At 36.0% G+C, this 230,686-nt stretch carries 256 protein-coding genes, 8 pseudogenes and 2 other annotated features (3 of these 266 running past the window's edge); of the genes and pseudogenes, 41 read left to right on the top strand and 223 right to left on the bottom strand.

All coding sequences use genetic code 11. From position 1 onward, the window contains the following. The 48 genes from ureC to iolA form a co-directional block, all read right to left on the bottom strand. A protein-coding gene (ureC, locus tag AC1PU0_RS02140) for an urease subunit alpha (protein ID WP_206848428.1) crosses the window boundary here: on the bottom strand, positions 1-797 show its 5' end (the start). It extends 925 nt beyond the left edge of the window; only the first 797 of its 1,722 coding nucleotides appear in the window; its start codon is at positions 795-797; its stop codon lies beyond the left edge, outside the window. Positions 798-815: 18 nt separating this feature from the next. Beyond that, entirely contained in the window at positions 816-1,142 is a 327-nt protein-coding gene (locus tag AC1PU0_RS02135) for an urease subunit beta (protein ID WP_069641208.1), read from the bottom strand. A 35-nt stretch (positions 1,143-1,177) separates the two neighbouring features. Next, positions 1,178-1,480: an urease subunit gamma gene (locus tag AC1PU0_RS02130; protein ID WP_111248422.1), complete on the bottom strand. Its 303-nt coding sequence runs from the start codon at positions 1,478-1,480 to the stop codon at positions 1,178-1,180. A 21-nt stretch (positions 1,481-1,501) separates the two neighbouring features. Further along, entirely contained in the window at positions 1,502-2,020 is a 519-nt protein-coding gene (locus AC1PU0_RS02125) for an AmiS/UreI family transporter (protein WP_069641206.1), read from the bottom strand. Between the two features lie 462 nt (positions 2,021-2,482). Continuing rightward, on the bottom strand, positions 2,483-3,229 hold the full coding sequence (gene truA, locus AC1PU0_RS02120) for a tRNA pseudouridine(38-40) synthase TruA (protein ID WP_206848427.1): 747 nt from the start codon (positions 3,227-3,229) through the stop codon (positions 2,483-2,485). 19 nt (positions 3,230-3,248) lie between these two features. Beyond that, a complete protein-coding gene (locus tag AC1PU0_RS02115; protein ID WP_206848426.1) occupies positions 3,249-4,046 on the bottom strand; it encodes a CbiQ family ECF transporter T component in 798 nt (265 codons plus the stop codon). Further along, positions 4,043-4,912 carry an energy-coupling factor ABC transporter ATP-binding protein gene (locus AC1PU0_RS02110; protein ID WP_206834255.1) on the bottom strand — a complete coding sequence of 290 codons (870 nt, stop codon included), beginning with the start codon at positions 4,910-4,912 and terminating at the stop codon, positions 4,043-4,045. Before AC1PU0_RS02110 ends, AC1PU0_RS02115 begins: the two co-directional genes overlap by 4 nt. Continuing rightward, on the bottom strand, positions 4,888-5,727 hold the full coding sequence (locus AC1PU0_RS02105; protein WP_069654051.1) for an energy-coupling factor ABC transporter ATP-binding protein: 840 nt from the start codon (positions 5,725-5,727) through the stop codon (positions 4,888-4,890). The genes AC1PU0_RS02110 and AC1PU0_RS02105 overlap by 25 nt, the downstream gene beginning before the upstream one ends. Before the next feature lie 255 nt (positions 5,728-5,982). Beyond that, entirely contained in the window at positions 5,983-7,152 is a 1,170-nt protein-coding gene (locus tag AC1PU0_RS02100) for a M20 family metallopeptidase (RefSeq protein WP_206848425.1), read from the bottom strand. A gap of 15 nt (positions 7,153-7,167) precedes the next feature. Continuing rightward, positions 7,168-8,367 carry a hypothetical protein gene (locus tag AC1PU0_RS02095; protein ID WP_069654053.1) on the bottom strand — a complete coding sequence of 400 codons (1,200 nt, stop codon included), beginning with the start codon at positions 8,365-8,367 and terminating at the stop codon, positions 7,168-7,170. 288 nt (positions 8,368-8,655) lie between these two features. Next, a complete protein-coding gene (gene rplQ / locus AC1PU0_RS02090; RefSeq protein WP_010761666.1) occupies positions 8,656-9,039 on the bottom strand; it encodes a 50S ribosomal protein L17 in 384 nt (127 codons plus the stop codon). A 27-nt stretch (positions 9,040-9,066) separates the two neighbouring features. Further along, a complete protein-coding gene (locus tag AC1PU0_RS02085) occupies positions 9,067-10,005 on the bottom strand; it encodes a DNA-directed RNA polymerase subunit alpha (protein ID WP_010761667.1) in 939 nt (312 codons plus the stop codon). A gap of 80 nt (positions 10,006-10,085) precedes the next feature. Further along, on the bottom strand, positions 10,086-10,475 hold the full coding sequence (gene rpsK, locus AC1PU0_RS02080) for a 30S ribosomal protein S11 (protein WP_010761668.1): 390 nt from the start codon (positions 10,473-10,475) through the stop codon (positions 10,086-10,088). Between the two features lie 27 nt (positions 10,476-10,502). Next, a complete protein-coding gene (gene rpsM / locus AC1PU0_RS02075; RefSeq protein ID WP_010766211.1) occupies positions 10,503-10,868 on the bottom strand; it encodes a 30S ribosomal protein S13 in 366 nt (121 codons plus the stop codon). Positions 10,869-10,886: 18 nt separating this feature from the next. After that, positions 10,887-11,003, bottom strand: coding sequence for a 50S ribosomal protein L36 (gene rpmJ / locus AC1PU0_RS02070; protein WP_002288710.1), 117 nt, complete (start codon positions 11,001-11,003; stop codon positions 10,887-10,889). A gap of 32 nt (positions 11,004-11,035) precedes the next feature. Then, positions 11,036-11,254 (bottom strand): translation initiation factor IF-1, encoded by a 219-nt coding sequence (infA, locus tag AC1PU0_RS02065; protein WP_002356224.1) that lies wholly within the window; start codon positions 11,252-11,254, stop codon positions 11,036-11,038. 193 nt (positions 11,255-11,447) lie between these two features. Beyond that, positions 11,448-12,098 (bottom strand): adenylate kinase, encoded by a 651-nt coding sequence (locus AC1PU0_RS02060; protein WP_069654054.1) that lies wholly within the window; start codon positions 12,096-12,098, stop codon positions 11,448-11,450. Positions 12,099-12,184: 86 nt separating this feature from the next. After that, on the bottom strand, positions 12,185-13,483 hold the full coding sequence (gene secY, locus AC1PU0_RS02055) for a preprotein translocase subunit SecY (protein WP_069654055.1): 1,299 nt from the start codon (positions 13,481-13,483) through the stop codon (positions 12,185-12,187). Then, complete coding sequence (gene rplO / locus AC1PU0_RS02050) at positions 13,483-13,926, bottom strand: 50S ribosomal protein L15 (RefSeq protein WP_069635452.1); 444 nt, start codon at positions 13,924-13,926, stop codon at positions 13,483-13,485. Before rplO ends, secY begins: the two co-directional genes overlap by 1 nt. 36 nt (positions 13,927-13,962) lie before the next feature. Next, positions 13,963-14,142: a 50S ribosomal protein L30 gene (gene rpmD / locus AC1PU0_RS02045; protein WP_010761673.1), complete on the bottom strand. Its 180-nt coding sequence runs from the start codon at positions 14,140-14,142 to the stop codon at positions 13,963-13,965. 13 nt (positions 14,143-14,155) lie between these two features. Next, on the bottom strand, positions 14,156-14,656 hold the full coding sequence (gene rpsE / locus AC1PU0_RS02040) for a 30S ribosomal protein S5 (protein WP_010761674.1): 501 nt from the start codon (positions 14,654-14,656) through the stop codon (positions 14,156-14,158). A gap of 20 nt (positions 14,657-14,676) precedes the next feature. Continuing rightward, on the bottom strand, positions 14,677-15,033 hold the full coding sequence (gene rplR / locus AC1PU0_RS02035; RefSeq protein ID WP_010761675.1) for a 50S ribosomal protein L18: 357 nt from the start codon (positions 15,031-15,033) through the stop codon (positions 14,677-14,679). Positions 15,034-15,129: 96 nt separating this feature from the next. After that, positions 15,130-15,666, bottom strand: coding sequence for a 50S ribosomal protein L6 (rplF, locus tag AC1PU0_RS02030; RefSeq protein WP_069645935.1), 537 nt, complete (start codon positions 15,664-15,666; stop codon positions 15,130-15,132). Between the two features lie 31 nt (positions 15,667-15,697). Beyond that, on the bottom strand, positions 15,698-16,096 hold the full coding sequence (rpsH, locus tag AC1PU0_RS02025) for a 30S ribosomal protein S8 (RefSeq protein ID WP_010761677.1): 399 nt from the start codon (positions 16,094-16,096) through the stop codon (positions 15,698-15,700). A 35-nt stretch (positions 16,097-16,131) separates the two neighbouring features. After that, positions 16,132-16,317 carry a type Z 30S ribosomal protein S14 gene (locus AC1PU0_RS02020; protein ID WP_002356214.1) on the bottom strand — a complete coding sequence of 62 codons (186 nt, stop codon included), beginning with the start codon at positions 16,315-16,317 and terminating at the stop codon, positions 16,132-16,134. A gap of 18 nt (positions 16,318-16,335) precedes the next feature. Continuing rightward, complete coding sequence (gene rplE, locus AC1PU0_RS02015) at positions 16,336-16,875, bottom strand: 50S ribosomal protein L5 (protein ID WP_010770625.1); 540 nt, start codon at positions 16,873-16,875, stop codon at positions 16,336-16,338. 26 nt (positions 16,876-16,901) lie between these two features. Continuing rightward, positions 16,902-17,210, bottom strand: coding sequence for a 50S ribosomal protein L24 (gene rplX / locus AC1PU0_RS02010; protein WP_010761679.1), 309 nt, complete (start codon positions 17,208-17,210; stop codon positions 16,902-16,904). A gap of 34 nt (positions 17,211-17,244) precedes the next feature. Next, positions 17,245-17,613, bottom strand: a complete 369-nt coding sequence (gene rplN, locus AC1PU0_RS02005; RefSeq protein WP_010761680.1) for a 50S ribosomal protein L14 — start codon at positions 17,611-17,613, stop codon at positions 17,245-17,247. A 59-nt stretch (positions 17,614-17,672) separates the two neighbouring features. Next, on the bottom strand, positions 17,673-17,939 hold the full coding sequence (gene rpsQ / locus AC1PU0_RS02000; protein ID WP_010761681.1) for a 30S ribosomal protein S17: 267 nt from the start codon (positions 17,937-17,939) through the stop codon (positions 17,673-17,675). 23 nt (positions 17,940-17,962) lie between these two features. Further along, on the bottom strand, positions 17,963-18,151 hold the full coding sequence (gene rpmC / locus AC1PU0_RS01995) for a 50S ribosomal protein L29 (protein ID WP_010761682.1): 189 nt from the start codon (positions 18,149-18,151) through the stop codon (positions 17,963-17,965). Continuing rightward, positions 18,141-18,575, bottom strand: a complete 435-nt coding sequence (gene rplP / locus AC1PU0_RS01990; protein WP_010761683.1) for a 50S ribosomal protein L16 — start codon at positions 18,573-18,575, stop codon at positions 18,141-18,143. Before rplP ends, rpmC begins: the two co-directional genes overlap by 11 nt. A 2-nt stretch (positions 18,576-18,577) precedes the next feature. Next, complete coding sequence (gene rpsC, locus AC1PU0_RS01985; RefSeq protein ID WP_010766221.1) at positions 18,578-19,234, bottom strand: 30S ribosomal protein S3; 657 nt, start codon at positions 19,232-19,234, stop codon at positions 18,578-18,580. 110 nt (positions 19,235-19,344) lie between these two features. Further along, on the bottom strand, positions 19,345-19,692 hold the full coding sequence (gene rplV / locus AC1PU0_RS01980) for a 50S ribosomal protein L22 (RefSeq protein WP_010761685.1): 348 nt from the start codon (positions 19,690-19,692) through the stop codon (positions 19,345-19,347). Between the two features lie 21 nt (positions 19,693-19,713). Beyond that, the gene (gene rpsS / locus AC1PU0_RS01975; protein WP_010761686.1) at positions 19,714-19,992 is read right to left on the bottom strand and encodes a 30S ribosomal protein S19; all 279 of its coding nucleotides are present in this window, start codon (positions 19,990-19,992) and stop codon (positions 19,714-19,716) included. Positions 19,993-20,034: 42 nt separating this feature from the next. Further along, complete coding sequence (gene rplB / locus AC1PU0_RS01970) at positions 20,035-20,865, bottom strand: 50S ribosomal protein L2 (RefSeq protein ID WP_069654056.1); 831 nt, start codon at positions 20,863-20,865, stop codon at positions 20,035-20,037. Between the two features lie 38 nt (positions 20,866-20,903). Beyond that, positions 20,904-21,194: a 50S ribosomal protein L23 gene (gene rplW, locus AC1PU0_RS01965; RefSeq protein WP_010761688.1), complete on the bottom strand. Its 291-nt coding sequence runs from the start codon at positions 21,192-21,194 to the stop codon at positions 20,904-20,906. Beyond that, positions 21,194-21,817, bottom strand: a complete 624-nt coding sequence (gene rplD / locus AC1PU0_RS01960) for a 50S ribosomal protein L4 (RefSeq protein ID WP_010761689.1) — start codon at positions 21,815-21,817, stop codon at positions 21,194-21,196. The genes rplW and rplD overlap by 1 nt, the downstream gene beginning before the upstream one ends. Before the next feature lie 25 nt (positions 21,818-21,842). After that, positions 21,843-22,472: a 50S ribosomal protein L3 gene (gene rplC / locus AC1PU0_RS01955; protein ID WP_010766222.1), complete on the bottom strand. Its 630-nt coding sequence runs from the start codon at positions 22,470-22,472 to the stop codon at positions 21,843-21,845. A gap of 24 nt (positions 22,473-22,496) precedes the next feature. Then, a complete protein-coding gene (rpsJ, locus tag AC1PU0_RS01950; protein ID WP_002389727.1) occupies positions 22,497-22,805 on the bottom strand; it encodes a 30S ribosomal protein S10 in 309 nt (102 codons plus the stop codon). Between the two features lie 476 nt (positions 22,806-23,281). Beyond that, on the bottom strand, positions 23,282-23,587 hold the full coding sequence (locus AC1PU0_RS01945; protein ID WP_206848424.1) for a PTS sugar transporter subunit IIB: 306 nt from the start codon (positions 23,585-23,587) through the stop codon (positions 23,282-23,284). A 51-nt stretch (positions 23,588-23,638) separates the two neighbouring features. Continuing rightward, positions 23,639-25,240 carry a solute:sodium symporter family transporter gene (locus AC1PU0_RS01940; RefSeq protein ID WP_206848423.1) on the bottom strand — a complete coding sequence of 534 codons (1,602 nt, stop codon included), beginning with the start codon at positions 25,238-25,240 and terminating at the stop codon, positions 23,639-23,641. Between the two features lie 24 nt (positions 25,241-25,264). After that, a complete protein-coding gene (gene iolE, locus AC1PU0_RS01935) occupies positions 25,265-26,158 on the bottom strand; it encodes a myo-inosose-2 dehydratase (RefSeq protein ID WP_206848422.1) in 894 nt (297 codons plus the stop codon). A gap of 32 nt (positions 26,159-26,190) precedes the next feature. Beyond that, the gene (iolG, locus tag AC1PU0_RS01930; RefSeq protein ID WP_069641191.1) at positions 26,191-27,219 is read right to left on the bottom strand and encodes an inositol 2-dehydrogenase; all 1,029 of its coding nucleotides are present in this window, start codon (positions 27,217-27,219) and stop codon (positions 26,191-26,193) included. Positions 27,220-27,275: 56 nt separating this feature from the next. Further along, complete coding sequence (locus tag AC1PU0_RS01925) at positions 27,276-28,280, bottom strand: Gfo/Idh/MocA family protein (RefSeq protein ID WP_206848420.1); 1,005 nt, start codon at positions 28,278-28,280, stop codon at positions 27,276-27,278. A 213-nt stretch (positions 28,281-28,493) separates the two neighbouring features. Then, entirely contained in the window at positions 28,494-30,407 is a 1,914-nt protein-coding gene (iolD, locus tag AC1PU0_RS01920; RefSeq protein ID WP_206848418.1) for a 3D-(3,5/4)-trihydroxycyclohexane-1,2-dione acylhydrolase (decyclizing), read from the bottom strand. Between the two features lie 21 nt (positions 30,408-30,428). Next, positions 30,429-31,388 carry a 5-dehydro-2-deoxygluconokinase gene (gene iolC / locus AC1PU0_RS01915; protein WP_206848416.1) on the bottom strand — a complete coding sequence of 320 codons (960 nt, stop codon included), beginning with the start codon at positions 31,386-31,388 and terminating at the stop codon, positions 30,429-30,431. A gap of 14 nt (positions 31,389-31,402) precedes the next feature. Then, positions 31,403-32,221 carry a 5-deoxy-glucuronate isomerase gene (gene iolB, locus AC1PU0_RS01910; protein WP_206848415.1) on the bottom strand — a complete coding sequence of 273 codons (819 nt, stop codon included), beginning with the start codon at positions 32,219-32,221 and terminating at the stop codon, positions 31,403-31,405. A gap of 19 nt (positions 32,222-32,240) precedes the next feature. Continuing rightward, positions 32,241-33,701: a methylmalonate-semialdehyde dehydrogenase gene (iolA, locus tag AC1PU0_RS01905; protein WP_206848413.1), complete on the bottom strand. Its 1,461-nt coding sequence runs from the start codon at positions 33,699-33,701 to the stop codon at positions 32,241-32,243. Positions 33,702-33,981: 280 nt separating this feature from the next. On the opposite strand from iolA, the gene AC1PU0_RS01900 reads away from it, so the two are divergent. After that, entirely contained in the window at positions 33,982-34,737 is a 756-nt protein-coding gene (locus tag AC1PU0_RS01900) for a DeoR/GlpR family DNA-binding transcription regulator (RefSeq protein ID WP_206848411.1), read from the top strand. A 23-nt stretch (positions 34,738-34,760) separates the two neighbouring features. Further along, positions 34,761-35,153: a tautomerase family protein gene (locus tag AC1PU0_RS01895; protein WP_206848410.1), complete on the top strand. Its 393-nt coding sequence runs from the start codon at positions 34,761-34,763 to the stop codon at positions 35,151-35,153. A 150-nt stretch (positions 35,154-35,303) separates the two neighbouring features. Here the strand turns inward: AC1PU0_RS01895 and tuf are convergent, their stop codons facing one another. The 4 genes and pseudogenes from tuf to rpsL all read right to left on the bottom strand — a co-directional run bounded on the left by tuf (position 35,304) and on the right by rpsL (position 39,747). Further along, a complete protein-coding gene (tuf, locus tag AC1PU0_RS01890; RefSeq protein WP_010761693.1) occupies positions 35,304-36,491 on the bottom strand; it encodes an elongation factor Tu in 1,188 nt (395 codons plus the stop codon). Between the two features lie 139 nt (positions 36,492-36,630). Next, a pseudogene (gene fusA, locus AC1PU0_RS01885) lies at positions 36,631-38,720 on the bottom strand (elongation factor G). A gap of 80 nt (positions 38,721-38,800) precedes the next feature. Continuing rightward, on the bottom strand, positions 38,801-39,271 hold the full coding sequence (gene rpsG / locus AC1PU0_RS01880) for a 30S ribosomal protein S7 (protein ID WP_010761695.1): 471 nt from the start codon (positions 39,269-39,271) through the stop codon (positions 38,801-38,803). Positions 39,272-39,327: 56 nt separating this feature from the next. Next, positions 39,328-39,747 (bottom strand): 30S ribosomal protein S12, encoded by a 420-nt coding sequence (rpsL, locus tag AC1PU0_RS01875; RefSeq protein ID WP_010761696.1) that lies wholly within the window; start codon positions 39,745-39,747, stop codon positions 39,328-39,330. 352 nt (positions 39,748-40,099) lie between these two features. On the opposite strand from rpsL, the gene rpiA reads away from it, so the two are divergent. From rpiA to gpmA, 3 genes are all read left to right on the top strand, one after another. Further along, positions 40,100-40,777: a ribose-5-phosphate isomerase RpiA gene (rpiA, locus tag AC1PU0_RS01870; RefSeq protein ID WP_206835424.1), complete on the top strand. Its 678-nt coding sequence runs from the start codon at positions 40,100-40,102 to the stop codon at positions 40,775-40,777. Between the two features lie 130 nt (positions 40,778-40,907). After that, on the top strand, positions 40,908-41,492 hold the full coding sequence (locus AC1PU0_RS01865) for a recombinase family protein (protein WP_069654069.1): 585 nt from the start codon (positions 40,908-40,910) through the stop codon (positions 41,490-41,492). A gap of 223 nt (positions 41,493-41,715) precedes the next feature. After that, positions 41,716-42,402 carry a 2,3-diphosphoglycerate-dependent phosphoglycerate mutase gene (gpmA, locus tag AC1PU0_RS01860; RefSeq protein WP_025869861.1) on the top strand — a complete coding sequence of 229 codons (687 nt, stop codon included), beginning with the start codon at positions 41,716-41,718 and terminating at the stop codon, positions 42,400-42,402. 413 nt (positions 42,403-42,815) lie between these two features. Here the strand turns inward: gpmA and AC1PU0_RS01855 are convergent, their stop codons facing one another. The 12 genes from AC1PU0_RS01855 to AC1PU0_RS01800 form a co-directional block, all read right to left on the bottom strand. Next, complete coding sequence (locus tag AC1PU0_RS01855) at positions 42,816-44,006, bottom strand: iron-containing alcohol dehydrogenase (RefSeq protein ID WP_206848409.1); 1,191 nt, start codon at positions 44,004-44,006, stop codon at positions 42,816-42,818. Between the two features lie 328 nt (positions 44,007-44,334). Then, complete coding sequence (gene deoD, locus AC1PU0_RS01850; protein WP_069654071.1) at positions 44,335-45,042, bottom strand: purine-nucleoside phosphorylase; 708 nt, start codon at positions 45,040-45,042, stop codon at positions 44,335-44,337. Positions 45,043-45,068: 26 nt separating this feature from the next. Beyond that, entirely contained in the window at positions 45,069-45,887 is an 819-nt protein-coding gene (locus AC1PU0_RS01845) for a purine-nucleoside phosphorylase (RefSeq protein WP_111248406.1), read from the bottom strand. 10 nt (positions 45,888-45,897) lie between these two features. Continuing rightward, positions 45,898-47,064, bottom strand: a complete 1,167-nt coding sequence (gene deoB / locus AC1PU0_RS01840; RefSeq protein ID WP_069654073.1) for a phosphopentomutase — start codon at positions 47,062-47,064, stop codon at positions 45,898-45,900. A gap of 131 nt (positions 47,065-47,195) precedes the next feature. Then, positions 47,196-48,158 carry an ABC transporter permease gene (locus AC1PU0_RS01835; protein WP_206848408.1) on the bottom strand — a complete coding sequence of 321 codons (963 nt, stop codon included), beginning with the start codon at positions 48,156-48,158 and terminating at the stop codon, positions 47,196-47,198. Next, positions 48,158-49,291 carry an ABC transporter permease gene (locus tag AC1PU0_RS01830; protein ID WP_206848407.1) on the bottom strand — a complete coding sequence of 378 codons (1,134 nt, stop codon included), beginning with the start codon at positions 49,289-49,291 and terminating at the stop codon, positions 48,158-48,160. Before AC1PU0_RS01830 ends, AC1PU0_RS01835 begins: the two co-directional genes overlap by 1 nt. Further along, complete coding sequence (locus tag AC1PU0_RS01825) at positions 49,284-50,849, bottom strand: ABC transporter ATP-binding protein (protein WP_069654076.1); 1,566 nt, start codon at positions 50,847-50,849, stop codon at positions 49,284-49,286. The genes AC1PU0_RS01830 and AC1PU0_RS01825 overlap by 8 nt, the downstream gene beginning before the upstream one ends. 180 nt (positions 50,850-51,029) lie before the next feature. After that, positions 51,030-52,127 carry a BMP family lipoprotein gene (locus AC1PU0_RS01820; RefSeq protein WP_206848406.1) on the bottom strand — a complete coding sequence of 366 codons (1,098 nt, stop codon included), beginning with the start codon at positions 52,125-52,127 and terminating at the stop codon, positions 51,030-51,032. A 552-nt stretch (positions 52,128-52,679) separates the two neighbouring features. Further along, positions 52,680-53,075: a cytidine deaminase gene (locus AC1PU0_RS01815; protein ID WP_069654078.1), complete on the bottom strand. Its 396-nt coding sequence runs from the start codon at positions 53,073-53,075 to the stop codon at positions 52,680-52,682. Positions 53,076-53,099: 24 nt separating this feature from the next. Beyond that, positions 53,100-53,762, bottom strand: coding sequence for a deoxyribose-phosphate aldolase (deoC, locus tag AC1PU0_RS01810; protein ID WP_069654079.1), 663 nt, complete (start codon positions 53,760-53,762; stop codon positions 53,100-53,102). Positions 53,763-53,779: 17 nt separating this feature from the next. Further along, a complete protein-coding gene (locus AC1PU0_RS01805; RefSeq protein WP_206848405.1) occupies positions 53,780-55,081 on the bottom strand; it encodes a pyrimidine-nucleoside phosphorylase in 1,302 nt (433 codons plus the stop codon). 122 nt (positions 55,082-55,203) lie between these two features. Then, positions 55,204-56,232, bottom strand: coding sequence for a LacI family DNA-binding transcriptional regulator (locus AC1PU0_RS01800; protein WP_206835411.1), 1,029 nt, complete (start codon positions 56,230-56,232; stop codon positions 55,204-55,206). A gap of 258 nt (positions 56,233-56,490) precedes the next feature. On the opposite strand from AC1PU0_RS01800, the gene add reads away from it, so the two are divergent. After that, a complete protein-coding gene (gene add, locus AC1PU0_RS01795) occupies positions 56,491-57,501 on the top strand; it encodes an adenosine deaminase (RefSeq protein ID WP_206848404.1) in 1,011 nt (336 codons plus the stop codon). Between the two features lie 198 nt (positions 57,502-57,699). Beyond that, positions 57,700-57,924, top strand: a pseudogene (locus AC1PU0_RS01790) (RidA family protein); the annotation flags it as partial. A gap of 53 nt (positions 57,925-57,977) precedes the next feature. Here the strand turns inward: AC1PU0_RS01790 and AC1PU0_RS01785 are convergent. Beyond that, complete coding sequence (locus AC1PU0_RS01785) at positions 57,978-58,583, bottom strand: class I SAM-dependent methyltransferase (RefSeq protein ID WP_206848403.1); 606 nt, start codon at positions 58,581-58,583, stop codon at positions 57,978-57,980. A 10-nt stretch (positions 58,584-58,593) separates the two neighbouring features. Then, a complete protein-coding gene (locus AC1PU0_RS01780) occupies positions 58,594-59,184 on the bottom strand; it encodes an SGNH/GDSL hydrolase family protein (protein WP_206848401.1) in 591 nt (196 codons plus the stop codon). Between the two features lie 158 nt (positions 59,185-59,342). Here AC1PU0_RS01780 and coaA point away from each other — a divergent pair, with 158 nt between their 5' ends. The 8 genes from coaA to AC1PU0_RS01740 all read left to right on the top strand — a co-directional run bounded on the left by coaA (position 59,343) and on the right by AC1PU0_RS01740 (position 65,103). Next, positions 59,343-60,266, top strand: a complete 924-nt coding sequence (gene coaA / locus AC1PU0_RS01775; RefSeq protein WP_069641246.1) for a type I pantothenate kinase — start codon at positions 59,343-59,345, stop codon at positions 60,264-60,266. 235 nt (positions 60,267-60,501) lie between these two features. Next, a complete protein-coding gene (gene guaA, locus AC1PU0_RS01770; RefSeq protein WP_206848399.1) occupies positions 60,502-62,058 on the top strand; it encodes a glutamine-hydrolyzing GMP synthase in 1,557 nt (518 codons plus the stop codon). Positions 62,059-62,365: 307 nt separating this feature from the next. After that, positions 62,366-62,761 (top strand): hypothetical protein, encoded by a 396-nt coding sequence (locus AC1PU0_RS01765; protein WP_206848397.1) that lies wholly within the window; start codon positions 62,366-62,368, stop codon positions 62,759-62,761. Then, positions 62,761-62,889, top strand: coding sequence for a hypothetical protein (locus AC1PU0_RS01760; RefSeq protein WP_277989332.1), 129 nt, complete (start codon positions 62,761-62,763; stop codon positions 62,887-62,889). Before AC1PU0_RS01765 ends, AC1PU0_RS01760 begins: the two co-directional genes overlap by 1 nt. Continuing rightward, complete coding sequence (locus AC1PU0_RS01755; RefSeq protein ID WP_206848395.1) at positions 62,886-63,299, top strand: hypothetical protein; 414 nt, start codon at positions 62,886-62,888, stop codon at positions 63,297-63,299. Before AC1PU0_RS01760 ends, AC1PU0_RS01755 begins: the two co-directional genes overlap by 4 nt. A gap of 2 nt (positions 63,300-63,301) precedes the next feature. Further along, the gene (locus tag AC1PU0_RS01750) at positions 63,302-64,498 is read left to right on the top strand and encodes a hypothetical protein (RefSeq protein ID WP_479998653.1); all 1,197 of its coding nucleotides are present in this window, start codon (positions 63,302-63,304) and stop codon (positions 64,496-64,498) included. 14 nt (positions 64,499-64,512) lie between these two features. Beyond that, the gene (locus AC1PU0_RS01745) at positions 64,513-64,821 is read left to right on the top strand and encodes a hypothetical protein (protein WP_479998546.1); all 309 of its coding nucleotides are present in this window, start codon (positions 64,513-64,515) and stop codon (positions 64,819-64,821) included. Positions 64,822-64,833: 12 nt separating this feature from the next. Further along, on the top strand, positions 64,834-65,103 hold the full coding sequence (locus tag AC1PU0_RS01740) for a hypothetical protein (protein ID WP_479998547.1): 270 nt from the start codon (positions 64,834-64,836) through the stop codon (positions 65,101-65,103). A gap of 566 nt (positions 65,104-65,669) precedes the next feature. On the opposite strand, the gene AC1PU0_RS01735 is transcribed toward AC1PU0_RS01740, so the two are convergent. Further along, on the bottom strand, positions 65,670-66,032 hold the full coding sequence (locus AC1PU0_RS01735) for a restriction endonuclease subunit S (protein ID WP_479998652.1): 363 nt from the start codon (positions 66,030-66,032) through the stop codon (positions 65,670-65,672). A 467-nt stretch (positions 66,033-66,499) separates the two neighbouring features. Between AC1PU0_RS01735 and AC1PU0_RS01730 the strand changes: the two genes are divergently transcribed. Further along, entirely contained in the window at positions 66,500-67,195 is a 696-nt protein-coding gene (locus AC1PU0_RS01730; RefSeq protein WP_479998651.1) for an arylamine N-acetyltransferase family protein, read from the top strand. A 413-nt stretch (positions 67,196-67,608) separates the two neighbouring features. Here AC1PU0_RS01730 and arsB read toward each other — a convergent pair whose 3' ends face one another. The 3 genes from arsB to AC1PU0_RS01715 form a co-directional block, all read right to left on the bottom strand. Continuing rightward, complete coding sequence (gene arsB, locus AC1PU0_RS01725; RefSeq protein WP_206848279.1) at positions 67,609-68,667, bottom strand: ACR3 family arsenite efflux transporter; 1,059 nt, start codon at positions 68,665-68,667, stop codon at positions 67,609-67,611. 144 nt (positions 68,668-68,811) lie between these two features. Further along, positions 68,812-69,117, bottom strand: a complete 306-nt coding sequence (locus tag AC1PU0_RS01720; protein ID WP_111248060.1) for an ArsR/SmtB family transcription factor — start codon at positions 69,115-69,117, stop codon at positions 68,812-68,814. A gap of 330 nt (positions 69,118-69,447) precedes the next feature. Then, positions 69,448-70,956 (bottom strand): DUF1846 domain-containing protein, encoded by a 1,509-nt coding sequence (locus AC1PU0_RS01715; RefSeq protein ID WP_111248061.1) that lies wholly within the window; start codon positions 70,954-70,956, stop codon positions 69,448-69,450. Between the two features lie 295 nt (positions 70,957-71,251). Here AC1PU0_RS01715 and AC1PU0_RS01710 point away from each other — a divergent pair, with 295 nt between their 5' ends. Then, positions 71,252-71,578: a winged helix-turn-helix transcriptional regulator gene (locus tag AC1PU0_RS01710; protein ID WP_111248062.1), complete on the top strand. Its 327-nt coding sequence runs from the start codon at positions 71,252-71,254 to the stop codon at positions 71,576-71,578. 91 nt (positions 71,579-71,669) lie between these two features. Further along, positions 71,670-72,278 carry a hypothetical protein gene (locus tag AC1PU0_RS01705; protein ID WP_111248063.1) on the top strand — a complete coding sequence of 203 codons (609 nt, stop codon included), beginning with the start codon at positions 71,670-71,672 and terminating at the stop codon, positions 72,276-72,278. A 289-nt stretch (positions 72,279-72,567) separates the two neighbouring features. On the opposite strand, the gene AC1PU0_RS01700 is transcribed toward AC1PU0_RS01705, so the two are convergent. Together AC1PU0_RS01700 and AC1PU0_RS01695 are read right to left on the bottom strand one after the other, a co-directional pair. Further along, positions 72,568-75,675: a hypothetical protein gene (locus tag AC1PU0_RS01700; protein WP_206848278.1), complete on the bottom strand. Its 3,108-nt coding sequence runs from the start codon at positions 75,673-75,675 to the stop codon at positions 72,568-72,570. A 618-nt stretch (positions 75,676-76,293) separates the two neighbouring features. Next, entirely contained in the window at positions 76,294-78,078 is a 1,785-nt protein-coding gene (locus AC1PU0_RS01695; protein ID WP_206848277.1) for a collagen binding domain-containing protein, read from the bottom strand. A gap of 450 nt (positions 78,079-78,528) precedes the next feature. On the opposite strand from AC1PU0_RS01695, the gene AC1PU0_RS01690 reads away from it, so the two are divergent. Further along, positions 78,529-79,527 carry a linear amide C-N hydrolase gene (locus tag AC1PU0_RS01690; protein WP_206848276.1) on the top strand — a complete coding sequence of 333 codons (999 nt, stop codon included), beginning with the start codon at positions 78,529-78,531 and terminating at the stop codon, positions 79,525-79,527. Positions 79,528-79,853: 326 nt separating this feature from the next. Here AC1PU0_RS01690 and AC1PU0_RS01685 read toward each other — a convergent pair. The 16 genes and pseudogenes from AC1PU0_RS01685 to AC1PU0_RS01610 all read right to left on the bottom strand — a co-directional run. Beyond that, positions 79,854-79,983, bottom strand: a pseudogene (locus AC1PU0_RS01685) (MerR family DNA-binding transcriptional regulator); the annotation flags it as partial. A gap of 22 nt (positions 79,984-80,005) precedes the next feature. Next, positions 80,006-80,584: a histidine phosphatase family protein gene (locus AC1PU0_RS01680; protein ID WP_206848275.1), complete on the bottom strand. Its 579-nt coding sequence runs from the start codon at positions 80,582-80,584 to the stop codon at positions 80,006-80,008. A 103-nt stretch (positions 80,585-80,687) separates the two neighbouring features. After that, a complete protein-coding gene (locus AC1PU0_RS01675; protein ID WP_206848274.1) occupies positions 80,688-81,254 on the bottom strand; it encodes a YdeI/OmpD-associated family protein in 567 nt (188 codons plus the stop codon). Positions 81,255-81,342: 88 nt separating this feature from the next. Continuing rightward, entirely contained in the window at positions 81,343-83,055 is a 1,713-nt protein-coding gene (locus AC1PU0_RS01670) for a YfhO family protein (protein ID WP_206848271.1), read from the bottom strand. Between the two features lie 65 nt (positions 83,056-83,120). After that, on the bottom strand, positions 83,121-83,855 hold the full coding sequence (locus AC1PU0_RS01665) for a hypothetical protein (RefSeq protein WP_206848270.1): 735 nt from the start codon (positions 83,853-83,855) through the stop codon (positions 83,121-83,123). Positions 83,856-83,898: 43 nt separating this feature from the next. After that, entirely contained in the window at positions 83,899-84,867 is a 969-nt protein-coding gene (locus AC1PU0_RS01660) for a DUF5067 domain-containing protein (protein ID WP_206848268.1), read from the bottom strand. Beyond that, positions 84,864-87,476, bottom strand: coding sequence for a YfhO family protein (locus tag AC1PU0_RS01655; RefSeq protein ID WP_206848267.1), 2,613 nt, complete (start codon positions 87,474-87,476; stop codon positions 84,864-84,866). Before AC1PU0_RS01655 ends, AC1PU0_RS01660 begins: the two co-directional genes overlap by 4 nt. Before the next feature lie 35 nt (positions 87,477-87,511). Next, entirely contained in the window at positions 87,512-88,012 is a 501-nt protein-coding gene (gene lepB, locus AC1PU0_RS01650) for a signal peptidase I (RefSeq protein ID WP_479998650.1), read from the bottom strand. A gap of 55 nt (positions 88,013-88,067) precedes the next feature. Continuing rightward, complete coding sequence (gene lepB, locus AC1PU0_RS01645) at positions 88,068-88,577, bottom strand: signal peptidase I (protein WP_277989330.1); 510 nt, start codon at positions 88,575-88,577, stop codon at positions 88,068-88,070. Positions 88,578-88,810: 233 nt separating this feature from the next. Continuing rightward, positions 88,811-89,476 carry a hypothetical protein gene (locus AC1PU0_RS01640; protein ID WP_206848265.1) on the bottom strand — a complete coding sequence of 222 codons (666 nt, stop codon included), beginning with the start codon at positions 89,474-89,476 and terminating at the stop codon, positions 88,811-88,813. A gap of 24 nt (positions 89,477-89,500) precedes the next feature. Next, positions 89,501-90,559 carry a WxLIP family cell surface protein gene (locus tag AC1PU0_RS01635; RefSeq protein WP_206848264.1) on the bottom strand — a complete coding sequence of 353 codons (1,059 nt, stop codon included), beginning with the start codon at positions 90,557-90,559 and terminating at the stop codon, positions 89,501-89,503. Positions 90,560-90,664: 105 nt separating this feature from the next. Then, the gene (locus AC1PU0_RS01630) at positions 90,665-91,468 is read right to left on the bottom strand and encodes a WxL domain-containing protein (protein WP_206848263.1); all 804 of its coding nucleotides are present in this window, start codon (positions 91,466-91,468) and stop codon (positions 90,665-90,667) included. 28 nt (positions 91,469-91,496) lie between these two features. Further along, entirely contained in the window at positions 91,497-92,306 is an 810-nt protein-coding gene (locus tag AC1PU0_RS01625) for a WxL domain-containing protein (RefSeq protein ID WP_340689564.1), read from the bottom strand. Between the two features lie 4 nt (positions 92,307-92,310). Continuing rightward, a complete protein-coding gene (locus AC1PU0_RS01620; protein ID WP_206848262.1) occupies positions 92,311-92,652 on the bottom strand; it encodes an LPXTG cell wall anchor domain-containing protein in 342 nt (113 codons plus the stop codon). Positions 92,653-92,675: 23 nt separating this feature from the next. Next, the gene (locus AC1PU0_RS01615) at positions 92,676-95,840 is read right to left on the bottom strand and encodes a MucBP domain-containing protein (RefSeq protein ID WP_206848261.1); all 3,165 of its coding nucleotides are present in this window, start codon (positions 95,838-95,840) and stop codon (positions 92,676-92,678) included. A 331-nt stretch (positions 95,841-96,171) separates the two neighbouring features. Next, positions 96,172-96,861, bottom strand: a complete 690-nt coding sequence (locus tag AC1PU0_RS01610; protein WP_111248082.1) for a winged helix-turn-helix domain-containing protein — start codon at positions 96,859-96,861, stop codon at positions 96,172-96,174. A 262-nt stretch (positions 96,862-97,123) separates the two neighbouring features. On the opposite strand from AC1PU0_RS01610, the gene AC1PU0_RS01605 reads away from it, so the two are divergent. Both AC1PU0_RS01605 and AC1PU0_RS01600 read left to right on the top strand, forming a co-directional pair. Then, positions 97,124-97,429, top strand: coding sequence for a helix-turn-helix domain-containing protein (locus tag AC1PU0_RS01605; RefSeq protein ID WP_479998649.1), 306 nt, complete (start codon positions 97,124-97,126; stop codon positions 97,427-97,429). 89 nt (positions 97,430-97,518) lie between these two features. Continuing rightward, complete coding sequence (locus AC1PU0_RS01600) at positions 97,519-98,610, top strand: helix-turn-helix domain-containing protein (protein WP_479998648.1); 1,092 nt, start codon at positions 97,519-97,521, stop codon at positions 98,608-98,610. Between the two features lie 4 nt (positions 98,611-98,614). Here AC1PU0_RS01600 and AC1PU0_RS01595 read toward each other — a convergent pair whose 3' ends face one another. Then, on the bottom strand, positions 98,615-100,135 hold the full coding sequence (locus AC1PU0_RS01595) for a helix-turn-helix domain-containing protein (RefSeq protein ID WP_206848259.1): 1,521 nt from the start codon (positions 100,133-100,135) through the stop codon (positions 98,615-98,617). A gap of 628 nt (positions 100,136-100,763) precedes the next feature. Here AC1PU0_RS01595 and AC1PU0_RS01590 point away from each other — a divergent pair. Beyond that, positions 100,764-104,225: a M60 family metallopeptidase gene (locus tag AC1PU0_RS01590; protein ID WP_479998647.1), complete on the top strand. Its 3,462-nt coding sequence runs from the start codon at positions 100,764-100,766 to the stop codon at positions 104,223-104,225. A gap of 139 nt (positions 104,226-104,364) precedes the next feature. Here the strand turns inward: AC1PU0_RS01590 and AC1PU0_RS01585 are convergent, their stop codons facing one another. From AC1PU0_RS01585 to AC1PU0_RS01570, 4 genes are all read right to left on the bottom strand, one after another. After that, entirely contained in the window at positions 104,365-105,282 is a 918-nt protein-coding gene (locus AC1PU0_RS01585) for a helix-turn-helix transcriptional regulator (protein ID WP_479998646.1), read from the bottom strand. An 86-nt stretch (positions 105,283-105,368) separates the two neighbouring features. Next, positions 105,369-105,863, bottom strand: a complete 495-nt coding sequence (locus tag AC1PU0_RS01580) for a YehS family protein (protein WP_206848256.1) — start codon at positions 105,861-105,863, stop codon at positions 105,369-105,371. A 118-nt stretch (positions 105,864-105,981) separates the two neighbouring features. Next, complete coding sequence (gene lacD / locus AC1PU0_RS01575; protein ID WP_206848255.1) at positions 105,982-106,971, bottom strand: tagatose-bisphosphate aldolase; 990 nt, start codon at positions 106,969-106,971, stop codon at positions 105,982-105,984. 89 nt (positions 106,972-107,060) lie between these two features. Then, positions 107,061-107,429 carry a hypothetical protein gene (locus tag AC1PU0_RS01570; protein ID WP_069654130.1) on the bottom strand — a complete coding sequence of 123 codons (369 nt, stop codon included), beginning with the start codon at positions 107,427-107,429 and terminating at the stop codon, positions 107,061-107,063. A gap of 225 nt (positions 107,430-107,654) precedes the next feature. Here AC1PU0_RS01570 and AC1PU0_RS01565 point away from each other — a divergent pair, with 225 nt between their 5' ends. The 3 genes from AC1PU0_RS01565 to AC1PU0_RS01555 are packed head-to-tail and all read left to right on the top strand — an operon-like array spanning position 107,655 to position 108,559. After that, positions 107,655-107,810, top strand: coding sequence for a hypothetical protein (locus AC1PU0_RS01565; protein WP_181429494.1), 156 nt, complete (start codon positions 107,655-107,657; stop codon positions 107,808-107,810). A gap of 18 nt (positions 107,811-107,828) precedes the next feature. Further along, positions 107,829-108,077 carry a LacI family DNA-binding transcriptional regulator gene (locus AC1PU0_RS01560; protein ID WP_422851639.1) on the top strand — a complete coding sequence of 83 codons (249 nt, stop codon included), beginning with the start codon at positions 107,829-107,831 and terminating at the stop codon, positions 108,075-108,077. Then, positions 108,074-108,559, top strand: a complete 486-nt coding sequence (locus AC1PU0_RS01555) for a type 1 periplasmic-binding domain-containing protein (RefSeq protein ID WP_242596472.1) — start codon at positions 108,074-108,076, stop codon at positions 108,557-108,559. Before AC1PU0_RS01560 ends, AC1PU0_RS01555 begins: the two co-directional genes overlap by 4 nt. A gap of 143 nt (positions 108,560-108,702) precedes the next feature. On the opposite strand, the gene AC1PU0_RS01550 is transcribed toward AC1PU0_RS01555, so the two are convergent. The 5 genes from AC1PU0_RS01550 to AC1PU0_RS01530 all read right to left on the bottom strand — a co-directional run bounded on the left by AC1PU0_RS01550 (position 108,703) and on the right by AC1PU0_RS01530 (position 111,758). Next, complete coding sequence (locus AC1PU0_RS01550) at positions 108,703-109,101, bottom strand: DUF1801 domain-containing protein (protein WP_069654131.1); 399 nt, start codon at positions 109,099-109,101, stop codon at positions 108,703-108,705. Between the two features lie 173 nt (positions 109,102-109,274). Next, complete coding sequence (locus AC1PU0_RS01545; RefSeq protein WP_111248088.1) at positions 109,275-110,000, bottom strand: YebC/PmpR family DNA-binding transcriptional regulator; 726 nt, start codon at positions 109,998-110,000, stop codon at positions 109,275-109,277. A gap of 408 nt (positions 110,001-110,408) precedes the next feature. Then, positions 110,409-110,618 (bottom strand): hypothetical protein, encoded by a 210-nt coding sequence (locus tag AC1PU0_RS01540; protein ID WP_206848254.1) that lies wholly within the window; start codon positions 110,616-110,618, stop codon positions 110,409-110,411. A 77-nt stretch (positions 110,619-110,695) separates the two neighbouring features. After that, positions 110,696-111,091 carry a YxeA family protein gene (locus tag AC1PU0_RS01535; RefSeq protein ID WP_206848253.1) on the bottom strand — a complete coding sequence of 132 codons (396 nt, stop codon included), beginning with the start codon at positions 111,089-111,091 and terminating at the stop codon, positions 110,696-110,698. 202 nt (positions 111,092-111,293) lie between these two features. Continuing rightward, positions 111,294-111,758 (bottom strand): VanZ family protein, encoded by a 465-nt coding sequence (locus AC1PU0_RS01530; RefSeq protein WP_242596474.1) that lies wholly within the window; start codon positions 111,756-111,758, stop codon positions 111,294-111,296. Positions 111,759-111,919: 161 nt separating this feature from the next. Between AC1PU0_RS01530 and AC1PU0_RS01525 the strand changes: the two genes are divergently transcribed. Next, positions 111,920-113,725, top strand: coding sequence for a M3 family oligoendopeptidase (locus AC1PU0_RS01525; protein ID WP_206848251.1), 1,806 nt, complete (start codon positions 111,920-111,922; stop codon positions 113,723-113,725). 91 nt (positions 113,726-113,816) lie between these two features. Here AC1PU0_RS01525 and AC1PU0_RS01520 read toward each other — a convergent pair whose 3' ends face one another. The 6 genes from AC1PU0_RS01520 to rpsO form a co-directional block, all read right to left on the bottom strand. Then, the gene (locus AC1PU0_RS01520; RefSeq protein ID WP_206848250.1) at positions 113,817-115,118 is read right to left on the bottom strand and encodes a PcsB-like coiled-coil domain-containing protein; all 1,302 of its coding nucleotides are present in this window, start codon (positions 115,116-115,118) and stop codon (positions 113,817-113,819) included. Between the two features lie 371 nt (positions 115,119-115,489). Beyond that, a complete protein-coding gene (locus AC1PU0_RS01515; RefSeq protein ID WP_069654136.1) occupies positions 115,490-116,809 on the bottom strand; it encodes a coiled-coil domain-containing protein in 1,320 nt (439 codons plus the stop codon). 244 nt (positions 116,810-117,053) lie between these two features. Then, positions 117,054-117,569, bottom strand: coding sequence for a rod shape-determining protein MreD (mreD, locus tag AC1PU0_RS01510; protein WP_206848249.1), 516 nt, complete (start codon positions 117,567-117,569; stop codon positions 117,054-117,056). Position 117,570: 1 nt separating this feature from the next. Next, positions 117,571-118,431 (bottom strand): rod shape-determining protein MreC, encoded by an 861-nt coding sequence (gene mreC, locus AC1PU0_RS01505; protein WP_069654138.1) that lies wholly within the window; start codon positions 118,429-118,431, stop codon positions 117,571-117,573. 186 nt (positions 118,432-118,617) lie between these two features. Further along, complete coding sequence (gene pnp, locus AC1PU0_RS01500) at positions 118,618-120,732, bottom strand: polyribonucleotide nucleotidyltransferase (RefSeq protein WP_206834127.1); 2,115 nt, start codon at positions 120,730-120,732, stop codon at positions 118,618-118,620. Between the two features lie 210 nt (positions 120,733-120,942). Continuing rightward, positions 120,943-121,212 carry a 30S ribosomal protein S15 gene (rpsO, locus tag AC1PU0_RS01495; RefSeq protein ID WP_010770485.1) on the bottom strand — a complete coding sequence of 90 codons (270 nt, stop codon included), beginning with the start codon at positions 121,210-121,212 and terminating at the stop codon, positions 120,943-120,945. A 286-nt stretch (positions 121,213-121,498) separates the two neighbouring features. Between rpsO and def the strand changes: the two genes are divergently transcribed. Beyond that, complete coding sequence (gene def / locus AC1PU0_RS01490; protein ID WP_206848248.1) at positions 121,499-122,062, top strand: peptide deformylase; 564 nt, start codon at positions 121,499-121,501, stop codon at positions 122,060-122,062. Between the two features lie 51 nt (positions 122,063-122,113). On the opposite strand, the gene AC1PU0_RS01485 is transcribed toward def, so the two are convergent. Next, the gene (locus AC1PU0_RS01485) at positions 122,114-122,890 is read right to left on the bottom strand and encodes an HAD family hydrolase (RefSeq protein ID WP_206848247.1); all 777 of its coding nucleotides are present in this window, start codon (positions 122,888-122,890) and stop codon (positions 122,114-122,116) included. Between the two features lie 119 nt (positions 122,891-123,009). Then, a complete protein-coding gene (locus tag AC1PU0_RS01480) occupies positions 123,010-123,123 on the bottom strand; it encodes a hypothetical protein (RefSeq protein ID WP_240485862.1) in 114 nt (37 codons plus the stop codon). 10 nt (positions 123,124-123,133) lie between these two features. Between AC1PU0_RS01480 and AC1PU0_RS01475 the strand changes: the two genes are divergently transcribed. Continuing rightward, complete coding sequence (locus AC1PU0_RS01475; protein WP_242596471.1) at positions 123,134-123,391, top strand: hypothetical protein; 258 nt, start codon at positions 123,134-123,136, stop codon at positions 123,389-123,391. On the opposite strand, the gene AC1PU0_RS01470 is transcribed toward AC1PU0_RS01475, so the two are convergent. Next, complete coding sequence (locus AC1PU0_RS01470; RefSeq protein WP_111248178.1) at positions 123,388-124,185, bottom strand: formate/nitrite transporter family protein; 798 nt, start codon at positions 124,183-124,185, stop codon at positions 123,388-123,390. The two genes, AC1PU0_RS01475 and AC1PU0_RS01470, sit on opposite strands and share 4 nt — an antisense overlap. A gap of 338 nt (positions 124,186-124,523) precedes the next feature. Between AC1PU0_RS01470 and AC1PU0_RS01465 the strand changes: the two genes are divergently transcribed. Together AC1PU0_RS01465 and rpsD are read left to right on the top strand one after the other, a co-directional pair. After that, a complete protein-coding gene (locus tag AC1PU0_RS01465) occupies positions 124,524-125,864 on the top strand; it encodes a TPM domain-containing protein (RefSeq protein ID WP_206848246.1) in 1,341 nt (446 codons plus the stop codon). 365 nt (positions 125,865-126,229) lie between these two features. Further along, positions 126,230-126,841 carry a 30S ribosomal protein S4 gene (rpsD, locus tag AC1PU0_RS01460; RefSeq protein ID WP_010766410.1) on the top strand — a complete coding sequence of 204 codons (612 nt, stop codon included), beginning with the start codon at positions 126,230-126,232 and terminating at the stop codon, positions 126,839-126,841. 137 nt (positions 126,842-126,978) lie between these two features. Here the strand turns inward: rpsD and AC1PU0_RS01455 are convergent, their stop codons facing one another. Together AC1PU0_RS01455 and AC1PU0_RS01450 are read right to left on the bottom strand one after the other, a co-directional pair. Then, positions 126,979-127,650, bottom strand: a complete 672-nt coding sequence (locus AC1PU0_RS01455) for an ABC transporter ATP-binding protein (RefSeq protein ID WP_069654144.1) — start codon at positions 127,648-127,650, stop codon at positions 126,979-126,981. Between the two features lie 17 nt (positions 127,651-127,667). Next, entirely contained in the window at positions 127,668-128,753 is a 1,086-nt protein-coding gene (locus AC1PU0_RS01450; protein ID WP_069654145.1) for an ABC transporter permease, read from the bottom strand. A gap of 191 nt (positions 128,754-128,944) precedes the next feature. Between AC1PU0_RS01450 and lepB (AC1PU0_RS01445) the strand changes: the two genes are divergently transcribed. Further along, the gene (gene lepB, locus AC1PU0_RS01445; protein ID WP_206848244.1) at positions 128,945-129,490 is read left to right on the top strand and encodes a signal peptidase I; all 546 of its coding nucleotides are present in this window, start codon (positions 128,945-128,947) and stop codon (positions 129,488-129,490) included. 54 nt (positions 129,491-129,544) lie between these two features. Here lepB (AC1PU0_RS01445) and AC1PU0_RS01440 read toward each other — a convergent pair. The 9 genes and pseudogenes from AC1PU0_RS01440 to AC1PU0_RS01400 form a co-directional block, all read right to left on the bottom strand. After that, positions 129,545-129,952 (bottom strand): annotated as a pseudogene (locus AC1PU0_RS01440) (plasmid recombination protein); the annotation flags it as partial. A gap of 549 nt (positions 129,953-130,501) precedes the next feature. Continuing rightward, positions 130,502-130,834 carry a hypothetical protein gene (locus AC1PU0_RS01435; protein ID WP_111248182.1) on the bottom strand — a complete coding sequence of 111 codons (333 nt, stop codon included), beginning with the start codon at positions 130,832-130,834 and terminating at the stop codon, positions 130,502-130,504. 4 nt (positions 130,835-130,838) lie between these two features. Next, positions 130,839-131,126, bottom strand: coding sequence for a hypothetical protein (locus AC1PU0_RS01430; protein WP_111248183.1), 288 nt, complete (start codon positions 131,124-131,126; stop codon positions 130,839-130,841). Between the two features lie 15 nt (positions 131,127-131,141). Next, positions 131,142-132,698 (bottom strand): cutinase family protein, encoded by a 1,557-nt coding sequence (locus tag AC1PU0_RS01425; protein ID WP_206848242.1) that lies wholly within the window; start codon positions 132,696-132,698, stop codon positions 131,142-131,144. After that, positions 132,691-133,104 carry a hypothetical protein gene (locus AC1PU0_RS01420; RefSeq protein ID WP_206848241.1) on the bottom strand — a complete coding sequence of 138 codons (414 nt, stop codon included), beginning with the start codon at positions 133,102-133,104 and terminating at the stop codon, positions 132,691-132,693. The genes AC1PU0_RS01425 and AC1PU0_RS01420 overlap by 8 nt, the downstream gene beginning before the upstream one ends. Positions 133,105-133,176: 72 nt before the next feature. Then, positions 133,177-133,494: pseudogene (locus AC1PU0_RS01415) on the bottom strand (WXG100 family type VII secretion target). 128 nt (positions 133,495-133,622) lie between these two features. Beyond that, positions 133,623-134,174, bottom strand: a pseudogene (locus AC1PU0_RS01410) (hypothetical protein); the annotation flags it as partial. A 1-nt stretch (position 134,175) separates the two neighbouring features. Next, positions 134,176-134,577 (bottom strand): hypothetical protein, encoded by a 402-nt coding sequence (locus AC1PU0_RS01405; RefSeq protein WP_242596470.1) that lies wholly within the window; start codon positions 134,575-134,577, stop codon positions 134,176-134,178. Between the two features lie 69 nt (positions 134,578-134,646). After that, positions 134,647-134,964, bottom strand: coding sequence for a WXG100 family type VII secretion target (locus tag AC1PU0_RS01400; protein WP_206848239.1), 318 nt, complete (start codon positions 134,962-134,964; stop codon positions 134,647-134,649). 559 nt (positions 134,965-135,523) lie between these two features. Here AC1PU0_RS01400 and AC1PU0_RS01395 point away from each other — a divergent pair. After that, positions 135,524-135,967 (top strand): hypothetical protein, encoded by a 444-nt coding sequence (locus AC1PU0_RS01395; RefSeq protein ID WP_069654147.1) that lies wholly within the window; start codon positions 135,524-135,526, stop codon positions 135,965-135,967. A 90-nt stretch (positions 135,968-136,057) separates the two neighbouring features. Here AC1PU0_RS01395 and AC1PU0_RS01390 read toward each other — a convergent pair whose 3' ends face one another. The 11 genes and pseudogenes from AC1PU0_RS01390 to AC1PU0_RS01340 all read right to left on the bottom strand — a co-directional run bounded on the left by AC1PU0_RS01390 (position 136,058) and on the right by AC1PU0_RS01340 (position 147,221). Next, a complete protein-coding gene (locus AC1PU0_RS01390; RefSeq protein ID WP_206848238.1) occupies positions 136,058-136,681 on the bottom strand; it encodes a DUF1054 domain-containing protein in 624 nt (207 codons plus the stop codon). Positions 136,682-136,726: 45 nt separating this feature from the next. Further along, positions 136,727-137,281: pseudogene (locus AC1PU0_RS01385) on the bottom strand (GNAT family N-acetyltransferase); the annotation flags it as partial. Between the two features lie 74 nt (positions 137,282-137,355). Next, positions 137,356-138,123: a tryptophan synthase subunit alpha gene (gene trpA, locus AC1PU0_RS01380; RefSeq protein WP_206848235.1), complete on the bottom strand. Its 768-nt coding sequence runs from the start codon at positions 138,121-138,123 to the stop codon at positions 137,356-137,358. Beyond that, entirely contained in the window at positions 138,120-139,313 is a 1,194-nt protein-coding gene (gene trpB, locus AC1PU0_RS01375; RefSeq protein WP_242596469.1) for a tryptophan synthase subunit beta, read from the bottom strand. Before trpB ends, trpA begins: the two co-directional genes overlap by 4 nt. Positions 139,314-139,350: 37 nt before the next feature. Continuing rightward, the gene (locus tag AC1PU0_RS01370; protein ID WP_111247163.1) at positions 139,351-139,941 is read right to left on the bottom strand and encodes a phosphoribosylanthranilate isomerase; all 591 of its coding nucleotides are present in this window, start codon (positions 139,939-139,941) and stop codon (positions 139,351-139,353) included. Then, positions 139,938-140,696 (bottom strand): indole-3-glycerol phosphate synthase TrpC, encoded by a 759-nt coding sequence (trpC, locus tag AC1PU0_RS01365; protein ID WP_206848234.1) that lies wholly within the window; start codon positions 140,694-140,696, stop codon positions 139,938-139,940. Before trpC ends, AC1PU0_RS01370 begins: the two co-directional genes overlap by 4 nt. Beyond that, positions 140,697-141,710 carry an anthranilate phosphoribosyltransferase gene (gene trpD, locus AC1PU0_RS01360; protein WP_069654154.1) on the bottom strand — a complete coding sequence of 338 codons (1,014 nt, stop codon included), beginning with the start codon at positions 141,708-141,710 and terminating at the stop codon, positions 140,697-140,699. Between the two features lies 1 nt (position 141,711). After that, the gene (locus tag AC1PU0_RS01355; protein WP_206848233.1) at positions 141,712-142,287 is read right to left on the bottom strand and encodes an anthranilate synthase component II; all 576 of its coding nucleotides are present in this window, start codon (positions 142,285-142,287) and stop codon (positions 141,712-141,714) included. Continuing rightward, positions 142,284-143,648, bottom strand: a complete 1,365-nt coding sequence (gene trpE / locus AC1PU0_RS01350) for an anthranilate synthase component I (RefSeq protein ID WP_206848232.1) — start codon at positions 143,646-143,648, stop codon at positions 142,284-142,286. The genes AC1PU0_RS01355 and trpE overlap by 4 nt, the downstream gene beginning before the upstream one ends. A gap of 326 nt (positions 143,649-143,974) precedes the next feature. Beyond that, positions 143,975-144,201, bottom strand: a binding site (T-box leader). 69 nt (positions 144,202-144,270) lie between these two features. Further along, on the bottom strand, positions 144,271-145,506 hold the full coding sequence (gene pepT / locus AC1PU0_RS01345) for a peptidase T (protein WP_206848231.1): 1,236 nt from the start codon (positions 145,504-145,506) through the stop codon (positions 144,271-144,273). Between the two features lie 38 nt (positions 145,507-145,544). After that, positions 145,545-147,221: a peptide ABC transporter substrate-binding protein gene (locus AC1PU0_RS01340; protein WP_206848230.1), complete on the bottom strand. Its 1,677-nt coding sequence runs from the start codon at positions 147,219-147,221 to the stop codon at positions 145,545-145,547. Positions 147,222-147,365: 144 nt separating this feature from the next. Further along, positions 147,366-147,601 (bottom strand) — a binding site (T-box leader). A gap of 326 nt (positions 147,602-147,927) precedes the next feature. Here AC1PU0_RS01340 and AC1PU0_RS01335 point away from each other — a divergent pair. From AC1PU0_RS01335 to AC1PU0_RS01325, 3 genes are read left to right on the top strand one after another with little or no spacing between them, the layout of a single operon-like run. Beyond that, positions 147,928-148,215: a zinc-ribbon domain-containing protein gene (locus tag AC1PU0_RS01335; protein ID WP_206848229.1), complete on the top strand. Its 288-nt coding sequence runs from the start codon at positions 147,928-147,930 to the stop codon at positions 148,213-148,215. Positions 148,216-148,266: 51 nt separating this feature from the next. Then, positions 148,267-148,566: a zinc ribbon domain-containing protein gene (locus tag AC1PU0_RS01330; protein ID WP_111247155.1), complete on the top strand. Its 300-nt coding sequence runs from the start codon at positions 148,267-148,269 to the stop codon at positions 148,564-148,566. Then, positions 148,553-148,900 (top strand): DUF2085 domain-containing protein, encoded by a 348-nt coding sequence (locus AC1PU0_RS01325; protein ID WP_111247154.1) that lies wholly within the window; start codon positions 148,553-148,555, stop codon positions 148,898-148,900. Before AC1PU0_RS01330 ends, AC1PU0_RS01325 begins: the two co-directional genes overlap by 14 nt. Before the next feature lie 266 nt (positions 148,901-149,166). Here AC1PU0_RS01325 and fitD read toward each other — a convergent pair whose 3' ends face one another. From fitD to fitA, 4 genes are all read right to left on the bottom strand, one after another. Next, a complete protein-coding gene (gene fitD / locus AC1PU0_RS01320; RefSeq protein ID WP_111247153.1) occupies positions 149,167-150,129 on the bottom strand; it encodes an iron chelate ABC transporter substrate-binding protein FitD in 963 nt (320 codons plus the stop codon). A 244-nt stretch (positions 150,130-150,373) separates the two neighbouring features. Then, entirely contained in the window at positions 150,374-151,132 is a 759-nt protein-coding gene (gene fitC / locus AC1PU0_RS01315) for an iron chelate ABC transporter ATP-binding protein FitD (RefSeq protein WP_069654163.1), read from the bottom strand. Then, positions 151,129-152,097, bottom strand: coding sequence for an iron chelate uptake ABC transporter family permease subunit FitB (gene fitB / locus AC1PU0_RS01310; RefSeq protein WP_206848228.1), 969 nt, complete (start codon positions 152,095-152,097; stop codon positions 151,129-151,131). The genes fitC and fitB overlap by 4 nt, the downstream gene beginning before the upstream one ends. Next, positions 152,094-153,041, bottom strand: coding sequence for an iron chelate ABC transporter permease FitA (gene fitA, locus AC1PU0_RS01305; RefSeq protein ID WP_111247152.1), 948 nt, complete (start codon positions 153,039-153,041; stop codon positions 152,094-152,096). Before fitA ends, fitB begins: the two co-directional genes overlap by 4 nt. 198 nt (positions 153,042-153,239) lie before the next feature. On the opposite strand from fitA, the gene AC1PU0_RS01300 reads away from it, so the two are divergent. Then, complete coding sequence (locus AC1PU0_RS01300; protein WP_206848227.1) at positions 153,240-153,689, top strand: YueI family protein; 450 nt, start codon at positions 153,240-153,242, stop codon at positions 153,687-153,689. A 146-nt stretch (positions 153,690-153,835) separates the two neighbouring features. Here AC1PU0_RS01300 and gshAB read toward each other — a convergent pair whose 3' ends face one another. Then, positions 153,836-156,103, bottom strand: coding sequence for a bifunctional glutamate--cysteine ligase GshA/glutathione synthetase GshB (gshAB, locus tag AC1PU0_RS01295; RefSeq protein ID WP_069654167.1), 2,268 nt, complete (start codon positions 156,101-156,103; stop codon positions 153,836-153,838). 229 nt (positions 156,104-156,332) lie between these two features. Between gshAB and AC1PU0_RS01290 the strand changes: the two are divergent. Then, positions 156,333-156,826, top strand: a pseudogene (locus tag AC1PU0_RS01290) (cysteine hydrolase family protein). Between the two features lie 197 nt (positions 156,827-157,023). Then, complete coding sequence (locus tag AC1PU0_RS01285; RefSeq protein ID WP_206834111.1) at positions 157,024-157,902, top strand: YitT family protein; 879 nt, start codon at positions 157,024-157,026, stop codon at positions 157,900-157,902. A 218-nt stretch (positions 157,903-158,120) separates the two neighbouring features. On the opposite strand, the gene ftsY is transcribed toward AC1PU0_RS01285, so the two are convergent. The 31 genes from ftsY to AC1PU0_RS01130 form a co-directional block, all read right to left on the bottom strand. Further along, on the bottom strand, positions 158,121-159,317 hold the full coding sequence (ftsY, locus tag AC1PU0_RS01280) for a signal recognition particle-docking protein FtsY (RefSeq protein ID WP_422851640.1): 1,197 nt from the start codon (positions 159,315-159,317) through the stop codon (positions 158,121-158,123). A 33-nt stretch (positions 159,318-159,350) separates the two neighbouring features. Continuing rightward, positions 159,351-160,178: a Cof-type HAD-IIB family hydrolase gene (locus AC1PU0_RS01275; RefSeq protein WP_206848285.1), complete on the bottom strand. Its 828-nt coding sequence runs from the start codon at positions 160,176-160,178 to the stop codon at positions 159,351-159,353. 146 nt (positions 160,179-160,324) lie between these two features. Then, entirely contained in the window at positions 160,325-163,903 is a 3,579-nt protein-coding gene (gene smc / locus AC1PU0_RS01270) for a chromosome segregation protein SMC (protein ID WP_206848225.1), read from the bottom strand. 23 nt (positions 163,904-163,926) lie between these two features. Then, positions 163,927-164,619 (bottom strand): ribonuclease III, encoded by a 693-nt coding sequence (rnc, locus tag AC1PU0_RS01265; protein ID WP_206848224.1) that lies wholly within the window; start codon positions 164,617-164,619, stop codon positions 163,927-163,929. A 247-nt stretch (positions 164,620-164,866) separates the two neighbouring features. Next, positions 164,867-165,274: a nucleoside-diphosphate kinase gene (ndk, locus tag AC1PU0_RS01260; RefSeq protein ID WP_111248041.1), complete on the bottom strand. Its 408-nt coding sequence runs from the start codon at positions 165,272-165,274 to the stop codon at positions 164,867-164,869. Positions 165,275-165,559: 285 nt separating this feature from the next. After that, on the bottom strand, positions 165,560-165,970 hold the full coding sequence (locus tag AC1PU0_RS01255) for a hypothetical protein (RefSeq protein ID WP_206848223.1): 411 nt from the start codon (positions 165,968-165,970) through the stop codon (positions 165,560-165,562). Position 165,971: 1 nt separating this feature from the next. Further along, positions 165,972-166,601, bottom strand: a complete 630-nt coding sequence (locus AC1PU0_RS01250; RefSeq protein WP_206848222.1) for a hypothetical protein — start codon at positions 166,599-166,601, stop codon at positions 165,972-165,974. A 319-nt stretch (positions 166,602-166,920) separates the two neighbouring features. Next, on the bottom strand, positions 166,921-167,463 hold the full coding sequence (locus tag AC1PU0_RS01245; protein ID WP_206848220.1) for a hypothetical protein: 543 nt from the start codon (positions 167,461-167,463) through the stop codon (positions 166,921-166,923). Between the two features lie 77 nt (positions 167,464-167,540). Further along, positions 167,541-167,729 carry a hypothetical protein gene (locus AC1PU0_RS01240; protein WP_083241773.1) on the bottom strand — a complete coding sequence of 63 codons (189 nt, stop codon included), beginning with the start codon at positions 167,727-167,729 and terminating at the stop codon, positions 167,541-167,543. A gap of 102 nt (positions 167,730-167,831) precedes the next feature. Further along, on the bottom strand, positions 167,832-168,299 hold the full coding sequence (locus AC1PU0_RS01235; RefSeq protein WP_206848219.1) for a hypothetical protein: 468 nt from the start codon (positions 168,297-168,299) through the stop codon (positions 167,832-167,834). Between the two features lie 360 nt (positions 168,300-168,659). After that, entirely contained in the window at positions 168,660-169,304 is a 645-nt protein-coding gene (locus AC1PU0_RS01230; protein WP_206848218.1) for a hypothetical protein, read from the bottom strand. 309 nt (positions 169,305-169,613) lie between these two features. Beyond that, positions 169,614-170,192: a hypothetical protein gene (locus AC1PU0_RS01225; RefSeq protein ID WP_206848217.1), complete on the bottom strand. Its 579-nt coding sequence runs from the start codon at positions 170,190-170,192 to the stop codon at positions 169,614-169,616. 411 nt (positions 170,193-170,603) lie between these two features. After that, positions 170,604-170,759, bottom strand: coding sequence for a hypothetical protein (locus AC1PU0_RS01220; RefSeq protein WP_479998645.1), 156 nt, complete (start codon positions 170,757-170,759; stop codon positions 170,604-170,606). 334 nt (positions 170,760-171,093) lie between these two features. Continuing rightward, positions 171,094-171,402: a DUF4176 domain-containing protein gene (locus AC1PU0_RS01215; RefSeq protein WP_206848215.1), complete on the bottom strand. Its 309-nt coding sequence runs from the start codon at positions 171,400-171,402 to the stop codon at positions 171,094-171,096. Further along, positions 171,395-171,988 carry a hypothetical protein gene (locus tag AC1PU0_RS01210; protein ID WP_111246998.1) on the bottom strand — a complete coding sequence of 198 codons (594 nt, stop codon included), beginning with the start codon at positions 171,986-171,988 and terminating at the stop codon, positions 171,395-171,397. Before AC1PU0_RS01210 ends, AC1PU0_RS01215 begins: the two co-directional genes overlap by 8 nt. Then, positions 171,985-173,076, bottom strand: a complete 1,092-nt coding sequence (locus AC1PU0_RS01205; protein ID WP_479998644.1) for a hypothetical protein — start codon at positions 173,074-173,076, stop codon at positions 171,985-171,987. Before AC1PU0_RS01205 ends, AC1PU0_RS01210 begins: the two co-directional genes overlap by 4 nt. A gap of 529 nt (positions 173,077-173,605) precedes the next feature. Continuing rightward, complete coding sequence (locus AC1PU0_RS01200) at positions 173,606-173,860, bottom strand: DUF4176 domain-containing protein (RefSeq protein ID WP_242596467.1); 255 nt, start codon at positions 173,858-173,860, stop codon at positions 173,606-173,608. 67 nt (positions 173,861-173,927) lie between these two features. After that, complete coding sequence (locus AC1PU0_RS01195) at positions 173,928-174,650, bottom strand: hypothetical protein (protein ID WP_206848211.1); 723 nt, start codon at positions 174,648-174,650, stop codon at positions 173,928-173,930. Then, a complete protein-coding gene (locus AC1PU0_RS01190) occupies positions 174,647-175,285 on the bottom strand; it encodes a hypothetical protein (protein WP_206848209.1) in 639 nt (212 codons plus the stop codon). Before AC1PU0_RS01190 ends, AC1PU0_RS01195 begins: the two co-directional genes overlap by 4 nt. 164 nt (positions 175,286-175,449) lie before the next feature. Next, a complete protein-coding gene (locus AC1PU0_RS01185; RefSeq protein WP_242596466.1) occupies positions 175,450-175,749 on the bottom strand; it encodes a DUF4176 domain-containing protein in 300 nt (99 codons plus the stop codon). Beyond that, positions 175,749-176,321: a hypothetical protein gene (locus tag AC1PU0_RS01180; RefSeq protein ID WP_206848207.1), complete on the bottom strand. Its 573-nt coding sequence runs from the start codon at positions 176,319-176,321 to the stop codon at positions 175,749-175,751. The genes AC1PU0_RS01185 and AC1PU0_RS01180 overlap by 1 nt, the downstream gene beginning before the upstream one ends. A 161-nt stretch (positions 176,322-176,482) precedes the next feature. Then, complete coding sequence (locus AC1PU0_RS01175) at positions 176,483-177,070, bottom strand: hypothetical protein (protein ID WP_206848206.1); 588 nt, start codon at positions 177,068-177,070, stop codon at positions 176,483-176,485. Positions 177,071-177,104: 34 nt separating this feature from the next. Then, positions 177,105-178,136: a T7SS effector LXG polymorphic toxin gene (locus tag AC1PU0_RS01170; RefSeq protein ID WP_479998643.1), complete on the bottom strand. Its 1,032-nt coding sequence runs from the start codon at positions 178,134-178,136 to the stop codon at positions 177,105-177,107. Positions 178,137-178,324: 188 nt separating this feature from the next. Then, complete coding sequence (locus AC1PU0_RS01165) at positions 178,325-178,621, bottom strand: DUF4176 domain-containing protein (RefSeq protein ID WP_069654191.1); 297 nt, start codon at positions 178,619-178,621, stop codon at positions 178,325-178,327. Between the two features lie 14 nt (positions 178,622-178,635). Further along, the gene (locus AC1PU0_RS01160; protein ID WP_069654192.1) at positions 178,636-179,190 is read right to left on the bottom strand and encodes a hypothetical protein; all 555 of its coding nucleotides are present in this window, start codon (positions 179,188-179,190) and stop codon (positions 178,636-178,638) included. Between the two features lie 19 nt (positions 179,191-179,209). Continuing rightward, positions 179,210-180,511 carry a T7SS effector LXG polymorphic toxin gene (locus AC1PU0_RS01155; RefSeq protein WP_479998642.1) on the bottom strand — a complete coding sequence of 434 codons (1,302 nt, stop codon included), beginning with the start codon at positions 180,509-180,511 and terminating at the stop codon, positions 179,210-179,212. Positions 180,512-180,540: 29 nt separating this feature from the next. Continuing rightward, positions 180,541-181,251, bottom strand: coding sequence for a DUF4176 domain-containing protein (locus AC1PU0_RS01150; RefSeq protein ID WP_206850729.1), 711 nt, complete (start codon positions 181,249-181,251; stop codon positions 180,541-180,543). Then, complete coding sequence (locus tag AC1PU0_RS01145) at positions 181,251-181,562, bottom strand: TIGR04197 family type VII secretion effector (protein ID WP_111248113.1); 312 nt, start codon at positions 181,560-181,562, stop codon at positions 181,251-181,253. Before AC1PU0_RS01145 ends, AC1PU0_RS01150 begins: the two co-directional genes overlap by 1 nt. A gap of 22 nt (positions 181,563-181,584) precedes the next feature. Beyond that, positions 181,585-182,022 (bottom strand): DUF5082 domain-containing protein, encoded by a 438-nt coding sequence (locus AC1PU0_RS01140; RefSeq protein WP_069654196.1) that lies wholly within the window; start codon positions 182,020-182,022, stop codon positions 181,585-181,587. Positions 182,023-182,054: 32 nt separating this feature from the next. Then, complete coding sequence (locus AC1PU0_RS01135) at positions 182,055-182,378, bottom strand: hypothetical protein (protein ID WP_242590170.1); 324 nt, start codon at positions 182,376-182,378, stop codon at positions 182,055-182,057. 197 nt (positions 182,379-182,575) lie between these two features. Further along, positions 182,576-182,866 (bottom strand): hypothetical protein, encoded by a 291-nt coding sequence (locus AC1PU0_RS01130; protein WP_206850727.1) that lies wholly within the window; start codon positions 182,864-182,866, stop codon positions 182,576-182,578. A 104-nt stretch (positions 182,867-182,970) separates the two neighbouring features. On the opposite strand from AC1PU0_RS01130, the gene AC1PU0_RS01125 reads away from it, so the two are divergent. Further along, a complete protein-coding gene (locus tag AC1PU0_RS01125) occupies positions 182,971-183,180 on the top strand; it encodes a helix-turn-helix domain-containing protein (RefSeq protein WP_111247266.1) in 210 nt (69 codons plus the stop codon). Positions 183,181-183,516: 336 nt separating this feature from the next. On the opposite strand, the gene AC1PU0_RS01120 is transcribed toward AC1PU0_RS01125, so the two are convergent. The 26 genes from AC1PU0_RS01120 to AC1PU0_RS00995 all read right to left on the bottom strand — a co-directional run bounded on the left by AC1PU0_RS01120 (position 183,517) and on the right by AC1PU0_RS00995 (position 202,389). Continuing rightward, positions 183,517-183,948: an SMI1/KNR4 family protein gene (locus AC1PU0_RS01120; protein ID WP_206850726.1), complete on the bottom strand. Its 432-nt coding sequence runs from the start codon at positions 183,946-183,948 to the stop codon at positions 183,517-183,519. Between the two features lie 56 nt (positions 183,949-184,004). After that, the gene (locus AC1PU0_RS01115) at positions 184,005-184,604 is read right to left on the bottom strand and encodes an immunity protein Imm33 domain-containing protein (protein WP_206850725.1); all 600 of its coding nucleotides are present in this window, start codon (positions 184,602-184,604) and stop codon (positions 184,005-184,007) included. 381 nt (positions 184,605-184,985) lie between these two features. Further along, entirely contained in the window at positions 184,986-185,414 is a 429-nt protein-coding gene (locus AC1PU0_RS01110; protein WP_206850724.1) for an SMI1/KNR4 family protein, read from the bottom strand. A gap of 16 nt (positions 185,415-185,430) precedes the next feature. Continuing rightward, positions 185,431-185,877 (bottom strand): SMI1/KNR4 family protein, encoded by a 447-nt coding sequence (locus AC1PU0_RS01105; protein WP_206850723.1) that lies wholly within the window; start codon positions 185,875-185,877, stop codon positions 185,431-185,433. A 12-nt stretch (positions 185,878-185,889) separates the two neighbouring features. Then, the gene (locus AC1PU0_RS01100) at positions 185,890-187,857 is read right to left on the bottom strand and encodes a T7SS effector LXG polymorphic toxin (protein ID WP_479998641.1); all 1,968 of its coding nucleotides are present in this window, start codon (positions 187,855-187,857) and stop codon (positions 185,890-185,892) included. A 459-nt stretch (positions 187,858-188,316) separates the two neighbouring features. Beyond that, positions 188,317-188,796 carry a type II toxin-antitoxin system death-on-curing family toxin gene (locus AC1PU0_RS01095; protein ID WP_206850752.1) on the bottom strand — a complete coding sequence of 160 codons (480 nt, stop codon included), beginning with the start codon at positions 188,794-188,796 and terminating at the stop codon, positions 188,317-188,319. Further along, positions 188,789-189,187 (bottom strand): hypothetical protein, encoded by a 399-nt coding sequence (locus AC1PU0_RS01090; protein WP_206850751.1) that lies wholly within the window; start codon positions 189,185-189,187, stop codon positions 188,789-188,791. The genes AC1PU0_RS01095 and AC1PU0_RS01090 overlap by 8 nt, the downstream gene beginning before the upstream one ends. Beyond that, entirely contained in the window at positions 189,150-190,796 is a 1,647-nt protein-coding gene (locus AC1PU0_RS01085) for a T7SS effector LXG polymorphic toxin (RefSeq protein WP_479998640.1), read from the bottom strand. Before AC1PU0_RS01085 ends, AC1PU0_RS01090 begins: the two co-directional genes overlap by 38 nt. Before the next feature lie 134 nt (positions 190,797-190,930). Next, positions 190,931-191,365 carry an SMI1/KNR4 family protein gene (locus AC1PU0_RS01080; RefSeq protein WP_083241809.1) on the bottom strand — a complete coding sequence of 145 codons (435 nt, stop codon included), beginning with the start codon at positions 191,363-191,365 and terminating at the stop codon, positions 190,931-190,933. A 14-nt stretch (positions 191,366-191,379) separates the two neighbouring features. Continuing rightward, complete coding sequence (locus AC1PU0_RS01075) at positions 191,380-191,571, bottom strand: HNH endonuclease (RefSeq protein WP_340689598.1); 192 nt, start codon at positions 191,569-191,571, stop codon at positions 191,380-191,382. Positions 191,572-191,596: 25 nt separating this feature from the next. Further along, complete coding sequence (locus AC1PU0_RS01070) at positions 191,597-191,767, bottom strand: hypothetical protein (RefSeq protein WP_167351525.1); 171 nt, start codon at positions 191,765-191,767, stop codon at positions 191,597-191,599. A gap of 262 nt (positions 191,768-192,029) precedes the next feature. Further along, positions 192,030-192,416: an immunity 22 family protein gene (locus tag AC1PU0_RS01065; protein WP_010771993.1), complete on the bottom strand. Its 387-nt coding sequence runs from the start codon at positions 192,414-192,416 to the stop codon at positions 192,030-192,032. Positions 192,417-192,421: 5 nt separating this feature from the next. Beyond that, positions 192,422-194,416 carry a T7SS effector LXG polymorphic toxin gene (locus tag AC1PU0_RS01060; RefSeq protein WP_479998639.1) on the bottom strand — a complete coding sequence of 665 codons (1,995 nt, stop codon included), beginning with the start codon at positions 194,414-194,416 and terminating at the stop codon, positions 192,422-192,424. Positions 194,417-194,721: 305 nt separating this feature from the next. Further along, positions 194,722-194,856, bottom strand: a complete 135-nt coding sequence (locus AC1PU0_RS01055; protein ID WP_420841170.1) for a DUF2247 family protein — start codon at positions 194,854-194,856, stop codon at positions 194,722-194,724. 142 nt (positions 194,857-194,998) lie between these two features. Further along, on the bottom strand, positions 194,999-195,691 hold the full coding sequence (locus tag AC1PU0_RS01050; protein ID WP_069654727.1) for an enhanced serine sensitivity protein SseB C-terminal domain-containing protein: 693 nt from the start codon (positions 195,689-195,691) through the stop codon (positions 194,999-195,001). Positions 195,692-195,708: 17 nt separating this feature from the next. Beyond that, positions 195,709-195,966 carry a disulfide bond formation protein gene (locus AC1PU0_RS01045; RefSeq protein WP_206850813.1) on the bottom strand — a complete coding sequence of 86 codons (258 nt, stop codon included), beginning with the start codon at positions 195,964-195,966 and terminating at the stop codon, positions 195,709-195,711. Positions 195,967-195,993: 27 nt separating this feature from the next. Continuing rightward, positions 195,994-196,119 carry a hypothetical protein gene (locus tag AC1PU0_RS01040; protein WP_277989363.1) on the bottom strand — a complete coding sequence of 42 codons (126 nt, stop codon included), beginning with the start codon at positions 196,117-196,119 and terminating at the stop codon, positions 195,994-195,996. 104 nt (positions 196,120-196,223) lie between these two features. Next, positions 196,224-196,724: a hypothetical protein gene (locus tag AC1PU0_RS01035; RefSeq protein WP_206850815.1), complete on the bottom strand. Its 501-nt coding sequence runs from the start codon at positions 196,722-196,724 to the stop codon at positions 196,224-196,226. Then, positions 196,725-197,768, bottom strand: coding sequence for a hypothetical protein (locus AC1PU0_RS01030; protein ID WP_479998638.1), 1,044 nt, complete (start codon positions 197,766-197,768; stop codon positions 196,725-196,727). It abuts the gene before it with no gap. 176 nt (positions 197,769-197,944) lie between these two features. Then, entirely contained in the window at positions 197,945-198,325 is a 381-nt protein-coding gene (locus AC1PU0_RS01025; protein WP_206850647.1) for a DUF7957 family protein, read from the bottom strand. After that, on the bottom strand, positions 198,307-200,043 hold the full coding sequence (locus AC1PU0_RS01020) for a T7SS effector LXG polymorphic toxin (RefSeq protein WP_479998637.1): 1,737 nt from the start codon (positions 200,041-200,043) through the stop codon (positions 198,307-198,309). The genes AC1PU0_RS01025 and AC1PU0_RS01020 overlap by 19 nt, the downstream gene beginning before the upstream one ends. A gap of 40 nt (positions 200,044-200,083) precedes the next feature. Continuing rightward, positions 200,084-200,794 (bottom strand): DUF4176 domain-containing protein, encoded by a 711-nt coding sequence (locus AC1PU0_RS01015; RefSeq protein ID WP_069654461.1) that lies wholly within the window; start codon positions 200,792-200,794, stop codon positions 200,084-200,086. Further along, positions 200,794-201,087 (bottom strand): TIGR04197 family type VII secretion effector, encoded by a 294-nt coding sequence (locus tag AC1PU0_RS01010; RefSeq protein WP_069654462.1) that lies wholly within the window; start codon positions 201,085-201,087, stop codon positions 200,794-200,796. Before AC1PU0_RS01010 ends, AC1PU0_RS01015 begins: the two co-directional genes overlap by 1 nt. Before the next feature lie 23 nt (positions 201,088-201,110). Further along, positions 201,111-201,548 carry a DUF5082 domain-containing protein gene (locus AC1PU0_RS01005; RefSeq protein WP_206850181.1) on the bottom strand — a complete coding sequence of 146 codons (438 nt, stop codon included), beginning with the start codon at positions 201,546-201,548 and terminating at the stop codon, positions 201,111-201,113. Between the two features lie 32 nt (positions 201,549-201,580). Continuing rightward, positions 201,581-201,943 carry a hypothetical protein gene (locus AC1PU0_RS01000; protein WP_206850182.1) on the bottom strand — a complete coding sequence of 121 codons (363 nt, stop codon included), beginning with the start codon at positions 201,941-201,943 and terminating at the stop codon, positions 201,581-201,583. 155 nt (positions 201,944-202,098) lie between these two features. After that, a complete protein-coding gene (locus AC1PU0_RS00995) occupies positions 202,099-202,389 on the bottom strand; it encodes a hypothetical protein (RefSeq protein ID WP_206850183.1) in 291 nt (96 codons plus the stop codon). 103 nt (positions 202,390-202,492) lie between these two features. Here AC1PU0_RS00995 and AC1PU0_RS00990 point away from each other — a divergent pair, with 103 nt between their 5' ends. Beyond that, the gene (locus AC1PU0_RS00990) at positions 202,493-202,702 is read left to right on the top strand and encodes a helix-turn-helix domain-containing protein (protein ID WP_111247266.1); all 210 of its coding nucleotides are present in this window, start codon (positions 202,493-202,495) and stop codon (positions 202,700-202,702) included. A 77-nt stretch (positions 202,703-202,779) separates the two neighbouring features. Here the strand turns inward: AC1PU0_RS00990 and AC1PU0_RS00985 are convergent, their stop codons facing one another. From AC1PU0_RS00985 to AC1PU0_RS00925, 13 genes are all read right to left on the bottom strand, one after another. Continuing rightward, on the bottom strand, positions 202,780-203,241 hold the full coding sequence (locus tag AC1PU0_RS00985; RefSeq protein ID WP_206850184.1) for a DUF5085 family protein: 462 nt from the start codon (positions 203,239-203,241) through the stop codon (positions 202,780-202,782). Further along, the gene (locus AC1PU0_RS00980) at positions 203,238-203,687 is read right to left on the bottom strand and encodes a hypothetical protein (protein ID WP_206850186.1); all 450 of its coding nucleotides are present in this window, start codon (positions 203,685-203,687) and stop codon (positions 203,238-203,240) included. Before AC1PU0_RS00980 ends, AC1PU0_RS00985 begins: the two co-directional genes overlap by 4 nt. Positions 203,688-203,819: 132 nt before the next feature. Then, a complete protein-coding gene (locus tag AC1PU0_RS00975) occupies positions 203,820-204,080 on the bottom strand; it encodes a hypothetical protein (protein WP_479998636.1) in 261 nt (86 codons plus the stop codon). A 574-nt stretch (positions 204,081-204,654) separates the two neighbouring features. After that, a complete protein-coding gene (locus tag AC1PU0_RS00970) occupies positions 204,655-205,632 on the bottom strand; it encodes a hypothetical protein (RefSeq protein WP_206850191.1) in 978 nt (325 codons plus the stop codon). Between the two features lie 4 nt (positions 205,633-205,636). Next, positions 205,637-207,133 (bottom strand): T7SS effector LXG polymorphic toxin, encoded by a 1,497-nt coding sequence (locus AC1PU0_RS00965; protein WP_206850193.1) that lies wholly within the window; start codon positions 207,131-207,133, stop codon positions 205,637-205,639. Positions 207,134-207,251: 118 nt separating this feature from the next. Further along, positions 207,252-207,584 (bottom strand): DUF4176 domain-containing protein, encoded by a 333-nt coding sequence (locus AC1PU0_RS00960; protein ID WP_111248390.1) that lies wholly within the window; start codon positions 207,582-207,584, stop codon positions 207,252-207,254. Positions 207,585-207,586: 2 nt separating this feature from the next. Further along, a complete protein-coding gene (locus tag AC1PU0_RS00955; protein WP_242596625.1) occupies positions 207,587-208,294 on the bottom strand; it encodes a hypothetical protein in 708 nt (235 codons plus the stop codon). Continuing rightward, positions 208,291-209,661, bottom strand: coding sequence for a T7SS effector LXG polymorphic toxin (locus AC1PU0_RS00950; protein WP_479998635.1), 1,371 nt, complete (start codon positions 209,659-209,661; stop codon positions 208,291-208,293). Before AC1PU0_RS00950 ends, AC1PU0_RS00955 begins: the two co-directional genes overlap by 4 nt. Further along, complete coding sequence (locus tag AC1PU0_RS00945) at positions 209,652-210,014, bottom strand: hypothetical protein (protein WP_479998634.1); 363 nt, start codon at positions 210,012-210,014, stop codon at positions 209,652-209,654. The genes AC1PU0_RS00950 and AC1PU0_RS00945 overlap by 10 nt, the downstream gene beginning before the upstream one ends. A 12-nt stretch (positions 210,015-210,026) precedes the next feature. Further along, complete coding sequence (locus tag AC1PU0_RS00940; RefSeq protein WP_479998633.1) at positions 210,027-210,281, bottom strand: hypothetical protein; 255 nt, start codon at positions 210,279-210,281, stop codon at positions 210,027-210,029. An 11-nt stretch (positions 210,282-210,292) separates the two neighbouring features. Next, the gene (locus tag AC1PU0_RS00935; protein WP_479998632.1) at positions 210,293-210,694 is read right to left on the bottom strand and encodes a DUF4176 domain-containing protein; all 402 of its coding nucleotides are present in this window, start codon (positions 210,692-210,694) and stop codon (positions 210,293-210,295) included. Continuing rightward, positions 210,691-211,077, bottom strand: coding sequence for a hypothetical protein (locus tag AC1PU0_RS00930; protein WP_479998631.1), 387 nt, complete (start codon positions 211,075-211,077; stop codon positions 210,691-210,693). Before AC1PU0_RS00930 ends, AC1PU0_RS00935 begins: the two co-directional genes overlap by 4 nt. 332 nt (positions 211,078-211,409) lie before the next feature. Beyond that, entirely contained in the window at positions 211,410-211,703 is a 294-nt protein-coding gene (locus AC1PU0_RS00925; protein ID WP_479998630.1) for a hypothetical protein, read from the bottom strand. Positions 211,704-212,056: 353 nt separating this feature from the next. Between AC1PU0_RS00925 and AC1PU0_RS00920 the strand changes: the two genes are divergently transcribed. After that, positions 212,057-212,272, top strand: coding sequence for a helix-turn-helix domain-containing protein (locus tag AC1PU0_RS00920; protein ID WP_479998629.1), 216 nt, complete (start codon positions 212,057-212,059; stop codon positions 212,270-212,272). A gap of 227 nt (positions 212,273-212,499) precedes the next feature. Here AC1PU0_RS00920 and AC1PU0_RS00915 read toward each other — a convergent pair whose 3' ends face one another. Beyond that, positions 212,500-212,808 carry a DUF4176 domain-containing protein gene (locus tag AC1PU0_RS00915; RefSeq protein WP_010772008.1) on the bottom strand — a complete coding sequence of 103 codons (309 nt, stop codon included), beginning with the start codon at positions 212,806-212,808 and terminating at the stop codon, positions 212,500-212,502. Further along, positions 212,801-213,394, bottom strand: a complete 594-nt coding sequence (locus AC1PU0_RS00910) for a hypothetical protein (protein ID WP_479998628.1) — start codon at positions 213,392-213,394, stop codon at positions 212,801-212,803. The genes AC1PU0_RS00915 and AC1PU0_RS00910 overlap by 8 nt, the downstream gene beginning before the upstream one ends. Further along, the gene (locus AC1PU0_RS00905) at positions 213,391-214,089 is read right to left on the bottom strand and encodes a hypothetical protein (RefSeq protein WP_479998627.1); all 699 of its coding nucleotides are present in this window, start codon (positions 214,087-214,089) and stop codon (positions 213,391-213,393) included. Before AC1PU0_RS00905 ends, AC1PU0_RS00910 begins: the two co-directional genes overlap by 4 nt. A 132-nt stretch (positions 214,090-214,221) precedes the next feature. Beyond that, positions 214,222-214,521, bottom strand: coding sequence for a DUF4176 domain-containing protein (locus AC1PU0_RS00900; RefSeq protein ID WP_242596466.1), 300 nt, complete (start codon positions 214,519-214,521; stop codon positions 214,222-214,224). Next, positions 214,521-215,093 carry a hypothetical protein gene (locus tag AC1PU0_RS00895; protein WP_479998626.1) on the bottom strand — a complete coding sequence of 191 codons (573 nt, stop codon included), beginning with the start codon at positions 215,091-215,093 and terminating at the stop codon, positions 214,521-214,523. Before AC1PU0_RS00895 ends, AC1PU0_RS00900 begins: the two co-directional genes overlap by 1 nt. A 103-nt stretch (positions 215,094-215,196) precedes the next feature. Further along, a complete protein-coding gene (locus AC1PU0_RS00890) occupies positions 215,197-215,727 on the bottom strand; it encodes a hypothetical protein (RefSeq protein WP_479998625.1) in 531 nt (176 codons plus the stop codon). A 9-nt stretch (positions 215,728-215,736) separates the two neighbouring features. Beyond that, the gene (locus AC1PU0_RS00885; RefSeq protein WP_479998624.1) at positions 215,737-217,014 is read right to left on the bottom strand and encodes a T7SS effector LXG polymorphic toxin; all 1,278 of its coding nucleotides are present in this window, start codon (positions 217,012-217,014) and stop codon (positions 215,737-215,739) included. Between the two features lie 30 nt (positions 217,015-217,044). After that, complete coding sequence (locus AC1PU0_RS00880; protein WP_479998623.1) at positions 217,045-217,755, bottom strand: DUF4176 domain-containing protein; 711 nt, start codon at positions 217,753-217,755, stop codon at positions 217,045-217,047. After that, positions 217,755-218,066 carry a TIGR04197 family type VII secretion effector gene (locus AC1PU0_RS00875; protein ID WP_111248113.1) on the bottom strand — a complete coding sequence of 104 codons (312 nt, stop codon included), beginning with the start codon at positions 218,064-218,066 and terminating at the stop codon, positions 217,755-217,757. The genes AC1PU0_RS00880 and AC1PU0_RS00875 overlap by 1 nt, the downstream gene beginning before the upstream one ends. A gap of 22 nt (positions 218,067-218,088) precedes the next feature. Continuing rightward, entirely contained in the window at positions 218,089-218,526 is a 438-nt protein-coding gene (locus AC1PU0_RS00870; RefSeq protein ID WP_479998622.1) for a DUF5082 domain-containing protein, read from the bottom strand. Positions 218,527-218,558: 32 nt separating this feature from the next. After that, a complete protein-coding gene (gene essC, locus AC1PU0_RS00865) occupies positions 218,559-223,022 on the bottom strand; it encodes a type VII secretion protein EssC (RefSeq protein ID WP_479998621.1) in 4,464 nt (1,487 codons plus the stop codon). Then, complete coding sequence (gene essB / locus AC1PU0_RS00860; RefSeq protein ID WP_206850202.1) at positions 223,003-224,175, bottom strand: type VII secretion protein EssB; 1,173 nt, start codon at positions 224,173-224,175, stop codon at positions 223,003-223,005. Before essB ends, essC begins: the two co-directional genes overlap by 20 nt. 13 nt (positions 224,176-224,188) lie before the next feature. After that, complete coding sequence (locus AC1PU0_RS00855) at positions 224,189-224,449, bottom strand: type VII secretion protein, YukD family (protein ID WP_069654466.1); 261 nt, start codon at positions 224,447-224,449, stop codon at positions 224,189-224,191. Between the two features lie 14 nt (positions 224,450-224,463). Further along, positions 224,464-224,958: a hypothetical protein gene (locus AC1PU0_RS00850; RefSeq protein WP_206850203.1), complete on the bottom strand. Its 495-nt coding sequence runs from the start codon at positions 224,956-224,958 to the stop codon at positions 224,464-224,466. A 31-nt stretch (positions 224,959-224,989) separates the two neighbouring features. Further along, positions 224,990-228,364 carry a type VII secretion protein EsaA gene (gene esaA / locus AC1PU0_RS00845; RefSeq protein WP_206850204.1) on the bottom strand — a complete coding sequence of 1,125 codons (3,375 nt, stop codon included), beginning with the start codon at positions 228,362-228,364 and terminating at the stop codon, positions 224,990-224,992. Between the two features lie 283 nt (positions 228,365-228,647). Beyond that, on the bottom strand, positions 228,648-228,944 hold the full coding sequence (locus AC1PU0_RS00840; RefSeq protein WP_010761887.1) for a WXG100 family type VII secretion target: 297 nt from the start codon (positions 228,942-228,944) through the stop codon (positions 228,648-228,650). A gap of 182 nt (positions 228,945-229,126) precedes the next feature. Further along, on the bottom strand, positions 229,127-229,546 hold the full coding sequence (locus AC1PU0_RS00835; RefSeq protein WP_206850205.1) for a DUF6075 family protein: 420 nt from the start codon (positions 229,544-229,546) through the stop codon (positions 229,127-229,129). 208 nt (positions 229,547-229,754) lie between these two features. Further along, positions 229,755-230,686: the 3' portion of an IS3 family transposase gene (locus AC1PU0_RS00830; RefSeq protein WP_479998485.1), read on the bottom strand. 43 nt of this gene lie beyond the right edge of the window; only the last 932 of its 975 coding nucleotides appear in the window; its start codon lies off the right edge, out of view; the stop codon is at positions 229,755-229,757. Beyond that, positions 230,636-230,686, bottom strand: the end of a protein-coding gene (locus AC1PU0_RS00825) for a transposase (protein WP_479998620.1). The gene runs 480 nt beyond the window's last position; the window shows 51 of its 531 coding nt (coding positions 481-531); the start codon falls outside the window, past its right edge; the stop codon is at positions 230,636-230,638. The genes AC1PU0_RS00830 and AC1PU0_RS00825 overlap by 94 nt, the downstream gene beginning before the upstream one ends.

The following is a 230,686-nucleotide window of genomic DNA, read 5'->3' as shown; positions in this document are numbered from 1 at the left end:
TCTAACGTATTTTGAACGAATCCCCCTTCATTAAGCGAATCAGTATGAACCGCAAATTGAACATCGTATTGATCAGCAGCTTTCAGTGAATTATCAATTCCAGCAGCAGTTGCGCCCCAATCTTCATGGTTTTTTATCGCCATGGCACCTGCTTCAATTTGTTCTGCTATCGTTTCAGGTACAGCACCCGCACCTTTTGCCATAACACCTATGTTGATTGGTAAGTTTTCGGCTGACTGAAGCATTCGTTCGATATGCCATTTACCAGGTGATGTAGTCGCTGAATTTGTTCCATCAGCTGGACCTGTTCCCCCACCGAATAATGTTGTAATGCCATTATCAAGTCCCGCTTGTGCTAAACCTGGTGAAATAAAATGAACATGAATGTCCAATCCACCCGCTGTTACGATTAGACCCTCAGCAGAAATTGCTTCCGTACTAGCACCAACGACAAAGTCTATGTCATCCATATTATCTGGATTTCCGCCTTTACCAATGGCGATGATCTTACCATCGCGAATTCCTATATCCGCTTTAATAATTCCTGTATAGTCAATGATTGTTGCATTGGTGATAATTGTATCTACAACCAGTGGATTTGCTGCACGGGTTTCTGTAGCGCTTTGCCCCATGCCATCTCTCAAAACTTTTCCTCCACCAAACTTGCTTTCTTCACCGTGAATCGTATAATCCTTTTCAATTGCTGCAAATAAATCCGTATCTCCTAATCGAACACTATCCCCGACTATTGGGCCAAACATTTGCGCGTATTTACTTCTATCCATTTTAAAGCTCATATTTTTCCCTCTTTTCAGCTATTTTGTGCGGTCATCATCTAAAAAACCATTTATTTTATCATTGAACCCATAAATACGGCGTTTTCCCCCTACGTCAATCAAATTCACTTTACGGGTTTCACCTGGTTCAAAACGGATTGCAGTACCTGCAGGTATATCTAGACGTTTGCCTCTTGCTTTTTCACGATCAAATTTCAAGCCTTCTTCGTTTGCTTCATAGAAGTGAAAATGTGACCCCACCTGAACAGCTCGATCACCAACATTTTTCACCTCTAAAGTGATGGCATCATACCCTTCATTACATACAACTGGTTCTTTTGCTAACTTATATTCTCCTGGAATCATAACTTTTCCTCCTTCATCGAATCATTAAAATGAATTTATTGGATTGGATCATGAACGGTAACTAACTTTGTTCCATCTGGAAATGTTGCTTCTACTTGAATCATTGGAATCATTTCTGAAATACCTTCCATGACATCTTCTTTTGTTAAAAGATTTCTACCCTCGTTCATTAATTCAGAAACTGTTTTTCCTTCACGTGCGCCTTCTAAAATCAAATCCGTAATCAAAGCGATACTTTCTGGATGATTCAATTTTATTTTTTTGTCTTTTCTGCGTTGGGCAATCATCGCTGCCAAGCTGATCATCATTTTTTCTTGTTCTCTTGTTGTTAATTGCATAATAAATGCTCCCTTCTCATTTTATTTTGGCCATAAATCAAGTAGCATTAAGAATCCTGGAATCCAAGCAGTAATGATTCCTTCCCCTACCGATAGATAACCCACAAATTTCCCCAGATTTTTTCCGAGTGTATTTTCAAGAAATCCCGTAAACCAAAGAATTCCCCAGAGAAACCAAATTATTCCGTATAGCGTATTTCCGCCATACCCATAAAAACATAATATTCCTGCTGGAATCGCGTTGATTGCTACAAATAAACTGAACCAGCCATAAAGCTTCTGATCTAAATCAAACATCGAATTAATTGCTGTATAAAGATACGTAAACGCAAATAATAAACCAGTCGCACTGGCATAAAACCACGATGAATCTTTATTCGCCACTATCCCGTAAGAAAGAGCTACTAGGTTTAAAAGTAAACTTAATCCACCTGTAAATAGATTCATCACCACGACTGATTTATCTTGTGTTCCTTGTAATCGGTAAAGACCATTGCTTATTAACACCATTCCTACGTACAATAAAATAACACCAAGCATTTTTATCCTCCTATCTTCATTCAAATACGTTATTTATTAATTTATATACTATTTCTATACAATATACGTATAAAAGATTGTTTTATGGAAGCTTTGAAATGAGTAATCTATCAAAATAAGTAATTTTCCGATAAACCCCAACTAAATTTACTGACTTAAAAATAACTTTATAACAATTTATTATATGGAATACATTATCTACAAAAATTAAACTAGCTTGGTACACCAGCATTTATCCCTAAAGAAAAGGGAATTATTCTGCTCCATCGATTATTCTTTCCCAATCGATTTTATGAATTATATCTTACTCCTGTATACTGAAATATACAAATATTTTTCACGTTTTTAAATTTTTTTAAGAATTAATATAAAATAAAAAAGGAGAGTAGCTACAACTCTTTGAGCTATAGCTACTCTCCTTTTTTATAAAACGTTTGGTTATTTTACTCATAAAAAACTTATTCATTCATATCTTACTTCAACCAAATACAATCCTTCCGGATGTGCAGTTGGTCCAGCTAAATTCCGATCTTTAGCGGCAATGATTTCAGGAATTCTTGTTTCATCCATTCGACCATTTCCCATTTTAAGAAGTGTTCCTACCAATATTCGGATCATCTTATACAAAAAACCATCTCCACGAAATGTAAAAACCAGTTCGTCTCCCGCTTCATTGATCTCAAGTCTTGCTTCATGAATCGTTCGAACTTTATCCTCAATCTCGGTCCCAGAAGCACAAAATGACGTAAAATCATGCGTTCCAACTAAATCAGTCAACGCTCTCTGAATTTTCTTAATATCAACCTCATAAGGAAAATAACTAGCATAGAATCGTTTAAATGGATTTCTTGGTTTCCCGATATCTACCCGAAATTGATAGATCTTCTCAACAACATGATAACGAGCATGAAAATCATCTGGTACGATTTCTACACTTTTAACAGCGATATCTTCAGGTGTTTGAGTATCGAGAGCATAACGCATTTTTTCCAAATCTCTCGTCTGTGGATAATCAAAATGAATCACCTGCCCTACAGCATGAACACCTGCATCCGTCCGACCAGATCCAAAAATCGTGATTGTTTTGCCATTGTTCATTTTTCTTACTGTTTTTTCAACTTCTGCTTGAACTGTTCGTCCATTTGGTTGAGACTGAAATCCATTAAAATTGGTTCCATCATACGCAATAACTGCTTTATAGCGCGGCATTTCTTTTCCACCTTTACTTCTAACTTCTTATAAAAATCAATACTACTGTTAATACAGCGAATGCGAGCATCACGACCGTATCTTTTAAATGCCAATGAAGAATCCGATATTTTGTCCGACCGTCCCCACCTTGATAGCCACGTGCTTCCATTGCCGTTGCTAAATCTTCTGCTCGATTAAAGCTGCTGACAAATAACGGAATCAATAGCGGTATAACAGCTTTCATTTTTTGAATCAGATTTCCCTCACCAAAATCGACGCCACGAGCACGCTGAGCATTCATGATTTTCTCTGTTTCATCCATCAAGGTTGGTACAAAGCGCAATGCGATCGACAACATCAATGATACTTCATGCACAGGAAAACGAACTACTTTTAACGGACGTAATAAATACTCGATCGCATCTGATAAATCCAGAGGTGGTGTTGTCAACGTTAATAATGTAGACATGAAAATAATCAACACAAAACGACAGAAAATAAACAACCCATTAATTACACCAAATTCAGTGATTGTAAAAATTCCCCACTTAAAGTAAACTTCTCCGCCTTGGGTAAACAACATCTGTAACGCAACCGTGAACAGAATCAACCAAATCAGCGGTTTGATTCCCCGAATAAAGAAACGGATATTCACTTTGGATAGAAAAATTGCAAATAATGTAAAAATAGCTAAGACACCATATGTTTGCCAGTTATTCGCTAAAAATATAATGCCAATAAAATAAAAACTAGCAATCAATTTGGCTCTTGGGTCCATCGTATGAATAAATGAATCACCAGGAATATAACGCCCAAAAATCAACTTATTCATCACAGGTCTTCACCTGCCTTTTTTAGTCCTTTTAATAAATCCTCTGCTAGAGCTTCTGCGGTCAACGGTAATTCTTCAAAAGAAAAACCTTTTGCTAACAATTGCTCTGCAAAAGTCGCAGCCGTTGGTACACCTAATTGTTTTCCTTTCAACCAGTTAATATCTTGAAAAACTTCTTGAGGTTTACCTGCCTTAACAACCTGACCTTGTTCTAATACGATGACATGATCTGCATAATTAGCTACATCATCCATTAAATGAGTCACCAAAACGATTGTCATGCCGCGCTCTTCGTGGAGGCGTTGAAACATGGCCATCATTTCTTTACGTCCTTGTGGATCGAGACCAGCTGTAGGTTCATCTAAAACCAATACTTCTGGTTCCATCGCCAAGACTCCCGCAATCGCCACCCGACGCATTTGACCTCCTGATAATTCGAATGGTGAACGTTCTAGATAACTTGCCTCCAGACCAACCAACTCAAGCATTTCAGCAGCTAATCGTGCAGCATCTTCTCCTGATACACCAAAATTCTTCGGTCCAAAAGCAATGTCTTTCGCTACAGTTTCTTCAAACAGTTGTGCTTCTGGAAATTGAAAAACAATTCCCACTTTTTTACGAATCGGCTTTAAATTTTTATTATTTGTTTCAGGAACAATCACTCGATCTCCAATCGTCACTGTCCCTTTTGTTGGCTTTACTAGAGCATTTAAATGTTGCAACAATGTCGATTTACCACTACCTGTATGCCCAACGATTGCTGTATAAGAACCATTTTCGATTGTCAAATTCAAATCAAATAATGCCCGCTGTTCAAATGGTGTATTGGGTTGGTACGTAAAATCTACTTGTTCAAAACGGATGTCCATAGCCAATCCACCATCCTTTCTTCAGTCAAATATTCATCTGGCACATCAACGCCTCGTTGTTTTAAGGCAATTTTTAACTTTTCTGGAAAAGGAAGATCTAAACCCATCTGAATCAACTCAGTTCCTGCTGAGAAAATTTTCTCGGGTGTGCCTTCACTGACAAGTTCCCCTTGCTTCATGACTAAAATCCGATTTGCATTTGCTGCCTCATCAATATCATGCGTAATTGAAATAACTGTCAAATTACTTTCTTCTTTAATTTTTTTGATTGTCGAAATCACTTCATCTCGTCCCTCAGGATCAAGCATACTTGTTGCCTCATCCAAAATGATGATATCTGGACGTAACGCCACAACACCCGCAATCGCTACGCGTTGTTTTTGACCGCCAGATAAACGAGCTGGTTCACGTGTGGCAAAGGTACTCATTCGCACCTTTTCTAGCGCATCCTTAACTCTGACAAGCATTTCCTCACGCGGAATCCCTTGATTCTCTAAGCCAAATGCAACATCATCTTCTACGGTTGATCCTACAAATTGATTATCTGGATTTTGAAAGACCATCCCAACCATTTTGCGGATATCCCAAACATTGGTTTCATTCAGCTCTTTGCCACCAACTGAAATACTTCCTGAAGCGGGTAACAATAATCCGTTGATTGTTTTTGCTAATGTTGATTTCCCTGATCCATTATGTCCAATAATTGCAATCCACTCACCTTGTTGGATGGAAAAAGATACATCTTTCAAAGCGGGAGAAGCATCTTCTGGTTGATAGTTAAAATCGATATTTTTTAATTCAATTATCGGTTGCATCGCGTACTCCCTCAATTATTTAGTCTTACTAACACTAACAAAAAATCAGTGTTTTTTCAATCATCTATTCTTATCTTTGTACTATTCTATATTATAACAAAATAAGTCGATTTATGTGTATTCTTATCTGTCAAGACAGAAAGTTTTTTAGGAACATCCAGTTATTTACTTATTGACAATAAAAAAAGATGAAAGAAAACTAAATTAGTTTTCTCACATCCCTTTTACTATTCCTACTTTTCATTGTGGCAATAATCATTTATTCAAATACTCAAATGCATATTGTGCATATAATTCCGCACCGATCTCCATAGCATCTTCATCCACATTGAAACGTCCATGATGATGAGCCCATTGCGTATCTTTCTCTGGATTTCCGCAACCTACTAACGCAAAACAACCAGATGTATTCTCTGTAAAGTAACTGAAATCTTCTCCTCCTGTGGTCGGTGGTTCTTGAATCAATGCTGATTCACCAAAGCTTTCTTTGATGATTGCTTGAGCAAATAATGCATCTTCTTCATCATTGATTACTGGTACAGTCCCGTAATTATACTCTACTATAGCTGTACCGCCATAAACAGCCGCCGTTTGTTCAGCATAGCGTTTTAAAGCTTTTTCCACACGATCACGCGTCTCAATACTAAAACAACGTACAGTGCCATCTAAACGAGCATTTTCAGCGATGACATTGAATCGGGTACCAACATCCATTTTACCTACAGTCACTACGACTGGATCAAGCGGATTGGTTTCTCTAGAAACAATTGTTTGGACATTCATCACAAAAGAAGAAGCAATCACAGCAGCATCTACGCAAGCATCTGGCATGGCACCGTGTCCGCCACGTCCTTTAAAGTCGATTGAAAAAATATCTGCTGAAGCAAAAGACGAGCCCACAACACAAGAAACTGTTCCAGAAAGCATCTGCGACCAAATGTGAATCCCAAAAACATCATCCACACCCTCTACAGCTCCTTGGGCAACCATTGCTTTAGCTCCTTGAGCATTTTCTTCTGATGGCTGAAAGATAAAGCGAACGGTTCCCTTGATCTCTGCTTGTACTTCTTTTAAAGCTTTCGCTGCAGTCAAGAGCATTGCTGTGTGAGCATCGTGACCACAGGCATGCATTTTTCCATCTTCTAATGACTTATAAGAAATACCATCTGTTAATTCTTGAACGGGTAAAGCATCCATGTCCGCTCGCAACGCAACCGTCTTTCCAGGTTGTCCCCCAACAAGCTCCGCAATGATTCCTGTAGGTTCCGTCTTGCGATAAGGAATACCGATTCTATCTAACGTTTCAGCAACTTTTTCTGTTGTTCTAAATTCTTCAAACTGTAATTCCGGATGTTGATGTAAATCTCTTCTAAAATCTATCATTTCCTTTTTGTACTTTTGAACCAACTCTTTTAATTCTTTCAATTTATTCCCTCATTTCTATAGACTCAATAAAATACTCGAAAAGATACCTGCTAACACAACCGAAACAATCGTAACGGTTATAAATCCAGCGACTAACATCGGTGGCATCATATGACTTGTCAATGCTTCTTTTTCCTTTTCATCTTCGGTTAATGACTGAATAACTTCATTGGTGATAATGTAATCTGCTGGAAAGCCATATAAAGCAGTTAATGAGACTGCAAAAGCCATTTCTTTACTCACCCCTAAAAACTTCCCGACAATTGCAGAAAAGACATACATCCCTATCACACCAATCACAATAATGCCCACCATCGGTAATAATAATTCCTCTAGCATTTCTGGTGTTGCTTTTTTTAAGCCATCAAAAATAAAAAGCATTAATCCCAAAATAGCAAAACCAAAGCTATTCGCTTTTTTCAATGGTTGTTTTTCCAAAAAGCCTAATGTAGATGCCACAACACCTAAGAATAAGCATAAAACAAACGGGCTAATTGTTACAAAAGGTGCACACCAAACTGAAACGTAATACGCAATTAAAGTCACGATCGCCAAACGAAAGATTCGTGAAAAATCTGTATGGTATTTTTTAGGAACCTTGGTAAACATCTTAGGTGTACCTTCATCTGTTTCAGACGCTTCATTCTCTTGTTCATGAACCGGTGTCCATTCCCCACTGCGGTATTTTTCAAGCATTCGTTTTCCTTCTTTTTTCAACATGATCGACGTTAACGGATAACCTGCAAATCCTTGCATCACATAAATCAAAATAGCTAATACTGATAATGAAGTTAGACCGGCTGATTGCGCCGCTTCTGACATGATCAGTGAGGATACGATCCCTCCAACGAGTGGTGGAACAGCAACTAGAACCGTTTTAAAATCGAAAAACAATGAACCTACTGTTAATAATAATACAACAATTCCTACAATTCCTGAAAATGTGATTACGATTGTTTTCCATTGATTTGCTAGTTCCTTGATTGATAATAATGTTCCCATATTCGTAATTAACAAATACATCAATAATGTTGCAACGACTGGTGGAATTCCCGCAATCTCAACGATATTTTCTGGAAAAAATGTCCAGTAACCAATAATAAATAATACTGCACAGATAAAAACAGATGAAACCCATGCTTTGGTTTTGATTGAGACAACATCCCCAATATACAAAATGGCCATCAATAGCGTGAAAGCTGTCATTTGTGCCATATTACTCCCCCTTTTTATAGCTCATTTATTTTGTCTGAAAATTCCGACTAACGAAAGTATACTAAAGATTACACATGGATGCAATAACATAACAAATATTATTGAATTTATCCTTATACAAAAAAGTCCTAAGAAAAAATCTTAGGACAAAAAAATACACCTTATACTATGATGAGTGCTACCCTGCCAAATCAAGTCTGGCAGGGAAAGCGTTGAGCTAGACTAGGAGTCGCCTCCAACATCATAACACTCTAAAAGAATCATCTATAAAGTGACGGTATAGTTTGATTATTTAACAAATTCGATAATTACCATTGGTGCTGCATCTCCGCGTCTTGGTTCTGTCTTCAAGATACGAGTGTAACCACCTTGGCGTTCTGCGTAACGAGGTGCAAGATCATTGAATAACTTTTGTAAAGCTGATTCAACAACGATTTTTTCATCTTCTTCACGTACACTAGCAACTTCGTTTCGTACAAAAGTAGCTGCTTGACGACGAGCATGAAGATCTCCGCGTTTGCCTAAAGTAATCATTTTTTCTGTAGTTGAACGAATTTCTTTCGCACGAGCTTCAGTCGTAACGATACGTTCGTTGATAATTAAATCAGTAGTTAAGTCACGCAACATTGCCTTACGTTGGCTTGATGTGCGTCCTAATTTACGATAACCCACGTTGGTTTTCCTCCTTCGTAAAAAGTATTAATCGTCTTTACGTAAGCCTAAACCTAAATCATGTAGTTTTAGTTTAACCTCTTCAAGAGATTTACGACCTAAATTACGTACTTTGATCATTTCTGGTTCAGATTTATTTGTAAGTTCTTGTACAGTGTTAATACCTGCACGTTTTAAACAATTGTATGAACGAACAGACAAGTCTAGTTCTTCGATGGTCATTTCTAGCATTTTTTCTTTTTGTGTTTCTTCTTTTTCAACCATGATTTCAGCGTTTTTCGCTTCATCAGTAAGGTTAACAAAGATGTCTAAATGCTCCGTCATAATCTTAGCAGCTAAGCTAAGGGCTTCTTGAGGAATGATTGAACCATCAGTCCATATTTCCATTGTTAATTTGTCGAAGTCATCACGACGACCAACACGAGTGTTTTCTACTTGGTAGTTTACACGACGAACTGGTGTATAGATGGAATCAACAGGTAGAACACCAATTGGCATATCTTCCTTTTTGTTCTCGTCTGCTTGAACATAGCCACGACCAGGTTTCACTGTTAAGCGAGCATGGAAAGTAGCTCCTTCAGAGACACTACAGATAATTAAATCTTTATTCAAGATCTCAACATCGCTGTCAACGATAATATCGCCAGCAGTTACTGTAGCAGGTCCTGTAATATCGATCTCAAGGGTTTTTTCTTCTTCTGCATAAAGCTTTAATGCTAACCCTTTGATATTCAAGATAATTTGAGTTACATCTTCTCTTACACCTTTAATGGTAGAGAATTCGTGCAACACACCATCGATTTGAATATTGGTAATAGCAGCTCCCGGTAAAGAAGATAATAAAATACGACGTAGAGAATTGCCTAAAGTAGTCCCGTAACCTCTTTCCAGTGGTTCAACGACGAACTTGCCATAATCTCTATTCTCATCAATTTTTTCGATTCTTGGTTTTTCAAATTCAATCATTCTTATCTATACCCCTTTCAAAACGAAAAGTGTCTTGTTCAATGACGTTCTTAATTCAAACTCAGAATGAGTGGCACTCATTAAACACGACGGCGTTTTGGAGGGCGGCATCCATTATGAGGAACTGGAGTCACGTCACGAATTGCAGTCACTTCTAAACCTGTTGCTTGCAATGAACGAATAGCTGCTTCACGTCCAGAACCAGGTCCTTTAACTGTTACATCAACAGTTTTAAGTCCGTGTTCTTGTGCTGCTTTAGTTGCAGCTTCTGCTGCCATTTGAGCTGCAAACGGTGTTGATTTTTTGCTTCCTTTAAAACCTAATGAACCTGCAGATGACCATGCTAATGCATTACCATGACTGTCAGTGATCATTACAATTGTATTATTGAATGTAGAATGGATATGTGCAATCCCAGTTTCTATATTCTTTTTCACACGGCGTTTACGACTAACTTTTTTTGCTGCCATGAGGATCTAACCTCCTTCACTTAGGAATTATTTTTTCTTGCCTGCTACAGTACGAGCTGGGCCTTTACGAGTACGTGCATTATTTTTCGTGTTTTGTCCACGAGTTGGTAATCCACGACGGTGACGGATTCCACGGTATGAACCGATTTCCATCAAGCGTTTGATGTTCAAGTTCACTTCACGACGAAGATCACCTTCAATTTTTAACTTATCAATTTCCGCACGGATAGCATCTGTTTGTTCGTTCGTTAAATCGCGAACACGAATATCTTCAGATACGCCAACGTTTGCTAAAACTTTTTTAGCTGTAGTGTTACCAATACCAAAAATATAAGTAAGGGAAATTACTACACGTTTATCACGAGGGATGTCTACTCCTGCAATACGAGCCATTCTACGTTACACCTCCTATTATCCTTGACGTTGTTTATGTTTTGGATTTGCTGGGCAAATGACCATAACACGTCCTTTACGGCGAATTACTTTACAATGTTCACACATTGGTTTTACTGATGGTCTTACTTTCATGATAATACCTCCCTGAATTTTACGGAGTACAATTATTTAAAGCGATAAGTGATTCGACCACGAGTTAAATCATATGGAGATAACTCTACAGTTACTTTATCTCCAGGTAAAATTCGAATGTAGTGCATACGGATCTTACCGGAAACAGTAGCAAGAACTTGGTGTCCATTTTCTAGTTCAACTTTAAACATTGCATTCGGCAAAGTTTCGACGACTGTACCTTCGACTTCAATCATATCTTCTTTAGCCACGCACAGTACCTCCTTGTACTTGTTTCGCATTTTCACACGATAAAATGGCGGAAACTTCAGCTCCCACCTAGAATTTTCAATTAAGCTTCCACAAAAAGGTAGAAGTCGGACTGATACATTCTATCATAAACTATTCTATTTGGCAAGAGAATCTGTATCAAACAAAATGGTAAGTTTGCGGCAATTCAGAAAACTATTTTTTTTCAATGATTTCTTTCACTTCTGAAAAAACAGTATCGATCTCGCGATTCCCATCTATTGTATGCAATACATTTTTAGCCTTATAAAAGTCTAAAATTGGTGCACTGCTTTTGATGTTGACTGCCAGACGGTTTTTGACCGTTTCAGGCTTATCATCTTCTCTTTGATAAAATTCATGTCCGCCGCAACGATCACATGTCCCTTCCACAGTAGGAGGATTGAAGATTTTATGGTAAGTTGCTCCACATGAACGGCAGATAAACCGTCCTGCTAAGCGTTCAACTAAAATTTCCTCTTCAACATGGATGTCGATGACAGCATCAATTTTTTTATTTAATTCTACTAACATTTTATCTAATGCTTCTGCTTGATCCAAAGTACGTGGAAAACCATCTAATAAAAAACCTTTATCAGTATCAGGTTCTGCCAAACGTTCTTTGACAATTCCATTCGTTACATCGTCTGGAACCAAAGCACCTTTATCGATATAAGATTTCGCTTCTAAGCCAAGAGCAGTTTCGTTTTTCATAGCAGCACGGAACATATCTCCTGTAGAAATATGAGGAATACCATAAGTATCCACGATCTGTTCTGCTTGAGTACCTTTGCCTGCCCCAGGCAGTCCCATTAAAATGAGGTTCATTTCATTTCCTCCTAATTTTAAAGGCTGGCTTTTGAAGCTAGCCCAGAAAGAGAATGGTGCTGAGGCAATCCCTCAACACACGACTCTTACTTATTGATAAAGCCAACATATTGACGTTTCAACATTAAACCTTCTAATTGTTTCGCTGTTTCTAATGCAACACCTATCACAATCAGTAAGCTCGTTCCCCCAAGACCGATAGACTGCGGTAATTTCCAGATCATTTGAGCAATGATTGGCAATAGCGCAACTAAGCCTAGGAATATCGAACCGACAACACTTAGTCTCATTAACATTCCAGAAATATATTCTTCTGTCCCTTTACCTGGTCGTACACTTGGAATATAACTTCCTTGTTTTTGCAAGTTTTCCGCTAATTTCTCAGGGTTAACTTGAACAAAAGCATAGAAGAATGTGAAAGCAACGATCAGTACAGTATAAATAATTGCACCTGGAACGGTATTGTAACTAAAAATTTGTGTCATTACATCATACCAACCTTCACCAGAATAACTCTTAGAAAAGGCTTGTAAAACAGCATTCGGCGTTGCAATCAATGAACTGGCAAAAATAACTGGGATAACCCCCGCAGCATTTACTTTTAACGGTAAATAACTACTAGTCGGCGCACCTGAAACACGTTTTGTATATTGGATTGGAATTTTTCGTTCTGCTTGCTGGAAAAACGTTACTAACGTAACGATAACCAAAATTGCAATAATTAAAATTGCAATAAAAATAGCAGATTGCCAAATTCTAGAAGATTCAATATTGATAAAGTAATCGTCAACGATTTCTTTGATACCTTCTGGTACCCGAGAAATAATCCCAGCGAAAATAATCATTGAAACCCCATTACCGATTCCTTTTTCAGTAATTTGCTCTCCTAACCACGTAACAAACATTGTTCCACCAGTTAAAATGACAGAAATCATCACAAACGTGCTGATGTTAGGATTTTTTACGATCCCAACTGAACTTAATTGTTGAAATCCAGCAGTAATCCCAATAGATTGAGCAATACCCAAGACAATCGTTAGATACCTTGTTGCTTGATTCAATTTCTTACGTCCAACTTCACCTTGCTTAGACCATTCTACGAATTTTGGTACGATATCCATTTGTAATAATTGAATGATGATCGATGCTGTAATATAAGGCGAAACCCCCATCGAGAAGATGGAGAAATTTTGCATCGCACTACCACTGACCATATTCAACATATTTAGAAATGGCAAATTGCTTAAGTCTTGCAATCCTTTTGCATTTACGCCTGGTACAGTTATATGCGCACCTAAACGAAATACAAAAAGAATGAATACAGTAAACAAAATTTTTGATCTAATGTCTTTGACTTTAAAAGCGTCTTTTAATAGTTTAAACATTAGATCACCTCGATTGTTCCACCAGCTGCAACAATTGCTTCTTCTGCTGCTTTAGAGAATTTAGCTGCTTTCACAGTTAATTTTTTAGTTGTTAGTTCACCATTAGCAAGAACTTTGATCCCAGCTTTTTCGTTTTTCACGATTCCAGCTTCGATCAATCCAGCAGGTGTTACTTCAGTTCCATCTTCGAAACGATTTAAGACATCTAGGTTGATGACTGCATAATCTTTACGGTTAATGTTCGTGAAGCCACGTTTTGGTAAACGACGGAATAATGGAGTTTGACCCCCTTCAAATCCTAGTCTTACACCACCGCCTGAACGAGCTTTTTGCCCTTTTTGTCCACGGCCAGCAGTTTTACCATTACCAGATGAAGTACCACGTCCAACACGGTTACGTACTTGGCGTGAACCTTCAGCAGGTTTCAATTCATGAAGTTTCATTGGTTTGGCACCTCCTTAACAATGTACTATTGTAAATTAAACTTCTTCAACGTCCACTAAATGTGACACAGTGTTGATCATACCTTTGATTGCTTCGTTCGCAGGTTTCACAACAGAGCTGTTTAGTTTACCTAAACCTAATGCTTTAACTGTATCTTTTTGGTTTTGAGGACGTCCGATAACGCTGCGTTTTAAAGTTACTTTTAATTCAGCCATTATTTTGTCCTCCTTATCCTAAGATTTCTTCTACAGATTTACCACGAAGTGCTGCCACTTCTTCGGCACGTTTTAATTGTTTTAACCCTTCAACTGTTGCGCGAACAACGTTGATTGGTGTATTTGAACCTAATGATTTTGATGTAATATCTGCTACACCAGCTAATTCCAATACGGCACGAACTGGTCCACCAGCGGCTACCCCAGAACCTTCTACTGCAGGTTTCATAAGGATACGGCCACCACCAAATACCCCGATCACTTCGTGAGGGATACTAGAACCAACCATAGGCACTTCAACTAAGTTTTTCTTCGCGTCTTCGATTGCTTTACGGATTGCTTCTGGCACTTCTTGTGCTTTACCAGTCCCAAAGCCAACGTGACCGTTTTTATCTCCCACAACAACTAGTGCTGCAAAGCGTAGACGACGTCCACCTTTAACAACTTTCGTTACACGGTTGATAGAAACCACGCGGTCTTCTAATTCCAAGTGTTTTGGATCAATATAAACCATGAATGGTGTTCCTCCTTCTCCTAAAATTCTAGTCCATTTTCACGCGCTGCTTCAGCTAAAGCTTGCACGCGGCCATGGTAAAGGTATCCACCACGGTCAAAGACTACTACTTTAACGCCTTTTTCAGCGGCACGTTCAGCGATTAATTTACCAACAGCTGCGGCTGTTTCTGTTTTGTTTCCACCTGAAATTTCTTTATCTAAGGCAGAGGCACTTGCTAGCGTTACACCCGCTACGTCATCAATGATTTGCGCGTAGATGTTTTTGTTAGAACGGAATACGTTCAAGCGTGGGCACTCAGCAGTACCAGAGATTTTGTTACGTACACGACGATGTCTCTTTTGACGTGTTTTGTTTTTGTCTGGTTTTGTAATCACAATTGTCACCTCTTTATATTTGCTAGCTATTAAGCTGCGATAGACAACGGATCGTTATTTTTCAAACTGAGTTGAAAAATAACTCTCAAGCTGCTATTATTTACCAGTTTTACCTTCTTTACGACGTACGAATTCGCCAACATAACGGATTCCTTTGCCTTTATAAGGTTCTGGAGGACGAGTACCACGAATATTTGCTGCTAATTCACCAACGTGTTCTTTGTTAGCGCCTTTTACAACTACTTGTGTATTCGAAGGTACTTCTACAGTTACACCAGCTGGTGGTGTGATTTCTACTGGATGAGAATACCCAACGTTAAGAACTAATTTAGTCCCTTGCATTTGAGCACGGTACCCAACCCCGATAAGTTCAAGACCTTTTTCAAAGCCTGTACTTACACCAACAACCATGTTGTTGAAGTTTGCACGAGTTGTTCCGTGGATTGTTTTCATGTCTTTGCTATCGTTTGGACGAGTGAATGTTACTTCGTTCCCTTCGATATTCATCGTGATATCAGAAGAGAATTCACGTGTTAATTCACCTTTAGGTCCTTTTACAGTAATGTTGTTTCCTTCTTGTTTGACTTCAACGCCAGCAGGAAGTACAACGATTTTATTACCAATACGGCTCACTTAGAGACACCTCCTTGTGTGTTTTTTTAAATTACCATACGTAGGCGATTACTTCGCCGCCGATGTTTTTTGCTCTTGCTTCTTTATCAGTTACAACACCTTCAGAAGTAGAGATAATCGCGATTCCTAGACCATTCAATACTTTAGGTACTTCGTCAGATTTGACATAAGCACGTAAACCTGGTTTAGAGATACGTTTTAAGTTTGTGATAACACGTTCTTCGTTTTTACCGTATTTAAGGAAAACACGAATCACGCCTTGTTTGTCATCTTCGATATATTCTACATCGCGTACAAAACCTTCACGTTTCAAGATTTCAGCGATATCACGTTTGATTTTTGACGCAGGCACTTCTAAGCTTTCATGTTTAACCATGTTTGCATTACGAATGCGCGTTAGAAAATCTGCAATTGGATCTGTCATGACCATTGAACTATTTACCTCCTTTATGCGAGTTTACTTGTTTACCAGCTAGCTTTCTTCACGCCGGGAATTTGACCTTTATAGGCAAGTTCGCGGAAGCAAATACGGCAAAGATGAAATTTACGATAAACTGAATGTGGACGTCCGCAACGTTCACAACGAGTATATGCTTGTGTTGAATGTTTTGCAGGGCGTTTGTTTTTAGCAATCATTGATTTTTTAGCCACGTAGTTCGCCTCCTTTTATTATTTTTGGAATGGCATACCTAATTGTGTCAACAATTCACGAGATTCTTCATCTGTGTTTGCTGTCGTTACAATAACGATGTCCATACCGCGTACTTTATCTACTAAATCATAATCAACTTCTGGGAAGATTAATTGTTCTTTAACACCTAAAGTATAGTTACCACGTCCGTCAAAAGCTTTTTTGCTTACTCCGTGGAAGTCACGTACACGAGGTAGAGAAACAGATACTAATTTATCTAAAAATTCGTACATTCTTTCTCCGCGTAAAGTAACTTTTGCACCGATTGGCATGCCTTCACGTAGACGGAAACCAGCGATTGATTTCTTAGCTTTAGTGATCAATGGTTTTTGACCTGTGATCAATGCTAATTCTTCAACTGCTTTATCTAAATTTTTTGCGTTTGAAACAGCGTCACCCACACCCATGTTAATAACGATCTTATCAACTTTTGGTGTTTGCATAACTGAACTATAATTAAATTTTTCCACTAATGCTGGAGTAATTTCTTTAATATATTTTTCTTTCAGGCGGTTCATTTAGTAAGCCCCTCCTTCCTTTTAATCTATTTATCTAAGACTTCACCGGTTTTTTTAGAAACACGGACTTTTTTTCCATCGACTTCTTTGTAACCTACACGACCAGCTACACCTGTTCCGTCAATCACCATTACATTAGAAACATGAATCGGCGCTTCGACTTCTAGGATTCCGCCTTGCGGCGCTGCTTGATTTGGTTTTTGGTGTTTTTTCATGATGTTAACACCTTCAACGATGACTTTGTCTTTTTTAGGAAACGCTGCTAATACAACGCCTTCTTTATTTTTGTCTTTACCAGTGATAATTTTCACTTTATCGCCTTTTTTAACAAACATTACTGTTTCGCACCTCCTTTGATACGTGTCCTGATTATAATACTTCTGGTGCTAGAGAAACGATCTTCATGAAGTTGTTTTCACGTAATTCACGTGCAACAGGACCGAAGATACGAGTTCCACGCGGGCTCTTATCATCACGAATGATTACAGCAGCATTTTCATCAAATTTAATGTATGAACCGTCTGTACGACGAGCTCCTGATTTAGTACGAACGATAACGGCTTTTACGACTTCACCTTTTTTGACAACCCCACCTGGCGTTGCATGTTTAACGGTAGCAACGATCACGTCACCAATATTAGCAGTTTTACGTCCAGAACCACCTAGTACTTTAATCGTTAAGATTTCACGAGCACCTGAGTTATCTGCGACTTTTAATCGGCTTTCTTGTTGGATCACGATGTGTATCCCCCTTTCAGATTTTATGTCTCAATCTATATAGGAAAATCTCGTTTTTATTAGATAATAACTGCTTCTTCGACTACCTCTAGTAAACGGAAACGTTTTGTAGCTGATAATGGACGAGTTTCCATGATTCTTACGATGTCTCCAACTTTTGCAGTGTTGTTTTCATCATGAGCTTTATATTTCTTAGAATATTTCATACGTTTACCATAAATAGGATGGTTTTTCTTTGTTTCTACGACAACAGTGATAGTTTTATCCATCTTATCTGAAACAACACGACCTTGGTAAACTTTGCGTTGATTTCTTTCTTCAGTCATACGCGTTTGGCCTCCTTCCACTATTAGTTAGCTTGTTCACGCAATACTGTTTTGATGCGTGCAATCGATTGACGTACTTCTTGAATACGTGCAGTGTTTTCTAATTGACCTGTTGCTAGTTGGAATCTAAGATTAAATAATTCTTCTTTGAATTGCTTTTCTTTTTCAAGCATTTCGGCAGTGGTTAATTCTCTGATTTCTTTAACCTTCATTCGATTCACCACCCATTTCCTCACGTTTTACAATTTTGGTTTTCACCGGTAATTTGTGGGATGCAAGACGAAGAGCTTCACGAGCTACTTCTTCAGGTACGCCTGCGATTTCAAACATGATTTTACCACGTTTAACTGGTGAAACCCAGCCTTCAGGAGCCCCTTTACCTTTACCCATACGAACACCGATAGCTTTACTTGTGTATGATTTGTGAGGGAAAATTTTAATCCATACTTTCCCGCCACGTTTCATATAACGAGTCATAGCAATACGGGCAGCTTCGATTTGACGGTTAGTAATCCAGTGAGATTCAGTTGCTTGTAAGCCCCATTCACCAAATGTTACTTCTTTTCCACCTTTGGCTTCACCACGCATTTTACCTCTAAATTCACGACGGTGTTTTACACGTTTAGGTACTAACATGATTATTTCCCTCCTTTCTCAGTGTTTTTTTTCGTTGGAAGAATTTCTCCACGGTAAATCCACACTTTAACTCCTAATTTTCCGTAAGTTGTGTCTGCTTCTTCCCATGCGTAATCAATATCAGCACGCAAAGTGTGAAGTGGAACTGTACCTTCAGAGTAACCTTCTGAACGAGCAATATCAGCACCGTTTAAACGACCTGATACTTGTGTTTTGATTCCTTTAGCGCCTGAACGCATAGTGCGTTGAATCGCTTGTTTTTGAGCACGACGGAAAGCAACACGGTTTTCTAATTGACGTGCAATTCCTTCGCCTACTAATTTTGCATCTAAATCTGGTTTTTTGATTTCAATGATGTTGATATGAACTCTTTTACCAGTCAATGAATTTAATGATTTTCTTAGGTTTTCGACTTCAGATCCGCCTTTACCGATAACCATACCTGGTTTAGCTGTGTGGATTGAAATGTTCACACGATTTGCAGCGCGCTCGATCTCAATTGTAGACACAGCGGCATCAGCAAGTTTTGTCGCGATAAATTTACGGATTCTTAAATCTTCGTGTAAGAACTCAGCATACTCTTTTTCAGCATACCATTTTGCATCCCAGTCGCGGATGATGCCTACACGCATTCCAATTGGATGTACTTTTTGACCCACTGATTGTCCCTCCTCTTAATCTTTTAAGGTTCGGTTGCCACTATTTCAAAATGCTAATGCATTAAGAATAATGGACCTCCTCTTATCAAGTGACATCTGTTTAAAACAGATTATTTTTCTGATACGACTACTGTAAGATGACTTGTACGTTTATTGATTGGTGATGCTGAACCTTTTGCACGTGGACGGAAGCGTTTCATTGTTGGTCCTTCGTTGACAAATGCTTCAGATACTACTAAGTTTTCAACGTCTAAGTCAAAGTTATTTTCTGCGTTAGCAACTGCTGACATTAAAACTTTTTCAATGATTCCAGCAGATTTGTTTGGCATGAATTTCAAGATAGAAATTGCATCCGCAACGCTTTTACCTCTGATAAGATCGATTACTAAACGGGCTTTACGAGGTGAAGTGCGAACTGTTTTTGCAGTTGCCTTAGCTGATGTAATTTGTTCTGACATTTGCATTTCCTCCCCTCAAAATTAACGTCTAGTTTTCTTATCGTCGGCTCCGTGGCCACGATAAGTTCTAGTTGGTGCAAATTCACCTAATTTATGTCCTACCATGTCTTCTTGGATGTATACTGGAACGTGTTTACGTCCATCATATACGGCAATTGTAAATCCAACGAATGTTGGAAAAATTGTAGAACGGCGAGACCAAGTTTTAATTACTTTCTTCTTTTCGGCACCTTGTTGAGCTTCAACTTTTTTCATTAAATGCTCATCAGCGAAAGGTCCTTTTTTCAAACTACGACCCATGGTGAACCTCCTCTCAAAATGTACGACACATGGTCAAAAAAATTATTTAGTACGACGACGAACGATAAGTTTGTCTGATTTAGCTTTTTTATTACGAGTTTTCAAGCCGATAGCAGGTTGACCCCAAGGTGATACTGGAGCTTTACGTCCGATCGGTTGTTTCCCTTCACCACCACCGTGTGGGTGATCGTTCGGGTTCATTACGCTACCACGTACAGTTGGGCGTTTACGCATCCAACGTGAGCGGCCTGCTTTACCAATGTTGATTAATTCGTGTTGTTCGTTACCAACAGAACCAACTGTTGCACGGCAAGTTGCTAAGATCATACGAACTTCGCCTGAATTCAAACGGATTAATACATATTTGCCTTCTTTACCAAGTACTTGTGCACTTGTTCCAGCAGAACGGATTAATTGACCGCCTTTACCAGGTTTCATTTCAATATTGTGGACAACAGTACCGACTGGAATGTTTTCCAATGGTAATGCGTTCCCTACTTTAATATCTGCTTCAGTACCGGAAACAAGGCGCATGCCTACTTCCAATCCTTTTGGTGCTAGAATGTATGCTTTGATTCCATCTTCGTAATGTACTAACGCGATGTTAGCAGAACGGTTTGGATCATACTCAATCGTTTTGACAACCGCTACAACGTTATCTTTATTACGTTTGAAGTCGATCATACGGTATTGACGTTTGTGACCGCCACCTTGATGACGAACTGTAATACGACCATTGTTGTTACGACCGGCATGGTTTTTTAATGGCGCCAACAACGATTTTTCAGGTGTTGATGTCGTGATTTCAGCGAAATCAGATGCTGTCATATTACGACGGCCATTTGTGGTAGGTTTATACTTTTTAATCGCCACGTCTTTTTCCCTCCCATTTAATAGTTAACATGGACTGCTTATTCAGCAGCATCGAAAATTTGAATTTCTTTTGAATCATCTGTTAATGTCACAACAGCTTTGCGACGTTTTTTTGTGTAACCAGCGTGTTTACCCATACGTTTAAATTTAGGGCGCACGTTAATGATGTTTACGTTTTTAACTTTAACATCAAATGCTGCTACAACAGCTTGTTTTACTAAAGTTTTATTTGCGCGAGTGTCCACTTCGAAAGTGTATTTCTTTTCGTCCATAGCAAGCATGGATTTTTCAGTGATCACTGGGCGTTTGATTACGTCTAGTAAGTTCATTATGCAAGCACCTCCTCAATTTGAGTAAGAGCAGTTTGTGTTGCCAATACTTTAGTATTAGAAACGATATCTAAAACACTTACGTTATCAGAAGTTACTACAGAAACGTTTGGTAGATTACGTGCAGACAAAGCTGCAAAATCATTTCCAGTTTCTAAAACAACTAATACTTTCGCATCAATAGATAAGTTTGTTAGAACTTGTTTGAATTCTTTTGTTTTTGGTGCATCAAAGCCTAAAGCTTCAACAGCTACCAAATTGTTTTCAGCAACTTTATCTGATAATACAGATTTCATTGCTAAACGACGAACTTTTTTAGGAAGTTTGTAGCTGTAAGAACGCGGTGTTGGTCCGAAGACTACGCCACCTCCACGCCATTGTGGTGAACGAATTGAACCTTGACGAGCACGACCAGTTCCTTTTTGACGCCATGGTTTACGGCCGCCGCCACGAACTTCTCCGCGGTGTTTTACTGAGTGTGTACCTTGTCTTAATGAAGCACGTTGCATGATGATTGCATCGTAGACAACTGTTTCATTTGGTTCGATTCCGAAAATCTCTTCGTTTAAAGTGATTTCGCCATTTTGAGTTCCATCTTGTTTAAATAATGCTACATTCGGCATTCCTTAGTTCCTCCTTTCCCTACGCTTATTTAGCTTTCACAGCTGATTTGATTGTGATTAATGATTTTTTCGCTCCAGGAATGTTACCTTTAATCATGATTACATTTCTTTCAGCGTCCACTTTAACAATTTCAAGGTTTTGAATTGTTACGCGGTTACCACCCATACGGCCGGCAAGTTTTTTATTTTTAAATACACGATTAGGTGCAACTGGACCCATTGACCCAGGACGACGGTGGTAACGTGAACCGTGACTCATTGGTCCGCGGCTTTGTCCGTGACGTTTGATAACGCCTTGGAATCCTTTACCTTTCGAAGTTCCTGTAACATCAATAATGTCACCTGCTTGGAAAACATCTACCTTAATTTCTTTACCTACTTCATATTCTCCTAGCTCAACATTTTTGAATTCCTTAATGAAGCGCTTAGGAGCCGTGTTTGCTTTTGCAACATGACCTTTCGCAGGTTTGTTCGCTAATACTTCACGTTTGTCTTGGTAACCGATTTGGATAGCTTCGTATCCGTCAGTCTCAACAGTTTTTACTTGTAAAACTACGTTTGGCGTAGCTTCAACTACTGTTACTGGAATTAATTCACCAGACTCAGTAAAGATTTGTGTCATTCCCACTTTTTTTCCTAAGATTCCTTTGGTCATGAGTACACCTCCATCATCTTGATTTTATAGTTTGATTTCAATATTCACACCAGATGGTAAGTCAAGCTTCATTAAAGCATCAACTGTTTTTGGTGTTGGGTTCACAATGTCGATTAGACGTTTGTGCGTACGCATTTCGAATTGTTCGCGTGAATCTTTGTATTTATGAGTCGCACGAATAACTGTGTAAAGCGAGCGTTCTGTTGGTAATGGAATTGGTCCTGACACGTCAGCTCCAGTTCTTTTTGCTGTTTCCACAATTTTATCCGCTGATTGATCTAAAATACGGTGTTCATACGCTTTTAAACGGATACGAATTTTTTGTTTTGCCATCTTGTTCCCTCCTTCGCCTATTTTGAAAGTAGACATAGCTCCACGAAAATTTTTCCGTCACGCTCGTTCGTGGCAAAGCGTCCGGGCGTGTCGCAACCTCTCGTTTCTTAGCCGGTAGATCAAAAGCTTGATTTACCAATGCTTTTACACTTCTGTAAATAGCACCTTTGTAATTATATTACAGAAACATAGTAATAGCAAGGTTTTTTTCAGAAAAAAGACATTTTTTTTGTAAGCATTCTTTTGATTATTATTCTTTTGTATACAACTGATTCAGTCAGCAATAAAAAACTGTATATATAATAGAAGGAAAGTGAATCGTTTTGACAACGGAAGCTCCTTGCGCGCAACTACTATTTTGAAGCAAAAAAAGACGAGCCTGGGACATAACTAAAAACGTTATGTTTCAGGCTCTTAGTAACCGAATAAACGGTGGGCGCAGAAGCAACTCCTTCCTTTTTAACAAAAATACTTGTTTATAGTTGACTAATCATTCGTTCAACATTCATATACTGAAAATCTTCTGGTTTCATAAAAACAATCTTAGACGTACATTTTTCCTGATCAACAATCCCTCGTATTTGCTCCTCATATCTTGCAATTTGAGGTGTTAAAAGTAATACATCATAATTTTTAAACATAAGTTTCTCTTGAATACGACTTACAGGTGCATAATCGATTGCGTATTCTAACTCTTTTTCCCTAAGAGACTCGAGAATTTTTGAAACCAATAATGAAGCACTGATTCCAGATTCACAGATAATCAAAATCGTTTTTTCCATATCAACCCTCCTGCTAATCGACATTCTTTTTTCCCGAACACTAAGCTCACCTTATTGTAAGCTCGCTAAACCTATTGGAGAAAAAGCAACATAAGTCAAAATGACAATTACCACCAAAACAATCGAAACGACTCTCGCATAACGCCAAGGTTTGATGTCTACTTTCGTATCGAAGGACTCCAACACAAATGTTCCATCTGGTTTCCACTTAGAAATTGCCAACATGATCAAAATATCTAAGAAAAATAGCAGACTCAACACATACAAGAAATGAATATCTTTCAAAAAGACTTTTGATAATACATACAACACAATATGAATCGCAATTGTTGATTTCGCTGCGATAGCTGTCGCTTTTTTCGAATAAAAGGCAAACAGGATAATAACCAACAACGGCATATTATATAATCCGTTGAACTCTTGTACAAACTGATATAATCCTGCTGGAGCGAAGGAAATGAACGGTGCAACAATCACAGATATTACGCCAACTATTATAGTAACAATTTTCCCAGCCCGAGCAATTTGTTTATCATCCGCTTGTTTATTAATCACAGGTTTGTAGAAATCTAACGAAAATAGAGTCGCTGTTGCATTCAACGCACCCGCAAAGGAAGACAGAATTGCCCCGAAAATCACAGCTGCAAATACACCAAACAATGCTTGAGGTAAAACCTCCGTCACAAGATATGGGTATGCATTGTCGGGATTACTCATCAGTGCATCACCGAAAATATTACGTGCGACGATACCTGGAAATACTAAGAACAACGCACCAAATACTTTGAAAAGTCCTACGATAAAAGTTCCTTTTTGCGCTTCTGCTAGATTTTTCCCTGATAACGCTTTTTGCACAATCATTTGATTCGTACACCAGAAATATAAATTATTGAACAACATTCCCGTGATCAACGTTGGCCAAGGGACAATCGCTGAATCGATTGCGCCAACAGAGTTTAACAACCACGGAGTATGGTCGACAATATAATCCACACCACCAATAAAGTTCCCATCACCTAGTTTCATTACACCTAAGATTGGAATCAATAAACCACAAATCAACAACCCAACACCATATACGGTATCGCTATTGGCACTCAATGATAATCCACCAATCAATAAATAGAGAATTCCGATCACGCCGATGATTAAGGCAACCAAAATAATGGCGACAATCGGACGAACACCTAACAATTCATCTATATGAAAAATTTTATTAAAAACGAGTGAACCTGAATATAAAACAACTGGTAAAAATGAAATCATATATGTCACGATAAATAGAATCGAAATAATCCGTTTCGTTACTGTATCATAGCGAATTTCAATAAAATCTGAAACGGTGTTGATACCATATTTGAAATATTTCGGTAAAAAAATGACCGCTAAGGCAACAATTGCAATCGCAGCTGTTACTTCCCACGCCATAACTTCCATACCAGCGTGATAACTTTGCCCGTTCTGACCAACGATTTGTTCAGTGGATAAATTCGTCATGATAATAGAACCTGCAATCGGCAAAGCGGTCAGGCTTCTCCCTCCCATAAAGAACCCTTCTGATCCAGAAGTATCTACACCTTTCGCACGACTGTACGCAAAAATCCAAACACAAGCCACGATTACGACAAAACTAATAAGAGAAAATAGATTCATAGAATTCCGCTCCTTTTTTTGTTTTTAAATACTCGTGATTTCGTGAATGTAGTCTCTCGCTTTCACTGCGTATTCAAAAGGATTAGCCTGCGCCGGATCTTGTTCGGCTTCAACAACAATCCACCCTTCGTAATCACTACTCTTGATAACTTCCCAAATCGGTGCAAAATCGATCATCCCGTCTCCTGGAACAGTAAATACTCCTGACTTAACTGCATTTAAAAAACTTTGCTCCGTTGTGCTGACTTGTCTTGCTATCTGCTCTCGTATATCTTTAAAATGAATGTGTTTGATACGCTCTTGATATTTTTGATAAATTTCAATTGGGTCTTCGCCAGAAAAGACCAAATGTCCGGTATCAAATAGCAAAGAAACTTTTTCAGGATCTGTCAAGTCCATCAAACGAGTGATTTCTTCTGTCGTTTGCACACCTGTCCCCATATGATGATGATAAACAATCGTCATTCCTTTCGCATTTACCAACGCACCCAAGCGTTCCAAACCAGTTGCTAATGCTTGCCAATCTGACGCAGAAAATACCGGCTTTTCTTTGAAAATTGCTAGATCCATCTGACCCTGAATGCTATGTCCTTGTTCCGACACAACAATCACTTTGGCCCCCATAGCATGGAGAAAATTCATATGTTCAATAAACGCTTGCTCTGTCTCTTCATACGGTTTCGTTGTTAAAAAGGCACTAAACCAAGCACTTGCGACTGACAACCCTCGAATATCAAGATACGGTCGTAAGACATCTGGATCTTTCGGGTACTTATTCCCAATTTCAGTCCCTACATAGCCGGACAAAGCCATCTCACTAATACACTGCTCAAACGTATTTTCTTTCCCTAACTCTGGCATATCATCATTTGTCCAAGCAATCGGCGCAATGCCAAAACGGATTTTTGACTCATTCATTTTATTTTTCTCCCCTTTCAAAGGACTGCTATCTATAGATTTTCAATTGTGATCAATTCATTTGTTTCAAATGATTGTTTACACGCTAGTGCGATTTTAGTTGACTGCAGCCCATCATAAGCTGAAACTTGCGGTTGACGTTTTTCTTTGATACATGCAATAAACTCTTTCGCTTCATTAACGAAAGCTTCACGAAAGCGTTCTGGAAAATCTTGTGAGCAAGCTCGTACAACGCCTTTTTCATCCATGATCGTAACAAGATTTTTCTCTGGCGCCGCTGCTACTCTAAGCATCCCTTTCGTTCCAATCAGCTCAGTTTCTACATGGTAACCATGATGACAATTACGACCTGCAACTAAGATCGCCATCGCTTGGTTTTCCAATTGCATCATGGCCGCTCCTGTTTCCAATTCTCCTACTTTATCCAATTCAGGATATGCAGCATTTTTCCCTAGCGCCCATACTTTACTTACTTCTTTTTCTGTAAACCAACGGACTAAATCGATATCGTGAATTGACATATCCATAAAAATCCCTCCACTATCACTGGCGCCCGCAAATTTTACAAAGCTTTCCATACCTGAACTAGGATCGATACTATAACAGCGCATCAGAGTCAGTTCCCCTAATTCCCCATCTTCTACTAATTGTTTGGCATAGCGGTACGAATCGTCATAACGACGCATGAATCCCAACATAAATACTTGTTCCGGACGACTTTGAATTACCCGCTCTGTCGCTTTGATTTCAGCTAAATCCAAGCCAATCGGTTTTTCACTGAAGACGTGTTTACCATGTTCCATCGCCAATTGAATCTGCTCGCAGTGAAACCCAGAAGGGGAAACAATAAACACCGCATCAATCGTTGGACTTTTGACCATTTCTTCATAGTCTTGATAGGTTTCTTCTACCCCTAATTCCCTGACTGCATAATCCAATTCTTCTTTTACAAAACTACAAGCGGCAATTAATTGACACCCTTGAACATTTTCAGCTAAATTTTTTGCGTGAACTTTCCCTAAACGGCCTAAGCCAACAATTCCAACCTTGATTTTTTCCACTCTTTACTTCCTCCTATAATTAAAAGTTAAATGTTGATTTATTTAATAAAGTTGCTTCATTTATATAATGCTGGACATTCAGGTAACTGAATCAATGTTCGCTCACCTGTATCTCTAGCCTTACCACAAGCGTCCATCGTAACGGCCGCCGCATAACCATCCCAAGCAGTCGGTCCAGTTAGATTGCCCGTTTGAATCGAACGAATCCATAATTCAAATTCATAGTCATACGCTTCAACAAAACGAGTTTGCCAATCTGGTGCGATCTTGGTATAATTTTTTCCTTTTGCCTTCACATGTGTGTATGCTGGATCTTCTAATCCAATTTCTCCCGTTTCACAGACAACATCACATTTGATATCATAACCAAACTGACAATTAACGAAAATCTCTAAATCGATATGGACACCAGAAACTGTTTCTAAAATCAACATCTGTGGATCATGCAGTTTTTCATGTGTGAAACTCGTTTGTTTAGGCAAAATCATTTGAGCTGAAATATAATCTTCTTGAAGCAACCAACGCAAAGCATCGAGTTCATGGATTCCTGTGTTAATGATCGCCATTGGCGTTAAATAGTTTTCATCTGCCGTTGGGTTTCTATGGGCGCAATGAAGCATCAAAGGCTCCCCGAATTTTTTGGTTTCGATGGCTTCTTTCAATTCAATATAACCTCGATCGTATCGTCTCATAAAGCCGACTTGAACTAGTTTCTTTCCTGCTTTTACTTCAGCATCAACGATTCGTTTACAACCTGCGCTATCTGTCGCTAAAGGTTTTTCACAGAAAACATATTTTCCATGTTTAATTGCTTCTAAAACATATTTTTCATGGGTTGGATCCCAAGAAGTTACCACAACAATAGCCACATCAGGTGAAGCAATCAATTCTTCTCCTGTTTCAAAAAAGACAGCATCAATCTGATTTGCTAAACGCTGAGCTTGTTCTACGTTTATATCTGATACCGCAGTCACGTACGCGCCTTGCACTTTTTCATTGATTCGTTTAATATGTTCGATGCCGATTGCACCTGTCCCAATGACGCCAACTTTTAAATCCATTGTTTTGCCTCCATTTTCTTTTTTACAAACCTGCTGGACAACTTCCTTAGCCACACTGTAACGTATGCGCTTTCAAAAAATACTTCTTTGCATATGGACTATAACTCGTTAAGCTATAGCCTATAGACCTAGAATTTGAACACACGGTAAGATCAGAAACAACTCCTTCTTATTTCGTGAAGTGAAACGCTCCCGATCCAACCTATTGTCATGCTAATACTCTTTGGCTTTTTCCAACATTTTTTGACTACGCTCATACGACTCTTGAACTGCCAGACTTTTTGAAACTTCTGCAACCCCAACGTGCCACCAACTGTCATACCCATCTGACATTGTTTTTGGTAAAACCTTCATTTCAATCAGAGTAGATTTTTCTTGTTTTTTAGCATCTTCTAGCGCTGCAATCAGTTCTTCTTTTGTATTAGCACGATAACTTTTGGCGCCATACCCTTCCGCAACTTTCGCATAATCTATATTCATGATTTGCTCACGATGATCTCTAAATTCACACTTATAGCTACTGCTACCATTAGCCATTTGTAAATTATTGATACAGCCAAATCCAGAATTATCGAATAACAAAATATTGATCTTTTGCCCATATTGCAATGCCGTGATTAGTTCTGAATGAAGCATCAAGAAACTCCCGTCACCTACCATGGCATAGACTTCTTGTGTTGGACTGGCTAATTTCACGCCTAAAGCACCACTGATTTCATACCCCATACAAGAATAACCATATTCAAGATGATACGTATTCGGCACGAGTGGATTCCATAAACGCTGCATATCACCAGGTAAAGAGCCAGCTGATGCAATGACAATACTGTCTTTAGCTACGTTATTATTAACTGTAAGAAATGCACTAGTTTGAGCCAATTCAGTCTGTAGCGTATCCGAATATTCATTGAGAATTTCTTGCGTGAATTGGTCTTTAATCTCTGGAGAAAAGTTCTCCCTCGAAAAAGAAATATCACCTAGACGCTTCCTTTCAACAGCCCATTCTTCTTTCAGATCCTTGATAATTTCACCAAATGACGTTTGATAGTCTGCCAACATCGGGATCAGATTCTCTACTGTCTCTTTTGCATCGCCGATAAGCTGGAACGCATCAAACTTATAGGCCTGCATGCGATTGACATTGATATTCAAAAATTTCGTTTGGTCATAATTAAAAGCGGTTTTAGAAGACGTGGTGAAATCCGTATACCTTGTACCGATTCCAATAACCAAATCAGCTTGTCGAATTGCCTTATTAGCAGCCAAAGTTCCTAAAACACCCGTACCTCCTAAGTTATTTTTAAAGTCTGCTTCTACAGTTGATTTACCTGCAGGTGTTTCAACTAACGGAATCCCACATTGTGTAGACAAATGAATCAATGCTTCCCGTGCCTGGGAATACTTTGCTCCACCTCCAACGATAATGACTGGTTTCTTACTTGTCGTGATTCTTTCTACGGCACCATTTAGTTCACGTTCTGTAGGAACTTGCCGATCAACGTAATGCACCCTCTTTTTAAAAAATTCTTCATCGTAATCATACGCTTCTGCTTCAGTATCTTGAGCAATACAAATCGTTGCCGGACCACAGCTCGCTGGATTCGTCATGACTTCAAACGCTCGTAGCAGACTACTCATCAATTGTTCTGGTCGTTGAACACGATCCCAATATTTAGAGACCGCTTTAAAGGCATCATTCGTTGTGATTGCCGCACTGGTTTCGTGTTCTAATTGTTGTAAAACTGGATCAGGCTGACGTGTAGCAAACGTATCTGCCGGTAAGATCAGCACTGGAATGTTGTTGGCAAACGCAGTTGCCGCCGCTGTGAGCATGTTGGCAGATCCTGGACCAGCTGAAGCTGTAACAGCAAAAATTTTCTGTCTTAATTTCTGCCGACTATAGGCTACTGCTGCATGTGTCATCCCTTGTTCATTTTTCCCTTGAATTACCTTCAAATGCCCTGGATTTTCTTCAAGTGCTTGACCGATTCCTAAGACATTCCCATGACCAAAGACATTAAAAATACCTTCAACAAAAGGGAATTCTTCACCATCAACTTGAATATATTGTTGATTCAAAAATTTAATCAGTGCTTGTGCTGTGGTTAATCGAATTTTTTTAGCCATTACTTTCCCGCCTTACTTTAATCAAGATTGATCTGCAATTAATTGTTCGATTTCTTTGGCTGTTGGCATTGCTTCTGATGAACTATGTTTACTAACAACAATAGCCGCCGATGCACTTCCATATTTCAATGCGGTTTCAATGTCTTTCCCTGTATTTAATGCATATAAAAAGGCTGCTGCATAAGAATCACCTGCACCGAACGTTTTCAAGACTTGGGTCTTATACGAACCCGCTTGATAGGTTTCTCCCTTTTTGGTATAGGCATAAGAACCTTTTACGCCATGCTTGATCACAATCAATTCAGGACGATGCTGAAATAGATAGTCTGTAGTCGCTTGATTTGTTCCACCTTTTTTGCCTTCCATTTCATCATATTCATCTCTTGTACCGATCACAATATCAGCATTTTCAGCAGCAATTGAATAATAAACGGAAACGTCTTCTGGTGATTGCCATGTGTACGGACGATAATCTAGTTCAAACGCAACTTTCACCTGATTTTTTCTAGCATAAGCAATCGCTTTTAATACCGCCTCTCTGGAAGGACTTTGCGCAAGTGCCGTTCCAGATACCAACAAGAGATCTGTTTGTTTGATGTATTCTTCATCGATTTCTTCTGGCGCTAGGTACAAGTCCGCCACTTGATCTCGATACATCAAAATGCTGCATTCTTCTGGGCTTTTGATCTCCGTAAATGCCAATCCTGCTTTGTGTCCTTTTTGATCAGTGAACAGTTGGCTCGTATCTATTCCAGCTTCGCTCATGTATTCTTTGATGAAACGTCCATGCTGGTCATCTGAAATTTTCCCAATAAAACCAACTTTCACACCTAACTTGGCACTGCCAATTGCGATATTTGCTGGTGAACCACCTACATATTTTTTAAAGGTCATCGTTTCTTCCATCGGTCGATCATACTCCACTGCATTCAAGTCAATACACGCTCGACCAAGGGCAATCATATCAAATATTTTTGTCATCCTTGTCACCCCTTCTATTCTCTATTTAAAATCCATTCGTGGTCAGGATCATTATGAAACTGCCACTTTCTAGTTGGGCCTGCCATTACATTCAAGTAATAAGAATCGTAACCATCTGGTACACTTACTGGGTGATACCCCTCTGGAACAACGACGACATCACCATTTTCTATAGCCATCGTTTCATCCAGTAAGCGATCATCTGTATACACTCGTTGAAAAACAAACCCTTGTCTGGGATTCATTTCATGATAATACGTTTCTTCTAATTTCGATTCTAGAGGCAAATTGTCTTGATCGTGCTTATGAGGTGGATAACTAGACCAGTTACCCCCATCAGTAAACACTTCCACAACTAACAAACGATCAGCAATTGGACTTGTATCTGGTAAAATATTATGCACCAAACGTTTATTCTGATATTTCCCTCTACGTTCAATGGTATTATCTGATGCTTTAATCAGAGTAGTTGTTTTTTTCTTATCAGATGGCGAGTAACATAGAATCACCGTGGCTTCGGTTATCGCTGTAATATCGAACGTTTGCTCTATCGAGATATAGACACTATCCGTTGGGATTTTTTCAAAAACGTTTTTTCGTGTGCCGATTGTCTTAAAGGTTTGTTCTCCATCTGTTACTGTGATTTTTCCTGTCAGGGCAACGATACACACTTCTTGCTTTCCTAATGATTCTTGAAATTTACTTCCACTCGTCATTTTTATGACTTTCAATTCAATGTACTGTAAAGCTGCATTATTTTTATTGATACGCTGAAGTAACGTGGTGCCTTTTGCTAACTCTTGTGGGATAGGTTTATACTTTAAATGAACCATCCTTACACCTTCTTTCCCATTAAATATTTGTCTTAGGATACCGTGCTGTGACTACTTTTTTACGCGTATAAAACTCTACACTGTCTTTGCCATTTGCATGAAGCGTTCCGTAAAACGAGGACTTCCAACCTGAAAACGGGAAGAATGCCATCGGCGCTGGTACACCTAAATTGATTCCTAGCATACCTGCATCAATATTTTCTCTAAAGTAACGAATCGCTGAGGCATTATTAGTGAACAGACAAGCTCCGTTTGCGAATTCAGACTGATTCGCTGTCGCAACGGCTTCTTGTAAGTTTTCTACTCTGATGATCGACAATACTGGAGCGAAAATTTCATCCCGCCAAATCGTCATATCCGTTGTCACACCCTCAAAAATAGTTGGACCAACAAAATAACCATTGTCTGGAATATTCTCCCTACCATCTGCAATCAAACGGGCTCCTTCTTCAATTCCTTTTTCAATATACGCTAGTGTTCTTTTTTGATTTTCTTCGCGAATAACTGGTCCTAAAAAGACACCGTCATCCAAGCCATTTCCGACTTTTACACCTGTTGCTTTTTCTTTTAACTTAGCGATAAAGGCATCTGCTATTTCTTCTTCAACGGTTACCACTGCACATGCCATACAACGCTCACCTGCAGAACCAAAAGCAGCAGATACAATATTGGTCACAGCATCATCTAAGTCTGCATCTTTTAAAACAATTGAATGATTTTTGGCCCCCGTCAATGCTTGCACTCGTTTCAAATTTTTACTACCTTCTGTATAAACATACTCGCCAACTGGTTTTGAGCCAACAAAGGAAATCGCTTTCACTTCCGGGTGCTCTAAAATTCCATTCACAACATCATGTGCGCCATATACAATATTAAATACGCCAGCTGGTAACCCCGCCTCTGTAAATAATTCAGCCAATCGTTCAGTTAGCAAAGGTGTTCTTTCCGACGGTTTTAAAACGAAACTATTTCCACAAGCGATTGCCATCGGAAACATCCAGCAAGGAACCATCATCGGAAAGTTAAAAGGCGAAATGCCCGCGACTACTCCAATTGGGTAACGATAGTTAGCAACTTCTACATCTGTTGCAATCGAAGATAATGAATCCCCCATCATTAATGTTGGCGTTCCAGCAGCAAATTCTACATTTTCAATACCCCTTTGCACTTCACCTAGAGCTTCGTTAAGATTTTTCCCATTTTCGAGCGTAATTAAACGAGCCAATTCCGCTTTATGTTTAATCAAGAGTTGTTGATAATTAAAAAGAATTCTGGCACGTCTTGGCACAGCTAGCTCTTTCCATGTTTCAAAAGCTTCACTAGCAATTGTGACAGCCTCTTCTAAATCTTCTTTTGTAGAAAGTGGTACTTCACACAACACTTCTTTCGTAGCTGGATTATAAACCGTTTCATATGTTTCTGTACGGCTAGACACCCATTTGCCACAAATATAATTTTTTAACTTTCGTATCGCTGCCATAATAACATCCTCCTTAGTTTCTATTAAAAATCAACACGTTGGTTACATCTTGATATTTTTGGTTAACTTTTGATTACATTGTACAATTCGTTTTTCTAATAGTCAACCCATTTTAGGTGAAAAGTTCTATTTTTTGGTCACTTCTTGCTAACTTCCGAGTCTAAAACAAAATAATGTGAATAAAAAAAGGCGAAATTACACATAATTGGTTATATGTTGATTACATTAAGACCATATGTTATAGTGAATCTAATCACACGAAGTGGAAAGGCTACGGAATATGAAATTACAACGTATACAGCAAATTGAAAATTACATACAACATCAAGGCAGTATTTCTCTTGATGAACTGTGTCATGTTTTCAACGTCTCTAAAAATACGATTCGCCGAGATATTAATGAATTGGAAAAGAGAGGAACTATAAAAAAAGTTTATGGTGGCGTCGTTTACGTAGAAAACAACTTGGTTTCTTTTGAAAATCGAACTATCTATAATCAGACAGAGAAGGAACAGATCGGTGCACGAGCCGCCTCGTTAATCAAAGAAGAAGATTTAATTTATGTTGATTCAGGCACAACAACTAGTCAAATTTTGAAACATATCGATCCAGAGTTATCGTTTACTTTATTAACAAATAATCTCGATATTATTAACCTTGCGGCCGCAATGAAAAATGTCCAACTGATCCTTATCGGTAATAGTTATAAAAGAGATACACGTTCTTTTGTCGGAATCGAGGATGAAACCATCGTGACTAGATACAATATAAACAAAGCATTCATGGCAGCAACTGGGGTTTCGATCACTAGTGGTTTAACAAATTCAGATTTGATGGAATATCGGATAAAAAAAATGATTGTCGAAAGAACCAAAGATGTTTATCTACTCGCCGATAGCTCGAAATTTGACCACTCTACTTTGCTGACCTATTCACCTTTAGAGAGTATCAAGGGCATCGTTACATCAAGAGATATACCTGAAGAATATGTAGAGTTTTGTAACTCACATACGATAGAACTTTTATATAGCAACTAGCTAGAAAAAAAGGAGGGCTTAACTTGCCATTACTAAAATTTGATTTGGTCGAAGGGCGCAGTAAAGAAGAAATCCAAACGATACTTGATATTGCTCATTCAGTAGTCTTAGCGTCTTTTGATGTTCCAACAGGCGATAGGTATCAAATCGTTACGCAGCACAAACCTTTTGAAATGGTGTTAGAAGATACCGGGTTGGGATTTAATAGAGATCCCGCTAAGATGATTTCATTAACCGTTATTAGTCGGCAACGAACTACAGCTCAAAAAGAAAAATTTTATCGATCACTGGCACAGCAATTATATGAGTTATGTGGGATTGCCCCTAAAAACTTACTTGTTTCTTTCGTCATCAATGATGATGCAGATTGGAGCTTTGGCTTTGGAGAAGCTCAGTTTCTGACTGGAAAGCTTTAAGATAAAAAAACAGACTGAAGAGAATTTCTTCAGTCTGTTTTTACGCCTTAAAACACAAAAAGCCGAAGGGAAATCCCCTTCGGCTTACGTCCGAGTACCCCGATGTTTTACGTCGGTTTTATTACTTTATATTAAATCGTTAAATTTAAATTATTTAGTGATTTCAGAAACAACGCCTGAACCAACAGTACGTCCGCCTTCACGAATAGAGAAACGAGTTCCGTCTTCGATAGCGATTGGGTGGATCAATTCAACGTCCATTGCAACGTTATCACCAGGCATTACCATTTCAACGCCTTCTGGTAATTCAACTACACCAGTTACGTCAGTTGTACGGAAGTAGAACTGAGGACGGTAGTTAGTGAAGAATGGAGTGTGACGTCCGCCTTCTTCTTTTGATAAAACATAAACTTCAGCTTTAAATTTTGTGTGTGGAGTGATTGAAGCAGGTTTTGCCAATACTTGTCCACGTTCGATATCTTCACGTGCAACACCACGTAATAAAGCACCGATGTTATCGCCAGCTTCAGCGTAGTCTAACAATTTACGGAACATTTCAACACCAGTAACTGTTGTTTTAGCAGTATCTTCTTTAATACCAACGATTTCGATTTCGTCACCAACGCGAACTTCTCCACGTTCAACACGGCCAGTAGCAACTGTACCACGTCCAGTGATTGAGAATACGTCTTCGACTGGCATCATGAATGGTTTGTCAGTATCACGAGTTGGAGTTGGGATATACTCATCAACTGCAGCCATTAATTCCATGATTTTTTCTTCGTATGAAGCATCGCCTTCTAAAGCTTTCAAAGCAGAACCAGCGATAACAGGAGTGTCGTCACCTGGGAAGTCATATTCAGATAATAAATCACGAACTTCCATTTCTACTAATTCTAATAATTCTTCGTCATCTACCATATCCATTTTGTTTAAGAAAACAACGATATATGGTACACCAACGTTACGTGATAACAAGATGTGCTCACGAGTTTGAGGCATAGGACCATCAGCAGCAGAAACTACTAAGATAGCTCCATCCATTTGTGCAGCACCAGTGATCATGTTTTTAACGTAATCCGCGTGTCCTGGGCAATCCACGTGTGCGTAGTGACGAGCATCAGTTTCATACTCGATGTGAGAAGTGTTGATTGTGATACCACGTTCTTTTTCTTCTGGAGCGTTATCGATATCAGCATAGTTTTGAGCTTCACCGCCACCGTGTTTAGCTAACACAGTTGCGATTGCAGCAGTTAATGTAGTTTTACCATGGTCAACGTGTCCAATAGTACCAATGTTTACATGGGGTTTAGAACGGTCAAATTTTTCTTTAGCCATTTTAAATGTTCCTCCTAAAATATATGAATTTTTATTTTATTTGATAGATAGTGACAACTACCTGATCATCTTTTATAAGTTTAACCGAAATCGTTCGAAAATCCTAGTCATAAATAAGTAACGACTTATTTCTTAACTATTATGCGTTGTTTCCGCCATTTTTCTTGATGATTTCTTCTTGTACAGATTTTGGTACATCTTCATAGTGGTCAAAGACCATCATAAACGTACCGCGACCTTGTGTTGCTGAACGTAATGTTGTAGCATAACCGAACATTTCAGCTAGAGGCACCATCGCGTTAACGATTTGTGAATTACCGTGTGCTTCCATACCTTCAACACGTCCACGACGACTTGTAACGTGTCCCATGATATCACCTAAGTAATCTTCTGGTACAGTGATTGTTACTTTCATCATTGGTTCTAAAATTACAGGCATTGCTTTTTTAGCAGCCGCACGTAGCGCCATAGAAGCAGCTACACGGAAGGCTGTTTCATTTGAATCGACATCATGGTATGAACCGTCGTAAAGTTTTGCTTTGATATCCACTAATGGATATCCAGCAAGAACACCGTTGTTCATTGATTCTGCCAAGCCTTTTTCAACCGCAGGGATGTATTCACGAGGAACCACACCACCGACGATAGCATTTTCAAATTCGAAGCCTTTACCTTCTTCGTTTGGTGTAAATTCAACCCAGACATGTCCGTATTGACCTTTACCACCAGACTGACGTACAAACTTACCTTCTGCCTGAGTTACAGGAGCACGGAAAGTTTCACGGTATGATACTTGTGGAGCACCAACGTTAGCTTCAACCTTGAACTCACGTTTCATACGGTCTACTAATACGTCTAAGTGCAATTCACCCATACCAGAGATAACTGTTTCACCAGTTTCAACGTTCGTTTCAACGCGGAATGATGGATCTTCTTCTGCAAGTTTTTGCAAGCGCTACACCCATTTTATCTTGGTCAGCTTTTGATTTAGGTTCAACAGCTACTTGGATAACTGGTTCTGGGAACTCAATTGATTCAAGAATAACTGGTGAATCTACCGCACATAAAGTATCACCAGTTGTTGTATCTTTCAATCCAACAGCTGCTGCAATATCTCCTGAGAACACTTTGTCAATTTCTTTACGAGTGTTCGCGTGCATTTGTAAAATACGACCGATACGTTCTTTTTTGTCTTTAGAAGCGTTCAATACGTATGAACCACTTTCAAGGACACCAGAATAAACACGGAAGAATGTTAGACGACCTACGAATGGGTCAGTCATCACTTTAAATGCTAGCGATGAGAAAGGTGCTTCGTCATCAGCAGGACGAGTTGTTTCTTCGTCTGTTTTAACGTCGATCCCTTTGATCGCTTCAATATCTAGTGGTGATGGCAAGTAATCAAGAACTGCATCAAGCATTAATTGAACACCTTTATTTTTAAAGGCAGAACCAGCCATTACTGGGAAGAACTCAACGTTGATCGTTGCTTGGCGGATGCCCGCTTTTAATTCTTCGATTGTAATTTCTTCACCATCAAGATATTTCATCATTAGGTCTTCATCAGTTTCAGCAACTGCTTCAACTAATTTTTCACGCCATTCAACTGCTTGATCCATATATTCTTCTGGAATTTCAGTTTCTTGAATGTCTGTACCTAAGTCATTTGTATAGATTTCAGCTTTCATCGTAATTAAATCGATGATCCCTGTGAAGTTATCTTCTGAACCAATTGGTAATTGGATTGGATGAGCGTTAGCTTGTAAACGATCATGTAATGAGTTTACAGAGTATAAGAAATCCGCACCGATTTTATCCATTTTATTACAGAAAACAACACGTGGAACTTTATATTCAGTTGCTTGACGCCAAACTGTTTCAGTTTGAGGTTCCACACCTGATTGTGAGTCAAGAACGGTCACAGCACCATCCAATACACGTAGTGAACGTTGAACTTCAATAGTGAAATCCACGTGTCCTGGTGTATCGATAATGTTTACACGGTACCCTTTCCACTCTGCAGTTGTTGCAGACAGACGTGATCGTGATACCACGTTCTTGTTCTTGTTCCATCCAGTCCATTTGTGATGCACCTTCGTGCGTTTCACCAATTTTGTGGATTTTACCAGTATAGTATAAAATACGCTCTGTTGTTGTAGTTTTACCCGCATCAACGTGCGCCATAATACCGATATTACGAGTGTTTTCTAACGAAAATTCTCTTGGCATTCTAGGTTTCTCCTCTCTTTATTTAAATCGATTGTAAAGTGACTGTCTGCAGTAAAGTTAAATTACATACAGAGAGGATCTTACCAACGATAGTGTGCAAACGCACGGTTAGCGTCCGCCATTTTGTGTGTGTCTTCACGTTTTTTAACAGAAGCACCAGTGTTATTGGCAGCATCCATGATTTCTTTCGCTAGACGTTGTTCCATTGTATGTTCACCGCGTAGGCGAGCATAGTTAACAACCCAACGTAAACCTAAAGTTGTACGACGTTCTGGACGAACTTCAACTGGTACTTGATAGTTAGAACCCCCAACACGGCGAGCTTTTACTTCTAGTACAGGCATAACGTTTTTCATTGCTTGTTCGAAAACTTCCAATGGATCGTTCCCTGTAGATTCTTTGATGATATCAAATGAATTATAGATGATATTAGCAGCAATCCCGCGTTTACCATCAACCATTACACGGTTGATCAAGCGAGTTACTAATTTTGAGTTATAAATTGGATCTGGTAAAACATCGCGTTTTGTAACAGGACCTTTACGTGGCATCCGTAACTCCTCCTTCCGAAAATTCTTTATTATATAAGACCTTAGTGATTGTCAAATTATTTAGCAGCTTTAGGCATTTTAGTACCATACTTAGAGCGGCTTTGTTTACGATCTGTAACGCCGGCTGTATCAAGCGCACCACGTACGATATGATAACGTACCCCTGGTAAATCTTTTACACGTCCACCGCGTAATAGTACCACGCTATGTTCTTGTAAGTTGTGACCAATACCTGGGATATAAGCTGTTACTTCGATTAAGTTAGACAAACGAACACGGGCATATTTACGTAAAGCCGAGTTAGGTTTTTTAGGTGTCATTGTTCCCACACGAGTACAAACCCCACGCTTTTGTGGTGAGTTTACGTTCGTTTGAGATTTCTTAAAGCTATTATATCCTTTGTTCAACGCTGGTGAATTAGATTTCTCCACCTTTGATTTACGAGGTTTACGTACTAATTGATTAATTGTAGGCATTCCTTGTTTCCTCCTTCCTCTTTTCGCATCTAGTTCCACACATCCAGGTGGTTCTTTTTTAGCGATAAAAAATAATGCAATCTCTGCACTTATTATCAAATATGCTTCGATAGACAGTCAGCACGTCTCAACGAGAGACCTGTAGATAAAGCACCTTTGCTAGGATAGCATGATAATATACGTATGTCAACCACTTACGAAGTTTTTTTGTATAAAACGAGAGATTATTTAGTATCTTTTTTTCTAGGAGCATTTATATAGTAGAAAATAGGAATCTTTCTAATTCATTCTATCTTTTTTTTTCGTTTAACGGTACAATGTGTTTGATTATTTGAAAGGGGTAAACAAGTGGATGAATCTTAAACAAATGGCAGGAATCGAAGCAGCAAGATATGTAGAAGATGGTATGATCGTAGGCCTGGGAACTGGATCTACTGCAAAATTTATGGTGGATGAAATTGGGCGCCGCGTGAAAGAAGAAGGCTTATCTATCGTTGGTGTCACTACATCAAAAGAAACGGAGCGTCAAGCACTAGCATTAGGTATTCCTTTGAAAGGGATCGATGAGGTTCCTTATGTCGACTTAACGATTGATGGAGCAGATGAAATCAGTGAAGATTTCCAAGGTATCAAAGGTGGCGGTGCTGCTTTATTGTTCGAGAAAATCGTTGCAACCTATTCAAAAAAATGCATTTGGATCGTCGATGATTCAAAACTTGTAAAAAAACTTGGTAAATTCCCGTTGCCTGTTGAAGTCGTTCCATACGGTAGCCAACAACTCGTTCGTTTATTTGAAGAAAAAGGGTTTGCGCCTGTTTTGCGTACCACTCCTAATGAAGAACTATTGGTCACTGACGGCGGCCATTCTATCATTGATCTCCATTTAGAAGAAATCACTGACCCGATTGCATTAGGCACCTATTTAGATCAGTTGGTTGGTGTTGTTGAACACGGATTATTTCTTAATGTTGTTTCAACTGTTATCGTAGGTGGACAAGCAGGGCCAAAAACGATTCATGTATCAGAATAGCAAAACATTTGAAATAGATTTGAAAACAAAGAATAGCATTAAAAAAAGATAAAAAAACACCTATCATTCCATTCGTTTATATGCTACATTTTTAGTATCCTATTTTACTTTTTACTAGAAAGGACGAACGATGAAAATAATTGGTTATGCACGTACAACAATCACAGACAACGATTTAGATGCTCAAATCAAAATCTTATCTGACTTCGGTTGCGACGACGTTTATCATGAATCTTTCGATGTTACAAATGACAAACGTCTCATTTCTGAACTTGATACAATCCTCAACAATTTAGAAGCAGGCGATACCTTAGTTATCTGCCGCTTGAATCGCTTAGGCCGTTCAACCCGCCAGTTGACTGAACTGACACAGACCTTCAAAGGATCTGGCATTCATCTAGTTAGCTTAGATGAAGAAATCGACACGCGCCTTCCAATGGGGGATATTTACTTCAAGTTGATGAATGGGTTGGCAAGGATGGAGTGCGATTTAATCACAGAACGTACTTTGATCGGATTGAAGAATGCTCGAAAAAAAGGCAAAATCGGAGGACGTCCTAAAATTGATACACGGACCGTAAAAAAAATCCGTCACTTATATCATGAAAAGAAAGAAACGATCCAATTTATTTCTTCAAAATGCAATGTTTCCGTTGGAACTTGCTACAAATACATCAATTTACCAGAAGCGGATGTTGCTAAAATTTCTCAATAATAGCAAGTTATTAATGGAAGTGCGTGTTAAGAAGAGTGTTGCCTGAATGCAACACTCTTCTTATTTGTTTTCGCTATTATAGATGTCTATTCCTTTAGACTACTATAAGAACTAGCGCCTCCAGTATTTTTTACTAATTTACAATGGAAATCTATTTTAAAACGGTGTACAATAGAACAGGAAATGAAAGTTTCAGAAACTACAACTCAAAGGAGAGCTATACATGCCAAAATTAGTATTTTCTCGTCATGGACTTAGTGAATGGAATGCGTTGAATCAATTTACAGGTTGGGCTGACGTAGATTTAGCACCACAAGGTGTTGAAGAAGCAATCGAAGGCGGCCGCAAAATCAAAGAAGCTGGAATTGAATTTGATGTAGCGTATACTTCTGTCTTAACTCGTGCTATCAAAACATGTAACTTGCTTTTAGAAAACTCAGATCAATTATGGGTTCCTCAAATCAAATCTTGGCGCTTAAATGAACGTCATTATGGTAAATTGCAAGGTCTAAACAAAAAAGAAACTGCTGAAAAATATGGAGATGACCAAGTACACATCTGGCGTCGTTCTTACGATACTTTACCTCCATTGATGGAAGCAACTGATGAGGGTTCTGCAGCGAATGATCGTCGTTATGCAATGTTGGACCAACGTGATATCCCAGGTGGAGAAAACTTAAAAGTTACGTTAGAACGTGCGTTACCATTCTGGCAAGATGAGATTGCTCCTGCTTTATTAGACAATAAAACGGTCTTAGTGGCAGCTCACGGTAACTCTTTACGCGCTTTAGCAAAACATATCGAAGGTATCTCAGATGAAGATATCATGGATCTTGAAATCCCAACAGGTCAACCACTTGTTTATGAATTAAACGATGATTTAACAGTAGCGAAAAAATACTACTTATAACACTTTAAGCCCTCAGAAACGCAAACGTTTCTGAGGGCTTTTTTAGTTATTACTCTACATTTCAGTATAAGTGTTGTAGCCCATTTTTATTAGCTTCTCGTTATGTGACAACTTCAAAATCGGACATGTTGTATTGAACATAGCATTGCTCCTCTAACAAGTGTACCGTGATCGAGGATCTTACTTTTTCTTGCAATGCATCTTTTGCAACGCTTCACAGTAAAATATCCAGCTTGTAGCAAGAACGTCAATAGATGCTTTCAAATCCGTTCGAATAATAGGACTAATCATTTCAAGCAAATCGGGTTGTTCGATATCTTTAAACTAAGCTTCCCAAAGCACCCAGTTTTTTGAATACGTTTCAGCAAACCATTACCTCATAGAAGTATCCCTTCTCAAGTAGAGATTGTTCGTTAAGCAAAACTAGATTCTGTTAAACATTCACGATAAATCGCTTCAACATCTGATTCCGCTAACGGAACAAAAGCCTCTGTTTTGATTGTACTATGCGCTACCGCTTGTTTCGCCATTTCTTCAAATTTTTCCTCATCAATCCCAACTTCTGGTAATGTCATAGGAATATCGCATGTCTTGAAGAAATCATATGTTGCTTGAATTCCTTTTTTCGCTGCAAGCATTGGGTCTTTCTCGTTGATTCCCCAAACGTTGTGCGCAAACTGAGCAAATCTCGTGACTGTTTTTTCATTAAGAACATAATTCATCCAACGCGGCGTTAAAATAGCCAAGCCAATTCCGTGCGTAATATCATAAAACGCACTTAACTCATGTTCCATCGCATGACATGACCAAACACCATGTTTCCCATTTCTGGTTAAACCGTTCAACGCTAAACTACTTGACCACATTAAGTTAGCACGAGCATCATAATTATCAGGTGTGGCAAGTGCAACTGGACAATTTTTGATGACGGCACGCATTATTCCTTCTGAAACAAAATCTTGTATATCTGTCCCTTCTGTAACATTGAAATAACTTTCAAAAAGATGACTTAGTATGTCTGCAGAACCTGCAGCTGTTTGATAAGTGGGTACTGTAAAAGTATTTTTCGGATCAAGGAAAGAAACTTTTGGAATCATTGATGGTCCACCAATACCTAATTTTTGATTTGTAGTTAGATTCGAAATAACTGCACCAGCATTCATTTCACTACCTGTTGCTGCTAACGTTAAGATGGTAACGATTGGCAACGCCTCGCCTTGATATCCTTTTCGCGCTACGATAATATCCCATGGATCTTCATCGCTATAAACGCCTGCTGCAACCACTTTAGCACAATCGATTGTTGAGCCTCCACCTACTGCCAAAATCACATTCACATCATTTTCGCGACATAGCGCTACGCCACGACGGACCGTTTCAATACGAGGATTCGGTTCTACACCGCTTAATTCGACAACTTTATTATGATTTTTTCCAAGTAATTCTATCACTTGCTCGTACAAACCATTTTTCTTAATACTCCCGCCACCATATACAAGCAACACGTTTTTACCATACACATCTAAAACATCCGTTAACTCTGTGTTTAAGCGGTCTTTTCCAAAACGAATATCTGTTGGTACATAAAATCTAAAATTATCCATTTTTTCTTCCTCCATCCAATCTAAAGTTCATCTTATATGATAGAGCAAGATGGCGAAAACGTCTCTTATTTTGCTTTTACTAGAAATCGTGTTTCGACTATTTTACATACTATCGCTGGGATTTCGCCTGTGGAACTTCTCTCCCTTCGCTCACCAAGTATTGTGCATCATCCGCTCTGCAAGCAATCGCTTTGATTTACAATAAGGGGGTGGGACATGACTCTACGAGTCACACCCCACCCCTAAGGAATCCAGATAAACGGTGGAAGCAGAAGCAACGCTCTCTTATTTCTCGGAGTTAAATACTTCTCTTCCAACCTCCTAACTATTAACTATTGATCGCAGTTTCTAATCCTACTTCGATCATATCATTGAATGTTGTTTGACGTTCTTCAGCAGTTGTTTCTTCACCTGTTACTAAACTATCACTCACGGTCATAATCGCCAACGCTTGAACATCAAATTTAGCTGCTAGATAATATAATGCGGCAGCTTCCATTTCAATCGCTAAAACACCTAATTTCCCTAATTCAAACACACCATCCATACTATCTTTATAAAAGACATCATCAGACAAAACGTTTCCTACGTGCGTGACAAATCTTTTTTCTTTCGCAACAGTGTATGATTTCAATAGCAAATCAAAATCAGCAATTTGCGGAAAATCATATTTCGGAAAGTCATTACGGATCATCGATGAGGGTGTAGCAGCGGCTTGTGCGATCACTAAATCTCTAACGTTCACTTTTTCAGAAATCGAACCGCAAGTACCTACGCGAATTAATTTTTTAACATCGTAAGAGTTGATCAATTCATGGGCATAAATGGTTGCAGAAGGCATCCCCATTCCTGTTCCTTGAACTGAAACACGTTCACCTTTATATGTTCCTGTATACCCTAACATCCCTCTTACTTGGTTGTAACAAACAGGATTGTCTAAAAACGTTTCAGCGATATATTTCGCACGTAGTGGATCTCCTGGTAGTAAAATTTTATCAGCGATTTCGCCTTGTTTTGCTTCAATATGGACACTCATATTTTTTCTCCTTTATAATGACTCTTTTATAATTCAGCTAACGTTGCTTTGATCAATTCTTTAAACTGTGCTTTAACACGTTCTGTTGTTTCGACAACTTCTGCATGATTCAGACTACTTTGCATGCCAGCGGCTAAGTTCGTGATACATGAAATACCCAAGACCTTCAACCCGCTGTGTGCTGCAACGATTACCTCAGAGACTGTTGACATCCCCACAGCATCAGCTCCCATCACACGAGACATACGAATTTCAGCTGGTGTTTCATACGTTGGTCCAGAATACCCCATGTAGACCCCTTCTTGCAGTGGTACATTTTGCTCTTTTGCCACTTTTTTAGCAATTTCAAAGTAAGCAGGTGTATACGCATGACTCATATCTGGGAAACGAGGTCCCATCGCTTCATCATTTTCCCCAATCAATGGATTATCGCCAGTAAAGTTAATATGATCTGTGATCAACATCAAATTACCTGGTGTGAAGGTTTCATTCACGCCACCTGCAGCATTTGTTACGACCATTGAATGAGCACCCATCGCAGCCATTAATCGAACGGGATAGGTCACTTTTTGCATTGAATGGCCTTCATAATAATGGAAACGACCTTGCATTGCTAAAACTTTTTTCCCGGATAGTGTACCGTAAACTAATTTACCAGCATGTCCAACAACTGTTGAAACCGCAAAATGAGGAACTTCTGAAAAAGGAATCGCAATGGCATCTTCCACTTCATCTGCTAACTCTCCTAAACCAGAACCCAGAATCAAACCAAAATCAACTTCGCCAACACCTTTTTCTTTTAAAAACGCTGTTGTCTCTTTTAACATTTCACCTAGTTTTGTCATCATGTCTCTCCTATACTAGTTTATTTAAAAAGCTTTCGCCGTTTTCTGTTTTTGGAACAGCAAAGTTTTCAGCCACTGTTGCTGAAATATCTGCATAATGCCCTTGCGCTAAACTACCTTGTCCGCTCATTTTTTTGCTGTAAACTAATAATGGAACATATTCTCTAGTGTGATCAGTCCCAGGAAATGTCGGGTCATTTCCGTGGTCAGCTGTAATCATCAGCAAATCATCTTCTTCTAATGACTCAATTATTTCTGGAAGTCTCAAATCAAATGCTTCAATTGCATGTGCATAACCAACTACATCACGACGATGACCGTATAACGCATCAAAATCAACTAAGTTAGTGAAACTCAAGCCTTCAAAATCTCGTTTCATCACGTTTAGCAATTGATCTACACCGTCCATATTGCTTTTCGTACGCACTGAGTCTGTAATACCTTGACCATTGAAAATGTCGTTGATTTTGCCGACTGCAATAACTTCCTTCCCATTATCCTTTAATGAATCAAGAACCGTTTTGCCAAATGGATCTAAGGCATAATCATGACGGTTACTTGTTCTAGTAAAGTTTCCAGGTTCACCAACATACGGACGAGCGATAATTCGACCGATCATATAAGGTTCATCTTTGGTAATGTCGCGAACATACTGACAAATACGGTATAATTCTTCCAGCGGAATGATCTCTTCATGCGCCGCAATTTGCAGCACTGGATCAGCAGATGTGTATACGATCAAGTCGCCCGTTTCCATTTGATGTTTTCCGTAATCATCTAAAACTGCTGTACCACTGTAGGGCTTATTACAAACTATTTTACGTCCTGAAAATTCTTCGATTTGTTTTAATAATTCTTCTGGAAATCCGTCTGGAAATACTCGGAAAGGTTTTTGAATATTCAAGCCCATAATTTCCCAATGTCCAGTCATAGTGTCTTTTCCAACTGAAATTTCTTCTAATTTCGTTGCATACCCTTTATGCTCAGCAACCGCTTCTACATTGTGAAGCGGGGCAATCGTTCCAAGTCCTAGATTTTCTAAATTAGGAATTGTCAAGCCTGCTTCTTTTGCGATATGTCCTAAAGTATCACTACCAACATCACCAAACTTTTCAGCATCAGGCGCTTCACCAATCCCGACTGAATCCATCACTATTAAATGTACACGTTTAAACATAACCATCCTTCTTTCTATTGATATTTGTTAAAAAATTTTGAAAGCCAGTCCTGCAAAACTAACATAATAACTATTTAGAAAAAGGGCGCGACTTCAGAAAATTTCCCATAGCCCACCCTTTTATACTAACTTTATTTTGATTTGATATAATTTTTCCCGATTGCTTTAGGTCCAGATGCTTTTCCTAAGAAAACAACTAAAACAACAATGGTTAACACATACGGTGCTGCTTGTAGATAAACAGCTGGTATTGATGAAATAACTGGTAGATTTGAGCCCGCAATACTGATATTTTGCGCAAAACCAAAGAACAAGGCTGCGCCCATCGCGCCAAGTGGATTCCATTTACCAAAAATCATCGCTGCCATTGAAATAAATCCTTGTCCGGCAATCGTTGTAACTGCAAAACGTCCAGCAATCGTTTGAGCGAATACAGCTCCTCCGATCCCACCTAAAAAGCCAGAGATCAAAACACCCGCATAGCGCATAACGTACACATTGATTCCAAGTGTATCTGCTGCTTGGGGATTTTCACCCACTGAACGAAGGCGTAATCCAAAGCGCGTTTTAAATAAAACAAACCAAGAAATAATGGCCACGATAATCGCCACGAAAGCTGGCAAGGTGGTTTGTTTGAAGAATAAATCACCTAAAATCGGAATATCCTTCAAAATAGGAAATGAAAAGTAACCAAATGATTCTGTGATTGTATCTGTTTGCCCTTTTCCATAAATTACTTTGATCAAGAATATTCCAAGAGCAGGTGCCATTAAATTGACTACAGTTCCACTGATGATATGATCTGCTCTTAAATTGATTGTCGCGACTGCATGAAGCAGTGAAAATAACATGCCAACCACACCTCCGACTAAACAAGCGAGCCACGGTGTTGCTGCGCCAAACGTTTCAGCAAAGGTTAAGTTAAATACAACGGAACTAAAGGCACCCATGACCATGATTCCTTCAAGTCCTACGTTTACAATACCACTACGTTCGGAAAAAGTCCCACCCAGAGCCGTAAAAACTAAAGGAGTAGAATAAACCAACGTTTGTGTAATAATCGGCGCTAATACAGCGATTAATGCAATATCCATTAGATTTTGCCTCCTTCTTGACTTGTCGAATCTGATTTTCCAACTAATTCTTCCACAATCGCTACTTCTTTTTTATTTCCTGAAGCTTTCGCTAATAAGAAGCGAATCAAATAGCTGATTGCAACAAAGAAAATGATTGCAGCGATCACAACATCCACTAATTCGATGGGAACACCTGCGCGAAGCGGCATTCCTTGACCACCAAGTTTCAGCACACTGAAAAGAATCGCAGATAGGAATATTCCAATTGAACTTCCTGCTCCCAGTAAAGAAATCGCCATTCCATCAAATCCAATACTCAATGAAGATCCTTGAACAAAGAAGTTGCCAAATGTGCCTAGTCCAAGAACGACACCGCCAAGACCAGCTAAAGTTCCTGAAATAACCATTGACATCACGATTGTCCGTTTACTACTCATACCAGCATATTCAGAAGCAAATGGGTTCAACCCAACTGAACGAATTTCATAGCCCAAAGTCGTTTTCTTCATAAGGAACCATATTAAAACTAAGAAAACAAGCGCCATAAAAATCCCAATATTCAAACGTGACCCGCTACTCAATTCTTTTAGGAAACCTGTACGTAAGCTAGCATTTTCTCCAATTACTTTTGTAACCCCTTTATTCGTCATTAAATCTTTTGCCATCACATTATTAACAATGTGGGTACTTGTATAAAGAAAAACATAATTCAACATAATCGTCACGATTACTTCACTTGTCCCAAAGAAAGCGCGTAGCAAACCTGGGATGGCAGCTGCCAAAGCGCCTGCTAAAGCGCCCGCGAGTACCGCCAACGGCAGAACAACCATTCGAGGGGCATCTGGCATAGCAAGTGCTACCCAAATACTTGTTACCCAACCGCACAAGGCTTGCCCTGAAAGACCGATGTTAAAGAATCCTGCTGAATTTGCTACCGCAAATCCTAATGCTGTAAAAATCAAAGGCCCTGCTGTTACAAAAATTTCCCCGATACTTTTTGGACTTTGAAACGCAGTCTGGAGCATCGCTTGGTATCCAGCAATCGGATTTTGACCTGAAATCAACATAATAATTGCACCGAGAATAAATCCCATCAATACTGATAAAATAGGAACTAAAACATTCCGTAATGTTTCTGATCGATTATTCAACTGCCTCACCTGCCTTTTGACTTAATTCGGCTCTAGCTTCTTCTAATGAATAACCAGCCATTAATAACCCTAATTCATTTTCGCTCGTTTCGTTTGGATCAACGATTCCGACGATTTTCCCTGCATGAATAACCGCAATACGATCGGAAACATTTAAAATTTCATCTAATTCAAAACTCACGACTAATACCGCTTTGTCTTTATCTCTTTGCTCAATCAAGCGTTTATGGATGTATTCGATCGCCCCAACATCTAATCCACGAGTGGGTTGCGAAACAATCAATAAATCTGGATTACGATCGATTTCTCGAGCAATGATTGCTTTTTGTTGATTTCCTCCTGATAAGGCTTTGGCAGGAACCAATTCGTTTACTGTACGCACATCATATTCTTCAATCAATCTACGCGCATATGAATTGATCTGATTATAGTTCAAAACACCTGTATTACTTAATGGTTTTTTATAGTAGGTTTGTAACGCAATATTTTCAGCTAAGGTCATATCTAAAATCAAACCATACTTATGGCGGTCTTCTGGCACATGACCAACGCCTGCTTCTGTAATTGCACGAGGTTGTTTGTTTGTGATCGTCGTTCCTCGTAATTCAACTGATCCACTTTCTGCTTTACGTAGTCCAGTTAGAGCTTGAATCAGTTCTGTTTGTCCATTTCCGTCGATTCCAGCGATACCAACCACTTCACCTGCTCGCACATCTAAACTAAGACTTTTAACAGCTTCTAATCCACGACTTTCTTTAACGACCAACTCTTTGATTGAAAGAACTACTTCTTTAGGATCAGCCACTTTCTTTTCTGTTTTAAAGGAGACAGAACGGCCAACCATCATATCTGCTAATTGTTGTGAAGAGACATCTTTGACATTTACCGTATCAATACTTTGGCCACGACGAATAACTGTACAACGATCTGCTACTTTTTTAATTTCGTCTAATTTGTGGGTAATCAAGATGATTGATTTGCCTTCTTGAACAAGCCCGCGCATGATTTCCATCAACTCATCAATCTCTTGAGGAGTCAAAACGGCTGTTGGCTCGTCAAAAATTAAAACATCTGCACCACGGTATAACGTTTTCAGAATTTCTACACGTTGTTGTGCACCAACCGAGATGTCACGAATATAGGCACTTGGATCCACTGATAGACCATATTGTTCAGAAACTCGCTTGATTTCTGTCGTTGCTTTTTTGCGATCCAACACACCTGCATTCGTCGGTTCACTACCTAAAATGATGTTTTCAGTTACAGTAAAGGCATCTACCAACATGAAATGTTGATGAACCATCCCGATTCCTAAACGATTTGCTGTAGTTGGTCCATTGATCGATACTTTTGAACCATTCATAAATATTTCACCTGATGTTGGTTCTAATAAACCAGATAAAATGTTCATTAAGGTAGATTTCCCAGCGCCGTTTTCCCCTAGCAAAGCATGGATTTCTCCAGGCCGGACAGTTAAGTTGATATTATCATTAGCCTTAAAAGTCCCGAACTGCTTAGTGATATTGCGCATCTCAATTACATAGTTTTCCTGAGCCACATTTTTCACTTCCTAACAATTTAATCACTTGCATCATCTATTAATACAGTACTTCTTAAAAATAAAGTAGCTTTTAGGCACTTAAAGAAAGAAAATGAATGGTTGTATGATTCGTTTTCCTTCTTTAAAAGCTTAATAAAGTCTTAGCGCTGCTATTACCACAGCGCTAAGCGTAGAAATCTATTCTTTTACATCTTTTGGTACTTCTGGAACAGTGATTTTTTCAGCGATGATTTCTTCTTTCGCTGTATCAACAGCTTTTTGTGCTTCGTCTGATAAGTAGCCTTTTGTCAAATCAACACCGCCATCTTTCAAACCGTAAACTAAGTGTTCGCCACCAGGGAATTTATCTTCTAATGCACGATTAGAGATATCTTGTACCGCAGCACCTACACCTTTAAGAGTTGATGTTAAAGTGAAGTTGTCTTCTTTACCGTCTTTTGTTTTGTATTTGCCTTCTTTATCTTGGTCGCTATCTACACCGATAACCCAAACTTTTTCTTTTGAACCTGTTTCATTTAAGTCTTTTGCTTCTTGGAAAACACCTTGACCTGTACCGCCGGCAGCGTGATAAATAATATCAGCGCCTTTTTGGTACATAGAAGCAGCTAATGCTTTCCCTTTGGCAGGATCACCAAATGAAGCAGCGTATTCAACTTCAACTTTTATATCTTTTTTCAATTCTTTTGCTGTATCGTTTACACCTTGGTGGAAACCAGCTTCAAAACGGTCGATTACTGCGCCTTCTTCACCACCGATAAATCCTACAGTGTTTGTTTTTGTTGTGTGTGCTGCTGCCACGCCAGCTAAATATGCAGCTTCTTGGTCTTTAAATGTTGCAGATACTACATTATCTTTTCCTTCGATAACACTATCAACGATACCAAATTGTGTATCTAAATTTGCATCAGCTGCAGTACTGATAGAATCAGCTAGCAGATAGCCAATACCAAAGACTGTTTTAAATCCGTTAGAAACAGCTGTATCAATGTTTGTTACATATTCTGAAGCATCATTTGATTGAATATAATCAAAGCCATTTGCTCCTTTTTTCAAATCATGTTCTTTCCCCCAAGCTTGTAACCCTTCCCAAGCTGATTGGTTGAACGAGCGATCATCTACACCACCGATATCAGTAACGATAACAACGCTGTGATCTGCGTCCCCACCTGCTGATTTTCCATCTGTTGAATCTTTTTTACCCCCACCACATGCCGCTAACGCAAGTGTTAATGCCAGTGCAGTCAAGCCAAAACCAAATAATTTTGCTTTTTTCATCTCTGTAAAGCCCCCTAAAATAGTTTTATATTTTCAACAGCCGGATGACTGAATGAAACAAGATAATAATGAAACAACTCTCTCTTCGTTCGTCTTGTACTTTTCAACATCAAATCACTTTGTTCTTTGTGTTTCCAAGCAATGAAACAACTCTCTCTTCGTTCGTCTTGTACTTTTCAACATCAAATCACTTTGTTCTTTGTGTTTCCAAGCAATGAAACAACTCTCTCTTCGTTCGTCTTGTACTTTTCAACATCAAATCACTTTGTTCTTTGTGTTTCCAAGCAATGAAACAACTCTCTCTTCGTTCGTCTTGTATTTTTCAACTTCAAAATAACGAATGGAAGCAACGTTCCTTTCAGTCACCTTGTACCAATCAACATCAACTCAAAATTTCGTTGTGTTTCTTGGCATGTTTCTAAGCAAAGTGGAATGAACCGCTCAGACCTCGAACAACCAAAGTAGGTGCCTTTTTACATCAACTCTTTTCATTCGTTGTGTAGCAAAGCAATTTGTCTATTTGTTGAGAGGTTTGGTTCATGTAGCTAGATCTTATAAGTCTTTTTCCGTAAATGCATAAGGCAGTAGCTCGCCCACGGTCATTTCCTTAGACACGCCATGTTCACCAACTAATGTGACCGGCATTTCAGGCGTACAAAATTCAGCCATCACTTGACGGCATGCACCGCACGGAGAAATCGGTTCAGGTGTATTTCCTGCAATCACTAAATGTTGAAACTCTCGTTCCCCTTCTGAAACAGCCTTGAAGATCGCTGTCCGCTCAGCACAATTCGTCAATCCATATGAAGCATTTTCGATATTGACTCCTTGGTACGTTTTTCCTTCTTTGGTAACAAGGCACGCACCCACTGGAAAGTGTGAGTAAGGCACGTATGCTTTTGTTAACGCATCATCCGCAATAGCTAACCATTCTTGTTTTGCTGTCATTTGTCCGCCACTTTCTTCTTTAAATTAATAGCCTGTTCCTGTAGCGCCTTCCATGATTGCAACACCAGCACTTGTTCCGATACGTGTAGCCCCAGCTTCGATCATAGCGCGTGCTTCAGCTTCATTATGGATACCACCTGAAGCTTTCACACCCATATCAGGTCCGACGGTCTCACGCATCAATTTAACATCTGCGATAGTTGCTCCACCTGTTGAAAAACCAGTTGATGTTTTAACAAAATCGGCACCTGCTTCTTTGGCAAGCGTACACACTTTGATCTTTTCTTCATCTGTGAGTAATGCCGTCTCGATGATGACTTTAACTAAAGCTTTACCTTTAGCCGCATCAACAACTGCTTGAATATCTTTTGATACTTTTTTGTATTGCTTCGATTTCAATGCCCCGACATTGATGACCATATCCACTTCTGTTGCACCATTGTTGATCGCATCTGTTGCTTCATACGCTTTGACTTCTGATGTATTGGCACCTAAAGGAAACCCAATTACCGTACACACATCAACAGAAGTTCCTGCTAAGCGTTCTTTGGCCAAAGCAACCCAGCACGGATTAATACAAACCGAGAAGAATTCGTGTTTTTTCGCTTCTTCAATAATTCGTAAAACATCCTCTTCATTTGCATCTGCTTTTAAAATAGTGTGGTCAATCATTTGATTTAATTCCATTATTTTTTACACTTCCTTTATGCTGTTATTATATCATGGATCAGCTCAGGTTCAGTGCCAGAACTGCCGATTTCGATATTTTTATATAAAAGTTCTTTTACGTTCTCGATTGATTCTGAATTGGAATAAATAGTTAGCAGTGACTCGCCGGTCTTAACAGGCATACCAACTTTTTTATGAAGTTTAATCCCCACTGAGTGGTCGACCGAATCTTCTTTCGTTGCACGTCCTGCACCTAAAAGCATCGCGGCGATACCAATTTCATTGGCAACGATTTTTTGTACGACTCCTGCTGTTTTTGCTGGTAATTCTATTTGATATTTAGCCGTTAATAACCGCTCTGGAGCCTCGATGATACTCTCTTCTCCACCTTGATTACGGATCATTTCGCGGAATTTATCCAGCGCTTTGCCAGATTCCAACGCTTCTTTTAGCATTGCTCGTGCTTCATCTAATGTATCTGCTTTTTTAGCTAAAACAACCATTTGACTTCCTAATATATAGCACATTTCCATTAAATCTTCTGGTCCTTTACCGCGAAGCGTCTCAATCGCTTCAACAACTTCTAAACTATTGCCGATTGCTTCGCCTAGTGGTTGAGACATATCTGAGATGACTGCCATTGTTTGACGGTTGGCTAAGTGCCCGATCCGAACCATTGTTTCAGCTAAGCGACGTGCTTCATCAATATTTTTCATGAACGCACCTTCACCTGTTGTTACATCCAGCACGATTGCATCGGCACCCGCTGCAATTTTTTTACTCATAATCGAACTTGCAATCAACGGTATCGAATTAACGGTGGCTGTAACGTCCCGCAACGCATATAATTTTTTATCGGCTGGTGCTAAATCGCCAGACTGACCAATGACTGCTACATGGCTTTCATTTACCAAACGAATAAAATCTTCATCTGGTATTTCCACATGAAATCCAGGAATTGCTTCTAATTTATCCAACGTACCACCGGTATACCCAAGTCCTCTACCAGACATTTTTGCTACACTAACACCCACACTTGCAACAAGAGGTGCTAAAATCAAGGTCGTTGTATCACCGACACCACCAGTAGAATGTTTATCTACTTTGATTCCTTGAATCGATGAAAGATCGATCATCTCGCCTGAATTAGCCATTGCCAATGTCAGGGTGGTAATCTCTTCGTCCGTCATATCTTTATAGAAGACAGTCATTAAAAATGCGCTCATCTGATAATCTGGAATATCCCCTTTGGTATAGCCAGACACAATGAATTGAATCTCTTCATCTGTTAAGGCCTGTCCATCACGTTTTTTCTCGATCAAATCTACCATTCTCATGCTTTTTTCCTCCGAATCAATCCCCAAGGATGTATTATACACTAAAATCATTCAGGTTAAAACCTTTTAGTAAAACAGTTTACTAACGCTTACATAAAATGTAACCGCTTATAAAACGAACATTAAATCAAATCACTCTGATTGTCAATCGATTTCGTACTATTTCTTAAAATAAATGTTGTATCGAAAATTTTATTCGGAATTTTTTTCTCAGGATCGTTGATTGACTCGACCAAAAATTGTGCTGCATAAAAGCCGATATCAAAACTGGGTTGATAAACAGTTGTTAGTCCTGGTACCAAATATTCTGAAATCTCCAATCCATCAAATCCAATAACAGAAATATCATCAGGAATTTTCTTGCCGGACTCTTCAATTGCCTGATACGCTCCCATTGCCATTTCATCATTTCCACAAAAAATAGCTGTAATCGCAGAATTTTTTAATACACCTTTCGCTGCCGTATAACCACCACCCAAATTCAAATCTCCGCTACTCATATATTCTTCCCTTACTGGGATTCCATGATCTTTTAAAGCATGCTGATATGCAGTCACTCTTTCCGTCAATTGATAGTAACCATCATTTTCTTTTAGCATAGCAATATGTTTATGACCTTGTTGGATCAGCGACAAAACCGCTTGATATGCCCCTTCATATTCTTTCACGATCAAGCGACCACTTTCTCTTGGATTGATGCCTCGATCGACAAGAATCACAGGAACTTTTCGTTTACTTTTATTACGTAAAATATGAGTAGCAGGTAAAATGTGAGGGGTTGCAAAAATAATCCCATCCACAGAGCGATGAACAAGTTCTGTAACGTACTGTGTTGCTTTCTCCTCATCGTGTTTCGAATTACATAATAAAATCATATAACCTAATGAATTTAGGTACGTTTCAACTCCCTCAATTACTTTTGCAAAGAAAAAATCGGTCACATCAGGTACAACCATGCCAATTGTTTTTGAGTGACGCGTAATGAGGTTTGAGGCAAAATAATCTGGCTTGTAATCATATTTTTCTACTACAGCTAATACTTTATTTCTCGTTTTTTCACTGAAGCGGCTGCCTTTGTTATTGATGATTTGGGATACTGTTGTGACAGAGACACCCGCCATATCTGCAATTTCTTTAATAGTCAACTTCATTTTTATTCTCCCTTTATTGTCAAGCTCTACCAACCATATCAACGTTTTCAAAATACGTATCGAGTGATTCTAGTTTATCAGAATTTATTAGAATAAAATAGTTTAAGCAAAAAGTTTACAAAGTTTAGCACAAAAACAGCCTAATTTTATTTCCCACGGTTTAGTTAGCCTCAATTTGACAGAGCTCGCGTGGCATGTTAAAGTCTTCAAAATACTTATCGACGAGACGAATAGTACTAAAAAAAAAGAGAGGATGATATGGTGAAACGAGAGCACGTCAAAAAACTACCAAAAATAGAGCTGCATTGTCATTTAGACGGTTCTATACGCCCCGAAACTTTACGGAAAATAGCAGAACCGCAAGGCATTTCCTTACCCGTTGATGATGATCAATTAAAAAAACAATTAGTTGCTCCTGCCGATTGTCAAAACTTAAATGATTACTTAGAACGTTTTGATTTAGTGTTGTCCTGTCTACAAACTGAAGCAGCTTTAACAACCGCCACACTCGATGTTATTCATCAGGCAGCGGAAGAACATATCCAGTACATCGAAATCCGTTTTGCGCCCTCCCTTCATACTGAAAAAGGACTTTCTCTACCTAAAGTAATCAAGGCTGTATTATCAGGTCTCCAACAAGGACAACAACGTTTCGGTGTAAAAAGCAATGCCCTGCTATGCGGTATGCGACACGAAGACTCTGCAGCTATTGAGAAAATTGTTCAATTAGCTGAATCATTCAAAACAGAGGGGATCGTAGGCTTTGATCTAGCTGGAAATGAACTGGATTTTCCACCTTATACGTTTGAAGAGACGCTAGAGTTAGTCAATCAATTGACGATTCCTTTAACACTTCATGCAGGTGAATGTGGATGTGGAAAAAATGTTGCTGATGCAGTTTATTTAGGCGCTAAACGAATTGGGCACGGTATCGCTGTAAAAGACACACCTGAATATTTTTCTTTATTGCGAGACAAAAATATTTTGATAGAAATGTGTCCTACCAGTAACTTTCAAACGAAGACCGTTACTAAATTAGCAGATTATCCTTTCCAAACATTTATTGATGCTGGCATCAACGTCTGTATCAATACCGACAATCGTACCGTTTCTGATACAACGTTAACAGATGAATATATGAAACTTCATGAATGGTACGGCATTACTTATGCAGATATGGAGCAATTGAATCATAATGCAGTAAATGGCGCATTTATTCCCGAACATGAAAAACAAGTTCTTCATGAACAATTAAAAAATGAGTATTAATTTACTATACAACCGAAACGATACATTATTTGTCTTCACAGTTAAATAGCCAGTAACAACTCTTCCGTGTTATACAATAAACCGATCAACTCGAACAGAGTGAAGAATCTGCAACTTTATCAAAACACAAAAATCGCTGGCAACAAGACTCTATATATTTCAGGACAAACACCTCAAACTATCTAAGATCAAACAAAAGGGGTGCTTGATAGAATCACAGCTGCTTTAGAAGAACATCATTTGACGGTAAATAACTTAGTAAAAATCACGATTTATATTACGGGTGTTGGGTATTTGCCGGGTGAGAGAAGTAAGTTAATTGAGTCTGTAGGTGAGTCAAAACCAACCTCTACATTAGTTGTTGGCGCTGGATTGATCGACCCAGATTTCAAAGTAGAAATCGATAGAATCGCAGCTTTTTAACGATAAAAAATAGACACTCGTATACAGCAGAACGTTTACGAGTGTCTATTTAACTATGCTTCTTTCACGCTTCTTAAAATATAGTATCCTTTATCTTTTGTGACAATCTCAACATTCCCAAAAACTTCTGACATTTTCTTCTCAGCACTTGGTGCACCTTGTTTCTTTTGGATCACGACAGTCAACGTCCCACCGACTAACAGTCTCGGATGCGCTTCACTTAAAATTTCATGAACGACTTTTTTCCCAGCTCGGATCGGTGGATTGCTGATGATTGCAGCGTATTGCTGTTCATGGGTATCAGCGTAGATATTTGAGGTATGGATATCAACATTTTCCACATGATTTTTCTTCGCATTTTCTTGCGCTAAAGCGACTGCTCGCTGATTAACATCGATCATTTCTACCGTTCTTCCACTGAACGAAGCCAACGTTAAACCGATTGGACCGTAACCGCAACCGACATCCAGCAATTGGCCTTCGGGAAGATTTTCCCACTCAAACACATCAATTAACACACGAGAACCAAAGTCCACTGTATTACGGGAAAACACTCCGCTATCGGTTAAAAACTGGAATTTCTTTCCTTTTAATTCAAACGACCACTGCTCTAAATTATGAGCTAAATCTGGATTTTCTGTATAATAATGATTATTCATTTTCTTCTTCCTAACTATTTTCTTTTGTCACCAGTCTACCTTTTATTTCACGAACAATCAAGGCAGCTAATAAGTCATAACCGGTTTTAGAAAAATGAAGTCCGTCTGCTTGTAAAAATTCATCTGTGCCGGGGTAAACCACCATTGCTTTGTATAAATCAATAACAGGAATTTCATATTTAGCGCCGATCACTTTCACTCGTTCGACATATTCACGAATCCGATCATCAGCACGTGTTGGTTTTCTAGCGCAATCTACATAAGGCGGTGTGAGTAAAATCACTTTTTCTTTGCCGATTTTAGTAATCATTGTTTCGATGTTTTCTGCGTATTTTTCTAACGGCACTAGGTTGTCACTATTCGTATCATTGGCACCGAAAAAGATCGTTACGATGTCAGCTTTTTCTGCTAAGACTTCTTTTTTCAAACGTTTCATTGCGTCTTTTGTCGTATCTCCTGGCATCCCCGCATTTACGATTGTGACTTCTTCATATTGTTTATTCGTCAACTCTTCTATAATCAGATTTTGCAAAATCGGCGTGATGGCTTCTTCGCCATATCCAGCTGTGATACTATCTCCAAATAAAACGATTTTTTTCATCAAGCATTTTCCTTTCTTAACTCGTTTTCTTTATTTATCATACCATTGAAAAAGCCGTTTTGCTGAGGCAAAGAATTATTTTAGGAATTGGTGTTAGGTCTAGCTAAATTGTGTTAAAATAGGAGCAGAAATAAATGTTGGCTTTGGTGGAGGAACCGATGGACGATAAAATGAATTATTACCCCATTTCACGGAAGGAATGGCAGGGCTTCTATCATAACGGCAAAGCGCCGCTGACAGAAGAAGAATTAGAAGATATTAAAGGCTTCAATGATCAAATTTCATTGCAGGATGTGCAGGACATTTATGTGCCACTGACCCATCTGATTCATTTATATATGAAAGAATTTGAGTCTTTAACTGTTAGCAAAGGGCTATTTTTGCATGAATATGTGCCTGTTCCGCCTTTTATCATCGGGATCGCTGGTAGTGTGGCTGTTGGGAAAAGTACCACCGCTCGCTTACTGCAGCTAATTTTATCCAGAACCTTTAAACGCCGCAATGTCCAACTGATTACAACGGATGGTTTTCTGTATCCGAATAAAGTATTGGAAGAAAAGGGCATTATGGATCGGAAAGGATTTCCAGAGAGCTATGACATGGAAAAGTTGATCGACTTTTTAAACCAAGTCAAAAATAGCCAAGAAGAAATCAAAGCACCACTTTATTCTCATAGTGTATATGATATTATCGAAGGCGAATATGAAGTGATCCAACAACCAGATATTCTGATCGTTGAAGGAATCAACACACTGCAATTGCCTGCCAATCAGCAGATTTACGTCAGCGACTTCTTTGACTTCTCCGTCTTTGTGGATGCTGAACCAAAGTTGATTGAAAAATGGTACCTTGAACGTTTTGGTGCCTTACTTGATACGGCTTTTCTTGATCCAGATAATTACTATTATCAATATGCGATCGGAAATCGTGACGATGCCTTTGCGATGGCAAAAGAAGTTTGGAAAACGGTGAATTTGAAGAACTTAGAGGAATATATCTTGCCAACTCGAGGCAGAGCGGATATTATACTTCATAAGACTGAAAATCATATCATTGATGAGATATTTATGCGGAAGTATTAAAGAAACATGTAACACTTAACTTGATTCTAAAGGGGTCAGAATTTTCCTAACGGAAAATTCTCCATAAACGGTGTAAAAAAAGCAGGTTCTTTGCTTTGAAACACAAAGAGCTTAGCGATTTGATGTTGAAAAGTACAAGACGCAACATTTGCGTGTTGTTCCTTCTTGGCTCGAACCTAAACGCTTTTTTTACAACCTCTTTTTAGATAAATCTAAATGGATAGGGGTAATAAATGTGACCAATGTTGCCGATTTGACAACTGTCGAAAAAATTATTGTTTTAGACTTTGGTAGTCAATATAACCAATTGATTACTCGACGTATTCGTGAATTTGGCGTGTTCTCAGAGTTATTGAGCCACCGAATCACAGCGGATGAAATCCGTGCCATGGCACCAAAGGGAATTATTTTCTCTGGTGGCCCAAATAGTGTTTATGATGAAAATGCGTTTAGTATCGATCCTGAAATCTATGAATTAGGCATTCCAATTCTAGGGATTTGTTACGGTATGCAACTAATGATGCATAATTTAGGCGGAAAAGTTGAGCCTGCTGGCAACCGTGAATACGGCAAGTCAGAGCTATCACTTTTGATTCCTGATTCACCTATTTTTAAAGGAACACCTGAAAAACAAATCGCTTGGATGAGTCATGGTGACCTAGTCGCTGCTATCCCTGATAGCTTTGAAACGGTGGCAACTAGCGCAGATTGTCCGTTTGCAGCAGTTGAAGATACAGCTCGCAACCTTTACGGTGTGCAATTCCATCCAGAAGTTCGTCATTCTGAATATGGGAATGACTTATTACGTCACTTTACGTTTGATATTTGTCATTGCGAAGGCGACTGGACAATGGGCAACTTCATTGAAATGGAAATCAACAAAATCCGCGAACAAGTCGGTGATAAAAAAGTGCTTCTTGGCCTTTCAGGCGGCGTGGATTCAAGCGTTGTTGGTGTGCTTTTACAAAAAGCTATCGGCGATCAATTGACTTGTATCTTTGTAGATCATGGTTTATTGCGCAAAGGTGAAGCAGAACAAGTAATGGATAGTTTAGGCGGAAAATTCGGCTTGAACATTATTAAAGTAGATGCAAAAGAACGTTTCTTAGATAAATTAGCTGGCGTTTCTGATCCAGAGAAAAAACGTAAAATCATTGGGAATGAATTCGTTTATCTTTTCGATGATGAAGCGACAAAACTTGATGGAATCGACTTCCTAGCACAAGGTACCCTTTATACAGATATCGTAGAAAGCGGAACTGAAACAGCGCAAACAATCAAATCTCACCATAACGTGGGCGGATTGCCAGAAGATATGCAATTTGAATTGATCGAACCATTGAATACTTTATTTAAAGATGAAGTTCGTGCATTAGGGATCGAATTAGGCATGCCTGAAGCGCTTGTTTGGCGCCAACCATTCCCTGGTCCTGGTTTAGGGATTCGTGTTCTTGGTGAAATTACCGAAGAAAAATTAGAAATCGTGCGTGATTCTGATGCGATTTTACGTGAAGAGATTGCCAATGCTGGTTTAGATCGTGATATTTGGCAGTACTTTACTGTGTTACCTGGCATCCGTAGTGTGGGTGTAATGGGTGATGGCCGTACGTATGATTATACTGTGGGGATTCGTGCAGTGACTTCGATTGATGGAATGACAGCTGATTTTGCGAGAATTCCTTGGAATGTGTTGCAGAAGATTTCTGTGCGGATCGTGAATGAAGTGGATCATGTGAATCGGATTGTTTATGATATTACGAGTAAGCCACCTGCTACTGTTGAGTGGGAGTAAAAGAAAAGCGTGTAGACCCCTTTAATCATAAGGGTTCTACACGTTTTTTTTGATATAGCGTAATCATTTTACAACCAATCGACCAACAATTAATTTTTATAGTCAATCTTAAAATAACTTCATAAATTTTACCGTACATTATTTTTCCAATAACTAAGATGATTTCTTATGAATCCGTTTCTAACTATTTCTCACAATTAAAGGATTGACTCTTTTTAATTCAGTTGGGATAATCAGTATATAGTAATATTATTTTTACATATCTATTCCTGTACCAACACCTTGATAATTAAAGGAGCGTGAAGCTTTGAAAAAGAAAAAATGGTTCCTTGGTTTACTTGTACTTATACTAATTGGAGGTGGCAGCTTGTTTACTTTTAATCAAAATGCGAAGGAAAGAAAAGAGCAACAGATTATCGATATGGAAACAATAACTGCAAAACAAATTAAAAATACCTTTGCAAATGTGGCGGAAATTGAATTCGATGAGAAATACGGTGAAAATAAATTAACTGGTTATACTTTAGTTATGGTTACTATAACTACTAGTTCTGGAGAAAGTTCATATATTGGGGTAGAAATGGCTACGAATAATAGAGATAGGCTATTGGAGTCTTATTCTGGTAAGGTTGAATTTGAAAAAGGGATTACAGAAAATAAAGTTAAAGTGATTTTCTCAAATAAAGACGAAGGGAATTTATAATGGCTACAGAAAAAGAATTGAGGGATATGAATAAAGAGGTTTACAAAGTTGATCCTAACTATAAAGATAATGGGAATAAAATTAAATACACTGATAAAACTGATAGTCAAAGGAGCATGAGGCTTTGAAAAAGAAAAAATGGTTTATTACTTTACTTGTACTTATATTAATTGGAGGTGTTAGTTTGTTTACTTTTAATCAAAATGCGAAGGAAAGAAAAGAACAGCAAGTAATAAAAATGGAAACAACTGTTGTTAAACTAATAAAAGATAGATTTGCAGATGTGAAAGTTGTAGATTTTATTTCCGAAATGTCAGGAGGATACAATGATAAAACTGGCTATTGGACTTTTACTGTGAATATTACAACCGATAAGGGTACTTCTAGTCCTGGAACAATACATTTTTCGAGCAATCAACAGACGGAGTTAGGTGCTTTCGGGCCCATTGATTCTGATTTTGATAAAATTGTCCTGAATGGAAAAACACAGGACAAAGTTAAGGTAATTTATTCAAATGGTTCTGAAAGTGAGGTGTAAACGTGGCTACAGAAGAACAGTTAAAAGACTTGAATGAAATTTTATATTCAGTTGACCCAAATTTTAAAGATAACGGGAAACCAGTTAAGCAATTAGAAAAAAATACAATTTTCGAAACTACTGATAAGCAAAGGTATAAAGTACTTTCAGTAAAAGATGGAGATTACAGATTTCAAGGAATGGCTGTAGCACCGATAGTAAACGGTACACCAGATGTATCTCAAGTAACAGTTGTGGCAGCTGGAACGTATCCTGACGATGGAAGAGATTTTAAAGCGGCTTTAAAAGGTATGTCTCCCAACGGTTCTCCTCAAGATGATGTGGCGTTAAAGTATGTTGGTGATCTTATTTCTGATCACCCAGATTGGACGATTAATCAGTTGTCAGGCTATTCTCAATCAGCTTATATGCTAAAAGTAGGCGCTCACTTTAAAATACCAACAACAGTTTTTAGTGGCTGGTTTCAATATCGTTCCTTAACACCAGCGGAGGAAAAATTTATGAAAGAAAATCCTCACTTATTTTTGAATTATCGCCAAAAAAATGATGATGTCACAATATGGAATGACTTTAATACTCGTTTTGGAAATAGCGATGATTTTGGAACAATTGTATGGATAGACGGTAGCAGCCATGCATTAACTAGCTGGGAATTTGATAAAAAAACAGGTCAATTAAAAATTTCAGATAGTTCGGGAAATTCTGAAGGAGCTATGATACAAGCCAGTCATTTTCTGATGCGTGGATTTTTAACTCAATTGACTATGTTAGATCAACTAAAAGCCAAACTAACTGCCAGTGGTGGCGGACTATCAAAGAATGAAAAAATTTATTTAGATGATCAACAGGCGTTACTAGCCGTTAATACAGGGCGAGCAGCTTATCAAAATGCGATGGCTAATGCTATAAAAGTATATCAACAGGCAATTACAGATGCAGAAGATATCTGGCAAGAAACATTACGGGAAGCCCGTTCTCAAATAGAAGTACTCTCTGATAATGAAATGAAGGATAGCTTATCAGCGATAGGAGCTACTGAACAACGAATAGTTGGTGAACCAACAGAATTTTTCCAGCAAAAAATCAATAAAGCAAAAACGATGGATGAAAAATTCGAATCGTTAGCGAAAGAAATCAAGAGTAAAATCGACAAAATGGTTCAAACAGATCAACAACTAGCGCAACAATTAAAGCCTTAAAAAGGAGCTAATAGATGAAAGAGGGACAGATTACAGCCGATTATCAGCGAAAACGCCGTGAACTTGAAGAGGATGAAGATATACTAAAAAATACACAACGAACAGGAGAACAATTGATACAAGAAACGTTATCAGATATTTATCGAATTGTTCAACAATCAGCTGTAGATAGCGAGCCTTTTGATCGGGCAAAACAGTCAATTATGCAAATAGAAAATGACTATCACGAAGAGCTATCAAGAGCAAAAAAACAGCTATATCAACAACAAGAAAAACTTGAACAAGACTATCGAAATGACCTCCAAAAAGCAAATAAAGAATAAGGAGTTGTTCTATTGGAAGAATTAGCAAAAAAATTATTGAAAGAGTTAAAAAAGAATTTAGAAAAAATACGTGTACAAGCAATTGGTTCAGCCAAGATACAGAAATCTCATAACATGAAACAAGAATCTAAGAAACAAAGTGAAACAGCAATAGAAAGTGCTAAAAAGGCATTGTCTTCTTCCTCTCAAACTTTAGAAGGAGCAGTTAAAGGTCAGTTTGGAAAAAAAGTAACAGAAGCTTTTGAGAAGCAACAACAAACTTTAGATAAGCTATCTTCTTAGCATTCAATGATTAAATTGATAACACTCTACTAAAATTGAGTACATTTTAAACAAACTCAAATCACTTAAAATGGCGTAAACTCAACTATTACGTACCGTGTAAAACTAATTTATTTTTGAGTGGGAATAAAAAATAAAATTGAAACTTTTTAGTTGATTTATAAGTTATGAGAAACTTTAGAATATCTAAAAACTTGAATCTCTTTGTCTATCTGACGAAGAGATTCTTTACTATATAATCATCTTTGATCGATTCAACGCTTTATACATTTACAAGAAAGCCAAGCATATGGCCTTCTCATAAAATATTAGTGCACTTTATTAATATAATCTATCAACATGTCACTCCTATTATCTCGAATAATTTGAATATACTTTTCCATATATTCATAATGAATATTGCTATTTTTATACGGAATAGTTATTGAACTATCATAAAATAGCTCTTCGAAATCTCTAACTAAAGAACCTTGATAAAGCTTTTGGTATTTATTTAATTGTACAATAAAATATTCAGCAATATTTTGATTAAATTTGTCGAACAGTGGATAAACTGTTTTAGAAAATTACCCAGCATAAAAATCATGCTCCATATAGAAAAATCGCATTCCTAGCATGCCAATAGCAAGTGAGTTTCCTTTAATTAGATGTTCATCATCTAAATAGTTAACATATCCGGATACACCATTATTAGTTACAGTTCTTGTAAAATATGGATATTCTCCATCATCAGAAAATACAAAACTACTTTTATTTAGCTGAGGGTTTCCTTTCATATTAAATAACTCGCTCACTTTTACAGTTTTTAAGCTGGGACAAATTTCGTTATTCAATTGATTTTTCGACTTGTAGTAGTTTTTAACACAGTATTTCGTTTTACTTTCTTTTTCAGAAAATAGTTTTCCTTCTATTTCTTCCCTATTTGGCATATACTATACTTTTTTCTCTACTTTCTTTTTCGTGCTCTTAAAGAATAGTTACCTTAACTTCTTTTTCCTTAATCTGTGAAAGTTTATTGGTTAAATCCAACTCAGCCTCTTCATCGCTCAAAATATTCGTTGTAAACACCGTAAGACCATGAGTCTCATCACTTACCACCCATTTATTATTTTTCTTTATTGAAAACTCAGTCTCAGATTAAACAAAAATTTTTCATCCGTTTCCCTTTCTTTATTTTGATCAAATTATATCACAATAAATGTATTATAAAATACTAAATGAAAATTATCGATGCTTTTAAGAGATTGCTGTTCAGAGATTTTAAATGAACAGGGTTTACTTATAAAAAGTAAGCGATTATACTAGAGACAGATACCCTACCCAATTGACGTAACGAACGAGGAGCAAAGGATAGTCATTTTATGGTAAATAAACGGAAAGACTGTGAGGGAAAAAGATGAACAATGAAACAATCATTGCATTACTAAATAATAAGGTAAAAAAACAGCTGCAGACAATTGCTTTTGAAAATATTTCAGAGATGAATGGAGATACGAGTACGCTATCTTATGAATATTTACAAGAGAAGCTACTGGTTCGTGGGGAAGGCGGTCTGTGTTATGACTTGAATACATGGTTTTATCATAAACTAAAAGCGTTGAATTTCGAGGTAAAATTGGTCACTGGAACAATCTACGATCAAGAAAAATCTGAGTGGTTTTCGATTAGTCATACACATGTGCTGATTGTTCTTAAACTTGAAGGTAAACACTATCTAGTAGATATCGGCTGTGGTAAAAATAGTCCCGAAGAAATTGTTGAAATTTCAGCAACTGCTGGCGGCGACAACTATCGCGTACAATTAGTGGATAATGAGCACCACTATTTGAAATTTGATGGAGAAAAGTGGCAAACGATTTATAAATTTAATTTGTCTACTCCCGAACTAACCTTTGAGGAATTAACTGAGATTAAGAAAACTATTACGATGGATGGTCGTTCGCCGTTTAACAAAAAATACGTAAGTTTCAAACGTCATGAAACAGGCTATTTTTTATTAACAGAAAAAAATTTATCTGTTACATCTAATGGCGAAACAACTAAATACCCGCTTGAACCGGGGCAGTTAGATAAGGTAAGAGGATTAATTTAGTCATCAAATTAGTGACTCTTTCAAAGAATCAACGTAGTTGCTTTGATAGTATTTAAATGGAACAACAAATGGATGAAGAGGACGAGATAAAAGTGTTTAGATCCGAGAAATAAGAAGGAATTTACAAAAATCATTTTTCGAATTTTTGTGAATTCCAGCTTATTTTCGAAGGATCTGCTTTTTTCTCGCTGTTTATTCGGATTTATGGCACACATCAACATTAAAAATTAGTTTTGTTCCACACTTTCTCTAGTCTAACTATATTCTTTATCCTAAATTTTCAACTCCCTTTTCTACCTCATTCCTAGTTCTTCTATACATATCCATGACCTCTTCTTCTATTCCTCTGACTTTTGCGGGGTATTCTAAGCCCCAATGAATATGCTGAACAGATTAAAAAATAGATTTCTTCATTATAATCGTGACTCTTCATTCTCAAAGTAGTTGTCTTTCCATTTTAATGCTACATTCACCAAGGCGATTAATACAGGGACTTCTACGAGCGGTCCGATAACTGCAGCAAACGCTTCTCCAGAGTTAATCCCAAACACTCCTACAGCTACAGCAATAGCTAATTCAAAGTTATTACTTGCGGCTGTAAATGAAAGGGACGTCGCTACTGGATAACTAGTACCCATTTTTTTAGAGAGTAAAAATGATACAAAAAACATCAAGACAAAGTATAACAGCAGTGGTATCGCTATTCTGATAGCATCCATCGGTAATTCAATGATTTTATCTCCTTTAACAGAAAACATTGTAACAATCGTAAATAATAAGGCCACTAATGTGAGTGGACTGATTTTAGGAATGAAGACCGTTTCATACCATTCTTCGCCTTTTAATCTTGTTAAGGTAAAGTGAGTGATGAACCCCGCAATAAATGGAATATCTAAATAAAAGAAAACACTTTTAGCAATTTCTCCCATTGTGATACTCAGAGTATGTGCTTCTAAACCAAATGCCTTTGGTAATACCGTTAAAAAAAGATAGGCAAAAATAGGATAAAAAATAATTTGGAAAATGGAGTTAAATGCGACTAGGCCTGCAGTATATTCATTATCCCCTTGCGCTAATTCACTCCACACAATGACCATCGCAATACAACGTGCTAAACCAATCATAATGAGGCCCGCCATATACTCAGGGTAATCTTTCAAGAAAATCACCGCTAATAGAAACATTAAAACAGGGCCCACGACCCAATTTTGAAATAAAGACAATAATAGCACTTTCCAATCTTTAAAGACGCGCCCAATTTCATGATACTTCACTTTTGCCAAAGGTGGATACATCATTAATATTAAGCCAATCGCTAACGGAATGGACGTTGTGCCATAAGACATGCTTTCCATTACTTTAGGTACACCAGGAAAAACGTAGCCGACACCTACTCCAATTGCCATTGCTAAGAATATCCACACGGTAAGATATTTGTCTACTATCGACATCTTTTTTGTTACACGATTCATTCTTATTCATCCTCCAACTTCCACCAACACATAGATAAACATCTATGTGTTGATTAAAAAAAATTTTTTTTGCCCGTTTGATCATTCGGCTACTTTATCACTCCATCATATGTTTTGAATGCTTAAAAGCCGAATGATTCTCTGTTATACGTTATTTTTCTGACAAACACAGCTATCTGAGTTAAAAAATAATTGATTAAATTCTTTCATGAATATTTTTAACTCCTCTTGATTTAAACTGTAGTGATGCCACTTGCCTTTTTTCGTCACATGTACAAATCCAGCTTTTTCCAATATTTTCATGTGGTGAGATAAAGTTGGTTGAGTAAAATCAAAGTGGACTAAAATATCACAAGCACACATTTCACCACATGAAAGTAGATCGATAATCTTCATCCTTTTAGGATCCGTTATTGTTTTTAATTTCACTGCATGATCTTCATAATTCATTTTTCCACTTCCCTTTTACTTTAATTCTAAATCATGAAATGACCCGCTAACGCTAATAAAATATCAAACAGTCACACTGTTAAACGGCAAATAACCACGTAGTTAAAAATATTCCCATTTCATATAGATGTTCATCAATGTATAAAATTAATATAGAGGAATATCTATGTATTGTCAATAGATTTTCTTTTTTTTGCAAATATGACATCATTTAAACTACTCGCGACAAAATAAAGACAAGTAATTGACTACTCAACAACTTGTCTTTCAATAAAAATTTATATCAGGATTTAACGTTATTATTACAACTTTGAATGATAGTCTACCAGCCTAAATATAATACAAATTCTCAGACGGATAAACCGCATCACTCGTAACATCCAATCCTAACTCTCTTAACGTTTGCTCATCATTCTTACTTAACATCACCGTAGAATGTGCTTGGACACCATTCAATTCAGATAATTTATCATACGCTAATTGTGCTGTAGGATTCGTTACCGCACTAATCGCTAAAGCAATCAAGATTTCATTAGCTTTTAAAGCTGTTATCTTACTGTGTAGGTCTTTCCGTTTCATCGTTTGAATGGTTTCTAGAATCACTGGAGATAACAACAAAATTTCATCCGATACATTGGCTAAGGTTTTGATAGCATTCAAAATTGCCGATGAACAAGAATCCATTAAACTACTTGTTCTCCCTGTTACAATTCTCCCATCTGTTAACTCAAACGCAATGACTGCAGGAGTATCATTACTTTGGGTTTGTTCTCTTAGTTGCTCTGAATACTCTCTAGCAGGAAGTACCGCTTTGCGGTCTTCTTTTTTCAGCTCGACTTCTTCCATGATCAACTTAATGCGATTGACCGTTTCTTCATCGATCAAGCCTTTTTTAAAGTCGCATTCTGTAGCAAAACAGCGGCGAATGATTTCTTGTTTAGATGCTTCTTTCACCACGTCATCATCGATGATACCAAAGCCGACACGGTTCACACCCATATCGGTTGGTGATTGATAAACTGATTCTTCACCCGTAATTTTTTCAATGATTCGTTTGATCACTGGGAACGTCTCCACATCACGATTATAATTCACAGCAACTTTTTGGTATTTATCAAAATGGAATGAATCGATCATATTCACATCTTTCAAATCAACGGTTGCTGCTTCATAGGCAATATTTAACGGATGTTTCAACGGAACATTCCAAACTGGGAAGGTTTCAAATTTTGAATAACCAGCAGTCTTACCATTACGACTCTCATGATAAAGTTGATTCAAACAAGTGGCCAATTTCCCACTACCAGGTCCCGGTGCTGTAACGACTACGATTGGTTTTGTTGTTGGAATGTAGTCATTTTTCCCAAAGCCTTCTTCGCTGACGATTTTCTCAAGATTGGATGGATAATCTTCGATTGCTGCATGTTTATAGACTTTGATATCTCTTCTTTCCAATTTGTTGATAAACATTTTTGTAGAAGGCTGTCCACTATAGCGTGTAATCACCACACTATTGACAGCTAAGCCATATTCTCTTAACTCATCGATTTGGCGCAAAATATCCATATCATAGGTAATGCCATAATCGCCACGAATTTTATTACGCTCGATATCCCCTGCATAAACACAAATCAAAATCTCAGCCTGGTCTTTTAATTTTTGTAACAGTTTAATTTTAGCATCCGCATCAAAACCTGGCAAAACGCGCTTCGCATGCATATCCCCAATCAATTTCCCACCAAACTCTAAATATAATTTATCGTAATGATCGACCCTTTCAAGGATATATTTTGATTGCTCTTCGATGTACTTTTGTGGATCAAAACCTAGTTTTTTCACGTAAGAACCCTCCGATATTTGTATACTGCCATCTATTATAAACTTATTTACGACTGATTACGATACAGAATGTCATTCTTTATTCTCTAAACACATTTTATCTATAATTTCCTACTAAAGTTCCCTATTCGCAATACCTTAATCAAAACAATTAATAGCACTGACTATAGAAATTAAACTACTTATACATAAAAGTTTTTACTAATAGAGAAAACGGTTGAATAATACTCTAAAAAAACACATAATAAATTGAGGTACTAGCACCTTAGACATACTACATAGGAGCTGATTTTCAATGATAAAAAAAGAAGAAATGCCGCTTTGTGATGTGGCGACGACTGTTCAATTAGTCGGTAGCAAATGGAAAACATTGATTATACGAGATTTAATTACTGGACCAAAAAGAAATTCTGAACTAAAGCGCTCATTATCTGGAATCTCCCAAAAAGTTTTGACCGAAAGCCTCAACTCAATGATACGAGATGGTCTTGTAGAACGCGTTGATTTCCAAAAAGTCCCACCGCATGTCGAATATCAGCTAACTACACTTGGGGAGACTTTTCTACCTGTTATTGAAGCCATGAGACAATGGGGACAGTTTTATAAGGAGCAAATTGGATAGATAGTTACAAATTAGTGCCTACTTAACATTTCCTAAAAAATTGTCTATACTTTTATTTAAGAGATACGCCATTATTGAGGAGGATATTAATATGCACAGTGAAATTACACCTATCGAAGCAATTCATACTAGCATTGAGTATACAACATTAAATGACGAGCCTGTTTTAAGAGTTGTAAAAAAAGACAAACTGATGGAATTTGATGAAAATACGTACGCAAAAGTAGTTGGCTCAACATTTCATAATGGGATAATCGAAGTGAAAATGCTAAGTCGCTTATTGCCAGATGCACCTGATTTCGCGCGTGGCTTTATCGGGATTGCTTTTCGGATCAATCAAGATGATACAGCATTTGAATCTTTTTATGTAAGACCCACTAACGGTCGTATAGATGATCCCATCAGAAAAAATCGTGGTGTACAATATTTTTCCTATCCTAAATACACGTTTGACTATTTCCGCACTCTTGGAATCACTGATTTTGAGGGTCCAGCTGACATCGGTCTGGACGAATGGATCAGTTTAAAAGCGATGATTAAAGAGGCTAAAGCAGCATTTTATGTAAATGATAGTGAAGAACCCGTTTTAGTAGTAGACAAGATGAAACATGGCGCTGAAGCTAAAGGAGCTATTGGATTTTTCGTTGATATCGGTACAGAAGCTTTTTTCAAGGATTTGAAGATCACAGCAATCGATTAGAATAGAGACAGCATTTAGAACTCTTGCTCTTTTGCTATAATAGTGGTCTATTTAGAAATGGTCGACGTTTTATAGCTAAAGTTAGACAATGATATTTAAAATACGCTATTAAGTCATAGTTAAACTAAAAAGCCAGTGTTAAACGATGGATTGGTGATAGAGTAAAAACTGTGTAAGCATTTCACTAGACCAAAATAGCTCAGTGTTAAATACTTACACAGTTTTATGTTTACTCTTGAAATAAACGCTACGAGTAAAAACTTAAATTATAACGTTTACTTCTCAGTTATTATGGTGTTTCACTAAGTTCAAATAACATTTCGCCATGGTACTTCCCTAGCGCATTGACTGCACCAGGAGCAATTTCTAGCTTAAGTCCATCACCTGTAGAACTCCACTCTCCACTAATATCGTATTTCCCAGTGCTTGGTTTTCGAACAACAGGCAATGCTTGGTTGTTTAAAATAGTTTCTGTGTCCCCATGCTTATAGCGAACTGCATTTTTAAGTGGTGTTTTTCCGTCCTCATTTAACAATTCTTGTGTCAATTTCACGTTCAATGACCAACCAGGTTCACTTTCTCTTGTATCCGAAACAATCAGTGGGAGGCCCGTCACTTTAGGATCGTCAATCCGTATCTTTTTAAACGATGCAATTTCTAAACCAAAATCAAATGCTTCTGGATAAGACATATAGGTCAAACGTCCAGTAAATTTGTATTCCCAAAAAGCGGTAGAGCTATCCATATCTATAGGAGTTGATGGTATAGAAGAATCTACCAATGTATATTGTTTTTTTAACTTCGTCAGTGTATCTTGCACTTCATTTTCTAGTGCTAAATCAATTGTCGTTCCTAACTCTCTATCAATTGTGATTTCTGGATGGATGGTCACGCTTTTGCTGTTCACAAACTTGACTTTAAAATGGATGACTTCTATCAAACGATAACTAACCTCTGCTGATTCTTGACTGTAGGCATCAAATCCTTTTACAAAAATCTCATAGCTAGCCCCTTCTGGTAACAAAGAGCCCTCTATTGTAAAACTAAATTTACCAGTTGCTGGATCAATTGTTAGATCCTTATCCGCCACTTCTCTATAAGCAGATCCAGTTTCGCCATTTTTCTCGATCTTATATTGGAATTTTGCTGGGAAGTATTCTGTCTGAATTGTTCCTTTTACGACTTGTGCCTCACCCAGTGATGGGGCATCCTTATTTTCTACTGTTAAAACAGGGCTTTCCGGCATAATGAATTCTACTTTTTGTGGATCAGATGCAATACCAAACTGGTCCACTACTTTAAGGTAAACATCGTGCTTTTTACCAAAAGCTAAAGCTGAGGCTGGTATTTCAATCTTTTGTCCACTTTCAGTCACAGCAGTCATCGAACTAGATTGAGTCGTATTGATTTTTGTTCCAATAGACTGCCAACTGCCAACTTCGTCTATCTTATATTGCATGTCTAATGGATAATAGAATCCTATATGGGTAAAATCCGTAATCGTAATTGGGTAGCTTTTTGCAGTAGGTGATAACACTTTTGTTGCTTCGCCAGAACCTAAATTAAAGGCTGGTTTTGAAGGATTATTAGAAAGCTTCAACACTTCTACGTTGGATTCAATTTCATATTTATTCTTGGCACGAATCGCGAACATGTATGATTTGTCACTATTAACAATTTCGGTCTTAGGAATCAAAAATTCAAAGGTTGATTCCGATCCATTGATGACTGTCGCTTCTTTATATTGACTGTCCGGATCCTGTAATTTTTTATAAAAAACAGTTGTCGGCTTATATTTATCATCATCTATATAAGTCCCAGTCACTTTATAGGTATCTACAGGAACACGTCCATTGTTTTTATCTAATTTTATGACAGGGTTAGAATCAACATAGATCAACTTATATGTCACTACCTCTGATTTCAATGGCTCTTTTTCCGGTTCAGGAAAATCTTCAGCATAGATTAGAATTTCTTGGTCCTCATCTTTTAAATCCTTTGATAATTCTAAAGAAAAATCAATTCCTGTTCCGAGTTCATTTAGAGCAATTTCTTTTTCTTCAAATTTTTTAAAATTCGTCCCACCATCTATAGAATAATACAATTTCATTTTGGTACTGTCTGAATCAAACCATTGACCTGTAATCTTATGTGTTCCTTGATCTGTTAACCTGAATCCTTCATTTGAATCTAAAATAATGGAAGGTTTTTCACTAATTTTCTGTAAACCAACCTTATAAGAATAACTGATAGAATCTCCATATTTTAATGTTGGGACTATAGCAGATTTCATAGCCATCGCTGTATCATATGAAGGTGGTGGAACAATACCGTTTAACAGAATAGGTGTCCCTGCAATCCCATTATCTGCTTCATTCCCGCTACCATTTAACCCATCAAACGCACCATTTGGTTTAAGCATATACAATGCATCGCTATAACTGCTACCAGACCAATTGCTTACTGGATTTGGTACCTGAAAATAATAATTCAAACGATATGTAGCTCTTGGCTCTGGAGCCCAAATTGGTGAATTTGCTAGCGCATCTGTTTGTTCAATATACAGTCCTCTATTATTTCCCAAATAACGAATCGGTACTTCATCATTATCAGACAAAAACGTATCAAAATAAGACATTAACGCCACATTATCTAGCGAGAGATCTCTAATAGCGTCATCTGGGGTAATGTTTTTTAGATAAATTTCAATTCGGATATTGCCTTTCTCGGGATACATTACTTGTGTTAACTCAAATTCGAAGTTCATTATCCCCGGCAAGCTCCCTAAACTTGATTCTTTTGGTTTTGCGCGATATTTTGCCATGAGTGCTCCGCTACCATTAGCAGTCTCTTTCCTATAAAACTTGGCAGAATTTTTTATCGGGTTAAATGTCTTATAAACCATGTCATCGCCAGTCTCCGGATTTTTCACGCCCAAAACAATAGACTGGCTAGTATTTGGTCCAAAAATATAGTCTCCTTCTTCTGTTAGAATTGAATTCCTATATAAAGCTTGAATATCTCCTGGAGCCACACCATCTGGATAGGTCTTCAAATCTCTTAAAAACACATTGGGAATTAGTTGCAAATATGAGCTAATATTCAATGGAGTATCAAACATATCACCAAATTTGTACACAAGTTGCAGTTCCCCAGTTTCATCTAGATTAACAGATTCACGTCGCGCCGTGTCTACTGGTATCCAGCTAGCATCTAGTGCTGGTGGCGCTTGTCTTTGAATAGGTGCCGATAACCCAGTATTATTTGAAGTCTTGTTTTCATCTTTACTAAGGTCTCCAGTTTTTGCCTCTAAGGATGCTCCTTTTGTTATGTACCCGATTGCTAATATGAATGTCATTAATAGTATTAGTGAAAATACTATATTTTTTTTCTTCATCTTTCTTCCTCCTTTAGAAAATTAATTCCTTAAATCAAATAATAGCTAAAAAATATAGCATTCCCGAATTAGACTCTTTTTTATTTTCTCAGTAATTTGATTATCAGTAGTCATTTATATACAAATTGGTTAAGTATTGGCTATATTTTTAAAACATGTATATGTTGCTAAAACCAAGATACGTATCACTCTCATTTTCATCAAATACCTCCATAACATACGCGTAGATAATTTCTACAAAAATTCTTATTGAGCGAACAGAAAAAGTATCCTTACACACTTCGTTGGAATAAAAACGAACAAATATACTTTCAAAGCATACTTCCCTGTACATACTATATTAACACCGTATTATTATTTATTTTTTCAATAAACGGATAGCTCTAAGAAACGTTTGAAATGCTTTAAGTAAAAAATGAGCAACTTCTATATTAAAATCATTTTGTTTCGATTTTATTAATCGATATTAAACATATTATTCTGAAAAAATAAGGAAAATAACATGAAACTACCACTTATACTTGTTTAAAGGTATGGAAATAATGCCTAGTAAAGAGAACAGAAATAAAGGATAAGACAAATAGTTAGCACCATTTGTCTTATCCTTTATATTAATTATTAGTTCACTCTTTTTTTACGATTTAGTATATAAGCCCCGACAGCTAGCATAATTGTTAACAAACCAAAAGTCTTAGCAATGTTGCTCTCTTTGCTTCCAGCTTTTGGTAATTGGTCTTTTGGTTGTACAGCATCTCTTTTAGATGTATTCGAAAGAATGGTATCACCTTTTGATTGTTTTTTTTCTTCTTTTACTAGTATCCGTTCACCTTCTGCATGTCCATTCGATTTAATCTCTTCTTTGACAGGCTTATCTTGGTGCACCTCAATCTCTTTTCCAGAAATGGCTGGTTCTAATAAAGGTACTTCTGTTACATCAACAGTCTCTGGCTGAATTGGGTTGATTTCTTCTAATTCTGTTGACTCATCATCGATTGTTTCTTTTTGTTCATAAACGTGAATTTCTGGTTGTTCTTCCTTAGCTTCATTCAACTCTTTTTCTTTAATTTCTTTCGCTGTTTCTTTCTCGATTGGTTGGATTTCACTTAACTCACTAGATTCGTCTTCGATCATTTCTATTTGCTCTCCAACATGGATTTCGGGACTATCTTCTTTGGCTTGATTTGACTCTTCTTCGCTTTCTTTTGCCGTTTTTTCCTCGATTGGTTGGATTTCACCTAACTCACTAGATTCGTCTTCAATCATTTCTGTTTTCTCTCCAACATAGATTTCGGGATGATCTTCTTTGGCTTGATTTAATTCTTCTTCTTTCGTCTCTTCTGTTTTTTTAGGATCCAGAGGTGTGATTTCTTCTATCTGATTGGATTCGTCTTCTATGATTACTTCCTGTTCCTCCGGCTCATTTATTCGCTCATTTTCATCACCTGTGGCATTTCCGTCTAAAAAGATATTCTTTACTTTGTGCGTTGCTACTTCATTTGTCGCTTTTTCATAATACAGTTGATACTCAATTTGACAATCGTTAGTAAAGTTCGCTTGTTTTTTCCCAGCCTCTGTTATTGTCGCTGTGTACATAATTGAAAAGGAAGCCAACCGTGCTTTTTCACGATAAAGACGAATTACAAAAGCATTGTCTTCGCCAAATGTAACGGTCCCATATCCATGATTTTCAAACTCTGACAAACTAAGTGTCGACCGACCTAAATAGTTATCGACCGTAAACACAAAACTATCCTTATTTAACAGTTGTCCCCCACCAGATTGATCTGTCAAAACGATGTCATTTCCTAATTCTTGTTTATTCAAATTTGCATTTAAAAACCAACGGATTTGACCAGATTTCCCAAGTAGATCCCCAGTTTTATAAAAGAAAGGTTTCTCACCTTCCACGCCACCGCCTGTGTGTCCTTTGACTACAATATTGGGTACGGTGATTGATGTTCCAAGATTTGCTGGTATCTCTTTCACTGTATTTTCTGCAACATTTTTTACACGCACACCGAAAGTAAATTCACCACGAACGTGATCTAACTGATTCACTTTCTCATTAAATGTCGCAATTACTTTATCTTTATAAACACGGGTTATACCTAACCCATTTAAATCAATTTCACGTGGTACACTATCAGAATCAACGAGGCCTTCAAGCTCTTTTGGTAAGGATAGGGTTAAGGTATCTCCTGCACTTAGCTTAGTAGTAGATTTTTCACTGAACGTTACTCGAATAGAGGTCAACTCGCCATCTGACAATTCTGATTTATCAAAATGGATTGAATCAACAAACCCTCCATTATTTAATTCCGCAGCCAATGACTGCTGGCTAAATCCAACTACTCCTAACAACCCTACAAACATTACAAAAAACCAAGATAATTTCTTTCTCATCTTTTATACATCTTTCCTTCCTCGTGATTGATATAGACTAATATGCATTCTATATTGCTTTTGTGAAGAGCAACTTTTCTGATGTTAAACAAAAAAGGAAGTCGTGTCAAAGATTATATGTTTTACATTAAATTATAATGATTGTTATTTTCATTAAATATATTTTTAATAACAATATTATCGAATTATTATTAAAAATAAGATTGTAAATTGATGATTAAGATTTCTTATTTGACCTGTCATAGATAAAAACACCATGATTAGAACAATTTTTTATCTTGATTCAAGAAAGGTTACTTTTTTTCTTACTTTAAAAACGTTCTTTCATAGTATATTTTTGATTATAAGTATAAATTACGTTAAACTTTTATAAAGTTCATTTTTAATTTATATTATTTTATAATCTTATAATAGAAGGTTTATTTTAGAAAAAAGAGGGAGCGATTATTGATGTGTACAAGTATTACAATGACGACAAAAGATCAACATGTTTTATTAGCTAGAACAATGGATTTTGCGGTTATTTTAGAGGGTGAGCCGACGTTTATTCCAAGAAAAAAATTTGTATTCGTTAATGACGAGAGCTACGACCGTAAAAATGAATACGCCTTTGTAGGAATGGCGCGGCAAGTGAATAAGGAACACTTTGTTTTTGCGGATGGTTTAAATGAAAAAGGACTTTCTTGTGCTGCTCTTTATTTTTCAGGGTATGCTGATTATAACAATCAAGATACTTCTAAAAAATATACCTTAGCACCTCATGATGTTGTCCCATTTTTATTGTCTAATTGTTCAACGATTGAAGAGGTAACACAGATAATGGAAAACGCTCGAGTTGAAAATACGGCCTTAGATTTCTTAGGCATCGTCTTACCTCTTCATTGGGTCATCACTGATAAAACCGGGAAAAGCATCGTCATTGAATACACTGAACAAACCTTAAATATTCACGAAAACACAGTTGGGGTCATGACAAATAGTCCCGACTATAAATGGCATACAACGAATTTAAGAAATTATATTGGCCTTCAACCTAGTCAAAAAACAGAAGTTCATTTAAAAGATATGGTCATGAAACCATTTGGTGAAGGCGCTGGTGCTTTTGGTCTTCCTGGTGATTTTACACCACCATCAAGATTTGTTAGAGCGGCCTTTCTAAAGGCTTGCTTACATGATGTTCAGACAGAGTTAGACGGTGTTACGTCTATGTTTCATGTTCTTGCTAATGTGGATATTCCTAAAGGTGTCGTAAAAACAACACAAGCGTATGACTATACGCAATATACCTCTGTTATGGTGAATAGCTCACTAAACTATTACTATAAAACGTATAATAATCAACGTATTCGCTGTATCCAACTAGAAAATGAAGATTTCGATGCTACTTCTGGAAAAATCTGGTCTAGTGGTGATACAGAAGACATTTTGTATCGCAATGCTAAAAAATAAAAAGAAAACGAGCCTGGGACATAACTAAAAAGGGTATGTTTCAGGCTCTTAGTAACCGAATAAACGGTGGGCGCAGAAGCAACTCCTTCGGAAATAAGCCGAAATTCACAAAAATTTGAAGAGCAATTTCCGTAAATCCCTTCTTATTTCTCGGAGTTAAACACTTCTGCCCCAACCTCGTTTTCTTTTATTTTTTTAATTCCTCATTTCAAACTCGCCGTTTTTCGTATCATACTAAAAGTTTTGACGACCACAAGTATTCTTAGCACTCTTGGGAGAAAAGATTCTATTGAGACACCTGCATGACGCAAACTTTTTGCTAACTAAATCCAGTTCAACTCTCTTGTAGTGTACGCACGGTACCCATTCTTTTCGTGGAATGACACCCACTCGTTCATAGTAACGAATCGTATCAGTCGTTAAACCAAACATTTTTGCAGCTTCTTTGCTATTCAATCGAGTTATCCTCTTTAATTGCTCATTCCAAATTGGAAAAATCGTGATTGATGATTTCTTGTAATCTAAATGTATCATGCTCAAATTCAAATTTCAAAATACAGCAATTTCCTAAACGGTCTTTTTGATCCACATCACTTGTATGGGCCCAATTTCGCATAAATTGTCGGCAAGAGGCCCCATGGGATACACCTAACACCGTTTTACCCGCTTCTTTCATGATTTTCATCAAGGTTTCCGATACTCGTTCTCTAAATTGACCTTCTTCTTCTCCACCATATCCAACAAAGAAATCTCCATAGGGTAACGGTGGGTTTAGTGCCTCACTTTCTGATTCGAAACGGCCAAAATTCCATTCTTTCAAGCCTTTGACCCTTTTATATGACCTATCTGTCACTTGCTCTAAGGTATCGCTAGCGCGTTCAGATGTAGACGTATACGCATCATCAAAATCAATACCATGATCGTTAAAATAAGCCCCTGCAATCTGCGCTTGTTTGATGCCTTTTTCCGTAAGTGGAGAGTCGCACCAACCTTGGATTTTTTTCTGTTGGTTAAATAATGTTTCGCCGTGTCTCATCAGATATAATGTTTTCGTCATCTACCTCATCCCCATTTCTATACGTTTTACTTATCATAACCCATGAAGTGCGCTCCAAGGCAAGTAAAAAAGCTGAACATAACTGTTCAGCTTAACTTTCTACCTATTCAAGCAAGCGCCCGTTGTCATGCCAAGCACCATATATTTTATTGGCTTTGGTGTTCTCAATAAATTTATCTAATCGTTTTTCAAACAATTCAGGTTGATGTTTGTACGTTTGAATTGTATCAATCCGAATACGCCGATATAATTCTGGAAAGTTTAAGAACATTTCGTAGATTTCCATATCCTCTTTCAGTCGTTCTACGATAACCGTATCGATTTGAAAAGAAGTTGCTGTCATGTCCGGCAAAACATTCCTACCTTGTTCTGTTAGCAAACCTAGTTTTTCCAAACGGCGAACACGTTCTTTGTTCAGTTCTGTCCAAGGGCTTTTTTTCGCTCTTGGTGAAAGTCGTTGTGCTGTTTGTGTTTCTGAAACTTTCTTTTTAATACCGTCAATCCAGCCAAAGCACAAGGCTTCTTCTACTGCATCTAAATATTGAATTTTATTTGGTTCAGGTTTGATACTGACAATGACCCAACAACATTTTGCGGTTGTGCTATTTGTGTTTAGCCAGTCTCGTAGTTCTTGTCTGGTTGTGATGGGTAGTAGGTTGTCGATTTGCATGCGTTTCACTCCTAATTTACTGGGTTAAAGTATTATACAGGAATCAACACATGCCGGTAAACTAATTCAATCGCTTTGAAGATATCGTCTAATCATTCATGTCTTCTAACTTAACCTTTTCATCTACATTATTTTTTTGTTGTTTTCCCTGCAACCATATATAGCCTATCAAAAGACTTGCTGTAACAAGGGAAATATAGAAAGATACTCTCTGAATTATTGTCCCTTTATAAGAAAAAGTCAATCGACCATTTCCTTCTACGAAAACTTCTGAAAAGCCATAGGGCTCTTGACATTTTTGAATCTCACTGACTGTACCGCTTCCCTCTACATTTACTTTATAGCCTTTGTAATAAATAATTGGGAAAATCAGTTTGGTTCGTTCCTTAGCTTTAAAATCTAAGGTCATCACATTATAGGTTCGTTTCATATTATCAACTTTAGTCTCTTCTGGCAGTATAATTAAACTATGAGGATCCATCATATATTTAAAGCCATTAGGTAAATATTCTTGCCCATACCCAAGTTGATAGGCATCTAATTCTGAAAACGAGGAATACTCTCTCATTCTACTCTTTCCGATAAGATCTGTTTCCATATTTTTTTGATAGTAAAAAGTGTTGACAAGTAACAAGCATAGACTAACTGGTATAAGCCAATTATCACTTTTAATTTTTTTAGGTATTAATTCCTTTAAAGTATCTGCAGCTACCCAACAAACACTAAACGTAACGATAATAAAGTAACGCCAAGGAAACTGAATCATGTTTAAAATAGTTTTGTTTAGTAATCGGTTTGGAAATAAAGAAGTTGCCATAATAAAAAATAAAACACTTATTCCAACTAGTTGTTTATTGAGAGAGTCTAACTTTTTAGCGCTTATTGTGAGTAAAATAAGTAAGATAATAACGAAGAGTCCCAAATTATTAAACCCTTGGTTTTTCCAAGCAGTATCCATATACTTCAATAGAGGCTCCGCTGTTTTTTCAAGATAAAACATAGGGCTATCTTGAAGAACAAGCTTTTGAAATTGAAGCTGTTCAAGTATTGGAAACAGCGAAAGTGCCACTAATAGGATTGTGCAAATTGCTGCTACTATTAAATAGAGCATCCTTTGTTTTTCTTTTATTAATTTTTTGACGTTTAATATCAAGAAAACTAAAATAAAGATACAAAAAATAAATGCCGTAATCATGTGGCTAAAAATTAATAACACCATTCCAATTGTTAATATATAGAATTGTTTATAATCTCCAAATAGAATCTTAATGATTCCGACAAAAGCAATTGGCAAAACCATAAAAGCTAAGGTTTCACCTAAAGCAGCACGATATAACACATCACTTAACCTATATGAAGATAACCCATAGAGCAATGCAAATAAAAAAGCTTTTTTTCTTGAACTTTTTATAAAGTAAAAAGAGTGATAGGCTATTACAAAGGTTAAAAAATTAATCATAATAATATACACCACATATGCTTGCGCTGTGGAAAGACCGATTACTTTAAGCAACGCTGCTGGATATATTAAAAAGTCCGGATAAAACAAACTGGAGATATAGCCCATTCCCTCGAGTAAAAAATAGTTGATTTTGGGAAAATAATCGCCATTAAAAATAGCTAAGTACAATCCTTCAATTCTCCCTAAGTGAAAGCTTAGATCATCTCCGATAAATATTTTTTTATTTTGAATTAACACAAAATAAATGGTAAAGATGCTCAGAAATAAAAACAGACAATACATAGCTATAGAATAATATTTTTTAGTACGATCATTTAACTGACTAGTAAATAAGCTCATAGTAAACTCCTCATAAATCTAGAGTGTGAAGCAAAACTTAGCCGCTGTTTTGACTTCCCTCTGTTTTATACTTCTTCATCAATAACGTCTACGATAAAGAAATAGATATCTCTTAAGACCCCTTCTGAGCCGTATTTGACAGATACAACCTTCTGCAGTTCGTTTTTTTCTCTTGCTATATCTGAATTATCATGGATAACAAGTACTTGATTTTTGATTTTCCCTTTTTCTTTTTCCTTCAAATTATTAAACTCTTCTAATTTACTAGCAAGACGTTGAGCGTTGATTGCTTGTCCCATAGTTAAAATTAGTTGATCAATATCCTCTTTAGGAAAATTTCCATCTTCTGATGTGTTTTGTATGGTGATTGATTGATTTCGTAGTGTTGCCCGTTTTTTTTCTCGATCAAACAGATATTCAAACTTAGTTGTTGTATATAACACTGCTTCTTCTCCCTTGTTATACTGACTAACAATCCTCAAATGTAATGTTTCCCCTTCAGAAGCTAAGAAGTATTCAGAATGATCGAGCTTCACTTGTTCTGTCACAAATTCTTTTTCAAAATTAATTTTTACATCCTTATAATACGCTGGGATTTCTACCTTGAATTTTTCTTTTAACAAACTATTGAATTTTTTTTCATCTAGCTTTCCATAATCGTATTTTCCAAACGGCTTCTCTCTAGCTTCTTGCCAAACTAAGCCTTTATCTACTTTATTCAAGGTATCATGTCCATTGGCCTCAGCACAACCACTTAAAGTGAGTAACGTTAATGCTAGTAGTAGTATTTTTTTTTTCATTTGCTTGCTCCTTTTCAATCTATTAAAACAAATTCATCCTGCATTACTTAGTTAAATCAACCAGTTGCGGATTTTGATCTTTAAACTGGTCTTGATCAAACGTTAACGTAACATTACTTGAATCTAGCAATGAAAATACCCAAACACTTTCAATTTTTTCCTCTTTAGCTATTGTTTTTTCACCTGCTTGTATCAATTCCTTTAAATCAAGATCTTGGCTAGCATCAGAAATTTCTGTTGGCTCAAGCTTTGTACCATTTTGAGTAGCAGTGATATAGGACTGAACTTCTTTGGGAATCAACTGTTCATCACTTAAGTTAGTCAGTTGATAGCGTAAAACTAGTTTTTTACTTTTGTCATCCTCTATCAAAGTCATGACACCATCCATCGTAAATGTCAGTCTGTCATTTTTCACTTCTAAGTTACTCTCATCAGTATTCTCAGTACTATCAGTAGTCTCGCTATTTTTCGTACTTTTAGTTTCAACCAATGTGTCAACACTCTCATCAATAATCAAAGATCTCTTTTCATACGACCCATCGTTAGCTGAATAAAAAATCAATTCTACAAACCCATGCTCCGTTTCTACATAATAAAAATGAGCCCAAACATCTTGTTGCTTATAAGTAGTGTTCAGTGTATATTTAATAGCCTTATGCTTGTTTATTTCATATTCTTTCATATAAACGCCTTCTAATTCTTTATAGTTATAGCGTTTTTGCAATTCAACTCTTGTTTTTGATGCAAAATCTTTTAACTCAACTGTAGATTTAAGATAGGTCATAATAAACATTGTTGAATTACTGTTTGTATCCTCAGCTCCAAAAACAGCGTTTTTATTGATTGTATCTTTAAAAGACTCAATCTTATTCCATTTTGCAGGAAGCTTAAACTGATAGGTTATTCCTTGTCCTTCAAAGGTTTCTTTTTTTTCTGATAACTTATCTGAACATCCTATTAATAAAATACAACAGATTACAAATAAATAGAGAACACTTATTCTTTTTTTCATTCTATAGTCCTTTCATCCTTCACGGTAGCTTTCAACATTTGATGTTCTCGCCAATAGAGTAATAAAAATAGGGACGTACAGAAAACAAATAATACAGCACCAATCTTGAATCCTTGGGGGAGGAAAATAAATTCTATTTTATGCTTTCCATTCGGAACATTTACCGCCAAAAATGCCTTGTTGAACGCTTGAATCTTCGTCTCTTTCCCATCAATATAGGCTTTCCATCCTTTGTCGTATGGAATCGTTGTTAGTAGCGCTTCTTCTTTTCCAGTAACCTCAAGAGATTTAACTGCTTTTCTACCTTCAACTTTAAAATCGACGCCTTTTTCTTTTAAAGGTTTCATTACTTTATCAAAAGCCTTCGTATCTAAAATCAATCCATCTGGTTGCATCAGCTTCACTACAGGAACACCTCTAAAACTTGCTTTTATTGTCACTGTAGTAGCTTCTTGATAATAGCCAACGTTGAAATATTGACCTGATCTCGGCATATCTGCTGTACGAAGAACACCGTTCACTTCGACTTCCACCACGGCATCTCTCATCATGCTACTATCTTCAGCCAAAAGATTGATGTACGCTTGAGAATTGGCTGGAACATCTAAGCTCCAAGTAATACTTTTACTACTTCCTGGTCTTTCTTCAGAGTAATACACAATATCTCCATCGTATTCAGTAATTAGATTTTCTGTACTTACTTCTTTAGGTAATTTAAAGTAAAATAGTTTTTCGTTTGTACCTGCTAAATAATTCAGTAAATCTTCTTGGCTTTTATTTTGACCTTCTTTGTAAACTTCTTTACTCGTTCTTATTGCAAGTGGTAACGCATTACTATTTTTATATAGTGTATACGCTCCTTGAATTTGCTCCTTTTCAAAACCATATTTCATCGGCTTATCTTTCGATATATTGTATTTAATTCCTAACAGAGTATCCATCAACAATGTGTTATTTTGATAATCAATATACAAATTGGAACCTGTTGAGCGGAAGCCTAAATCATTTAAATAGCTAGATGAATTTCGATTACGAATTGAAGAAAACATGGTAACACCACTATAACCATAGTTAAAACTCTCATTTTGAGAAATAGGATTTAAATTAGCCATTCGATAAAATTGCTTATTTTCCTTTTTTGTTTGATCAACTAGATTGGATATATCCTTATAATAATGACTATATAACTCACGTTTAGGATACCCCCAATCACTGCGAACTCCTTCCAACATTTTGCCTGTATTCATAAATATCTCACAAATAAGTACAAGCATGATCCCAAAATAAAAAATAGACTGTTTTCCTTTAATTTTTTTCAAGGCTATAAACAAAATTACATAAATAATTACAAATACAATTGAGTATATAAGTGATTCCCCACTAATATAGCTATAGCGTTTCTTATTGGAGGCAATCACAGTTAAAATAAACATTGCTATTACAGCGATTCCTATATTTATAAGTGTATGCTGATCTTCTTTTTCAAACTTTTCTAACCCAAAGGCCGCAAGCATTAACACCAAAAATGACAGTAAAAAACTAAATCTGAATAAAAACATATTTGGTGAATGTAACCCGTGCCAAAATAGATTCAATGGTTGAATGTAGACACTTGCAATTAAAATCACTCCAATGCTCCCATAAGAGAGTTTATTTTTCAATGGAATTTTTTTAGTTGAAAAATAAAACAGACAAAACAGTAATGGAAGTAATCCTATATAAATAAATGGAGCTGCTTCATATTTGGATGTATCATATACACCTACCATGTTTTTAGCAATGATATCCCAGATTCCAGTATCTGGTGTTAGTATTTGAGAAATGGCAGTTAAACTTTCCCCATTACTTTTCAAATCAAAAACAGTAGGTAAAATAGTTACCATAGAAGCCCCACCTGCAAGTAACGATACAACTAGGTATAATCCCAAACTTTTTTTATACCGCTGCCAATCAGTGAGCAGACGAGCAAGGAAATATAAAAAAGAGAAAACCCCTACCATGAAAGCCATATAAAAATTGGATAAAAATAGCAGTAAATAACTAGTAAATAACAAGCCTGACTTTCTTTGATCCATCAAGCGATCGATTCCTAGAATAATTAGTGGCAAGAAAACCATCGCATCTAACCACATAATCATCGGTGAATAAGAAACAGTATAGGACATCAACGCAAAACAAACACTCAATCCCACTGTGATCCACTTAGAGAGTTTGAATGTTTGATTACTATAAATCCAAAACGTACCACCCATTGCCCCGAATTTGAGTAGTGTAATACAATACATCGCATCAGGAATTTGACTATTATGAAATAAGCTAACAATTGGTGTAAATAAACCATTTAAATAATAGGCCGCTAATGACCAATAGTTCAAGCCTAATGAGCCACTCCAAGTATAGAAAATACTTTGCTTCCCTTGCAGCACATTATTAAAGCTAGCGTAGAAATTAGAGAACTGTGCAAATGCATCACTAGCCAACAAAGTTGCCTCGCTGCCAAAATAAATTCCCTGCCGATAGTAGGCAATACCTATAATTAAAATCGGCAAAACGATGCTTAAGGTCATAGCCCAAACATTTTCTTTCAAGAACATCGTTATTTTTTTCATAGAACCTCAACTTTCTTCTACTCTTTATATAAAAACTATTTTATATGACCTATTCTATTGAACGGGTAATATCTCCAACCAACAACCCCTTCAATCTGCGTTCGATTTATTAATCCCATACTGCGACTATCGTTGGAGTGACTTCTGTTATCACCCAAGACAAAATATTTATCCATAGGAATTTCGTTTTGTCCCTCCAAAATCATCGCAACTCCATCAGTTACATTTATTTCTTCATACTCTTCAACTTTGTTTGTTAAATAGCTGATACGCAAAGAATTCCCTTTTAAGTCAAGCTTATCGCCTGGCATCCCGATTACACGTTTTACATAAGACTCTTGAGGATTATCCATCGGTTCAAGTGTTATAATAGTGAATCGTTTTGGTACTCTACCTTTCCATACCAAAATCTTATCGCCATCATTTAGTGTAGGAAGCATGGAATTACCACTGACTTGATGTGTTCTCAAGAAAACAAAAAATAGAATAGATATCAAGATCAATACTAAAATAATACTTCTTTTTTTCCAATTCACTATGGCTAGTTGTTTTTTTATAGCCCCTTTTTTTTCATTATCTATTTCCCCACATCTAAAAAGCTTGCATTTGATGAAAAGGCATGACCTTCATTTTTACTACCCCGATAATATCTTTTTCATCTATATAACCAAAATCTCGACTATCGGTAGCATATGGTCGATTATCACCTAATACAAAATATTTTCCCTTTGGAATTTGTTGATCCTTTGTTATTTCTTGTAATGTGAAATCTTCAGTGAATTCAGCATTCCCTTTACCTCTTTTATTCAAAACCTCAACTAAAAAACGTTCTGGAATTCTTTTATCCTCCACAAATAATTGATCTTCTTTATAATAAAATCGCTCTTCTGGCAGTCCTATAATCCTTCTGACAGCCAACTCTTTACTTGTTGCATCTCGATAATACACTAAAGAAAAACGTTTCACTTTGCTCAATTTATTTACAAATACGCGATCTTGATCCATTAAAGTATTCAACATAGAATATCCTTCAATCTTTGGTAAAGAAAAAGTTAACTGCTTCACTATGATCAACAAACTAAATGTAATCAGAATAGTCAAGCCAAGTTCGTTAAGTAGTTGTTTCAGTTTTCTTTTACGCTTCTTCTTTTTATTTACCGGTCGCTTATATGATAATTGTCTTTTTTTTATGTGCTGCTGTTTTCTTTTTTTTCTGGCAACAATTGACTCATCGCCCTTTTTTTTTCTCGGTCTTTCCTTTACTGAAGGAACTGTCCGTCTTTTTTTTTAGGATTATTTTTTCCCTGGGTCACATCATCACCTCTGGAAAATCACTATTTTTTCTGCTTCAAGGCAGATTCATTTATCCCAAACAATTTGAAAATATTTTTTTGATTTGTTTGTAATTGTTTAATGGTCTTTTGATAGGTCTCAATATATTCTGTCGTCGCTATTTTTTCTCGATTGGCATTACTAAGATTAGCTCCCAATTCCCTAATCTTTGTGTAATAGCGATTCAAGCTTTTTTGACGATCCAGCGATAAACCACCAAATGCTTTATTATTTCCATAGGTTACTAAAAGAGAGCTTACTTCTCTAATTCTTTCTTCGATCGCTTCCGCACTCGCACCCTCTTGCGCACTTGTCAATTGTTTATCAACTTCTTCAATTAAGAAGTAGCTTTGAACAATGATATTGGCATCTTCATTTTCCAAAGTAGTTTGTTGATAATACCTTGAGTAAGCTGCTCCTCCAGCCATAATAAGCATCAATAAAAATAGAAGTATCACTCTTCTAAAATGTTTTTTCATTGCTTTATGTGTCTTATTGATTACTTTTTTTAGTTTTTTACGTTTACGCTTATCTTTTATTTTTTTTGTTTTTAAGGTAGTATATTTTGTTCTCATTTGAATTGCGAAAACTAAGGATAATATGCTGAAGAGGAAAAAGAGAATAGCACACGATAGTAATGCAATAAATGCCCAATCTAAAATGCTCACTGCACCGTTCCTCCTTGATTTATGTTATTTCTTCTTTTTCTTTCTCTTCTTCACTTTTTGTTTCTTTTTCATCACACGAATAACAACAAATATAATAATTACAACAATAAAGATACCTCCGACAATCAAACCAATTATTTTCCAATCAATTCCACGTTCTTGAACTAAGGTAACATCTTGTCCATTATACTTATCCGCTTCTTTTTGTGTGATCGTAAAATCATCCGTCCATTCCCATTTTTTATCTTTACTTTTAACTAAAATATGGCCTGTATAATCTCCCGCTTCCATTCTTTCCCCATTCATTTCTACAGGAAAATCTATTTTTGAATTTGGTGCCATACGCATTTCGGTTTTTGTCGTATCATAGAGTACCTCATCAGAACCTTTTTTCGTTACTTGAAGATCAATACTCATATTCTCTAAAAATGCCGCCTCTGTATTTGAAAAATTCACGTAAACAGCATTACGATAATTCGTTAAACCTGCGTAGAATTTGTTAAACTTCACATCCGGTTGAACAGGCGTTTCGGTTTCTCTTAAAACCATTCCTACGACAAACGCATATCGATTAACAATTTGTTGCTCCTTTTGTTCCTTTTTCTTTGTTTCCTCTGTAGGAATCACTTGCATTTGGATACCACCTGTGATGATACCATCATAACTTTCAGCTGGCATGTCAATGTCTAAATTCAATGGAGCTGTTTCTTTCGCTGGAATTGTTACTTTTCCAGGTCCTTTTACAATATCCTTAAAATCATATTTTAAGGAAGCATCCTTCTCTAATTTCGATGAGCCAAACTCCAACACACCATTTGCGTTAGTTTTTGCGCTATTTAACAATATTTCAATATCTATAGATTTGTCCGAAATGTTTTGAAGTTCAATTTGTACTGTTTGTTTTTGACTTGGCGTCATTTTTAAATCAAAATAGTTCGCATAGCCATTCTGATTTTCAGGACGAACTATCCTGTAGTTAAAATTCCCTGTCTCCTCATTAGCATGAGTGACTTGGGGATAGAAGGCTATACCTAGTATGTATATGATAAGAGTACTAAAAATAATATGTTTACATTTTTTCATTCTTTCTCTACCTTTCACTAAGAACAAAGATAAGAGCATCACTACTCTTATCTTTGATTTCAATAATTTTTTAGATTAATTCTTGTACAGTCTTTGCTACAATTATTATTCTCCTGCAGGTGCTGTTGGTATATTATTCATTTTCCAAGTGATACCGCCTGTGTAAGCTGTCTCCGCAAATAATTCTGAATTATCTTGGACAGTTAATTTAATAGATTTTTCTGAATCTGTAGCGTTACCTTGTTCTGCCATGTTTCCAAAAATAATCTTGTAATTCCCACGACCTTGATTTACGTTTGTATTGTCTAGAATTGTTGTTGCATTACCAAATGTAACAGGATTTGTAGAAATTGGAGCAGTTGGTGTTAAGTCACTTTCTGCACCTTTAGTATCTTCATTGTAAATAGTTCCGTTTAAGAAGCTTAATTCTGCTCCAGTAAGTTCTGTAGTTTTACCTTGAAACACTGCATGCAATTGTTCTGTGATTTCAGCAGTAATTTGATATCTGTGGTCAACTGTTGAACGGTCATCGACAAATGAAATATAGTTTTCTACAGTTTTCTCTTCCCCACCCGTAAGTCCTAAAATAGCATTTTTTGCAAAGAAGTAACGGCTAGTACCAGATGCTGCTGAATTATCTTTACCAAAGTTTAACGGTGTTCCAGCTCTCAGACCGAAAGTTCCGGCATCAGTTGATACTAATCCAGAAGTAATTGTTGCATCCTCACCATTTGAATTTGTTGTAGTATTTGTAGTACCGCTACCAGTATTTTTAGTAAATTGGATATCCATTCCTGCTTGTGGTAATGCATTCCCTGGTTCATCCGCTTTCGTTACTGATGGTAAAGCAATTGATACTCCTAAAGCTGCTAATAAAGCTGCTCCGCATAATTTGTGTGTTAATTTCATTTGTGTTTCCTCCTAAAGATTTTTTTATTTATGGTAGCTCGGAAATAATCCAAGTTAGCACCGTAGTGTAAGTTCCTGGTTCTTTTTTAGTTGCCCCCGGGATAGACAATTTTATTGCACTATTTGTATATATTTGCTTGCCAAGTGACGAATCCATAACGGGCTTTCCGTTATCATCTATCATTGGTACAAGAGTGGGATCATTTTCATTTTTATTTTGATCAGAAGCTCCAAATATAATCGACCACGTACCGCCGCCATTACCAAGATCAGCTTCTGCTATATTGTACGTTTCACCAACATTGGTTAAACGGATAATTTCTTTAGAAACATGTGGCGCATATTCAGGGCTTTTTTTTGAATTCGTCCATGACTTATCAAAAGAAAGCACAGCTCCGTCTAAAGCAATTCCTGCCTTTTCCGTATGGGTAAATTGTTTTTCTTGACGTAGCTGTAGCAACCAGCCAGTAGGATTAGTACGATAATCTGATACTTGAATGAAGTTTCCTCTTGCTGGAATCAGCTTATCTTTAAACAACTGAGCTTTTACGGTGTAATCACTATCGCTATCCGTTACCTCTCCACTGCTAAATGATAATTTCGGTGCGAAATCAATTCGTAATCTTTCTTTTGAAGCCGTATTGGGCTCACCTGCTACTGTTACGTCAGGATTTTCAGGATCTTTAATGCCATCCCCCTCATCCTCTCGGCCAGAAAAACCAACCTCCATATCTGGAGAAAGTCCTTCAGCATAGACAGCATTTCCCAACAGCATTCCAAGGGAACTACTTAATAGGAGCATTGATAAAACAACATTCATTCTTACTTTCTTTTTCACTGTTTTATAGCTCCTTCCCTTGTGTACTTTTTGATTTTTTTCTCAGGAATAACCTATATAAACATATTCCAATAACCAAAAGAATACCGCTGATTGATACACTCATCGTTATTAACTCACCCGTCGAAGGTAAACGCCCTACTGGTTTCTTCACTTTTGGTGGCTCTGAAGTCGACTTGGTCGGTTCCGTTGTTGGTTCCGTTGTTGGTTCCGTTGAATTATCGCGAATAACGATGTCTCCATTTGTTTGAACACTTTCAGCCTGCGCAATAGAGGAAGTTCCCCAGAAAAAGGCACTTATGACTACTAAGGAAAAGAGAACCTTGATATAACTACTTCGTTTCATCTTTTTAACGTCCTTCCTTATCATCATGGTGTCTCACCTAACTCGAATAGAATTTCACCATGGTACTTCCCTAAAGCGTTCACTGCACCGGGTGCAATTTCCAACTTAAATCCGTCACCCTCTGAACTCCAATCCTTACTAACATCGTATTCTCCAGATTTTACGTTTTGAACAACTTTTAATGCCTGATTGTTTAAAATCGTTTCTGTATCACCTGATTTATAGCGAACTGCATTTCTAAGTGTGGTTTTTCCATCCTCGTTTAACAATTCTTCTGTCAGCTTCACTTTTAGTGACCATCCTGGAGATTTAGCCCTAGTATCAGAAACAATGAGTGGCATTCCCACTACTTTAGGATCATCTATACGGATTTTCTTATAAGAAGAAACCTCCAATCCAAAATCAAACGATTCTGGTGAAGAAACATACGTTAATCGACCTTTAAATTTAAACTCTGCTATCGTTGTATCAGGCTTAAATTCAACAACACCAGGAGCTGGTAAAATTTGCTCATATTTTTTCTTCAACTTCTCAATTACATCTTGTACTGATTTTTCTTTTGATAAATCGATTGTCGTACCAATTTCTTGTGTAAACGTTAGCTCATCCGCAATCTGCGGTGTATCAGCACTCTCGTCAATAAATTTCACAATGACTTGTGACTCCAGTGTGACCAGTGTTTCTGCTGGCGTTTTTGTCGAAACGTCTATGGTACCATCTGCAAGATAACCTGCTTTAAAATTAGCTGTTTGCGAGATTACATCATTTGCTGTTGCAGTTGAAGCCACTTTCGCATCGAATTCGATCGTTGACTCATGATTAAAAGCAATTCCATCTGTTGGTGAGGTTGCTGTGATTTTACGAGTTGCTTCATCATACGTGATTGAATCATTAGGAATCTCTACATTCTCTTTTGATTTCCAAGTAAAGTTGGTTGGATTTTCCAACTTCGAATCTAGTACCTCTGTAATTTTTAGTGAATTGTAGTTTCTCGATGAACGATATTTAAATACGTATTCATCGGGTGATGTTGTATCAAAGGTAACAGGATAACTTTCTTGTCCATCACTTATCACATACCCTGGAATTACTTTCGCTTTGACTGAATAATTTGGTATATACTTATCTCTTCCTAGATAGGTTACATCATCTGAAATGGGTTGATCATTTTCATCCACATATCGGACTTTCTTTTGTACAAGCATATCAAGAGTCGCTTTAAAGCCACTTATTTTAATCACAATATCGTCATCACTAACTGTGCCTTTTGCATTAGAAGTGACTGTTGCTGCAATACCATCGAACCCTTCAACAGCTGGTATCTCACTAAAATCATAGCTTGATCCCTTTTTCATCGTATAGGTACTGTCTGTTCTGATTTTTTGTCCCAAATCATCCCAGTATTCAACAGATATTGTTCTTGTGTCTAAGTCCTTAGGTGTTTCTTGTACAGACCCAATGTTCAATTTATAATGTAGGGTTTCGCCTGGTTGTGCTTTGGCTTTATCTACTGATTTTTCAAGCGTTACATTCGGCGTCACTTTTTCATACACATAATCGACATTCTTTTCTGTATTTGTAAAATTATCCGTTCCATCCACTTCTTTAGGAGACTTTAAATTATAGCCTTCAATAGTAGGTGCACTGTAGGTAACAGACTCCCCTAAAAATCCTAATTTAGTTTGTGATGCTTGTAAGCTTTTGCCTAAATCGTCTTTGTAATTTATAGTGATTTTCTTCAAATTGATATGGCCAAAAGCAATATTTGAATCTAACTCTATTAAATTACCCGAATCAACTCCACCAGCATTGGCATATTTCAACTTCATCTGGAAAGGAATCGTCAATTGCCCCGTTGCGTTATTCTGATACTTCTTATACGCATCATTCGTTTTATTAAGCGTTGTTTTAATATCAATACGTAACTGATCTGTTTTATTAACTAAAGTATCCGTGTATGCAGGGAGTGCCACCAATGTAAATTTTTGCGGATTTTTTGGATCTAAGGCTGAGATAAAATTGGTAGTGATATTCTTGTTATCTTTGTCATAAACCTGAATATCTGATTTGATAAAGCTCATACTGTCATCTACAGTCCCCTCAAATGCAAGGCTTGTCAACTTCCCTATTGATGCTCGATATGGTATTGGTTGAATCAGTGATGATGTAATCACTTCATCCTCTAAATTACCATCGACATCTGACACAAGACTGGGTGTTTCTAACTCAAACATGGCTTCTGGCACCTCTAACTGCGACATATTGATTGCTGTACCGCCAGTGTAGTACTGAATATCAAGAGAATCCACATTGCTATATCCTATGGTAAAAAAACGTGTAAAGTCGTCGTCTGCCACATTTGAATCTTCTGGTGAAATCATCGTTATCTGCTCAGAAGTGAAATTGGCTGTGTCCGTTAAAATTCCGTTATCATTTCTCGCTGAGATATAGTCAAACTTCCCACTACCCGTTGGCGTTACTTTCATCCATTCGGTATAATCGATATCATTAAAAGTCACATGTCCTGAATCCATTTTGACTGGCTCTCCAGTCTCGTGATCAATAAAACTCATCCTAAAGATAGGCTCCGTATTCTTTGAACTTGCTACAGCAAACGCTAGATGGACTGTCCCCATCCCCGCTGTTAGAGTCTTGTTCGTTCCAACCGTCACTGTTTCAGTTGTAGATTTCACAGGCCCGATATCTGCATATTCTAATTTAAGATCAATCCAACGACCGTTTTTGATTCCCATATGAGTGCCGAGTAAATAGTACCCAACGTCAGTTTGCTTAAGAGAATCATACGGTGGCCAAGATCCGGGCTTTATAAGTTCTTCGGCTCTTCCAGGTCTTTTTCTATACAAATCTGTTAAAGCAGTGATTTTCGGCTGAAAAGAGTACTTATTGGGAAAACTTTCTGCTACACCAGGAATCATAGATTTATACAAATCTGGTCGTGTCGGTCCAAAAATAGCCAGTGGCGCACTTGGTTTTGCTCCCCAGGCACCCCTCAACTCAGGTTTTAAAGGAGAATTTTTTTCTGTCTTTTTCTCAGAATCACTTGTTGATACCGACGTTTCCTTCGTCGGAATTTCTTTTGCTTTGATACTGTTATTACTTGCAAGGAAACCCCAACTTACCAACATTATTGAAGCTGCAACTGTGCTCCATAATACTTTTTTCTTCATTTCCTTTTCCTCCTTTCTTAAAAATTTAGTCTCTTCATTGGTACGTTTTCTCCCCCAATGAGCTACTTTTTATTTATTTCAACTTTCAAATTATATTTAATTTAAAAGAAGAAAGCTCAAATTAAATTTATACTTTATATTTACAAAACAATTTAATAAACAAACAATCAACAAATATTATGATATATTATTTAACTCATCTTTTCTTTCAACATCGTCAGAGGAAGAAGAACTATTTGAAACGAAACCCCTTATTTACTGCTAGATAATCTTATTTTTGAAAACTCTCTTCCTATATAACTATTACCGATTTAAAAACAAGACACTCTGTCTAAATACTCAACATATAGCCTTTCGAACGGACTGTTTTTATATATTCAGGTTTTTTAATATTTTTTTCAACTTTACTTCTTAAATGATACACAACGTTCGCTACACGATATTGTTTGTTTTCTAATAAATCGTCATTCCAAATTTTTTGGTAAATGGTTTCATAGCTAACCGCTGTATTTGGTGTTTTTAAAAGAACTTCTATTATTTTATATTCAAGTTTCGTTAAAACAACTTCTTTTCCTCCATCTATAAAAACACTAATGTTACTAGGATTTAATTCGAATATATCTTTCTTGCCAAAAGATGTTTTTGTAGAAGAGCTTTCTACTTTCTTTTGACCCATTCGAGATAGCGCATTATCCATGATCAATTCGATTTCTTTCACTTCTTTATGGGCGCCAAATACTGCATCTGCCCCTAACTGTAAATAAACAAGCTTCCCTACTGAATTTTCTGTTGCAGTAGCAATCCAGATATAGCAGTCTGATTTCTTTTTGATTTTAAAAATCAAATCACAAATAGTGCTTAAATCTGACGTTTCTTCTTCTCGCATAAATACCGCATGTACTTTATCGATCTCTTCAATATTCTCGTCTAGATCAACTACATTATATTTTTTTCTTAATGCGTCATAATCAATCATGTTCTCTGCTGGTTCGTTTGGATAAAGTATTCCTATGTTATACATCTTAGTATTCTCTCCTATTCAACGTTAGATAGACATTATTTATATTTCATTTTCGTATCTATTTTATATTCATTATGATAAATCATTTTGATTTATATTGTTTTCAACATATTCAGAGGGGTCGGAGCTAATTGAAATTTCATCTGAAAATCATTCAAAATAGACCTTACAAGCTTCCTAAAAGAGTTTATGTTATTATACGTATGTATTTACGCAATACATGAATCGTTAAAGGAGCTGTTAGGCTATGGAATCGCTCTTCATGAAGAAAAATGAAGCCCTTCGCTTTGAGTTATTAAAACAACTTCTCTATGCCCAAAACGGAGCAACTACTCAGGAAATGATGAAAAAATTTACTATTTCTAGCAAAACTTTTTATCGATATAAACAAAAACTTACCGATGATCTCAATAGTGTATTCACTCAGAAACAAGTGAAAATACGCAAGAGAAAACTCGTTTATACTGTTGAGTTAGCAGATTCGCTAACTTTCAGTTATGTGATTGATTCAATGAGACTCTACTATATTAAGAATTCCCAGAAATTTTCGATTTTAGCAGCTCTTTAAAAAGACATTATGTATCCGTTGAAGCACTCGCTCAAGATCTAAATCTAAGCCCTTCCCATGTCTATTCGAATTTGAAAAGTTTAAAAGCGATGTTAGCGCCTTTTCAATTAAAAATATCGTTCTCAGCTACGCTTTATCAGACGAATATCATTGGGGAAGAAAAAAATATTCGTGTGCTAGGCTTTATTCTGTTTTGGATCGTTTTTAAAGGAGTGGAATGGCCATTTGAAAAAACACCAAGTGCTTTCCAGATCCTTCCAATAGCTGTAAATGATGATCGACTATCTTTCTCACAAAAAAATAGAGTCAGATACTTTCAAAATGTTACTTTTTGGCGTGTCCTTTATAGGAAGGAACGTTTATCTCTATCTAACGAATTTATGATCTATCTGAATTTTTTCGAACAAACAGCTCCTACACATCTATTTTCAGAATTGAAACAAGTCGATTTAGAGTCCATCGATAAACAAAGCGAAGCCTATTTCTTTGGGTTTTTATCACGGTTTCTTGTCGCAAATATTGATTTGGATGAAGAAAAACAGAATATCGCACAACATTTTATTAACTCTGAACTTCCACTCGCTCTCTTGACCACAAAAATCTTAAATAAATTATTAGCATCATACAATATAAGACTCACAAGCGATAATTATCTAAAAAATTATTATTTATTAATCATAAATTTATTATATATTCGCTATATTGGTGTCGATTTTAGACGTTTTCTAGTAAATGACTCCAGTGAGTCGAAAGCAAAATGGTTTTCTCCAAATGAAGCTTCTTATCGATTATTCGTAACAGATTCCTTAGTCTCTGAGCCCCTATTAAAAAAATATATGAAGCCAGGTTTTATCTCTTTGATGGCTAAATTTTTTCATTCTATTTTGAAAAGTGCTGAAAAAGAAGCTAAGTTACTGATTTTTATTCAACATTCGCCTAATAATTTTATTTATGATTTTGTTAAGAATAACTTATTGATTATTTTTGGCGATTCGACATTAGATTTTACGTTTGATTCTGATAAAGCGGACATCATTATTTCTGACTCCTTTGAATCGGAACGAACAAATGCAAAAACATTCCATTTTGAGTATTCTCATGATCCTGACACTTGGAATGCCTTGATTTTATTTATAAGTGGTAAAATTTATTCACTTCATAATCCGCAATTCAAGTACTAATGACCTACTCATTTTTTACTAGTAGCGTTCTTTCGTAGTAAAGCATTAAAATCTTTTCTTCTATTTCTTCTAGCAACAGAGAAAAATCAAAGCTGTTTGAAAAAGATGAAATAAAGATTACTTTCGCTTCTGGCTCCGCTTGTTTTAGCTGAACATCCGTCACAATAATATCTGGGGACGCGCTTTTATTTTCTACAAATTCAACTTTGTCGCTAAAAATCAAATTGATTTTTTGACGTATAATCGGCTCTACGAATATTTTAGAGTTCCGAATCAAGATTTTCACTTTCGGAAAGTCCATTTGTAGGAATTTCGTTAAAAGTGTATAGACTACTAAATAGACATAATCTATCAATGTTTCTTGATTGATAGATTTTTTGATTGATTCAAAAAACAGGCTATATTCTGTCTCTTCAATCAATTCATGCATAAGATTTTTAATGCTCAACTGAATTTTTTGTTCAGCTGTGTCCGCATAATAAAAACTTTTTTCATCGTAAATGTAATAGAACATTCTTGGATCAACAAAGCTAGTCTCAAATAACAAGTGCATCATATCTATTTCTTTCCTTATCTCCCAATAAATCGATGAATTCGTCACTCCTTGAAAAAAAGTAGCCATTATTTTATTCGTTAATAGATTACTGTACTTCGTAAACTGAAAATTCGTTTCATTGAAATATTTAGGATATTCTTCAATTTCAAATGCTTCTTCATGTGATAATCGTTCTTTATACATTAAAAATAATACTGAACTCGTCTCATCCCATGACTGTTGTTCCGTTCTCTTCTTATGTAAGTGAAAGTAGTCAAATAATAACTTTGTATAAAAACCCTCCTGAAATTGTTCCGATAACTTCGATAGAATACTTTTCTCTATATATTTTTTATGCCCAAAACGAACATTACAAATATAAAGCAATAAGCATAATTTCCCTTTTTTAATACTATCGATCTTGTCCCACTCTTTTATATTGCTACTTAGGTAATCATTTATCTCTACATAGCTATCTGTATCGAATGCCCAGCTGTTTAAAGCATTTGAAAAAAATAGAAAAAAGAAATTACGGATTCTTAATTCATCGCCTTCTATCTCATTTGTTCGCGTTAAACTTAATTCACATCGACTCAATATTTTCTTAAGTCTTCTTCTATGACGAGAGAATGTCGCCGGGCTTATAAATTCTATATCACAAAAAGTGATGGCGTCGATCCTATTCATCAAAAAAAGATGTTTGATCATTTTATACAAAATAGAATGTTTTAAATGTTTGTTACTAATACTCACTATATCTAAATTATTTGCATATACACCTTGCATTGTTTGATTAGTGTAATATACTTCAAATTGCTCTTTCGAAACATCTAATTCTTGTTCAAACTGCTTAATAATCATTGAAACGGTTTTTTTTGAAAGTTTAGTTGCTTTTCCTATCTCTGATAAGCTCACTTCCTTTCTTTGATTATCTACATAACTTAAAACACTTATACGTCTATCATAAACATCGTCCAAAAAAATACGCACATCTATTCACCTTCTTTTTATGGTTTTCATTTCTTTTTCCAACATTTTCGACATCTTTATTATCATAACTGTTTCTTATTTTTCGTTTTTTCCTTTTCTTCCACTTGTTAAGAAGTTTTTGAAATAACATTAGTTAATAATATAATATTTTTATTTTTTTATTTACTTTGTTACGTCCTTTTTTTCGACAAAAAAAAGAATGGTTATTTATCGAAATCCATATTTTATCGATATAAACCTATAAGAACCCATCTATGTAGGTGTTTTGCGCGCGTTCTTTTTCACGATCATCAGAATATTTCAAACTCTTTTTTATTCGTATTTTTCTTTAAAAAGTTATATTTATATTATAAAATTCACATATTCAATTCTTCATTCTCTCTATAAAATGCTTAATTCACTAAATAAATAATTCTAAAAAAATTATTAAATGAAGAACACCCTCGCTCATTTAGCCTTCACTTCTTATATATATGACTTTTACTCTATTTTTCTTTTTTTTCTTCCTATATAAATTTAGTTGAAAGAACTTTTTTCCAAAAAATTATATAATGTATTATCGCCACAATACATATTAGCGTTCATTGTAAATACTCACTATGACAGAACGATAAGGAGAATTACTTCATTGAAAATTAAAAAAAAGCATTTATTTTGGCTAGTTACTCTTGCCACCCTTGTTAACATAGCGTTTTACTCGCGTGTCGTTTACGCTGAATCAGCTGATTTATTAAAAATGACAATCATTCCTCGAGGCGACGCAAAAACGGAACAGGGAAAAGATCAACGAAGGAATGCTCACACCTCTTTTGAATCTACAGGTATTTTTTTACCAAAAGACGAAGAAATCATCATTTACGTAGATGAAGCACCAGAGAATTTAGAATTGCGCGTTGGGCAATGGGGAAATTATACAAATGTTGCTGGACTTACAAATGGAAAACTTCAGTTCAATTCTGGAAAAGCAAAACTCCAACAAGGAGAAAACCGCTTCACCAATACGCTGACTGGCGGAATGGTTTATTTAGTCAATTCCTCTACAACACAAACGATCCATGTCAGTCTCTCTAAAACCATCAATGTTCCTTATTTCATACAAGGAAAAACTTCTATTGAAGATTTTAAAGCATCCTTGGAACTATTTAGTGATGTGCCTTTTATGGAATTCGTGAACGATGATACGATTGCCACTATCCGAATGGATCGGGCAAAAGATATTTTTCTAAAAGGGGAACAAGTTGATCGTTTTATGAAGTATGTGTCCCAAGCTCTGCATCTTGAAAACAATGCGGCTGGACTTGACTTCAACGGCCTTGGTATTACGAAAAAAGCGCCACAGCGGATTCATATAGCCAATCCTTCAGATGGTATCGGAAAATTTTACTGTACAGATTTTTATTTAGGCATGCATAGTGCGACAACAGGCGATAGAGAAGTCTTTAATTCTGGAGAGAATATGACAAACTGGGGGCTATTTCATGAGATAGGGCACTCTTACCAGAATCCATTTTACACTTGGGATAATATGAGTGAGGTAACTGTTAATATTTATTCAGATTATGTACAATCTAGTCTTGCTGGCAACAATAGTCCTTATGACGCCATCATGAGTCCAAATAACAAAAATAATAATTATAGAGCAAAAGTCGCTCGTTATTTTACCAACGTACAAAATGATCCTTTATGGAACATGGATGCGGAAATCGCTAAATACCCAACAGATTTTTATTTTGCTGCATTAGGTATGTATGTTACTTTGCCTAGAACTTTTGGCTATAGCTTTTATCCTGAGCTTAATAAACTATATCGAGCAACTCCTGCATCTGATTTACCAAGTACTAGTGATGAGAAAAAACAATTTTTTATTATCATGGCTTCAAAAATAGCCAATCGGGATTTGACTCCCTATTTTGATTTTTGGCGTTTCTCGTTAACGGATGAGACGAAGCAAGCCTTGGCAGACCTTCATTTACCAAAACTCGAAAAAGAAATTTGGAAAGATATCCTGGCAACAGAACAAGAAGAGCTAAACGGGACATATCGCATTTCAGATCACACTTATACCTTGCCTTATGCAGACCTGAATACTGCAACCACTTTTCTTAAGGTTCCTTTTGAAGAAATGAATCGATTTTCCTTGGAATCATACTTTTCTAATCTTCGTTCTGAACCGATTGCTTCTCCCGTTCGCTATCTAAAAAGTGATATTGCTGATCCTACAAATTTTGCTATCCAAGACGGCTATGCCTATTTTGAAAACGAGCGGATGATTAAAAATAGATTCAGCGTTCCAACTCAAATCATCCCGAACAATACGTATGTCATGGCTGGGCAAAATGGTCCTTACGCTGCTATCGATTATGATCCTAGTACACAAGAGCTTGTTGCTATCGGAAATCACAAGCAGATCTTGCAAAATATCCCAAATAATATCTACCCTAAAGTAACGGTTTATAGTGCAAAAATGAAAGAGAAAAAACTATATGCTGAAGGGTATGGTCGAGATACAGGAATTGGTTTTGCCAATAAATTAAATACATTTAAAGTAGCCGAAAACGATATTATAGAGATTTATCACCGGGAATCAACCAGACGAGTGTCTCGATACATAAACGGTAAAAAGGTTACAACAACCAAGGATACCTACTATTACATCATTACTCCTGAAGGGTGGAAAGAGCTTGATTTCACCCCCGTAGTCAAATGGAAACAAACAGAATTTCCTATCTCAAAAGCCTTGACTACAGACGATTTTATTGATAGCTATGATAATCCTGTTAATGGGGATGTGACGTTTTCTTTTGGAACAACACTTCCTGTGCAAAGTATCAAACAAGGGCAAACCTTATCTAGCTATCTTAGCCAGACAGTATCGATCACAGCTCAAAATAGTCTGTTTGGCTCTGTAGGAGAGTATTCGGTTCCTTTTCACTACTATTTTGAAAATACGATCGTTATCCCTCGACACGGCGGATATGGAACACTTTTGACATATGATAAAGACAAAAAAAATCTTGTTGCCCAAGGAGCAGATCCTTATACCATGAATGGAACAGATCCTTCAACAACGCCTTTAGTCACTATGAAAGTAACCTATCTAAACAAAGAGAAAACACCTACTCAAATAGAAGTAAAAAATAATACCCGGGCCAACGCCTTTACTAAAATGGTCAATGATCAACATATCGTATTGGAAACTGGAGATGTGATAGAACTCACACATTCTAGAGTTAATAAAGAGGGTATTTCGCTTGATGCTGACAGCAAACAGTATGTGACAAAAGCTTTAACCGCCTTTGTTGAAGGAAAAAAATATGAGACTTTCAATGGACCTACACAATACTTTTTAGTGACAGATATGGGCTTGAAACTATACGAAAATCCTGAAGAAATAGTTGGGAAAGTTACTGTCAATTACGTAGATGAGCAGCATGTGCCCATTGCAAGTCCAGATCATTTAAGTGGGAAAATCGGTACATCTTTTACAACTTCTCCTAAAGAAATTGAAGACTATTCCTTAAAAGAAGGACCAGAAAAGAGTACTGGACTGTTTACTGTGGAGGACCAAACTATTACTTATATTTATACCAAAGAAGGCAAATTATCCATCGATTTTGTTTCACCTATTCACTTTGGTACTCATCCTATTTCAAGAAATACAATGAATGTTACTGCTGAAAAGTTACCTGCATCAACCTATTATGTTGAAATTACAGATACTAGACCAGAGCCTGGAAATTGGAACTTACAAGTTCAGCAAAGCCAACAGTTCAAAACCTCTAACAATGAGGTTTTAGCAGGCGCTCTCTTTTCTGTCTCGAACCTCTACGCTGAAGAGAAATCAGATGGAACGAAAGTCCCTTCCATCATAAATTCAGAATTCACTTTGACATTTGATGAACACGAACAAGGGTCTATTCAAACTGTTTTAGTAGCTAAACCTGGCGAAGGTGGCGGAACGTATCGTTTTTACTTTAATGAACCAACGACAGATACTCCTAGTATCCACCTCTTGATTCCAGATACAGCAAATAAAATGATCGGTTCATTTTCTAGTGAGCTGCTTTGGACATTGTCAATAGTCCCATAAATAACGGACACTGCAGATAACTTGATCGACTTTATTCGCAGAGGCTGAGACAGAAGGGATTGCTTCTGCTCCCATCGTTTATTCACATTTAGGGTGTAGAACAAAAGTGATTTTTACTTTTGTTCTACACCCTTATTTTTTAATAGGTCTCATTCAGCTTTGTGATTTCATCCTTATGCAGTTTTTGTAATGTTTGAGGTGCTATCACTTTTACACCATTACCAAACATCATTAAAAAGGGTAAAATCGTTTTTTGTTGATTGGCAAAAACTCTTATATCAACATGATTATCGGCTATTATCATTTCATCTTCCGTGTAATAATCGTACAGTTTTCCTAAATCTTCTTTTTTAAAGCGTAATTGAATGATCTCTTCCTCTTTTTCAGTAGGTTTTTGATTGCAATAATCAATAGGGTCAAAGCTTACTTCTTGAATCATAAGTTGTCGAATCCGGGTGACCTTAAAATATCTAAAGGCCTCTCGCTCTTCGCAATAAGAATAGATATACCAACTACCGTTCGTTAACATCAGTTCATAGGGATGGATCGTTCTTCGCGTATGATCCCCTTTATTGTCCACATAATTAATTATTAGCTTTCGATTTTGTTTTAACGCAAGATTGAGGTAATTGATTTTTGTTTTAGTTTCGATCTCAATTTCTGGGCGATGCATCGTTGGTGACTCAAAGGAAAATTTGTTTTTGATTTTTCCGTTTTGATTCATTTTTTCTTGCAGCAGTGTAATTTTTTCTTTGATTGTCTTTTGTTGATCAGAAATTCCAAAAAGCCCTTCTTGGACATCCAGCGCGTTCAGAATATCTTGTTTTTCTTCTCCACTATACGTGTATGTTCGCAATTTAAAAGAATCCACCAGAGAAAAACCGCCATTACGGCCTGCGTGAGCAACAATCGGAAAACCAGCTAATTCAATCGTTTCGATATCTCTAAAAATTGTTCTTTTTGCCACATCAAAGCGTTGTGCTAATTGAGCAGTTGAAACGATTTCATTTTCTAGAAGTAAAACGATGATGGCCAGTATTCGCTCGATTTTCTTCATACCATTCTCCTCCTCAAATCCGAAAAAGGACAAAACTAGCTTCTTTCACTAGTCTCATCCTTATCGTTATTTCACTATTCATGCTGTTATTCCCGATACTTGATTGCTAATCCTTTTAGGAAATTTCTTGCATATCGGTCCCCACATTCTTTGTAGTTTCGATGACCTTCTTTTCTTAAAATAGCACTTAACTCACTATCTGAAGCATAAACCCCAGCAAGTCTCAAAACATCCAGCATATCATCACTGGTAAGTGTTAAAGCAATTTTTACTTTCTTAAGCAATACATTATTGACGTTACTTTGGCTAGTGATCAAGAATGTTGGCTTAGGAGCTACACCATTTTTCACAGGTGGTGTCCCTCTTTTATAGGGAATCAAGCCATTCAAGAAAGCTTCTAATGTACGATTATCACAAACTGCATCACGGGGAAGTTCATCTTCTTCATTTTGCTTTGTTAATAATACTCGCAACTCTTCTCTTGAGACCTCTAAACCACCCAACTTAAAAATTTTGATCATATCTGTATCTTTAATATCTAATACATAGCGCAAACGAATCAATATATCGTTGTTATTCATCTTTCTCCTCCAGATTATCTATCATTAATCTTAGTATAAAGCTTTCCTTCAGAGAATGCATCAATTTGTTTTGATTCGCCAGAACAAATGAATGGTTTTGAAGTTTGTTCTACATGTACTACAAAACCTCAACCTTCGAACGCCAAGAAGTTCCACAACGATCAACGATTTCATTGAATGTTTCAATATTTTCTTTGCCTTGTGTGGCAAACCAATCACGACCAGCTGCTTCGCCTTTTGTAGCAAATGGTTTCACGCCTTCTCGCCAAGTGGCACGCCCACATAAGACGCCGCTAACCTTTGACCCAGCCTCTTTTGCAAATACTAATATTTCTTGGAATAATGGTGTAGAAACACCTGCACTTAGAAAAATAAATGGGAGTTCAGTCAAATCGCTTTGTTTTTTGAAATAGCTTAAAGCTTCTTTTTTACTATAAATGACTTCATTTTCAGCAAAACCTTCCACATAATTCATATTAACTGGGACTTCCATTTTTAATACATCGATATGATAGCGTGGTTTAGAAAATTCAATCGTTGATTCTAGTACTTTAAGCGGTTTAACTCTAGCAAATGCCGCAGAAGTCGCGTCCGTAATTTCAGCATCATAGGTCACAATTTCAACAAAAAGCGGAATATCTTCTCCTAAACATTCGCTACCTAGCCGTTCAACAAATACATGCTTTAAATGATTGATTGCAGCCGATTCATCAGGATCATAATATAGTAAGAACTTGATAGCATCAGCACCCGCTTCTTTCAAACGTGAGACAGACCAATCTTCTAATAAATCTGGCATTCTACCCGGTGTTGAAGCATCATAGCCTGTTTTTTCATAAGCTAATAATAATCCGCAATTCTTATCCCGCACCCTAGTTGCTGGCAATCCGTAATCTGGATCAAGTAAAATCGCCGAAGCATAAGGGGTTAACTCTCGGGAAGCAACTTCTTTAAAATCGACGATTTCTTCTCCAGTGGCTGTTGTACTAGCATCTGCAATCATTTTCTTTAAAGAACCTCGTTGATCGATCGCCAATGCTTCAATTAATCCTTTTTCGTTAGACAAACGATTGAGGGCATCCATTTTTGCTTGACTGATTTTGATCATAATAATAGCTCCTTTACTCTTATTCGAGGAATAAACCTCTCTTACTTTTGAGCATACTCGCTACAATTTAGAAAAACAAAAGCCAAGCCTTATAGGATGACAGTAGTTATAAATCCCCATAATTGAGTAAGAGAATAAACCGTATAAATACTTAAACAAATCAGCGTAAACAGATAGCTATAGATGTTGATCTTATTTAACGAAGATTTTTTTAATTGGAATAAGATGATAAACATACAAATTACTTGAGCATACAATAGAAAATCCTTCAGAAAATGGTATTTAAATCCTAAAATAAAGCTGGTCATATCCAGAGAAATGACAATTAATATTAATAATCCAAATAATCGAAAACTTTTTTTAGCACTCGAGGTCAATTGACTTGGACTTAGTGATCCGTAAAGAACAATCATTGAAATATACGCAATATAAAATAAATTATTAAAAATAAAATGCATTTTCCACTTCCTCCTGACGTTTGTTCGTTCACACATAGTTTACCACATCCACTGAATAGATAGGAATATAGATCCTTATCCAGATAAAAATGTTTAGAGCAAAATATAGTAAATCATTCTTCTTGACCTGATACGCGTTTCATACTTTATAGTAAAAATAAGACAGGAGGTATCACGTTATGATGAATCGTATGCTTGAATTAACCGATCGATAAAGCAGTAAAATTGGCTGAAATAGAAGGATTAACGTTTGGAGAAGAAGGTGAGCTTGACTTTATCTGCTTTGATTATGAAGAAGAACATTACCACTTTATAGATTACGGTAATCACTTGATACCTTTTTTAAGCAATATTTTTCGTCCTATAAGTGGTAGTTACTAGGTGTGAAAGGAGTTCCTTATGGCGAATATTCGTGATATTGCCAAACTATCTGGTTATTCAGTCACTACGGTTTCTCATGTTTTGACTAATCATCCTTATGTATCTGAGGAAAAACGAGCAAAAATCACACAGATCATGCATGAGCTTGATTACATACCAAATGCAAAAGCGTGGGATGGCATGATCATTACGAGGCTGGGACAGAAGCGTTTATTCGCATTTAGGGCGCACATCAAAATGATGTTTACTTTTGTCCCACACCCTTGATTGCACGCTATTTAAAGTATGCGCCAATCGTTTGTTGTGAAGATACTGGTGATTTCCCTATTTCCTGCGTGTCAATTAAGCGTGAAGAATCTTATATTGATTTATTTACAAGTCTGAAAGAACAAGGGTATGAGAAAATTGGTTTAGCCGTCGGACGAATGGAAAAAGAAAGTGCCAGCACTGGATTAGTCTTGCAAGCTTACAGGGATATCATCGGCTATTCAGATGAGTCCATGATTGTTAGAAACTGTCGCACATACGAAGATGGGATTCAAGCCGGAATTCATTTCACGGGTTTGAAGGACCTTCAAGTGATCGTTACCAATGGAGATGATGTTGCTGTTGGCATTTTACAGCATCTTTCTTCAAATCAAGTGACTGTGATTGGCAAGAAAAATTTACTTTCAAGTAGGCTATTCAATTTTTCTACGATCAATCATCCTATCAATCATTGCGGCAAAGCTGCTTTTCACCTTTTGTGAGAGGAAGAAAATAGTCTCTATCCCTTATATTAAACGTGTATAGAATTGGTGAGATATGAAAAAAATCATTTCACTCTTTACCAACTAAAAAAAGACTATACCATACAACAGACCATGCCTTGTATTTTATAGTTTTTTTTAGTTTAGCGTTTATGGTAAGTTAAAGCCTGTTCAATACAAAAAGTTAGTTCATTGATAGGCCATTCTTTTTCGGGATCAAGTACAATTGCTCGGTTTTTAGAAAACTCAAAAACATTACTAAACAACGCTCTAAATTCTTCTACTAATGTTGTTTGACAATGAAAGAAAATTGCTACTTTTTCAGCACCAAAACGATCGATACGAATCGGACTACCTGACTTGCTTATTTTTGTAGCGTAGGAAGGTTGATTCCATTTTAAACTTTCTTCCAACTCACCAACAATTGTTAAACGTGCTGCCGTCTCAAAAATCAATTCACGAAGGACCAATAATGGTTTTCGATAATCTTCAGGGTACTGTTCAAAAACAGTTGCCACACTTTCATCTATGATTTCTTTCATGTTATCCCTCTTTTACTATTTTCTAATCACCCATCCTCCACAGTGATAATTTGATGGTTTATTGATTAATGCTGTAATTCATGAGTCAGTTACTACCTCCTTATAAACGGTGAGATCAGGAGCAATCCCTTCGGAAATAAGCATTCTTGTCCCTACCTCACTATTTTAACCATCTACATGTCAGCTGAGGTGAAGACTTCTGACACATCATCGTCTTCTTCCAGTTTATCAATCAGTATTTGCAGTTGTTCCTGTTGCTCCTCTTCTAACTCCACTAACGTTTGCGGTACCATCGTCAATTCAGCTTGTGCCAAAGTATAGCCATCTTTCTCTAAGGCATCTCTAACTGTCGTAAAATCTTCTGGAGCTGTATAGATTTCAAACACTTCTTCAGAAGTCTCCAAATCCTCTGCGCCCGCTTCCAGTATATTTTCAAACATCGTATCTTCATCGATAGACAGTCCTGAACGCTCAATTGCAATATACCCTTTGCGATCGAACATGTAACTAACAGAACCCGTTTCACCTAAAGAGCCACCATTTCGAGTAAACGCAACTCGGACATTCGTTGCCGTTCGATTCCGATTATCTGTCAACGCATAGACTAAAATCGCAACTCCTGCAGGGCCATATCCTTCATACGTAATCTCATCATACTGTTCATTTTCCCCTGCGCTGCTGGCTTTTTTGATTGCACGATCAATATTATCATTAGGCATATTAGCTGCTTTCGCCTTATCCATAACCAGTCTTAACGCAGCATTGGTTGCTGGATCAGCACCACCTGCTTTTGCTGCCATATAAATTTCTCTTGATAATTTTTGGAAAATCTTACCCCGTTTTGCATCTTGTGCATTTTTACGGCCTTGAATATTTTTCCATTTACTGTGACCTGCCATTGTCTGTTCCTCCTCATCAAAAAGTTGAAAGAGCTTGTCCAGTCTTATCAGGAAAATAGGAAAAAATAACTGAGGTGTTCTCAGTCTCAATTATTTTTATTTTTTTCCAAAAAGACTAACTCTTAAAGCTAAATAGTCCTAGAATACTTATTCACCTTCTATTTTACTATGCTTCTATATAGTTGCAACCTTTACTCTTTTTTTAAAGCAGATTGCCGTAAAAAAGGGTGTGGAACAAAAAGTAAAAATCACTTTTGTTCCACACCCAAAATGCGAATAAACGGTGGGAGCAGAAGCAATCCCTTCGGAAATAAGCTGAACCTCACAAAAATTTGAAGATCAATTTTCGTACATTCCTTCTTATTTCTCGAGATTAAAAACTCTTGTCCCAACCGCTTTCTTTTCGTTTTAATCTATCACATCTAATCGGACATCCACATCACGAAATCTAACTACTTCTCCATCTTTAAATGGAATTGTACGTTCTTCTTGTTTGCCACTCAGTAATTGAATATTGATACAGCCCGTATCTGAAAAAATACGGTAGGCTACCATTCCTAGTTCAGATAACGTTGATGTATCTCTTTTCTGACTTTTATGGATACTCATAATTTGCATGATTTATCACTCCCCTTTGTTATTATAAAAGGGATTCTTTTAAATTAGGCTATCTTCTACATAAGAATTCTTTCATTTCACCATAATAATGGCTTTATTTTCTCTGGCAGTTCTTGTTTTTCGATTTCTTCCCACCCTAAAACTTTCTGACCTTTAACCGTTAATTTAAGAAACTTGTTTGGTTCTAATGCCTTTCCAAATGAAATATACTCTACTTTTCGTTTCTCCCCTTTGTTGGTATAGCACGTTTGAACATATGCAAAATTTTCTATTTTAGTCACTGCATCGGGGTATTTGTACTTATAATTTTCAGTTGTCCTAGTATAAAGCGTTACAATTTTGACTAACGGATTGAATTGATCGATAATAGTTGCAACAGTTGAGGTGTTATTGCAAGTGTAGAGTCTAAGCCCGATCACACTGATTGCTATAGTCAGAATTATCGCTAGTACCGATTGACAGAATTGTTTCATTAGGTGCCCCTCACTTCTCTTCGTCTAATCCCATATACTCTCCTTATAATAGATTTTTTTCTGTCTATCTACATCCACCTAGAGACTGATATTGCATCAAATCAACAAAAAAATGAAGCAAGTAGCTGATTATCACAGCCTTACTTCATTTATTTTTTTAACACGATTACATTATCTATCTTTACGCTTGTTTCTATCAAACCTATTTTTTTCTCAATTTTTTAATCCCAATTACGAGCAAACAAAGAACAACCGCTGTAAGGGCTCCGATAGAATCCAACATTACATCCTGAAATAGGGGGGTACGTCCGCCTGTCATCATCTGATGGTATTCATCTAACCCAGCGTATCCTGTTGCTGCAAGCCATGCAACAACGCCGATTAAAAGTGGTTGTTTGAGTTTCATATTTAAGCCAATAAACCAACTACCACCTAATAAAAAGTATGTCCCAAAATGAGCTCCTTTACGAATGAAGAACTCCACAAATTTCGCATACCCTCTTGCTTGAATACTTACTTCGCTTCCTGCATAGCTAAACGAAATCCCTTTTAATTGCTCTTCAAATGGATGATTACTCAACATATTATCTAGTAAGCCTACTTGTGATTGCTGTTCATACGTTTGAGAAGAACTGTAAAATAAAACAGCCATGATCAAAAAGGCCATAACTATATAGAAATTACTATTTTTTAATTGTTTTTTCAATTTGTCACCTCGTTTCAGTTACTTTCATTATAGTAGCTTTTCTAAATAAAATAAACAATCGCTCAATCTTTTTTTCTTATGATATACTAGAAGAAACAGAATTAAGAAAGAAGGAATTGGATATGACCTACTCGCTCGTTTGGGATTTAGACAGTATTTTCCCTGGAGGTAGCCACTCGACACAATTAGAACAACGCTTAACAGAATTGAAAGAGCAAAGTAAAACCTATCACCAGTTGATTGAACAATGGACACCAGAAAATGATGCAGATTACCAAGAATTACAACAAATTTTAACTTTACAAGGAACTATTTCTGATGGTTTTTCACAGTGTAACAGTTTTATCAATGCATTATCATCTGCTGATACAAAGGATAAAAAAGCAAAAATCTTATCTGGTGATCTTTTTTCTTTATTACCAGCTATCCAATTAGCAGAAACTATTTTCACGAAAAAATTGACAGAAATTTCTGATGAGCATTGGCAAACTGTTACAGCTTTGCCAGCATTTGAATCCATTGCGTTTCGTTTAAATGAAATTCGTCGCGATGGCATGCAATTATTAACTGAACAAGAGGAAAACATCATTAACACTTTGTCGTTAGATGGACTAAATGCTTGGAGTAGCCACTATGACACCATAGTAGCAAGTATTTTGATTCCATTTAAAGAGGGCGATAACACTACTATGCTTTCAGCTGGGCAAGCTTTTAACCGAATGATGAGTGATCCTAACCCAGAAGTACGTGCAGAATTGTTTAATTCCTGGGAAAAAGCTTGGAGCGACAAAGCGCCATTATTAGCAGATACCTTAAATCATTTGGATGGATTCCGTTTAAGTAACTATAAACTTCACGGTGTGAGCGACTTCTTAGAAAAACCGTTAAACTATAACCGTATGCAAAAAGAAACACTCGATGTTATGTGGGCAACGATTCAAAAGAATAAACAACCCTTTATCGATTTCCTGACCCGCAAGGCACAATTGTTTGGAAAAGAAAAAATGGACTGGCAAGACCAAGATGCTCCAATTATTTTAGGCAATTTACAAGAAAAAACGTATAGTTTTAACGAAGCTGCTGATTTTATTTTAGAAAACTTTGAAAAATTCAGTCCCAAAATGGCAACATTTGCTAAAGGTGCTTTCGAAAAAAGTTGGATTGAAGCGGAAGATCGTCCAGATAAACGCCCTGGTGGCTATTGTACTGAACTTCCTGAATCCCAAGAATCTAGAATTTTTATGACATTTGGAAATTCAATCAATGAAGTTGCTACGTTAGCTCATGAATTAGGCCATGCGTTCCATAGCAGCGTGATGTGGGACCTGCCAAGTCTTGATCGGGAATATGCAATGAACGTTGCAGAGACAGCTAGTACATTCGCAGAATTGATTGTTGCTGATGCAACACTTAAAGAAGCCAAGACTCCTGAAGAAAAGATCAACTTATTAGACACTAAAATGCAAAATGCTATTGCAATGTTTATGAACATCCACTCTCGTTTTATTTTTGAAAATAGCTTTTATGAAGCTCGTCAAAAAGGATTGCTTAGTGAAGATGAAATAACTGACTTGATGCTTACAGCTCAAAAGGAAAGTTATCAAGACAGTTTAGGGACCTATCATCCTCATTTTTGGGCAAGTAAACTGCATTTCTTTATTGATGATGTACCGTTTTACAATTTCCCTTACACCTTTGGTTACCTGTTCAGCATGGGAATTTACGCCTATGCAAATAAACAAGGTAGTGATTTTGAAGATCAGTACATTGCTTTACTTCGCGATACAGCCTCAATGACTTCAGAGGATTTAGCTAAAAAACATCTTGGGGTTGATTTAACACAACCTGATTTCTGGCAAGCTGGAATCGACCAAGTGTTAAAAGATGTGAATGAATTTATGGAATTGACAGAAGGATATATTAACTAGTGTTGAGAAGCGTCCACGTAATTTCGTTGACGCTTCTTTTTGACTGGTATACAAAAAAAGAGCCAGACATGAGTCTGGCTCTTACATTTGATTACATACGTACAGCGAAACTTGGTGTAAATGAACCAACATTGCTGTATTCAACACCTGTACTTTCGTTACCAGCGTGGATATAACCGCCACCACCTGTAGCAATCGCTACGTGGTAAGAAGCACCTGGGCTACCCCAGAAGTATAAGTCTCCAGCTTGGGCTTCGCCTACAGAAATACGAGTACCAGCACTTTCTTGTGCAACTGTATAACCACCGACATTACGGCCAGTTGAGTTCATAAATGCGTAGTAGACTAAACCAGAACAGTCAAAACTTCCTGGTCCTTTAGCACCCCAAACATAAGGTTTACCAACTTGTGCTGCTGCAACAGAGATCGCAGATCCGCCAGTTGATGGTTGCAAATCTGGTTTTTCTGGTTCTGGATCAGGTACTACAGGTTCTGGCTGTGGAGTTGGCGTAACTGATCCGCTGCCTCCGCCATTATTAGTAGGAGGTGTTACAACACCTGAATTATTATTTTCTGTTGAACTACCAGTTGTTGATTCTTCAGTAGAAGAATTCGTCGTAGTTGGTTTCGTTTCCTTGACTGCTGCCGCTTCTTTAGCTGCCTTTTTAGCATTCGCTGCTACTACTTTTTCTTGTTCAGCAATACGTGCTTGTTCAGCAAGTGCCGCTTCTTTTTCTTTCACTAATCCAGCTTTTTGATCTTCAGCAGTTGCTCTTTCAGCAGCTAATGTTGTTTGTAATACATTCAAATCAGCTTCTGCTTTAACCAAATCACCTTTTTGCGCTTCAAGTTCTACTTGATTATCTTGTAATTCTTGTAATTTTTCTTCATTCTCAGTTTTCTTTGTTTCTACGGCTTTTTTATCTTCTTGTTGTTGTTTTACTAAGTCATTATTTGCATTAACAATTGTAGACATTGCAGTTACACGCGTAATGGCATCAGAAACTGATTTTGCATTCAATAATGCATCCATGTAGCTTGTGCTGTTTCCGTTAACTTGTACGTCACGCGCTTGGTTTTGGATAGCCACTTCACGTTTTTCGATACGTTTTGTTAATTGCTTGATTTCATTTGCTAAGTTAGTAGAGGTTTTTCTTAATTTGCCTTGTTCAGCTAGTAAAATTTCTGCTTTTTCATTAATAGAAGCTACTTGACTTTGTACTGCAGCCACTTGGCTCTGAGCATCAGCTTCTTGAGATTTCAATCCTGAAATTGCTTGATCTTTTTGTTGGATTTTAGAGTCCACTTCATCTGCTAATGAAATCATTGGTGCTGCTACAGATGTAAGGGCTAATGAGCAAATCATTAGTAATGGTAATACACTTTTCTTCACAATTCATTCCTCCGACTTTTCGCTTATAATAAATTCGTTTAGTGTTTGAGTAATTTTCATTCTTATATTGACAACAAAATCATTGTATCATAGTCACATGTCATACAGATAAAATTAATGTTACAGGAGTATTTCATTTTTGAAAGTTAAAAATGACAGCGACTATTCTCTAGTTATAATCCGTAAATATCGCATTAAACAGGGCTTTTGATTCGGTATTATAGAATAAACTATTTTGTAATTGATTGAGGGTAATTCAAAAAAACGATCCATTCTTTTTCTCAACACTTCATTCGAGAATATCTTACAATTATTCCCCGCTAGCAAAACAAATCTATTTTGCTAGCGGGGATCGAATTTTTGTTTTTAAATTATCCTGGGAAACGCCATACAACAGCTCTAAAGTTTGCTGCATATGGACTTGGTGTCCAACCTGTAGTTGTTGACACATAACCAGAGCCAGCTGGATTGTTTGATTCAACGATTTGAACTGAACTACCGTTAACACCAACAACTAAGACTGTATGAACGCCATCTAACCAAGCATCCGGACTAAGAGCGTTCTCGTATTGAACCACATCTCCAACTTGGACATCAGACCAAGATACTTGTACCGCTCCTGATTGTGTATAGCCACTGTGTGGACCACCTGGTGTGAATCTAATACCTGCTGCATTTAACCAATTTTGTACAGCCACAATACACTCACCACTTTGACCCCAGCCTGTAGGATTTGTCTGTCCAACAGCATTTAAAGCGATTTGCGCAGCTCTTTTCTTCGCCTCTGATACTTTACCAGTACCAATGCTACTACCACCAGTATTTTCACTAGTTTTTTCTGAAACTGGTATTGTTGGTGCTTCAGTTGTGGTTCCATTTTCTTCTACAACATTTGTTCTCGCAAGTCCAGGATTTGCTGCCTGTGCTTCTGCCAATTTTTTAGCAGCTTCAGCCTCCGCTTTTCTTTGTGCTTCAGCTTGTTTTGCTTGTTTCGCTTGTTCTTCTTTTAATTTCTTTTGGGCTGCTGCTTTTTGTTCAACATACTCAGATTTTTTATTTTCTTCTGTTGAGCGTTGTGCTTCTAGTTCATTTTTAGCAATTTCTTGTTCAATCTTCAAGGTATTAAGAGACGCTTGTTTTTCATTTAATTCTTTTGCTGACGTTTCTAAAACAGAAATTTGTGATTCTACTGTTTTTGTCTTTTTTTCTACATCTTCTTTATCAGAGGTTTGTTGTTCCAGTAAATCATTATTTGCATTAACTAATGTTGTGATTCCTTGAACACGGCTGATTGCATCTGAAATAGACTCAGAATTGATGATTACGTCTAAATAACTAGTACTTGTTCCACTTACTTGAACATCACGCGCTTGATTACGCATTTGCACTTCTCTTTTTTGAATACGAACGTTCAAATCAGAAATTTCGCCATATAATTTTGTGATTTCTGTTTTAAGTTTTTTTCTCTTTGCTGTTAATTCATCAATTTTAGTCGCAGTAGTTAGCATATCTGATTCGATTGCTGCTAATTTAGTCGCAGCCTCTGATTCTTGTGTTTTTAATCCGTTGATGATTTCATTTTGTTGTTCAATCTTTGTATCGTAGTCATCTGCAACTGCCGCCATCGGCAAAACAGCTGAGGTAAGGGTAACTGAACATACCATCAATGCTGATATTATACTTTTTTTCACTAGTTGATTCCTCCGGTATTCGCTTTAGGTATTTATAATTTATACGTACAATTTCGTTTTATCTTAAATTGGCAACGATGTAATTGTAACATAGCAGTATGACATACAGATAAAAGGGATATTACAAAATTGTTTCATGCAACACATTTAAATAACGATCGATATTTTATTCTGCTGTCGAAAAATTGGTACTCAAGCACTCTCAATCTTAATAGAATCACCTTTCAAGCATAGGAAAAAGAGACTATTCATTAGCGAATAATCTCTTTAGCGGATAAGAAAAAATAACAAAAATTAACATATTAAACAGCAATGTTGGCCCTAAAACCTTCGTGATAAATAATAGAGGCGCTACAGTTGATATGTGGAAAATAACTTGTAGTCCTACTGCAATCAATTCATATGTCGTTACAAAAATAATCATTCCAAAAAATGCTGTCAGTAAATTTGTATGAACCACTCGTTGAAATCGGTACATCATCATCACTGTGGCCGTTAGTGCAACAGTGTAAATACCGATGATTCCAACATAATAACTATCACAAATCATCCCTAAGACCACCGCTGTAATGACCAAATAGCGTTTAGAGAGATTAGGTATTGCCATTAAAAATGCCAGCAACAAGAAATGAGCATTGGCAAAATAGACGTTATCCGTTAAATTCCGCGCACCTTGAGTCAATTGACCATCAATCAGCATCAGTAAAAAGAAAACCACTGGCGCATAGTATTTAACATTTTCTTTTCGGATTACTTGCATCTTACTCCCCCGCTCCAGCTAGTCTCTTAATGATTGTTACAACGGGGATATTATACATTTCGGCGTACGGCTTAACGTAAACTTCTCGATCCAAGCCGTAACTGTCTGGTTTAACTTTTTGTACAACACCGACTGGGAGATTTGCAGGAGAATTTTGTCCTAGTCCAGACGTTTGAACAATATCGCCTTCTTTGATATCCATATCGCCTACCAATTGGCTAACGATCAATGTATTTTCCTTATCATTGTAATCTTTTAGAAGACCATATGAATCTCCTTTTTCAGAATTGATTTGGACTGGAAAATGATTTGAATTTTGATTTTTCGATGTTAATAGTTCAACTTTAGACGTCGTTGCATTTACTTCAACCACACGACCAATCAGTCCTTTTTGCGCTAAGACAGCCATATTTGGTTCGATGCCGTCATTGGAGCCTCGATCGACAATCAATAAGTCTTGCCACATATCAGGAGAGCGGGACACAACTGTTGCTGTTACTTTCTCGTAATTCCCTAATGTCTCATTCAAGGCTAATTCTTTTTTTAAAGTTTCGTTTTCTTTTTTTAAGTTGTCATTTTGGATAGAGAGTTCTCCATACCCGTCGATTCTTTCTTTTAAGCGTTCATTTTCATCGTACGTATTGAACAGTGTAGTAATTGATGAAATACCGCTGCTGATTGCTTTACCTGGAAACGAAATAACTTTATCAACGAACCCTACGCTATCATTGACTGCTGATTGACCAAGATTCGTCTTCCCACTGTTAGTTCTATGCGCTGCGGTCAAACTAATAATCGTAACCACAATGATCACTATGATCAGTGTGATAATTATATTTTTATTTGGATTAAATTTTTTCACATCGACACCCCGAATAATCTTTAGACTGATAGAAATAATTTTACCACTAATTAGAGGCAAACAAAAGAGCTGTGGTGCGTCTTTACATTTTTTTATTAAATAAAGTTATTTTTACAAAAAAACAGAGTAGGCTAAACGCCATACTCTGCTTTAATAAACTCTAAATCAAAAGCAAACTTCTGTTGCTTATTTTTCTTTATTTTCTTCCGTCAATAACGCTTTACGTGAAACATTCACACGACCTTGTTTATCGATTTCAGTCACTTTTACAAGTACTTCATCGCCAAGTTTTACGATATCTTCAACATTATTTACACGTTCGTTTGCTAATTGAGAAATATGAACGAGTCCATCTTTACCTTTAATCAAGTTAACAAATGCGCCGAATTTTTCGATACGAACAACTTTACCAAGGTAAACTTGTCCAACTTCAACTTCTTTTGTCAACTCTTCAATGATCTTGATGGCTTTTTTGATCATATCTGCATCAGCTGAGGCAATACTTACATTACCCTCTTGATCGATGTCGATCTTCACGCCAGTTTCATCAATGATTCCGTTAATCGTTTCTCCACCTTTACCAATAACATCTTTGATTTTAGCTGGAGCAATTTGGATCATTTCGATCTTAGGTGCATACTTGCTTAACTCTGGACGAGGTTCAGCCAATGTTGATGTCAATTCAGCAAGGATTTCCATACGGGCTTTTTTCGCTTGAGTCAATGCTTCTGTCAAGATTTGTTCAGTGATTCCTTGGATTTTGATATCCATTTGTAGTGCCGTGATTCCGTCTTTTGTTCCAGCAACTTTAAAGTCCATGTCGCCCAGGTGATCTTCTAAACCTTGGATATCTGTTAAAATCGTATAGTTTTCGCCATCGCTGACAAGCCCCATTGCGATTCCAGCTACTGGTGATTTAATTGGTACACCAGCATCCATCAATGCTAAGATGCCCGCACAAATACTTGCTTGTGAAGAAGAACCATTTGATTCTAAAACTTCTGATACCACACGGATCATGTAAGGGAAATCCGCTTCACTTGGAATCACTTGCGCCATCGCACGTTCGCCTAAGGCACCGTGACCGATTTCACGACGACCAGGAGAACCTGCACGACCTGTTGAACCAACAGAGAATTGCGGGAAGTTATAATGATGAATGAAACGTTTGCTATCTTCTACACCTAAACCATCAATGATTTGATGTTCGCCAAGTGGTGCTAACGTTACGACAGACAACGCTTGTGTTTGTCCACGAGTGAATAATCCAGAACCATGAACGCGTGGTAAAATACCAACTTCTGACGCCAATGGACGGATTTCGTCTAATTTACGACCATCAGGACGGATTTTATCAATCGTGATCAATTCACGAACTACGTCTTTTTCTAAGTCTTCAGCGATTTGTTTTACTTCTTTTGCCACTTGCGCTTCTTCTTCGTGACCAGCAAATTTTTCAGCATACGCTTCTTTTAATTGATCTTTGATCGCATCGATGTTGACTTCACGAGCAAGTTTTTCTTCGGTCATAACGGCTTCTTTCATTGAAGCATAGTAAGCCGCGAAGATTTCTTTTTTCAAGTCAGCATCTACTTGTAATAATTTGATTTCCATTTTTTCTTTACCCACAGCGGCAACGATTTCTTCTTGGAAAGCAACTAATTCTTTGATTGCGTCAAAACCGAAAAGTAACGCACCAAGCATATCTTCTTCAGATACTTCTTTGGCACCACTTTCAACCATGTTGATTGCTTTTTTCGTTCCAGCAACGGTTAATTCGATATCTGTTTTTTCAGATTGTTCGACTGTTGGATTCAATACATATTCGCCATCGACACGACCAACATCAACACCTGCGATTGGTCCGTCAAAAGGAATATCTGAAATTGCTAAAGCTAGAGATGAACCAAACATTGCCGCCATTTCTGGTGTGCAATCTTGTTCAACACTCATAACAGTATTTGTAATTTGAACTTCATTACGGAAACCTTCCGCAAACATCGGACGGATTGGACGGTCAATTAAACGAGCCGTTAATGTTGCGCGTTCACTTGGACGACCTTCACGTTTGATAAATCCGCCTGGAATCTTTCCTACAGAGTACATTTTTTCTTCATAGTTGACTGTCAATGGAAAGAAATCAAAATCTCTCGCATCTTTTGAAGCAACTGCCGCACTTAGCACTACTGTATCTCCATAACGAACTAATACTGCGCCGTTTGCTTGTTTCGCTAATTGGCCAACTTCAACCTGTAAAGGGCGTCCACCCCAAGTTGTTTTAAACACTTGTTTTTCTGACATGTATCTTTTCTCCTTTGATTCTTCGGAAAAGTTAGACTGCTACTAAACAAATGAAAAGATTCAAACGAATTGAGTCCTTTTATTTGGTTAGTAGATTTATTCAAACTTTCCAAAGATGATTATTTTTTAGTATTTTAAGGATACCGAACCTTTGCTTTTAAATAAGCTAAAAAGCGAGGTTCGTTACGAATCTCGCTTTTCCTTTTTTGATTAACGACGTAATCCTAAACGTTCGATCAATACGCGGTAACGTTGGATGTCAGTCTTACGTAGGTAAGCTAACAAGTTACGACGGTGACCAATTTTTTTCATTAGTCCACGGTAAGAATGGTGATCTTTTTTGTGAACGCGAGCGTGCTCATTCAAGTGATTGATATCAGCAGTTAATACAGCAATCTGTACTTCTGGTGAACCAGTATCTCCTTCATGACGAGCGTATTCGCTAATGATTTCATTTTTCTTTTCTTTTGACATTGCCATGTTTTTCACCTCTTCTTTAGTAGTCATCTTCTTACTGAGTAATGCGTTGGTGATTCGCACAACCAAGTAAAAGACGGTATGATTTCATACAGGTATACTTTACAGGAAAGTTAGATCAAATGCAAGACTAAGCTGAATTCATTCCCCTTTTTTTGCACATTTTATCCCCTTTTAGAAAGGTTTTATGATAAACTGTAAAAGCGAAGAAACAGATTAAAGGGGAGAGTTCGTTTCTGTCAGAACTTAGACTGACCTTAACTTTCAAACATAAAGGAGGAATTATTCCATGATTACAATGGATGATATTATCCGTGAAGGAAATCCAACACTCAGAGCAGTGGCTAAAGAAGTTTCTGTGCCGCTTTCTGATGAAGATATCAAATTAGGCGAAGAAATGATGGAATTCTTGCATAATAGTCAAGATCCTATCAAAGCAGAGGAATTAGGATTACGCGGAGGTGTTGGTTTAGCAGCACCTCAGTTAGATATTTCTAAGCGAATCATCGCAGTTCATGTACCAAGCGGTGACTTAGAAAATCCAGAACCGACATTAAGTGCGGTGATGTATAATCCGAAAATTTTAAGTCATTCTGTTCAAGATGCTTGTCTTGGTGAGGGTGAAGGCTGTTTATCTGTTGACCGTGAGGTTCCAGGTTATGTGGTACGCCACAATAAAATCACGTTATCTTACGTAGATGCAGCGGGTGTCAAACAAAAGATTCGTTTGAAAAATTACGAAGCGATCGTTGTGCAGCATGAAATCGATCATTTGAATGGTGTAATGTTTTATGATCACATCAATCAAGAAAATCCTTATGCGTTGAAAGATGGCGTATTGGTAATCGAATAAAAAAACGATCAAGACAAACATAACTCGTTTGTCTTGATCGTTTTTTTTTGCTTAAATCGCCTTTAATTCTTTCAATGCTTTCCAAATACCATCATTGTCATTAGTATCTGTCACCATTTTGGCTTCTTTTTGAATATGTGGTAACGCATTGCCCATCGCTACACCGATACCCGCTTCACGTAACATTTCACGATCGTTTTCGCCATCGCCAAATGTAATGATATCGTCACGAGCTATCCCAACTCGCTCAGCTAGATTCAGTAACGTCACAGCTTTTGATCCGTTCTTAGGTACAATGTCTACACTTTCAGAATGCCAGCGGATAAAACGGAATTTAGAAAATTCTTGGTCAAACAGTCCATCTGCTGAGTGATCATAAAAAGCTAATGCTTGATAAACATCGTTTTCTTTCTGGAAATCCAAATCATACTCAGGCGCTTCAAAATCAATAGACCCCATCGCTTCAACCATTTGTGCCTGACGGTGATGGTTATTTTTTTTCACATCATCCAAGCCAACATAAGCTAAACCAATTTCTCTTTTTTCTACCTCTGAAGCAAAACGATGCAATTCATCTTGATCAAGTAGGTTTTGAAAATACTGTTCGTGATTTAAAAATGCCGCCGCTCCATTGCAAAGAACATAATTAGAAAAATCCAAGTCTAAAATAATATCTTTTGCCATAAAACGGCTACGACCTGTCGCAATGGTTACAAGATGTCCTTGTTGTCTCAACATTTTCAATGCTTCTCGTGTACTTTCTAACGGTTGTCTGTCGGTTCCAAGTAATGTTCCATCAATATCAAATGCAAAAAGTTTTCTTCTCATGGCGTAATAACTCGCTCGCTTTCTATGGTTTTGGCAACTATTTCCTGCCTTCTCTAACAGCTAATAGGCTTAATTCGGTTGTCTCGATCAACATTTGGACCAATTGAGGATCAATTTTACTATATTAACCTAAGGACCACAATTGCTTTTTGAATAAAGAACTCATCTGTAGTTTTATCATAAATGATGGCTTTTTTCAATAACACAGTGTTTGTTTTTTCTTTATAGAACAGTTGCAGATTGATGGCAATTCGTCTGTGCCAGAAATCATCTTCTCCAAAAAAGCCTCAAAAAGCGGCGACAATGCTGAAATCCCCAAAGGCCAAAAAATTTACGCCAGACATCCATGCTATCCCACCAAGCTTTGTCGATCACGAACGGTTCGAAACGGTCAACTTCATTCATGCCTTTGCTTTATTTTTACTTCAACTAGCTTTCCACATCAAAAAAGGATGGAGCAAAAGCAAATCCTTCTGTCCCATCCCCTACTATTATAATTAATCTAAATAACTTGTATCTGCATTATTCAGCCAAGCATAACCCAAGCCCATTACTAAGCCACCACCGATAAAGTTACCGATCAAAGCAAAGAATAAATTATGTGCTACGCTACCAACTGTCATAGCTGCCAAAGTTCCGTGAGAAGCGAAATACGCTAAACTAAACGCCGGGAAGTTGGCTATAACGTGCTCGTACCCTAAGAAAGCAAAGATGAAAATGATAAAAATGATCGCTGCAACTTTACCTGCATCATCTTTCATACGCATACTTACTAACACAGCAGTATTTACCACGATATTTGCAAAAATTGCTTCAACTAAAATTTGTGTCGTTGTTTTCTCTAATTTACCCGCAATTGATGTAAAGAAAAAGCTATCCGCAGGTAAATCTTGGTAAGGAACGGTCAACGAAATCAAGTAGCCAAAAAGAATACCACCGACTAAATTAAAGAAAATACAAGTAAATAAAATTTTCGCTGCAAAAGAGAAGTTAATCTTCTTACGGTAAACGCCAACGGTCATATACAGCATATTCGATGTCCCTAATTCTGCATTCATATAAAGAATCATAACAAGTGACCAGCTGAACATGAACGCATAGAGAATTTTGCCTAATCCATGGACCATTCCTTCACCTTTGATTGCAATCGCAAAGGCAACCGCCGTTCCTAATGTTAAAAACATACAAGCTAGTATTGCACGAAAAGCATAACGCATAAAACTGCTTTGAAATAAGTTCATTTTTTTACCAATTGATTTGTCGATCTGCTCAAATAATGGCGATACAGGTTTCATTATGTTTCTCCTTTTCAATTTATTTTCATTTAATATTTTCAAAAACATCCTCTATCATTCTAAAGACCAGCAAGTGTTTTGTCTAGTGCTTTTTCACACAAAGTAACACTTTTTTTCATAGAATAACAAATTAAAGCTAAAAATTCCAAACAAATCAATTAAAAATCCATCTGAAGTAGGATGTTTTTATTTTGGCTGATGGTAAAATAGTAGTAAGATCACTTAATTATTCCAAAGAAGGAGTTGTATGTGAATGAAAGTGAAAACAGTTTTTTTGGGGGTACACCATCGTCTAAATGATATTTTGGTATGGTTTTTGAGCAAGGGGGTAGGCTATTATGTATAGATCCGTTGAAAACAATCAACCGCAACAATTAAATCAAAAAATTATTTCTCATTATCGTTCGTTAAAAAGAAGAAATGATCTTTTTACGGTCATTTTAGTCTGGATTATGCTATCTTGTGGTTTCCTTTTTACTTTATACTTTGTAACGAATAACCATTATCCAGAAAAGATGGCTTCTTACGACCAACAATTAGTCTCGCTTAAACAAGAACGAGCAGATATTGAGGCAGGAAAAGTAACCGAAACGAAGAAGTCGTTTGATACCATTTTACAAGAAAATCTAGATAACTTAAAAGAGTACCCTACACAGGAAGACAATTACTCTGTTGCTATAGAAGGAACAAATAGTAATCTAGTAATCAATAAAAATAATATATTTGTCTCAGACAATGCAACTATGCTAGATGCTACAGTAAAGAGAAAAATCTATGATTTAAACAAACAATTAGCTGCTAGTACCAATGGGGCTCAATTGGAAGTCGTAACCGTTAGCCAGTTGCCTAACGGTGAAGATATTGAATCTTATGCCAATAAAATTTTCAACCAGCTGGGCATCGGCAACAAAGATGAAAATAACGGGGTCCTGTATTTGATTGCTTTAGATGAACGCGCATTTCGTTTAGAAGTAGGATATGGATTAGAAGGGTTGATCCCTGATGCCGTAGCAGACAATATCATCAATGATGATACAGTCGTTGATGAGTTCAAAGAAGAACAATACGCTACCGCTGTCAATCAAGTGGTGGATCAAGTTTTTGCATTAATGAATACAAAAACAGCGTTGGTAGATTCTAAAATCAATCAAGTTGAAGAGCAAAAAAGCTCCGCTAAGTTTGCTCATGGAAGTCTATTGCTCTTATTGATCACTACAATAATGGTTAGTTTATTCTTTATTATCAGAGCAATTCGTGCAAGACAATCTATAAAATCAACTTACAACATGTATCAAGAACAACTAGCCGATTACACTAATGAAATCAATCCAGCTGATACGTCATCACTTCTTGAACAAATAAAACAAACCGATTTATACTATATTATGCTAAGCGGAACCTTCTTAATTTCATCAAGAAGAGGGATACGTCGTGCTATTGCAAGAGGAAGACTATTAAAAAATCCAAAAGCGCAACAAAAAGCATTTGGTCGGATTTTAATTGGGGATACTCTTTATTCAGGCAATGGGGACATTTTAACTACGGCTTATCTAGCGTCCAACTATAATTCTAATAATTGGTCGGATAATGATTCTTCTGGAAGCGGAAGCGGCGGCTCTTCTTGGGGATCTTTTGGCGGGGGTTCGTCTGGTGGTGGCGGTGCTTCTGGCGGATGGTAGTTTATCAGGGATAACTCAATAAAAAGCTTGAGTTATCTCTAGTTTTGCGCTATACTAATCTTTGTGTAAAATAATGCAGCAGAAAAATAATAGACTCGTCAACATTTCATTGCCTTGATTGATGTCTAGCTTCTAAGGCTAAAAAACTCAATGATACGCTGAAAAATCATTGTGACAATACTTGTCGCAACAATTTTCCCTCTTATCACTCGTTTTTTGAACAAGCCTTATCAGCTTTTCTTTTCAGGTTCAACTGCGTAACCCACGGCTGCAAAGGGCGAAGGTTGAAGAATGAACTGAACGAATATGAATTTTTCAGAAGATTATTTTACTCCAAAAAAATTATTTTATTGGAGGAATTTTTAATGTCACGTTATACAGGACCATCATGGAAAATCTCTCGTCGTCTAGGTATCTCTCTATCAGGAACTGGTAAAGAACTAGCACGTCGCCCATACAAACCAGGACAACACGGACCAAACAGCCGTGGTAAAGTTTCTGAATACGGTATGCAATTAACTGAAAAACAAAAATTACGTCATATGTACGGTATGAACGAACGTCAATTCGTTAACTTGTTTATTAAAGCAAGCAAGATCAAAGAAGGTAAACATGGTGTTAACTTCATGATCTTACTAGAACAACGTTTAGACAACGTCGTTTACCGTTTAGGTTTAGCAACTACTCGTCGTCAAGCACGTCAATTGGTTAACCACGGTCACGTGACTGTAGATGGCAAACGCGTAGATATCCCTTCTTACCACGTTGAAGTTGGTCAAGTGATTTCTGTTCGTGAAAAATCTCAAAATGTAGTAACAATCAAAGAAGCTGTTGAAGCTACTGTTGGTCGTCCAGCATTCGTAAGCTTTGACGCTGAAAAATTAGAAGGAAGCTTCACTCGTTTACCAGAACGTGATGAGTTATATCCTGAAATCGACGAAGCTCTTGTCGTTGAATACTACAACCAAAAACTTTAAGATTCGATTTGGAGAAAAGCGTCACAGCTTCTCATACTTTATCGAACTTGCAACCCTTGCTCACGTTGTTGGGCAAGGGTTTTTTGTACAAAAAAACAAAGATGCTTGTATCGCTATCCGCATCTTTGTTTCCTATCTTATTTTTGTTTTTCCAATACGCCGTCTTTCATCACAAATACTTCGTCACAAAATTCAATCAAACGCTGATCGTGGGTCACCATGATTGTCGCTTTATTTTTTTCTTTTGTTTCTCTTGCTAAAATTTTGACAACCTCAAATGCTCTATCTGAGTCTAAACTGGCTGTTGGTTCATCCGCTAAAATAATTGATGGATCATTATATAATGCTCTGGCAATCGCTACTCGCTGACGTTCACCGCCAGAAATTTCATCAGGATATTTTTTCTTTAATTTCTCAATTCCTAACTCTGTTAATAACTTATTGACTTTATCCACATCGGTCTTTTCTTTTTTGACTTTATCGACCAAACGCAGTTGCTTTTCCACAGTTAAAAATGGTACTAAATTGGATGCTTGCAAAATAAACCCTATCTCAGAAAAACGAATCTTTGATCGTGTTTTTTCATTTTCTTTACTAAATGCGTCATTATTGATCTTCACTTCGCCATTTGTAGGTGTTTGTAGGCCGCCAGCAAGCGTTAAAAAGGTACTCTTTCCTGAACCACTCGGTCCAATCACAGCCACAAATTGCCCTTTTTCCACAGAAAAATCTGTGGATTTTAATGCTTCGATCGTTGTATCTCCATCTAAGAACTGTTTATCCACAGATAAAAATTCAATAGCTTTCATTCCATTTCACTCCTTTTCTATCCGATTGCTTTTAATGGATCGATTTTGACAATCGTCCGTACTGAGAACAGTGCTCCTAATACCGCAATGATCAACATTATGCCACCAATCGACAAGAAGAATAGCCAATTCGTTTGAAATGGAACAGCGGTTGGCAACACGAATGAAGTTCCTACTGTTCCAAGTAAGCCGATCGCTATTCCAAATACAGCCAAAACAAATGTCTGAATAATCACAGAAACCGCGATATAAAATCCGGAAATCCCCTGTGCTTTCATGATCCCGAAAATTGTTGCTTTTTGCATTGTTAGAACATAGATAAAGATCCCGATAACAATTGCTGCAATCACAATCAAAAAGCCAATCATAAAGCCAAATGTCAGTACTTGAGCATTATATCCCGGTAGTTTATTAATAAATGTTGCAATACTGTAACGAGTTAATCCGTCCCCTTTTAGATGTACATTTTTTAACGAACCTTCTTTTGCCCGAAAAACAATCGCATTTACACGCGCATTCTCAGAAGTATCTGATTTTTCAAAGCGTATTTGTTGAAAAGCTGCTGTGGATACATATAAAACTGGCGCAACGTTAAATTTAGCATTATCTGTAAAACCAACAACTTTTAGTTTTTTATCGCTGCCTGCTAATTTAATGGTATCACCTAGTTTGACTTCATTTTCTTTTTTCAAACTATTATCCACAACGGTCTCATCTTCATTCGAAAATGCTTTTCCTTCAATAATATTCGGCATCAAAAATTCATCTTTGTTGATCCCAAAAAAACTTGCATTGACTTTTTCTGAGCCTTTTTTATCTAATTGAATCACTGCACCAGTTTGTCCTAATGATGCTTTTTCTTTTGCTTCGACTTCATCTAGTGACTTAATGGGAATCATCGACATATTGATATTCGTATTTGATTCATCCGAAAGTACAATGCCATCCGCCTGCCATTTATCCACAGCCGTTCGATTATCCTCAGCTAAGCCATATGCCAAACCGGTTAAAAAAAAGACTAAATAAGAAATTAAAAACATGACACTAATAATTAGTGCATAACGCAATTTCGAGCGAGTTATTTCATTCCAAGCTAAAAACATAGATTCTCCTCCTCCTTATCAAACGATAAGTTCTATAAAAAAAGTATAGCAAATTTTGGCAATGACAACAAAACATCTGCTTTAATCTTGACTTTAAAAATAAAAGAACACACATTTTTCTAGTTTTCTTCTTATTTCTAAAAATTATTCTGATATACTAAAAGACATAATAAGTAAAAAGGAGTTTGTTCATGAAAAAGAAACACAGTACACTTTATACCGTAATACAATTTTCATTTATTTTGCTACTTGCGCTTTTTTTGAGGGTCTTTGTTTTGACGCCTGTAGAAGTTGTCGGCATCTCGATGGAGCCAACTTATCATGAATCAGATCGTTTATGGCAGTCTTCTTTTCTGAATCCCAAACGATTTGATGTAGCAACTTTCCCTAGCCCACGAGATGGCAAGCGAATCGTTAAGCGGATTGTAGGTCTGCCGGGCGACACTATTCGGATGGAAAATGATCAATTGTATATCAATGACAAAAAATATGATGAACCCTATTTAGATGAATTTAAGAACGCTTTAACAGATGGTAACCCTTTAACAACTGACTTTACTTTAAAAAATAGCGCGACAGCACCTGCAACAGTTGTTCCTGAAGGAAAATACTTTGTGTTAGGCGATAATCGTCGGAAAACGGATGATAGTCGGTATTTTGGGTTTGTAGATAAAGAAGCGATTGTAGGGGTTGTCTATTTTCGTTATTATCCGTTGAACAAGATTGGAGTACAATAAACTTGTAAAATAAACGCCTGCGCGAAGTTAATTCCCCGTCCCAAAAAGATTTTTTTATAACCTTTGACAACTAAACAATTGCTTACTACTCAACCTTCCGTCTGTCAGGGGCACGATATCTAAATGCATATGAGGCTTAGCTTCGTCTATATATTCGGTAGCATATGTAATATTCTGTTTCCCACAAAGTTCTGAGAAATAATCATGAGGATCTTGAAAGAATGTTTTTGTATCGACAGTCTCGAAAAAAGTTCAATCACTAGTAATGAGCCATTCACCAACGAGCACCGCATCTTCTCTGCCCGCTCATATACTTACTCGCCGAGTGTCAATGATTTCTTGAATTTTCTCTCGATAATTTATTGAGTTTGTATTGACTAAATCGTAATTTAAATACGAGCGGGCAACATCGATATCTTTATTTGGATGATTGTCCATTTCTGGTTGATTAGGTTGAAAAGTCCCACCTAGTTTTTGACATTACCTAACTCCCTGAACGCCTAACAAGGCAGTTATTTTTCGGAATCACTTCCAAGTATAGTATAAACGCACTATATTTTACGGTGTAAAGGCGCTTTCTGCCGAGGGCTGTTAGCTGTTTCCGAAAGGTCGCTCTACCCTCCCAATCTCCAATCAAAAAAAGAATCAGACATTTTTCTGCCTCATCCTTTTTTAGTTATTATAATTTTTTTCGATTTGATAGACAAAAAAATATACATAATGCTGAATGCAAGCAAACTAATAGCAACAACAAGTGATATACAAATAGGGAAATACATAGGTAACCCTATAAAGAAAAAAATCCAACCAGATTCCGGTCCAGTACCAACTCTCTTCATAACGTCAGTATTCACTTGATTAAACCAGAAAATAGTTGAAAGAATTACGCATATATTCAAAAATGAAAGGATAGCGATAGTTATTCGATAATTTTTGAAGTATTTCTTATTCATTTATATCCACATTTCTCCAAAGCTGGCTCCAATTTTGATTCTGTTATAAGTCATATTTTCAGGTTGTTTCTTCTCTCTGATCTATTTTTTCTGTATCTCGTTGATAGATTCGTCTTAGTTCAATCTGTTTATCTTCCACTTTTTGAGTGAAGCGGCGGAAGTCAGATTGAATACTCGTCTGACTTTCTTCCATTTGTCGATAGAACGCTCGTTTATCCCATGAATCATTTTTTGTCAGATAGAGAACTTTATCCATTAACTTTTCTGTGTCTTTTTTGAAATGTTCTACTTCTTCTTCCATCTTTTTCTGCGTTTGTTGAAGGGCTTTTTTTTCCTGTTCATAGCGCTCGGTTGTTTGACGTTGTTTCTTTTTTCGTTCTTCCGGACTCATTCAATTACACCTCTTTTACAGGTGTTTTAAAGGTTGGTTTCGCTAACTGGGTCAAACTCTTTTTCGCAGACGTTGCACTGTTTCCCTGTAAAGCTCCTTCCAACGCTCCTGGAAGGACACTATTACTTTGTTGGTACATGGCTTCTGCCAGTTCATTTAGCGTACTAGTAGACGTTTGTCTGGTTGTGCCTAACCGTGCCTTTTTTGCAGTGATGATTGCTTTTATAGCGATTCGTTCCTGATTTTTGCGTTCTTGCTTTAATTTTAATTGCAAGGCTTTTTCTTCCTCCATACTAAAACTCCTTTGTTACTTCTTCGTGAATATATTTTTCCCTGCATTGCCATCATATTCTTGAATGTTCTTTGCCACAGTCGTTAACGTTTTACTGAATGCAGTCAATTTTTCTTTGTATTTTTTTGCTTCGTTGGTATTGCTTGTCGCCTTTCCACTATCCCATAAATTATTTTTTTTATAAGGAGCAATCAGGGCTTCAACTTCATAGCTTTCTAATGATTGTTGGATTGCCAAGGCACCGTCTCGAATTTCTTGGACGACTAAATCTACTTCATCTTCCGCTTCTTGTTGCTCATTTTTTTGAATCAATACATATTCGTCGCCAACTGTTTTCGCTTTATTTGCGACTTCTGTGGCAAGTTCGCCTCGGAGTTCAATTTTTTTACTCCCAGAAGCTCCACGTATACGCCCTTGTAAACTGGCTACATCTCCTTGCCATTCACTTGCGACTTTAGCATCGGCAACAATTTTGTCATACTCTTTCATAAATTTTTTATATAGATAAAAATCTCCCGAAAGAGCTAATAAAAGTGATTCTGGATTCGAAATACCTGATCCAGTAGTTGCCAATAAGCGATTCATATATTTTTCAATGAGTTGCGATAATTTAATTCCTGCACTAAAAATATACCCATGGTCTTTTAAATTGGCTTCTTTAGGTGTCCCATCTGGATTTAATTGATACTGTCCGAAATCATGACTAGAACCATTTTTACCACCATCAAATGTTGTATTAAAGGATTTTGGCAACAAATAATGTACTTTCCCGATTTCATCCACGCCTTTTTTATTTCGATTTAACATCGAGACAATATCAAACGCATTGACATAATACTCAATTTTACCTTGTTCTTCCAATAATTGAATGTTTTTTTGCGCTTGTTCAGACATTTTATTTATACTTTCCCGAGCATCAGGTCCTTGAAATAAGATCACTTTATCAATTTTACTTATATCATTTTTGGGGAGATTAGCGACAGCTTGAATGGTGACCATTGTTCCTAATGAATGGCCGGTCATCGCCATGGTGGCGTTCGGCGCTTTTGTTCTCATCTCTTCTATTTTTTGGTGCATCGCCTCTGTCGCTAGTTTTGCTTGTGGGATATAGCCATGACCCACTGCGAAGGCAGCATTATTGTTCACCCAATCGTTTAAATTGTTTCCTGCCCATCCTTTTTTTACATCTGCAGAAGCGCCATCACTTCCACGAGTAGTGAAATATGTATGTTTGGTGTCTGTATTTAAAGTAGGGGTATCCGTAACGTAATATGAGTTATACCCTGCTTTTTCATCCGTTAATAACCCTTTTTGGTATTCTTTATCTTTGCCAAAAAACTTCTTTTCAGTCACTGTTTTGACGGTGTTATCCGGTTGTAAATAGACGGAATCAATACTATTACCATGTGCATCTTTTGCATCTGGAAAATTAAATTTTACGGATTCGTTTGAATCAATTTTATTTTTCTGTTTTTCTAAAAGTGAATTATAAGGAAACGGTCTAGGACGGCCTGTATAGGCACTTTGAGCTAGATCTGCATATATATTACTACTATTTTCTAAATCAGCCATTTTTCTCCCCCTTAATATTAGAATATATTGGGTCATTTAAAATCATTAACTCGTTGATATCGCTTAATTTTTCTATATCGGTATCAATTCTAAGGATATACCCTTGATTATCATATTTCGGTTCAGAACTGTTACTGATATCAAACTCAACAGTTAACACAGGACTAGAAAACGCAACACTTTCGTCTACTGTAACTGTATCCCAGTGTATTGCAACTGTCTCGTTTTTAGAACTGTATTTTTTAATATATTCAGTCATTTCATCTGCATGTTCTTTAAGAAAAGTAATCTGTTTTTCTTTTTCTGTTGGTTCGGTCATTTTTTGCACTCCTAACACACCTATTATTCCTAAAAGTACGATAATTCCTGTAATTATTCCTAGTTTAACTGCTTTTTTCTTATTCAAACGTTAAACTCCTTTATTAAAAAAAGCATTAGCGCAAGATTTTGCACGAACGCTTTTTTCGTCAATGTATTTTTAATTTAAACCAAAAGAACTGGCATCTTTTTGGTCACGTTGTACCACTGTATCCGCATATTTGTTTAATTGACTATTAATACTGATAAGTAGTTCTTCCATTTTTTTCACATTACCTTCTAGCTGATTGTATTACTCTATGTATGATTGAAACGCTTGTTCTTTCCATTCTTGTGCGATTTGTTGATTCGTAGAATTTACTTTACGAATCGCATCTTGAATTTGTTGTTGCGATTGCGTGTAGTCTTTTGCTTGCCATTTGAGTTGTTCAGGTGTGACTGAAATTGCTCCTACTAAATAATTAAATTGTTCACGCAATTAATTATATCGGTCAATAAGTATGCTTGTCAATATTTTTTAGAAATAAAATATAACTTAGAGTAATATTTTAAATTCTAATTGAGTATTTTTATTTTTTAAAATGAAATATACTATTTTATTCAATTCATAGATATGGTGGCGTTCGGCGCTTTTGTTCTCATCTCTTCTATTTTTTGGTGCATCGCCTCTGTCGCTAGTTTTGCTTGTGGGATATAGCCATGACCCACTGCGAAGGCAGCATTATTGTTCACCCAATCGTTTAAATTGTTTCCTGCCCACCCTTTTTTTATATCTGCAGAAGCGCCATCACTTCCACGAGTAGTGAAATATGTATGTTTGGTGTCTGTATTTAAAGTAGGGGTATCCATAACATAATATGAGTTATACCCTGCTTTTTCATCCGTTAATAACCCTTTTTGGTATTCTTTATCTTTGCCAAAAAACTTCTTTTCAGTCACTGTTTTGACGGTGTTATCTGGTTGTAAATAGACGGAATCAATACTATTACCATGTGCATCTTTTGCATCTGAAAAATTAAATTTTACGGATTCGTTTGAATCTAATTTACTTTTTTGACTAGGCTTTAATTCGTTGTAAGGAAAGTTATTTTCCCTACCTGTATATGCACCTTGCGATAAATCAGCGTATATATTATAGTCTCTTTCTAAATTAGCCATCTCATTCTCCTTCGTCAGTTAATTGTTGACCATATTTGATAGTACTTAGATCTGGGAGATTACTATCATCTATTTGAATGTCCAATCTAAAATCTAAATTCTCTTTATTATTTACAAAACCGAATATTTGAATAACTTTACCTGCTCCTTTAGGTAGACCATTTCCTATCGTATTCTCTGTTATACTGTCCCAATTATAAGTAATTTTTGATATTTGAAATTTAACACTATTTTCGATATACTCATTCATTTTATTTTCATGTTCTTTAAGAAAATTAATCTGTTTTTCTTCTGTTGAAGGTATTGACAATGCATTCACCCCAATTATTAATGGTTTAGTTGTGATAATTAAAAGAATTGCTCCTATAAAAATGGCTAATATAATTTTTGTGTTTTTTTTCAAGGATATAACTCCTTTCAAAAAAACGTTAGCGCAAGACTTTGCACGAACGCTTTTTTCGTCAATGTATTTTTAATTTAAACCAAAAGAACTGGCATCTTGTTGGTCACGTTGTGCCACTGTATCCGCGTATTTATTTAATTGACTATTAATACTGATAAGTAGTTCTTCCATTTTCTTCACGTTACCTTCTAGCTGATTGTATTGCTCTATGTATGATTGAAACGCTTGACCTTTCCATTCTTGTGCGATTTGTTGATTCGTAGAATTTACTTTACGAATCGCATCTTGAATTTGTTGTTGCGATTGCGTGTAGTCTTTTGCTTGCGATTTGAGTTGTTCAGGTATTACTGAAATTGCTCCTACTAAATAATTAAATTGTTCACGCAATTAATTATATCGGTCAATATGTATGCTTGTCAATTTTTTTTAGAAATAAACTATAATTTAGAGTAATATTTTAAATTCTAATTGAGTATTTTTATTTTTTTATGGTGAAATATACTATTCTATTCAATCAATCCAAACGTAAACTGATTGCGTGCAAATAAAACTCGCTGAATTTTGCATCAGAAAACTAGTGATTGACAGAATTAATCTTTATGAAATAATGCTAACCTACTATGATAGATATATTCTCAATACTTTCTCTTTCAGCACATATTTCACTAAAATAAGCTCTGCTGATGCTAGACAACTTTAACAAATAATTCAACGAACGTTCTTTCAATAGATTATCTGTTGTTTACGCATACCTATCAATAAATTATCGTCCTTAGGTAGTCTTAATTCCTACTTTAACTATGGATACAGCAGATCTAAAAGTATGTAAAAATATACATTCTATGTATCATAAGCTGACTTTTGGCGTGTTTTCTTATAAAAGCTGTATAATATAAAAATATTGTACAGCTCTAGTTGCGTTTTAAGAATAGGAAGGATTGAAAAAATGGACCATTCATTGGCACTACTAGAAGGTCGCTGGGTTATACGAGGGACTAACTTTCCTCTTTGGCTATCAAAAAAACGGAGCCATCCTACTATACAATATAAGACGCTAGCAAATGATCCTCTTACGTTTTTAGATATCGTGCACTATAAAAATAATAAGGGACGGTTAAAAGAAATTATCGGAGTTGACACGTTAAAAAATAATCGCTTTATTTGGAGAGGGCGCGGAATTTTAAACATTTTAAGTAGTACGTGGTCCGTTTTGGCTATCACAGATACTATTTTAGTAATCAAATTTGAACAATCGTTCGTAACACCTGCCGGGATCGATATTTTAGTTCGAGAACATGCCAACATCGCCGACCCCAAAGAACTCGTTTCAACTTCTCTCGATCAATATTCTCTTACACCAAGTGAATTTGAACAATTAGTCTGGCTTTAAGAAACTTGTAATTGGCGTTGATACAATAACAAACGGAACGTGAGTGGACACAACTCTAAGAGTCACCTCCACCCACGTTCCGTTTGTATGTTAATCTTTTTGCTGTAATTTAATGGCTAGTTGATATAGTGGTACTAATTCCTCATATGTTTTCAACATATACTCACGGGCTTTTTCTGGATCGTTTAATAAATCATCTGTCTTTCTGATTATTCGACCAATCTGAAATTCGCCTTTCTTTACATCACGAAAACGAGTTAGGTGTTTCGCTAAATCTGCTTCTTTCAACGGTTCGATTTCGGGCTTTGTGTGGTCGACCGACAAGTAAAAGTCATCATCCAACTGTTCAAATAATGCTTGATTTTCTAAGAAGGCTTGTGCGATTTCTTTTTCATTTTTTGGATTATCAATCAAGGATAACCACATGAATAAATAATCCGGCCAAATCCCTAATTGAAAATGAGCTTCCATTTTGTATCCGCGTTTTTTCTGACTTAAAGCTGACCACGTATTTTCTGGTGGATAAACGGTCCTACGGCGATGTTGCGCGATATGGACGAAAAATTCCGTTTCTACTTGATTCCCTAATTTTTCAGCAAAATGCTCATCTAATTCTTGAAATTTGGGTTGGATCGTCGAACAAATACCTGCCATTCTCGGATCCAATCCTTCAATTGTAAACACATCAAAATCTTTTTCAGTAAACATCAACATGTATTCATTTCTCCTCTGAGCTGTTCTGTTAGTTATGGAGACTGCCTGCCATTCCTCTAATGTAATGCCCCGCATGATATCCGTCACGATTTTTCCTTTACACATTCGAGCATTTGGAATATTGCCTTCTATTTTCATGCCGATTTTTTCCATCACGCGACCTGATTGAGGATTGTCGATATCATGAATAGCAAAAATCCGCATCAATTGTAACTCATTAAACCCTAGGCGGAGCAATTCACTGGCCGCTTCTGCTACAAATCCTTGCCCCCAAAATGCTTTATTTAACGAATAACCTATTTCAGCAATATTATGCTGCTCGACTACACGCAAGTCGATTGCTCCTATGAGTTTTCCTGTTTCTTTTAGTTCAATGCCATATTTTCCTAGTGGCGCGGACATAAAATAGCTCGCAATATTTTCTTTTGTATCCTTAATAGACTGATGGATGGGGAAAACATATGTGACTGTTTCTTCATCGGACCCGTATTCGTACATAGCATTCGCATCGTTTAATGTGATTGGGCGCAGTTTTAAGCGATCGGTCTCCAAATAGCGATTCTCCGCAAAAATCAAATTCCGATTGATGACAATTTCCATAAATTTCACCTGCTTTTCATACTACTTTACAGAAAGAAACTCTCAGAGGCAAGAAAAAAATAAAAAATCCAGAACTAATTGCTTACCACTTCTTTAATGAATGATTTGACTTCTTCTTGTTTTCCCTCACTAAGAAGTTGAACAATTTTACTTCCTACAATCACGCCTGCACAACTTTTTCTAAAACGATCCACATGTTCTTTTGAAGAAACACCAAAGCCTGCTAAAACTGGTTTGTCACTTACACTTTGAATGTACGCTAAATGCTCATCTAAGGTTTCCTGATACTGTCGACCAGTCCCTGTCACTCCATTGACTGCCACAGCATAAATAAATCCTTCTCCAGTGGACACTAATTCCAGAATGCGTTCTTTTGGCGTAGTCAACGCTACTAAAGGAATCAGCGCCACATCACTGTCTTTTAACAGCGGCTTCACTAATTCCTGATGTTCATACGGTAAATCTGGAATGATCAATCCTAAAACATTTGTTTCCGCCAAATCTTGAACAAACATTTCCAATCCGTAGCTCAAAATTGGATTAAAATAGGTCATGATCACTAATGGTGTTGTCGTTTTTATTTGTTTTAATTGTTGGATTATTTTTCGAAGTGTCACGTTATTTGTTAAGGATTTTAGTCCAGCAACTTGAATGACAGGACCATCTGCAACAGGATCCGAAAAGGGAATGCCTACTTCGATCGCACTCGCTCCTGCATCTGTCAGTAATTGAATTTCAGAGGCTAATTGATCCAGACCTTGAGCACCTGCCATAATGTATGGTACAAAAATGGTTTCATTCGCTTGCTGCTTCTCTTTTAATTGTTTGGTTAATGATTTCATCGGCTAGCCTTCCCTTCCAACAATTCTTTGATTTGCTGTACATCTTTATCCCCTCGACCTGAAAGGCAAACAATGATTTGTTTGTCTGGACCAAGATCTTTTGCGACTTTAAGAGCGTGACTAATTGCATGAGCACTCTCTAAAGCAGGAATGATTCCTTCTGTTTGACATAAAATTTTAAAAGCCTCTAGCGCTTCTTGATCCGTAACAGATTCATAACTTGCTCTTTGTGTTTCGTTTAAATGACAATGTTCTGGTCCAAGCCCAGGATAATCTAAACCAGCTGAAATTGAGAAGGCTTCTAAAATTTGCCCATCATCATCTTGTAGCAACTTCATCATCGCACCATGCAGGACGCCTATTTTTCCTTTATTGATCGATGCTGCATGTGATTCAGTATTCAAGCCTAATCCAGCGGCCTCAACACCAAATAGAGAAACAGCATCATTTATAAACGGATAGAAAATCCCCATTGCATTACTACCACCGCCCACACAAGCTATCACTGCATCTGGCAGTTTAGTTTCTACTTCTAAAAATTGACGCCTAGCTTCTATCCCAATAATGCTTTGATAGTCCCGAACAATTTCTGGAAATGGATGCGGACCTAAAACAGACCCCATCACATAATGTGTATCTTCCACATTCGCAACCCAAAAGCGTAACGCTTCATTCACTGCGTCTTTTAGTGTCTTACTACCCGATGTCACACTTTCAACTTTCGCACCTAATAATTCCATGCGAAAAACATTCAGTGATTGACGAGCTACATCGACCGCCCCCATAAAAATCGTACAGTCCATTCCAAACAATGCTGCGACTGTAGCAGTTGCTACGCCATGTTGCCCTGCTCCTGTTTCGGCAACTACTTTTTTCTTGCCCATTTTTTTCGCTAACAAAATTTGGCCAATCGTGTTATTGATTTTATGAGCACCAGTGTGGTTTAAATCTTCTCTCTTCAAATAAATCTTAGCTCCACCCGCATACTTTGTTAACCGTTCAGCAAAGTATAAAGGATTTTCCCGTCCTACATATTGTTTCAAGTAGTAATTCAGTTCTGCTTGAAATCCCTCATCGTCCTTCGAAGCTTCATAAACGTCTTCTAATTCTTTGACGGCATACATCAATGTTTCTGGAACAAATTGACCACCGAACTCGCCATAAAACCCTTCTTTTGGTTGACTATACATAATTTTCCTCCTTATAATTTAAAACCTAGCAAACGAGCTAGATAGATTCCCTTAAAAATGCAATGATTTTTTTTAGATCTTTTTCTCCATTTGTTTCAACACCACTGGATACATCGACGGCATATGGATTAAATGTTCGTTTGGCTTTTTGGACATTCTCTGGCGTTAGGCCTCCCGCGATGATTATTTTTTTGTTTTTTATGGAACTTGTATCAAGTTGTTGCCAATCGAACACTTCCCCGTTTCCCCCCACAAATTGCTTCGGTGGGGCATCAAATAGTAGAAATTCCGCCGATGTTTCCTGAATCATGTTTTCTTGTGTTGCCCCGTCGACAGGTATTGCTCGAATGAGTGGAACTGAAAAACGCTCCGAAGGTACTGTCCCATGAATCTGTACTATATCTAGGTTTGCTTCCTGAATTATTCTTTCAACTTCTGACAGACTTGGCGAAACAAAGACACCCACTTTTTTTACTTCTTCTGGTACATTTTTTGTGATTTCTTTTGTTTTTTTAGCAGTTATTTGGCGTTTACTTTCTGCAAAAACAAAACCAAGATAACTTGCACCATATGCTACTGCAGTATCTACTTGTTCTTGTGTTTTTAACCCACAAATTTTTACTTTCATCGCAAAACCTGCAATTCTTTGACTTTTTCTTGAGGATTATTTTGCCGCATCAGTCCTTCTCCAACTAAAACAGCTTGATAGTTTTCTTTCACTAGAGCCACTTGTTCACTCGTTGAAAACCCAGATTCGCTGATATAAACTGCATTTGTTGTTTGTTGCTGTCCTAATTTCTGGCTGACCTCTATTGAAACATCAAATGATTTTAAATTTCGATTATTCACACCAATTAATGGCGCTGACAAACTTTCCGCTATTGCGAGTTCTTGTGCATCATGAACTTCGATTAAAACTTCCAAACCTAATGCGATCGCTTTATTGTATAATTCTTCTAATTTTGGTTTGGTTAGAACCGAAACAATCAATAAAATAATTGTAGCCCCTGCATTTCTCGCTCGAATCAATTGTTTTTCATCTAGGATAAAATCTTTGCACAACACTGGAATAGCTACTTCTGCCGCAACTTTGCGTAAATCCTCGATTGATCCTTTGAAAAAAACTTCATCCGTTAAAACGGAAATCGCTGTAACCCCTGCTTTTTCATAGGCTTTTGCCTGTTGGATCACATTAACTGCCAAATTGATTGCACCTTTAGATGGGGAAGCTCGTTTGACTTCTCCAATAATATGCATCTTTTCAGGATGATCTTTGACGTGTTGGTAAAATGAGTAGGTTTTCCGTAATGGTTGAATGATTTCGAAAGGCATATCGTTCACTTCTTGTTTTTTTTCATTGATAATTTTTGCTAAAAAATCCATTTAAGCAACCTCCTTTTGTACTCGGATCAGCTGTTGTAGTTTATCAAAAGCCGCTCCGCTCGCCACACAATCTTTCGCTAATGAAATGCCCTCTTGAACTGACGAAACTTTCCCATTGCTGTAAAATCCTAACCCAGCATTTAATAAAACAGTGTCTAAATAAGGACTCGCCTGATTGTGCAAAATAGATAATAGCGTCTCCGTATTTTGCTCAGCATTTCCTCCACGAATCGCGTCTATAGGAAGACGAGCAAAACCAAACATCTCTGGTTCAATCGTATGCATCGTGATACGCTCGTCTTCCAATAAAGCAAAATGTGTGGTTCCAGCAAGTGAGGCCTCATCCAATCCACCCGAACCATTGACTACAATTGCTCGCTCACGTCCCAATTCACCTAATGTTTTCGCTGTTTCTTCCAGCAAGTCTCGACGATAGGTTCCCATTAATTGTGAATTTAAATGAACCGGATTCGTCAACGGACCAATCAAATTTAGGATAGTTGGTGTCCTTAATTCTCTGCGAACTTTCATGGCATATTTCATCTTTGGATGCATATGAGGCGCAAAAAGAAAGACCAATCCAACTTCATTTAGTACGGTACTTAATTTATCTGGTGGAAGTGAAATCGTTACACCCAAACATTCAAAAATGTCTGCGCTGCCTGATTTACTAGAAATACTGCGATTACCATGTTTAGCGACAGTTACACCGCCTGCTGCTAAAACAAATGCAGCAGTTGTACTAATATTGAAACTACCTGACTGATCCCCACCAGTTCCGCAATTATCCATAACATTCTCTTTTTGGCAGTCGATCATGATGGCTTTTCTCTGAATCGTTTCAGCTATTCCTGCCATTTCTTCCGCTGTTTCTCCTTTGCATTTCAACCCAGTTAAAAAAGCGGCGATTTGACTATCCCTAAGCTGACCTTCAAACATTTGTTCTGCTACTTGCTGTGCTTCTAGACGTGATAAATGTTCCTGCCTAAAAAGCTTCTCAAATATGTCGTTCATCTCACTGTTCCTCCATTCGTTGGATAAAATTATGAATAATGGCTGCACCAATCGTTGTCCCAATCGATTCTGGATGAAATTGAAGCCCAAAAATGGGATATATTTGATGTTCAATCGCCATGATTTCTTGATCATCTGTCGCTATTGCTGTCACGATGAATTCTTCTGGTAAAGTTTTCCGATCAATTACGAGTGAGTGATACCGCATCACTAGGCTTTCATTCGAGATTCCCGCAAACAAGCAGCTGCCTTGATCTGCTTTAATAAGCGATTGTTTCCCGTGACGAATCTCTTTGCCAATTACCACCTTAGCGCCAAAGACTTCACCAATCGTTTGATGGCCTAAACAAATACCTAGTAATGGCTTTTGTTGGTAAAATTGTAGAATCACTTCTTTTACATAGCCTGTTTCTGCTGGCGTTCCTGGTCCAGGTGAAATCACGATTGCATCTGCTTGTTCTGCTAAGGAAAAAATATCGCCTGAATCGTTTCGAATAATCACTACATCTTGATCTGTTCCAATCAATTGAGCAAGATTATGTGTAAATGAATCATAATTATCAATCAGTAAAATCATTTTTCTACCTCCAAAAGAGCTTTGGCTTTTTGCAACGTTTCTTCATATTCTTTTGTAGGCTCAGAATCATATACAATTCCTGCACCTGCTTGTACATATGCTTTATTTTGGTGAATGACCATCGTTCTTATCGCAATAGCAAAATCAGCTTGATCATTTTTAGACAAGTAGCCGACTGCGCCTGCATAGATGTTTCGTTTGACTGGTTCGAGTTCATAAATACGTTGCATCGCCCGAATTTTGGGTGCACCGCTTACCGTACCAGCAGGTAACGTTGCCTTTAGTGCATCCATCGCAGTCAATTCTTTTTTTAGTTTTCCGGTCACGACTGAAACTAAATGCATGACAAAGCGATACTTTTCAACTGTCATATAGACTGGGACTTCAACAGAACCTATTTCACTAATTTTTCCGATATCGTTGCGACCTAAATCGATCAACATTTGATGCTCCGCACGTTCTTTTTCATCAGTGAGTAGTTCTTGTTCTAGTATCGAATCCTGTTCTACTGTCTGCCCTCGTTTCCGTGTACCAGCAATTGGATTTGTTGTTACGATTTCATTTTTAATACTGACTAAACTTTCTGGAGATGATCCGATTACATATGTTTCGCCAAAATCTAGGAAATACAGATACGTTGATGGATTCGTGACGCGTAATCTGCGGTAATAATCGAAAGGTTCTTCTTCAAAATCAGCCGTTAAACGTTGCGAGGGAACCATTTGAAACATGTCACCTTGCTTGATATAGTTTTTTACTTTGGCGACGACTTGTTCAAAACTTGCTTGGGTAAAGTTGCTTTGGTAGTGTAATTTTTTTAACTGAATCTCTTTTTGTTCTTCTTCACTCGGCGTTTGCAATTCTTTTATTTTTTGATTGATAGCTTCGTTTAATGTTTCTTCCCCTCGTTTTGAGTATGTATCAGCTTCTACTAACACTATTTTTTCGCCTACGTGATCGAAAATCAAATACGAATCGAATAGATAAAAGTGACTATCAGGAATAGTTAATTCATCAAACGGCAGCTTCCCTAAGTCTTCGTAGCAGGCAATCATGTCATAGCCGACATAACCGATCGCCCCACCTTGGAAAGGCAGTTCTTTTACGACTTCTTCGTTTTTCAATACATGTTTTTCCATTTCTTTTAATGGATCTTCTACCGTATTCGTTTGTCCGTCAATCGTTAACTGATCACCAAAACAAGTGATTTCAGAAACCGCATCCCACGCAATGATCGAATAACGACCTTTGCTTTTGTCTCTAGGAATGCTTTCTAAAAGGCATTTGTTTGTTCCTTTGATTCTTAAAAAGGCGGATATTGCGGTTAGATAATCTGCTTGGATTTCTTTGATCAATTGCATTTGATTTCCTCTTTTCTATTTTTTTAGTATTTGATGGGATACAATCGTTTTGGTGATTCACGAGTGTGGGAACTTCGCTCGCCAATTACTATCTATTCTCTACTCTGGCAAAACCAATCACAGCGATGAATAGCAAAAAGCCCTCACAAAACAGATATCGATCTGTTTTGTGAGGGCGAATAATAGTATCCACGGTACCACCTCATTGAAAAGTATCTTTCTTTTTAAGTAGCCTTTGGTCGTCAGGTGCTGTTCATCAGCTACCTCCGGCAAGACCAATTGTGGTGATGAATCACAAAAGCCCCCAAACCACAAAAAATCTGTGGTTTGAGGGCGAAAATTCACGGTGCCACCTCAATGTTGAAAGAAATTCTTTCCTCTTATCAGTCGTCTAACAACGACCTTACTCTATAACGGGAGTTCCCGAAAATGCCTACTAACATTCAACATTTCGCTCGAAAGTCCATTCACAACCCATCCCTTACTGATTCGCAGTACCATCAGCTCTCTGAAAAGTTCCAGTGTTGTTACTCCTCTTTCTCAAAGCTTTACTATTGAGGACAATCATATTAGAAATTTCTAATCTTGTCAACTATTTTTTATATAAAAATTGATTTTTTTCTTAATTGTTTGACTGAGTAGCATTTTCTTTAATGATTTCTACAATTGTTTTTGCAGCCAATTCCATCGATTCTAATGTGATGAACTCATATTGACCATGGAAGTTTTCGCCACCTGTAAATAAATTAGGCGTTGGAATGCCCATAAATGAAATCTTTGATCCATCTGTTCCACCACGAAATGGCTGAATATTCGGCTCGATATTTAGATTTTCCATTGCTTTGACAGCAAGATTTACAGGGGTCATGTCTTTTTCGATAATTTCGCCCATATTGTAATACTGATCTAAGAAATCAATTGTTATTCTGTTTTTATCAAATGTCTCGTTTAATTCTTTCACGATTTTTGAGAGGGTTTGTTTTCTTTTTTGAAACAGTTCTTTGTCATGATCGCGAATAATGTAGGTCAGTTCGGCATGATCCAATGTTCCATTAAATTTTGACAATAGATAGAATCCTTCATGTCCACGTGTTTTTTCTGGTACTTCCTCTTTAGGCAATTGTGCGTCAATGTACTCACCAAGTTTGATGGCGTTGACCATTACACCATAGGCTGTACCTGGATGAACGCTCGTTCCTTCAATCGTAATCACTGCTTGTGCTGCATTAAATGTTTCATACTCAAAACAGCCCACTCTGCCACTATCTATGGTATACGCGAATTGAGCGGGAAAATGTTCAGCATCAAAACGGTCTGCTCCGCGTCCGATTTCTTCATCAGGCCCAAATGCAAGGCGAACTTCGCCATGTGCAATTTCAGGATGTGCAAGTAGATACTCAACAGCATCTACTATCTCAACAATCCCAGCCTTATCATCCGCTCCTAATAATGTTGTTCCATCCGTTGTGATCAACGTTTGACCTACATATTCTTTTAAATTGGGGAATTCTTCTGTTTCCATAATAATGCCACGTTTTTCATTCAACACAATATTTTGACCGTTATAATTCGGAAAAATCTTAGGTTGGATGTTTTCAGCATGATAATCTGCTGTATCTAAATGCGCAATGAACCCAATTGTTGGCACATTTTCATTCGTTGTAGCGGGTAAAACTGCCGTCAAAAATCCATTTTCTTCATTGTACTGAATATCAGAAAGGCCTATTTCTACTAAATCTTTTTCAATGATATGCGCAAAATCAATTTGTCCTTGTGTTGTCGGAACGAATTGACTGGCTGCATCAGAGCGTGTGTTGACTTTTACATAACGGATAAATCGTTCTAATAATTGACTCATTTTTTTATTCCTTCTTTCACACAAGTTCGTAACGCTATTTAGTCTTCGACATAAGCTGTTCTAAGATTGAAGTAATCACCATATAAGTGATAGCTGATGCCTTTGATTTTGGGATTGATTAGATAATTAGATGCACTTTGATACAGTGGAACTTGAGCTGCATCTTGATCTAATAAAATTTCTTCGGCTTCTTTGTAATCATCAAACTGTTTGTCTGGTACATTGGCGTTGGTTGTCCGTGCATCTGTAATCAGTTTGTCATAGTCAGTGTTTTGATATGAACCATAATTGTAAGCAGACTCTCCCGCATACAAGTTGAAATAAGAATCTAAATCACTGCTACCAGCAATCCAACCAGATAATGACAGTTCATAGTTTTTATCTTTGCGTGTTTGTAAGACATTGTTTTTTGGTTGAGCATTGATTGTGATTTCGATACCTTTTAAGTTTTCTTGTAATTGACTTTGAACATATTCAGATATTTTTTTCCCATTATCATCATCAGATACTAAAAGAGATAGTTTGATTTTATCGCCTAAATCAGCTTTGGCTTTTTCCCATTCGACTTGTGCTTTTTTCACGTCATAAACTGAATGGTCACCACTGAATTTTCTGAAGTCTTCAGAGGTTTCTGGATTTTTATATAATCCACTTGGAATCAGACCGTTCAATGGTTTTGAGCCATCATTTAGCACGCTTTTTGTTAGAGCATCTTTGTCGATTGCTTGCGCGATCGCTTTTCGTAAATGAAGGTTGTCAGGCGCTGTTCCATCTTTTTTATTGAAATCCAAATAGTAATTAGCGACATCCGAATGGGTTACATAACCGGCATCATCACTATATTGTTGAACGTATTGGCCACTGATTCGGACTAAATCTAATTCGTTTGATTGGTATAAATTGATCCCTGTATTCTCTTCTTTGATTGTATTGACTTTTACTTCTTCTAATTTCACTTTATCCGCATCGTAATATTCAGGATTTTTCTTTAATGTCCAGGTGTCTGATGAAGCATCCCAATCCGTTAAGATAAATGGGCCGCTGTAAATCAAATGCTCGCTGTCTGTTGCATACTGTTTTCCTTGTTTTTCTACATACGCTTGGTTTTGTGGTGCCAACCAGCCAATTGATGCAACTGTCAGAAACGATGGCTGTGCTTGTTCTAATGTCACTTCAAACTCTTTGTCACTTGGGGCAGAAAGACCAATTTCATCAACTGATTTTTCGCCATTACGAATGGCTTTGCTGTTTTTTACGTTATCTAATAAATACGCATTTGGACCTATTGTTGCTGGCGTTACTAGTTTTTTCCATGAATATAAGAAATCTTGTGCTGTAATTGGTTCTCCATTGCTCCAATTGATTCCTTCTTTAAGTGTAAATTTATACGTTAAACCATCTTCGCTGATATCAACTTTCTCTGCTAAACCAGGAATTGGCGTGCTATCATCGTCAAAACGATATAAGCCTTCAAAAAGATGTTGAACGATCGTAAAGGTATTTTTATCCATTGTTTGGGTTGTATCTAAAGTTGAAAGTGGTGCTGGTGAACTGATTTCGATTTTTTGACTTGCTGCGATTGTACCAGCTTCGCTTTTGGTCGTCTCTTTTTTGTCGTTGCCCCCGCATGCTGTTAGTAATAATCCCGTTAATACTGCACTTACGACTAATAATTTTTTTTTCACTTTGTTTCCCCCTTCAGTATCTATATACATTAAGCTACTCCTACCTTGTCTGTGTAGATGTTGGAAAAGTTGAATATAATGTACCGTTTCTCCCTTTGGTCGCCAAGTACTGTTCATCATCTACTCTGGCGTAACCAGGCGCAGTGATTCATAGCAAAAAAACTCCCATCCTATAAAAAGGACGAGAGTTTTAAACTTTCGCGGTACCACCTTCAATTGACTTACATAGTAAGCCCACTCTTTCAGTACAACCATACTGAGGCGCTATAACAGGCGCACCTGAATTGATCTTAACTTGTTCGATCAATTTGTTCAAAGGCCATTTTCTCTTCCATATTCACTGTCTCTTCCCACCAAACGAGACTCTCTTTGAGTTATCTGAAAAATACTTTCCTTATCTTCACATTTAATTTTAATAGATAATGTATTATATGGATTGTAGCATACAAGGAGAATAAACGTCAATAATTGGTTATATAATTTCCAACCCATTTGATTACATCTTTTGAAAATTATAAGAGGGCTGGCTTTTTAAAGTTGTCTCACTACTTAGGATATCATCTCTTGCACTATATCGTTGTCATTTCAACCATGAAGAGTATAGGGAAACATTATTAGGATTTTTATTTTTACGTGTTATAAAATAAAGTTCACATTAACTTTGATTATTGATATAATGAGTAGACCATGTTATTTGATTCATTTATGACTAATATTTTAAAAGGTGGAATTTTGAATGTATTGTTCCAATTGTGGCAGTAAAATTAATGAAAAATCAGTACTTTGTCCACATTGTGGAACAATTTTAAAAAAAGAGTTTTTTAGTAAGAATACTGAAATTGGATGGGGGATTCTAGGTTTTTTTGTTCCTGTTGTTGGACTAATTCTTTATTTAATTTGGCTAGAAACTAAACCTAAAATTGCTAAAACAGCTGGGTTGGGTGCGCTTTGCGGTGTGTCTACGATCATTCTATTTTGGATCTTGTATTTCTTATTTTTTGTTCTTCTACTTCTTGTGATATAAAATCATAAACTACATGAATTAATGGTAAAAATAAAAAAGGAGCTTTTAACTATGTACTGTTCAAATTGTGGTAAAGAAATCGACAAAGCAGCTGTAGTATGCCCACACTGTGGTGTGCCAACGGAAAATGCGAATAAAGATGTCGATAACGGTGGTTTTTTGTGGGGACTACTAGGTTGTTGTATTCCGATAGTAGGTTTAATTTTATTTTTAGTTTGGAAAGATGACAAGCCAAAAACAGCGAAAGCTGCAGGAATTGGTGCTTTAGTAAGTGTTGGATGTGTTGTATTTTTTTATGTTTTACTTTTCATCATAGGTATGTATGGAGCGTCGTTAAATTCTGGATACTAATTGGTTAGCTAGGATCTTTGGTTGTCATTGTCTTCCAAATAGATCATTTTATTTTCGGCAAAAACAGTTCCCAATATGCGCTAGATGTACTGGAGAATTAATTGGTATTTTAGTTGGTATTATCAGTTTTCCATTTGTACATTTTTCTATTTTATTTTTAATTCTTTTGCTGTTACCATTAATTTTTGATGGTTTTTTGCAATTACTAACTACCTATGAAAGCAAAAATGTACGGCGTTGCATTACAGGTATATTGTTTGGTTATGCCTTTTCACAATTAATCATAATGTCGATGGTTTATGTCTATTTGTTGGGCTACAATCATGCACGTTAAATGAAACAATCTTGTCCTAAGGGCGTGGGACAAACACTCATGAGGGCTACCGCCCTCATGAGTGTTTGTCTCAGCCTCTTTTTAATGTCCTCAACTGTAATGATTGTGTAGAAGGTTGATAGAGCATATTCCTATCAATCTAACGAGTCCCTTACTTGTTTAAACTGACTTGAACCAAAAAAAAGCATCTCCCATACTCAATTTTATCTTCCTTAGGGTACTAGAAAATCGAGTATCATGTAGATGCTTTTTTTATTTTCCTTGATTTATTTCAACGCTTTTTGTACATCTTCAATCATTAGGTGTGTAGACTCTAATCCTCCACCACTTAGGTACCAAACGTCAGGTTGTAAAGAAATTACTTTGCCATTTTTACCAGCATTTGTTTGTTTAACTAGTTCATTGTTTTCTACGTTATCGTTTGTATCGTCGCCACCAATTGCTTTCGTGCGGTCAACTACAAACAAGATATCCGGATTTTTTTCTAATACATATTCATATGAAACACTTTGACCATGTGTTGAAGCTTCGATGTTGTCGTCTGCTTGATTAAAGCCAAAAGTATCATGGACGATACCGAAACGAGAACCTTTACCATAAGCAGAAAGTTGTCCTTCATTTACTAAAACAACGAGCGCTTTTTCATCACTTGCTTGTGCTTTTTCTTTAACATCTGCAATTTCTTTTTCTAAATCAGCAATCTTTGTTTTTGCTTCGTCTTGCTTGTCGAAAATTTCAGCTAATGTTTCGATATTATTCTTCGTAGAGTTCCACGTATCTTTGGCATCAACTGCAAGATAAATGGTTGGCGCAATTTTGCTCAACTTATCTTGGAAATCTTTTTGACGACCAGAGATAATGATCATGTCTGGTTTTAGTTGATTGATTTTTTCTAAATCCGGTTCTTTGATTCCACCTGCAGATTCTACTTTGTTGTAGCTGTCTAAATATTTAGGTAAGTTTTTGGTTGGCGCACCAACAACTGCGTCCCCCGCCCCTAGTGCGTCGATCGTATCTAGTGATCCATTGTCGAAAACAACCACTTTTTTAGGATTTTTGGGTACTTCTACTGAACCATTTGAATCGTTTACTGTGATTGTTGTTGCTTCTGAACTTGATTCTTTCGAAGCTGAACCGTCTGTTGTTTTTTTATCATTGTTGTTACATGCTCCTAAAGTAAGAAGTGCGATCATTGATACAGTTGCAATTGCTAAGAATTTCTTTTTCATTTTATTTCCCCCAGTTTAAATAATGTTTTTAAATTTTTTCTACCGTAGATTAATGTGTTTGTTCTGTTTTTCTTATGATCTAGCCACACACATGTTAGCCTTCTCAGCAATAACGAATAAAAATAAATTGATCTAGAAAAATACCTACTGCACATCGTTGCGATTTCATCAATTTCTAAGTATCAAAGACACTAAGAATTGAAGGACTTAGTTGTTCGAAATTTAAAGGGTTCGTTCCACTGTTCTAATTAAAGTACATACAAAATCTTTTTCCTTCGATCTCACAAATTCGGATAGTCATATCGTATAGTTTGTTCAAAACTTCTGATTGGATAATGTCATCTGTACTACCATGAGTAAATAGGCGACCGTCTTTCATTGCTACGATCTCATCTGCATAGCTCGCTGCAAAATTAATGTCGTGAAGCACAATAATGACTGTTTTCCCAAATTCATCTACCAAACGGCGTAAGGTCTGCATCATTTGGACCGCAAAATTCATATCTAGATTATTCAACGGTTCATCCAGCAAAATATAATCTGTATCTTGCGCTAAAACCATCGCAATATAGACTCGCTGTAATTGACCACCTGACAATGTATCAATCAATTCATCTGCTAAATCCAGCAACCCAAGATTTGCCATTGCCTCTTCAACTTTTTCATGGTCTTCTTTTTTCAAACGCCCTTTACTATAAGGAAAACGACCGAAATTAACTAACTCTCGAACGGTAATTTTCAGATTGATGCCATTCGTTTGTTTTAAAATTGATAGCTTTTTAGATAATTCACTTTGTTTCCACGTTTTTACTTCATTGTGATCTAAATAAATCTCACCAGTATCTTTGGGAATTAAACGACTCATCATCGAAAGCAGCGTACTTTTCCCTGCCCCATTTGGACCAATAAATGCTGTTAATTTTTGCTCCGTAATCGGCAATTGAACTTCTGACACAACAATCTTTTCACCATATCTCTTTGACACATTTTTGATTTCGATCATCTGCGCTGCTTCCTTTCACTAATAATTTTTCCGACAAAATAGACACCGCCACCAAATTCAATCACAATGCTTAACGTGGTATTCAACTCAAACACTTGCTCTACAAGAAATTGGCCGAACACCAATAATAAGATTGACAATAAACTACCGCCTAAGAATAATTCACGATGTCGATAGGTACCCATGAGCTGATAACTCATATTTGCTACAATAAATCCAAGAAATGTGACAGGTCCAACCAACGCTGTCGAAAGCCCGATCAACCCACTAATGACCGTCAACAAGATAAACTGGAACCTCGGAACATTGATTCCTAAACTAGTTGCTTGCTCATTTCCCAAATGCAAGACATCTAGCGCATGACTTTTTAGCCATAAGAAACCTACCAAGAACGTGATCAAAATACCCGCTATTAGTAAATGCTGACTATTCACATTTCCAAAACTGGCAAATAATTTACCTTGTAGTAAATCATATTCATTTGGGTCCATCACCACTTGCAAAAATGTACTAATGCTATTGAAAAAGGTTCCTAAAATAATCCCAATCATTAATAATAAAAATAGATCATTCCCACCTTTGTTCAATAAAAAACGAGACAACATGATACTAGCACTCACCATCAACAAAACATTCAAAAGAAACGTAGCGATTGTTTCATTGCCCAAAAGCTGTTGTCCACCTAAAAAGAAAAACAATAAGGTCTGAATAAAAACGTATAATGAATCTAACCCTAAAATATTTGGTGTTAGAAAGTGATTCTGTGTCATCGTCTGAAAACTGATCGTTGAAAATGTGGCTGCGATCCCGACAAAAACAAAAGCCAGTAATTTTTTTCCTCTCAACTCTAAAGCAAAGGCCCAATTTCCATATGTTTTATAAGACAAATACAATACACAAACCGCAATAACGGCAAACAACAATAACAGGATTTTCACCGCTGATGACTGGAAGATTTTTTTCATGCTGTTTTCCTCCTCATCAATAATGCGATAAAGATAAAGCTGCCTAAAACACCGACAACCACACTAACTGGGATTTCATACGGTGCAATCACGACACGTGCTAAAATATCACACGCCAATAAAAAAATACTTCCGCCAATCGCTGTGATTGCCAGTGTATTTTTCATATGATCGCCATACCGCATCGATACTAGATTAGGTACGATCACACCGAGAAAGGGAATATTTCCAACCATGATCAAGACCACTGCACTGGATAAAGCTACGATACCTAACCCAAATAACTGAATCCGTTGATAATTCAATCCCAGATTCGTCGCCATATCTTCACCCATCCCGACTACCGTAAAACGATACGCAAAAAGATACGTAATGATCAATAACGGAATCGTTAGATAAAGCAGTTCGTAATTGCCTTTCATCACTGTGGAAAAATTCCCCTGTAACCAAGAAGACATATTTTGAACGAGCTGAAATTGATACGCAAAAAACGTTGCCACCGAACCAATGATATTTCCAAACATCACGCCGATCAGTGGAATCATCACTTGATTTTTTGCAGGTAAAAAGCGTGTTAAAAAAATAAAAATCAATGTGCCGCCAAAAGCAAACAAGAAGGCAATAAACGATCGAAATAATAACGGTGCACTCGGAAAAAGGATCATGACGACTAAAATTCCTAGACGAGCACTATCCATCGTGCCTGCAGTACTTGGCGAAACAAATTTATTCTGTGTTAAATGCTGCATGATCAAACCTGAAATACTGATTGTACTTCCAGCAATCACCAAACTGATCGTTCGAGGCAGCCGCGTTGTTAACAATACTAATTGTTGCTGTGAATCCCATTGAAATAATTGTGTCAGAGAGATATCTTTCACTCCGACAAAAATTGATAATACAATCAAAAGGAGTAAGAGAACAAATAGGCCTATTTTTTTCATATACTTGCTCCATTTTTCTAATTGAGAATGATTTTCATTCTTACTTATTAGTCTATGCGAAATGAGTAAGAAAAGCAATACCTTTTTAGCTTTTATTCCTTCTCAATTAGAGCCAAACATCAATTTCATTCAGGTGTTTCTCTCTTGTTCTATGCTATAATTCGAAGTAAGACTATATGGAAGTAGGTACGATAATTAATGGCACAAGATGACTTACAGAAACATTTAGACAATGCAATGTATGGCACCCCGCTACTAAAACCAGAAGAACAGCGAAAATATATGGGCACCTTTCGCGAAAGATGTTACCTAACAATGACGATTGCACAGATGAAAAACACAGCGGATAAAGCAAATTTCTTAAAAGAACTGACACAACACCCTGACGCTAAGGTTCTTTTGAATGGTGCAATGGCAAGTGATCTGCAATCTCGCTATATTAAATTGATCAATGAGCGAAACATAAAATTTACCGTAGTAAATGATTTTGTTGAAAATACTCCCGAATCTTTTGGATTAGTTTTAACTGCAAAAGAAGCGGTAAATGAGGAAACGATCGATATTGAGGAAAAATATCCGAACCAAGCGGATACACCTATCCAAACAGAAGAGTCTAAAAAGGGATTCTGGCATAAACTTTTTCATTAGGATAAAGGGAACCAAGTAGGTACCTTGCAGTGTCAAGTTATAGAGTTATCCCCTTCATTCGTATTTCTCGATCATTCGTTTGGATAACTAAAAAGCAGCAAAGAAAACAGATTGCTTTCTTTGCTGCTTTTTTTGTGATTTGCTTTCTAAAATACTTCTGGGTACAACATCTTCAATACATCCATCGTCAAATGACGTCCTTTACCGGTATGTGGATAGGCATGCATATGCATAGCTGGATTAAAGTTTGCTTCTATAATTCCGTAAGTGCGACTATTCTTTATTCCTTTGACCGATTTATCAGGAACGATCAAGTCGATCCCGCAGATTTTTGCGCCTAAAGCTTGAACTGCTTCAATTGCAATCTGCTTGTAGCTATCATCAAAATCATCCGTTACATCGATTGAATCACCGCCAGTACTGATATTGGAATTCTCTCGTAAATAAACGATTTGATCTTTTTCCGGTACAGAAGTTGTTAAGAGATTCTGCTCTTTTAACATTAATCGTTCAACATCACCTAACTGAATCAGTTCCAAAGGTGAGCGATGGTGTGTTCCTCTCAATGGATCAAGATTCTTTTCTGCTACTAATGCTTCAACTGAGCGAATTCCATCACCAACTACATTTGCTGGCACACGTAACATAATGGCACGCACTTGATCATCCAACACAAAGAAGCGGTATTCCGTCCCTGGTAGAAATTCTTCGACCAATACGGCCGAATCTTCTTTGAATGCTAATTTCAACGCTTCTGTATAATCAGCTAACGAGGCTCCTTCTTTAAAAATCGTAATGCCTAAGCCATAATTTGTTGTTTTTGGTTTGATTACAAATGCTTTTTCTGAATATTTTATATACGCCTGTTCTGCTTGTTCGATTGTATCAAATTCATCGCCACCTGGCACTGTAAAGCCAGCTTCTGCCAATACTTTTTTCGTAACCGTCTTATTTTCCATGATCAACGGCACGATATAGTTATCTTTACTTGTCATATTTGCATTTTTGACATATTCGATATGGTCATTATGTTTAAGTTTTAAAAATTGTTCGGCTTCATCTAATACTTCAACTTCTACACCTTTTTGAATAGCATCAAATAAAAATAACTGTGTAGAGAGCTCCATATTTCTAAAACCAGCTAATTGATATGGATGTTCAAACGCCATCCCATGATACTCTTTTCCAAAAATGATCCCTAGTTCTTGGTTCGAGTTGCTTTCAATAATTGTCCACATTTTGCCAGCAATCGTTAAATCAGGTGTTCTTAATTGGGTGCGATGAATCTCTAACAATTTTTTAGCTCTAAACAGACCTAAAGCTTCGATCATTTCATCCATTTCAGCAAAAATTCGATCGCCTTCTGCTAAAAGTTTTACTTGTGCAAACGGATGACCTAACGCTACTTGTTCATTCAAGAAATCCCCAGTTGCTACCCAATCATTCGGAGCTTCTTTTTCATCTGTCCATACTAAATACAACATAAACAAATGAATAAATTCAAGTGACTCTTCGTCCACACCTAATGGCGCAAATGGGTTTAAATCTAGATTTCTAAGTTCGATGTAGCGAACGCCAGTTTTAGGTAAATCAGCCATTTGCTTACCACCACGTAATCGAACCGCTGAATAAAATTCCTTTTCTTCTGATAAAATGCCATTTTCAACCATCCGATGAATGTCGTTGATGTAATGTTGCAATGATTCATAAGATACTTTGACATTTTCATTATTTTTGTAGCCAAATGCACTATTACGTAAACTTCTGACAGGTCCATTTGGTCGCTCTTCACGTTCAGTAAAGTAACCAACCTCACTGACAGGTGAAGCACCAAATAAATAGGTGATCAACCAACGGTAACGCAAATAATTACGTGAGACTTTCATATATAAAATATTTTTGAATTCTTCGATCGTTTCATACTCAGTTTGTGCTGAAAACAGCTGTTTGACCAACTCAATATCATACTCAAAGTTAAAATGAATACCGCTGACCATTTGCTTACGTTTCCCATATTCTCTTGCCAAATAACGACGATACAGAATTCCATCATACTGCTCGAGTTTAGCAATTTTTATATCTTCATCTTTTGGTGGTAGTTTGGGCGGCATACTTAACGGCCAAAGCATCTCATGTTTATTCATTGAGCGTATCGCCACGTCATGAATTGCTGCAAGATAACGCATCATCCCATTAATAGAATTCGCTACAGGTGTAATCAATTCCATTTGTGTTTCGCTAAAATCAGTTTGAATGTACGGATGATATGTTCTATTTCCTAAAACTTCTGGATGATCCGTCATTGCTAGTTGACCATCAAACGTCGTGCGTTGGCTTTCTTTTTCTAATCCAAATCGTGCAGCCATGACATATGGACGTGCACTTTTTTGCTGTAACAACTCTCTAAATTTCATACTGTCGCCTTTCTTCCCCGTTATTATTCCATTACTAATCATTATATAGAAAAAGAGAAGCAAAAAGAATATTTTAGCTTAAAAATTGTCTAAAAAAAAATAAACTTACTGAATTGGTAAAAAAATAGGTCTTTTTATATTTTTTTATTCACTGAAATATACTCTTTCAAGTCATTCGACTTCATTGTATACTAAAAAGAAAAAATAATTTTAAAGCAGAGGAGTTATAATGGCTAATAAAGCTTTGATTGTTATCGATCTTCAAAATGGTTTAGAAAATACTGAATCTGGGTTGTTTCGACTGACAGATACCCTGAATGGTGTAAACGAACGTATTACAGACTATCGAAATAAGCACCGACCAATTCTATTTATCCAGCATGAAGATACCGAGTTAGTTGTCGCTAGTGACAACTGGAAATTATTTGAGCAACTTGATGCCAGAGCAGAAGACTTCTATATCGGAAAAACTCATGCCAATTCTTTCTTCCAAACAAAGCTAAAAAATGCTTAGATGAGCTTTCTGTTACTGAGCTTGAATTTTGTGGCGCTCAAACAGAATATTGTGTTGATACGACGATTCGTATGGCTCACGGCTTAGGGTATACTTGTTTCATGAAACGAGGCCTTAGCACCACATTAAACAATGAATTATTAGGAGCTCAAACAATTATCCAGCATCATGAAAAACTCTGGGACAACCGTTTTCTAACGTTTATTTGATTAAAAAGATACGATATCTCTACTTTCTCTTATTTTACCACATTCAGCGACTAAAAATTAACATTATCTCATGGTATCCTCTAGTCATTCATGATAGTATAACTAGGGGATATTTGTTGAACTATTTTTCTTTTGCTCTTATTATTCGTTCAATGAAGAAATATCCGACATTCTTTGACATTGGAGGAACGTTTTACATGAAATTTTCAAAAAGACAAATCCAAGATACGTTGTATGTAACGATTGGTTCTTTTATTTTAGCGGTATCGATCAATTCGATTTTATTACCAAATAAAATCGTAGCAGGAGGCGCAAATGGGATCAGCGTGGTAATCAATTATTTATTTGGGATCAATCCCGCATTGATTTTATATGCTATCAACTTGCCTTTATTACTTCTTTGCTTTTTATTTTTAGGAAAAGAAGTTGGGATCAAAACGATTTATGGCAGTCTGATTTACCCATTTTTTGTAGGGATCACGACTCATTTGCCCGTCCTTACGCACAATATTTTCCTCGCAACGATCTTCGGTGGTATTTTAACCGGGATTGGGCTAGGGCTTGAATTTAGAGGGAATGCTTCCACTGGTGGGACTGCGATCATTTCACAAATCGTGAATAAGTACTTTAAAATTTCATTAGGTGTTTCGATTTTATTCGTAGATGGTTTAGTGATTTTATCCGCGCTCTTTGTTTTCAATACTGATACAGTACTTTTCTCACTTATTTGTTTATACCTTATTGGAAGAGTGGTGGACATGGTCCAAGTTGGCTTCGTTCGTTCGAAAAATGTCATGATCATTTCACCGAAATATGCGGAAATCAAAGAAAAAATCTTAGTCGATATGGACAAAGGCTTAACGATGGTTCCAATTGAAGGGGGTTATCAAAAAAATCCAAGCATGTTGATGATGACGGTCATTAGTGAAAAAGACTTTGCTAAGATCAAGGAGAACGTTCTGGCAATTGATGAAGAAGCCTTTATTGTTTCGATGAATGCCAGTGAAGTTTTTGGTAAAGGATTTAGTTTAAAGAAAATCGCAGAAGACTATGGGATTGAGACAAATAATTTGTAAAAAGAAAAGCGGGATGAGCCGTTTAGACCTCGAACAAATTAGGAAACTACTGGGAAGATGCTCTTTATCTTTTCAGTAGTTTATCTATTTGTTGAGAGGTCTGGTTCATATCGCTAGATCAAAAAAAGCGGAATGAGCCGTTTAGACCTCGAACAAATTAAAAAACCTTTTAAGATTCTACTTCGTTGTAGTTACTCAAAAGGTTTTTTAACTATTCTCTACTCTTCGACTTTTAGTAATCCTTTAAATAATCCAATCGCAAAATCATTTGCATCGAATGGTTCTAAATCATCGATTCCTTCGCCTAATCCAACTAATTTCACTGGTAGATGCAACTCATTGCGAATCGCTAGAACGATCCCACCTTTTGCTGTACCATCCAATTTCGTTAAAACTAAACCAGTGACATCTGTTGTTTCTTTAAATTGTTTTGCTTGTGACATTGCATTTTGCCCTGTCGTTGCATCTACTACAAGCAACACTTCATGGGGCGCATCTGGCAATTCACGCTGAATCACGCGTTTGATTTTCTCTAATTCGTTCATCAAATTGACTTTGTTTTGCAAACGGCCTGCTGTATCTACAAGTAAGATATCTGCATTTTCCGTTTTCGCACGTTCTACTGCATCAAAGACAACCGCTGCTGGATCACCACCTGCATTGCCTCGAACCACTTCGACACCGGCACGTTCGCCCCAGACAACTAACTGATCGATAGCCCCTGCTCTAAAAGTATCTGCTGCTGCCAACAACACTTTTTTACCGTCTTGTTTGAATTCATGTGCTAGTTTTCCGATACTGGTTGTTTTCCCAACACCGTTAACGCCTACAAACAACATGACTGTCAAGCCATTTGTCTGAATATTTAACGCATTATTTTCTTCAATACCCTCTGCTTCGTACAAATCAACCATTTTTTCAATGATTGTATTTTGAACTGCTGCTGGTTTTTTCACATTACGTAATTTTACTTCTTGTCGAAGAGATTCCGTGATTTTAATTGCTGTATCAAACCCAACGTCAGCACCGATCAAGGTTTCTTCTAATTCTTCAAAAAAGTCTTCATCTACTGAGCGGAAATTAGCAAATAACTCATTTAACCTTGCGCCAAAGGTTTTACGGGTTTTTTCCAGCCCTTTTTCGTACTTCTCTTGTACAATGATCTCTTCTTCTTGCTCTTCAATCACTTCAGGTTCAACAAGTTCTTCTGTCGGGATAACAGGAGGATCCATCAGATGAGGATCACTTTCCACTTCCTCTGCTTCAGGATTTTCAACAGAGTCATTCTGTGTTTCTTCCGTCGTTTCTTGCTCTGTTTCCTGTTCAAATTGTTCTTCGGGTTTCGCTTCGTCTTCGACAAGTTCTTTTGCCTCGTCTGTTTCGACTTCAGCGGGTGGTGTTTCTTTTTCATTCATAAACGCTTTTTTAATTTTATCGAAAAATCCCATTTAATTCCCTCCTCTCAATGGTTCTAACACAAATTTTTCAACAGCTTGTGCAACACCGTCATTGTCATTTGTATCTGTAATAACATCTGCCAAGTCTTTCACCTTAGCGACAGCATTTTCCATGGCTACACCAAGTCCTGCATATTCAATCATTGGTACATCATTTTCTTCATCACCGATTGTCATGATTTCTTCTTGCTTGATGCCTAAATCTCTGGCTAATAATGAAATACCATATGCCTTCGTAATTCCTTTAGGCATAAATTCCAGCAAATTACTTCTCGTTTTGATTACTTCATAGCGATCGTAAAATAAACTAGGGATTTTTTTTATTTGCTCATCCAAATAGGCTTGATCGACTGCTATAACAGCCTTATTGTAGATTCTATCAGTAGTCAATTGCGCTACTTCATACGACTCAAATGTCAGTAACTTATTTAATTGACTATACAATGATTCATACTCTTGTGTCGTTGACAGTTGCATTACAAGCCCATCCGATAAAATATCTAAAGGGACGTTCAATGATTTGGCTAACTCGTACAACTCGTGTACATTTTCCAAAGCGAGAGAAGATTTCTCTATGATTTCACCCGTGTCATTTTTTTGAACTAAACCACCGTTAAACGTGATACTATAATCTCCATTGTCCCGTAAATTCAATGCATCTAAGTAAATACCGATTGCTGCTAATGGTCGACCTGTACAAATGACGATTTTAACACCCGCAGCTTTTGCTTGTGTCAACGCTTCTTTATTCCTTGCTGAGATTTCCTTTTTACTATCTAAAAGTGTGCCATCTAAATCAATAGCGACTAATTTAATCAATCCAGTCATTCCTCCTTATTAAACGTTTAACAGGTTCGATTTGATCTAATTAAAAAATAGAAAGCATGAATGAAGGACTATTTCCCTCATTCATGTTTTATCATTTTTTAGTAGAGCTATTCTGTAAAGCTAGAAAATAGCAGCCTTTAGCTTTCAGCGACGATTGCGCCGCCTTCTTTGACTTCTTCTAAACGAACAGAAACGATTTTCGACACACCTGATTCTTGCATTGTAACACCATACAACACGTCTGCCGCTTCCATCGTTCCTTTGCGGTGAGTGACCACAATAAATTGCGTATCTTCTTCAAATTCACTTAAATAATGGCCAAAACGCGAAACGTTCGCATCATCTAAAGCGGCTTCGACTTCATCCAGCACACAGAACGGAACAGGTCTAACACGAATGATAGAGAACAATAAGGCAATCGCAGTTAACGCACGTTCACCGCCAGAAAGTAAACTTAAATTTTGCAGTTTTTTACCTGGAGGTTGTGCTTCGATCTCGACCCCTGTGTTCAACAAATCTTCTGGATTGGTCAAAATCAACTCCGCTCGGCCCCCACCAAACATGTTAGGGAATACGACTTTAAATTGAGCCCGAATCGCTTCAAACACTTCGCTAAAGCGTACTTTGACTTCCTCATCCATCTCACCCATGGTTTCAAACAACTGCTCTTTAGCATCTAATAAGTCATCACGCTGAGATACTAAAAATTCATGACGTTCATTAACTTGTTCATATTGTTCGATGGCATTGAGATTGACAGGACCTAAGCGTTCGATATCACGTTTCAGACGCTTCACTTCAATTTTAGCCTGCTCTTTGTCGATCGTCAGTTCATAATCTTCATTCGCACGTTCAAAGGTCAAACTGTATTCTTCTTGCAAATATTGTAAAGCGTTATCCAATTTGATTTCTGAACGGTTTTTCTCGACTTCAATCTTGGTCTGTTCCGTCAATAAATGCTGTTGTTGTTTATTTTCTTCTGCCAAACCTGTATCAATTTGATCCACTTGTTCTTGTAAATGTTGACGAGCCGTTTTTGCTTCTTGAATGTTTGTTTGTAGCTGCTCTTTTTTCTCAGCTAGTTGTTCTAATTGAACCGCTAAGCTTTCTTCTGTGACCTGATGATCTGTCGAATGATCATTTAATTGTTGCAATTGTTGACGTAAAGCTGTCTCTCTTGCTAAGAATTCATCTAACTGGGTTTGTTTTTCTGCTGCTTGTTCAGTTAAATGAGCTAATTGTTCTGTAACAACAGCTTGATCTGCTTGGACTTGATTGAAACGTTCAAAAGCTTCCGCCCGTAACGTTTCCATTTGGCTAGCTTCTTGATCGACTTGCTTCATTTCTTGATCCAAACGATCTTTTGTTTGATTTAGTTCTTGCTGTTGTTGTGTTAGCTCTTCTTTTCTTACTTGATATTCCGTTAAAAATTGATGTAATTCACGAGCTTCAAATTCAAACAATCGTTGTTCTTTCGTTAAACGTGTAATCGTTTCTTCTTGATTCGCTAGTTTATTTTGTAATTCTTGCTGTTTCAAACGGCTTGTCTCGCCATTTGAACGTAGTTGTTCTAAGCTTTCATTGAGTTGTTTCACTTCATCGGTCAACTGCTGTACTTCTTTTTCGTTGATGGTCAATTGTTTTTCAACACGTTCCATTTGTTCCGTCAATGTCTGAAGTTCTTGCGTTTGAGAGAACAAACTGCCTTGATTGCCTCGCTTATTAGCACCACCGGTCATCGAACCCCCTGAGTTCATGACATCGCCCTCTAAAGAAACGACACGATACTGGTAATTGACCGCCTTCGCTAATTGGTTAGCGCTCTCTAACGTTTCTGCTAACAAGGTCACACCCAATAGGTTTTGAATCACATTGCTGACTTCATCTGAAAAATGAACTAATTCACTGGCAATTCCTAGAAATCCTGAAATATTGCTGACGCGATCGCGTACTGCACTAGATACAGTTCTCGGTTTAATTGTCGTTAGCGGCAGAAAAGTTGCTCGTCCGCTATGTTGCTGTTTCAAAAACGTAATACCGGCACGTCCATCTTTTTCCGTTTCCACAACCACATGTTGTGCTGCGCCACCTAAAGCCGTTTCGATTGCTAAAGTATAGTCTTTAGGTACATCAATCAGTTCGGCAACTGCACCGACGATTCCGGTGAGTTGCTCTTTATGTTTTAATACAGCACGAACACCTTGATAAAATCCTGAATAATTCTCCTGAATTTCTTGCAGGCTTTTTTGACGAGCTTTGGCTTGTTGTACTTGGTTCATCGCTTGGTACATTTGCTTTTGTTTAACAGCTAATTGCCCTTGCTTTTGATCCAACTGATGTTTTAATTGCGTATATTGTTCTCTTTGAGCTGTTAACGCTTGGTCAGATGCAGTTACGCTTGCTTCTAGTTGTTCTTTTTCAGCTAACGCATCAGTCATTTGTTTTTCCAATGCTTCATGTTTTTGAATAGAATGTTGATTTTTAGCCGTTTCTTGCTGATACTGACGTTCTAAATATTTTAATTCATTGGTCGTATTCGCTTGTTCTTGCATCACTTCAACGTATTGGCTACGTAATTCTTCTAGTAATTCTTTTGACGATTTGCTATATTTTTCAACTTCTAGTTCTGAGGCTTGAATTGCTTCAACCAAGGATTCACGTTGGGCTTTTTTCTCCCTAACTTTTGTTTGTAAATCTTGAACTTCTTCACGATAACGTGTAATTTTTTCAGCATTTTCTTCTAAAGACTGCTGATATTCACTTGTTGTTTGCATCGTGTGTTTTGAGCGTTCGACTAAGACATTTTTTTGTCCTTCGGTTTGTTTTAATGCTTCTGTAATTTGTAGAAGCTGTTGTTGTTCCGTTTCAATCTGCTCATCCAATTTGTTCCGTTTTCCCCGTAGTTGAAATAGTTCATCTTCTGAATCACGGATTTTTTTGCTGGCATTCTGTAACTTTTCTTCGATTTCAGCAAGTTCCTTTGTCTTGATTTCCCAAATTTCTTTGGCTGCTTCGATTTCCGTTACAGTCAAGCTAACATCGATTTCTGTTAGACTCTCTTTAAGTTTCAAAAACTCTTTAGCCGCTTCACTTTGTGCAGCTAGGGGTGTTAGTTGGTCTTCTAATTCATAGATAATATCTTGCACACGACTTAAATTATCTTCTGTTTCAAATAGTTTTTGTTCTGCTTTTTTCTTGCGTTGTTTGTATTTCAAAACACCCGCTGCTTCTTCGAAAATACCACGGCGGTCTTCTGGTTTACTATTAAAAATCGCTTCGACTTTCCCTTGTGAAATGATCGAAAATGATTCTTTCCCTAATCCAGAATCCATAAATAAATCGTGGATATCTTTCAATCGACAAGCTTGTTTATTGATATAAAAGTCACTTTCACCTGTTCTGCGATATCTACGAGTCACACTGATTTCAGTAAAATCTAAAGGTAAAAAGTGATCACTATTATCTAATACAACCGTTACTTCTGCAATATTCAATGCTTTACGGCCTTCCGAACCTGCAAAAATAATATCTGGCATCTTCCCGCCTCGAAGACTTTTAGCAGACTGCTCACCTAAGACCCAGCGAATCGCTTCGGTGATATTACTTTTTCCGCTACCGTTCGGTCCAACGACAGCCGTCACACCATTTTCAAACTCTATAACAGTTCGATCCGCAAAGGATTTGAATCCTGCGATCTCAATTCGTTTTAAATACACGAATAAAACGGCTCCTTCCAAGCTTACTCAGGATTTTGTTTCAGCGCTCGTTCAGCGGCATCCTGTTCTGCTAATTTCTTCGATTTTCCATGACCTGTTCCAATCATTTTTTTGTTGACATACACTTCAACAAAAAAGATTCGATCATGAGCGGGTCCTTCTTCATTGACTAAACGATACTCAATGTTGACGTCCCCTTGTCGTTGTAAAACTTCTTGTAAATGTGTTTTGTGATCCATCTCATGTGAAAAAGCACCGGCATCAATTTTGGGAAAAATGACTTCTGCAATGAATTTTTTGACTGCATCCACTTTTTGATCTAAGAACAACGCACCTAAAAATGCTTCAAATAAATCACAAAGTAATGCTGGACGTGTCCGTCCACCAGAGTTTTCTTCTCCTTTGCCCAGAAGAATATATTGGTCGAAATGACATTCTTTCGCAAACTTTGATAAACTATCTTCACGAACGATTGCCGCTCGCATTTTTGTCAGCTTGCCTTCTGGCATCTCTGGAAATTGTTTATACAAATATTGAGAAACCAATAATTCTAAAACGGCGTCTCCTAAAAATTCTAATCGTTCATTGTCAGATAGTTTTAAATAGCGATGCTCATTCACATAGGATGAATGGGTAAAAGCCTGTTCTAATAGGTTGACATCATGGAAAACAATGCCGTAACGTTCTTTTAATTCTGTAGTTAGCTGATTGTCCATTTGCTACATTCCTTTAAGTTTATTTACAACCTTCTCTATTATACTTTTTTTTACGGAATTTTTAAATGGTTAGGGAGAAATTGCGCTAAAATCACTGCTAAATTCATATTATTTGAGGGATTTCCTATTGATTTTAGGGTACAGTATGAGACTTTTTATAATAAACAAGGGGAATCCTAGTAATTTTTGTCAATTAAAAAGGCAAAAAGCGTTCAAGATCATCCTACTATCTTGATACGCTTTTACTTTAATTCGGTTCGTTAAAAAATCGCTTGATCTCAACCATAGCCGATTCTGGTGAATCTGACGCATGGATAATATTTTCGTAACTATTAGCACCGTAATCTCCCCGAATCGTTCCCGGTTCAGCTTCTAAACAATTTGTTGCGCCAACCATTTTACGAACCGTTTTAATGACGCTGTTTCCTTCTAAAACAAGATAAATAACTTCTGATGAAGTCATGTACGTTATCATATCTTCAAAGAAATCAAATTTCCTCACATGTGCGTAATGTTCTTCTGCTAATTCTCTGGACATTGTTGCTACTTTTAATTGAGTAAGCTTTAATTGCTTTTTCTCAAATCGCTGTAGGATTTCTCCAACTAATTTACGTGAAACGCCATCTGGCTTGATGATAACGAGTGTTTTTTCCATATGATCTCTCTCCTTTTTTTTCAAGCGAATAAGTTTGTAAGCGCTTAAATTTAAGGTTATCACGCTTTAGAATTCACGTCTAGGCTACAAATGACAAAAAATGTTTTTTCTTTGTGATTGGTAGATAGTTTTGTGAAACTGATCGAATATCTAAGCGCGATTAAACACAAATAGTTATGAATAATTAACTTTTTTCTCTCTATAGATTTATATTATTTTACATACTAATCTAATCATTCTTATTGAGGCTCGTCTCACCGAACTCTGTATATTACATTTCTCTTTTTAATGTGTTAAAAACTTTTCCGCATAATCATTATAACTTGGTTGTTCCTTAGTATTCATGGCATAAACTAGAGTGCCATCTAGATAATCATCACTATCTATTTTCAAAAATAACGCTAAATCGGTATTATCTTTTTCCGGAAATAGTATAGAATATTTTTCATTATCAATCGTTAAACCATAATATTTAACGCCATTTTCAATTCCTATAACATTTTGTTTGTAGTCTAGTTTTTCATTTTCTTTATCGTTTGAAATATTTATTTCGTTGGCTTTAATTTCTATAGAATACACATTATCCGTCGCATCTTCCGCTTTCCAAGTTTTCTGAATCTCTTTTGACCCTGAACAACCCACCATAATAATCAGAGTTATGCAAACTAAAAGAAAAATTTTGTACTTATTTTTCATATTAATACCTTCCTTCTATAAATTGGGGATTGTACTTACTTTTTAATTCTTTGTTTATCGTATACTTATAATTAATCTCTTTGGATTTGTACGCAACTTCATTTGGCGAATAATATGCATTATCGTAATAAACTGAAAAGAAGAATGCCAACATTTGATAGTTCTTATCTAATGTATTTGTTGTGTACGTGCTCTTATTATCGTAGGATATATTGTCTTTTTCAATCAGACCTACTTGAATGTCCTCAGAGTCATACATTGGAATTTTTAATCCTTTTTTTCCTAGTCCTATTGCATAGAAGTAATACGTTTCATCATTGTAATTCAATTCAAAAAAAGTATAGCCAAACAACCATTTTGTTCTTCTTTCACACAAAGACCCCACCCAAACATTGTTTTCGTTAAATAGTTGAAATGGTAATAGTCTCACATTTTTAGTATAATCGAAACGGCTTAATGCATCTTTAATAATGGAAAATTGTAATTTGAAATTTTTATTTGCTATTGAGACATTAATCTGTGTTCTTAAATTTATTGGTATTTTAGTCGTACCAATGATTTTATTTTCTTCTCTTAGTTCGTATATTTTTCCAAAGTTGGCTTTTGTTTGTATAAACCTATTCGTTATCATTGGGTTTCTCCTAACATACTTGTTGGTTAGACAGAGCTATTTTGTAGTTGACCGATTTTTCACTTGAATGAATATTCCCATTAAAAATTTGAATCTGTGCACTATTCAGATTCCTCTAAATTTATTTTATAGGTCACGTTTCTATCTGAACTAACTCTACCATTAAAAAAAGTTATTGATAAAATGCCAATTGTCAAAAATAGCATTAGTCTTTCTTGAACAAGAAAAGGTAGAATTATTGTAAACAGAAATAGAAATAGGCTTAGTCCCACTAAAACTACTGTAGCTCTTAATACATTAACTAGTTTCATCTAATCTTTTACCACCATTTCAATGTCTTTTGTGTAATTTGCAATGGCGTTTCAGCATATCCTGTTCCTACTTTTATCAAATCACCATCAATTTTTTTCAATTCTGTTTCAAACCTTTTTTTGCGATAGAAAGAAATTAAATAAAAGCTTGAAACTAATAATAGCCAGAAAAAAGTCAGATTAGTGATGCCTGTAAACAAATCAATAGGAAAATTACTTTTTCCCCATAACCATTCAGTTGGTATTTTGTTTCTTAGTAAAGCACCTAAAGGAATCGCTAGTGCAAATCCTAGATAGCTTTTCTCAGATTTTTGCTTTGTTCTTTTTATAACTTCTTCTCCTAAGACAGAAAATTCTTTTAATGTTATATTCGATTTATACATTTGTCTGTTAAATTGATATTGTTTAAATCCTACTAAAAAGAAGTTTTGTCGTATCAAATACTCTTCATTATTGTCCGCAATCAATAGTAGCCACCCATAACTAATTTTCTTCTTATCCAAAGATATATTAAACAGCTTTCCTTCTACGGTTTTCAATTTTTTTACCATGCATACACCTCACTAAAAAAGAACAATCCTATCAACTATTTTTCTGATTGGATCATTCTTTTCGTTTATCAACGTTATTATTTTTCTTTTTTCTTTTTAAAGGCTAGATAATAAAATATTGCTGGGAATGCTATTAAACTTACAAGACTACCCGCACCATAAGATTCAGATAAATCCATTCCTTTTACCAATTGATTGATTGCCCCTAGTGTAAATAACACCGCAATTACTAATGCCCATTTACGTTGTACCTTTTTTTCATTCATTTTTTTAGTCTCTCCTTTTAGTTGTTTTCTTTTATTAAATTTTAGAGTACTTGCATTTTAATCTGTATAAATTGCTCCCTGATCGATCTTTCTTTTGATTTTTCATTCCACCATTGCTTGGTACCAACTTTCAAGAATTATAGAATATATCTCATCATTTGATTTATTTAATTGTGAATCCATTATATTAATTTCTATTTTTTTGTCATTCTGTAAATTTAAAACTAAAAACTCTTGATTCAGGGTTTTACTTAATTTGATATCTAATACTTCTTTCCATTTCAGAAATTTAACGTTCCACATACAAAATTCAAGTCCCTCTTCATAAACAACAAGCTTCTTGTTTCCGAACCTGATCAACATATTAAGAGTTTGTACACCTAATACTATAAGCATTAAACATATTAAAATTGGAATAATTGCAAAAAATGGTGCTATTTGGATAGCTGCAATTGTCAAAAAAGGAAAAGTAAATAACATAGGTAGTAATAACAAAAGTGGTACAAAAATAGTGATAAAATTCTTCTTAATCACAAATAGTTCAGTTCGGTTATCTCTAGCTTTCTTCATATTTCATCTTCGTCTTTCTCCCTTCAAAAACTGTTTCATCGGTGCGCTTGTTAACCTATTTTTCTCTTACTACAAATTTTCAAGCATTCATATTTTCTGCTTGATATCCTTAACCAAAGAATTGATAATTCTTACTTATATAGCATATAACGACAAGCAAAAAATAACAAGTCTATCAGCTATTTTTTCTGATTGACTTGTCCTTTTTTATGTACAGTAAGTTCATCATTATACTTTTGGATGTCAGATACTACTATACCGATTGCTCAAAATCATTACTTTTATAACTGTTTTGAAGGGCATCAGGCTTACTAACTATTTAGATAAAACCTCATTTTAATATTACAACTGTATCATAGATTAAACTCTTTTTTGGTATTTTTCTACTACGTTTAACCATCGTATGAGATTATTGTCCCATACAAGCAAGATTGAGGAAAAAGGTAATATGCCCATTAGACTTATAACTATTATTTCGCTACCAATTTGGTGACCAATTAATTCCCTATTCTGGTTTACAAAATATGCTACAGGAATAATTGCTACAGTACACACTACTACCACGATAGTTAAAAGCCAGGCTGTTAACTTTTTCCAAATGGTGACTTTCTTATTGTTAAAAATATTCCATATATTATTTTCTTTTATAGCATATCCTAGTTCTTTTTTTGTAGCCGGAACAGCTGATCTTACATTTTTATACAGCGTATTATTAATTAACTTAGTTAAAAGAAATACTTCAAAAATCCACATTATCACTATTAAGGTCAGCGTCACATAAGTGTATCTTCCAGATAAAAAACTTGTTTTAGTAAAAAAAGATATACTGCTGATTATTATAAAAAGTGAAATCAAAATTATAGAACTCCACCAATTATTTTTTTTAGTTTTTTTACTGTCTATATACTGACTATTCGGTGATTTCATAGGGATTTTTTTCTTTACATCAAAATAAATCGTTTCGCCATTAACCTCTCCCATGTAAATCAATTCCCTAAGTAGCAATATTTATCCTCCTTACCAATGATTAAATGATTTAAATTCCAATCACAATGTGCAGTCCATACTATTTCGTTTGCTTTGGTGCAATGCTCAACTTTTGCTTATCTTCTTTTAATTATATGAACCGTTCTTATTTGATAAACTGTTCTTAATTATTCGATCTATCTATACATTTTTATTTGTCTTTCTGTTTACTTTTGATTTTTTTAGCTGTTTTATACCATATTTTGGGGTTATTCACTAAAATTACAGTTAATAATCCTGCAATTGCTACTCCTAAAATTAGAGAAAGAAAAAGCTCTTTTATTATAATCATAATTTCAACCTATTATCTTTCTTAAAATTTACAAGGTAGACCATATAAACAGGTATGCTAATAAATAAAATCATAAATGGTATACGAAAAAATTCTCGTAAGCTATTAAGATTTGGAATTGTCTCGGACAACCCAATAAAACTAAACAATACAACTAAAACCAGTACCATGTAATGAAGCTTTTTGTCTAAAAGCATAAAAATTAAGGGGTTCTTCAAATATCCAGTACTTCTGATTGCATGCATCGCATCTTCAAGGCTAGTATCAGTATAGTCTTCGCTGTTTCCATACATCATACGATTGATGAATAACGTTAATGTAGTTGCAAAAAAGATAGTAAACACTATTATACTAATACTATTAATCTCATTACTAATAACTTTCATTTTAAAAAATGAAGTAATCACTCTAATGATAATAAGACAAACAAATAGTCCACCAATTAGATACTTATTTGATTTGCTTTTCTTTACAGATACTTTTGAACTTCCATTTCTAACTGCGACATCTCTTTTTTTATCCCAATATACGCTTCCACCATATTTACTATCTCCCAACCAAATATATCTTCTCATAGAAAAACTCCAATCTTAAATATTAACGGTTATAGTTAATTACCAAAAAGTGTACCTCAACTGAAAAACTTATTATCTTTAAAATGGACTGCTTTAAAGCTGCGTTTAATACATTTCCAACAAAAAAGCATGCTGCTGCACCAGCGAGTGTGCTTACCACAGGGATAGGAATTAGAGAACCAATAGCTACTCCTGCATAGACAGCACCCACAGCTCCTAAATAACCGAGTCCTTTAAGACCACTTCCAATTTTACCAGTGCCGTTTAAAACTTCATCATAGTATTTTGCATTTTTAACAGCTTTAAATCTATTGACATCACCATTAACTTGTTTCCATGTTTTGAATCCTGATTTTATACTTTTAACAGAAGAGCGATACCAGGTACGATTCTTGATTTTCTTACCACTAGCTATAGTTTCTTTAAAAACAAGATTTGCTGTCGCTGAGTAACTAATAGCATCTGTACCATTTTTAGTTTGTTTAGTGCTGTATAACTAATCCCGTTATTAATATCATTTATCCGCTTCTTCACATCTGGATCATCCACCCCATACTTCGCTATCATTTCTGATGGCGTCATCGAGTTCAGATCTTTTTCTTTCGTTTTTCGTTACTTTTCATTTGTCTTCTTTAAATAAATAGTAGTCACCAGAACGTGACTGGTGGCTACTACTATTTACTTTATTGCTTGGTTCTGTACTGATGTGCCCTAATTATTATTAAATAGCAAAAAATCAGAATTAAGAGAATTTCTTCTCCATTCTGACTTTTAATTATTTGAACTCATAAGTCCTAGTTGAAAAACCTAGAGTAGTTTCCTCTAAGTTTCATCACCATTGATTTAATTCTTTGGATTTTCTTCACCAAGATTAGTTTACAAAAAAACATTAAAACTTATTTTAATCTTCAACAACTAATTTCGGATAAGTAATTGTTTCTATATTTTTCTCATAATTATCTGCAAAATCAATTTCTTGATTGTTTCTATAACCTTCAAATATTACTTCATCAATATCTTCTATATTAAAGAAAACAAATTCTTGGCTTCCATCTATTCCTTGCGGATATAATGTTGCTGAATAATCGAAATACCCTATTTTACCATTTTGATTGAAGAGTTGAGCTCTACCAACAATCATTAAAAGAACATCGCCTTTTTTTAATCTTACGATAGAACCAATTGGCAATATATAGTTGTTCTCACTCATCATACATACCTGCTTTCATTTGTTTTTTTAAAATTCTAAATGCTTTTTGTTGTGCAAATGGATGGGCTGAAAAATGTATACCACTTACAGCGAAACATAGTGCAAATATGCCTATAATTCCTTTCACAGAAGTTTTTTCAATAAAAGGTAAGATTATTAAAAATATACTATATCCAAATATAAATAATAATTCTGTCACCGCTAAAATTCTTAAATTTGATGAATTATTTAAGATTTTTTGGACATCTTTTTTGGTGAATTTTTTTTCAATATATTGCCCTTTGGACCTATCTATCAAATAAACTGTTAACAGCTTTCCCATAAGAAAACCCACACCAGAAATGCAAAGGATATTTATATAGTTTGGAACTAAAGATATAAGATTAAATTGTTTTGCAATCAGCGGAATTAAAAACATTCCTATAAAAGCAGATATTCCCCATGTTTGAGATTTAGAATAACTCTTCCCAGATTTTTCAGTATATGGGCCTATAAATTCTTGAATAAATAATTTACGCTTCGATAAATCAAAATATACTGATTTATCAGTATCAATTTTCAGCAAAGCAACCGATTTATTCTTCAATTAAATGCTCCTCCTAATGAATTACCAATATTTGAAAACCATTTACTAGTGCCTTGCTTGATATCATCAACAGTTTTTGAAACTTTAGAAGATATGTCATCAATAGTTTTTTTAGCTTTACCTGTTTCTACCCAGTCATAAATCTCAGAACCTACATACCCAATTCCTATACCAACTACTGCACCAAAAGCTGTTCCTAAGACAGGTACAGGGATGGCTGATCCTAGAGCCGCGCCAATTTGTCCACCAACGGCTGCTCCACCTGATCCAATTACCGAATGAGCTATTGTATTTTTTTTTGCCCTTGCCTGATCATTGTGCTGAGTCATTTGATCATTATAGTCAAATGCTGCCCCTGCTACTGTTCCAACAATTCCTAAACCTTTCCAAATTTTGCTACCAGAGACAGCATTAGAAGTATTTATTAGATCATCTCCCGCACTTTCTAAAGCCCGTGCTCGTTTGCCTATTCGCGATAATTCATTAGGAGATATACTTCTGCTTCCCATTTGCAAAGCATCAACTCTCATGTTTTTACCAGTCATTTTAAGTCCTTGTAAAACACCATCACCTATAGCTTGTCCATAGCCTAAATTTTCAACTGACTTATTAAATGCGGTATAACTAATCCCATTATTAATATCATTTATCCGCTTCTTCACATCTGGATCGTCCACTCCATACTTCGCAATCATTTCTGATGGCGTCATTGAGTTCAGATCTTTTTCTTTCGTTTTTCGTTGCTTTTCATCTGCTTCAGTCACCTTTTTTTGGAACGCTTGAACATTATCTGCTAAAGCAGTACTATTCGCAAATGCTAGGAAACGAGGATCGGTATAGCCTAATCCTCCGACTTTCTGTGCTGCTTTAATTTGTGTGCTTAAAGACTGAATCATGTCTTCATTAGCCGAATTGCCTTGCTTACTATCGAACTGATTGACTTTTTGAATGATTTCATCCGCATACTTCTTCGTCGCGTCCGCTACTTGATTAAAGTCACTCTTTGAGGCAGATAATGAAATTAGATCAGAAATACTGCTATAAACGGACTGGAAACTCTTCACTTGTTCTTGATAGGTTTGTTTCATCTTGTCAATTTCTGGATTAGTATAAAATATAATTAACACTCTAATTTTGCACGTTTGTCTACACCCTGAAGAGGCTAGGACATAACTCTACAAGTCATATCCTAGCCTCGAGGAATCCGAGTGAACGGTAGTAGCAGAGTCAACTCTTTCAGAAAACTCCGCAATTTCCGCTAGCCTTTCTTATTTCTCGAAGTTAAACAATTCTGTCAAAATCTCTTTTTTATATTGTGAACGAAAATATAAAACGACTTTCTCATTATAGTTTTTTATATAGACATGTAATTTATTTTCTTTTACTTTTTATCAATTTATTTGCTAAGTAAGTTCAACGTATCAACACTATTTAATCAAGTTTATCCATATGCCTAAGTACTTTAGAAACCTATAGTACTTCACTGAGGTTTCCTTCTAGTAACTTTTCTTTAATGCTGATGTAGGTTTTTCCATTCTCACTATAGACTATCCACTGATAGAAACTCCTATAAATTTTGATAAAGTGTCTAAATACATTTAATGTTTTATAATTGACCTATTGTTGCTCCCCTTCAGAAACCTTTCCCTTTAGAATATGTTTATTATCTTCTCTCCATTCACACAAAGCTGTCAAAATTCTATCTTCATTCTCTCCTATATATCCTTCGTAAATTACAGAACTAATATCTTCAGCATTGAAATAAGCAAATTTCTCTAAATTGATTAAACCAGTCACCTGATTAACAGCAGCATAATCTAGATAACATTCTTCGTTGTTAATACGAATAATTGGTTGTCTCGCCACAATCATTTATGGAACAATACCTTCACTTAAATAAACGACACTGCCTATTGGTAATAATGTTTAATTTTTCATATTATTTCTCCGTTCTTATTATTAAGTATTCACTAACTTTTTTGTCCAAAATATTGTTACCGTTAAAAAAAAGCAAAAGTGCAATTAAAATTATCAATAAAGCAAACAATCTTTCTTGAACTAAAAAAGGAAGTATAATTGTAAAAAATATTATCAATCCTAATAAACATGTTAATGGAAGAATATTTTCTATAGTCATTATCCTTTCTTTAGAAATATTTATTTCATGTCCTTCACCAATTAAATCCAAATCACCATTACAGAAATACTCTAAATTTGATATAAAAAAATTTTTTCTATATTTTGATACCAGAAAAATAACTAAAATAAAAACAATCCAAAAAATCATAAGATTAAAAATACCCGTTACTATATTTATAGGGGAATTAATTTTTCCAAATATCCAAGACATATCTATGCTGTGCCTCAAAATTGCGCTTATTATTAACCCTATAGAAATACCAATGTAATTGTGTTCTGATTTTTTTTTCATGGCTCTCTTCATTTCATCTTTAGAGATTATTTTATTTCTAAAATCTATATTTGATTTATAGATTTTCCGATTAATTTTGTGTTTTCCCAATCCGATTATTCCTGAATTTTGTCTTATCAGATATTCTTCATTTTCTTGGGTTAATAACAATACCCAACCTACTATTACTTTTTTATTATCAAAAGAGATATTATAAAGTTCACCTTTTTTGATTTCCGAATTATTTATCATAAAAAAACTCCTCCAAAAAAATCGCCAACTTTATTAGATACTTTATTCCATCCAGAAACAACCGCATTGCCCATATTATCTTCGAAATTTTTTACACCTTTGAAATTATCTCGAAGCCAATCATTTGCAAAACCTATACCAACAGCTATAGCTATTCCTCCAACGACACCTACACCTATAGGATTAGCTAATACTCCAGCGCTTACTAATGCTGCAGAGCCTAATTCAATCGCACCAGTAACACCCACGGAAGCAATACCAGTTGTAATTCCCTTACCCCATGCTTCTTTAGCAGTATCTCCTTGCCACATATCTATCCCTACACCAATAAATGTGCCACCAACTTCACTAAATCCTCTACCAATACCTTTCGCAAAACCTGTAGCTGTATTTTTAGCAGCTTTCCTTACAGCTGAGGTTGCTCCAGAAGTTTGTCCCAAAATTCTTCCATCAGGTAAGGTAATAGAATATCGATTTGACCAAATTGCATTTGACAGCTTATCTCCATACTTTGCTCCAGCTTTTTCAAAGCCTTTCTCAATTTTATCTCCTCCTATTGTAGTGCCAATAGTAGTACCTATACCAATAGAAGTGTTACTAATCCCGTTATTAATATCATTTATCCACTTCTTCACATCTGGATCATCCACCCCATACTTCGCTATCATTTATGATGGCGTCATCGAGTTTAGATTTTTTTTCGTTTTTTATTGCTTTTCAACTGTCTTCTTTAAATAAATAGTAGTCACCAGAACGCGACTGGTAACTACTACGATTTACTTTCTCTTTTAGTGGATTACTAAAGCGTTTCTTTAATTGACAATTTCTTATATGTGGTAGACTTTAATTGTTGTTCAATATTTTTTTGTAATTCTTGTTCTTCTTCAGAAATATATCCTGTAAAGTGAATCGTTTTAATATCTTCACTATTAAAAAAATAATTTCCCTCATTGAATTGACCTTGGGGATAGAAACAACCCGCATAATCAAAATAACCTACAGTTCCATTATTGTCGTATAATGGGAAACGAGCAGTTATCATTAGTTCTTGCTCTCCATCATTCAACGTTACTACAGTTCCAATTGGTAACAATTCCATTATAATTTACCTACTTTCATTTGATTTAATAATTGTTTCAAGGATCTAGTTACTCTTCTATGTCTAATAAAATTCATATTTTCCATAAGTGGCAATAAGAAACAGCATAGTATACTTAAACAAAGTAACGAAGTATAGTTTGATTTATCAAAGAACATAACCGACATAAAAATGAAAAAGAAAATCCATACCAGTAATAATGCTATTTTTATTTCTTTTATTTTTTTTAAATTTATTAAACAATCTTCAATTTCTTGTATACTCAAATTTATTTTAGTTAATTGATTTGAGGAATACGAACGGTGGATCAAAAATAAGCATATACAGCCTAAAATTAAACCAAAGAAACAGGCAAGAAAGTAATTTATTCTAATGCTTCCAAAAACATTATTATTTAAAATCAAATTTAACGGAGCTAGAAATAATCCAACAAATCCCCACTTTTTATCAAAATTCTGATTTTTCAATATATAAAACTGTTGAGATTTCCCTTCGTAGTAAATAGCTGTATTGTTTTCTTGATTAATATACAAATAAGTATATCTTTCTTTTTCTTTGGTAATTATTTCCATAATGAATCTATCCAATCTACTCCTGCTTTTATTGCATTTCCAACAGGTTTTTTCAATTTATCATAATGTATAATCAACATCTGTATTTATTACGAAACCAGCAACTTCTGTTACACCACTTAAAATTGTAAAAACTACGATTACATAGTTAGCTCTTTTATTTATAATTTATTTTTCTCTATAATCGAAAAAGTTTTAGTTTTATTAAAATAATTAATAAACACAAACAAAATCGTAACTAGCATGCTCGAAACAGTAATACCTACAAAATACATCCATGTTCTATTAAAGTAAAAAGAAACACAAATAAATACTAGGAACATACACGCAACAATCAAAAATTTAAGTTGATTGGATAACAATTTTTTCCCGTTTTTCAAACATTCTTCTATTTCAGATGTAGATAATTCAAGTATTTTGAGTGACTGAGAAGATTGGAAAAATTTATTAATAAGTTGAATAATACAACCTAACAGAATTCCTGAAGCAATCGCTGCTAATAACAGTAGCAAAAAATTTCCGTCTACTGATTGATACTTTAATGACCTTGTTGCTGCCATTGCTAACACAGTTAAAATATAAACTCCAGAAGGTATTTTTTGTTGGCTTTTAAAAAAATGATTCTTAGTTAAATCATAATACAAATTATTTTCTCCATGAAATTTATTGGTTATTAAGATATAGTTATTTTCTAAAAGCATAGTAAGCTCCTTATTTGAATAAATTTCCAACCCATTTTCCAGCAGCATTTACGGCATTTCCAACAACTTTTTTAGTGGTATCTTACAAAGGGTCTACAATAAATTCATTAATGAGCCATGCTGCTCCAACACCTGCGACTACCGCCAGTCCACCTGACAGCCCCAAGGCAGCTACACCTAAGCCAACACCTACACCAGTAATAAAATGAGCTCCAGTTTTTGCTGCTGCGTCATTGGCGGATTCCCCATTAGCAACCATGCTACCATAATCAATTACGGAGCCAATAATTGGCATAGCCTTACTAGCTGCTCCTGCAATTTTTGATCCAGCATAAAAACCAGAAGCCACTTCAGTTCCTCCAAAATATTTTGTACCAGTATTGTATAAGCTAGTTGCTAATAGATCACCATTATTTGTTAACCATTCTTCAGATAAACCCATTGCAATATCTTGATTGATTGGAAAAACTATATTTTCCATACCATCTTTTAGTTTGTTTAGTGCGGTATAACTAATCCCATTATTAATATCATTTATCCGTTTCTTCACATCTGGATCGTCCACTCCATACTTCGCAATCATTTCTGATGGCGTCATTGAGTTCAGATCTTTTTCTTTCGTTTTTCGTTGCTTTTCATCTGCTTCAGTCACCTTTTTTTGGAACGCTTGAACATTATCTGCTAAAGCAGTACTATTCGCAAATGCAAGGAAACGAGGATCGGTATAGCCTAATCCTCCGACTTTCTGTGCTGCTTTAATTTGCGTGCTTAAAGACTGAATCATGTCTTCATTAGCCGAATTGCCTTGCTTACTATCGAACTGATTGACTTTTTGAATGATTTCATCCGCATATTTCTTCGTCGCATCCGCTACTTGATTAAAGTCACTCTTTGAGGCGGATAATGAAATTAGATCAGAAATACTGCTATAAACGGACTGGAAACTCTTCACTTGTTCTTGATAGGTTTGTTTCATCTTATCAATATCTGATTTTGCTTTGGTCAAGACTTCTTCGCTAAGGACTGCTGAATCAGAGGTTTCTCCTGTTGTCCCTTTGAAATCCTGATACGCTTGGCGTAGCTCCATTTCAACGGCTAGATAACTACTTTTCAATCCAACAATTACGGCATTCTGGTTATTATTGATATCCGCTGATATAGCTTGTCCTACTTTCTATTCAGGAAGACAGTAGTCTAAAAACATTTCGTTTATCTATATACATGAAAAGAAACCTCTTCAAATTAAGGTTTCTTTTCATGATAATTAAATAAGTGATTCTAATTTCAAGATAAATTTTTAAATTATTTATCTTGAATAAAAAATTTAGGATACTTAATATTATTCAATTCTTTCAAAATATTTTTTTGAAGTTCTTTTTCAGTCTCTGATAAATAACCTGTAAAGTGTACTTCATCAATGTCCTCAGCGTTAAAAAAGTAATTACTATCATTTAAAATACCTTGTGGAAATAAACAAGCACCGTAATCAAAGTATCCAAGTTCTCCGTCTTTGTTGTAGAGTGGAAACCTTGAGGTAATCATCAGCTCTTGTTTATCTTTCTTTAATGAAATAACTGTTCCTATTGGATAAATATTCATAATTATTCTCCCTACTATTTTAATGTTTTAATTAGTTTTTTCGTAACTGTAAAATATATAAATGGTTCATATAATGCGACTACACTAACAAATATACATAACCACGAAAATATAAGAAATAATATTACATGCATGAAATAAAATATTATTGTACATGTTACACCTAGAAAAAAAAATATACTTGCTAGTTTTATTAAACCTGCTAAATTGCTAATTCGTCTTTTCCCAACAATTTCTTTTAACTTGTCATATGAGAAAGATATCTGATTTTTTTCAAGTGTTTTTCTTTGATGTTTATTTAAAAAAAACATCAAAAGAAGTGCTGTAAATATTGCAAATAAGTATGTTCCAACTATAAGTAATGGTATATTTTCAACATTATCATATAATAATTTTCCGAGTACGGAGTTACCTAATAATGTAGTAACTAATGCAATAATTCCAAAGTTACTTTTTGATGTTGTTGCGTTATTATTAGTACTATTTAGCTTTAATTCAGCTAATTTTTTCTCTTTCTCATTATAAAAAATCATATGACCATCAGTGTCACTATATATTTTTTGATACATACTTTATCACCTTCTTTTTTCATTTAAAAAAACTAGAAACAGAATCAATAATGGCATCGGATACCGTATTTATGGCACTACCAACTATAGTACCAACTACCACTCCTATAACTGTTCCAACAACAGGTACTGGAATTGCTGTACCTAAGATTCCCCCTATGGTTCCCGCTACGGATGCAGCAGTTGCTGTTGCAACTGCAACGCCTGCTATATCACCTACTGCATTACCTGCCAAATGACCTACAAATTTCATTGGGGCATTAGGATCTTCCGAAGAGATCAAAGAATAAGCATCTATTGCAGGACCAATAAATGGAATTGCTTTATTAACTTTCCCTCCAACTTTTCCTCCAAGGTACAAAGCTGATCCCAATCCATTGCCTGCAAATTCAGAACTATAGTAACCTGACATATCAGCGATTCTTTGACCATTTTTATCAAAGAATTGCTGTGCTCCTTCTGTAAATAAGGATATCTCAGTATCTTTTATTAAATCTTTCGCTACTCCGAAAACTGTCGTACTAATCCCATTATTAATATCATTTATCCGCTTCTTCACATCTGGATCGTCCACCCCATACTTCGCAATCATTTCTGATGGCGTCATTGAGTTCAGATCTTTTTCTTTCGTTTTTCGTTGCTTTTCATCTGCTTCAGTCACCTTTTTTTGAAACGCTTGAACATTGTCTGCTAAAGCAGTACTATTCGCAAATGCGAGGAAACGAGGATCAGTATAGCCTAATCCTCCGACTTTCTGTGCTGCTTTAATTTGCGTGCTTAAAGACTGAATCATGTCTTCATTAGCCGAATTGCCTTGCTTACTATCGAACTGATTGACTTTTTGAATGATTTCATCCGCATATTTCTTCGTCGCATCCGCTACTTGATTAAAATTGCTCTTTGAGGCGGATAATGAAATTAGATCAGAAATACTGCTATAAACGGACTGGAAACTCTTCACTTGTTCTTGATAGGTTTGTTTCATCTTATCAATATCTGATTTTGCTTTGGTCAAGACTTCTTCGCTAAGGACTGCTGAATCAGAGGTTTCTCCTGTTGTCCCTTTGAAATCCTGATACGCTTGGCGTAGCTCCATTTCAACGGCTAGATAACTACTTTTCAATCCAACAATTACGGCATTCTGGTTATTATTGATATCCGCTGATATAGCTTGTCCTACTTTACCAGACATTGCGTTACTGTTAATTATACCATTCATTGCGTTTTTTGCAGTATTTAATTGACTTTGCGCTGTCTTAGAAAGCTTTTGATACTCTTCTACTGCTTTCTTCATTTCTGCTGTATCGACATAAAATCCCATAATACACTCCTTTCCATGCGTTTACCCTATTATTCTTGTTCTGACAACTCAGACAACACTTCAAAATAAGCAATCGTATCTTCTGGTTTCATATACGCTGTTGAAACTTGTTGCTTGGTTACCTGAGTCGTTCGTAAACCATCGAAAGCAAACGCTTCTTCATACTCATTTGTAAGACTTTCCGCAATGACCCGTTTGATCATCATATTCGAAATCAAAATCGGATCATTCCCGGGAATTTCACCGTAAGGCCACAAATGACCTAGATAATCTACAATATATTGCTCAAAACCGCTCATCAGAGGAATCTTCCGACCGCTTAACGTGACAACTGCGCCTAGCTCTTCCTTTTTAAAGAGTTCCGCTAGTTCTTCTGTTAACATACTTTCATCTAATTCGACCGTTGTTCCAACAGGATAAATCGGCGCAAAGGCAACATCGATTTTCCCCATATACTGAAGAAACTGTTCATTGGTCAGTTCTACTTGACTAGTTTGACGATCAAGCACTACACGTTGAGTATCATGATCAAAAGAGACCGTCAATTTAGCACCAACCATTGGCTTATGTTCGAATTGTTCTTCTTCATTACGATAGGCTTTATAAATTCCTTTTAACAAAGGAAAGTTCGTTCCTAATAAAACGCCTGTTGTAATCAACTCATTCGTTACCTCAAAAAGTAAAGAATCATCATTTGCTAGAACCTCTTCGAAGAATTTTTTTGTATCATAACTCGCCATTAATTGAACCTCACTTTAGATGTATTTTGCTCAAATAATGTTGTATTTTGTTTAAATGATTTAGATGCTTGCTTGTCTTCACTAACAATATGTTCCGCAACTTTTTTCATTTTTTGCGTATCTGTTTTCGAAACATTTTTGAAGGATTCTACTGTATTTGCAAGTTTCTTTTGTGTTTCAATTATTTTTTTGAATCGCTTCAATGTTGTTTTCCCTAAATTGTTGATGGTTGGTTTTGAAATGCTTGATACTGTACTCTCCGCTTTGTTAACCGCACCATCCCAGACTTGTTTATCAACACCTATTGCCATAATTCATCTCTCCTTTTTCTTACTAAAAAATAGAGGCTAAGAAATTTTTTGCCATATCAAAGGCGCTTCCGACAGCACTCAACAAATCACCTTGCTCTAACTCTTTTTTGGCTATTTCTGCATCTAGTTTGGATAAATTTTGTTGATGGGTGTTTTCTTCTTTATGCAAAGCGGTTCCCATTTTTTTTGCTTTCTGATCAAATTTAGTACGAAGCGTCCCTTTAAACTGCCCTGTACTCAATTTTGTTGAGTATTGGTTGACTTCATTTTCGAATTTAGAGAAGGACGACATTGACTTATTTAACGCTCGTTTTGCTTCTTTCAATCGTTCTAATTTTTTTTGATTTCGATCATAATTTGCTTGTCGTTCATTTGCGATACGTTGCCATTTTGTTGCTTCTTGTCGATTTCGACCATTACTCTCTTGTCGTTTTCTTTCTGCTGCATCGTCTTTACTCATCGTTTTACCTCCTTTTACACTTAAACTATCAACTATTCACTAACCAACTTCACTCGACAAGCATTCCGTCCAACAAAGAAATGAGACTCATCTAGCTCAACTGTTGGTTCACTATAGCCTGATTTCACATTGATAAATCCTTGATCTGCTAAACGTGTACCAATCATTCCTGCTGGGATATTCGTGCGTAGTCGTTTATTAAAGTCATCGAAGCTATTTTCAATTTGTTTTTGATTGCCTTGGAAAATAAAGTAAATCTTCACTTTCGCGGCTTTTCTTAGGTACACGTCAATTGCATCATTGGTAATGAATGTCTTATCTCCAAATACATGCGCCTCTGGAACATAGACAAACATTGGTTCAGGATCTGTTGCGTCCTGACGAACTTCTTCCGTTATTTAATTCGTTCAGTTTTTATTTTTGATACAAAATAAAAAAGCTTAGATCTACAAATCAACTTATAATAAACCAAAAAAAGTTAGATTTTTTAGTCTAACTTTTTTTGGTTTACTTGCTAATTTGTTCTAAGCTTTTAAACAACATTTCTATTTAATTAAATTTTTTCTTTGCCTCTCAAAATGATAATCTGGCTTTCCATTTTTTGTAAGGTTTGTGAAAAATCATTGTGGAAAGTAGTAAATATCTGAGAGCAAGCATGGTATTCATTCGCTATTTTCTTTTTATTAACAGGACGCTTTTGATCGCTAAAAAATTCATTTAGTAGTTTTAAAGTACTTTTCCATGAATTTAGTTGTTCCAACAGATCATGTAAAGAATATACCTCTTGATGACTTACCATTTTGATAGGTTGATTATTTTTTGTCTTTATACTTTGCTTTTCCATAGTTCTCCTCCTTTTTTCGAATCGATGCTTATACAAACACCACTTCTTTTTTCATTATACTATATGATGTTCTTATAAACAACACTAAAAAGGGAGAGAATTCTATGGAAAGAAAAGTAGAAATTCGTTTGAAACAACTAGTTGATGATAGAGGAATCTCTTTAAGAGAACTTGCTCGTTTATCAGATATCGAGCCTTCAATTGTTAATAAGTTGGCTAATAATAAAAGAGAGAAAATTTATTTACCTCATATTGAGAGGATAGCGGATGCTTTGGATATTGATGATATCTCTGAAATAATTCGGTTGAAATGAGTAGGAAATGCAGTGTAAACACCATCATTTGGGAACTTACACTGTTTTTATAGTAAGAATTTTACTTTTTAATACTGCTCTCTGGCTTAGTTGTGCTAACTAATCCACTTTTCTTAGATCTAATATGTTGGAAAATTTTCATATTTTAGCTTAGTTTTTGACCATTAAATTATTAAGAATCTATAAAATACATTGAACTTGTTCTGATGTATTTCAATAAGTCTTTTATTATTTAAACAGTTCTCTTATCGAAAATTTGATTATCCTACAATTATGCACAAAAAATGGTATCAGCATTTTTTGCTGATACCATTTTACTAGACTTATTGAGACTGATTAATCTATTAACTTCAGATAATATTCATCATCTTCCGAAATCTGTTTTAAAAATTCTTCTAGCGATTCGGCTATCTTAAATTCATCATAATAAATTTCATTTCTCTCATTATTAGATATTTTTATTGAAATCATCGCGGTTTCATTCGCTTCGAAAAATACCAATTCATTTTCTAAATCATCATAAACTTCAATATCAGGAAAAAATTCATAATCATTTTGTTTTAATTTAAAATCTCTTATAGAATAAGGATCCATTATACGGTTGATATTATATTCAGAGCCTTTTATAAAACCATAACCTACACTCAAAAAGAATTCCTTTAGTTCTTTAGGAATTTCTAATTCTAATGCCCTTTCTACTTCAATTATGTCTTCCATTTTTATATTGTAAAAAATATTCCCACTATTATCTTCGCTACATTTAATCATAAATCGTTATTCCCTTATTTTATCGTAAATAAGTATAGCTTTTGCTCATATATTTTTTAAAGAACTGGTTCATCATTTTCATTCAATACAGTTTTTATTTCATTATTTTCATAAATTACCATATATTCATCTGGGAGAGCCAGAACTTGAATTATCTCAGGTTTTTGTTTTAAAAGTTGATAAGCATATAAGGCATATAGATCTTCTTCTGAATTATCCTCTTCTATACTACCTATATACCAACCTGAATCACCTGGTTCCACATCACTAGATCTTTGCATATACATTGTATCGAAAGTTAAAATATTTTTTTGAAGTATGATTTTATCGCTAAAACTAATTGATTTGCCTTCTAAATTTAGTTTTCTCAAAAAATGACCTTGTTTTAACTGTACCCATAGTGCCAAGGTTAAATCTTTAGTCTTATCTTCAAAAGGATTTTTGCTAGTATCATTTGTTAGTATAACGAATGAGTCTTTATTTATTTCTTCTAAAAAATAAATTGACCAGCTAATTTGGAATGATAATCCATTTATTAACTCTTCCTCATTCATATTTTTTAGGATATAGAACAGGCTTAACAATTGAGGCTCTAACTCTTTTTCTGCAGTAGCTATAAATTCTTTATTTCCTATTTTTTGCTTAAATTCTCTCATTTATTTCAACCTACTTCTGATGAAAATTTTCAAAGATTCCCAGACTTTTTTCTAATTCTAACATTCTCTCATCAGCAAAGAATCACTTACCTTAGATTCTACATTTTGATAATTCTACAACAAATCACTAGTTTTTACATACTATTACTTCTATTTTTACTCTTTAAAAACTATTACATAAAATATAAGCAGAGACATAATAATGATGATTATTTAATCTTTGATAGTGAAACTTTTTAAAAATCCATTAAATGTGTCTACTACCCAATATACATTTTCATTATCTGAAGAGCCTTCTAGTTCTTGTGCATTATCCCAAAAATAAACTCCCTTTTCATTCCCAAGTGAAAATATTTTTCGAGTTTCTTCTTAAGTTTTAGATTAAAGAGCATCATAATAAAAAGTATCATCTTCATTAATCTTCATCAAAAAATCCGAAAAACTATTAGCTACTTTTTCATCATAATAAAAAATGTCGTTTTCTTCTGGAGCAAGTCCAATAGATAGCATAGAAGCCTCATTGCCTTCAAAAAATATTAATTTTTCATCTTCAAATTCATCATATATTTCGATATCAGGGTAATATTCAAAATCGTTTTGTCTTAGTCTAAAATCTCTAACTGAGAATGGATGCATAATTCTGTTTACATTCCCAATATTACTGTGGATAAATCCATAGCCCACTTCTAAATAAAAATTTCTAAGTTCTTCGGGAAAAATAATTCCAAGTTCTTTTTCTACTTCAATTATATCTTCCATTTTTACAGCATAAGAAATATTTTTGCTGTTCTCCTTGATATCTTTGAGCATTCGTTGGTACCTCTTACTACTCTTCAACAGAAAATCTATTTAAAAATCCACTAAATGTACTTGCTAAAAAGTATACATTTTCCTCATCCGAAGAACTTTTTAACTCGTATGCATCATCCCAAAAATAAACTCCTTGTTCATCTCCAATAGTTATCATAATAAATAAACCTGAGTTATATTCAGTTCCAATTATAAAGCTAGATGGTGGAAGTTCATCTTCATATTCAAATAACCAAGTTCCTAAATCAAAGTTTTCATTTTCATTTATTCCAAGTAAAGAACCCAGAACTATCTCTTCCCCTATATTATCTAAATGAGTAGTTAAATAATTTTTAGCAGGTAACCCTCCGTTATAATTTTCTAAAAACTCTTTATAGTCATTTGGAAATACGATATCATATTTTTCTTCTAAAGATAAAATATCTATCTCTGATAAGTGACCAAATCCGTTAATATTGTTCATTATTTCACCTCATCATTTCTTTTTTAATGCAAACCCACCTTTATGTGTAAATCTTCTGTGGACCAAAGTCGGTACATCCTGTAGCGTCTTTCCATCTTGATGATGATGCCATGTTCCGTCAGCTTTTTTGGAAGAGATTTTATCAGCTTCTCGAAAATCCTTAGGTCTTGTTGTAAAACCATCTTCTAATGTAACCTCATTCCTAACAAATCCAGCTTCTTTAAAATCAGGATATCCATCTGTATATTTAATAACATTGCCATCCCAATCTTTGTACACCCATGTTCCATCATCTAGGATATCGATTTCTCCACCTTTATCCAACCATTTTTTAGGATCTCTAGAATTTTTAGGTTTTGTTTCTAGTAACTCTTTAGTAAAATCATCTGATTTTAATTTCTTAGCCACATCATCAACAGCGCCACTCCCCTTACTAAAGTTAGCTTTACCTGCCTTCATGTAATCACCTAATGTACCCTTACCAAAGACTTTGACACTTCCTCCTCCGCCAAGAGCTATTTCATCCATTATCGGCATTGGAATATTCTTTAGTTTTGTCGCAAATGCTTTAGCTGCGTCATCTCCATATTTCAGAGCTTTATCTACCATCGTTGTCGCTTTGCCTAGCTTCCCTAACGTTGTGGCTTTTGTTGTCGCTTTGAACGCATTTAATCCTTCTGTTATTTTACCAGCTAATTTCGTGCCTTTCAAGGCTGCGCTTACTTCTCCAACTCCTATAAACATACTCGCTACATCAAATACATACCCACCTATTTCGTATGCATTCCCATTTACTATATCCGTCAAAATTCCATCTACTAGAGCTTTGCCCATGTCAAAGGTTTGTTTTGCTGCTTCTCGGGAGACTGGATCGATTATCATTATTTGTGGATTCAACATTGCATTCACACCCAATACGACCGTTCCTAGCGTGGTACCAATTGCTTTGGCATTTTCCCAGGCTCCTTTGATATCGTCTAATTTCCACTGTGGTGTTTGAATCCCTCTTGCTGAATCAAGTCCCCATTCGACTAGCTCAACGCCTAAATGAACCAGTTCACTAGCGCTAATTGCTACGGAGCTAACCATGCTTCCTGCCCCACCGATAAAACCTTCTACAAATAACAGTCTGTTCTTAACATCGTTAGGGATAGAGAGGTTTTTTGTTCCCTCTACTACATTCCCCCACCAGTCACCAATACTATCTGACATATTTTTAAGAAAATTTTCTACTGGATGACGTTTTGCCCACTGTTCTTGTTTTTCCTTAGCAGCTTTTTCCGCGGCTAGTTTTGCATCCGCTTCTGCCTGAGCTATTTGACTATCAATATCTTGGATTGCTTCCGCTAATTCACTGCTCGACACAAACTCCATAAATCTTGGGTCTGTATAACTTAAGCCGCTCGCCGTTTCAGACATTTTAATTTGTTGAGCTAAAACATTGATGATTTCTTCTGCTGAGCTTGGTGGTTGCTTACTATCAAACTCATTGACTTTTTGAATGATCTTATCCAACTGCTTTTTTGCTTCATCGCAAGCACTAGTGAACGTACTACTGCTTGGCATAGAAAGCGAAATTAAATCGGCTATATCACTGTATGTCGATTTGATGGTTTGTCTTTTTTCTTTGTGCTCCGTCTTAAATTTATCAATGGCTGTTTTTGCCTTCGTTAAAACATCTTCGTCTAACACCGCACTTTGTGAGGTTTCTCCTGTGGTTCCTGCAAAATCTGCGTATGTTTTTTGGAGATCTGCTTCTACTAACTTATAGCTGTTTTTTAACCCAACTAATACGGCATTTTTATTATTATTGATATCAGCCGCGATTGCTTGTCCTACTTGACCGTGCATCGCATTACTGTTAATGATACCGTTCATTGAACTTTTCGCATTATCTAGTTGTTCTTGTGCCGTTCTTGATAGTTTTTGATACTGTTCCAACGCCTTTTTCATTTCGGCTGTTTCGACATGAAAGCCCATAATTTGCTCCTTTCTTTACGTTTTTATACGCTACTCCGTTGTTGTCATTCCAGAAAGTGTTTCATAATAGGAAATCGCATCTTCTGTCGTCATGTACGCTGTAGAGATTTGTTGATTTAATACTTGGGTTGCCTGTAATACATCAAACATAACAAGATCTCCAGCTAATATATCCTTATTTTTGCTTTTTATTTTGATACACGAAAAACGGTACAGTGATCGTAATTTATCCACCAATACCGTTTTAAGAGCCTAAAATCCAGCTGATTATACGTCAAAGAAGTATTCGAAAAAACTAGAACAACCCTTTGAAGTTTTCTAAAATAAATACAGCTAGTCTATATCAGCTATCGACAGCTTGATTAGTGAGTTAGTTCTTACTAGTCAAGGCTCTATCATTTGATTACAAGTATTATGATAGAGTACCTTTTTTATTTAGTTTTTATCTATGTCTCTTCATTAAGTTTGTGATAATTTAACAATCACATCTTGAAAAGAACTATTTTTACTTATTTCTATTTCTAATTGTTTTAAAATGTTTTCGGATGAAATTTTATCGCTTTCAACCGTATTCTCTTGTAAAATTTCTTTGATTTTTTCCTTTTCTATATGCGATTCCACAATATTTAAAGAAATATCATAAAAGCTACCATCTATCATTAAACAATATCCATTTATTCTTAAATAAATATACGTTGTCACTAATGCAGTGCGCTTATTTCCATTGTAAAAGCAATGATAATTGGAAAGTGCATACCATAGATAAGCTGCCTTATCGAAAAATGTGGGATACAATTCCACACCGAAAACTTCTTGATTTAATGATTGAGAAATTAGTTGAATAGAGTTTTTATCTCTGATACCATACATAGGTTTAACAACATTTTGGGTTAATTTCTGCAGAAAATTATTAATATCAATTATCAACTGTTCATTCATAATTTTTTTTTATAAACCTTTCTAACTCTTCAAAAGAGCAAAATGATTCTCGTGTATCTATTGATTCTCCGAATATAGATATACGATACTCTAAAGAATCCTTAACTTGATATATTCCTATAATAAAGTAATTCACCTTTGTATGTGAAAGTCCATCTTCCACCAAATAAAATAACCGGTTTATTTCATTAAATTCAATGTTAATACTTAGCGTCTCCGTAATCTTTTTTTCTAAAATATCTATGGAATTAGCATCACCACTGCAAATGCTTACTCCTTCTTTTGTATCAAAAAGTACTACTGTATAGTTATTATCTTCTCGTTCTGAATCATATTTAATTGTAAAGTTTGCTTTATTTTCCTTTAAGAATGTTTGCAATTTCTGATACATCTGTTATCTCCTTTCTACCTAATTTGCCAATCAAATCCCATTTTTGAGTATCACTTAAAGGTGATTTCAAGCTTAAATCATCTAATAACATATTTAATGTATCAAAAGCCGTTCTTTTATTCCCATTTTCAAACGCATGATCCGCAATACTTCTAGTGACTGCTGAGGTTTGCTCCCATGCATCTTCATAATAAGACGCAGAATTAATTATATTATCTATTGAATTATTTTGTTCAAATCCATTAGAATATTTTTTGTTTATATTCTTAATATCATCAGCAATTTCATCCATATTATTAATTAAGTTTCTAGGAGGTTTATTGACATTAGCCCCACTGGATCCCTTAGCCACATCATCCACAACCGACCCTACTTTTGGCGCTTTCAACTTAGTTGTAACATTCTTTGCCGTGTTTTTCAATCCGTTTACTGCTGATAACATGGTGCCCACTGTCAAAATATCTGTCGTCATATCATAGATATCTCCACGTTTAAAGTCATCAGCCATTGCGCCTATCGCTGCTTTACTCATTTCAAAAATGGCTTCAGGAGTTAATGCCTGAACATTCTTAACAGCTCCTGACCAATCTTTTCCAATCCAATCTGGTGATTTTACGCCTCTTCGATTATTGATCCCTGCAGCGAGTCCTCCACCTAATAGCTGACCAACTTGTATACTCCCAATCGCTAATGAACTGATCCCCTCTCCTACAAATCCTATCGTAGATTCTAAAACTAATAAAATGCCTTTGCCTGTTTCTAAGAGTAAAAAACCTTCGGTATTGAGCCCTTTTGTTCCTTTGACAATCCCATTCCACCAACAACCGATTCCATCTGTAAAATTTCGTAATCCATTCTCTAATGGATGATCTTTTGCCCACTGTTCTTGCTTTTCCTTAGCAGCTTTTTCCGCGGCTAATTTTGCATCTGCTTCCGCCTGCGCAATCTGACTGTCAATATCTTGGATTGATTCTGCTAACCCGGTTTGGGAGACAAACTCCATAAATCTTGGGTCTGTATAACTTAAGCCGCTCGCCGTTTCAGACATTTTGATTTGTTGAGCTAAAACATTGATGATTTCTTCTGTTGAGCTTGGTTGTTGCTTACTATCAAACTCATTGACTTTTTGAATAATCTTATCCAAGTGCTTTTTTGCTTCATCACAAGCACTAGTGAAGGTACTACTGCTTGGCATAGAGAGCGAAATCAAATCGGCTATATCATTGTACGTTGATTTGATGGCTTGTCGTTTTTCTTTGTGTTCTGTCTTGAATTTATCAATAGCTGTTTTTGCTTTAGTTATGACCGCTTCATCTAACACCGCACTTTGTGAGGTTTCTCCTGTGGTTCCTGCAAAATCTGCGTATGTTTTCTGGAGATCTGCTTCTACTAACTTGTAGCTATTTTTCAAGCCCACAAGTACAGCATTTTTATTGTTGTTGATATCTGATGCGATTGCTTGGCCTACTTGACCTTGCATCGCATTACTTTTAATGATACCATTCATTGAATTTTTCGCATTATTTAGTTGTTCTTGTGCCGTTTTTGATAGTTTTTGATACTGTTCCAACGCCTTTTTCATTTCGGCTGTTTCGACATGAAAGCCCATAACATGCTTTTTTGAGAAGAGTATTCAAACATCGAATCAAAAAATCGCATAAAAAAGTTTAATTTTTTTGCCTCTACAGAAATCACCAGTTGAATTCCTTGCTAATTCAATATAAATAACTCTAGTATACGTTTTTAATAAAGCATATTTAATAACTTCGTAAATGTTTCACATATAAATAAAATGGACTTTTCACTATCCTTATCAGCTACTTCATGATTCCAAAATATCACATTTGGTACTTTCTTATCACGAAAATCAAAACAAATTAAATTACCAAATGGATCCTCAGCAATAGGAATTACGCCCTTAACTATACGATCAGAGACATCTTCTAAGACTTCAAAAATATTACTATAGTCATCCTCTTTAAAACTTATTAAATTATTAAACACTTCTTCCTTATCGTTAAACTTAAACTTGTTTGGGTGAGGATATCCTCCATCGTTATTGGATACTACTTCAATATAATCCTGCGGAAACTTTATATTTAGTTGTTTTTCAGCATCAACAATTTCATTTCCCAGTAGTTTACCGTTTGAGTTCTTCCATGTAACTATCTTTGACATAATTCATACTCTCCCTAATTTCCTGGACCCCAGATACTAAAGCCTCCAATATGTCCAGTTTGTCTATGAAATTTCCTATCAACCAACTGCATTACACCAGAATCTTGATGATGGTGCCAAGTAAATCTTTTAGGAACTCCTCCAGATTTAAATATTTCAATTTCTTCTAAAGAAAATTGACTTGCAAACTCTTTATTTTTTAATATTTTTTCATACAGGTCTTTACTTGCTCTATCGAAATGTGTTTCTCGCCAATGACCATGGATCCGTGGCTCCTTGAAGTCCCAAACCGATTGTTTTTAACGTACTGCCCATCGCCTTCGTATTTTCCCATGCTCCTTTGATATCATTTGGATCTATGATTGCTACGATGCCTCGACCTAAAAACGTCAACCAACCCATAATCTATATAGGTTACTTGTTCTCTGTTTGAATCAATTGTTTTACTCATTTATTTTTTGATACATAAAAAACGGTATCAGTTTTTCACTAATACCGCTTCAATAACGTTTCATTTTCAATCTAAAATTACCATTAACTTAATAAACATTCGAAAAGAACGGAAAATTCATCTAAATTTTTGTACACTAAATACAGTTAGTTTTTTGTTAGCCACCGACAATTTGATTATCAATCCTGTGATAAAGTATTTTTTTATCTCTATTTATTCATCTAAATAACTTGCCACTCCCACAAAATTTATTTGATAATTTTGATTAACAATACTAATCCTTTTATCTTCCTCTTTGTTATATGAATAGTTATAAACCAATAGTATTGAATTATAAATAGTCTCCTGATTTTTAAATTGCGGAATCAGTTGTTCATCATAAGAAAAACCCTCTAGCAATTCTCTTATATTCTTATTTTTCACTGGAATCCAATCTCGCTCAATTAAATCTCTATCATAATAGCCTAATTTATAGTCTTTCTCAAATTGAGAAGGTATACTATCTCCTTCCTCTGTATAAGATACTTCCACATACTTATCTAATGCTTCTTTATCAGAAAAATTACCTAACCACAATGAAACATCATTTTTATCAGCCAAATTAATTACCTCCTTAATCCTTCAGGCAAACCTTGAATTCCATTTTTAAGTCTACTACTTGCCCACTCATTTAATTTTACTACAAAATTATCATAGTCAGTAGCATTATCTATAATTTTTAAAATTTCATTATGAGCTTTTGTTGAACCTCTTCCTCCATGCCAACCGCTTGGGTTTACAAACTCCACATCTTTTGTTAAAGTTCGCAACTCTTTAATATCATCCATGCTAACTCCCCATTTTTTAAATGTTGGTGTTCTAGAAACCAAGTGCCATTCATGATATCCTCCTGGCCTCCTAATTCTATCTTCTATTTTTTTCCGAAGTTCGGTATTTTTCCAAAGTTTTTCTAACTGTTCACTTGTCAAATTATCAAACCACTTATTAAATTCATTATTTCTAACAGAAGGAATTTTTATATCATCCGCAGCTTCACTAACTTTCTTAACCACATCATCTGCGAATCCATCACCTTTACTAAAAGCTTCCATATAATCGCCTAAAGTCATCTTGCCCATGCTTTGACCTGCAAATGCTAATTCATCCATAACTGGCATTGGAATATTCTTTAGTTTTGTCGCAAATGCTTTAGCTGCGTCATCTCCATATTTCAGAGCTTTATCTACCATCGTTGTCGCTTTGCCTAGCTTCCCTAACGTTGTGGCTTTCGTTGTCGCTTTGAACGCATTTAATCCTTCTGTTATTTTACCAGCTAATTTCGTGCCTTTCAAGGCTGCGCTTACTTCTCCAACTCCTATAAACATACTCGCTACATCAAATACATACCCACCTATTTCGTATGCATTCCCATTTACTATATCAGTCAAAATTCCATCTACTAGAGCTTTGCCCATGTCAAAGGTTTGTTTTGCTGCTTCTCGGGAGACTGGATCGATTATCATTATTTGTGGATTCAACATTGCATTCACACCCAATACGACCGTTCCTAGCGTGGTACCAATTGCTTTGGCATTTTCCCAGGCTCCTTTGATATCATCTAATTTCCACTGTGGTGTTTGAATCCCTCTTGCTGAATCAAGTCCCCATTCGACTAGCTCAACACCTAAATGAACCAGTTCACTAGCGCTAATTGCTACGGAGCTAACCATGCTTCCTGCCCCACCGATAAAACCTTCTACAAATAACAGTCTGTTTTTAACATCGTTAGGGATAGAGAGGTTTTTTGTTCCCTTTACTACATTCCCCCACCAGTCACCAATACTATCTGACATATTTTTAAGAAAATTTTCTACTGGATGACGTTTTGCCCACTGTTCTTGTTTTTCCTTAGCAGCTTTTTCCGCGGCTAGTTTTGCATCTGCTTCTGCCTGAGCTATTTGACTATCAATATCTTGGATTGCTTCCGCTAATTCACTGCTCGACACAAACTCCATAAATCTTGGGTCTGTATAACTTAAGCCGCTCGCCGTTTCAGACATTTTGATTTGTTGAGCTAAAACATTGATGATTTCTTCTGCTGAGCTTGGTTGTTGCTTACTATCAAACTCATTGACTTTTTGAATAATCTTATCCAAGTGCTTTTTTGCTTCATCACAAGCACTAGTGAAGGTACTACTGCTTGGCATAGAGAGCGAAATCAAATCGGCTATATCATTGTACGTTGATTTGATGGCTTGTCGTTTTTCTTTGTGTTCTGTCTTGAATTTATCAATAGCTGTTTTTGCTTTAGTTATGACCGCTTCATCTAACACCGCACTTTGTGAGGTTTCTCCTGTGGTTCCTGCAAAATCTGCGTATGTTTTCTGGAGATCTGCTTCTACTAACTTGTAGCTATTTTTCAAGCCCACAAGTACGGCATTTTTATTGTTATTGATATCAGCCGCGATTGCTTGTCCTACTTGACCTTGCATCGCATTACTGTTAATGATACCGTTCATTGAACTTTTCGCATTATCTAGTTGTTCTTGTGCCGTTCTTGATAGTTTTTGATACTGTTCCAACGCCTTTTTCATTTCGGCTGTTTCGACATGAAAGCCCATTATTTGCTCCTTTCTTTACGTTTCTTTACGTTTTTATACACTACTCCGTTGTGGCCATTCTAGAAAGTGTTTCATAATAAGAAATGGCTTCTTCTGTCGTCATGTAGGCATATATATTTCCACCGAAGATACATATGAATTAGAATTTTTCTTAAATTTGTCTTCTTAATTTTGATATACGAAAATCGGTACTAGTGTTGTTTCTCACTAATACCGTTTTAATAGCCTATAACTCATCTGATTGTTCTTCCACTGAATATTCACGATGGATAGAACAAAATCTAAAAATTCATGAAATCTGTCTATCAATCCTTTTTTGTAGTAGGAATTTCTTTAGGTATATAATTTATGAATTCAGAGGTATTTTCTGAGTAACTATTATTGTCATAAAACTCGGTAATTTTGTTTAGCAAATCGTTATCATCAATAATAGTATCCATTAGCTTTGATTAAAAAAACTATGACATCTTTCATGTACCTATCTGGTATATATTTCTGTTTTATATTAGGAGGCTTAAAAAATAGCGATTATTACAATATTTTTTTATTAATTGAGTGTATAAACCGTAACATTTACACAGTTCATTTTTCATAAAATGGGCTGTATTCTTGGGTAACATTCCTCCCAAAATCACTGTTAAAAGAAATGGTATCAAGTATATCTTCTTTTCTTAGATATCTTTGTATCTTTTTATTTACATAAGGTAATATTTCATCGTCATTTTCCGAGTCAATAATTAACAAGAAACTTTTTTGGAGATTTTCTCGTACCATTTGCAACAAAAAGGCTTTACTGATTTTTGTTTCTTTTCCAAAAATTATTTTACATTTATCTACAAAAAATTCTGGATACTCAGCTGGGAGTCCAATTGACACTTGCTCATTTTCTTTGATATTCCCACTATTTGACTGTATAAATTCTAAATTATCTTTATTTAAAACCAGATTTTGACTATAAGGATTGATTACTATACCAGTAACAGATAAATCTTCTTGAATAATTTTCAAATAATCATATATAGTAAAAACTACAGCATGACTTTCTTTTCCTAATCGTAAATTATCCCAGTCTGTAAAAGCTGGTAAATAATCATTGCCTACAGAGTCCTCGATTTTAATAATGCTAATTTTATTTCTATAATCCAAATTAACTGGTAATAATAATTTTGAGTTTTCTAATTCTTCATAAAAAAATTGCTCATTTTTCCCCGTATAATTTTTCTTTATACCTTCAATTCTTGCTACTAATTCGGGATTTTGGACTTCTTCTTCCATTCTTTTATCTCCTAAATTCATGATAACAATCTATCTAATTTTTCTAATTCTGGAATTACAGGACTAGAAAAATGTGTAGTTTCGTCAACAAACTGTCTAATCAAACTATTTAAATTTATTTTCTCATTATAAGTTTTACCACTCAGTGATAATGTATAAATTTTATTAACAAGGTTATGGATATCCCTTATAACTCCTTCATAATCTTGTTGGCTAGGAAATTCGTTATCTAAAATTAATAAAATCTTTTTGCATGTCTCCTTTAATTCTTCCATTCTACTTCACTCCTATCTTACTAGGTACTACTCTAATATCCGTAATCCACTCCAATGGCCAATGTAGTCTTCATAATTTAGCTTTTGTGCTTTTGGTATATCTTTGGTCATTTCTTGCCATAACTCAAATTCTTCTCTTTTTAAAGCTGGCAAAGAGAAAAATGGCTCTCTAATCCGTAAAACCCAATAAATAAAGTCAATAGACTGCTAGGCGCTCCTAACGTTGCTATTGACTTTCTTTATTGAGCATGTGCTTTTTATTCTGCCCTTCCTGACTCTAGAGAAAATGTTGTTTTATCACCATCATCACATTCAATAACAATGGATTCTGTTCCCTCTAAGTAGTAATCTTCGATTACATTTCTAAATCCCATACTCCATAATAAAGAACCGTCATTTTCATAAACAAATACATCTAATTCACAAATGAATACAATATATTTAGAATCTGAATCTATCATTATTTCATATAACAGAGAAGGCAATTTTTCTTCAAACAATACAGTCTTAGTAGTATAGTCTAAACAAGCATACATGCTGTTTATTCCTACGAATATATTATTTGATAAAGTTAACAACTTTATCTGGGGCTCCAAACCTACATCATAGTAAATAAAGCCTATGTCAACCAAATTATTACTGAATTTTATGAATTTGTTACTTTCAGAAATTTCTTCACTGAATAAAAAAGAATTTTCATCTAAGCTTTGTTCTAGTTCAACCGCTGATTCATAAGATTTTTTCTCAAAAGAATTCATTTATTTCCCACCTTTAACAATTATTGTTAGTAGTCTATCTCCATCCCAAACAGATTCTATTTTTACGCCTCCGTTAGGACCTTTTAAAAAGCTCTCTCTTACAGTAGCTGTATAATTTACTGTTGGTGTACCAGGTAACTCCTTAGCTATATAGCTCCTAGATTCTGTTTTTAAAATATTGGAAGAATCATTCACTACATTTTTCAAATGATTATTCAAAAGTTCTCTGTTACTTGGCGTATCATAAATACCAATCTTACTTAACTCACTTTGCATAGTTTGTGACCTTTGAATGTTGTGTTTATTCCCCTTAGCTTTTCCGAAAAGATAGTCAAGTTTATTTCCTATCTCTGGATTTTTTAGTTTTCCAACCCTACTCGCTTTTTTAGCCACGTCATCCACAACCGATCCTACTTTTGGCGCTCTCAACTTAGTTGTAACATTCTTTGCCGTGTTTTTCAATCCGTTTACTGCTGATAACATGGTGCCCACTGTCAAAATATCTGTCGTCATATCATAGATATCTCCACGTTTAAAGTCATCAGCCATTGCGCCTATCGCTGCTTTACTCATTTCAAAAATGGCTTCAGGAGTTAATGCCTGAACATTCTTAACAGCTCCTGACCAATCTTTTCCAATCCAATCTGGTGATTTTACGCCTCTTCGATTATTGATCCCTGCAGCGAGTCCTCCACCTAATAGCTGACCAACTTGTATACTCCCAATCGCTAATGAACTGATCCCCTCTCCTACAAATCCTACCGTAGATTCTAAAACTAATAAAATACCTTTGCCTGTTTCTAAGAGGAAAAAACCTTCCGTATTGAGTCCTTTTGTTCCTTTGACAATCCCATTCCACCAAGAACCGATGCCGTCTGAAAAATTACGTAACGTATTCTCTAATGGATGATCTTTTGCCCATTGTTCTTGTTTTTCCTTTGCGGCTTTTTCTGCTTCTAGTTTTGCATCTGCTTCTGCCTGAGCTATTTGACTATCAATATCTTGGATTGATTCTGCTAACCCTGTTTGGGAGACAAACTCCATTCTGGTAAAAGTGCAGTATCTATCTTGGAGTCTATTAAGGAAGTATAGTCTAAATAAGCTATCAAACAAGGATGATTCTCCCCATAATTTTAAAAATAGAAAACCGAAAATCCTTTTTTCGATTTTCGGTCTGCTATTTCATTTGTCTTGGGACTTACGTCCCAAGCTCATTCATTTTATTTTACAATTTCAATTTGGTTTAAACTACCTGTCTCTTGATTAACCTGAAATTTTCTTCCCATAAAATCCGTAACAAATAATATGTCATTTACATCTAAATTCATCCCAACTATGGGAGCACAAATGTAGTCTGGATTATTTTGAGGAGGAATATTTTTTATTCGCCACTTAATACTTCCAGATTGATTAACAGCAACAACATTACAAAGTTCTTCTTCGGTCAAATTTCGCCCAGAAGGAATTTCTAACCTTACAAAAATATAATTATTATTTGATTTCAGTTCAGATATATTATATTGAAATACTATTTTCCCTCCTGAAATTGTTAATTCATTATTCTCGTATTCAACTTTATTATCTATTTTAACCCACTCCATTCTTTAATAGTTCCTAATTCTTTAAAATCCCCAATATATTGACCTTTCAAGTCAAATTGAACACCTCCACCTTTATGTCCGAACAATGGATTTACTTCGCCCATTCGTAAATTAGTTCCCTTTGGTATCGTTACTTCTCCAACATATTCTGGTAAGTGAGGGAGTGCAAATTTATCTTGGATTTGAGCAGGAGTTAACCCTTTAATATCATCTGCTTTCATAAGCCATCCACCATGCAAGTTAGAATTAGTTTTGTCATAAACTCTTACAAATTTTCCTTCATCTAATAAATTTAAATCTTGAACTACTGTTTTAGAAGTATATGGTGGTTCCGCGTATCCTTGATTTTTCCACCAATTATTGACACTTTCGGCTGATTCATATTTATTAACTTTTACATTATTTTTCATGCTTCCCAATTGGTCATCTAGATAATCAAGTCCACTGGCTTTCTTAGCTACATCATCCACAACCGACCCAACTTTTGGCGCTTTCAACTTAGTTGTAACATTCTTTGCCGTGTTTTTCAATCCGTTTACTGCTGATAACATGGTGCCCACTGTCAAAACATCCGTCGTTATAGCATAGATATCTCCACGTTTAAAGTCATCAGCCATTGCGCCTATCGCTGCTTTACTCATTTCAAAAATGGCTTCAGGAGTTAATGCCTGAACATTCTTAACAGCTCCTGACCAATCTTTTCCAATCCAATCTGGTGATTTTACGCCTCTTCGATTATTGATCCCTGCAGCGAGTCCTCCACCTAATAGCTGACCAACTTGTATACTCCCAATCGCTAATGAACTGATCCCCTCTCCTACAAATCCTATCGTAGATTCTAAAACTAGTAAAATGCCTTTGCCTGTTTCTAAGAGTAAAAAACCTTCGGTATTGAGCCCTTTTGTTCCTTTGACAATCCCATTCCACCAAGAACCGATTCCATCTGTAAAATTTCGTAATCCATTCTCTAATGGATAATCTTTTGCCCACTGTTCTTGCTTTTCCTTAGCAGCTTTTTCCGCGGCTAATTTTGCATCTGCTTCCGCCTGCGCAATCTGACTGTCAATATCTTGGATTGATTCTGCTAACCCGGTTTGGGAGACAAACTCCATAAATCTTGGGTCTGTATAACTTAAGCCGCTCGCCGTTTCAGACATTTTGATTTGTTGAGATAAAACATTGATGATTTCTTCTGTTGAGCTTGGTGGTTGCTTACTATCAAACTCATTGACTTTTTGAATAATCTTATCCAAGTGCTTTTTTGCTTCATCACAAGCACTAGTGAAGGTACTACTGCTTGGCATAGAGAGCGAAATCAGATCGGCTATATCATTGTACGTTGATTTGATGGCTTGTCGTTTTTCTTTATGTTCTGTCTTAAATTTATCAATAGCTGTTTTTGCTTTAGTTATGACCGCTTCATCTAACACCGCACTTTGTGAGGTTTCTCCTGTGGTTCCTGCAAAATCTGCGTATGTTTTCTGGAGATCTGCTTCTACTAACTTGTAGCTATTTTTCAAGCCCACAAGTACGGCATTTTTATTGTTATTGATATCTGATGCGATTGCTTGGCCTACTTGACCTTGCATCGCATTACTTTTAATGATACCATTCATTGAATTTTTCGCATTATTTAGTTGTTCTTGTGCTGTTTTTGATAGTTTTTGATACTGTTCCAACGCCTTTTTCATTTCGGCTGTTTCGACATGAAAGCCCATTATTTGCTCCTTTCTTTACGTTTCTTTACGTTTTTATACACTACTCCGTTGTGGCCATTCTAGAAAGTGTTTCATAATAAGAAATGGCTTCTTCTGTCGTCATGTAGGCTGTAGAGATTTGTTGATTTAATACTTGGGTCGCCCGTAATACATCAAAGGAAAAGGCATCTTCATATTCATTTGTATAACTTTCGGCAATTACACGTTTGATCATCATATTTGAAATCAAAATGGGATCATTTCCTGGGATTTCTCCAAATGGCCATAGTCGTCCTAAATAATCCACAATGTATTGATCAAAGCCGGACATCAACGGGACTTTTCTTCCAGTGAGAGTGACAATTGCACCTAATTCGCCATCTTGAAACATACCTGCTACACTTTCTGGCAACATACTTTCATCCAGTTCAACGGTTGTTCCAACTGGATAAATTGGGGCAAACGCAACATCAATTTTGCCAATGTATTGTAAAAATTGGGGGATAGTCAATACCACCTGACTTGATTGGCGATCAAAGGTAACCATTTGTTCCTCATAATCAAAAAATACGCTCAACTTGGCACCGACCATAGGTTTATGCTCAAATTGCTGTTCTAAATCCCGATATGTTTTATAGACCGATTTTAATAACTGGAAATTTGTTCCTAAGAGAACACCCGTTAGAATCAGCTCTTCTGTCACTTCAAAGGTAAGTGATTCATCATTGATCAAAACACCTTCAAAGAATTTCTTTGAATCATAATTTGCCATCACTTAAACCTCACTTTGGCTGTATTTTGTTCAAATGATTTAGATGCTTGTTTATCCTCATTTACAATGTTTTCAGCAACTTGTTTCATTTTTTGTGTATCTGTCCTCGAAACATTTTTGAAAGACTCTACTGTATTTACTAGTGTCTTTTGTGTCTCTATCACTTTTTTAAAGCGTTTTAAGGTTGTTTTACCTAATTCATTAATCGTAGGTTTGGAAATACTTGAAACAGCGCTGTCTGCTTTTGAAACTACTGCATCCCAAGCCGCTTTATCTACACCTGTTTTTCCCATCTATGATCACTCCTTGTCTCAAACTAAAAGATAGACGCCAAGAAATTTTTTGCCATATCAAAAGCACTTTCTACAGCACTTAGCAAATCTCCTTGTTCTAATTCTTTTTTTGCTATTTCTGCATCTAGTTTTGCCATATTTTGTTGATAGGAATTTTCCTCTTTATGCAAGGTTGTACCCATTTTTTGGGCCTTTTCATCAAATTTATCTCGAAGTGTTCCTTTAAATTGTCCTGTGCTTAATTTTGTTGGGTATTGCTTCACTTGATTCTCAAATTGCGCAAAGTTCTTCATGGAATTATTTAATTTACTTTTTGCTTCTTTTAGACGTTCTAATTTTTTTTGATTTTTATCATAATTTGCTTTTCGTTCGTTCCCAATTTGTTGCCATCGTGTTGATTCTTGTCTATTTTGAGCATTCTTTTCCTGACGCTTTCTTTCTGCTGCATCGTCTTTACTCATCGTTTTACCTCCTTTTACACTTAAACTATCAACTATTCACTAACCAACTTCACTCGACAAGCATTCCGTCCCACAAAGAAATGTGACTCATCTAGCTCAACTGTTGGTTCACTATAGCCTGATTTCACATTGATAAATCCTTGATCCGCTAAACGTGTACCGATCATTCCTGCTGGGATATTCGTACGTAGTCGTTTATTAAAGTCATCGAAGCTATTTTCAATTTGTTTTTGATTGCCTTGGAAAATAAAGTAAATCTTCACTTTCGCGGCTTTTCTTAGGTACACGTCAATGGCATCATTGGTAATGAATGTCTTGTCTCCAAATACATGCGCCTCTGGAACATAGACAAACATTGGTTCAGGATCTGTTGCGTCCTGACGAACTTCTTCCACTACTTAACTCGTATAATTTTTATTTTTTGAGACAAAAAAAAGCCTAGACCCATAAATCAACTTGCAATAAACCAAAAAAAGTTAGATTTTTTAGTCTAACTTTTTTGGTGTACTTGCTAATTTGTTCTAAGCTTCTAAACAAAGTTTCTATTTCATTAAATTTTTTCTTTACCTCTCAAAATGATAATCTGACTTTCCATTTTTTGTAAGGTTTGCGAAAAATCATTGTGGAAAGTAGTAAATATCTGAGAACAAGCATGGTATCCACTCGCTATTTTCTTTTTATTAACAGGACGTTTTTGATCGCTAAAAAATTCATTTAGTAGTTTTAAAGTACTTTTCCATGAATTTAGTTGTTCCAACATATCATGCAGAGAATATACCTCCTGATAACTTATCATTTTAATCGGTTGATTATTTTTTGTCTTTATACTTTGCTTTTCCATAGTTCTCCTCCTTTTTTTAAACGATGTTCTTACGAACACCACTTCCTTTTTTATTATACTATATGATGTTCTTATAAACAACACCAAAAAGGGAGAGAATTCTATGGAAAGAAAAGTAGAAATTCGTTTGAAACAACTAGTTGATGATAGAGGAATCTCTTTAAGAGAACTTGCTCGTTTATCAGATATTGAGCCTTCAATTGTTAATAAATTGGCTAATAATAAAAGAGAGAAAATTTATTTACCTCATATTGAGAGGATAGCGGATGCTTTGGATATTGATGATATCTCTGAAATAATTCGGTTGAAATGAATAAGAAAAGCAGTATAAACACCAAGATAGGTACTTACACTGCTTTTTCTCAATCATTCTAAAACTCCATTTATCTATTAGCGGCTTGAATCTGTATAATAACCAAGATATAAGTTAACATATTCGCTTCCATTTTTAGGAAATACATGATAAAACGGTGTTGCGACATTTAAATTATTTTCTTCTAAAGTTGCTAATAATTCCGCATAAGCTTGTTCTGTCTTAATATCAAAATCTCCAACAATTATTGTTTTTACTAATTGATTGATTTCAAAATATGAAGAAAATTGATACTCCTTGATCTCAAAGGTATCTTCAATAATTGGAAAAAACATTTCTATATCTATCATTTCATCTGTTGGAACATTATTAATACTATAAAAATATGGTCCTTTCAAACTATAACCTTCAGAAGTAATACCTAAGACAAAATCTTGATAATGCTTTTCCATTTCAGAATAATAAAATTTGGTCCGCTTACTTACAACATTTTGAAAGCCGATTTTTTCTACTGTAAAAACTTTTGGTAACAACCTCATAGTTTGTCTACCTCACAATATAGATCAATAACAACATCGCCATCTAGATCAAGCAAAACATGATAAATTGTTAATAAAATACCTTCATCCTCTTCAATCTTTTCCTTGAGTTTATCATAAGGTATGGCTTCTTCTTGGTTATAATGACGATAAAAATAATTTGTAGTAAAATCTAAATGTTCTTTATAAAAGAACTGTGACTTATTTTCACCAATAATATTTATTTTATTACCAACAGCCGAAAAAACGGTTATCTCGTTTCCTTTATCAAACGGATTATACTCAAAGATAACAGGTACATCTGAATAGTATCCATTTTGGATTAATAATTCTTTGAACTCTTTACCCATTTTGGCAACCTGATCAAATATATCCTCATCAGAATCAATTATTGCATTGAATCCAATAACATTATTTAAGCTAAGTTGTTTTGTCTTTAGCTTCATTTTTCATTCCTCCGTTTTTTATTCTTTACTTTTTTTATCATCCATTGTATAAAAATAACCACAAATCCAATTAAAATTATACTTACAATAACTCCGAATATATTTTTTGTTGTTCTAGATAGAGTATATTTCTCATCTATTTGCACCATAAATATTATTATAAAAAAACCTATTAAAACATATGTTGATTTTTTTTTTAAGTATTGAAAGTAACCTTTTTTTGAAGGAAAAGGCCTTTTGTTCTCTATTTTCTTCCCAGTAATCCTTATCCACAATTTTCAAATGAATTAGGTAGCCAATCTCTACAAGCAGTCTTGGAAAGACTAGTACAAAAATCAAGCCAAGTATGAGCCCTAAAACAACTAAAGAATTTGTAAAGATTGTTCCAACCACGCTAACTACTCCAAAAATAATCCAAATCGAATTAGAGCTAAATACTTTTGAAAAAGCAGCATAATTAGCAACAGCTCTTTGTTCAGAAAAACCTTTACTTATTTCCTTTTTGATCCAGAAAATAGTATAACAAGTAGTGAATAGGACAACTACTCCAATTATAATCAAATACATAGTTGATTAGGTTGCATTAAAATCAGCAATGTTTGATTTATAGCCAGTCGATTTTCCATTACTAATCATAAACGAAAGTGCTACCAAAATAACTAATTCAGCGAATAAAGTGAAAAATAGTAATATAGAAGTCAATATCTGATGCTTGTATATACTTTTTTGAGGAACTAGAAAAAGTGATAAGTTCAGTAAAATAGCATAAACTACATAAAATTTCAACGCTCCATATAATAGCGTACTTATTATGTTGTGATACCAGGAATGAATTTCCACTCCTGGTATTAATCCTATAATTGATAGAACGAATAAACATATTGATTGGATACGCAACATTCCCACTGAACCTCTGGTATTCGCTAAAGAAATAAAGTACTTTTTATTTAATGATTCTGGACTGTTTTTATTTTCTATCGCGCTTATCCCTCACTTTTTTTATAATCCACATTATGAAAGCTACCACAAAAAAGAGTAGGATCGCCATGAGAACATATGAAAATGTAATCTGCAGGCCTTTAGGCACCTTGTATCTATCTTCTATTTCTACCATGGCAACAATTAGTAGAACACCCATAATCACATACGTGGATGTCTTTTTTAAACGTTTTTTTAGAACTTCTTTCCATGGTTTTTCTGGCTCATCAATATAATTGACCCAATATTCTTTGTCTGTATTTAGTAGAAATGCAGAGTAGGCAAGCTCTATTGTTAATCTAGAAAAAGCAGCGCCTAAAAACATACCAAACACCAAGCCAAACACTCTCGCTAAATTCCCTGTTAAAAAGGCTCCTATCATTGAAAAACCAAAGATTATCCATAGTGATTTTGACTCGTAAACCTTAGCTCGTGCAAAATAGTTAGCAGTTGTACGGGTCTCTGAAAACCCAATTTTTAATTGTTTTTTTAACCAATAAAAATTATAAAAAAGAGAACCTAGATATGTTAATCCGAATAGTAACAGAACAATAATTGAAAACTTCGATTCATATCTAAATTCATTTCCATTGGTTCCCTGCGTCATAGTATATCCTAGGAACATTAGCACAAACGTAAGCATAACCGAAAAAATTGTAAGCCATATAGCTGCAAAGTCCTGATGTAGAATCAAAATTTTTTTTGTAATTCTAAAACTAACCATGAAAAGCGTTAATGCCATGAAAATGACTATACATAAAATTATAATATTCATTACGCTTTTCATTGGACTTATTTGATAGCTCCAAACAGCTATATTCCAAGTTATAATCAAACAAAGAAGTGCAATGACCAAGCCCGCCCATGATATGTATAATGAGCTAATGCTTCCCCTAGTAGCTACAAATGATTTAAAATATTCTTTGTTCATTTCCTTTGGAGATTTTTTTTTATTATTTACTGTCATACAATTAACCTCCAAATCCCCAATTAAGACCACCGAACATATCTCCGAGTCCTTTGGTAACTTTTTTAACTCCATCCTTAACATGGTCTACAGTACTCTTTGGTGGATCACCATATTTCCAGTTATTTAGCCGTTCGTTAATAAACACACCTGTCGCTGCACCGACTACTGTACCGAGTGGAGGCAAGAAAAATGAACCCACAGCCGCACCTACTGCGGAAGCACCTGCACCTGAGCCAATATCAATTGCAGTATCTGTCGCAAAATTAACCATTTCGCCAACACCAAGTCCATCAGATAAATCTACATTGTCCGCAAAATTATTTCCTACCGTTACAACCGTTCCAAGAACTCCCAGACCTTTTCCAAACTTGCCAACTTTAGATGCATCTCCCCATCCTTTAAAATCATTGGCAGGATTAAATGCCTCTTTGAATCCAGTCCAACCAGCTGCTTTTAGTTCTGCAAAGTTCATTCCCCCATCGGGAAGTCTAGAATAATGAAACTCTGACAAATCTATTCCTGACTTATTTTTGAGGTCTTTTCCCCATTTGTAAGTAAACCCACCATTTTGTGTTGGCTTGAAAAGGAATCTATCTCCCCATTTCAGACGCCCCAGTGCATCTTGTGAGATTGCTACTCCGTTTAAAAATGCCCGTCCATTTCTAAAACTTATACCAGCTTCTGCAAGCTCATGTCCATCTTTTAAATAATCTAAGAAATCTGGTCCAAATTTTTTAAGGTTCTCGATTAGCCAGTTTTCTGCTTCTTTTGGTGTCATATTTTTTGGCATATTTGCTACAGCATAGGATGGCGAGTTTTTCATTGCTGATGCATCTTTTTTACTTGTGAACCAACTTTTATCTGTTCCTTTAGGCAACGAATACGAACCGTCACTATTAACAACTGTTCCACTCAATACAAGCACACCTTGCATCGCAATACTTAACTCATTTAAGCTATTATTAAAAAGTCCATTCGTCTGACTCGAAAAATCATGTAACTTCTTAATTTTTTTCTGTACCTTATCAATATCATCTTGCATGCTGTTTGCCATACGGTTCAATCGATTTTGCGCATGCTTTAACATATCTTTCAATCCTGGTACTGGATTCCCTGCCGCTAGATTTCCAGCGGTATTTGCTGAAGCAGTTAGAGCTGCTTTGGATGCTTTCAAGAGTTGCATCTGCATATTCAACTTATCTTCATCCAGAAAACCTTCACTTGAAATCGCTGCATTCGCTCCTGTATATTTTACTAAATCATTTTGTATACCGTCCATTGATGTGGTAACACGACTTATCGTTGGAAGGATTAATTCTGAAAATAATCCTTTTCCCGCATTATAGGCCGAACCGGACAAGGTACGTCCATCCACGGCTGCAGTTAAGCGCTGACTTCCTGATCGTAAGTCACTCACGGTGCTTTTTGCCGTCGATAAATTGCTCGACATGGCACTCATCAATTTTGAAGAGTCTCCGCTTGAATAGACTAATCCCATGTTAATTCATTCCTTTCTTTCTGGATTTCTGAGCGTTCTTCGTTTAGTTGTTCTATTGTCCAAAATAAAGATGCTAAGAACTGTATACTTAACATCTTTATTTTTAGATATCCATTTTCTAAAATCCATAACTATCATCATTTAAATTATTGTTATCGACAATTCCTCTTTTAATATCTCCAGTATTTTTAGTTACCCAATTTTCATATAAGGTAACAAAGCGTTGCTCATCTTCATCTTTAAAGCCTTCAAAAACAACTTCATCAATATCCTCTTTATTAAAATAAAAAACTTGCTCAGGATCTAAACCAGCTGGATATAAAGCACCTGTATAGTCAAAAAATACTTTTTCGTCATTTTGCTCGACTAATGGGCCTCTATTTAAAATCATAATTTTTTGATTTCCATCAGCTAAATAAACAATACTTCCTATTGGTAATGTTGGTAACATAATTAATTCTCCTCACTTACTATAATTTGATATTTAGATTTATTTGAACCTGGTATAAATTTTATAAATTTCCCGAAAAAAAGTACGTACAGCGGTACAACTAAGAAAACAAATAGTTGTGAATAACTTGATGCAGATATTCCAACTAAAGTAAAAATTGGAATTAATATTATCATTGAAATAATCCACCTTAATCTTAACGGTAGTTTTGAAAACCAATTTCTCGACTCTGTTTCGTTAACTTTCGCTTGCTTTAAAGTTAACTTTTCTTCACCTGTCAAATTTATAGATGATTTTTGAAAAAAAATGATTAAAAATATGACAACTACACTAGCGAGTATATAACCTAATGTTTGCGGCCAACGTTGAAGAATTATTGGATCGTGAGTCAAGTTTGAAAGATTAAGTTTTTCAGGGAAAAACATTACATTTAATAAATAAAGTAAAAAAGCCATAATAGTCCAATTTATAGATTTTTTGGGGTTCGCTTCATTAGAGAAATTTAAATTCTTTTGATTCTTTAATGTAGCCACATCATATATTTTCCACTCAGTTAATGTTTCAGGAAAAAGCCCTGGAAAGTAACTTTTGATATCTTTTGGATTAGAATAATCTATAATATAGTATTTTCCATGTACTTTAATTAAATAATAACGTATGTTAATTCTTCGCACCTTCTCTACTACATATTTATTATATCCTTTTATCATCCAAAGGCTCCTTTCAATGATTTAAGTGGATTAGTGAGTGCTTTTCCAACATTATTTAACCCATCTTTAACTTTGCTACCAACATTATTAAGACTATCACCTATACCATCAACAGTATCTTTAAATGGCTTCCAATTATTATATACTGCTTTAACACCCACTGCTACTGCAGCACCGACAACAACAGCACCTGCTACAGGTGCTGCTACAGTCGCAATGAAACCAGTAGCAGCCGCTCCCGCTGTAACTGCTAAAGAACCAGCTACCGCAGAACCAACTGTCCCAGCAACATAACCTGCTGTGGTAGCTATCATACTATAGGTTAGCGCTCTCCCAACGTTATGATTTTCGCCATAAAAATCTTTGAATTCAGAATATGCTCCTAATACAAATAACCCTTTCCCTCCCCACTTTGCGACATTTCCGATAGCCTTACTTGTTGAATTAGGTACTTTTCTTAACTTACTAGTCAACCATTTTCGAGGTTTAAAGGTATCTGAAACAAAAGTCCCTAAGGTTGATTTAGGTTGTAACTTTCCAGCCCATGACCTTCCTATATTCTTGCCTTCTTTTATTACTTTATCCCTTGTTTTATCTAAAAAATCACTTAAACTCTCAGTTGAAAATTCTGAAGGAGTTAATCCGTCTAAAAAATCTTTCAATGCTTTTTTAGCATCATAATTGCTTGAATTTTTAGAAGTAGATTTCAAGCTCTTAAACCAACTTTTATCCGTTCCTTTTGGCAATGAATAAGAACCGTCACTATTAACTGTCGTTCCACTCAACACGAGCACACCTTGCATCGCAATACTTAACTCATTTAAGCTATTACTAAAAAGTCCATTCGTCTGACTCGAAAAATCATGTAACTTCTTAATTTTTTTCTGTACCTTGTCGATATCATCTTGCATGCTATTTGCCATGCGGTTCAATCGATTTTGCGCATGCTTTAACATATCTTTCAATCCTGGTACTGGATTCCCTGCCGCTAGATTTCCTGCTGCATTTGCTGAAGCTGCTAGAGCAGCTTTGGATGCTTTCAAAAGTTGCATCTGCATATTCAACTTATCTTCATCTAGAAAACCTTCACTTGAGATTGCTGCATTCGCTCCTGTATATTTTACTAAATCATTTTGTATACCGTCCATTGATGTGGTAACACGACTTATCGTTGGAAGGATTAGTTCTGAAAATAATCCTTTCCCTGCAGTATATGCCGCACCTGACAAGGTACGTCCATCCACGGCTGCGGTTAAGCGCTGACTTCCTGATCGTAAGTCACTCACGGTGCTTTTCGCCGTCGATAAATTACTAGACATAGCACTCATCAATTTTGAAGAGTCTCCGCTTGAATAGACTAATCCCATGTTAATTCATTCCTTTCTTTCTGGATTTCTGTGCGTTCTTCGTTTAGCTCTTCAGCTGATTTTGTATACATTTCTGCTAATTCTTGCTTTTGTTCCTTAAAAAATTGTCCAAAATGCTTCTTTTTCCCATGAAGTTCTTCTTGCTCCCATCGAGCAGAAGAACTCCCTTCTTTTATTAATTCATCATTTAATTCTTGTAGTTGTCGGAAATTTCGAGCTAGTTCCGTTTCTAATGACTCAAATACTTCTTGAATCTGTCGTTTTTCACTATTCAAATCGTCAATTTGACGTTCTTTCTCAACAATTTTTTGCGTATACTCCGATCTCAACTTCTCATTTTTATCTTGTGCCATACGTTTTCCTCCCTACTTAAATCTCGTTTGACTATCACGAGAAGTAATAACTGCCGCAAGTTTAGGGAATTTATTGGCTTGTTCATTTACACAACTAACTAATTTCGATAAATCGGATAAAATCTGATTGCTTACTTTAGCTCCCTGTTTCATACTAGAAATGTTACTTCTTCCCAAAGAACAGGTCTTTCCACTTTTAACGGAAACTTTGCTAATTCCTGCAACTGCATTTTGAGCCGCTCCTTGATTTGATGCAATCTTCCCCATACTCTCTCTCCTTACTCTCTAAATTTATAAAATGGATCTTCTTGTAATTGTTCCGCTTCATCCAAAATTGGTTCAGGCTCTTGAATCACTTCTGGCTCGGGTGCTTCTGGAGCAACTATAGGACCGTTGGCCATTTTTACTAACAAATCATCTAAAAATTCTTGATCTTTTTGATCTGAATAGCCTTCAAAAATAATCTCAGCAATTTGATTAGCACTGATTGTGAATACTTCTTGACTTGGTACATCGCCAAATGGGTGGGGCGCAACTTTATATCTTGAAAAAATTTCGTCCATTTCATTTTTCGCAATGGCTCGAGCAACTACTACATAAAGTATTTGATCATTTTCAGGTTCTTCTAATCGTAAAATACTCCCTAGAGGCAAAAAGGGCGTGCTCATTACTTCTCTCATTCTCCTACCTCCATCGGTATAACAATATCTTCGAATAAATCATCCTTCAAACTATGAAGTACATTACGAGGAACAACGACATTTTTTTGTGTATATGGTAAATTCTCTATAAATAATTGGTTTTGTAAACTACCACCAAATAGAATTTGATACACACTTTCTTTCACCATATTCGTCAATCCGCCATACGTATTTCCAACTTTGGTTAAACTATCAATAAATAAAAGTTGCAAGTGATCATTACCACCATTTAAAAGAAAAGCGACTTCTTCTGGATTTAAGAAAAGTTTGTCTACTAATTCTGCAATGCCATTGATTATTACGATTCTTTTAGCAAAAAGTGGTAAATTATTAAATATTCTTAACTGTTCAGTAGTAATCAAGAATAAAAACTATAAAATATTTTTCAAAGGAATAATCGTTAATTTTGTTCTGTATTATTCCTTTTTTGGTTCTGTGAATATTCACCAAATAAGTTGCTAGCTCAATCTTTGTGACAATCTATAATTTATGTATTTATTATTTGATATCATTAACTAAAACATTATTAATTCTTACTTATACAGCATATAACGACAAGTAAAAAAGAACAACCCCATCAGCTTTTTTTCTGATTGAATTGTTCTTTTGATATAAAGTAATGTCGTCATTGTTACTTCTCTATCTACTTTAAAAGTGGCTCTCCATTCTGCTTATTTAATAAAATTCAACTTAATTAAATTTTTTCTTTGCCTCTCAAAATGATAATCTGGCTTTCCATTTTTTCTAAAGTTTGCGAAAAATCTTTGTGAAAATTAGTATATAATTTTGAACAAACATAGTATTCCCTCATTACTTTATCCTTATCGAGTGGTTGGAGATTTTCAGTAAAAAATTGGTTAAGCAAGTTTAAAATAAGATTCCATGAAGCAAGTTGTTCTAACGTATTTGCAATAGTATGAACGTCTTGTTGCGGAACATTTGGTAATGGCTGATTATTCTGTTTAGCAATGATTAGTTTTTTCTTCATAATAATTCTCCTTTGAATTTTTCTGTAAACTTGGAGAATTTCTTGAATTATGATATGATTTACTTGTCTAAAGTAGAGTTTTAATTCAAGAAATTCGTTTCTTATTTATTAAAGCTCTGCTTCTTTTTTGCCTGTTTATTTTAAAACCTTCTAACGCTCCTCTCACTTTATTATTCGTAAAAAAGAATTTTTTATTCGCTTTAACGAATATATAATACCATAAAATGAATAATCAGTCAAAAGCTAAATTCTATTTACAGAACTATTTATTCGTTTAAACGAATTTATTATGTTGACTAATGAATATAAGGATTTTATACTAAAGAGACAAATAAAATAGGAGGTCCTCACAAATGCCAATTATATATAATCGTTTATGGAAATTATTAATTGATAAAGGAATGACAAAAACCCAATTACGAAAAGAAATAGGGATCGGAACTGCAACTCTAGCAAAACTTTCTGCAAACGAGAAAGTTTCGATGGATGTTATTGAAAGGATTTGTGTTGCTCTTGATTGCCAACCTGAGGATATTATGGAGTTTATTTTTGAGAACAAACAAGACTGAGTTTGTTCAACATTGCTTGGTTCTGTACTGATGTGTCCTAATTATTCTTAAATAGCAAAAAGTCAGAATTAAGAGAATTTCTTCTCCATTCTGACTTTTAATTATTTTAACTCATAAGTCCTAGTTGAAAAACCTAGAGGAATTTCCTCTAGGTTTCATCACCATTGATTTAATTCTTTGGATTTTATTCACCAAGATTAGTTTACAAAAAAACATTAAAACTTATTTTAATCTTCAACAACTAGTTTTGGATAAGTAATTGTTTCTATATTTTTCTCATAATTATCTGCAAAATCAATTTCCTGACTGTTTCTATAACCTTCAAATATTACTTCATCAATATCTTCTATATTAAAGAAAACGAATTCTTGGCTTCCATCTATTCCTTGCGGATATAATGTTGCTGAATAATCAAAATACCCTATTTTACCATTTTGATTGAAGAGTTGGGCTCTACCTACAATCATTAAAAGAACATCACCTTTTTTTAATCTTACGACTGAACCAATTGGCAATATATAGTTGTTCTCACTCATCGTACATACCTGCTTTCATTTGTTTTTTTAAAATTCTAAATGCTTTTTGTTGTGCAAATGGATGGGCTGAAAAATGTATACCACTTACAGCGAAACATAGTGCAAATATGCCTATAATTCCTTTCACAGAAGTTTTTTCAATAAAAGGTAAGATTATTAAAAATATACTATATCCAAATATAAATAATAATTCTGTCACCGCTAAAATTCTTAAATTTGATGAATTATTCAAGATTTTTTGGACATCTTTTTTGGTGAATTTTTTTTCAATATATTGCCCTTTGGACCTATCTATCAAATAAACTGTTAACAGCTTTCCCATAAGAAAACCCACACCAGAAATGCAAAGGATATTTATATAGTTTGGAACTAAAGATATAAGATTAAATTGTTTTGCAATCAGCGGAATTAAAAACATTCCTATAAAAGCAGATATTCCCCATGTTTGAGATTTAGAATAACTCTTCCCAGATTTTTCAGTATATGGGCCTATAAATTCTTGAATAAATAATTTACGCTTCGATAAATCAAAATATACTGATTTATCAGTATCAATTTTTAGCAAAGCAACCGATTTATCCTTCAATTAAATGCTCCTCCTAATGAATTACCAATATTTGAAAACCATTTACTAGTGCCTTGCTTGATATTATCAACAGTTTTTGAAACTTTAGAAGATATGTCATCAATAGTTTTTTTAGCTTTACCTGTTTCTACCCAGTCATAAATCTCAGAACCTACATACCCAATTCCTATACCAACTACTGCACCAAAAGCTGTTCCTAAGACAGGTACAGGGATGGCTGATCCTAGAGCCGCGCCAATCTGCCCACCAACAGCTGCTCCTCCTGCTCCGATTGCAGTATGAGCCATTGTATTTTTGATAGCCCTTGCTTGATTATTGTGTTGGGTCATTTGATCATTATAGTCAAATGCTGCCCCTGCTACTGTTCCAACAATTCCTAAACCTTTCCAAACTTTGCTACCAGTGAAAGCATTAGAAGCGTTTATTAAATCATCTCCCGCACTTTCTAAATCCCGTGCTCGTTTACCTAATCGCGATAATTCATTAGGAGATATACTTCTGCTTCCCATTTGCAAAGCATCAACTCTCATGTTTTTACCAGTCATTTTAAGTCCTTGTAAAATACCGTCACTTACAGCTTGACCATAACCTAAATTTTCAACTGACTTACTCAATGCTGTATAACTAATCCCATTATTAATATCATTTATCCGCTTCTTCACATCTGGATCGTCCACCCCATACTTCGCAATCATTTATGATGGCGTCAGCGAGTTTAGATTTTTTTTTTGTTTTTTATTGCTTTTCAACTGTCTTCTTTAAATAAATAGTAGTCACCAGAACGCGACTGGTAACTACTACGATTTACTTTCTCTTTTAGTGGATTACTAAAGCGTTTCTTTAATTGACAATTTCTTATATGTGGTAGACTTTAATTGTTGTTCAATATTTTTTTGTAATTCTTGTTCTTCTTCAGAAATATATCCTGTAAAGTGAATCGTTTTAATATCTTCACTATTAAAAAAATAATTTCCCTCATTGAATTGACCTTGGGGATAGAAACAACCCGCATAATCAAAATAACCTACAGTTCCATTATTGTCGTATAATGGGAAACGAGCAGTTATCATTAGTTCTTGCTCTCCATCATTCAACGTTACTACAGTTCCAATTGGTAACAATTCCATTATAATTTACCTACTTTCATTTGATTTAATAATTGTTTCAAGGATCTAGTTACTCTTCTATGTCTAATAAAATTCATATTTTCCATAAGTGGCAATAAGAAACAGCATAGTATACTTAAACAAAGTAACGAAGTATAGTTTGATTTATCAAAGAACATAACCGACATAAAAATGAAAAAGAAAATCCATACCAGTAATAATGCTATTTTTATTTCTTTTATTTTTTTTAAATTTATTAAACAATCTTCAATTTCTTGTATACTCAAATTTATTTTAGTTAATTGATTTGAGGAATACGAACGGTGGATCAAAAATAAGCATATACAGCCTAAAATTAAACCAAAGAAACAGGCAAGAAAGTAATTTATTCTAATGCTTCCAAGAACATTGTTATTTAAAATCAAATTTAACGGAGCTAGAAATAATGCAACAAATCCCCACTTTTTATCAAAATTCTGATTTTTCAATATATAAAACTGTTGAGATTTCCCTTCGTAGTAAATAGCTGTATTGTTTTCTTGATTAATATACAAATAAGTATATCTTTCTTTTTCTTTGGTAATTATTTCCATAATGAACCTATCCAATCTAAACTTGCTTTTATTGCACTTACAGTAGATATTGCGGCTCTATAGCTAAACCTATTCTAATTTCACCGTTATATCCATACTCTAATTATTTATTGATTAAATCATTGTATATTTTTTTTCGTCCAAAAACATTCATGTAAATTATAAATATTGTAAAGAACATACAGAGTAACATCTCTAAAATGAATGTTACAATTTCGTTATTTAAAAAGAATAATACCGTATTCACCAACAGAAGAAATGAAATAAATAAAATTCCAGTCTTTTGCATTTCTAGTTGGTTTTTTCCTAGAGTAATATAATCAATGGATTCTTCTTTCGTTAAATTTAAATAGGTTAGTTTCATTTTTTTTTTATTTAAAAGTATTGATATAAAAAATCCAATGATAATGCTGCAAATCATGATAGGAAAAAAAAGTGAATGATATTCTTCAGGAAGTTTATATTTTTGAAAAGATCTCAAAAATACGTATCCAATTATACTACAGGCCGCTAATAAAGAATTAGAGGTATTACTATTTTTTTCAATACTTCCATATTTCTCTTGTTCCACATCATAATATATTTTTTTGGTTTTATCTTCTGTATTGCAAATGAAGACATATCTTTTTTTCATATTATACACTTACGAAAATGCATTTCCTACCCACTTACTTACTGAGTTTACAGCATTTCCTATTCCTTTCGCAATCTTATCTTTATTGTCATAGATTGTATCAAATGCGCTATTAATCACATATCCAGCACCTACTGCAGCTACAATTGCCCAACCCCCAGATAATCCAATACCAGCAATAGCAGCACCAATAATCACACCATTAACAGCATGCCCTACTGTTTTGTAAGCAGCAATCGTAGTGTCCTCTCCACTATATACCTGTGAACCATAATCAATTACTGACCCAATTATTGGAAAAGCTTTCCCTGCTGAACCAGCCAGTGAACTAGTGGCTTTTGACCCCGCGTAAAATGCCGATGCTACTTCTGTTCCACCAAAGTACCTCGTTCCTGCATTGTATAGACCAGCCGCTAGATTATCACCATATTTAGCTAGATATTCTTCTGTAAGACTTAATGATGTATCCGTTAAGAATCCATTGGCTGTAAGTTGATTGTTTAGACTGTTCAGCCGCTTCTTCACATCTGGATCGTCTACTCCATACTTCGCAATCATTTCTGATGGCGTCATTGAGTTCAGATCTTTTTCTTTCGTTTTTCGTTGCTTTTCATCGGCTTCGGTCACCCTTTTTTGAAACGCTTGAACATTATCTGCTAAAGCAGTACTATTCGCAAATGCGAGGAAACGAGGATCGGTATAGCCTAATCCTCCGACTTTCTGTGCTGCTTTAATTTGTGTGCTTAAAGATTGAATCATGTCTTCATTAGCCGAATTGCCTTGCTTACTATCGAACTGATTGACTTTTTGAATGATTTCATCCGCATATTTCTTCGTCGCATCCGCTACTTGATTAAAATCGCTCTTTGATGCGGATAATGAAATTAGATCAGAAATACTGCTATAAACGGACTGGAAACTCTTCACTTGTTCTTGATAGGTTTGTTTCATCTTATCAATATCTGATTTTGCTTTGATCAGGACTTCTTCACTAAGGACTGCTGAATCAGAGGTTTCTCCTGTTGTCCCTTTGAAATCCTGATACGCTTGGCGTAGCTCCATTTCAACGGCTAGATAACTGCTTTTCAATCCAACAATTACGGCATTCTGGTTATTATTGATATCCGCTGATATAGCTTGTCCTACTTTACCAGACATTGCATTACTGTTAATTATACCATTCATTGCGTTTTTTGCAGTATTTAATTGACTTTGCGCGGTCTTAGAAAGCTTTTGATATTCTTCTACTGCCTTCTTCATTTCTGCTGTATCGACATAAAATCCCATAATACACTCCTTTCCATGCGTTTACCCTTATTATTCTTGTTCTGACAGCTCAGACAACACTTCAAAATAAGCAATCGTATCTTCTGGTTTCATATACGCTGTTGAAACTTGTTGCTTGGTTACCTGAGTCGCTCGTAAACCATCGAAAGCAAACGCTTCTTCATACTCATTTGTAAGACTTTCCGCAATGACCCGTTTGATCATCATATTCGAAATCAAAATAGGATCATTCCCAGGAATCTCACCATAAGGCCATAAATGACCCAGATAATCTACAATGTATTGCTCAAACCCACTCATCAAAGAAATCTTCCGACCGCTTAACGTGACAACTGCGCCTAGCTCTTCCTTTTTAAAGAGTTCCGCTAGTTCTTCTGTTAACATACTTTCATCTAATTCGACCGTTGTTCCAACAGGATAAATCGGCGCAAAGGCAACATCGATTTTCCCCATATACTGAAGAAACTGTTCATTGGTCAGTTCTACTTGACTAGTTTGACGATCAAGCACTACACGTTGAGTATCATGATCAAAAGAGACCGTCAATTTAGCACCAACCATTGGCTTATGTTCGAATTGTTCTTCTTCATTACGATAGGCTTTATAAATTCCTTTTAACAAAGGAAAGTTCGTTCCTAATAAAACGCCTGTTGTAATCAACTCATTCGTTACCTCAAAAAGTAAAGAATCATCATTTGCTAGAACCTCTTCGAAGAATTTTTTTGTATCATAACTCGCCATTAATTGAACCTCACTTTAGATGTATTTTGCTCAAATAATGTTGTATTTTGTTTAAATGATTTAGATGCTTGCTTGTCTTCACTAACAATATGTTCCGCAACTTTTTTCATTTTTTGCGTATCTGTTTTCGAAACATTTTTGAAGGATTCAACTGTATTTGCAAGTTTCTTTTGTGTTTCGATTATTTTTTTGAATCGCTTCAATGTTGTTTTTCCTAAATTGTTGATGGTTGGTTTTGAAATGCTTGATACTGTACTCTCTGCTTTGTTAACCGCACCGTCCCAAACTTGTTTGTCAACACCTATTGCCATAGTTCATCTCTCCTTTGTCTTACTAAAAAATAGAGGCTAAGAAATTTTTTGCCATATCAAAGGCGCTTCCGACCGCACTCATCAAATCACCTTGCTCTAACTCTTTCTTTGCTATTTCTGCATCTAGTTTGGATAAATTTTGTTGATGCTTGTTTTCTTCTTTGTGCAAAGCAGTTCCCATTTTTTTGGCTTTCTGATCGAATTTTGTACGAAGCGTACCTTTAAACTGTCCCGTACTCAATTTTGTTGAGTATTGATTGACTTCATTTTCGAATTTGGAGAAGGACGACATTGACTTAGTTAACGCTCGTTTTGCTTCTTTCAATCGTTCTAATTTTTTTTGATTTCGATCATAATTTGCTTGTCGCTCATTTGCGATACGTTGCCATTTTGTTGCTTCTTGGCGATTTCGACCATTACTCTCTTGTCGTTTTCTTTCTGCTGCATCGTCTTTACTCATCGTTTTACCTCCTTTTACACTTAAACTATCAACTATTCACTAACCAACTTCACTCGACAAGCATTTCGTCCAACAAAGAAATGAGACTCATCTAGCTCAACTGTCGGTTCACTATAGCCTGATTTCACATTGATAAATCCTTGATCCGCTAAACGTGTACCGATCATTCCTGCTGGGATATTCGTACGTAGTCGCTTATTAAAGTCATCGAAGCTATTTTCAATTTGTTTTTGATTGCCTTGGAAAATAAAGTAAATCTTCACTTTCGCTGCTTTTCTTAGATAGACATCGATTGCGTCATTGGTAATAAACGTTTTATCTCCAAATACATGCGCCTCTGGAACATAGACAAACATTGGTTCTGGATCTGTCGCGTCTTGGCGAACCTCGATTTCACTGACTAAATCATTAACAAAGGTACTATAATCTGGTTCAGCAACCATCATATCAAAGCTTTCCGTAAAGCCGCCGAAACGTTCTGAGCCGTTAAAGACTACTCGTTGCGCTCGTCCTTCAAAATGTTTTAGATTTTCTACAATTACTTTTTCAATGTATTCTGTTTGTTGCGGTGAATCGTCTCCAATCACAAAATAGCCATGCTCTTGTGGGTCAAATCCGACAACATTGGTTGTTTCTTTATCCAAACCAATTGGTAATTGCATATTTTCCAGCATCATTTGTGTTTGTTTTGACTCGTAGAAATCAGCCATTGAAACCACTTTTGCAAGCATCGGAATCTTAATCGGACGTTCGCCAGACCAATCTTCGTTCATCGCTTCGATCTCTTGTTCTAAATGATTTAAGCGGTCAATATCATTTTCGCCATGTGTTGGAAGAAAGACTTGAAGTTCATGTGGATCATCTAATTTGATTTGTGCTCGTCCAATGATTTCTTGTGGAATCAATGCATCTCGCCCAACGACATCTCTGATTGCGCCTTCCTCTACAAGGAATAGGCCAATATGAGATGGTATATTGCTTGCCATGCTCATCTTGAAGGTAGATGTTCTAAGAACAGATAAAACAGCGTACAGACCTACACTAGCCCCTTCTCGTAGCAACTGGTTCACAACAGATTCGATTTCTTCTTCTAACGGACTTTCCTTGATGGCATCAAATCCGTCAATGATTGTAATGACTACAGGAAGTTTTTTCCCTGATTTTTCTTCATATTGAGATAGACTTGCAACACCATAATCGGTAAACGCATCTTTTCGTTCTTGAATCTCTTTTCGGATTCGCTTCAAGAATTTCACTAATTTCTCTTCTTCTTCTAAACGCACTAAATCTGCGACATGAGGAAGTTTTTTCAACGGAAGCAACCCATTTGTACCAAAATCAAATAAATTGAACTGCACTTGACTTGGTGTATTTAATCGCGCAAGATTCATTACTAATGTTTGAAGCGCCGTTGATTTACCAAAACCAGGTGAGCCATAAAACGCCGTATGCGTCAGTTCATTAAAATTAAAGTTGAACACGACTTGCTCTTGTTTAGAAGGAATATCCATAAAGCCAAACGGAACGCTTAATTGTCTTGTATCGCTCCATTCCTTCGAGAAGATAGGCGAATCGATCACTGTTTCTAGTGGCGGAAGCCAAGGTTTTTCTGGTAATACTGCATTGGTTTCTTCTGAATACGCTTGGATTGCTTCTACAATAGCATCCAGTTGTGTTTTTTCTTCTTCATTTTTCACAACGGTATCTTCTTCTTGTGACAGATCCGCTGTTAATAATTCGTATTGTCCCAATTGATTGATCAACCAAATACGTTCATCCACTTTTTCTTCTCGTGAGACAAACGGATCATAATTCGCTCCGCTCCATGCAGATTGGAATAGTTCATAAATTTCATTGTTTCCGACTTGTAAATACGCACGACCTGGTTGCGTGATCGTTGCCGCATCTGGTGTTTTGATGATTTCATTTGAATCATTGGCATCAGCTACTTTCAACGCTAGTTTGAAACGAGAGTTCGACCAAATTTGGTCATCGACAACCCCACTAGGTTTTTGAGTGGCTAAGATTAAATGGACACCCAAAGAACGACCGATTCGAGCCGTTGAAACAAGTTCCGCCATAAAGTCTGGTTCATTGGCTTTTAGTTCGGCAAACTCATCACTGATTAAGAACAAGTGCGGCAATGGATCGCTTGGGTATTTTTTCTTTTCTTCTGGATCGGTAATTGTTTTGCCCTGTTTATATAATTTTGTATAGCCATTAATATGATTCACACCAAATTGGCTAAATTTACGTTGTCTTTTTTGTAACTCAGCTCGAATACTTTGTAAGGCTCTGGCAGAACTCGCGCCATCTAAATTGGTAATAGAACCAAGTAAATGAGGTAAGTCAGCAAATAAATTCGCCATTCCCCCCCCTTTAAAGTCAATCGGTAAAAAGCCAACATCTTCTGGCGCAAAGTTCACGGCTAAAGATAAGATATAACTTTGAACGATTTCTGATTTACCCGATCCTGTTGTCCCCGCAACTAAACCATGAGGGCCGTGTGCTCGTTCGTGTAGGTTAAGGTAAACAATATCGTCTTTACCACGAACACCTAATGGAACCGCTAATGATTTAGACGTATCTGCTTTTGTCCAACGTGTGCCGATGTTTAATTCATCTACTGCTTTTACATCATATAATTCAAGAAAATCGATTGCTTCTGGGATGGCATTCTTCTCCACTTCAACATGATGTAAATTTGCCAATCTCTGCAACGCTTCTTCAATCGGATAAGCCGTTGGTAAATGAGTCGGTACAAACGCTTGATTCACATACTCATTGTTTTGGTTGATCAACATTGCCGCTTCACTGCTTTGGTAATCAATCAACGTCGTCGTTGTCTCAGGCAACATCGGTAACGCATCTTTCCCCCAAATCACGGTCACACCATACGGACTCATGTCTTCTGCTAAAAATTCATTTAGCCCATGTCCAGATAACCAGCTCTCTTCTAAAATAGAGAATACATAATGCGGCTGGAAACGAATCTTTTCATTGCCATTTTCTTTCAGTTCTTGTCTTCTTTTCGTTAAAATTTGGTAAAACGAGTTAAGCACCATATCCCGTGTTTGGGCATTATGGATGATTCCTCTTAGATTCAAACTGCGAATCTTCAAATGAGGTAGCCAACGCCACGCATGCCAATTAGTATCATAGTCATTTTCCGGAACTAGCGTTACAAATTCAACATCTCGGTATGAATGCAGCATTGAAATTTGGAATAAGAGTGTTTGAACAGCTGTCCGTAACACTGGATAGTTCCCAGCTAAACCAACTGTTTGATCCATCAAAGGAATAACAATCGGCGCTGCTTCTAATTGTTGATACGGCCAAACAAGCTGTTTCTCAGCTAACGAACTCAATTCACTTTCTTCATTTGGTTGATATCTCACAGAAAAGCTTGACTTGATTTCGCCAGTTCCAACATGGATTTTTAAGAAATCTTCGTTGGTTGTCATGCGCTCATAGATCCGTGCTTGATAATCTTTAGCCATTAAGGCAAGATCATTCATCGAAGGATACATATACGTAAGCGCATGTTCTTGTTCTTGTTGTAAAAGAGAAATATCCCCTTTTTTCTGAATCAGGTATTGTCTATAAGAGCTTTCGCTACGTTCATTTTTCTCTTTGGTTTCTTTCTTATTGGTAAAATAACTCGAAACAGAAAAACCTGCCGTTAATAAACTAGCGCCACCCATACTGAGCATCATGATCGGATTTCCGCCACTTAAAAAGCTTGTAGCACCACTTAAAACCACCATTCCTAAAGGAGGGACAAGGGTTCTTAGTAGTTCATTCTTCCCTTCCTTTTCTTTCGGTGTAGGTGTCGTTACTTCTACTTCCATCTTCGGTTCTTTTAGATGGATACGCGGGCTTCGTCTGAATAACGGAAATTCTGAAGGGTATTCAGGTTCATAGCTTTGTTCAACGATTTCAAATGGATTTAATGTAAACTCCACACCTAGATTCGTTAGTTTTAATTGATTTTCCCGTGCTTCAATAATTAGTTTATCAATAATTAACTGATCGCCAGTGTTGAAATCAAAGGTATCCTTGACAACTTGTTTTCCGTTAAAATAGATAGCCTCTTTATTTGCGTAAATATCCATACTATAACGATTTGTCTTAGGATCAACGGAGACCGAAATAAATGCTGCCGTTGGCAAGCTGATCGCTGAAGAAGCTCTACTAGAAATCGTAAAGTCTTTTTTAGGTTTGTTTGTCGCAATTGTTTGATAGTCCGTTGGTTTTACAATAATAAATTTAGGATTACTTTTTTCGAACGGCTTGTTATCAAGTAACACTTTCTGCCCATCATAAGATACTGAATGTCCGTCGATTACTCGTTCTTGTTTGGCTGTCGTTAATTGATGGTGAGAAAAGACATCACCAAAATAGAAAACATCAACGAGAACATTTGCAGCTGGTTGCATTTGATCATCAATAGGAACCATTGACTCATCTTCTGTTTTATTCGTTTTCAGAATCATCGGTTGCCCCTCCTAATAATTTCATATATTTAGCAATCGCTTCTTCGTATTTCGTCAATAGCTCTTGTTTCTTTTCACCATTCATTTTTGTGTCTAGTTTTGTTGCTTCGTATAATTTCGTATAGGCATGTAAAATGAATTGATTGTCTCCTACGTTTTGCGCAATATCAAGGGCTTTTTCGAACGCACCTTTTCCGATGTAGATCCAATATAAAAGTGTATTTTCGTTTGATTTTTGAGAAATATTATTCAAAATCATCTCTTTTTGCTCATTGGATAAATTATCTAGTTGTATTGAGCTTACTGCGTAAACATATTTCGCACTTTTAGGCAAGGTTTCTGGTGTATCTTCTTTCAATGTGCTCAATACTCCTGAATAATCATTGGCAATGTAATTCGCTTCTGCCGTAATGATTCTTTCTTGTGTAGGAACTTCTTTCAATGCATAATTTCCAACAAAGAAACCTAGAACAAGCGTTGCTAACAGCAACACAAGACTGCCCCATTTAAACACTGTATAGCTTTTTTTGTTAACAAATTGATTTTGTTTTTCTTGTTTCATTTTTTGGATAACGACTTGTTCACTGATCATTTGATCGATTTGTTCTGGTGAAAGTGCGGCTTGAATATTTTTAGACAGAGGATCTTGTAATGTGCCAGATCCTTCGATCAACCGTTCGTAATCTAATTTTGGATGAAGAATAAATAGAATCAACGCACGATACTGTTTTAAAAAGTCTTCTTCATTCGTCACATGTGGGACAACTAGATTCATAAAACCTCTATGTGCAATCGAAAGTTCTTCTCCAAAAAGAAAAATATTTCTCGGGTGGATAAATGGTTGAATCGTAGAATGGATAAACGGCTCAATAAAGCGAATTTTTTGTGCTAAAAGCAGTCTCTTAAATGGAGACATTTTTTTTATTGCTTCATCGATTGGTACCGCGTAGTTATCTTTTTCATAGGATAAGACTAACTGCTCTTCTGTTGCCTCCAACAGTTCTCCAGCTAATAATGCGTCTCTTTTTTGGAGAACGGCTTGAAATTGATCCAGCTCTGCTAAGCGGTATTGATTCGCTTGTAATGTGACTAATACCTTGTCTTTTTGAACTTGGATATCTATTTTTTCTGATATATCTTTTACTTCACTCACGTCATAGGCCCCTTTATTTTTTCATTGTCTCTTTCACAATTAATTGATCTCCGTCACCTAGTGCATAATTGGCCAGAAGAACTTCTCCGTTTAACTTAATTGCTTTGTTTAGTATCTCTAATTCAAATGTTTCTGGTAAAGAGATGTTTAGTAATTCTAGTGATTCTCTCAATAACTCTTTTAAACGATTTCCAGAAACTTTGATAGGAATCTGTAAATCAATAATTTGTTTCCCCACATGTAATCCAATACCAATAGATGTGTCTTTCCTCATAACATTCTACCTTCCTATCCTTTTTTTAACCATGTAGGAAATGCTCGACCTAATATGATTCCAAGTCCTACGACAAAGAGGCCGCCAACTACACATAGTAAAATGAACCCGATATTATTGCCTTTTTTTAACCCTGAGTCGCCTGAATCCAAACTATCATTCAGTGTGTAACCATTTGAGAAAAGAAGGGGCGTTATTTCTTGGGTAACAGTACGTTGTGCTGGTGTTTCTTTTACAAAAACTTCTTTTTGTGCATTTGTAATCAACTTCATTCTTTCTTCATCTAATTGTTTATCCTGAGCAGACATGTCTTTCATAAATAATTGATTAATTGTAAAGGTAGTAGAATTATTCTGACTACCTTCATTCTTTTCGTAAATCACTTGATTATTTATTTTTAAATCGCCAGTATCTGCATGAACAGGAACACTTTGTAAGAAAATGAACAGTATAGGAACAAGCATTCCTTTTAAAATCGTTTTAACATCAATTTTTAGTCTATGTTGCATCGTTTTTCTCCCTTACAAATAATAGAAAAGATCATACGTTTACTTTTTTGTCTTCTGGTTTCACCCAAAAATTCAATAGAATTCCACTCAATGCTAGGATTACAAGTATCAGATAACTTACCCAACCAATGCTGGCTCCATTTAGTAATGCCGTAAAGCCATTTTGAATATTTTGTAATGGTGACACTCGATAGAGTATATTTGTAAATGTTCCTGTTTTAGTCGCCACTCCTAGTAATGGTGTCAGCATAAAGAATAAGCCTAATGTTGCTCCACTAAGATAAAGCGTCAGTAATCGGAACTGTCTCATACAGCCAAGGGTCAAAAGTAATCCCGCAAGTAATACTAAAAAGGCGTAACTAAACCAGGCTATTTTAGCATTCGACCCAACAACAAGACTTAAATTAAGGGCAAATGCGATTGACAATGCTACGCTGCTTATTACTATGACCGTCACATTCGACGTGTTATACCAAGCTCTTGATGGATTCATCAATAAATCCGTTTTGGATACGTTTCTTCGCTTCATGTATTTTTGCATCGCTGTTGCGACCAAAATAATAATAAATGCAGCGATGATTGTTGCATAATAAGGAATCAAAGAATTTTGTCTTGCTTTTCCAAAATCGCCTTTTTCTTGAATAGGATTTGACAAGAAGTTAAAGACCGTTGAATTATCTGAACCGCCATTTCTGGTATTTGAAAGAACTTTATCAAATTTTTCTGCATATTTAGTATTATCATCTGTTTTTTTATGCACTTCTGTAACAGTTTTGTCTAAATTCGTTAAGATGTCATTTGCATCTGTTTGCACCTTATTTGTAGATTCTTTCAACATCTTAATCGTTGGAGCAACGTCTTTGACTTGTGCCGCAGATTCTGCTGTTGCTTTAGCTGTTTCAGTTGAACTACTAACCAATGTCTGGATATTTTTTACCAAGTTTTCTGTAGTTGAATTGATTGCAGCCGTATCATTCTTTTCAGGATGCGCATTTGTATCCGTAATGACAGATTCTGGTGCTACTCGTTCTGTTTCTTTCCATGAATTATAAGTTGCATCAATGTCTTGATTCGCCTTATCGAACCATTCTCCCAATAAAGAGGCTTCCTGTAGCATGGTATCTGGAATCGTCATAAGATTTAACGTGCCGTATAAAGTCAGTGCTTCGCCTTCGTTTTTATCAGTACTTGTTCCGATTGTAGCGTTTAACTTGTTGATCTGCTCTTCAATGTCGTTATATAGACTGTCTCCGTTTGCCCTATAATTTGTGTAGAGCGACTCCGAAATCTGAGAAACTTTTTTTGAGTCAGTGATATTATCATATAACCAGTAAACAGAATCAGGTGTAGCTAACTCATTGAATGTTTTATCTGGGTTGCTCGTAACATAATCAGCAAAGCTATTCAGACTTAGCTGCGCTGGATCAGCGTAAAGAGTTGTCAATTTTTCAGCTGCTGATGTTAATGTCGTGAACAAACTAAAGAGTTCAGCTAAATCTTGTTTTAGAGGCTGATCTTTGTCTATATAAGCAGCCAGTTGTCCAGAGTTTGTTGAATTGATTGAACTCCAGGAATAATAGCATACGAAATACTCATAGTCGGTATAATCATTTGGATAAGTCCATTTTATCTGGGAATTAATTTGGTAAGACATCTGAGATTGAGTAGGTTTTTTGGGCGGATCACTACTCCCTGTGTCCTTAAGTATGATGGCTATATTTAGCTGTGTTCCTTCTATAGAAACAGCTGCTGTGTAGTCTGAACCAGATAATTTAGCAATGATTGCCTGTTCCAAATTTGCTCTAATCTTGTCCAAATCAACAATTTCGATCAGACCGCTGCTTCCTACCTCAAAAGTATGTGAGAATTTTAAAGATTGGGTTGTTCCAGGTGTCAACTTTATCTCCACTGTGTTTTTTACATTGAAATCAGATGAAATATCTTCTTTTTCAGCTGTCGATACTATATTGAATTGATTGCCATTACCCGTTAAAGTTGGGTCATAATGTGTCACTATGTTATATGAATCCCTTAACTTATCGCTTTCTGCTTGTGTTAACAATCCTTTAGTCACTAACGTATTTAAAAGAATGGGAAAATCCGTACTTGATGGAAGAGCAAGATTTTGTAATTGGGCAAGTTCATTTTTTACAGCCGTTAAGTATTCCCCGTCTTCCGTAATTTCTGATTCTTTCTCAATAGGTGATAATAACTTTGAGATAGCTAGCTTAACTTGGTCTTCTTTCGCATTATCTGAATTGGCGTTTCTATCGTTGTAATACTTTTCTGCCACATCCTCTTTTAACGTTGTTAATTCCGCTACTTGTGTTTCCAACTCTGTTATTTCACTCGTTAGCTCTTCAATTCTCTTCCCTTGTGATTCTTTAAATGAAGAAGCATTCGTCAAAAAATTGGCATAAACGCCAGAATCATTCGTACCCTCAGATCCCTTTTTAAAAAACAGAGCCAACTGATTTTTTATGCTATCATCGAAACCGTCAAATTGAGCTTTGTATCCGGTTAAATCGTTTTGCCATTGATTCTCTAATTGCTCTGTTTGTAGCTCAAATTGTTCATTAAACTGTTTAATAGCTGTTGCTAATTTTTCATTTGCTTCATCTGCATAATCATTCACAGATTTTTGTACTTCCTCTGTTGACTGGCTATTTGACTCTAAAGTACTATTGTTACTCTCCATCAATTGCTTCACTGATTGAACAAACGCTTCTTGTTCCGACGTAAACATTTTATTGTCTTCGTCCAATATACTTGCTGTATCAATGACACTTGAAAAATTAGTTGGCACTTCTTTAAATGGTAGATAAATTGTTTTCTCCAAATTATTTTTGTGATCCGTCTCTAATCCAACAATTTGATTGACGTTTTGTTGTGCTTCAGACAGGTTTCCAACAATACTTGAAAAATACATTTGTACGATTCTTTGATTAAAATCTTTTAAAATGTCATTCACTTTGACCTGAATCGCCTGATTGGTTATCTCATTTTGACCTTCTCTTACTTGATATTCCACCAAAGCTTTTTCAGGATTTATACTTTGCAATGAAAGCAATCGTTCAGAGAAATCTTGTGGAATAATAATCTGTGCATCAAATTGTCCATCCGCTACTCCTCGACTAGCAATATTTCTGGTCGTAGTCTCCCAACGGTTAGCGGTATCTTGATTGATCAAGGTGACAAAGTCGGTGCCCAGAGAATATTTCTTTCCTTCAAAAATAGTTCCTTTGTCTTCATTAACTAACACATACTGCATTTTTGTGACCTTTTCATTAGATGTTTGTTGAACATTATCACTTTTAAAACCAATATAAGAAAGAATAAATAAGAACAATAGGCTACCGACAACGATCGAAATAATAGGAAGATATTTTTTTAGTTTATTTTTCAATTTGCTCTTCTCTCCTAATTTAAAAGCGTAACGGGCTCTTATAGCCTTGGAGACAAATATCCTTGTGTCGTTTTTTTCAGGCATATTTTATCTTTGTTCCGAGACCTTCACCAAATCGGTACTACTCTAAATCCATCAATAGTGTTTCATAGCCATCCATAAAGCTTTAGCTCTTAGGAATTGATGCGATTGGAGTAGTCCCTAGTGGCTAACCCGTGTAGCTAAATAATTAAAAAGCGTCCGCGCAATGAATTGCACTGACGCTTTTTATTTCAAAACTAATTTAGTTTAAACCGAAAGAACTTGCATCTTGTTGGTCACGTTGTGCGACTGTATCAGCATATTTGTTCAATTGACTATTGATGCTGATCAACAATTCTTCCATTTTTTTAACGTTTCCTTCTAATTGATTGTATTGTTCTAAATACGATTGAAACGCTTGACCTTTCCATTCTTGTGCGATTTGTTGATTCATAGAATTTACTTTACGAATCGCATCTTGGATTTGTTGTTGTGATTGTGTATACACCTTCGCTTGTGATTTCAGTTGCTCGGGTGTGACCGAAATTGCTCCTGCCATTATAATCTCTCCTACTCTATATTAAAATTGTTTCCATAAATAGTATATCGGTCACTAAGTATACTTGTCAATGTTTTTTAGAAACAAATTACGATTTAAAGGAAATAATAAACTTCCAAATGATAATTTTTAATGTTTTATAGAATAGATATTTTTTTTATTTGTAAAATATTTATATTAAATCAATCCAATCGTAAACTGATTGCTTGTAGATAAAACTCTCTATGATTTTCATCAGAAAATAGATTACTAATTGAGTTTATTTTAATGAAGGACTCCCAATTTTTTTGTTCATGGTTAAAATCGTGAGCTAGTTTATTCTGATATGTTAACTCACTAAAACCAAATAGATAATCCTCATATAAGTTAAATGCTAAAATTGTTAAACGAATAGACTCCTCTGTTTGCCATTCCGCAGAAATAGATTCATATTTAGCTCCTAATTCTTTTGAATAAATTTCGTTAAAGTGAATTCTGGTCACTTCCGCTAATCCTAGCAAATAAATTAAAGAAAACTCATAGCAATTAAATTCTTTGTCTTTAGTATTTTTTTCAAAAAATGTTATATGTTCTTGGTTTTTGAATATAAGATCACGATTCATATTGATATCTCCCATACATTTTTATTCAAACATATTAATTAGATATAGATTAGTTTTCTATTTAAATAGATGTATATATTTATTTTACATTAAGTTTACCATTTGATAGATTATAAGACAATGAGCTTAGTAATATTTTTTCGATATGTATCAAAATTAAAAAAGAGCCTGGGACATAATGATGTGCGCCCTAAAAGTTGTACGTAGATTAACTTGTCATTCGACTGGTATGAATTCGGTATTGAACCGGACTCATACCAGTCAATTTTGCTTTTATCCGATGATGATTGTAATAATCAATATAATTTGTAACTGCTCGGTTTAATTCCTCAAAGCTAGAAAAACTACGACCATAATACATTTCTTGTTTCATTAGACCAAAGAAATTTTCCATCAATGCATTGTCCAAACAATTTCCTTTTCGTGACATACTCTGGTATAACTTTGCTTGCTTCAATTGTCTAACATACTGTTGATTTTGGTAATGCCACCCTTGATCGGAATGGATTGTTGTTCGAAAGTTGGTCTTTTTACTTTCTTTAATGGCTGTTTTTAAAGGAATCAATACACAATCCAACGTTGGTTTTTGCTGAAATTGATAGGCTATGATTTCTCCATTAAAACCATCAAGAAAAGGACTGAGATAGGCTTTTCTTTTTAGTTTAATTCCTTCGGAATTTCGTTCAGTATAGTGGAATTCTGAAATATCTGTAAAGATTTTTTGTTTTGGCATCGTGCTAAAAAAGCGACGATTCACCTTGTTCTTTGCCAAGGTTCCCACTAAACCTTTGTAAGATCGATACCTTCTTGAACGACGAGTAAAGCTTATACATACTATGTTATATTTCTTCATAATTCGTCGGATTTTCTTATGATTGATTTGATAGCCCATATTCACTAAAGCCAGTTTGATTCGACGATAGCCATAATTGCGATCATTCTCTTCAAAAATTGTTTGAATCAATTTCTCTAGGTGAGTCATTTTTTCTTCGCTCATTATCTGTTTTTTCCAGTAATTGAAGGTAGAACGCGGTAGCTTAATCGCTTGTAATACGTGATCTTGACGATACTTTCCAATAAGTTCTATGGCTATTCTGGTTTGAACTCGTCTTTTCGCTTCGCCATAATAGTTTGTTGGAA

This window comes from Enterococcus sp. XAF26B05_ASV22 (assembly GCF_056727285.1).
The sequence above is the reverse complement of the archived record's forward strand: the minus strand, read 5'-3'. Positions and strand labels throughout refer to the sequence as shown.

Bases quoted from the DNA above. Each gene is read 5' to 3' on its own strand.
- AC1PU0_RS02135 (WP_069641208.1), bottom strand. From the start codon at position 1,142: ATGATTCCAGGAGAATATAAGTTAGCAAAAGAACCAGTTGTATGTAAT.
- AC1PU0_RS02130 (WP_111248422.1), bottom strand. From the start codon at position 1,480: ATGCAATTAACAACAAGAGAACAAGAAAAAATGATGATCAGCTTGGCA.
- AC1PU0_RS02125 (WP_069641206.1), bottom strand. From the start codon at position 2,020: ATGCTTGGTGTTATTTTATTGTACGTAGGAATGGTGTTAATAAGCAAT.
- truA (WP_206848427.1), bottom strand. From the start codon at position 3,229: ATGCCGCGCTATAAAGCAGTTATTGCGTATGATGGAACCAATTTTAAT.
- AC1PU0_RS02110 (WP_206834255.1), bottom strand. From the start codon at position 4,912: ATGGACATCCGTTTTGAACAAGTAGATTTTACGTACCAACCCAATACA.
- AC1PU0_RS02105 (WP_069654051.1), bottom strand. From the start codon at position 5,727: ATGCAACCGATAATTGAATTAAAAAATATCGATTTTAACTATCAACCA.
- AC1PU0_RS02095 (WP_069654053.1), bottom strand. From the start codon at position 8,367: ATGGCACAAATGACAGCTTTCACGCTATTGATGGCCATTTTGTATATT.
- AC1PU0_RS02085 (WP_010761667.1), bottom strand. From the start codon at position 10,005: ATGATTGAATTTGAAAAACCAAGAATCGAAAAAATTGATGAGAATAGA.
- rpsK (WP_010761668.1), bottom strand. From the start codon at position 10,475: ATGGCAGCAAAAAAAGTTAGTCGTAAACGCCGTGTGAAAAAGAATATA.
- rpsM (WP_010766211.1), bottom strand. From the start codon at position 10,868: ATGGCTCGTATTGCAGGAGTAGACATCCCTCGTGATAAACGTGTAGTA.
- rpmJ (WP_002288710.1), bottom strand. From the start codon at position 11,003: ATGAAAGTAAGACCATCAGTAAAACCAATGTGTGAACATTGTAAAGTA.
- AC1PU0_RS02060 (WP_069654054.1), bottom strand. From the start codon at position 12,098: ATGAACCTCATTTTAATGGGACTGCCTGGGGCAGGCAAAGGTACTCAA.
- secY (WP_069654055.1), bottom strand. From the start codon at position 13,483: ATGTTTAAACTATTAAAAGACGCTTTTAAAGTCAAAGACATTAGATCA.
- rplO (WP_069635452.1), bottom strand. From the start codon at position 13,926: ATGAAACTTCATGAATTGAAACCTGCTGAAGGTTCACGCCAAGTACGT.
- rpmD (WP_010761673.1), bottom strand. From the start codon at position 14,142: ATGGCTGAATTAAAAGTAACTTTAAAACGCAGCGTTATCGGACGTCCT.
- rpsE (WP_010761674.1), bottom strand. From the start codon at position 14,656: ATGGTTTATATTGATCCAAAACACTTGGAATTAGAAGACCGCGTGGTT.
- rpsH (WP_010761677.1), bottom strand. From the start codon at position 16,096: ATGGTCATGACAGATCCAATTGCAGATTTTCTAACGCGCATTCGTAAT.
- rplE (WP_010770625.1), bottom strand. From the start codon at position 16,875: ATGAACCGCCTGAAAGAAAAATATATTAAAGAAATTACTCCAGCATTA.
- rplX (WP_010761679.1), bottom strand. From the start codon at position 17,210: ATGTTTGTTAAAAAAGGCGATAAAGTGAAAATTATCACTGGTAAAGAC.
- rpsQ (WP_010761681.1), bottom strand. From the start codon at position 17,939: ATGACTGAAGAAAGAAATCAACGCAAAGTTTACCAAGGTCGTGTTGTT.
- rpmC (WP_010761682.1), bottom strand. From the start codon at position 18,151: ATGAAGGTTAAAGAAATCAGAGAATTAACCACTGCCGAAATGCTTGAA.
- rplP (WP_010761683.1), bottom strand. From the start codon at position 18,575: ATGTTAGTACCTAAACGTGTAAAACACCGTCGTGAATTTAGAGGTAAA.
- rplV (WP_010761685.1), bottom strand. From the start codon at position 19,692: ATGTCAGAACAAATTACATCAGCTAAGGCAACTGCAAAAACAGTTCGC.
- rpsS (WP_010761686.1), bottom strand. From the start codon at position 19,992: ATGGGTCGTAGTTTGAAAAAAGGACCTTTCGCTGATGAGCATTTAATG.
- rplW (WP_010761688.1), bottom strand. From the start codon at position 21,194: ATGAACTTACTAGACGTAATCAAACGCCCAGTGATCACTGAAAAATCC.
- rplD (WP_010761689.1), bottom strand. From the start codon at position 21,817: ATGCCGAATGTAGCATTATTTAAACAAGATGGAACTCAAAATGGCGAA.
- rplC (WP_010766222.1), bottom strand. From the start codon at position 22,472: ATGACCAAAGGAATCTTAGGAAAAAAAGTGGGAATGACACAAATCTTT.
- rpsJ (WP_002389727.1), bottom strand. From the start codon at position 22,805: ATGGCAAAACAAAAAATTCGTATCCGTTTAAAAGCGTATGAACACCGT.
- AC1PU0_RS01945 (WP_206848424.1), bottom strand. From the start codon at position 23,587: ATGGAAAAAACGATTTTGATTATCTGTGAATCTGGAATCAGTGCTTCA.
- AC1PU0_RS01940 (WP_206848423.1), bottom strand. From the start codon at position 25,240: ATGAATCTATTTTCTCTTATTAGTTTTGTCGTAATCGTGGCTTGTGTT.
- iolE (WP_206848422.1), bottom strand. From the start codon at position 26,158: ATGAATGAGTCAAAAATCCGTTTTGGCATTGCGCCGATTGCTTGGACA.
- AC1PU0_RS01925 (WP_206848420.1), bottom strand. From the start codon at position 28,280: ATGGATTTAAAAGTTGGCGTCATTGGGACAGGTGCAATCGGCATCGAA.
- iolD (WP_206848418.1), bottom strand. From the start codon at position 30,407: ATGGCTAAAAAAATTCGATTAACCACAGCACAAGCACTGATTAAATTT.
- iolC (WP_206848416.1), bottom strand. From the start codon at position 31,388: ATGACAAAAATATTTGATATGATTGCCCTTGGTCGAGCGTGTATTGAC.
- iolB (WP_206848415.1), bottom strand. From the start codon at position 32,221: ATGGTTCATTTAAAGTATAAACCTATCCCACAAGAGTTAGCAAAAGGC.
- iolA (WP_206848413.1), bottom strand. From the start codon at position 33,701: ATGGCAGCGATACGAAAGTTAAAAAATTATATTTGTGGCAAATGGGTG.
- AC1PU0_RS01900 (WP_206848411.1), top strand. From the start codon at position 33,982: ATGAAATTACAACGTATACAGCAAATTGAAAATTACATACAACATCAA.
- tuf (WP_010761693.1), bottom strand. From the start codon at position 36,491: ATGGCTAAAGAAAAATTTGACCGTTCTAAACCCCATGTAAACATTGGT.
- rpsG (WP_010761695.1), bottom strand. From the start codon at position 39,271: ATGCCACGTAAAGGTCCTGTTACAAAACGCGATGTTTTACCAGATCCA.
- rpsL (WP_010761696.1), bottom strand. From the start codon at position 39,747: ATGCCTACAATTAATCAATTAGTACGTAAACCTCGTAAATCAAAGGTG.
- rpiA (WP_206835424.1), top strand. From the start codon at position 40,100: ATGAATCTTAAACAAATGGCAGGAATCGAAGCAGCAAGATATGTAGAA.
- AC1PU0_RS01865 (WP_069654069.1), top strand. From the start codon at position 40,908: ATGAAAATAATTGGTTATGCACGTACAACAATCACAGACAACGATTTA.
- gpmA (WP_025869861.1), top strand. From the start codon at position 41,716: ATGCCAAAATTAGTATTTTCTCGTCATGGACTTAGTGAATGGAATGCG.
- AC1PU0_RS01855 (WP_206848409.1), bottom strand. From the start codon at position 44,006: ATGGATAATTTTAGATTTTATGTACCAACAGATATTCGTTTTGGAAAA.
- deoD (WP_069654071.1), bottom strand. From the start codon at position 45,042: ATGAGTGTCCATATTGAAGCAAAACAAGGCGAAATCGCTGATAAAATT.
- AC1PU0_RS01845 (WP_111248406.1), bottom strand. From the start codon at position 45,887: ATGACAAAACTAGGTGAAATGTTAAAAGAGACAACAGCGTTTTTAAAA.
- deoB (WP_069654073.1), bottom strand. From the start codon at position 47,064: ATGTTTAAACGTGTACATTTAATAGTGATGGATTCAGTCGGGATTGGT.
- AC1PU0_RS01835 (WP_206848408.1), bottom strand. From the start codon at position 48,158: ATGGATATTGCATTAATCGCTGTATTAGCGCCGATTATTACACAAACG.
- AC1PU0_RS01820 (WP_206848406.1), bottom strand. From the start codon at position 52,127: ATGAAAAAAGCAAAATTATTTGGTTTTGGCTTGACTGCACTGGCATTA.
- AC1PU0_RS01815 (WP_069654078.1), bottom strand. From the start codon at position 53,075: ATGACAGCAAAACAAGAATGGTTAGCTATTGCGGATGATGCGTTAACA.
- deoC (WP_069654079.1), bottom strand. From the start codon at position 53,762: ATGGAATTAAATCAAATGATTGACCACACTATTTTAAAAGCAGATGCA.
- AC1PU0_RS01805 (WP_206848405.1), bottom strand. From the start codon at position 55,081: ATGAGAATGGTAGATTTGATCGAGAAAAAACGTGATGGACAGGCCTTA.
- AC1PU0_RS01800 (WP_206835411.1), bottom strand. From the start codon at position 56,232: ATGAAGTTGACTATTAAAGAAATTGCAGATATGGCGGGTGTCTCTGTC.
- add (WP_206848404.1), top strand. From the start codon at position 56,491: ATGGTGAAACGAGAGCACGTCAAAAAACTACCAAAAATAGAGCTGCAT.
- AC1PU0_RS01785 (WP_206848403.1), bottom strand. From the start codon at position 58,583: ATGAATAATCATTATTATACAGAAAATCCAGATTTAGCTCATAATTTA.
- AC1PU0_RS01780 (WP_206848401.1), bottom strand. From the start codon at position 59,184: ATGAAAAAAATCGTTTTATTTGGAGATAGTATCACAGCTGGATATGGC.
- coaA (WP_069641246.1), top strand. From the start codon at position 59,343: ATGGACGATAAAATGAATTATTACCCCATTTCACGGAAGGAATGGCAG.
- AC1PU0_RS01760 (WP_277989332.1), top strand. From the start codon at position 62,761: ATGGCTACAGAAAAAGAATTGAGGGATATGAATAAAGAGGTTTACAAA.
- AC1PU0_RS01745 (WP_479998546.1), top strand. From the start codon at position 64,513: ATGAAAGAGGGACAGATTACAGCCGATTATCAGCGAAAACGCCGTGAA.
- AC1PU0_RS01735 (WP_479998652.1), bottom strand. From the start codon at position 66,032: ATGCCAAATAGGGAAGAAATAGAAGGAAAACTATTTTCTGAAAAAGAA.
- AC1PU0_RS01730 (WP_479998651.1), top strand. From the start codon at position 66,500: ATGAACAATGAAACAATCATTGCATTACTAAATAATAAGGTAAAAAAA.
- arsB (WP_206848279.1), bottom strand. From the start codon at position 68,667: ATGAATCGTGTAACAAAAAAGATGTCGATAGTAGACAAATATCTTACC.
- AC1PU0_RS01720 (WP_111248060.1), bottom strand. From the start codon at position 69,117: ATGAATTATGAAGATCATGCAGTGAAATTAAAAACAATAACGGATCCT.
- AC1PU0_RS01710 (WP_111248062.1), top strand. From the start codon at position 71,252: ATGATAAAAAAAGAAGAAATGCCGCTTTGTGATGTGGCGACGACTGTT.
- AC1PU0_RS01705 (WP_111248063.1), top strand. From the start codon at position 71,670: ATGCACAGTGAAATTACACCTATCGAAGCAATTCATACTAGCATTGAG.
- AC1PU0_RS01700 (WP_206848278.1), bottom strand. From the start codon at position 75,675: ATGAAGAAAAAAAATATAGTATTTTCACTAATACTATTAATGACATTC.
- AC1PU0_RS01695 (WP_206848277.1), bottom strand. From the start codon at position 78,078: ATGAGAAAGAAATTATCTTGGTTTTTTGTAATGTTTGTAGGGTTGTTA.
- AC1PU0_RS01690 (WP_206848276.1), top strand. From the start codon at position 78,529: ATGTGTACAAGTATTACAATGACGACAAAAGATCAACATGTTTTATTA.
- AC1PU0_RS01680 (WP_206848275.1), bottom strand. From the start codon at position 80,584: ATGACGAAAACATTATATCTGATGAGACACGGCGAAACATTATTTAAC.
- AC1PU0_RS01675 (WP_206848274.1), bottom strand. From the start codon at position 81,254: ATGCAAATCGACAACCTACTACCCATCACAACCAGACAAGAACTACGA.
- AC1PU0_RS01670 (WP_206848271.1), bottom strand. From the start codon at position 83,055: ATGAGCTTATTTACTAGTCAGTTAAATGATCGTACTAAAAAATATTAT.
- AC1PU0_RS01665 (WP_206848270.1), bottom strand. From the start codon at position 83,855: ATGAAAAAAAAAATACTACTACTAGCATTAACGTTACTCACTTTAAGT.
- AC1PU0_RS01660 (WP_206848268.1), bottom strand. From the start codon at position 84,867: ATGAAAAAAAGAATAAGTGTTCTCTATTTATTTGTAATCTGTTGTATT.
- AC1PU0_RS01655 (WP_206848267.1), bottom strand. From the start codon at position 87,476: ATGAAAAAAATAACGATGTTCTTGAAAGAAAATGTTTGGGCTATGACC.
- AC1PU0_RS01635 (WP_206848264.1), bottom strand. From the start codon at position 90,559: ATGAAAAAATGTAAACATATTATTTTTAGTACTCTTATCATATACATA.
- AC1PU0_RS01630 (WP_206848263.1), bottom strand. From the start codon at position 91,468: ATGAAATTAACACACAAATTATGCGGAGCAGCTTTATTAGCAGCTTTA.
- AC1PU0_RS01620 (WP_206848262.1), bottom strand. From the start codon at position 92,652: ATGAAACGAAGTAGTTATATCAAGGTTCTCTTTTCCTTAGTAGTCATA.
- AC1PU0_RS01615 (WP_206848261.1), bottom strand. From the start codon at position 95,840: ATGAAGAAAAAAGTATTATGGAGCACAGTTGCAGCTTCAATAATGTTG.
- AC1PU0_RS01610 (WP_111248082.1), bottom strand. From the start codon at position 96,861: ATGTATAACATAGGAATACTTTATCCAAACGAACCAGCAGAGAACATG.
- AC1PU0_RS01605 (WP_479998649.1), top strand. From the start codon at position 97,124: ATGAAGAAAAATGAAGCCCTTCGCTTTGAGTTATTAAAACAACTTCTC.
- AC1PU0_RS01600 (WP_479998648.1), top strand. From the start codon at position 97,519: ATGTTAGCGCCTTTTCAATTAAAAATATCGTTCTCAGCTACGCTTTAT.
- AC1PU0_RS01585 (WP_479998646.1), bottom strand. From the start codon at position 105,282: ATGAAGAAAATCGAGCGAATACTGGCCATCATCGTTTTACTTCTAGAA.
- AC1PU0_RS01580 (WP_206848256.1), bottom strand. From the start codon at position 105,863: ATGAATAACAACGATATATTGATTCGTTTGCGCTATGTATTAGATATT.
- lacD (WP_206848255.1), bottom strand. From the start codon at position 106,971: ATGATCAAAATCAGTCAAGCAAAAATGGATGCCCTCAATCGTTTGTCT.
- AC1PU0_RS01570 (WP_069654130.1), bottom strand. From the start codon at position 107,429: ATGCATTTTATTTTTAATAATTTATTTTATATTGCGTATATTTCAATG.
- AC1PU0_RS01560 (WP_422851639.1), top strand. From the start codon at position 107,829: ATGGCGAATATTCGTGATATTGCCAAACTATCTGGTTATTCAGTCACT.
- AC1PU0_RS01550 (WP_069654131.1), bottom strand. From the start codon at position 109,101: ATGAAAGAAATCATAGATGAAAGTGTGGCAACTGTTTTTGAACAGTAC.
- AC1PU0_RS01545 (WP_111248088.1), bottom strand. From the start codon at position 110,000: ATGGCAGGTCACAGTAAATGGAAAAATATTCAAGGCCGTAAAAATGCA.
- AC1PU0_RS01540 (WP_206848254.1), bottom strand. From the start codon at position 110,618: ATGCAAATTATGAGTATCCATAAAAGTCAGAAAAGAGATACATCAACG.
- AC1PU0_RS01535 (WP_206848253.1), bottom strand. From the start codon at position 111,091: ATGAAACAATTCTGTCAATCGGTACTAGCGATAATTCTGACTATAGCA.
- AC1PU0_RS01530 (WP_242596474.1), bottom strand. From the start codon at position 111,758: ATGGCCTTTTTGATCATGGCTGTTTTATTTTACAGTTCTTCTCAAACG.
- AC1PU0_RS01525 (WP_206848251.1), top strand. From the start codon at position 111,920: ATGACCTACTCGCTCGTTTGGGATTTAGACAGTATTTTCCCTGGAGGT.
- mreD (WP_206848249.1), bottom strand. From the start codon at position 117,569: ATGCAAGTAATCCGAAAAGAAAATGTTAAATACTATGCGCCAGTGGTT.
- pnp (WP_206834127.1), bottom strand. From the start codon at position 120,732: ATGTCAGAAAAACAAGTGTTTAAAACAACTTGGGGTGGACGCCCTTTA.
- rpsO (WP_010770485.1), bottom strand. From the start codon at position 121,212: ATGGCAATGTCAAAAGAAAAGAAAAATGAAATCATTAGCGAATACGCT.
- def (WP_206848248.1), top strand. From the start codon at position 121,499: ATGATTACAATGGATGATATTATCCGTGAAGGAAATCCAACACTCAGA.
- AC1PU0_RS01485 (WP_206848247.1), bottom strand. From the start codon at position 122,890: ATGAGAAGAAAACTTTTTGCATTTGATATTGATGGAACATTACTTGGA.
- AC1PU0_RS01475 (WP_242596471.1), top strand. From the start codon at position 123,134: ATGGCAATTCGTCTGTGCCAGAAATCATCTTCTCCAAAAAAGCCTCAA.
- AC1PU0_RS01470 (WP_111248178.1), bottom strand. From the start codon at position 124,185: ATGAAACCTGTATCGCCATTATTTGAGCAGATCGACAAATCAATTGGT.
- AC1PU0_RS01465 (WP_206848246.1), top strand. From the start codon at position 124,524: ATGTATAGATCCGTTGAAAACAATCAACCGCAACAATTAAATCAAAAA.
- rpsD (WP_010766410.1), top strand. From the start codon at position 126,230: ATGTCACGTTATACAGGACCATCATGGAAAATCTCTCGTCGTCTAGGT.
- AC1PU0_RS01455 (WP_069654144.1), bottom strand. From the start codon at position 127,650: ATGAAAGCTATTGAATTTTTATCTGTGGATAAACAGTTCTTAGATGGA.
- AC1PU0_RS01450 (WP_069654145.1), bottom strand. From the start codon at position 128,753: ATGTTTTTAGCTTGGAATGAAATAACTCGCTCGAAATTGCGTTATGCA.
- lepB (WP_206848244.1), top strand. From the start codon at position 128,945: ATGAAAAAGAAACACAGTACACTTTATACCGTAATACAATTTTCATTT.
- AC1PU0_RS01435 (WP_111248182.1), bottom strand. From the start codon at position 130,834: ATGAGTCCGGAAGAACGAAAAAAGAAACAACGTCAAACAACCGAGCGC.
- AC1PU0_RS01430 (WP_111248183.1), bottom strand. From the start codon at position 131,126: ATGGAGGAAGAAAAAGCCTTGCAATTAAAATTAAAGCAAGAACGCAAA.
- AC1PU0_RS01425 (WP_206848242.1), bottom strand. From the start codon at position 132,698: ATGGCTGATTTAGAAAATAGTAGTAATATATATGCAGATCTAGCTCAA.
- AC1PU0_RS01395 (WP_069654147.1), top strand. From the start codon at position 135,524: ATGGACCATTCATTGGCACTACTAGAAGGTCGCTGGGTTATACGAGGG.
- AC1PU0_RS01390 (WP_206848238.1), bottom strand. From the start codon at position 136,681: ATGTTGATGTTTACTGAAAAAGATTTTGATGTGTTTACAATTGAAGGA.
- trpA (WP_206848235.1), bottom strand. From the start codon at position 138,123: ATGAAATCATTAACCAAACAATTAAAAGAGAAGCAGCAAGCGAATGAA.
- trpB (WP_242596469.1), bottom strand. From the start codon at position 139,313: ATGTATAGTCAACCAAAAGAAGGGTTTTATGGCGAGTTCGGTGGTCAA.
- AC1PU0_RS01370 (WP_111247163.1), bottom strand. From the start codon at position 139,941: ATGAAAGTAAAAATTTGTGGGTTAAAAACACAAGAACAAGTAGATACT.
- trpC (WP_206848234.1), bottom strand. From the start codon at position 140,696: ATGGATTTTTTAGCAAAAATTATCAATGAAAAAAAACAAGAAGTGAAC.
- trpD (WP_069654154.1), bottom strand. From the start codon at position 141,710: ATGAACGACATATTTGAGAAGCTTTTTAGGCAGGAACATTTATCACGT.
- AC1PU0_RS01355 (WP_206848233.1), bottom strand. From the start codon at position 142,287: ATGATTTTACTGATTGATAATTATGATTCATTTACACATAATCTTGCT.
- trpE (WP_206848232.1), bottom strand. From the start codon at position 143,648: ATGCAATTGATCAAAGAAATCCAAGCAGATTATCTAACCGCAATATCC.
- pepT (WP_206848231.1), bottom strand. From the start codon at position 145,506: ATGAGTCAATTATTAGAACGATTTATCCGTTATGTAAAAGTCAACACA.
- AC1PU0_RS01340 (WP_206848230.1), bottom strand. From the start codon at position 147,221: ATGTATATAGATACTGAAGGGGGAAACAAAGTGAAAAAAAAATTATTA.
- AC1PU0_RS01335 (WP_206848229.1), top strand. From the start codon at position 147,928: ATGTATTGTTCCAATTGTGGCAGTAAAATTAATGAAAAATCAGTACTT.
- AC1PU0_RS01330 (WP_111247155.1), top strand. From the start codon at position 148,267: ATGTACTGTTCAAATTGTGGTAAAGAAATCGACAAAGCAGCTGTAGTA.
- fitD (WP_111247153.1), bottom strand. From the start codon at position 150,129: ATGAAAAAGAAATTCTTAGCAATTGCAACTGTATCAATGATCGCACTT.
- fitC (WP_069654163.1), bottom strand. From the start codon at position 151,132: ATGATCGAAATCAAAAATGTGTCAAAGAGATATGGTGAAAAGATTGTT.
- fitB (WP_206848228.1), bottom strand. From the start codon at position 152,097: ATGAAAAAAATCTTCCAGTCATCAGCGGTGAAAATCCTGTTATTGTTG.
- fitA (WP_111247152.1), bottom strand. From the start codon at position 153,041: ATGAAAAAAATAGGCCTATTTGTTCTCTTACTCCTTTTGATTGTATTA.
- AC1PU0_RS01300 (WP_206848227.1), top strand. From the start codon at position 153,240: ATGGCACAAGATGACTTACAGAAACATTTAGACAATGCAATGTATGGC.
- gshAB (WP_069654167.1), bottom strand. From the start codon at position 156,103: ATGAAATTTAGAGAGTTGTTACAGCAAAAAAGTGCACGTCCATATGTC.
- AC1PU0_RS01285 (WP_206834111.1), top strand. From the start codon at position 157,024: ATGAAATTTTCAAAAAGACAAATCCAAGATACGTTGTATGTAACGATT.
- ftsY (WP_422851640.1), bottom strand. From the start codon at position 159,317: ATGAATGAAAAAGAAACACCACCCGCTGAAGTCGAAACAGACGAGGCA.
- rnc (WP_206848224.1), bottom strand. From the start codon at position 164,619: ATGGACAATCAGCTAACTACAGAATTAAAAGAACGTTACGGCATTGTT.
- ndk (WP_111248041.1), bottom strand. From the start codon at position 165,274: ATGGAAAAAACACTCGTTATCATCAAGCCAGATGGCGTTTCACGTAAA.
- AC1PU0_RS01255 (WP_206848223.1), bottom strand. From the start codon at position 165,970: ATGAAAAATAAGTACAAAATTTTTCTTTTAGTTTGCATAACTCTGATT.
- AC1PU0_RS01250 (WP_206848222.1), bottom strand. From the start codon at position 166,601: ATGATAACGAATAGGTTTATACAAACAAAAGCCAACTTTGGAAAAATA.
- AC1PU0_RS01245 (WP_206848220.1), bottom strand. From the start codon at position 167,463: ATGGTAAAAAAATTGAAAACCGTAGAAGGAAAGCTGTTTAATATATCT.
- AC1PU0_RS01240 (WP_083241773.1), bottom strand. From the start codon at position 167,729: ATGAATGAAAAAAAGGTACAACGTAAATGGGCATTAGTAATTGCGGTG.
- AC1PU0_RS01235 (WP_206848219.1), bottom strand. From the start codon at position 168,299: ATGAAGAAAGCTAGAGATAACCGAACTGAACTATTTGTGATTAAGAAG.
- AC1PU0_RS01225 (WP_206848217.1), bottom strand. From the start codon at position 170,192: ATGAGAAGATATATTTGGTTGGGAGATAGTAAATATGGTGGAAGCGTA.
- AC1PU0_RS01220 (WP_479998645.1), bottom strand. From the start codon at position 170,759: ATGATAGCGAAGTATGGGGTGGATGATCCAGATGTGAAGAAGCGGATA.
- AC1PU0_RS01215 (WP_206848215.1), bottom strand. From the start codon at position 171,402: ATGAGTGAGAACAACTATATATTGCCAATTGGTTCTATCGTAAGATTA.
- AC1PU0_RS01205 (WP_479998644.1), bottom strand. From the start codon at position 173,076: ATGAAACAAACCTATCAAGAACAAGTGAAGAGTTTCCAGTCCGTTTAT.
- AC1PU0_RS01200 (WP_242596467.1), bottom strand. From the start codon at position 173,860: ATGATTGTGGCGAGACAACCAATTATTCGTATTAACAACGAAGAATGT.
- AC1PU0_RS01195 (WP_206848211.1), bottom strand. From the start codon at position 174,650: ATGATAAATAATTCGGAAATCAAAAAAGGTGAACTTTATAATATCTCT.
- AC1PU0_RS01185 (WP_242596466.1), bottom strand. From the start codon at position 175,749: ATGGAATTGTTACCAATTGGAACTGTAGTAACGTTGAATGATGGAGAG.
- AC1PU0_RS01180 (WP_206848207.1), bottom strand. From the start codon at position 176,321: ATGGAAATAATTACCAAAGAAAAAGAAAGATATACTTATTTGTATATT.
- AC1PU0_RS01175 (WP_206848206.1), bottom strand. From the start codon at position 177,070: ATGCTGCTGGAAAATGGGTTGGAAATTTATTCAAATAAGGAGCTTACT.
- AC1PU0_RS01165 (WP_069654191.1), bottom strand. From the start codon at position 178,621: ATGAATATTTATCCAATAGGAACAGTTATTTCATTAAAGAAAGATAAA.
- AC1PU0_RS01160 (WP_069654192.1), bottom strand. From the start codon at position 179,190: ATGTATCAAAAAATATATAGTGACACTGATGGTCATATGATTTTTTAT.
- AC1PU0_RS01155 (WP_479998642.1), bottom strand. From the start codon at position 180,511: ATGGGATTTTATGTCGATACAGCAGAAATGAAGAAAGCAGTAGAAGAG.
- AC1PU0_RS01150 (WP_206850729.1), bottom strand. From the start codon at position 181,251: ATGGCGAGTTATGATACAAAAAAATTCTTCGAAGAGGTTCTAGCAAAT.
- AC1PU0_RS01145 (WP_111248113.1), bottom strand. From the start codon at position 181,562: ATGGCAATAGGTGTTGATAAACAAGTCTGGGATGGTGCGGTTAACAAA.
- AC1PU0_RS01140 (WP_069654196.1), bottom strand. From the start codon at position 182,022: ATGAGTAAAGACGATGCAGCAGAAAGAAAACGACAAGAGAGTAATGGT.
- AC1PU0_RS01135 (WP_242590170.1), bottom strand. From the start codon at position 182,378: ATGTTTGTCTATGTTCCAGAGGCGCATGTATTTGGAGATAAGACATTC.
- AC1PU0_RS01130 (WP_206850727.1), bottom strand. From the start codon at position 182,866: ATGGAAAAGCAAAGTATAAAGACAAAAAATAATCAACCTATCAAAATG.
- AC1PU0_RS01125 (WP_111247266.1), top strand. From the start codon at position 182,971: ATGGAAAGAAAAGTAGAAATTCGTTTGAAACAACTAGTTGATGATAGA.
- AC1PU0_RS01120 (WP_206850726.1), bottom strand. From the start codon at position 183,948: ATGATTAAATGTAGCGAAGATAATAGTGGGAATATTTTTTACAATATA.
- AC1PU0_RS01115 (WP_206850725.1), bottom strand. From the start codon at position 184,604: ATGAGAGAATTTAAGCAAAAAATAGGAAATAAAGAATTTATAGCTACT.
- AC1PU0_RS01110 (WP_206850724.1), bottom strand. From the start codon at position 185,414: ATGCTCAAAGATATCAAGGAGAACAGCAAAAATATTTCTTATGCTGTA.
- AC1PU0_RS01105 (WP_206850723.1), bottom strand. From the start codon at position 185,877: ATGAACAATATTAACGGATTTGGTCACTTATCAGAGATAGATATTTTA.
- AC1PU0_RS01100 (WP_479998641.1), bottom strand. From the start codon at position 187,857: ATGGGCTTTCATGTCGAAACAGCCGAAATGAAAAAGGCGTTGGAACAG.
- AC1PU0_RS01095 (WP_206850752.1), bottom strand. From the start codon at position 188,796: ATGAATGAACAGTTGATAATTGATATTAATAATTTTCTGCAGAAATTA.
- AC1PU0_RS01090 (WP_206850751.1), bottom strand. From the start codon at position 189,187: ATGTATCAGAAATTGCAAACATTCTTAAAGGAAAATAAAGCAAACTTT.
- AC1PU0_RS01085 (WP_479998640.1), bottom strand. From the start codon at position 190,796: ATGGGCTTTCATGTCGAAACAGCCGAAATGAAAAAGGCGTTGGAACAG.
- AC1PU0_RS01080 (WP_083241809.1), bottom strand. From the start codon at position 191,365: ATGTCAAAGATAGTTACATGGAAGAACTCAAACGGTAAACTACTGGGA.
- AC1PU0_RS01070 (WP_167351525.1), bottom strand. From the start codon at position 191,767: ATGGGTTGGTTGACGTTTTTAGGTCGAGGCATCGTAGCAATCATAGAT.
- AC1PU0_RS01060 (WP_479998639.1), bottom strand. From the start codon at position 194,416: ATGGGCTTTCATGTCGAAACAGCCGAAATGAAAAAGGCGTTGGAACAG.
- AC1PU0_RS01055 (WP_420841170.1), bottom strand. From the start codon at position 194,856: ATGGATACTATTATTGATGATAACGATTTGCTAAACAAAATTACCGAG.
- AC1PU0_RS01050 (WP_069654727.1), bottom strand. From the start codon at position 195,691: ATGGAAGAAGAAGTCCAAAATCCCGAATTAGTAGCAAGAATTGAAGGT.
- AC1PU0_RS01045 (WP_206850813.1), bottom strand. From the start codon at position 195,966: ATGGAAGAATTAAAGGAGACATGCAAAAAGATTTTATTAATTTTAGAT.
- AC1PU0_RS01035 (WP_206850815.1), bottom strand. From the start codon at position 196,724: ATGAATTCTTTTGAGAAAAAATCTTATGAATCAGCGGTTGAACTAGAA.
- AC1PU0_RS01030 (WP_479998638.1), bottom strand. From the start codon at position 197,768: ATGGAGTTTGTCTCCCAAACAGGGTTAGCAGAATCAATCCAAGATATT.
- AC1PU0_RS01025 (WP_206850647.1), bottom strand. From the start codon at position 198,325: ATGGAGTGGGTTAAAATAGATAATAAAGTTGAATACGAGAATAATGAA.
- AC1PU0_RS01020 (WP_479998637.1), bottom strand. From the start codon at position 200,043: ATGGGCTTTCATGTCGAAACAGCCGAAATGAAAAAGGCGTTGGAACAG.
- AC1PU0_RS01015 (WP_069654461.1), bottom strand. From the start codon at position 200,794: ATGGCAAATTATGATTCAAAGAAATTCTTTGAAGGTGTTTTGATCAAT.
- AC1PU0_RS01010 (WP_069654462.1), bottom strand. From the start codon at position 201,087: ATGGGAAAAACAGGTGTAGATAAAGCGGCTTGGGATGCAGTAGTTTCA.
- AC1PU0_RS01005 (WP_206850181.1), bottom strand. From the start codon at position 201,548: ATGAGTAAAGACGATGCAGCAGAAAGAAAGCGTCAGGAAAAGAATGCT.
- AC1PU0_RS00995 (WP_206850183.1), bottom strand. From the start codon at position 202,389: ATGGAAAAGCAAAGTATAAAGACAAAAAATAATCAACCGATTAAAATG.
- AC1PU0_RS00990 (WP_111247266.1), top strand. From the start codon at position 202,493: ATGGAAAGAAAAGTAGAAATTCGTTTGAAACAACTAGTTGATGATAGA.
- AC1PU0_RS00985 (WP_206850184.1), bottom strand. From the start codon at position 203,241: ATGAGGTTGTTACCAAAAGTTTTTACAGTAGAAAAAATCGGCTTTCAA.
- AC1PU0_RS00980 (WP_206850186.1), bottom strand. From the start codon at position 203,687: ATGAAGCTAAAGACAAAACAACTTAGCTTAAATAATGTTATTGGATTC.
- AC1PU0_RS00970 (WP_206850191.1), bottom strand. From the start codon at position 205,632: ATGACAGTAAATAATAAAAAAAAATCTCCAAAGGAAATGAACAAAGAA.
- AC1PU0_RS00965 (WP_206850193.1), bottom strand. From the start codon at position 207,133: ATGGGATTAGTCTATTCAAGCGGAGACTCTTCAAAATTGATGAGTGCC.
- AC1PU0_RS00960 (WP_111248390.1), bottom strand. From the start codon at position 207,584: ATGTTACCAACATTACCAATAGGAAGTATTGTTTATTTAGCTGATGGA.
- AC1PU0_RS00955 (WP_242596625.1), bottom strand. From the start codon at position 208,294: ATGATAAAAGGATATAATAAATATGTAGTAGAGAAGGTGCGAAGAATT.
- AC1PU0_RS00950 (WP_479998635.1), bottom strand. From the start codon at position 209,661: ATGGGATTAGTCTATTCAAGCGGAGACTCTTCAAAATTGATGAGTGCT.
- AC1PU0_RS00945 (WP_479998634.1), bottom strand. From the start codon at position 210,014: ATGGCACAAGATAAAAATGAGAAGTTGAGATCGGAGTATACGCAAAAA.
- AC1PU0_RS00940 (WP_479998633.1), bottom strand. From the start codon at position 210,281: ATGGGGAAGATTGCATCAAATCAAGGAGCGGCTCAAAATGCAGTTGCA.
- AC1PU0_RS00935 (WP_479998632.1), bottom strand. From the start codon at position 210,694: ATGAGAGAAGTAATGAGCACGCCCTTTTTGCCTCTAGGGAGTATTTTA.
- AC1PU0_RS00925 (WP_479998630.1), bottom strand. From the start codon at position 211,703: ATGAAGAAAAAACTAATCATTGCTAAACAGAATAATCAGCCATTACCA.
- AC1PU0_RS00920 (WP_479998629.1), top strand. From the start codon at position 212,057: ATGCCAATTATATATAATCGTTTATGGAAATTATTAATTGATAAAGGA.
- AC1PU0_RS00915 (WP_010772008.1), bottom strand. From the start codon at position 212,808: ATGAGTGAGAACAACTATATATTGCCAATTGGTTCAGTCGTAAGATTA.
- AC1PU0_RS00905 (WP_479998627.1), bottom strand. From the start codon at position 214,089: ATGATTGCGAAGTATGGGGTGGACGATCCAGATGTGAAGAAGCGGATA.
- AC1PU0_RS00900 (WP_242596466.1), bottom strand. From the start codon at position 214,521: ATGGAATTGTTACCAATTGGAACTGTAGTAACGTTGAATGATGGAGAG.
- AC1PU0_RS00895 (WP_479998626.1), bottom strand. From the start codon at position 215,093: ATGGAAATAATTACCAAAGAAAAAGAAAGATATACTTATTTGTATATT.
- AC1PU0_RS00890 (WP_479998625.1), bottom strand. From the start codon at position 215,727: ATGAAAAAAAGATATGTCTTCATTTGCAATACAGAAGATAAAACCAAA.
- AC1PU0_RS00885 (WP_479998624.1), bottom strand. From the start codon at position 217,014: ATGGGATTTTATGTCGATACAGCAGAAATGAAGAAGGCAGTAGAAGAA.
- AC1PU0_RS00880 (WP_479998623.1), bottom strand. From the start codon at position 217,755: ATGGCGAGTTATGATACAAAAAAATTCTTCGAAGAGGTTCTAGCAAAT.
- AC1PU0_RS00875 (WP_111248113.1), bottom strand. From the start codon at position 218,066: ATGGCAATAGGTGTTGACAAACAAGTTTGGGACGGTGCGGTTAACAAA.
- AC1PU0_RS00870 (WP_479998622.1), bottom strand. From the start codon at position 218,526: ATGAGTAAAGACGATGCAGCAGAAAGAAAACGACAAGAGAGTAATGGT.
- essC (WP_479998621.1), bottom strand. From the start codon at position 223,022: ATGATTCTGAAAACGAATAAAACAGAAGATGAGTCAATGGTTCCTATT.
- AC1PU0_RS00855 (WP_069654466.1), bottom strand. From the start codon at position 224,449: ATGAGGAAAGACACATCTATTGGTATTGGATTACATGTGGGGAAACAA.
- AC1PU0_RS00850 (WP_206850203.1), bottom strand. From the start codon at position 224,958: ATGCAACATAGACTAAAAATTGATGTTAAAACGATTTTAAAAGGAATG.
- AC1PU0_RS00840 (WP_010761887.1), bottom strand. From the start codon at position 228,944: ATGGCAGGAGCAATTTCGGTCACACCCGAGCAACTGAAATCACAAGCG.
- AC1PU0_RS00835 (WP_206850205.1), bottom strand. From the start codon at position 229,546: ATGAATCGTGATCTTATATTCAAAAACCAAGAACATATAACATTTTTT.